The sequence below is a fragment of the Gemmatimonadaceae bacterium genome (assembly GCA_036003045.1).
Classification (GTDB): Bacteria; Gemmatimonadota; Gemmatimonadetes; order Gemmatimonadales; family Gemmatimonadaceae; genus JAQBQB01.
Window position 1 is genome coordinate 1 of sequence record DASYSS010000050.1, and the last position, 188,074, is coordinate 188,074.

At 66.7% G+C, this 188,074-nt stretch carries 164 protein-coding genes and 1 tRNA gene; 47 read left to right on the plus strand and 118 right to left on the minus strand.

The features are described 5' to 3' along the window. The 6 genes from VGQ44_12755 to alr form a co-directional block, all read right to left on the minus strand. Nucleotides 1-932: response regulator (locus tag VGQ44_12755; GenBank protein ID HEV8447691.1), on the minus strand; the 932-nt coding region annotated here is incomplete at its 3' end. Between the two features lie 7 nt (nt 933-939). After that, nucleotides 940-2,103 carry a hypothetical protein gene (locus VGQ44_12760; protein HEV8447692.1) on the minus strand — a complete coding sequence of 388 codons (1,164 nt, stop codon included), beginning with the start codon at nt 2,101-2,103 and terminating at the stop codon, nt 940-942. Continuing rightward, on the minus strand, nt 2,104-3,390 hold the full coding sequence (locus VGQ44_12765) for a hypothetical protein (GenBank protein HEV8447693.1): 1,287 nt from the start codon (nt 3,388-3,390) through the stop codon (nt 2,104-2,106). After that, a complete protein-coding gene (locus VGQ44_12770) occupies nt 3,387-3,830 on the minus strand; it encodes a cytidine deaminase (GenBank protein HEV8447694.1) in 444 nt (147 codons plus the stop codon). Before VGQ44_12770 ends, VGQ44_12765 begins: the two co-directional genes overlap by 4 nt. A gap of 1 nt (nt 3,831) precedes the next feature. After that, complete coding sequence (locus VGQ44_12775; GenBank protein HEV8447695.1) at nt 3,832-5,007, minus strand: phosphopentomutase; 1,176 nt, start codon at nt 5,005-5,007, stop codon at nt 3,832-3,834. Continuing rightward, complete coding sequence (gene alr, locus VGQ44_12780) at nt 5,004-6,092, minus strand: alanine racemase (GenBank protein ID HEV8447696.1); 1,089 nt, start codon at nt 6,090-6,092, stop codon at nt 5,004-5,006. The genes VGQ44_12775 and alr overlap by 4 nt, the downstream gene beginning before the upstream one ends. A gap of 47 nt (nt 6,093-6,139) precedes the next feature. On the opposite strand from alr, the gene mazG reads away from it, so the two are divergent. Together mazG and VGQ44_12790 are read left to right on the plus strand one after the other, a co-directional pair. Continuing rightward, nucleotides 6,140-6,895, plus strand: coding sequence for a nucleoside triphosphate pyrophosphohydrolase (gene mazG / locus VGQ44_12785; GenBank protein HEV8447697.1), 756 nt, complete (start codon nt 6,140-6,142; stop codon nt 6,893-6,895). A gap of 86 nt (nt 6,896-6,981) precedes the next feature. Then, entirely contained in the window at nt 6,982-8,658 is a 1,677-nt protein-coding gene (locus VGQ44_12790) for a carboxypeptidase-like regulatory domain-containing protein (GenBank protein ID HEV8447698.1), read from the plus strand. Nucleotides 8,659-8,671: 13 nt separating this feature from the next. Here the strand turns inward: VGQ44_12790 and asnS are convergent, their stop codons facing one another. Beyond that, nucleotides 8,672-9,997 (minus strand): asparagine--tRNA ligase, encoded by a 1,326-nt coding sequence (asnS, locus tag VGQ44_12795; protein ID HEV8447699.1) that lies wholly within the window; start codon nt 9,995-9,997, stop codon nt 8,672-8,674. Nucleotides 9,998-10,167: 170 nt separating this feature from the next. Here asnS and VGQ44_12800 point away from each other — a divergent pair, with 170 nt between their 5' ends. Next, nucleotides 10,168-11,667 (plus strand): HAMP domain-containing sensor histidine kinase, encoded by a 1,500-nt coding sequence (locus VGQ44_12800; GenBank protein HEV8447700.1) that lies wholly within the window; start codon nt 10,168-10,170, stop codon nt 11,665-11,667. Continuing rightward, complete coding sequence (locus tag VGQ44_12805) at nt 11,664-12,278, plus strand: hypothetical protein (protein HEV8447701.1); 615 nt, start codon at nt 11,664-11,666, stop codon at nt 12,276-12,278. Before VGQ44_12800 ends, VGQ44_12805 begins: the two co-directional genes overlap by 4 nt. Before the next feature lie 4 nt (nt 12,279-12,282). On the opposite strand, the gene recG is transcribed toward VGQ44_12805, so the two are convergent. The 53 genes from recG to tilS all read right to left on the minus strand — a co-directional run bounded on the left by recG (nt 12,283) and on the right by tilS (nt 70,663). Further along, nucleotides 12,283-14,397, minus strand: a complete 2,115-nt coding sequence (recG, locus tag VGQ44_12810; protein ID HEV8447702.1) for an ATP-dependent DNA helicase RecG — start codon at nt 14,395-14,397, stop codon at nt 12,283-12,285. After that, entirely contained in the window at nt 14,394-15,326 is a 933-nt protein-coding gene (gene ftsY, locus VGQ44_12815; protein ID HEV8447703.1) for a signal recognition particle-docking protein FtsY, read from the minus strand. Before ftsY ends, recG begins: the two co-directional genes overlap by 4 nt. A 13-nt stretch (nt 15,327-15,339) precedes the next feature. Beyond that, a complete protein-coding gene (locus tag VGQ44_12820; GenBank protein HEV8447704.1) occupies nt 15,340-17,160 on the minus strand; it encodes a hypothetical protein in 1,821 nt (606 codons plus the stop codon). A gap of 39 nt (nt 17,161-17,199) precedes the next feature. Beyond that, on the minus strand, nt 17,200-18,471 hold the full coding sequence (locus VGQ44_12825) for a M23 family metallopeptidase (GenBank protein HEV8447705.1): 1,272 nt from the start codon (nt 18,469-18,471) through the stop codon (nt 17,200-17,202). After that, nucleotides 18,468-19,673, minus strand: coding sequence for a cell division protein FtsZ (gene ftsZ / locus VGQ44_12830; protein ID HEV8447706.1), 1,206 nt, complete (start codon nt 19,671-19,673; stop codon nt 18,468-18,470). The genes VGQ44_12825 and ftsZ overlap by 4 nt, the downstream gene beginning before the upstream one ends. Nucleotides 19,674-19,953: 280 nt before the next feature. Continuing rightward, nucleotides 19,954-21,210, minus strand: coding sequence for a cell division protein FtsA (gene ftsA, locus VGQ44_12835; GenBank protein HEV8447707.1), 1,257 nt, complete (start codon nt 21,208-21,210; stop codon nt 19,954-19,956). Beyond that, nucleotides 21,207-21,908, minus strand: coding sequence for an FtsQ-type POTRA domain-containing protein (locus VGQ44_12840; protein HEV8447708.1), 702 nt, complete (start codon nt 21,906-21,908; stop codon nt 21,207-21,209). Before VGQ44_12840 ends, ftsA begins: the two co-directional genes overlap by 4 nt. Next, entirely contained in the window at nt 21,905-23,302 is a 1,398-nt protein-coding gene (gene murC, locus VGQ44_12845) for a UDP-N-acetylmuramate--L-alanine ligase (GenBank protein ID HEV8447709.1), read from the minus strand. Before murC ends, VGQ44_12840 begins: the two co-directional genes overlap by 4 nt. 37 nt (nt 23,303-23,339) lie before the next feature. Then, nucleotides 23,340-24,437 carry a UDP-N-acetylglucosamine--N-acetylmuramyl-(pentapeptide) pyrophosphoryl-undecaprenol N-acetylglucosamine transferase gene (locus VGQ44_12850; protein HEV8447710.1) on the minus strand — a complete coding sequence of 366 codons (1,098 nt, stop codon included), beginning with the start codon at nt 24,435-24,437 and terminating at the stop codon, nt 23,340-23,342. A gap of 31 nt (nt 24,438-24,468) precedes the next feature. Then, a complete protein-coding gene (locus VGQ44_12855) occupies nt 24,469-25,734 on the minus strand; it encodes a putative peptidoglycan glycosyltransferase FtsW (protein HEV8447711.1) in 1,266 nt (421 codons plus the stop codon). Between the two features lie 16 nt (nt 25,735-25,750). Beyond that, nucleotides 25,751-27,145 (minus strand): UDP-N-acetylmuramoyl-L-alanine--D-glutamate ligase, encoded by a 1,395-nt coding sequence (murD, locus tag VGQ44_12860; GenBank protein ID HEV8447712.1) that lies wholly within the window; start codon nt 27,143-27,145, stop codon nt 25,751-25,753. After that, complete coding sequence (gene mraY / locus VGQ44_12865) at nt 27,142-28,290, minus strand: phospho-N-acetylmuramoyl-pentapeptide-transferase (GenBank protein ID HEV8447713.1); 1,149 nt, start codon at nt 28,288-28,290, stop codon at nt 27,142-27,144. The genes murD and mraY overlap by 4 nt, the downstream gene beginning before the upstream one ends. Before the next feature lies 1 nt (nt 28,291). Next, on the minus strand, nt 28,292-29,713 hold the full coding sequence (gene murF, locus VGQ44_12870) for a UDP-N-acetylmuramoyl-tripeptide--D-alanyl-D-alanine ligase (GenBank protein HEV8447714.1): 1,422 nt from the start codon (nt 29,711-29,713) through the stop codon (nt 28,292-28,294). Beyond that, a complete protein-coding gene (locus VGQ44_12875) occupies nt 29,710-31,197 on the minus strand; it encodes a UDP-N-acetylmuramoyl-L-alanyl-D-glutamate--2,6-diaminopimelate ligase (protein HEV8447715.1) in 1,488 nt (495 codons plus the stop codon). Before VGQ44_12875 ends, murF begins: the two co-directional genes overlap by 4 nt. Further along, nucleotides 31,198-33,213, minus strand: coding sequence for a penicillin-binding transpeptidase domain-containing protein (locus VGQ44_12880; protein HEV8447716.1), 2,016 nt, complete (start codon nt 33,211-33,213; stop codon nt 31,198-31,200). Then, complete coding sequence (locus VGQ44_12885) at nt 33,210-33,560, minus strand: hypothetical protein (protein HEV8447717.1); 351 nt, start codon at nt 33,558-33,560, stop codon at nt 33,210-33,212. Before VGQ44_12885 ends, VGQ44_12880 begins: the two co-directional genes overlap by 4 nt. After that, nucleotides 33,545-34,495, minus strand: a complete 951-nt coding sequence (gene rsmH / locus VGQ44_12890) for a 16S rRNA (cytosine(1402)-N(4))-methyltransferase RsmH (GenBank protein ID HEV8447718.1) — start codon at nt 34,493-34,495, stop codon at nt 33,545-33,547. The genes VGQ44_12885 and rsmH overlap by 16 nt, the downstream gene beginning before the upstream one ends. Before the next feature lie 85 nt (nt 34,496-34,580). Continuing rightward, on the minus strand, nt 34,581-36,359 hold the full coding sequence (locus VGQ44_12895) for a hypothetical protein (GenBank protein ID HEV8447719.1): 1,779 nt from the start codon (nt 36,357-36,359) through the stop codon (nt 34,581-34,583). A gap of 84 nt (nt 36,360-36,443) precedes the next feature. Beyond that, a tRNA-Val gene (locus VGQ44_12900) sits at nt 36,444-36,517 on the minus strand. A 17-nt stretch (nt 36,518-36,534) separates the two neighbouring features. Further along, nucleotides 36,535-36,666, minus strand: a complete 132-nt coding sequence (locus VGQ44_12905) for a hypothetical protein (protein HEV8447720.1) — start codon at nt 36,664-36,666, stop codon at nt 36,535-36,537. A 129-nt stretch (nt 36,667-36,795) separates the two neighbouring features. Next, the gene (locus VGQ44_12910) at nt 36,796-37,842 is read right to left on the minus strand and encodes a hypothetical protein (GenBank protein ID HEV8447721.1); all 1,047 of its coding nucleotides are present in this window, start codon (nt 37,840-37,842) and stop codon (nt 36,796-36,798) included. After that, entirely contained in the window at nt 37,785-38,648 is an 864-nt protein-coding gene (locus VGQ44_12915; GenBank protein HEV8447722.1) for a tetratricopeptide repeat protein, read from the minus strand. The genes VGQ44_12910 and VGQ44_12915 overlap by 58 nt, the downstream gene beginning before the upstream one ends. Continuing rightward, a complete protein-coding gene (locus VGQ44_12920; protein ID HEV8447723.1) occupies nt 38,632-39,147 on the minus strand; it encodes a chemotaxis protein CheW in 516 nt (171 codons plus the stop codon). The genes VGQ44_12915 and VGQ44_12920 overlap by 17 nt, the downstream gene beginning before the upstream one ends. Then, the gene (locus VGQ44_12925; GenBank protein ID HEV8447724.1) at nt 39,144-39,644 is read right to left on the minus strand and encodes a chemotaxis protein CheW; all 501 of its coding nucleotides are present in this window, start codon (nt 39,642-39,644) and stop codon (nt 39,144-39,146) included. The genes VGQ44_12920 and VGQ44_12925 overlap by 4 nt, the downstream gene beginning before the upstream one ends. Continuing rightward, the gene (locus VGQ44_12930; protein ID HEV8447725.1) at nt 39,634-40,704 is read right to left on the minus strand and encodes a chemotaxis response regulator protein-glutamate methylesterase; all 1,071 of its coding nucleotides are present in this window, start codon (nt 40,702-40,704) and stop codon (nt 39,634-39,636) included. Before VGQ44_12930 ends, VGQ44_12925 begins: the two co-directional genes overlap by 11 nt. Beyond that, entirely contained in the window at nt 40,694-41,191 is a 498-nt protein-coding gene (locus VGQ44_12935) for a chemotaxis protein CheD (protein HEV8447726.1), read from the minus strand. The genes VGQ44_12930 and VGQ44_12935 overlap by 11 nt, the downstream gene beginning before the upstream one ends. Then, nucleotides 41,188-42,006 carry a protein-glutamate O-methyltransferase CheR gene (locus tag VGQ44_12940; protein HEV8447727.1) on the minus strand — a complete coding sequence of 273 codons (819 nt, stop codon included), beginning with the start codon at nt 42,004-42,006 and terminating at the stop codon, nt 41,188-41,190. The genes VGQ44_12935 and VGQ44_12940 overlap by 4 nt, the downstream gene beginning before the upstream one ends. Continuing rightward, nucleotides 42,006-43,625 carry a DUF4388 domain-containing protein gene (locus VGQ44_12945; protein HEV8447728.1) on the minus strand — a complete coding sequence of 540 codons (1,620 nt, stop codon included), beginning with the start codon at nt 43,623-43,625 and terminating at the stop codon, nt 42,006-42,008. Before VGQ44_12945 ends, VGQ44_12940 begins: the two co-directional genes overlap by 1 nt. 34 nt (nt 43,626-43,659) lie before the next feature. Continuing rightward, entirely contained in the window at nt 43,660-45,582 is a 1,923-nt protein-coding gene (locus VGQ44_12950) for a DnaA/Hda family protein (GenBank protein HEV8447729.1), read from the minus strand. A 9-nt stretch (nt 45,583-45,591) separates the two neighbouring features. Further along, nucleotides 45,592-46,221, minus strand: a complete 630-nt coding sequence (locus tag VGQ44_12955) for a GTPase domain-containing protein (protein ID HEV8447730.1) — start codon at nt 46,219-46,221, stop codon at nt 45,592-45,594. 83 nt (nt 46,222-46,304) lie between these two features. Continuing rightward, the gene (locus VGQ44_12960; protein HEV8447731.1) at nt 46,305-46,820 is read right to left on the minus strand and encodes a hypothetical protein; all 516 of its coding nucleotides are present in this window, start codon (nt 46,818-46,820) and stop codon (nt 46,305-46,307) included. After that, entirely contained in the window at nt 46,817-47,167 is a 351-nt protein-coding gene (locus VGQ44_12965; GenBank protein ID HEV8447732.1) for a roadblock/LC7 domain-containing protein, read from the minus strand. The genes VGQ44_12960 and VGQ44_12965 overlap by 4 nt, the downstream gene beginning before the upstream one ends. Continuing rightward, nucleotides 47,164-48,045: a tetratricopeptide repeat protein gene (locus VGQ44_12970; protein ID HEV8447733.1), complete on the minus strand. Its 882-nt coding sequence runs from the start codon at nt 48,043-48,045 to the stop codon at nt 47,164-47,166. The genes VGQ44_12965 and VGQ44_12970 overlap by 4 nt, the downstream gene beginning before the upstream one ends. Then, nucleotides 48,038-48,985 (minus strand): DUF4388 domain-containing protein, encoded by a 948-nt coding sequence (locus VGQ44_12975; GenBank protein HEV8447734.1) that lies wholly within the window; start codon nt 48,983-48,985, stop codon nt 48,038-48,040. The genes VGQ44_12970 and VGQ44_12975 overlap by 8 nt, the downstream gene beginning before the upstream one ends. A 2-nt stretch (nt 48,986-48,987) precedes the next feature. Continuing rightward, complete coding sequence (locus tag VGQ44_12980) at nt 48,988-51,687, minus strand: tetratricopeptide repeat protein (protein HEV8447735.1); 2,700 nt, start codon at nt 51,685-51,687, stop codon at nt 48,988-48,990. A 2-nt stretch (nt 51,688-51,689) separates the two neighbouring features. Next, entirely contained in the window at nt 51,690-52,295 is a 606-nt protein-coding gene (locus VGQ44_12985; protein HEV8447736.1) for a chemotaxis protein CheC, read from the minus strand. Nucleotides 52,296-52,316: 21 nt separating this feature from the next. Continuing rightward, nucleotides 52,317-54,323 (minus strand): chemotaxis protein CheA, encoded by a 2,007-nt coding sequence (locus VGQ44_12990; GenBank protein ID HEV8447737.1) that lies wholly within the window; start codon nt 54,321-54,323, stop codon nt 52,317-52,319. A gap of 30 nt (nt 54,324-54,353) precedes the next feature. Beyond that, nucleotides 54,354-54,716 (minus strand): response regulator, encoded by a 363-nt coding sequence (locus VGQ44_12995; GenBank protein ID HEV8447738.1) that lies wholly within the window; start codon nt 54,714-54,716, stop codon nt 54,354-54,356. 22 nt (nt 54,717-54,738) lie between these two features. Beyond that, complete coding sequence (locus tag VGQ44_13000) at nt 54,739-55,182, minus strand: chemotaxis protein CheW (GenBank protein ID HEV8447739.1); 444 nt, start codon at nt 55,180-55,182, stop codon at nt 54,739-54,741. Then, on the minus strand, nt 55,157-56,140 hold the full coding sequence (locus VGQ44_13005; protein HEV8447740.1) for an RluA family pseudouridine synthase: 984 nt from the start codon (nt 56,138-56,140) through the stop codon (nt 55,157-55,159). The genes VGQ44_13000 and VGQ44_13005 overlap by 26 nt, the downstream gene beginning before the upstream one ends. Next, nucleotides 56,137-56,697, minus strand: a complete 561-nt coding sequence (gene lspA, locus VGQ44_13010) for a signal peptidase II (protein ID HEV8447741.1) — start codon at nt 56,695-56,697, stop codon at nt 56,137-56,139. Before lspA (VGQ44_13010) ends, VGQ44_13005 begins: the two co-directional genes overlap by 4 nt. A 27-nt stretch (nt 56,698-56,724) precedes the next feature. Continuing rightward, nucleotides 56,725-57,231 (minus strand): signal peptidase II, encoded by a 507-nt coding sequence (lspA, locus tag VGQ44_13015; GenBank protein ID HEV8447742.1) that lies wholly within the window; start codon nt 57,229-57,231, stop codon nt 56,725-56,727. 40 nt (nt 57,232-57,271) lie between these two features. After that, nucleotides 57,272-57,688, minus strand: a complete 417-nt coding sequence (locus VGQ44_13020; protein ID HEV8447743.1) for a TraR/DksA C4-type zinc finger protein — start codon at nt 57,686-57,688, stop codon at nt 57,272-57,274. A gap of 2 nt (nt 57,689-57,690) precedes the next feature. Then, nucleotides 57,691-60,966, minus strand: a complete 3,276-nt coding sequence (gene ileS, locus VGQ44_13025; GenBank protein HEV8447744.1) for an isoleucine--tRNA ligase — start codon at nt 60,964-60,966, stop codon at nt 57,691-57,693. Next, nucleotides 60,963-61,832, minus strand: coding sequence for a purine-nucleoside phosphorylase (locus tag VGQ44_13030; protein ID HEV8447745.1), 870 nt, complete (start codon nt 61,830-61,832; stop codon nt 60,963-60,965). The genes ileS and VGQ44_13030 overlap by 4 nt, the downstream gene beginning before the upstream one ends. After that, nucleotides 61,829-62,362, minus strand: a complete 534-nt coding sequence (locus VGQ44_13035) for a DivIVA domain-containing protein (protein HEV8447746.1) — start codon at nt 62,360-62,362, stop codon at nt 61,829-61,831. The genes VGQ44_13030 and VGQ44_13035 overlap by 4 nt, the downstream gene beginning before the upstream one ends. Beyond that, nucleotides 62,359-63,042, minus strand: a complete 684-nt coding sequence (locus VGQ44_13040; GenBank protein ID HEV8447747.1) for a YggS family pyridoxal phosphate-dependent enzyme — start codon at nt 63,040-63,042, stop codon at nt 62,359-62,361. Before VGQ44_13040 ends, VGQ44_13035 begins: the two co-directional genes overlap by 4 nt. An 11-nt stretch (nt 63,043-63,053) precedes the next feature. Next, nucleotides 63,054-65,000 carry a DUF2723 domain-containing protein gene (locus VGQ44_13045; protein ID HEV8447748.1) on the minus strand — a complete coding sequence of 649 codons (1,947 nt, stop codon included), beginning with the start codon at nt 64,998-65,000 and terminating at the stop codon, nt 63,054-63,056. Continuing rightward, a complete protein-coding gene (cdaA, locus tag VGQ44_13050) occupies nt 64,997-65,800 on the minus strand; it encodes a diadenylate cyclase CdaA (GenBank protein ID HEV8447749.1) in 804 nt (267 codons plus the stop codon). Before cdaA ends, VGQ44_13045 begins: the two co-directional genes overlap by 4 nt. Beyond that, nucleotides 65,794-66,693, minus strand: a complete 900-nt coding sequence (gene folP, locus VGQ44_13055) for a dihydropteroate synthase (protein ID HEV8447750.1) — start codon at nt 66,691-66,693, stop codon at nt 65,794-65,796. Before folP ends, cdaA begins: the two co-directional genes overlap by 7 nt. Before the next feature lie 112 nt (nt 66,694-66,805). Further along, nucleotides 66,806-68,794: an ATP-dependent zinc metalloprotease FtsH gene (gene ftsH, locus VGQ44_13060; GenBank protein HEV8447751.1), complete on the minus strand. Its 1,989-nt coding sequence runs from the start codon at nt 68,792-68,794 to the stop codon at nt 66,806-66,808. Further along, the gene (gene hpt / locus VGQ44_13065; GenBank protein ID HEV8447752.1) at nt 68,794-69,345 is read right to left on the minus strand and encodes a hypoxanthine phosphoribosyltransferase; all 552 of its coding nucleotides are present in this window, start codon (nt 69,343-69,345) and stop codon (nt 68,794-68,796) included. The genes ftsH and hpt overlap by 1 nt, the downstream gene beginning before the upstream one ends. Then, complete coding sequence (gene tilS / locus VGQ44_13070; protein HEV8447753.1) at nt 69,326-70,663, minus strand: tRNA lysidine(34) synthetase TilS; 1,338 nt, start codon at nt 70,661-70,663, stop codon at nt 69,326-69,328. Before tilS ends, hpt begins: the two co-directional genes overlap by 20 nt. A 107-nt stretch (nt 70,664-70,770) precedes the next feature. Between tilS and VGQ44_13075 the strand changes: the two genes are divergently transcribed. The 10 genes from VGQ44_13075 to VGQ44_13120 all read left to right on the plus strand — a co-directional run bounded on the left by VGQ44_13075 (nt 70,771) and on the right by VGQ44_13120 (nt 83,793). Then, entirely contained in the window at nt 70,771-70,941 is a 171-nt protein-coding gene (locus tag VGQ44_13075) for a hypothetical protein (GenBank protein HEV8447754.1), read from the plus strand. Next, nucleotides 70,899-73,856, plus strand: a complete 2,958-nt coding sequence (locus VGQ44_13080) for a hypothetical protein (protein HEV8447755.1) — start codon at nt 70,899-70,901, stop codon at nt 73,854-73,856. The genes VGQ44_13075 and VGQ44_13080 overlap by 43 nt, the downstream gene beginning before the upstream one ends. 220 nt (nt 73,857-74,076) lie before the next feature. Continuing rightward, nucleotides 74,077-76,974, plus strand: a complete 2,898-nt coding sequence (locus VGQ44_13085; GenBank protein HEV8447756.1) for a TonB-dependent receptor — start codon at nt 74,077-74,079, stop codon at nt 76,972-76,974. Nucleotides 76,975-77,029: 55 nt separating this feature from the next. Next, entirely contained in the window at nt 77,030-77,824 is a 795-nt protein-coding gene (locus tag VGQ44_13090; protein ID HEV8447757.1) for a glycerophosphodiester phosphodiesterase family protein, read from the plus strand. A 407-nt stretch (nt 77,825-78,231) separates the two neighbouring features. After that, complete coding sequence (locus VGQ44_13095; GenBank protein ID HEV8447758.1) at nt 78,232-79,212, plus strand: nitronate monooxygenase; 981 nt, start codon at nt 78,232-78,234, stop codon at nt 79,210-79,212. 347 nt (nt 79,213-79,559) lie between these two features. Next, entirely contained in the window at nt 79,560-80,105 is a 546-nt protein-coding gene (locus VGQ44_13100; GenBank protein ID HEV8447759.1) for a sigma-70 family RNA polymerase sigma factor, read from the plus strand. Further along, nucleotides 80,102-80,890: a hypothetical protein gene (locus VGQ44_13105; GenBank protein HEV8447760.1), complete on the plus strand. Its 789-nt coding sequence runs from the start codon at nt 80,102-80,104 to the stop codon at nt 80,888-80,890. The genes VGQ44_13100 and VGQ44_13105 overlap by 4 nt, the downstream gene beginning before the upstream one ends. A 17-nt stretch (nt 80,891-80,907) precedes the next feature. After that, a complete protein-coding gene (locus VGQ44_13110) occupies nt 80,908-82,254 on the plus strand; it encodes a HEAT repeat domain-containing protein (GenBank protein HEV8447761.1) in 1,347 nt (448 codons plus the stop codon). Beyond that, nucleotides 82,251-83,009, plus strand: coding sequence for a HEAT repeat domain-containing protein (locus VGQ44_13115; protein ID HEV8447762.1), 759 nt, complete (start codon nt 82,251-82,253; stop codon nt 83,007-83,009). Before VGQ44_13110 ends, VGQ44_13115 begins: the two co-directional genes overlap by 4 nt. Then, nucleotides 82,990-83,793 (plus strand): HEAT repeat domain-containing protein, encoded by an 804-nt coding sequence (locus VGQ44_13120; protein HEV8447763.1) that lies wholly within the window; start codon nt 82,990-82,992, stop codon nt 83,791-83,793. The genes VGQ44_13115 and VGQ44_13120 overlap by 20 nt, the downstream gene beginning before the upstream one ends. Here VGQ44_13120 and VGQ44_13125 read toward each other — a convergent pair. The 4 genes from VGQ44_13125 to VGQ44_13140 form a co-directional block, all read right to left on the minus strand. Then, nucleotides 83,785-84,564: a CPBP family intramembrane glutamic endopeptidase gene (locus VGQ44_13125; protein HEV8447764.1), complete on the minus strand. Its 780-nt coding sequence runs from the start codon at nt 84,562-84,564 to the stop codon at nt 83,785-83,787. The genes VGQ44_13120 and VGQ44_13125 overlap by 9 nt on opposite strands. A 264-nt stretch (nt 84,565-84,828) precedes the next feature. Next, nucleotides 84,829-85,326, minus strand: a complete 498-nt coding sequence (locus VGQ44_13130) for a hypothetical protein (GenBank protein ID HEV8447765.1) — start codon at nt 85,324-85,326, stop codon at nt 84,829-84,831. Between the two features lie 49 nt (nt 85,327-85,375). After that, on the minus strand, nt 85,376-86,800 hold the full coding sequence (locus VGQ44_13135; protein HEV8447766.1) for a M56 family metallopeptidase: 1,425 nt from the start codon (nt 86,798-86,800) through the stop codon (nt 85,376-85,378). Next, a complete protein-coding gene (locus tag VGQ44_13140) occupies nt 86,800-87,183 on the minus strand; it encodes a BlaI/MecI/CopY family transcriptional regulator (protein HEV8447767.1) in 384 nt (127 codons plus the stop codon). The genes VGQ44_13135 and VGQ44_13140 overlap by 1 nt, the downstream gene beginning before the upstream one ends. Before the next feature lie 142 nt (nt 87,184-87,325). Here VGQ44_13140 and VGQ44_13145 point away from each other — a divergent pair, with 142 nt between their 5' ends. Further along, nucleotides 87,326-89,920, plus strand: coding sequence for a M1 family aminopeptidase (locus tag VGQ44_13145; GenBank protein ID HEV8447768.1), 2,595 nt, complete (start codon nt 87,326-87,328; stop codon nt 89,918-89,920). Between the two features lie 144 nt (nt 89,921-90,064). Here VGQ44_13145 and VGQ44_13150 read toward each other — a convergent pair whose 3' ends face one another. Genes VGQ44_13150 through VGQ44_13160 form a run of 3 tightly spaced genes read right to left on the minus strand, consistent with a single transcriptional unit; the run spans nt 90,065 to nt 93,206 of the window. Then, nucleotides 90,065-91,621 carry a glycine betaine ABC transporter substrate-binding protein gene (locus VGQ44_13150; GenBank protein ID HEV8447769.1) on the minus strand — a complete coding sequence of 519 codons (1,557 nt, stop codon included), beginning with the start codon at nt 91,619-91,621 and terminating at the stop codon, nt 90,065-90,067. Further along, nucleotides 91,618-92,373 (minus strand): ATP-binding cassette domain-containing protein, encoded by a 756-nt coding sequence (locus VGQ44_13155; GenBank protein ID HEV8447770.1) that lies wholly within the window; start codon nt 92,371-92,373, stop codon nt 91,618-91,620. The genes VGQ44_13150 and VGQ44_13155 overlap by 4 nt, the downstream gene beginning before the upstream one ends. Continuing rightward, nucleotides 92,370-93,206 (minus strand): lytic transglycosylase domain-containing protein, encoded by an 837-nt coding sequence (locus VGQ44_13160; GenBank protein ID HEV8447771.1) that lies wholly within the window; start codon nt 93,204-93,206, stop codon nt 92,370-92,372. Before VGQ44_13160 ends, VGQ44_13155 begins: the two co-directional genes overlap by 4 nt. A 343-nt stretch (nt 93,207-93,549) precedes the next feature. Here VGQ44_13160 and VGQ44_13165 point away from each other — a divergent pair, with 343 nt between their 5' ends. The 3 genes from VGQ44_13165 to VGQ44_13175 all read left to right on the plus strand — a co-directional run bounded on the left by VGQ44_13165 (nt 93,550) and on the right by VGQ44_13175 (nt 97,319). After that, a complete protein-coding gene (locus VGQ44_13165; GenBank protein ID HEV8447772.1) occupies nt 93,550-94,212 on the plus strand; it encodes a LysM peptidoglycan-binding domain-containing protein in 663 nt (220 codons plus the stop codon). Nucleotides 94,213-94,295: 83 nt separating this feature from the next. Then, the gene (locus VGQ44_13170) at nt 94,296-94,637 is read left to right on the plus strand and encodes a PadR family transcriptional regulator (GenBank protein HEV8447773.1); all 342 of its coding nucleotides are present in this window, start codon (nt 94,296-94,298) and stop codon (nt 94,635-94,637) included. 3 nt (nt 94,638-94,640) lie between these two features. Next, nucleotides 94,641-97,319 (plus strand): ABC transporter permease, encoded by a 2,679-nt coding sequence (locus VGQ44_13175; GenBank protein ID HEV8447774.1) that lies wholly within the window; start codon nt 94,641-94,643, stop codon nt 97,317-97,319. Here the strand turns inward: VGQ44_13175 and fahA are convergent. The 10 genes from fahA to VGQ44_13225 form a co-directional block, all read right to left on the minus strand. After that, nucleotides 97,308-98,654: a fumarylacetoacetase gene (fahA, locus tag VGQ44_13180; protein ID HEV8447775.1), complete on the minus strand. Its 1,347-nt coding sequence runs from the start codon at nt 98,652-98,654 to the stop codon at nt 97,308-97,310. The two genes, VGQ44_13175 and fahA, sit on opposite strands and share 12 nt — an antisense overlap. Next, on the minus strand, nt 98,651-99,556 hold the full coding sequence (locus VGQ44_13185) for a hypothetical protein (GenBank protein HEV8447776.1): 906 nt from the start codon (nt 99,554-99,556) through the stop codon (nt 98,651-98,653). The genes fahA and VGQ44_13185 overlap by 4 nt, the downstream gene beginning before the upstream one ends. Nucleotides 99,557-99,781: 225 nt before the next feature. Next, nucleotides 99,782-100,417 (minus strand): outer membrane beta-barrel protein, encoded by a 636-nt coding sequence (locus VGQ44_13190; protein HEV8447777.1) that lies wholly within the window; start codon nt 100,415-100,417, stop codon nt 99,782-99,784. A 209-nt stretch (nt 100,418-100,626) separates the two neighbouring features. Next, nucleotides 100,627-100,956 (minus strand): MGMT family protein, encoded by a 330-nt coding sequence (locus tag VGQ44_13195; protein HEV8447778.1) that lies wholly within the window; start codon nt 100,954-100,956, stop codon nt 100,627-100,629. Next, a complete protein-coding gene (locus VGQ44_13200) occupies nt 100,953-101,900 on the minus strand; it encodes a dihydrodipicolinate synthase family protein (GenBank protein ID HEV8447779.1) in 948 nt (315 codons plus the stop codon). The genes VGQ44_13195 and VGQ44_13200 overlap by 4 nt, the downstream gene beginning before the upstream one ends. 28 nt (nt 101,901-101,928) lie before the next feature. Then, nucleotides 101,929-103,203, minus strand: coding sequence for an FAD-dependent oxidoreductase (locus VGQ44_13205; protein ID HEV8447780.1), 1,275 nt, complete (start codon nt 103,201-103,203; stop codon nt 101,929-101,931). Nucleotides 103,204-103,456: 253 nt separating this feature from the next. Beyond that, entirely contained in the window at nt 103,457-104,584 is a 1,128-nt protein-coding gene (locus VGQ44_13210) for an FAD-dependent oxidoreductase (protein HEV8447781.1), read from the minus strand. A 20-nt stretch (nt 104,585-104,604) separates the two neighbouring features. Then, nucleotides 104,605-105,558, minus strand: a complete 954-nt coding sequence (locus tag VGQ44_13215; GenBank protein ID HEV8447782.1) for a proline racemase family protein — start codon at nt 105,556-105,558, stop codon at nt 104,605-104,607. Continuing rightward, on the minus strand, nt 105,551-106,999 hold the full coding sequence (locus VGQ44_13220) for an aldehyde dehydrogenase family protein (protein ID HEV8447783.1): 1,449 nt from the start codon (nt 106,997-106,999) through the stop codon (nt 105,551-105,553). The genes VGQ44_13215 and VGQ44_13220 overlap by 8 nt, the downstream gene beginning before the upstream one ends. After that, on the minus strand, nt 106,996-107,709 hold the full coding sequence (locus tag VGQ44_13225) for a GntR family transcriptional regulator (GenBank protein ID HEV8447784.1): 714 nt from the start codon (nt 107,707-107,709) through the stop codon (nt 106,996-106,998). Before VGQ44_13225 ends, VGQ44_13220 begins: the two co-directional genes overlap by 4 nt. 223 nt (nt 107,710-107,932) lie before the next feature. Between VGQ44_13225 and VGQ44_13230 the strand changes: the two genes are divergently transcribed. Beyond that, nucleotides 107,933-108,904, plus strand: coding sequence for a sulfite exporter TauE/SafE family protein (locus VGQ44_13230; GenBank protein ID HEV8447785.1), 972 nt, complete (start codon nt 107,933-107,935; stop codon nt 108,902-108,904). A 22-nt stretch (nt 108,905-108,926) separates the two neighbouring features. On the opposite strand, the gene VGQ44_13235 is transcribed toward VGQ44_13230, so the two are convergent. The 3 genes from VGQ44_13235 to VGQ44_13245 all read right to left on the minus strand — a co-directional run bounded on the left by VGQ44_13235 (nt 108,927) and on the right by VGQ44_13245 (nt 112,563). Further along, a complete protein-coding gene (locus VGQ44_13235; protein HEV8447786.1) occupies nt 108,927-110,723 on the minus strand; it encodes a hypothetical protein in 1,797 nt (598 codons plus the stop codon). A 267-nt stretch (nt 110,724-110,990) separates the two neighbouring features. Continuing rightward, nucleotides 110,991-111,413: a plastocyanin/azurin family copper-binding protein gene (locus VGQ44_13240; protein HEV8447787.1), complete on the minus strand. Its 423-nt coding sequence runs from the start codon at nt 111,411-111,413 to the stop codon at nt 110,991-110,993. 136 nt (nt 111,414-111,549) lie between these two features. After that, entirely contained in the window at nt 111,550-112,563 is a 1,014-nt protein-coding gene (locus VGQ44_13245; GenBank protein ID HEV8447788.1) for a hypothetical protein, read from the minus strand. 418 nt (nt 112,564-112,981) lie between these two features. Between VGQ44_13245 and VGQ44_13250 the strand changes: the two genes are divergently transcribed. Genes VGQ44_13250 through VGQ44_13260 form a run of 3 tightly spaced genes read left to right on the plus strand, consistent with a single transcriptional unit; the run spans nt 112,982 to nt 114,568 of the window. Further along, a complete protein-coding gene (locus tag VGQ44_13250) occupies nt 112,982-114,037 on the plus strand; it encodes a stomatin-like protein (GenBank protein HEV8447789.1) in 1,056 nt (351 codons plus the stop codon). Nucleotides 114,038-114,040: 3 nt separating this feature from the next. Further along, nucleotides 114,041-114,262: a hypothetical protein gene (locus VGQ44_13255; protein HEV8447790.1), complete on the plus strand. Its 222-nt coding sequence runs from the start codon at nt 114,041-114,043 to the stop codon at nt 114,260-114,262. Nucleotides 114,263-114,307: 45 nt separating this feature from the next. Next, nucleotides 114,308-114,568 carry a CPXCG motif-containing cysteine-rich protein gene (locus tag VGQ44_13260; GenBank protein ID HEV8447791.1) on the plus strand — a complete coding sequence of 87 codons (261 nt, stop codon included), beginning with the start codon at nt 114,308-114,310 and terminating at the stop codon, nt 114,566-114,568. Nucleotides 114,569-114,600: 32 nt separating this feature from the next. Here the strand turns inward: VGQ44_13260 and VGQ44_13265 are convergent, their stop codons facing one another. The 9 genes from VGQ44_13265 to VGQ44_13305 all read right to left on the minus strand — a co-directional run bounded on the left by VGQ44_13265 (nt 114,601) and on the right by VGQ44_13305 (nt 123,806). Next, on the minus strand, nt 114,601-114,780 hold the full coding sequence (locus tag VGQ44_13265) for a hypothetical protein (GenBank protein ID HEV8447792.1): 180 nt from the start codon (nt 114,778-114,780) through the stop codon (nt 114,601-114,603). A 119-nt stretch (nt 114,781-114,899) separates the two neighbouring features. Next, nucleotides 114,900-116,285 carry a hypothetical protein gene (locus tag VGQ44_13270; GenBank protein ID HEV8447793.1) on the minus strand — a complete coding sequence of 462 codons (1,386 nt, stop codon included), beginning with the start codon at nt 116,283-116,285 and terminating at the stop codon, nt 114,900-114,902. A gap of 301 nt (nt 116,286-116,586) precedes the next feature. Then, on the minus strand, nt 116,587-117,855 hold the full coding sequence (locus VGQ44_13275) for a universal stress protein (protein ID HEV8447794.1): 1,269 nt from the start codon (nt 117,853-117,855) through the stop codon (nt 116,587-116,589). A 134-nt stretch (nt 117,856-117,989) separates the two neighbouring features. Then, nucleotides 117,990-118,469, minus strand: coding sequence for a pyridoxamine 5'-phosphate oxidase family protein (locus tag VGQ44_13280; GenBank protein HEV8447795.1), 480 nt, complete (start codon nt 118,467-118,469; stop codon nt 117,990-117,992). Next, on the minus strand, nt 118,466-120,190 hold the full coding sequence (locus VGQ44_13285) for an ATP-binding protein (GenBank protein ID HEV8447796.1): 1,725 nt from the start codon (nt 120,188-120,190) through the stop codon (nt 118,466-118,468). The genes VGQ44_13280 and VGQ44_13285 overlap by 4 nt, the downstream gene beginning before the upstream one ends. A gap of 21 nt (nt 120,191-120,211) precedes the next feature. Beyond that, nucleotides 120,212-120,874 (minus strand): response regulator transcription factor, encoded by a 663-nt coding sequence (locus VGQ44_13290; protein HEV8447797.1) that lies wholly within the window; start codon nt 120,872-120,874, stop codon nt 120,212-120,214. 7 nt (nt 120,875-120,881) lie between these two features. Then, on the minus strand, nt 120,882-121,904 hold the full coding sequence (locus tag VGQ44_13295) for a sensor histidine kinase (GenBank protein ID HEV8447798.1): 1,023 nt from the start codon (nt 121,902-121,904) through the stop codon (nt 120,882-120,884). Beyond that, nucleotides 121,901-122,986 (minus strand): copper oxidase, encoded by a 1,086-nt coding sequence (locus VGQ44_13300; protein ID HEV8447799.1) that lies wholly within the window; start codon nt 122,984-122,986, stop codon nt 121,901-121,903. The genes VGQ44_13295 and VGQ44_13300 overlap by 4 nt, the downstream gene beginning before the upstream one ends. Before the next feature lie 178 nt (nt 122,987-123,164). Continuing rightward, the gene (locus VGQ44_13305; GenBank protein HEV8447800.1) at nt 123,165-123,806 is read right to left on the minus strand and encodes a YceI family protein; all 642 of its coding nucleotides are present in this window, start codon (nt 123,804-123,806) and stop codon (nt 123,165-123,167) included. 195 nt (nt 123,807-124,001) lie between these two features. Here VGQ44_13305 and VGQ44_13310 point away from each other — a divergent pair, with 195 nt between their 5' ends. After that, complete coding sequence (locus VGQ44_13310) at nt 124,002-124,820, plus strand: hypothetical protein (protein HEV8447801.1); 819 nt, start codon at nt 124,002-124,004, stop codon at nt 124,818-124,820. Nucleotides 124,821-124,853: 33 nt separating this feature from the next. Here the strand turns inward: VGQ44_13310 and VGQ44_13315 are convergent, their stop codons facing one another. Genes VGQ44_13315 through nosZ form a run of 7 tightly spaced genes read right to left on the minus strand, consistent with a single transcriptional unit; the run spans nt 124,854 to nt 131,178 of the window. Continuing rightward, nucleotides 124,854-125,336 (minus strand): plastocyanin/azurin family copper-binding protein, encoded by a 483-nt coding sequence (locus VGQ44_13315; GenBank protein HEV8447802.1) that lies wholly within the window; start codon nt 125,334-125,336, stop codon nt 124,854-124,856. A gap of 36 nt (nt 125,337-125,372) precedes the next feature. Then, nucleotides 125,373-126,167, minus strand: a complete 795-nt coding sequence (locus VGQ44_13320) for an ABC transporter permease subunit (GenBank protein HEV8447803.1) — start codon at nt 126,165-126,167, stop codon at nt 125,373-125,375. After that, nucleotides 126,164-126,871: an ABC transporter ATP-binding protein gene (locus VGQ44_13325; GenBank protein HEV8447804.1), complete on the minus strand. Its 708-nt coding sequence runs from the start codon at nt 126,869-126,871 to the stop codon at nt 126,164-126,166. Before VGQ44_13325 ends, VGQ44_13320 begins: the two co-directional genes overlap by 4 nt. Then, nucleotides 126,868-128,121: a nitrous oxide reductase family maturation protein NosD gene (locus VGQ44_13330; GenBank protein HEV8447805.1), complete on the minus strand. Its 1,254-nt coding sequence runs from the start codon at nt 128,119-128,121 to the stop codon at nt 126,868-126,870. Before VGQ44_13330 ends, VGQ44_13325 begins: the two co-directional genes overlap by 4 nt. Beyond that, entirely contained in the window at nt 128,118-128,576 is a 459-nt protein-coding gene (locus tag VGQ44_13335) for a nitrous oxide reductase accessory protein NosL (protein HEV8447806.1), read from the minus strand. The genes VGQ44_13330 and VGQ44_13335 overlap by 4 nt, the downstream gene beginning before the upstream one ends. Continuing rightward, the gene (locus VGQ44_13340; GenBank protein HEV8447807.1) at nt 128,576-129,169 is read right to left on the minus strand and encodes a hypothetical protein; all 594 of its coding nucleotides are present in this window, start codon (nt 129,167-129,169) and stop codon (nt 128,576-128,578) included. The genes VGQ44_13335 and VGQ44_13340 overlap by 1 nt, the downstream gene beginning before the upstream one ends. A gap of 8 nt (nt 129,170-129,177) precedes the next feature. Further along, entirely contained in the window at nt 129,178-131,178 is a 2,001-nt protein-coding gene (gene nosZ / locus VGQ44_13345; GenBank protein HEV8447808.1) for a Sec-dependent nitrous-oxide reductase, read from the minus strand. Nucleotides 131,179-131,398: 220 nt separating this feature from the next. On the opposite strand from nosZ, the gene VGQ44_13350 reads away from it, so the two are divergent. Next, on the plus strand, nt 131,399-131,809 hold the full coding sequence (locus VGQ44_13350; GenBank protein HEV8447809.1) for an Rrf2 family transcriptional regulator: 411 nt from the start codon (nt 131,399-131,401) through the stop codon (nt 131,807-131,809). On the opposite strand, the gene VGQ44_13355 is transcribed toward VGQ44_13350, so the two are convergent. The 11 genes from VGQ44_13355 to VGQ44_13405 all read right to left on the minus strand — a co-directional run bounded on the left by VGQ44_13355 (nt 131,806) and on the right by VGQ44_13405 (nt 144,424). Further along, entirely contained in the window at nt 131,806-133,710 is a 1,905-nt protein-coding gene (locus VGQ44_13355) for a heavy metal translocating P-type ATPase (GenBank protein ID HEV8447810.1), read from the minus strand. The genes VGQ44_13350 and VGQ44_13355 overlap by 4 nt on opposite strands. A gap of 17 nt (nt 133,711-133,727) precedes the next feature. Then, nucleotides 133,728-134,582: an RNA polymerase sigma factor RpoD/SigA gene (locus tag VGQ44_13360; protein HEV8447811.1), complete on the minus strand. Its 855-nt coding sequence runs from the start codon at nt 134,580-134,582 to the stop codon at nt 133,728-133,730. A gap of 383 nt (nt 134,583-134,965) precedes the next feature. Then, on the minus strand, nt 134,966-135,946 hold the full coding sequence (locus VGQ44_13365; GenBank protein ID HEV8447812.1) for a universal stress protein: 981 nt from the start codon (nt 135,944-135,946) through the stop codon (nt 134,966-134,968). Nucleotides 135,947-136,183: 237 nt separating this feature from the next. Continuing rightward, on the minus strand, nt 136,184-137,239 hold the full coding sequence (locus VGQ44_13370) for a hypothetical protein (protein ID HEV8447813.1): 1,056 nt from the start codon (nt 137,237-137,239) through the stop codon (nt 136,184-136,186). A gap of 254 nt (nt 137,240-137,493) precedes the next feature. After that, on the minus strand, nt 137,494-138,426 hold the full coding sequence (locus VGQ44_13375) for a universal stress protein (protein HEV8447814.1): 933 nt from the start codon (nt 138,424-138,426) through the stop codon (nt 137,494-137,496). Beyond that, nucleotides 138,423-138,929, minus strand: a complete 507-nt coding sequence (locus tag VGQ44_13380) for a hypothetical protein (protein ID HEV8447815.1) — start codon at nt 138,927-138,929, stop codon at nt 138,423-138,425. The genes VGQ44_13375 and VGQ44_13380 overlap by 4 nt, the downstream gene beginning before the upstream one ends. Nucleotides 138,930-139,099: 170 nt before the next feature. Continuing rightward, entirely contained in the window at nt 139,100-140,002 is a 903-nt protein-coding gene (locus tag VGQ44_13385; GenBank protein ID HEV8447816.1) for a universal stress protein, read from the minus strand. 12 nt (nt 140,003-140,014) lie between these two features. Continuing rightward, nucleotides 140,015-141,067, minus strand: coding sequence for an AI-2E family transporter (locus VGQ44_13390; protein ID HEV8447817.1), 1,053 nt, complete (start codon nt 141,065-141,067; stop codon nt 140,015-140,017). 51 nt (nt 141,068-141,118) lie between these two features. Next, entirely contained in the window at nt 141,119-142,378 is a 1,260-nt protein-coding gene (locus tag VGQ44_13395) for a DUF4010 domain-containing protein (protein ID HEV8447818.1), read from the minus strand. Between the two features lie 409 nt (nt 142,379-142,787). Continuing rightward, on the minus strand, nt 142,788-143,291 hold the full coding sequence (locus VGQ44_13400) for an Hsp20/alpha crystallin family protein (GenBank protein HEV8447819.1): 504 nt from the start codon (nt 143,289-143,291) through the stop codon (nt 142,788-142,790). A gap of 470 nt (nt 143,292-143,761) precedes the next feature. After that, the gene (locus tag VGQ44_13405; protein ID HEV8447820.1) at nt 143,762-144,424 is read right to left on the minus strand and encodes a response regulator transcription factor; all 663 of its coding nucleotides are present in this window, start codon (nt 144,422-144,424) and stop codon (nt 143,762-143,764) included. A 299-nt stretch (nt 144,425-144,723) separates the two neighbouring features. On the opposite strand from VGQ44_13405, the gene VGQ44_13410 reads away from it, so the two are divergent. The 13 genes from VGQ44_13410 to VGQ44_13470 all read left to right on the plus strand — a co-directional run bounded on the left by VGQ44_13410 (nt 144,724) and on the right by VGQ44_13470 (nt 160,093). Beyond that, entirely contained in the window at nt 144,724-145,422 is a 699-nt protein-coding gene (locus VGQ44_13410) for a VIT family protein (protein HEV8447821.1), read from the plus strand. Nucleotides 145,423-145,530: 108 nt separating this feature from the next. Further along, complete coding sequence (locus VGQ44_13415) at nt 145,531-146,604, plus strand: hypothetical protein (GenBank protein ID HEV8447822.1); 1,074 nt, start codon at nt 145,531-145,533, stop codon at nt 146,602-146,604. 3 nt (nt 146,605-146,607) lie between these two features. Next, nucleotides 146,608-147,240, plus strand: a complete 633-nt coding sequence (locus VGQ44_13420) for an Ig-like domain-containing protein (GenBank protein ID HEV8447823.1) — start codon at nt 146,608-146,610, stop codon at nt 147,238-147,240. A 297-nt stretch (nt 147,241-147,537) separates the two neighbouring features. Then, nucleotides 147,538-147,876 carry a PadR family transcriptional regulator gene (locus VGQ44_13425; GenBank protein HEV8447824.1) on the plus strand — a complete coding sequence of 113 codons (339 nt, stop codon included), beginning with the start codon at nt 147,538-147,540 and terminating at the stop codon, nt 147,874-147,876. Then, a complete protein-coding gene (locus VGQ44_13430; GenBank protein ID HEV8447825.1) occupies nt 147,873-150,686 on the plus strand; it encodes an ABC transporter permease in 2,814 nt (937 codons plus the stop codon). Before VGQ44_13425 ends, VGQ44_13430 begins: the two co-directional genes overlap by 4 nt. Before the next feature lie 116 nt (nt 150,687-150,802). Continuing rightward, nucleotides 150,803-153,268, plus strand: a complete 2,466-nt coding sequence (locus VGQ44_13435) for a TonB-dependent receptor (GenBank protein ID HEV8447826.1) — start codon at nt 150,803-150,805, stop codon at nt 153,266-153,268. A gap of 116 nt (nt 153,269-153,384) precedes the next feature. Beyond that, on the plus strand, nt 153,385-153,789 hold the full coding sequence (locus VGQ44_13440; GenBank protein HEV8447827.1) for a hypothetical protein: 405 nt from the start codon (nt 153,385-153,387) through the stop codon (nt 153,787-153,789). Nucleotides 153,790-153,975: 186 nt separating this feature from the next. Further along, nucleotides 153,976-154,416 (plus strand): hypothetical protein, encoded by a 441-nt coding sequence (locus VGQ44_13445; GenBank protein ID HEV8447828.1) that lies wholly within the window; start codon nt 153,976-153,978, stop codon nt 154,414-154,416. Between the two features lie 94 nt (nt 154,417-154,510). After that, nucleotides 154,511-155,203, plus strand: a complete 693-nt coding sequence (locus tag VGQ44_13450) for a hypothetical protein (GenBank protein ID HEV8447829.1) — start codon at nt 154,511-154,513, stop codon at nt 155,201-155,203. Nucleotides 155,204-155,219: 16 nt separating this feature from the next. Then, complete coding sequence (locus tag VGQ44_13455; protein ID HEV8447830.1) at nt 155,220-156,842, plus strand: HAMP domain-containing sensor histidine kinase; 1,623 nt, start codon at nt 155,220-155,222, stop codon at nt 156,840-156,842. A 10-nt stretch (nt 156,843-156,852) separates the two neighbouring features. Continuing rightward, nucleotides 156,853-157,668 carry a hypothetical protein gene (locus VGQ44_13460; protein HEV8447831.1) on the plus strand — a complete coding sequence of 272 codons (816 nt, stop codon included), beginning with the start codon at nt 156,853-156,855 and terminating at the stop codon, nt 157,666-157,668. A gap of 151 nt (nt 157,669-157,819) precedes the next feature. Further along, nucleotides 157,820-159,532: a hypothetical protein gene (locus VGQ44_13465; GenBank protein HEV8447832.1), complete on the plus strand. Its 1,713-nt coding sequence runs from the start codon at nt 157,820-157,822 to the stop codon at nt 159,530-159,532. Between the two features lie 141 nt (nt 159,533-159,673). Further along, nucleotides 159,674-160,093, plus strand: a complete 420-nt coding sequence (locus tag VGQ44_13470; protein HEV8447833.1) for a DoxX family protein — start codon at nt 159,674-159,676, stop codon at nt 160,091-160,093. Between the two features lie 42 nt (nt 160,094-160,135). On the opposite strand, the gene VGQ44_13475 is transcribed toward VGQ44_13470, so the two are convergent. The 3 genes from VGQ44_13475 to VGQ44_13485 all read right to left on the minus strand — a co-directional run bounded on the left by VGQ44_13475 (nt 160,136) and on the right by VGQ44_13485 (nt 163,949). Then, nucleotides 160,136-162,613 carry an ADOP family duplicated permease gene (locus tag VGQ44_13475; protein HEV8447834.1) on the minus strand — a complete coding sequence of 826 codons (2,478 nt, stop codon included), beginning with the start codon at nt 162,611-162,613 and terminating at the stop codon, nt 160,136-160,138. 234 nt (nt 162,614-162,847) lie between these two features. Further along, entirely contained in the window at nt 162,848-163,414 is a 567-nt protein-coding gene (locus VGQ44_13480) for a hypothetical protein (GenBank protein ID HEV8447835.1), read from the minus strand. A 91-nt stretch (nt 163,415-163,505) separates the two neighbouring features. Beyond that, nucleotides 163,506-163,949 (minus strand): DUF3761 domain-containing protein, encoded by a 444-nt coding sequence (locus VGQ44_13485; GenBank protein HEV8447836.1) that lies wholly within the window; start codon nt 163,947-163,949, stop codon nt 163,506-163,508. 35 nt (nt 163,950-163,984) lie between these two features. On the opposite strand from VGQ44_13485, the gene VGQ44_13490 reads away from it, so the two are divergent. Then, nucleotides 163,985-165,088 carry a hypothetical protein gene (locus VGQ44_13490; protein ID HEV8447837.1) on the plus strand — a complete coding sequence of 368 codons (1,104 nt, stop codon included), beginning with the start codon at nt 163,985-163,987 and terminating at the stop codon, nt 165,086-165,088. 51 nt (nt 165,089-165,139) lie between these two features. Here VGQ44_13490 and VGQ44_13495 read toward each other — a convergent pair whose 3' ends face one another. Next, complete coding sequence (locus VGQ44_13495) at nt 165,140-166,261, minus strand: hypothetical protein (GenBank protein ID HEV8447838.1); 1,122 nt, start codon at nt 166,259-166,261, stop codon at nt 165,140-165,142. Nucleotides 166,262-167,202: 941 nt separating this feature from the next. Between VGQ44_13495 and VGQ44_13500 the strand changes: the two genes are divergently transcribed. From VGQ44_13500 to VGQ44_13520, 5 genes are all read left to right on the plus strand, one after another. After that, nucleotides 167,203-168,831, plus strand: a complete 1,629-nt coding sequence (locus VGQ44_13500) for a hypothetical protein (protein ID HEV8447839.1) — start codon at nt 167,203-167,205, stop codon at nt 168,829-168,831. A gap of 15 nt (nt 168,832-168,846) precedes the next feature. Beyond that, nucleotides 168,847-170,313: an arylsulfotransferase family protein gene (locus tag VGQ44_13505; protein ID HEV8447840.1), complete on the plus strand. Its 1,467-nt coding sequence runs from the start codon at nt 168,847-168,849 to the stop codon at nt 170,311-170,313. A gap of 75 nt (nt 170,314-170,388) precedes the next feature. After that, nucleotides 170,389-170,607, plus strand: coding sequence for a hypothetical protein (locus VGQ44_13510; GenBank protein HEV8447841.1), 219 nt, complete (start codon nt 170,389-170,391; stop codon nt 170,605-170,607). A gap of 46 nt (nt 170,608-170,653) precedes the next feature. Continuing rightward, the gene (locus VGQ44_13515; protein ID HEV8447842.1) at nt 170,654-173,362 is read left to right on the plus strand and encodes a DEAD/DEAH box helicase; all 2,709 of its coding nucleotides are present in this window, start codon (nt 170,654-170,656) and stop codon (nt 173,360-173,362) included. 177 nt (nt 173,363-173,539) lie between these two features. Next, entirely contained in the window at nt 173,540-174,187 is a 648-nt protein-coding gene (locus tag VGQ44_13520) for a YceH family protein (protein ID HEV8447843.1), read from the plus strand. 9 nt (nt 174,188-174,196) lie between these two features. On the opposite strand, the gene VGQ44_13525 is transcribed toward VGQ44_13520, so the two are convergent. Together VGQ44_13525 and serA are read right to left on the minus strand one after the other, a co-directional pair. Then, nucleotides 174,197-174,859, minus strand: coding sequence for an HAD-IB family phosphatase (locus VGQ44_13525; protein HEV8447844.1), 663 nt, complete (start codon nt 174,857-174,859; stop codon nt 174,197-174,199). Then, complete coding sequence (gene serA, locus VGQ44_13530) at nt 174,856-176,499, minus strand: phosphoglycerate dehydrogenase (protein ID HEV8447845.1); 1,644 nt, start codon at nt 176,497-176,499, stop codon at nt 174,856-174,858. Before serA ends, VGQ44_13525 begins: the two co-directional genes overlap by 4 nt. 207 nt (nt 176,500-176,706) lie before the next feature. Here serA and VGQ44_13535 point away from each other — a divergent pair, with 207 nt between their 5' ends. Then, nucleotides 176,707-177,189: a DUF2127 domain-containing protein gene (locus VGQ44_13535; protein ID HEV8447846.1), complete on the plus strand. Its 483-nt coding sequence runs from the start codon at nt 176,707-176,709 to the stop codon at nt 177,187-177,189. Between the two features lie 58 nt (nt 177,190-177,247). Next, complete coding sequence (locus VGQ44_13540; protein ID HEV8447847.1) at nt 177,248-178,288, plus strand: DUF933 domain-containing protein; 1,041 nt, start codon at nt 177,248-177,250, stop codon at nt 178,286-178,288. Nucleotides 178,289-178,371: 83 nt separating this feature from the next. Here VGQ44_13540 and VGQ44_13545 read toward each other — a convergent pair whose 3' ends face one another. Continuing rightward, nucleotides 178,372-179,460, minus strand: coding sequence for a cysteine synthase family protein (locus VGQ44_13545; protein HEV8447848.1), 1,089 nt, complete (start codon nt 179,458-179,460; stop codon nt 178,372-178,374). Between the two features lie 292 nt (nt 179,461-179,752). Here VGQ44_13545 and VGQ44_13550 point away from each other — a divergent pair, with 292 nt between their 5' ends. Continuing rightward, nucleotides 179,753-180,418 (plus strand): hypothetical protein, encoded by a 666-nt coding sequence (locus VGQ44_13550; protein HEV8447849.1) that lies wholly within the window; start codon nt 179,753-179,755, stop codon nt 180,416-180,418. A gap of 53 nt (nt 180,419-180,471) precedes the next feature. Here VGQ44_13550 and VGQ44_13555 read toward each other — a convergent pair whose 3' ends face one another. From VGQ44_13555 to VGQ44_13565, 3 genes are all read right to left on the minus strand, one after another. Continuing rightward, nucleotides 180,472-182,250: an EAL domain-containing protein gene (locus VGQ44_13555; GenBank protein HEV8447850.1), complete on the minus strand. Its 1,779-nt coding sequence runs from the start codon at nt 182,248-182,250 to the stop codon at nt 180,472-180,474. After that, nucleotides 182,247-184,550: an MHYT domain-containing protein gene (locus VGQ44_13560; protein ID HEV8447851.1), complete on the minus strand. Its 2,304-nt coding sequence runs from the start codon at nt 184,548-184,550 to the stop codon at nt 182,247-182,249. The genes VGQ44_13555 and VGQ44_13560 overlap by 4 nt, the downstream gene beginning before the upstream one ends. 199 nt (nt 184,551-184,749) lie before the next feature. After that, nucleotides 184,750-185,823, minus strand: coding sequence for an Ig-like domain-containing protein (locus tag VGQ44_13565; protein HEV8447852.1), 1,074 nt, complete (start codon nt 185,821-185,823; stop codon nt 184,750-184,752). 476 nt (nt 185,824-186,299) lie between these two features. Here VGQ44_13565 and VGQ44_13570 point away from each other — a divergent pair, with 476 nt between their 5' ends. Continuing rightward, complete coding sequence (locus VGQ44_13570) at nt 186,300-187,643, plus strand: plastocyanin/azurin family copper-binding protein (protein ID HEV8447853.1); 1,344 nt, start codon at nt 186,300-186,302, stop codon at nt 187,641-187,643. 87 nt (nt 187,644-187,730) lie between these two features. Here VGQ44_13570 and VGQ44_13575 read toward each other — a convergent pair. Continuing rightward, the coding region (locus tag VGQ44_13575; protein HEV8447854.1) for a twin-arginine translocase subunit TatC at nt 187,731-188,074 on the minus strand (344 nt) is incomplete at its 5' end.

The window sequence follows — 188,074 nt, forward strand, 5'->3', positions numbered from 1 at the left end:
AACAGAATGCCGTCGTCGTTGCGCCGTGCGCAAAGTTGCAACGTGACGGCCGTCGCCGAGTGTGTGAGCGCATTTTGCACCAGATTGCCCAGCACGCGCTTGATGAGCGATCGATCGGCTTCGAAGACCGGCGCATCATCAGTAACGTCGACCACGGCCGTCGCACCTTCCTGCTGGAACCGAATCGACCACTCGTGCGCGACTTCGTTGAGCAGCGCCGCCGGCGCGATGGGCTGCAAGTCCAGCGTCATCGTGGCTTCTTCGATGCGCGAGACCTCGAGCAAGTCTCCGATTAGCGCGAGCAGATCGTCGGCCTTGCCTTCCGCGTCGGTCAGCATCTTTCGCTGCTCGGCGTTGAGGGGACCGAAGTCGCCGTCGATCAACATCTCTGTCGTGGCGAGAATCGACGTGAGCGGCGTTTTGAGATCGTGCACGATCATCTTCATCAGATCGTCGCGCATCTTCTCGACCTCGCGCAGCTTCCGCAGCGTATCCTCGAGCGAGTCCGTCGTCGCCTTGAGCTTGAGCAGGCTGCGGACGCGTGCGCCGAGCACGAGGCGATTGTGCGGCTTGGTGAGAAAATCGTCGCCGCCCGCCTCGATCGCCTTCACGCGATCGGTGGTGTCGTTGAGCGCGGTGACGAAGATGATCGGAATGCTCTTCGTGCGCGGGTCGCGCTTGATGCGGCGGCACACCTCGAACCCGGTGGAGCGGTCGTCCACCCCCAGATCACCGGCCGGCATCGACACGTCGAGAATGCACAGATCCGGACGCCGCTCGAAGCACATGGCCAGCGCCGACGGGCCGTCGGCCGCCGCGATCGCGCGAAATCCCAACACGTGGAGTTGGTCGAACAACAACTCCACGTTCGCCGACACGTCGTCGGCGACGAGAATCAGCGGGGCGTTCGCGGGCGGGCTGTTGTTCTCCACGTGCGGATCATGGACGAATGCTGAGACCGATGCTGAGGGTCCACGCGCTTTCCGTCGCGTTCAAGTCCGCGCTCCGGTTCGCATGGATCAACGCAAAATCGCTCAACACCCGACCGTTCGCGAACAACGTGCCGAGGCCGACACTCTCGCTCTTTTCCGTCACGGTGTTCGCGTTGGCCGTGAACGGAAGCGTGCGGTCGCGGAGCCCGACGCGCAAGAAGAGCGGCCGCGCGCCCAGCTTGGGCCCGGAAATGTCCGCCCCAACGCTCGTATCCCAGCCGTCGACGCCCTGAAGTCCGGGATTCCCGAGGCTGCCGAGCACCGACCAGTTGTCGTGCGCCGTGCGCACCGAGATGAACGAGTTCGCGACCCCGGTATACGTCAGGGACGCGCCGAAGCGATTCGGAACCCGGGCGCGCGAGAGGATGGTGTCGCCGGCCGACAACGACAGCGGGCCGCCCTGCCTCGCCGACGCGGCGAACGTCAGACCCTTGCCGACAACCTGGACGCCGGCCGACGCCGCCGACCCGCTGAAGCTGAGAATGCGCTGGTTCCGCGCGGTCGCAAAGGCCACCGTGTCGTCGAACGACTGTGTCAACGTCACGAGGTTGCGTCCGGTGATGGCGTGCGCGCCGAGTCCGAAACGGAACCATGTCGTCGGCGACCATCCCGCGGCCAGCTGCACGTCGTTCATGGCCCCCTGGATCTGGAGCTTGGTCGTCATGAGCACCGTGTCGGTGCCCGAGAGCACCTGGGGCGACGCGAAGGTCGTGGTACCAGTTCGATCGAGCAGGCTCGACGAACCGAGGCTCATCACCAACCCGCCTCCGATCGGAATCGCGCCGAAAAAGTTCGGATAGCGCGGCGTCGTGGTATGGTCGGTCCCGTTCTGTGAGTGAACCGTCCTGTATTCCGGTTCCGCCTGCACGTAGATCATTCGCGTCAACAGCAGCGCGACGCTCGCCGGGTTCACCGGCGTCAACGGATCGATCTCCGCCAACGATCCGCCCGCTCCGAGCGTGCGCGTGCTCATCTGGCCCGCCGGAAAGCCGAAACCTTGCAGGCTCAGGCTCGCCTGTGCCGACGCGCGCGACGCGAGACCGGTGGTCCCGATCAGCGCGCCGACCGCGACGAGCCAAAAACCATTCGAGCGAACGCGGAGTCGTATCATTTACGGCAGCCCGTAGTTGATCGCCGGTACGAAGGTGATGCGGAGCCGCGGCCGTAAGGCCGCCGGCGCGCGGGTCGAGAAGAAGTCGATCTGGGCAGGGCGCTGCCCCTCTGTGCCGCTCAGCAGCGCCAGCGCGCGCTGGGCTACTGTCGAGGATTGTCCCTTCCACAGACGCGTCAGTCCCACGACCTCGAACGACCTCACGCCGCTGTCGCTGGGGGCCATGGAGAGCGAATCCAGACCAAACTCGCCGGCGTTCCCCAGGAACTGAAGCATCGAACTGATGTCGGTGACCGTCGGCGCCGACAGCACCGCGACGGGGAAGACTTTGATCGAGTCCTTCGTGTCGACGAAGCGATTCGGCGATTGCGTGAGCAGCAGCGACGCGCGCACGATTGTCGTCGAGTCGATGATGTGCGACGGAATGTTGAAGCGAAGGAACGCGCGCCGCGGCGGCGGCCCGCCCACGCTCAACAGCATCGGGTTGATCGGCTGCGCGCCTTTGACGAGAATGCTGAAGTCCGACAGCGGTCCCGAGAGGAACAGCTGATTGGTCGGCGTGGTCGAGATTGGCGTCACCACAACGGGGGTGGCGGCCGTGTCCTTGGAGGCCTTGATCCGCAGCCCGACCGACTGCCCGCCGGCGGACGAACCGACGCGAATGTCGTAGCCGGGACGCGCAAGCAACCGAAGCCCGACGCGCAGCTTCGTCCCGCTCTTGATCCGGTTTAGAACCGTGTCAGTGGAGATCGGGACGCGAAGCGTGTCGGCGATCGATTCCGGCGCGAAGGTCTTGCTGCCGAGGAATCGGTCGGGACGGAACAGCGTGGCGAGGATCGACGAGACGGTGTCGGTCGCCGCGGTGTCCACGTCGTACGCTTCGATCGTCACCGGCGCCTTCGGGCGCCGCAACGTGTCCTCAGCCGCGATCGGGATCACCAGCTGCGCGCTGTCGACTTCGGTGATGATGCTGTCGGTCGAGCTGGCCCCGGTAAAATCCGTTGGAAGAGTGTCGTAGCGAATGATCGCTCGGCTGTCGAGCGTATCGCCGTGCGACGAGAGCATCAAAAAGACTTCGTTGCCGATCGACGGAATGCCGCCGACAGTCGTGTCGGCGATCACGGCGTCGATGATCGTGTCCTGCAGGGTGACCGCCTGCTCCGGGCAGAGCAGCGGGCATGACTTGCCGCCGTTGGTGTTGTCGCTGCAAGCGGCAATCGCCAACGCCGACGCGACCATGCCAAGGAGGACGGCGCGCTTCTGTTTAATAAGGAACTCTCCGGTCATCGCCGGTGCAGTGAATTCGTGGTGAACGCTCGAGGGAGAAGCTCGTCGAGTGTCCAGCGGGCCTCGCGACCCTCGCGGGTCGTGGACACGACGAGCAGGTGCGGAGAGAACTCCTCCAGCACTTGGCGGCACATGCCGCACGGTGGAGTCGGTTCTTCGGCTTCCGTCGCGATCACGACCGCCTCGAACCGTTGGTTGCCGCGGGCCACCGCTGCCGCGACCGCGCTACGCTCCGCGCAAATACCCGCCGGGTACGACGCGTTTTCGACGTTGCACCCTTCCGCGACGCTGCCGTCGGTGGACAGCAGCGCGACTCCGACCCGAAAGCCGGAATAGGGGGCGTACGCACGATCCATGGCGGCGAAGGCACGCTCGCGCAGCATGGTCATAGTACGTTCGTCGCCGGTCGGCTCCACGCCCGGCCGCTGCTCGACCGCCATGTCAGCGGACGATCGCCTGCGAGAGAAACGACGTCCCGCGGCCTCGGAACCCGATCCCGAACCACTCGGCAACCGACGCGCCCAGATCCGAGAACGTGGAGCGCGTGCCGACGCTGCCCGGCCGAACCCGAGGTCCGAGGACCAACAGCGGCACGCATTCGCGCGCGTGGTCGGTCGACGCGGTCGTCGGATCGTTTCCGTGGTCGGCAGTGATGAAGAGCAGATCGTCCCCTTGAAGCGAGGCCAGCATAGGTGGGAGCGCCGCGTCGAACTCGCGCAGCGCCCCATAAAACCCCGCAGCGTCGTTCCGGTGCCCAAAAGCTTGGTCGAAATCTACCAAGTTCGCTAAAAGTAACCCCTGATCACCGCCAGAAAGCCACTTCGAAATCGCCGTGATCCCATCGGCATTCGAGGCCGTGTGTTTGGACTCGATGCTCCGCCCCGCAAAAAGGTCGTCGACCTTGCCGACCCCGGCGCGCGGCACACCCGCGGCGGCCAGCGCGTCGAGCAGAGTCTCCGAAGGCGGAGCGATGGAGAAATCACGGCGGTTCTTCGTCCGTGTGTACGCGCCCGGCTCGCCGACGAATGGTCGGGCGATGACTCGCGACACGTCGTTCGGCGCCACGAGCATCTCTCGCGCCACCGCGCACACCCGGTACAGCTCGTCGAGCGGCACGACTTGCTCATGGGCGGCGATCTGAAAAACTGAATCAGCCGACGTATACAGTATCAGAGCGCCAGTCCGCTCATGCTCCGGCCCGAACCGATCGATGATCGTCGTTCCACTCGCCGCGACGTTCCCAATGGTCCTCTTCCCGGACTTCGCCTCGAACTCGGCGACGATTTCCTTCGGGAAGCCGTTCGGGTAGGTCGGAAACGCACTGTCGAGATGAACCCCGGCGATCTCCCAGTGACCCGTCGTGCTGTCTTTGCCCGCGGATCGCGGGACCATTTTTCCCCAGGCACCGCTCGACTCGTCCGCACCGCGGGCACGCATGCCGTCGAGTGTCGAGATGTTTCCCAACCCTGCTCTCTCGAGATTGGGCAATGAGAAGCCGCCGACTGCTCGCGACAGGTTGCCAAGCGTATCACTTCCCCGGTCGCCGTAGACGTCGGCGTCCGGCGCCTCGCCGATCCCGACTCCATCGAGAATGATGATCGCCGCTCGACGCGTCATTCCGCCCCTGCTCCGATGTAGCGGCGCGGCAAGCGCCCCCGAAGTCCGGTGAGCACCTCGTAGGGACTCAGCCCGCCGAAACGCGCGACATCCGAAATCGTGATCTCTTCGTCGCCGTCTCGCCCGATCAGCGTGGCGACGTCGCCGGTCTCGCATGGAACGTCCGTCACGTCGAGCATCGTCATGTCCATCGTCACGACCCCGATCACCGGCGCGCGCCGTCCTCCGACCAGCGCGACGGCACGATTTCCGAGGATTCGCCGATATCCATCCGCGTAGCCGATTCCGAGCGTCGCGATCCGACGGCGGCCCATCGCGCGATACGTGGCGCCATAGCTCACCGTCTCACCGTCCTCGATCACGCGAAGATCCACGACTCGCGCGCGAACCGTCGCCACATGACACGGCGTGAGACCACTCTCGACGCCGATGCCGACGCCATAGAGAAAGATTCCGGGCCGCGCCACGGTCCACGGCGATTTTCCTCTGCGTTCAACGGCGGCGCTGTTTTCGGCGTGCAGCATCGCTGGCCGCACTGGGGCGGGGAGCGTCGCGATGGCGCGAGTGAACCGCTCTTCTTGCGTCGCACGAGACTCGTCGGCGGCGTCCGCGGAGTGAAAGTGCGTAAACGCGCCTTCGGGCGGAAACGCCGCAACGAGGTCCGCGATCGAGCCGATGTCGTTCCATTGTATTCCGGCCCGGCTCATCCCCGTATCGATCGCCAACTGCCAGGGACGGCCGGTCTCGCGCCAACGGACGATCGTGTCGCGCGCCCCAAGCGTCGGCGTGAGCCCGGCCTTTGCCGCCGGACCGAGATCGTCGACGAGGAGTGGCGTAAAGACGACGATCGGCCGAGTCACGCCGGCTTGCCGCAACTCTTCGCCTTCGACGACGGTCGCGACGCCAAAACCCCACGGATCCAGCCGTTCCAACGCCCGCGCGACCGGAACCGCACCCAGGCCGTACGCATCCGCCTTGACCATGGGCAGAAGAGGCACGCCGGCTCGTGCCGCGTACGCGGTTCCATTTTGCAAGAGCGCGCCGAGGTCGACATCGACCCAGGCGCGCGCGTTCAAAGCGTGCATTGACCGGTCGTTCAGAGGGCGGGTAGTATACCGGACCCGTGGAGGCTATGCAAGTGAAACCGTCGCTTGAAGATACGTTGTCTCTGATGCGCGACCTTCGTGCCCGCTGCGACTGGGACGCCGCGCAGACGCACGAGTCGCTTCGGCCATACCTGATCGAGGAAGCCTACGAGGTCGACGACGCCATTCGCGGCGGAGACGACCCGAAGCTCCGCGAGGAACTCGGCGACCTCCTCCTGCAAGTCTTGTTTCATTCCGTTCTGGCTGAAGAACGCGGCGCGTTCGACATGCACGACGTCGCTGACACCTTCATCACGAAGATGAAGGCACGGCATCCTCACCTGTACGGCGACGGAGTAAAACAGCCGTGGGAGCGGATGAAGGCCTCTCGGCGGGCGAGCATCGTCGACGGACTACCGGCTGACCTTCCTGCCCTCCACCGCGCCTTTCGACTTCAAGATCGCGCCGCCGGCGTCGGCTTCGACTGGCCAAGTGTCGAAGGCCCGCTCGAGAAAGTCGACGAGGAGATCGCCGAGGTTCGCGCCGAGCTCGCGTCGCCGGCCGCCGACGCGCCGAGTCGCAAGCGCTTGGAGGCGGAGCTCGGCGACCTGCTGTTCGCCGTCGTCAACCTCTGCCGCAAGGCGGACGTCCATCCGGCTCTCGCGCTCGACTCCGCGAACGTGAAGTTCGCGCGCCGCTTCGAAGCCGTCGAACGCATCGCCGCCGAACGCGGTCTCGTCGTCGGTAAGGCCACGCTCCACGAGCTCGACTCGATTTGGGACGAGGTCAAGCGCGGCGAGTAGTCGCCTGGCGCTGCCGCCTGGCACAACAGCGCGCGCACCGCGTCGCGCTTGACCTTTCCCGCCTCCGAGCGGACTGTTCGAGCGAGATGCGCCTCTCACTCCCACCCACGTGGCGAGGCGTGGCCGTCGGCGCGGCGTTGTGGCTCGCGGCCGGCGTGTCTGCGCCGACAGCCAGCGCGCAGGAATTGCGCGGTACCGTCCGCGACAGCGCATCGCGCCAGCCGATTTCGACCGTCGTTTTGATCCTCGCCGACTCCGCCGGCAAGCCGATCGTTCGCAACCTCACCAACGAGCGCGGTGAATTCCGGGTGCAGCTGCCCGTTGGTGCTCGCCGCCTGCAACTCCTTCGCATCGGCTTTCGTCCGCGCGACGTCGCCCTGCCGGCGCCGATCGACGGCGTCGTGAATCTCGATCTCGCGATGCGCATGATCCCGACGCTTCTCGATCCGGTGCAGGTCACCGACTCGCCGAATTGTCCGCGGCGAGACGATCGAGCGGCGGCGCTCGCGCTGTGGGATCAGGCGCGGTCCGCGCTGCTCGCCGCGGTCGTGGCGCGCGAGACGGAGCATACGGTGATGAAGCGGTTGCACTTCGACCGGCAGATGGGACAAGACGGCTTCACGCCCGTGAGTCAGGCCGTGCACGTCGACTCGAGCTCCGGTGCGCGTCCGTTCGTCGCGACCCGCCCGGCGTCTGAGTTCATCGAGCGCGGATTCGTCGACGACAGCGCGAACGTGGCGATATTCAACGGGCCCGATGCGGACGTGATGCTCGACGACGCGTTCCCGCGCGGCTACTGCTTTCAGCTCGCGACGCCCGATCGCGATCGGCCGCATCAGGTCGGCCTCGCGTTCGAGGCGGCCGCGCACAAACGCGGGCGGGTCGACGTCGAGGGTGCCGTGTGGATCGATTCGACGACGCGGTCCCTCGTCGAAATCGTGTTTCGATACGTCGGCATCGACCGCCGCTTCGAGAAGTATGAACCCGGCGGCCGCGTGTCCTTCCACACCATGGCCGACGGAATTCCCATCATCGACCGGTGGTCCATTCGCCCGATCGGTGTGCCCGCGTCGTCGCGCCTCGGCATCGTCGCCGTATTGCCGAGCGACATGCACGAAAGCGGCGGCGAGGTTGCCGGTGTTCGATGGGAGGACGGCCGAACGTGGGCTGCGCCGCTCGGAACCCTGACGGGGATCGTCACCCACGGACACGTTCCCATCGGTGGTCAAATCATCACGCTCGCCGGAACGGACTACTTCGCGATCAGCGATTCGGCGGGCCGGTTCACCATCACCGATCTCGTCCCGGGGCCGTACGCGATAGCGGTCGCGGACACGGTTCTCACGCCGCTCGACATCGTTCTTCGAACTCGGTTGGCGGTCAACGCCGTTCGTGATTCCACCATCAGGGTAGGGTTCGAGGCGCCGACGGCCGACGATTTCGCGGCGCAGCTCTGCTCACAACGCGCGCTCGCGGCCGGACGAGTCATCATCCTTGGGCGCGCCCTGCTCCCCGACGGTTCGCCCGCGGTCGGCGCGGTCGTCGAGACGGCCGTCGTCAAGCTCACGGGCGTCGACGTCGTTTCGAAGGTGAAAGTCGACGGGCGGGGACTCTTCCACGTTTGCGACGTCCCGAAGGGCGCGCGCGTCGAGGTGCGCGCGGAGCGCGAGTCAAGAGCGCTGACGATGTCGGCCAGCAACGTTCACGACGCCGTTCGTCCGGTCGACGTGATGCGTCTTACCCTGCACGCCGACCCGCGGTAGCCGGAGTCCGCGTCTACGGCTTGAGCCGATGCATCATCCGCGGGAACGCGATCACCTCGCGGATGTGTTGCAGCCCACAAACCCACGCCACCGTGCGCTCGAGTCCGAGCCCGAACCCCGAGTGAACGAACGTGCCGTAGCGGCGCAGGTCGAGGTACCAGTCGTATGCATCGACCGGCAGCCCCTCTTCGTGAATGCGATGCAGCAGCTTTTCGAGATCGTCCTCGCGCTGCGAGCCGCCGATGATTTCGCCGTAGCCTTCCGGGGCGAGGCAGTCGTCGCATAACACCGTGCGCGGATCGGCGGGATTCTCTTTCATGTAGAACGCCTTCGCGCCCTTGGGGTAGTTCAACACGAACACGGGCCGGTCGTAGTCGGCCACGAGCAGTGCCTCGTCTTCGGCCCCGAGATCGTCGCCCCAGACGATCGAGCTTCCCTTCCCTTGCAGAATCGTCACGGCGTCGCCGTAGTCCACGCGATGAAACGGCGGCTTCACGCGCTCGAGCGGAGCGGTGTCCCGCTCCAATTCCTTCAGTTCCGCGGCGCGGCGCCCCAGACAACGCTGCACGATGAACGAGACGAAATCCTCTTGCAAACGCATGTTGTCCGCCGAGTCGTTCCACGCGACTTCCGGCTCGATCATCCAGAATTCGGTCAGGTGGCGTCGCGTTTTCGACTTTTCGGCCCTGAACGTCGGCCCGAACGTGTAGATCCGTCCAAACGCCGCGGCCGCGGCTTCGCCATAGAGCTGGCCGGTCTGCGCGAGGTAGGCCGTGCCCTCGTCGAAGTATTTGGTCTCGAACAACCCGCTCCGCTCGCCGATCGCCGCGGTGAGAATCGGCGTGTCGATCCGCAGAAATCCGCGCTCGTAGAAGAAGTCGTGGATCGCCTGCTCGATCTCGTTGCGGATCGAAAAGATCGCGCGTACACGATTGCTGCGCAGCCAAAAGTGCCGGTTGTCGAGCAGGAAATCGATTCCGTGCTCCTTCGGTTGCACGGGGTAGTCGATCGGGCTCGCGCCGAAAACTGTGAGACCCGTCACGCCCAGTTCGTACCCGCCCGGCGCGCGCGGCTCGGCGCGCACCTCGCCCGACACATGGACGGACGTTTCGAGTGTAAGTTCCTTGAAACGCTCCCAAACGTCCGGTGGCAATTGCGTCTTGACGAATACCGCTTGAACGATCCCGGTCCCGTCGCGCAGTACGGCGAACGCCACTTTCCCCGACGATCTGACGTGGGTGACCCAGCCACGAATCGTGACGAGTTGGCCAACGAACTGATTGAGCTCGCCGATTCGCGGAGTCGGGGTGTTCGGCTGGGTCGGCGCGGAATCGGCCATGGTCGTTCGAAGGACGGGCGAAGGAGACGCCTGGGAGGACGCGGACGGTCCCGAGCGAGAGGCTTAAGGCTATACGTGCCTTTCGCTCGTGGGTACCCCTGGCGCGTGAACTGCGGTAGACGCGTCGCTCTATCCGTGGGCGGGCCGATCACCACTGCTGCGTCGTGCGAATGACCCTCCGGTCGAGACTTGGGTTGGGCTTGGTCCTCATCGCGGTCATCCTGGTCGGTCCGCTCGTGTGGGCCATCTGGGGAATTTTCGCCCTGCGCGGCGACGCCAAGAACCTGCGCGAACGTGACTTCGCGGCGTCGCAACTCATCGGCCGGTTGAGCGATGGGTTGAACGATCTGCGACGTCAGGAATTGGCGCTGCTCTTCACACCGTCGGTCAGGAACAAGGAGTTGATGAACCAGGAGTTGCAGCGAGTCGGTGTGTTGACGGACTCGCTGGCCGCGCTCCAACTCCCCGACTATGCGCGCGGCATCGAGCCGTCGGTCGACAGCATGACGCGTGTGGCGCCGGCCGAGTTCGACGCCGCCATCCGGGGAGACACCGCCGCCGCGGACTCGCTGTCGTCCAAGGCATTCGTGCCGGCCCTCACCCGGGCCGATTCTCTCGTCAAACTGGCGGAACGGGCGCTTTTCACGCGCACTTCGGACGACGCCGACGCTGAGGGAGCGCGGATCACGCTCATCGCTTCCGGGTCCGTGCTCGCCCTCATACTGGCGATCGCCGTCGCCGCGGGGGTCGCGTTCTGGCTCACACGGTCGATCACGAGCCCGATACTCGATCTCCGGGCCGGCATGCGCGCGGTGGCCGACGGCGATCTCACGTATCGCCTCGGCACGGTGCCGAGCAAGTCCGACGAGTTCGGGCAGCTCGCCGCCAGCTTCACCGAGATGACGCGCCAGCTGTCGGAGCTCGATAAGCTCAAGGCGGAATTCGTGTCCGTCGCGTCGCACGAGCTCAAGACGCCGATCAACGTCATGATCGGCTATCTACAGCTGCTCGACGAAGGAGTGTACGGACCGGTGGACGTTCGGCACGCCGAGGTGCATCGCACGCTCGTCGTTCAAGCGAACACGCTGGCGCGTCTCGTGAAGCAGCTTCTCGACGTCAGTCGTTTCGAGGCCGGCGGCGGCCGCCTCGAGCTCCGCAGCGTGAATCTCGAAAGCATGCTCGCGGAGCTCGAGCGCTCGTTCCACGTGTTGGCGGTGCAGCGCGAAGTCGCGTTCCACGTCGAGAGCGAGGGCGGGCTCCCGCGCGAAGTGTACTGGGACGACGACCGCATCAACGAAGTCCTCGGCAATCTGTTGTCCAATGCGTTCAAGTTCACACCGCATGGCGGAACGGTGTCGCTCACGATCGAGCCGGACGACGGATCGGTAATCATGCGCGTCACGGACACGGGGGCGGGTATCCCCCCGGAACAGCTGCCGCGCATCTTCGAAAAGTTCTATCAGGCGGACAACCAGCGTGCCCGCGGGATCGGGACGGGCTTGGGACTTGCGATCGCCAAGGAGATTGTCGAAGCGCACGGAGGATGGATCTCGTGCGAAAGCACGCTTGGAGTCGGAACGACGTTCACGATCAGGCTGCCAGTGCGCGCCGTGCGGCGTTCAATCGCGCAGCGCGCCACGCCCGCCATCCCAAGCGCCGCGGCCCTGTGACGCAACGCACGTCGCGCTCGGCCATCCTGGCCGCGTCGGCTGGCCTCGCGCTCGCTTGCGCTCCGATGTCGAGAGTGGTCGGTCCGGCGCCGGTTCGCGCCTGGCCCGGCGCGCTCTCTCGAGCCCAGCACTCGGCCGCGCGCGGTGAATTCGATTTAGCCGACTCTGCGCTGGCGAACTTCGCGACACGCTTTCCCACGAGCGAAGAGGCTCTCGAAGCGTCGTATTGGCGCGCCCTCTTCGAGCTCGATCCGTCGAATCGCTCCGAATCGGTCCCCGGCGCCATCGCGTTGCTCGACACCTACCTCGCCGCCACACGGCCGCGAGAGCACGTGCTCGAGGCGACGACGTTGCGGCGCGTCGCGGGCCAGCTGGACGCGCTGAATCGGCTCGCCGCCGGCGCGATGGCGCAGGCCAAGGACGCGAACGCCGCCGCGGCGATCGCGCGAGCGTTGTCCGACGCGCGCATCGAGACTCCGCGCGCCGCGGCCGAGAGCACCGCCACGGCCGACGCCGAGATCAAGCGCCTGAAGGATGAGCTGGCGAAGGCAAACGCGGAGCTCGAGCGCATTCGCCGGCGGCTCGGACAGCCGCCGCCGTCACCGCGCTGACGCTCTAGCCGACTCGAAACAGTTCGAGCGACCGCGCGTACCGGTCGCCCAACACGCGTCGAAGCCCGGCGTGATCGGGACGCTCGAGCGCCGCGTCGCGCTCCAGGATCGCCGCGGCGGCCTCTCGAGCGCGCTCGCTGAGCGCCTCGTCGCGAAACGGATCGGCGATGCGGAACGTCGGCACGCCGCTCTGCCGCTCGCCGAACAGGTCGCCCATGCCGCGTAGCCGCAGGTCTTCGCGCGCGATCTCGAATCCATCTTCCGTCTGCACGAACACCTGCAGCCGGTCTGCCGCCTCCGGACTCACGTCGCCGAGCAGAATGCAGTAGGACTCTTCCGCCCCGCGGCCGACGCGCCCGCGCAGCTGGTGAAGCTGCGAGAGCCCGAAGCGCTCCGGGTGTTCGACGAGCATCACCGTGGCATTCGGCACGTCGATTCCCACCTCGATCACGGTCGTCGCCACCAGGAGATCGACCGTGCCATCTCGAAAGCGCCGCATGATGTCGTCGCGCTCTTCGCTCGGGATCCGGCCGTGCAGCAGCGCCACGCGTCGATTGGCGAATGGGCCGGCGGCGAGCGTCTCGAACATCGTCGTCGCGGCCTTGAGGTCCGTCTTCTCCGACTCTTCGATGACCGGGTACACGACGTACGCCTGGCGCCCCAGCTCGAGCTGCCGGTCCACGAATTGGAGCACGCGCCCGCGGGCCGACTCTTTCCGCAACGCGGTCGTGATTGGACGGCGGCCGGGAGGACGCTCGTCGAGCATGCTGAGATCGAGATCGCCGTACATCGTGAGCGCGAGCGAGCGCGGGATCGGAGTCGCCGACATGAGCAGGACGTCCGGCGCTTCGCCTTTCGCGGCGAGCGCTTTGCGCTGCTCGACGCCGAATCGGTGTTGCTCGTCGATCGCCGCGAATCCGAGCTTCGAGAACGCCGTTGCCTCTTGCACGAGGGCGTGCGTTCCCACGACCAGCAGCGACTCGTCGCTCGCCAGTCGCGCCGCGATCTCTTTACGCCGCTTCGCGGGCAAACTTCCCGTGAGCAACACGGGCTCGATGCCGAGCGGCGCGAGCAGGCGACTCATCGAGACGGCGTGCTGTTCGGCCAGCAGTTCGGTCGGCACCATGATCGCGGCTTGCCGTGAGTTCTCGATCGCGAGCAGTGCGGCGAACAGCGCGACGATCGTCTTGCCGCTGCCGACATCGCCTTGGAGCAGCCGCTGCATCCGGCGGTCGCTGCACATGTCGGCCACGATCTCGCGGACGGCGCGCACCTGCGCGCCGGTGAGCTGAAATGGGAGCGCTTCGCGCAACGCGGTGGTGAGCTTCCGTTTGTTCACGAAGCGAATTCCCGCCCGCGGTTCGCGGGCCAGCGCCTTCGCTCGCTGATGCAGCAGGTGCACGAAGAACAGCTCCTCGAACGCGAGCCGCGCACGTCCTTGCATCGCTTCGGCGAGCGACGCCGGCCGATGCATCATGCGCAACGCGTCGCCGATGGCCGGAACGCCGGCCGCTTTCACGACGCTCGGCGGCAGATACTCCGTGACCAGCGGCAGCAACGCACCGAGGTGCGCGTCGATGATCGACCGGATCACCTTGAACGACAGTCCTTCCGTGGCCGGATAGACCGACAGCACGCGTCCCGTCGCGGCGCCTTCGTCGTCCCCGAGGTTCACATACTCGCGCGGCTGGAGCTGCCGGCCGTGGAAGAAGCGCACGTTGCCGCTCACCAGCAGCACGTCCCCCTTGCCGATCGTGCGGTCGAGGAATGGCTGGCCGGGCCATGAGACTTCTATCATGCCCGTCTCGTCGCGCAAAACCGCTTGAAAGATTCGCAGCCCTTTCCGCGTCGGCAGAACGCCTTTGGAGATCACCGTGCCGACGACCGTGCCGTGCATGCCCGGCTCGAGACTCTTGATCGGCGTGATCGTGCTCGCGTCCTCGTACCGGTGCGGCACGTGGTACAGCAGATCGCCGGCCGTCGTGATGCCGAGCCGCCGCAGCGCCTCCGCGCGGGCCGGGCCCACGCCTTTGAGGTAAGTGACGGGCGTGTCGAGATACAGACGGCGTCCGCCGCCGGTGTCGGCCGAGCGCCGGTCGCTCTGCGCGGGCGCGCTCACGCTCCGCTCAGGAGCTCCCGTGAGAACGCGGCCGCGTCGAACGCCTCGAGGTCTTCCGCGCCCTCTCCGACGCCAAGAAACTTGACGGGCACGTCGATGGCCTCGTGCACCGCGATCACGACTCCGCCCCGCGCCGTGCCGTCGAGCTTCGTGACGACGAGCCCCGACACCGGCACCGCTTCGCTGAAGATCTTCGCTTGTTGCACGGCGTTCTGCCCGATCGTGCCGTCGAGCACGAGCAGCGTCTCGTGCGGCGCGCCGGGAAGCCGCTTGGCGACGACGCGCGCGACTTTGCGCAGCTCGTCCATGAGCCCTTCGCTCGTGTGCAATCGGCCGGCGGTATCGATGATGAGCACCCCCGCGCCGCGCGCCACCGCGGCGTCGATCGCGTCGAAGGCGACGGCGGCGGGATCGGCCCCCGCTTTCGCGCCGACGAACATCGAGCCGGTGCGATCCGCCCACACACGCAGCTGGTCGATGGCCCCCGCGCGAAACGTGTCCGCGGCGGCGACCATCACCTTGTTTCCGCCGCGGCGCAGGCGCTCGGCCAGCTTTCCGATGAACGTCGTCTTTCCCGCGCCGTTCACGCCCACGACGAGGATGACGGTCGGCGCGGCGAGGGCCAGCCGGAGCGATGGATCGCTGTTTCCGGCGCGCAGCGAAGTTTCGATGCCGCGCGCCAGCACGTCGAGGAACTGCTCCTGGCTCGTGACCCCGCCGCGCTTCGCGCGCTGCTCGACCTCGTCCACCAGCCGCAGCGTCACCGGGACGCCGAAATCCGACTCGAGCAGCAGCTGCTCCAGGCTCTCGAGCGAGGTCGTCGACACGCCGCCGCGGATGAACACGCCGGCATCCATCAACGCGACGTCCTTGATGCGCTGCCACAGCGAGCGCTTTGGTACGTCTCCGGACTTGCGTAAAAGTCTCATGATTCCAGTATGATCAACGCATGCCGCGCCGGCGGCGCAGAACCCACTCGACGCATACCAGCAATATCGCCAACGCGTACGCCCAGCCGGCACCGCGAATCCGCGGCGCCGCGTCGGCCGACAGCGTGCTGCGTGTCTGCTCGCCGGCCTTGACGGTCGGCGAGCGCGGCAGCCACTCGCGCGACGGGTTCACCGGCAAGAGCACCGATCCGCCGCGCGTCGTGACGTCGTAGACACCGGCCGCGAGCGGCGGCGTCTGTGTGACGCTGACACCGGGCGGGAAGCGGAGCGTCAGCGTATCGCCGCGTGGCGCACCATGCTGTTGCACGACCACCGTGACCAGCGAGTCCGCCGCCGAACCGCGTCGCCACCGCACCGGGTCTCCGGCGCGGACGACGCGCTCGTCGGGCACCGCGGCGCGGTGGTCGGCGCGCTCGGCCGCCAGCCAATCGAACACGCTTCCCCACACCGCGGTGAACGCGTCGCCCGAAACACCGCCGCGGAACTTCCAGCGCCAAAGGCCCGACGCCGCGATCACCGCGACCCGGCGCGGCTCCTCCATACCCACGACGACCGGCCTCCGCTCGTCGCCGCGGCCGCGACGCGCTTCGACGCCGACCCAACTTCCCTTGGGCACGTTCGGCGACAGACCCACGGGCGGCAGGCTATCCCACACAACGCCCGACAGGGACGGTGCCAGCGGCGACAGCGGCGCCGCCGACGGGTACCATTCCCCCTCCGTTCCGGTCGTGACGAGGAGCGCGAGAGGCCCGGCCGTCGCCGCCCGAGGCGGGCCGAAGATGGCCGTGTCGCCGTGAATGATGGCCACCGGAGCGTCGTGCAGCGCCTGGCGTACGTCCGCTTCGGACGCGGGCGCCAGCGAGCCGTCGGCGCGCCATTCGCCCGGCGCGACGCGGAAGAATCCGCGACTCGGAATGCCGAGCGACCCGCGCAGCACCGAGAGCGCGTAGCGTGCGTCGAAGTCGGGCGACGTCGACACGAACACCGCGCTGGCCGCCCGCGAGAGATCGACGGCCACGCTCAACGTGTCGTCGTGCGCGTTCGAGTCGCCGGGCGACGACACGGCCGCCTTCAACAGAGTCGAGCCGCTCGCGCCCTGCAGCCGCGCCTTCACGGAGACCGTGCGCTCAGCGAAGGGCGCCATCGAATCCACCGGCGCCGTCGCGATTGGACGGTCGTTCAGTGTCAGAGACAACGAACCCGGCGCCGCGCCGCCGCCGCCGGCCGCGAGCGTGACCCGCACCTCCACCGTATCGCCGCTGACGAGCGCGCGCGGGGCATCGATGGAGACGACGCCTAGATCGCGTCGCGGCGGATGCTTCAGGACGACGAGCCGCGAACCCGCGGGAAGCGACGCCGCCGCGTCCGGATCGTCGATCTCGCCGTCCGTGATGATGAGAAGCGGATGGCCCGCTCCAAGCGCGCGTTCGACGACGGGACGCAGGCGCGTCGTCGGATCCGACGGCGTGCCTGCATCGCTGCCTCGCCGAATCGAATCGCCGAATACGAAAACGCTCTCCGCCGCCCCGCCTCCCGCCCGCTGAGCGCGAGTCAGCGAATCGCGGGCGGCGCGCCACGTCGTCGAATCGTCGCGGACCATGCTCGACGACACGTCGAGCGCGACCCACGCCGAGGCCGGTGCCGCGAAGCCGAGCGGCGCGTCGAGCAGCAACGCGACGATGAGCGAGACCACAGCCGCCCGCAGCAACGCTGCGACGACTGTGAACGCGCCCCCCGTTCGAAGCTCGCGCAGGCCGTATTGAGTGAGCGCCACCACGACGCCGGCAACGACGGCGAGCAGCCAGGCTGACATTGGCCGAAACCTAACGTCGACCCGCGGCAGCCCCCGCGATCAGCGGAGCGCCAGCTTTGCCACGCCCGGGGCGGCGGAGTCGAGATACGAAAGGATGCGGTCGCGGGCCTGCTCGAACTCGTCGCGGTCCGCGGCCGGTACCGGCGCACCGCCGACCGACTTGAGCGCGACTCGCGGGTCGCGCTGTCTGCCCGCGACCAGCACCTCGAAATGCAAATGCGGCCCCGTCGCCAATCCCGTGCTGCCGACGAACGCCACGGTCTGGCCGATCGTGACGCGTGAGCCGGCTCGCACACCCGCCGCGAATCGGCTCAAGTGGCCATAGCGCGTGACGAAGCCGTTTGGATGGCGAATCTCGAGCACGTTGCCATAGCCGTTTCCCCAACCTTCGCGAATCACGACGCCGCTGCCGATGGCCCGCACCGGCGTTCCCGCGTTTGCCGCGTAGTCGGTTCCCTTGTGTTCGCGCCAACCGCCGAGAATCGGATGTTCGCGCCCGCCGAATACACTCGAGATGCGGCGGAATTCGAGCGGCGCGCGAAGGAAGGCGGCCCTCATCGACTTTCCGCTTTGGTCGAAGAATTCGCCGTTCGATGAGTCGTGCGCGAACCGCACTGCCTTGATGACCGACCCTGACAACGTGAATGTCGCCGCGATCAGCTGCCCGATTCGCACGGCGCCTGTCGGCGACACTTCCCGCTCCGCGACCACGCCGAAGTTGTCGCCTACCTGCAGGTCGCGGCTCATGTCCACGCGGTACTCGTAAACGTCGGCGAGCGACCACGCGAGTTGCTGCCGCGCGGCGGCGGGCAAATCACGCCTCGCGCTCTCGTCCATCGCGTCGTACAGATTCGACTCGATCCTCCCGGCGACGATGATCGTGTCCGTCGTCCACCGAACGCGTTCCTCGGCACCCGTCCACCCGTTCCCCGACCGACTCAGGTGCAGCACGCGATCGAGTGACAGTTGAAGCGAGATCTCTGATGGAATCGAGTCCGCGGCGCGGGTCCGCAGGGTGACGAGCATTCCCGCGGGGATGCGCCTCACGTTCAGCGAAGCCGAAGCCGCCGCCCGCATCGCGAGATCGGCGTCCGCGTCGCTCAGCCCACCCCGGTGGAAGAGCGACTGAAGCGACTCGCCGCGACCCAACGTGTCGAACCGGAGCCTCCACGACGGCATCGCCGCCTGCGTCGTGAAGACGTCAGCCGGCCGGTGGGCTTCTTCGGAAAGTCTGGGTGTGAAGCGAATCGCGCCGGCCAAGGCCAGCGCGATGAGGGAGTAGAGAGCGATTCGGAAGAGCGCCGGCTTCAATCCATCTGCCGACGGATGAACGTCGGGATCTCCATGTCGGTGACGTCTTGCGGCGCACGCTCACCGAGGGAAGGCCGGGAGGAGCGGGTGGGATCGGTTGAACGGTTGGCCGTGCCTGCCCCGCCGGTATTGGCCACACGGGTGGGCCGAGTCTGCGGGAACTGGATGACCGGCGACCCGGTGCTCTTGGTCACCGTCGGCGACGTGACGATGTCCGCGGGCCGCGTCGTTCCCATATTGAGGGCACGGTCGAAGCCGGTCGCGATGACCGTCACGCGGATCTCGCCCTGCATGGCCGGCTCGTGGACCGCTCCAAAGATGATCTCGGCGTCGTCACCGACGGCGTCGTGAATGATCTCGTTGATCTGGTGCACTTCGCCGAGCGTGAGGTCCGCGCCCCCGGTGATGTTCACGAGGACGCCGGTCGCGCCCGACACGCTCACGTTGTCGAGCAACGGCGAGCTGATCGCCTGCTGGGCGGCTTCCATCGCGCGATTTTCGCCGCGGCCGATGCCGGTGCCCATGAGCGCGGACCCGCCCGCCTGCATCACGGTTCGGACGTCGGCGAAGTCGACGTTCACGAGCCCCGTGACGCTGATCAGCGAGGAGATGCCCTGGGTCGCATGGAGCAGGACCTCGTCCGCTTTCTTGAGCGCGTCCTGGAACGGAATCCCTTTCCCGACCACCGCGAGTAACCGTTCATTCGGCACGACGATCATCGTGTCGACGTTCTTGCGCATGTCGTTGATACCCTGCTCCGCCTGGCGCATCCGCTTGCGCCCTTCGAACAGGAACGGTTTGGTCACGATGCCGACTGTCAGCGCGCCCGCCTCACGGGCCAGCTCGGCGATCACCGGGGCGGCTCCCGTACCGGTTCCGCCGCCCATTCCGCACGTGATGAACACCAGGTCGGCGCCGGTCAGCGACCGGCCGACTTCATCGCGGTTTTCCTCGATCGCCTGGCGGCCGATTTCGGGCCGCGCGCCGGCGCCGAGACCGCGCGTAAGTTTTTTGCCGATTTGGACTTTGACGTCGGACTTCGAGTTGAGCAGCGCCTGGGCGTCGGTGTTCACCGAGATGAACTCGACCCCCTCGAGGTGCTCGTCGATCATCCGGTTGACGGCGTTGCCGCCGCCCCCGCCGACGCCGACGACCTTCATGCGGGCGTTCTGTGTCGCGCTCTCTTCGAACTCGAAGATCATTGCGGACGGTCCGTACGTCGAATGTTGGCGAGTCGAATCAAGGAAGGAACGACTGGACGACACTACGTCGAGCCGCGGCTCATAGGGCTCGGAAGCGCTCGCGCAATATAATGCTTTCCGGCGTTCCGACTACCCCTTTTGACGACGCCCACGCGAATTCTTCACGAAGAATAGCCGTCCGACTTTTCCACAACCGTGACGTACGTGACACAAATTTGATGCGCCCCGTCTCGGTGCGACGGTCCACCCCGCCAGCATTCTCGAACTCTGATTCCAGTTCCTAGAAAAAGTCCTGGAGCCAGAATTTCAGCTTCGCGGTGATCCCTTCCATTCCCTTGCCGATCGGCGTTCGTCGTGCGCTGGTCGTCGCGGCGCCCAACGCCACCCGGTTGGCGCCGTACTGCGCGAGCCCGACGACCGTCGCGAACCGGGGCGCGTCCACCGTATCCACGAGTCCCCCGACGTTCTGCGTCGGAACCCCGACCCGGACGCCCGTCCCGAAGACTTCGTTCGCCAGCTCGGCCGTGCCGGGCATTGCCGCGGCCCCGCCCGTCAGGACAACGCCGGCGCTCAGCTTCCCCGCGAACCCCGCGGCTGTGATCTCGCGCTGAACGAGGTCGAAAACCTCGTCCATTCGCTGGTGGATGATGTGCGCCAGCAACTCGCGTGGAATGTGGCGCTCACCTTGGGCCGCCGTACTCGGCAGCTGAATCACCTCGCCCGGATCGACCAGTGGTTCGTACGCCGAGCCGAACCGTTCCTTGAGGCGCTCGGCGTCGGCCTGGGTCACGCCGAGTCCGTGGACGATGTCACGCGTCACGTTCTTGCCGCCGAACTTGATCGTCCCGAGGTGCCGGATCTTTCCCTCGTGGAAGATCGCCAAGTCCGTCGTGCTCGCGCCCATCTCCACGTGAGCGACGCCGAGCTCCTTCTCGTCTTCCGTGAGCACGGCGAGCGCCGCGGCCAGCGGCTCGAGCACCAGCTCGCGCAGCTTGTACCCGGCCCGCTCGATCGAGCGGCGCAGGTGGATCGGCGGCGAATTGCCGATCGTCACCAGGTACATCTCGGTCTCGAGCCGCGTGCCGGTCATGCCGATCGGGTCGCGAATCCCCGCGTTCCGGTCGACGGTGTACTCCTGTGGAATCGCGTGCAGGAGCTGACGGTCCGGCGGAATCGCCTGAGCTCGCGCCACCTCGTTCACACGCTCGACGTCAGACAGCGTGATCTCGTCATGGCTGATCGCCACGATTCCTTTGCTCGTCATCGCCTGCGCGTGCTCGCCGGCGATTCCGCAGAAGAGATCCTCGACGTCGGCGCCCGCCATCCGTTCCGCGTCCTCGACTGCTTTCTTGATCGAGTTCGTGGTCTCCTCGATGTCCGACACGACGCCTTGGTGTACGCCCGTCGTGCGCGACTGACCGACGCCCAGCACCTTGATCGTCGGGTGCTTCGGCAGATCGCCCTCCACCTCGGCGATGATGGCGGTGGTCTTGGCCGACCCGATGTCGAGTCCCGCGACGATGCGTTCGGAGTTCATGGAAGTCTGGCGATCACTTGGTCACGGAACCGCAGATCGATTTCCGTTGCCCGCAGTTGCTTCTTCGAGAGGTCCTGCTCCACCGGCTCCACGTCGGCCAGACGCTCCAACGTCAGGTCGTCGTTTGCGCGAACGGTTTCGGTTTGCGTCGCGCCGGTTCCCGCAGGTTTGAGGTCCAACGCGATCTCCCCGTGCCCGGGCCGGCGCGCGCCGCTCACCCGCGCGTACATCGCCGGCATGTTCGCGCGCATCGAGCCCAAGAGCTTGAGCAAGGGAACGTCGCGCTCCATCAGTACCGGTGCGTCCACGGCCACGCGCGTCGGATCGATCGGCAGCGCCGTGCCATGATCGTCATAGGCACGAAGTCCAGTCGGCGCCGACACGAGTGCCACGGGCACTCGTTCGACGATCTCGACGACCAGGGTTCCCGGCAACTTTCTGCGGACGTTCGCGTGCGCCACCCCCGGGTATTGCTCGACTCTCGCGGCCAACGGATGGGTCGGTTCCCAGACAGACGCCAGCGTATCGACGTTCAGCCGAGCGATTATGTCACTGGGGGCCAAATAGCGAGCGCCGATGATCTCCACCCGCCTCACGCGAAAGAATGACATTTCGCGCAGCGCGAGCGGTCCCCAAAACGGCGCCGACCCGAGCACGACGAGCACCGCTCCGCCGATGGCCAGCTTGGTGCGAGTCATCGTGGCGCCCCCCCAGCCGCGCGCGGGTGCCCGAGTTCCTCGAGGAGGGCCGGCCCGACTTTCGTCACGTCGCCGGCCCCCACCGTGAGCACCAGGTCTCCCGCCTGCACGCCTGCCGCGAGGGCGCCCGGCAAGTCCTCGCGCGCGCCGCGCCACGCCAATCGTCCGCCTGCCGCCGTGAGGGCGTCGGCCACGAGGCCCGACGTGACTCCTTCGATCGGACGCTCCCGCGCGGGATAGATCTCGGTCAGATAGACGGCGTCGGCGGCGGCGAGCGCGGATCCGAACTCGCGTGCGAAATCGCGCGTCCGCGTGAATAGGTGCGGCTGAAACGCGATCAGGATGCGTCGGTCGGGAAACGCGCCGCGCGCCGCGGCGAGGGTCGCGGCAATTTCGGTCGGATGATGGGCGTAGTCATCCACCACCAGGACGCCGCCCCGCTCTCCCAGCCGCTGAAACCGCCGCTCGGCGCCGGTGAACGAGGCCAGACCCTGCGCTAGCTCGGCGAACTCGGCGCCGAGCGCCAGACCCGTGCCCACGGCGGCGAGCGCGTTCAACACATTGTGCTGCCCGGGAACGCTCAGCTGCACGCGGCCCAACAGTTCGTCGTCGTACACGACGTCGAAGCTCGAGGTGCCGGCGTGAGATTCGATTCTGCGGGCGATGAGACGCGCGTCGCGCGACGTGATCCCGTAGCGGATTATTTCCGTGGTGCTTGGCGTCGCGAGCCGGTTCGCTCTCGCGTCTTCCGCGCAAAGCACGATCGATCGCGCACCGCGCACGAACTGGGCGAACGCTCGCTCGATGTCGGTGATGTCCGAATAGATGTCGAGGTGATCGGCCTCGATGTTCGTGACGACGGCCACGGTTGGCGACAGCGCGAGGAACGAGCGGTCGTATTCGTCGGCCTCGACGATGTAGAGCCGCTCGCCACCCGCCAGCAGATTCCCTCCCCACGCCGCGACGCGGCCGCCCACCAGCGCCGTTGGCTCACGCCCCGCCGCCGAAAGCGCCATCGCCGTCATCACGGTCGTCGTCGTCTTGCCGTGCGTCCCGGCGATTCCAACGAGCTCGCGGCCGACGGTGACTTCGCCGAGCGCCTCGGCACGGCGAATCACGGGAACCCCCACTTCGTGCGCGCGCATGAGCTCGGGGTGGTTCTTCGGCATCGCCGACGTCACGACGAGTGCGCGCGCGCCATCCACGTGCGACGGATCGTGCGGCACGACGTTCACGCCGAGACGAACCAGGTCGGTGGCCGCCTCCGGGTTCGCGTCGCACCCGGTGACCTTCACGCCGCGCCGAATGAACAGCTCGGCGAGCGCGCTCATACCGGCTCCGGCTATCCCGACAAAGTGAATCGGACGCGCGTCGTTGGGATCGAGGAGAGGCATGTCGTGGATGGGCAATATAGAAACCGGCTCAACCGGCTCAAAACGAGTCGAGGAGCGCCAGGATGCGGCGCGCGATTTCCTCGGCGGCGTCGGGGCGTGCTCGCCCACGAGCCCCCGCGGCGAGACGCTCCAGCTCCGCCGGCCGGTCGAGGATCGAGCGCACTGTGGCATCGAGACGTTCCGCGGTCAGTTGGGACTGCGGCAAATGAATCGCGGCACCCGCGCGCTCGAGCGTCACCGCGTTCACCGTCTGGTGGTCCGCGGCAGCTGTCGGCAGCGGAACGAGCACGGCGGGAATCCCCCACGCGAACAGCTCGGCTGTCGTCATCGCGCCGGCGCGGGCGATCGCCAGGTCGACCGCGGCGTACGAGTCCGAGATGGGCGCGAGATAGTCGCGCACGCGAACGCGCGGCGATTCCCGGTCCTTGAATTCGGCAAACGACCCGCGTCCGGTGCCCCAGATCAGCGACACTGAATCCGGAAGACCCCGATCGATCCATTGCGCGACGGCGCGGTTGATCGCGAGCGACCCCTGGCTGCCTCCGTAGACGAGAAGGACGCGACCCTCCGTGGGAAGCCCCCACGACTGGCGAGCCGCGCGCCGATCCGGTCGCGGCGACGGCGGCGGTTCGATCGGCGCGCCGGTGTCCACGAGTGAACCCGGATGGTGCGCGCGCAGCGCGCGCGACGCCTCGGGAAAGCTCAGATACATCTCGCGCGACCATCGGCTGAATGCGCGCGCGGTGAGTCCGGGATGACTGTCGCCCGCCTGCTGGACGATCGGAATGCGATGCACGACCGCGTAGGCCATCGCGAACGCGGCGGCGTAGCCACCCGTGCCGATCACGAGCTTGGGATTCTCAGCGCGTGCCAGCCGTCCCAGCTCCCGCCAGGTTCCAATTCCGCCAGTCACCGTCTTCGCGTTGTTCCACACGGCGCGGCGATACAGCGGATGCGCGTCGAGGAGAGCGTACGGGAACTCCAGCTTCGGGAGAACGTCGCGCTCGATGCCCCGCTTCGCGCCGATGAAAAACGGCTCGATCGCCGGACGCGCACGCACGAGCGCGCGGGCAATCGCGACGCCCGGGTAGAGGTGGCCGCCCGTTCCTCCGCCCGCGACGAAGATCCGCGCCATGGGGGTGGGGGTGGGGGGAGCCGAGGAGAGTCTAGGCAGCTACAGCCAGCGGGTCGGTCGCCGAGACGCCGACCACGCGCTCGCGCGTGCTGCCAATGTTCACGAGGATGCCGGTGAACAGGAGGGTCAGCACGAGATTCGAGCGGCCGTACGAAACGAAGGGAAGCGTCAGGCCGGTCGTCGGGAGGAGACCGATCACCACGCCGATGTGCAGGAAGGCCGTGAGCACGGTCGTGAACGTGAGGCCGACGGCGACGAGTTGGAGAAACGGCGTCCGCGCCTGCCGCGCGATGCGGAATCCAAGCAACGCGTACAACGCGAACGCGATCGTGATGCCGGCAAGACCGATGAACCCCCACTCTTCGCCCACGTTGCTCGCGACGAAGTCGCTGTAGGGGAACGGGACGAAGAATGCCTGCTGCATTCCCTCGCCGAAACCTCGCCCGAACCACCCTCCCGACCCCACCGCGATGAGCGACTGGTTGAGCTGAAAGCTCACCGCTGACGGCTCGTTTCCGGGATGCAGGAACGCCGTGACCCGCGACAGCGCGTACCGCCACTTCTCGACCTTGGCAATGAACACCGGCAGACACATCGCGCCGAGGGCGATGAAGTGCCCCATGCGTGCGCCACCGACGAACAGGAGGAGCGCCATGAGCAATGTGAGCAGCATCGCCACCGACAGATCCGGTTCCAGCGCGGCGAGCACGTCGAGCACGCCGATGACGGCGACGAACGGGATCAACCCTTTCGTGAGGCGGCGGAGCGCCTCGCCCTTCTTCACGATCAGCATCGAGACCCAGACGACCACGGCGAGCTTCGCGAACTCCGACGGCTGGAAGGACGCGCCGAAGAGAAATCGCTTGGAGCCGTGTATCGTCGGCGCGATGCGCCCGGGAAGGACGAGCACGGCGGCCATCGCGACGATCGTGAACCACATGATCGGCCACGCCCAGCGCCGCAGCTTCTCGGCGTCGAGCTTGGCCGTGATCAGGAACATCAGCGTTCCGGCCGCGAGCCCCTCGACCTGGCGAATGAAGAAGAACGTGCTCGAGCCGTGGTCCGCGACCGCGACGAAGGCGCTCGAACTGTAGAGGACAGCGAGGCCGAAGGCACACAGAATCGCGCTCACGAGCACGAGCATTCGCGCTTCGGCGCCCATGCGCCAGCGATAGCGAACGTCCGCGCGAGCGTCGATCGCCGCCGCGGCCCGAGCGTCGCGCTTGGGGGCGTCGGAGCGAGAATCCGGCTTCGCCGCGGCTGGCCGCGGCTGCGAGGGGAACAGCAACTCGGTCATCTGTTGTCGTTGAGATCTACGCCGCAGTCACGAGCTGTTTGAAGACAGCGCCGCGATGCTCGTAGTTGTCGAACATGTCGTAGCTCGAACAGGCGGGAGACAGCAGCACGGCGTCGCCGGGCTGCGCCACATGGCGCGCGGTGGCAACGACGTCCTCAAACGACGATCCGAGACGGGTCAACGGCACCACGTCCTTCAGATCGGCCTCGATGAGCGGCGCTGCCTCGCCGTACGCGATCACGGCGCGACCGATTCGCCGCAACTCAGGGGCCAGCGCCGTATAGGGCTCACCCTTGTGCTTGCCACCGAGCAACAAGACGGTCGGACGCGTCATTCCTCGAATGGCGACGAGCGTCGATGTCACATTTGTGGACTTGGAATCGTTAATCCACAAAACCCCATCTTGCTCCGCCACCGTCTCGATGCGGTGCTCGAGCGCGTGGAATCCGCGCATCCCGTCGCGGATCCGAGCCAACGCGTGCGGCGTGCGATGCTCACGGTCGGCGAGCATCACGGCGAGCGACGCGGCCAGCGCGTTCGCCACGTTGTGGTCGCCGAGGAGGGGAAGTTCGCTCCGCGCCATGAGCGGATGGCCGAGCACGACGAGCGTATCCGTCGCGCGGTCCAGATATGCCTCCGCGCTGCCATCCACGGAGAACCGGCAGCGGAGTCCGCCCAGTTGGGCGGTGAGCCGCTCTGAATCCGCGTCGTCGGCGTTGGTGACCCAGCTCGAGGTCGGTCTGGCGTTCCTGAACATCAGCATCTTGTCGCCGTAGTAGTCGTCGACGCTCGCGTACCGATCGAGATGGTTCGCCGAGAGGTTGGTCAGCACACCAACGGTCGGATCGATCGACGGCGTGTCGTGCAGCTGGAAGGATGAGATCTCGAGCGCGACCCAAGCGGGCGGCGTTCTCGACGCGGCGAGCTCACACAAGGGCGTGCCGATGTTCCCCGCCGTCGACGCGCGCCGGTCGAGCGCGGTGAGCAGCTGCCTCGTGAGCGCCGTCGTCGTGGTCTTGCCGTTGGAGCCCGTGATGGCGATGTACGACAGGCGCGGAAGGAACCGCAGCCCGATCTCCACCTCGCTCACGATGTCGACCCCGGCTCCGCGCGCCGCGACGAACGGCGGCGCGTCCGGCGGCACCCCCGGGCTCGCGACGATGAGCGACGCGCGGGCGATCCGTTCGAGATCGTGGTGGCCGACGTCCGTGCTGACGCCCTCGTCGCGAAGCGCGCTCGCCGCGGCGTCTACTGCCGCCGAGGAAGAAACATCCGACGCGTAGACGTCGGCGCCGGCGCGGGCGAGCAGTTGCGCGGCGCTGCGGCCGCTCCGCGCCAACCCGATGACCGCGATCTCACCGCGCAGCCATCGAGCCGGAAGCGCCGCGTCGAGGACGCGCTCCTTGATCACCGCAGCTTGAGGGTGCTCAGGGCGAAGAAAGCGCACAGGATCCCGATGATCCAAAAGCGGACGACCACCTGACTCTCTGACCAACCCAACTCCTCGAAATGGTGGTGCAGCGGCGCGCGGCGAAAGACGCGATGCGCCCTCGCGTACTCGACGCCGCGACGGCGCTTGTGCCACTTGAACGTGTAGCGCTGCACGATCACCGACATCATCTCGGCGACGAACACCGCGCCGACGAAGGCCAGCACGAACTCCGACTTCAGAAGAATCGCCACTGCGCCCAAGCCGCCGCCTAGCGCGAGCGAGCCTGTATCGCCCATGAAGATTTTCGCGGGATACGTGTTGTACCAGAGAAAGCCGATGAGCGCACCCACGATCGAGATGCAGAATACCGTCAGCTCACCGGAGTCCTGGAGGTACGGCATGAACAGGAAACGACTGTAGTCCACTCGGCCCATGATGTACGCGAAGATCGCGAACGTGCCGAACGCGATCGCCGAGAGGCCGGCCGCCAGTCCGTCGAGCCCGTCGGTGATGTTCACCGCGTTGCTCGTCCCCGTGAGGATGAACGTCGTGAACAGCACATATGCCCACGCGAATCCCGGCAGGAAGATGACGATGTAGTACTTGAAGAACGGCAGCGTGGTGGACGCGGGCGGAAGGTTCGGCTGCAGCGGGTAGTGCAGCAGATACCATCCGAGCGCGAGTCCCGCCGTCACCTGGCCGACGAGCTTGTACCCCTCGACGAGCCCGTCCTTTCGCTCGCCGCGGCGCTTCTGACGCAGCTTGAGCACGTCGTCGATGAACCCGATCACGCCCATCCAGAGAGTGATCGCGACGGCGACGTAGAGATATGGATGCTGGAGACTGAAGCGCCCCCACAAGGCGACGGAGATCAGCGCGCTGTTGAGGATGATGAGCCCGCCCATCGTCGGCGTCGCACCCTTCACCGCGTGCGAATCCGGAGTTCCGTCGCGCACCCCCTGGCTCACCGACTCGCGTTTCAGCGCTGCGAGAATGATCGGACCGACGACGAACGACAACAGCAAAGCCGTCACGGCCCCTCCCACCGCACGGAAGGAGATGTACGTGAGGACGTTCAGGACCTTCAGCTGTTTGGCGAACGGTAGGAGGAAAGCGTAGAGCAAGTCAGCAACCGGCTGAGGTTGGCGCCGTCGCGGATTGCCGCGCGGCCCAGTCGGCGATGGGTTTTAGAAGTCTCTCGAGACGCATTCCCCGAGAACCTTTCAGGAGGATAACGGCATCGGGTGTGACGCGCGACGATAATCCCGCCCACAAACCATCCGTATCACCGGCCGTGACGACGCGCGCCTCGCGCGGCGCGAGCCGCTCGAACGCCGCGCCGAACTCGCCCAGCGCGCCGATGAGCTCGATGCCCGAGTCGAGCACTTCGCGCGCGATCTCGTCGTGCAACCGCGGCGTGTGCGGACCGAGCTCGAGCATCGAGCCGAGAATGGCGACGCGCTGTTTGCCCCGCCCCGCATGGCTGAGCAGTTCGAGCGCGGCTCGCGTGGAGCCCGGATTCGCATTGTACGCATCGTTGATCAGCGTCAACGCGCCAAGCCGCTCGAGGTTCGACCGCATCGGCGGCGCGGGCATGGCGCCGATGCCTCGTGCGGCGTCGGCGACGGAGACCCCCGACGCGCCGGCCGCGGCGATCGCCAGCATCGCGTTCCGCAAGTTGTGAGTTCCGCGAAGCGGCACGACGACTTCCACGCCGTCCACCGTCGCGTGCCCTCGCCCCTCGGCGTCGACCGACGCATTTACGCCCGCCACGTCTCCCTGATCGATCCCCGCCGTCGTCACGTGGCGTGCCCGGCGGCGCGCGACTTCAGCGACGTTCTCTTGCGACGCGGGCACGATCGCCAGCGCCACGCCGTCGGTCGCCGCCATCTCTTCGCGCATCACGCCGTCGAGATCGCCCAACCCTTCGAGGTGTTCTTCGCCGATCGACGTGACCACCGTCACGTCCGGTTCGACGATCGCGCGGAGCCGTGGAACCTCGCCCGGTTGGTTGGTCCCCATCTCGATCACGGCGATGTCCGCCGCGTCGGGGATCGACAAGAGCGTGAGCGGCACGCCGACCAGATTGTTCAAGTTCGCGCTCGTCGCGTGCACCTCGAGCACGCTCCCCAACGCGGCGCGCAGCAGCTCCTTTGTGCTCGTCTTCCCGTTCGTGCCCACGACGCCGATCACCGGCTTGTTCCACGCGCGTCGCCGATAGGTGCCGAGTGCGCCCAGCGCGACCAGCGTATCCGCGACGAGGTAGACAGGAACGCCGAGTCCCTTCGCCGGCGTCGCGCTCGAGACGACGACGCCTGCCGCGCCCCCCCCCTTGCCCGTCGCCTCCTTCAAGAAATCGTGCGCGTCGAATTTCTCACCGACGAGCGCCACGAACAGGTCGCCCGGCTCGATCGTACGCGTGTCGGTCCAGACGCGCCGAAACCCAATCGTCGTGACCGGCGCGTTCGTGATCATCAGCGACGACAGCGCATCCGACACCCGGTCGGCGGTCCAGAACACCTGGCCCACTTTCACCGAAGTGCTCACGAGTGCGCTCCGCCGGATGCGACGCCGCGTTCCGAGAGCTCGGCGACGATCTCTTTCTCGTCAAAGTGCAGTTTCGTCGTGCCGCGGATCTGGTACGTCTCGTGACCTTTGCCGGCGAGAAGCACGACGTCGTTCGGCGCCGCGATCTCCAGCGCGCGCGCGATCGCCGCGCGACGGTCCTCGATCCGCTCGTGGTTCGTCTTGGTCATGCCGCGCTCGATGTCGTCGAGAATCGCTTCGGGATCCTCGCGCCGCGGATTGTCGCTCGTCAGAATCACCCAGTCGGCGTCGCGCTCGGCGATCGCGCCCATCTCGGGGCGCTTCCCCTTGTCGCGATCGCCGCCGCAGCCGAACACCACGATGAGGCGCCCCGCCGTGAACGGGCGTACCGCGGCGATCGCCCGCTCGAGTGCGTACGGCTTGTGCGAGTAGTCGCGCAGCACCGTCGGATGGTTGCGGAGAATCTCGAGACGCCCGGGCACCTGCGGCACCGTGTCGAGCCGCGACGCGATCCGCGGCACGGGCACCGACAACGCGTGCGCCGCCGCCGCCGCACCGAGCGCATTGATCACATTGAAATCGCCGATGAGCGGCAACCGCACGGGCGCGCGCTGGTCTCCGACGACGAGCGTCCAGTCGCTTCCCTTCCCCGAAAACCGCACGTCCGCGGCATGCACCTCGGCCGTGGGAATTCGTTCGCTGAACCCGACGGTCGAGCGGTCCGTAGGCAGCGCGCTCCACGAAGCGTCGTCGCGATTCACGATGACCGTCGACGTCGGCGTGAGATGATCGAGGAGCCGCGCCTTGGCGCGGAAGTAGGCTTCCATCGTGTGATGATAGTCGAGGTGCTCGCGCGTGAAGTTCGTGAACACCGCGACCGCGAACAGCAGCCCGTCGACTCGGTGCTGCTCGAGCGAGTGCGACGACACCTCCATCGCGATGCGGCGCACTCCGCGGTCGCGAAGCGCTCGCATCACACGCTGCAGATCTATGGGCCCGGGGGTTGTCAACCCGCCGTCGTGCGCGCCGAGCACTTCACCCGCCTGGCCGATCAGTACACCGAGCGTTCCGATCGACGCCGCCGTGTTCCCGTCGTCGAGGAGGTGCCGCAGCATGTTGACGGTCGTCGTCTTGCCGTTCGTGCCCGTGACGCCGACGAGTTGCATCTCGCGCGCCGGCCAGCCGAAGAACGCGGACGCGGCGACCGCCGCCGCCCTCCGGCCGTCGCTCACGACGAGCGCCGGAAGATCGGTGCGCGACGCGTCCTGCACGATCGCCATCGATGCGCCCGCGTTTGCCGCGTTGGGGAGATAGTCGTGGCCGTCTCGTTCCGTGCCGCGCACCGCGACGAACAGGGCTCGCGCGCCGACCGCGCGGCTGTCGTCGGTGATGTCGGCGATCGATTCCGGAAGCGCGCCGCGCCGCTCGACGAGAAGTCCGGCATCGTCGAGCGCGCGCGCGATCAATTCCGTTCGGACGTTCATCTAGTGTTCGATGAGCAGTCGGACCAGCGTTCCAGTCGGTGCGAGCTCGCCGGCCGCGGGCGACGTGCTCGTCGGCGAAGTTCCGCTGCCGGAACCGCGGGCGAGCCTCACGCGGAAGCCCGCGACGTGTAGCGATCGCACCGCGTCGCGCAGCGGCAGACCTCGCACGTCGGGAATCGGATGCGACACGCGCGGCGCCGGGCGCTGTGCCGCCATTGGCAGCGCGACGACGAACGTTTCTGTGCCCTGGTCGCGCAGCGAAGCCGCCGAGTCGGCGAGTGCGACTGTCCCCGCGGCGGTCGCGGGCGTCCCCGCCTGTTGCACGGGCTCGCGCGCCGAGTCGTGCTTCGTCGGAACGACGCTCGACGCGAGCTTGCCGCGATCGAGCGCCGCATCGCGCGCCGCGAGCGCCGCTTGGAGAATCGCCTTCGTGACCGGCGCCGCCGTCTCGGCGGCGAAGATGGAGCTCCGCGGTGCCGTGAGCTTCACCACGATGACGTACTGCGGATTGTCGCCCGGAAAGAGTCCCACGAAGTTCGGATTGTAACGGCCGTCGACGTAACGCCCCCGAAGCGTCGCGCGGGGCGTGCCCGTCTTGCCGGCAAGCATGTAGTTCTCGAGCGCCGCCTGCAGCGCGGTGCCTTCATCGACGACGTTGAGCAACAGATGGCGCACTTTCTCCGCCGTCGCCGGCGACACGACTTGTCTCACGACCTGCGGCGTGTGGCGGTATCGCACGCTGCCGTCCGGCCCGACGATCTCATCGACGAGGGCCGGCTCGACGAGTTTGCCGCCATTCGCGAAGACCGCGTAGGCCGCGGCCAGCTGCAACGGCGTAACCGCGACTTCGTAGCCCATCGCCATCTGCGCCGCCGACTGCGTCGACCACGATTTCGGCGCGTGCAGCGTGCCGCCGGATTCGGTGGGATACGGGACGCCGGTCGCCGTGCCAAATCCGAAATCGCGCAGCGTCTCGAACTCTTCGCGTGCGCTCAGTCGCTGCGCGAACTTGATGATGCCGATGTTGCTCGACCAGCGAATCACGTCGGCCAGCGGCGCTTTACCGATGCGGTGCTCGTCGCGGATGGGATTCTTGCGCCCCTTGATCTCGAGCACGCCGTCGCCCGTGTCGACCGAGTCGGCATCATTTACGCGGCCGCGATCGATCAGCCCGGCCGCAATGAACGGCTTGGCCGTGGACCCCGGTTCGAACGGCTCGGTGATCACCGTCGCCGACGTCTGCTTTGGATCGAGCCGCCGGCTCGCCATCGCGCGAATCGCCCCCGTGTGGGGATCGAGCACGACGATGTCACCGCCTTCGGCGCCCATCCGTGCGACCGCATCGGCGAGCGCGCGCTCGGCGATCTCCTGCAAGTCGGCGTTGATCGTGAGGACGACGCTGTTTCCCTTCACCGGCGCCGTTCCGGGTTCGATCGGCGACTCGCGACCTTGACCGCGCGGATCGCGCACCATGGTCGCCGTTCCGGGCTGGCCGCGCAGAATCGAATCGAGCGACATCTCGAGCCCGTCGACGGCCGTGTTGTCCGCGTCGACGTGACCGACCAGTCCTTCCGTTCCCGCCGACACTGCGTCCTCGCGGACCAGGGTGGCGAAGGAATGGACGCCGCGCAGCGCCATCGCCGGAGCCGCGTCGAGGGCGAGGAATTGCTTAGGCACGACCAAGTATTTCGATGACGTATCGACGGCGCGGGCGATCAGCGCCGGATCGACGCGCAGCTTGGACAGCGCCGCCTTGAGCTTGCGCGGCTCTCGCACCTCGCGCGGCGCGATCTCCAGCCGCACGGTCTCGCGGCTTTGCGCCAGAATGCGATGCGTCGCGTCCATGATGTCGCCGCGCGGCGCAGGGACGACCTTTTCCGCCGTTTGCTGTCGCGCGGCGCGGGCACGCCACCTCGTGCCCTGCACGAGTTGGACGTCGGCGGCCTTGACGAGGATCGCGAGCGCGAACACGGCCAACACCGCGTGCGCGAGCCCGATCCGCTTTGAGCGAATCACGGAATGCGTTGAGGCGAGGCTGGAGTCGTGGGGCGCGCCAGCAAGACCTGCTGGTCCGGGGAGGGGATGTGCATGTTCAGCCGCTGCTCGGCGATCGGCTGCAGGCGCGCCCGGCTCGACGCTTCACGGATCACGCCCTCGAGCCGGATCCGCTCCGCCTCGAGCCCGTCTCTCCGCTGGCGCAGGCGGCGAATGGAGGACTCCGCCGCCACACCGAGCACCCTGCGTGCTATGACGCCCGTGGCCATCAAGACGAAACCAACGAGGACCAGGGCGATGAACGACCTGGTTCCGGGACGAGGGCCTGCGCCCCGTTTCGAGCGCGACTTGGCTACGCCTTTCGCCATGCGCGAAGCCGCGCGCTGCGAGCGCGAGGGTTGGCCGTCGTTTCGGAGTCCGTCGGAAAGACCGGGCGCTTCGTGAGCGTCGAACCCAGCGGGTGGCCGCGGCACGTGCACACCGGCTGCCCCGGCGGGCAGACGCACGCTGCGCTCCATTCACGGAAGGCGTTCTTCACGATTCGGTCCTCGCCCGAGTGATACGCGATGACGACGAACGTCCCGCCGGGCAACAGCCGGTCTCGAAGCGCCGGAAGCGCGCGCTCGAGCGACGAGAGCTCGTCGTTCACGGCGATCCGTATCGCTTGAAAGAGCCGGGCGAAATCGGGCGCGCCGCTGCGAGGACCGAGCACCGCACGGATCGCGCCGACGAAGTCGTCGCTCGTCGTCATCGTGCGCGTCTGTCGGCGCCGAACCACTTCGGCCGCCAGCCGCCTCGCGTGTCGCTCGTCGCCATACGATCGAAACGCATCGACGAGCGTTTCGAGGTCGGACGTGTTGAGGTAGTCCGCGGCGGTCATGACCTCCATGCCGTCATCGCCGAGACCCATGCGCATGTCGAGCGGAGCGCCCGGGCGAAAGCTGAACCCTCGGGCTTCGTCGTCGACCTGATGCGACGAGATGCCGAGATCGAGGAGCACGCCGTCGATCGGCGTGCCGTCGAGGACATGGAGCCGCGGCGCATTCACGAAGTTCGTTCGGTACGCCGCGAATCGGCCCGCGGCCGCGAAATCCTGAAGGCGCATCGTCGCCGCATCGATCGCCTCGGGATCACGATCGAGGCCAATGACTTCCGGCACACCCGCCTCGAGGAGAGCAAGCGCGTGCCCTCCACCGCCTAGCGTTCCGTCGAGGACGCGCTTCGCGTCACGCAGATAGTCCATCACCTGCGCAACCAGAACGGGCGCGTGATACTCGCTGATCAATCGAATTTCCCGGTCCACCGGTCTACCTGTCCACCGGTCCACCCGAAGCGAAGAGCCCGCCCGCCGCGCGGTGCGCGGCGGGCGGGCTGTTTGCGTCGCTTGGCTACTTGCAGGCGAGCGCTTTCTTGAACTGCGGGACGTAGCCGCTGTAGGTCTGAATGCCCTGCATGATTTGTCCGGCAGCGCCCTTGTCGACCGAGGCGCCGGCGGGCATGGCGATCTGCGCGGTCGTGAAGTTGTCCTCCGCGACCTTCACCTCCTCGCAGGCCTGAGCCTTTTCTTCCTTGGTCGCCTTCGGCTTGCTCTGAATCTTCTGCGCGTTGGTGAGCGCGTCGGCCGCGATACTGAACGATGACACGGCGATGAAGAACTTGCTCTGCGGCGACGGCGCGACGCCGTCGACTGTCTGAGCCGCCTTCAACGAAGCTTCCCAGTCGACTCGCTCCTTCGAGGTCTGCGCCTTCTGGAACGCCGGGATGGCGTTGCTGAGCAGCATCTGACCGAGCGAGTCCTTGCTCGCCCCGCTCGCGATCGCTTTCTGGGCGATGGCCATCGCGGTATCGGGCTGGTTCATGTTGTTCGCGGCCGTCATCGCCAACAGCGCGGCGGTCGTGTTCTTCGGGTCGACGTCCATCGCGCGGCGCGACGCCGCCATCGCCTGTTGCGACTGTCCGGCTTTCAGGTACATCTGCGCGAGGAGCAGCTGGAAGCTGAGCTCCTTCGGGAATTTCTGTGCGGCCTTGGCGGCGATCTCCTGCGTCTTGGCCACGTCGTTGTCGCTCTGCGCGGCGCCGATCTGACGCTGGAAATAGTCGAGATTCGCCGCCATGGAGTCGGCCTTCACGAGCTCTTCGCCTGCCGTGATCGCCGGCTTCCACAGCTTCGGGTTGCCCGCGCGCGCGGCCTTGAGGAGAATCTTCCACTTCGTGGCGAGCATCTCCGGGTCGCCCGGCGTCTGGACCAACATCGTGTCGATGATCGGCACCGCGACCTCGGGCGAGCCCGACGTGGCGAGCACCTGGATGATCGATTTCGCGATCGTCTGGTTGGTCGGATCCGCCTTCCACATCTTCATCGTGTACTCGATGCCCTTCGTCGTGTCGCCCTTCGCCATGTACGCGTCCGCGGCGTTTCCGAGGGCGAGAAGGCTGCCCGGGTCGTTCTTCAGAATCGCTTCGGACACCGAGATGACTTCGTCGGGCGCCGGCTTTTGCTGGCTATACACCATCAGCAGGCACGTGCGAGCGAGCGTCGAATTCGGATACGCCGCGATCGACGCCTGTGCGTCCTTGATCGCGGCATCGTACTTCTGCGCCATATAGTCGTTTCGGCACAGCTTGTAGGCGGGAGCTCCCTTGAGAGCTTCGCTCACCACGTGCTCGACCTGCTTCGCCGCATCGCCGACGTCCTTGGCGTCGATCGCGGGAAGCGGCTGCGCCAGCGTCTGCTGGCCTGACTTGGTGAGAAGCCGCGTTTCGAGGTGGACGGCGTTGCCGGTGCCCGTTTTGTTGACCTTACCCTCGAGCACGTACTCGCCGCGAAGCTGCTTGGCCAGCTCCATCACGTCGGCGGAATTGAGCGCGGAGTCCGGCTTGTAGCCCGACGCCTCGAGCGTGTTGTTGATGTTGGTCTTCGTGATGACGAAGAGCTCTTGGGCGGAGTGCTCGCTTTGGAAGCGGGAGCGGATTTCATCCGCCGCCGTCACTCCGAGCACACGGTCGGTGCTTTGCAGGACCGGAATCAGAATGTACGGCGTGTCTTGTTTCGGGATGCCGCCCCGCTGCGCGGGCTGCGCCCCTGGGCGCGGTTGCGCCAGCACCGGCGCCGCAACGAGAATCGCCAACAGGCTCGCGGCCGATGCCGCATGGCGTCGCAATGACATCAGTCCCTTTCCTCCCAAACGTTGATCCAAGATACCCCGCGTCGCTCGTCCCGGTTCGTCATCGCAGGCGTCCCACTAGCAAAATGGGCGAAGAGGGACTCGAACCCCCGACCCCCTGCGTGTAAGGCAGGTGCTCTAACCAACTGAGCTATTCGCCCGCCCAATACGCCTTCAGTTACTTCAAGATGGCGATTGGAACGAGCACGCAGTACCCGACCGCCAGCAGGATCGGGGCGATGGTATCACCGCCGCGCGCCAGATCGGCAAAACCCGCGAGGATTACCAGCGCCGCGAGTCCCCACCACATCCAGCGTCGTGTACGTGTTTCCGTTCCGATCTCCACCATAGGGCGTGTAGTGTAGACCACCACGAGAGGGGTGTCAAGCAAAGTCCTGACGCGAAGTTACGCGATGATGACCACAACATTACGGACAGGTTAAGACGGCGTCGATTCCGTCCGATCGCTCCCAGATTCCGGCGGCTCGTCCCCGCGCAAGAGAGCCTCGATCGCGCTCTCGCGCGCCGCCACTTCCGCCACCCGGTCAGCCTCCACGAGAGCCGCCATGCGACGACGGTCGCGCTGCGCCCTCAACACGTAGAGCGGGACGATGATCACGAGCAACAACAGGCCCGCGAGCGTCACGTCGCCGACCAACGCGAGACCACCGTATCGGCGCCGCGTCTGTTGCTGCCAGCGCTGCTCGAACTCTGCCATTGTCATGCCGTACGTCAAACGGACCGCACGTTCCATCGACGCCTCTTGCTTCCACGTCGCGAAAAATCTCGAGAGGCCGTGCGCCGTGTCGAGCGACGCCAGTTGATCCACCGCGCCGTACGCCAGCGCGTACGCCGTCTGCGCCGTCGTCGCTCCCTCGAAGAACTCGCTGTCGAGCTCATCGAAGCTCGGCGTTCCCTTGATGACCAGCGCGAGGTTCGCCGCCAGCGCGTCGGCGCGGCCGGTCTCGCGCGCGGAATAGCTCGCGTACCCCTCGTCGAACCAGCGTGGCGAGAGGTCGCCCAGATACTCGTGGAGGGCCAGGTGTGCGAGCTCGTGGCGAAACACCTCTCGCGGATCGCCCGCGTCGGCGCCGGCCCCGCGTCCCTGCATCACGATGCGGCGCGAGTCGGGGAACGCGACCGCGGCTCCCCACTCCGGCGCGTGGGGCCCCACCCACTCGCGAAACCGGCGCCGGTCCGGCGCGATCGCCAGAAGCACATGTTGCGTCGGCCGCGGGAGACCGGGAAACGTGTCGTGCGCGATGGCGAGCGCGATCAGCGACTGCGCGAGCGTCTGCTCGCTCGGATAGAACAGCGCGGTGAATCGCGCTCGATCGAGGCGGAGCGGCGCGTCCTGCGCGCCGGCACTACGCGTCGGGAGAATCCCTGAAAGCGCGAACGCGGCGAGCGCGAGCGCGCGGCGAACAGTCAGGGCACGCCGCCGGCGGCCACCGTCTCGATGGCCTCGACGCAGCGCTTTCCCCATGGATTGAACTTGTTCGCCGCAAATCCGGCCTGCCACGTCGACGTCGCCTTGTCACGCTGCGAGTTGAACCAATACGCGCGCCCGAGCTCGAAGTACGCCTCGATGAGGTTCGGTCCCAGAATCAGCGTCTTCTGGAAGAACGTCTGCGCGTCCTCGAACATCTCCCGCTCGAGATAGACCAGGCCCAGATAGAAGTGCGCGTACAGCGTCGCCTTCTTGTCGTTGTCGAGCCGGATCGCCCTCGAGAGATGTTCGATCGCCTCTCCAAAGATACGCTTCTTGAGGCAGATGTAGCCGAGGTTCACCCGCGCCAACGCGTTAATCGGCTCCCGAACCAGAACGCGCTGGAAGCTGACGAGCGCGTCGTCGTACCGGTCCTGGAGCATCAGCGACCAGCCGAGGAGGGACTCGGCCTGGGGATCTCCCGGCGACAGCTCGAGCGCCTTCGTGAGCATCGTATCCGCCTCGGCGTACTCGCCGGCCGAGATCTTGTGCCATCCCTTCTCGATGAACGTCGACGCGCCGAGATGGTCGCTGTGCACGGCGGCCGGCTTGGCGCCGTCGAGATGCGGAGCCACGGCGGCGGTGTTCGCGCGCACGCCCTTCCATTTCTCGACCAGCGCCAGGACCTCGTCGCGGAGCGCGCCGAGCTCGCGGTACTCCTGGTCGATGGTCTTGAACAACGCGCCGATGTCCGCCTTGAGCGCATCGAGCTTCGCGCCGGCGTCCGGTTCCTCGAGTCGCGCGTCGAGCAGCGCGCGTCGCGCGCGCAGCCCATCCATCACCGCTTCAGTCAACCGCGGCATCCCCCACGCCCCAGTCCTGCGACGCGTGTTCGACAACGATGCGGTCGGCGTTCCACATCACGCGATCCACGTCGAGCACGACAACGAGTTGGTCGCGCACCTTCGTGACGGCGCGCACGACGTCGGTCGCCACTCCCTTGAGGAGCGCCGGCGGCGGCGACATCGACTCCGCCGGTACGACCGCCACCTCGAGCACGGCGTCCACGATCGCCCCGACGCGCCCGTTGCTCGTGTTCAGCACGAGCGTGCGCGTCTCCGGCGTGATCGTGGCTTCGGCCAGTTCGATGCGGCGGCGCAGGTCGATCACCGGGATCACTTCGCCGCGATGTTCGGTGACGCCCTCGACCCACTTCGGGACGTCAGGCACACTGTTCGGCGGCGAATAGCGCAGAACGCGATCCACCGCCAACACGTCGGCGGCGAAAAGGTCGACGCCGAGCTGGAAGATCACGAGCTTCACTCCGCCGGCCGCGCCAAATGCGGTTCCGCTGGTCTTCATGTGGTCTCTTCTCCTGGCGTCGTCGCCAGCACACCGTCGAGCAACGCGCGCACGTCCAGCACCCCGATCAACTCCGACCCGCGCAGCACCAGGCCCATGAGCGCGCCGTCGGAGCCGTCGCTCCCGGGCACGCCGCGCAGCTCGGACTCGCCGATCGTGATGGCGTCGTACACGTCGTCAACGGCCAGGCCGACGCAGTGGCCGCCGCCGGGATTGAAGACGAGCGTCGCACCCGCCGTCGACTCGGCGCTCGAATCCGGCGCGACATCGGAGGGCGCGCGATTCCCTGCCCCCGACACGCCCAAAAGTGCGAGCGGGTCGTAGACCGAGAGCAACTCTCCGCGCAGCGTCGCGACGCCGCGAACGTGTTCCGGCGCGTCGGGCATTCGTTGGAGCTCCGGGGACTCGATGACTTCGGCGACTGCCGGCAGCGAGACGGCGAAGCGTTCACTGCCAACCCGGAAGACGAGAACTCGCGCCACGCCGTCACGGAACATGGCCGACCTCCTCCATCACCATGCGGCCGATGACCCGCCCGATTTCCGGCAGCGGCGCGATGCAATCGGCCCCCGCGAGCTGCAGCGCGGCACCCGGCATCCCGAAGATCGTCGCGGTCTCGCGATCCTGAATCACGGCCCGGCCGCCCGCGGCGCGAATGGCGCGAGTTCCGTCGGCGGAGTCGCGCCCCATGCCGGTGAGCACCACGGCCAGCACCGAGGATCCGAACACTTGCACGGCCGAGTGAAAGAGCAGATCCGCCGCGGGGCGCACACCCCAGACGGCGGGCCTCTCGTCGAGGGCGATGATGGGACCCGCGCCGTCGTCGCGGACGGTCATGTGCTGTCCGCCCGGCGCGACGTACACACGCCCATGCACGACCGACTCCCCTTCCTCGGCCTCGGCGATACGGATCGGACACATCGAGTCGAGCCGCTGCGCGAAGCTCTTCGTGAATCCGCGCGGCATGTGCTGCACGATGAGCACCGCCGCCGGAATCGCCCGCGGCAGATGGGGCACGATGGCGGCGAGTGCGCGCGGTCCTCCCGTGGAGGCCGCGATCACCACCGCGCTCGACGCCGGCGGGCCGGCCGGCGCGACGCGCTCCACGAAGATCGGCGTGCGCCGCTGGAGCTGGCGCAATCCGACGGGGTTCGCGGCGGCGGCGGCGCGGAGCGCGTCGAGCAACCGGGGCGCGATCGTCGCGAGATCGAGGCTGATCGCGCCGGAGGGCTTGAGCACGAAATCCACCGCTCCGAGCTCGAGAGCGCGGAGCGTCGCGGCTTGCCCGCCCTTGGTCGTTCCGGCGCTCAGCATCACGACAGGACGCGGCGCTTCGCTCATGATGTAGCCGAGCGCGCCGAGCCCGTCGAGCTCCGGCATGTCCACGTCGAGCGTGATGATGTCCGGATTGAGCGCGTGCACGAGCGACAACGCTTCGTTGCCGTCGCGCGCGACGCCGGCGACCTCGAATTCCCCCGATTCCTCGAGGATCTGCGAGATCAGCCGCCGCATGAAGGCGCTGTCGTCGACGACGAGGACGCGGCGCTTAAAGGACACGCGACCCCTTTCGCACCGACCGCACCTCGAGTCGGCCGTCGGCGAGGTGGAAGTAGACGCTGCGACCGTGGTCGCTTCCCACGTCTTCGCCGACGATCTCGATGCGGCGCGACGCGAGCGCCTCGCGCACGGCGGCGACATTCCGCTCGCCGATGTTGATCCCCCCCCCGCCGGCCGATGAGAAATTGCTGAACATGCTGGCGCCGCCGGCGATCTTCGCGCGGATGCGAATCGGCATGGCGCCGAGCTTCTGCATGTGCTCGACCAGGAGCGGAACGGCCGTGGCCGGGAACTTCGCCGGGTTCGACCGGTCGCGGGACATGGCCTGGTCGGGCAGCAGGACGTGCGCGAGCCCGCCGACGCGCGCCACCGAGTCGTAGAGCGCGATGGCGACGCACGAGCCCAACCCGACGGTCGTGATCAGGCCGTCGGCGGCCACCGCGTAGTCGGCGACCTTCACCCGCAGCTCGTAGGAATCGGCGATCATTTGCGGCGGAAGATGCGTTCGCGCGCGTCGACGGCGACCAACCTGGCGCGCGCCGGCCCGAGCACGGTTTCGACTTTGCCGAGCAGCAGGAAGCCGCCCGGCGCGAGCGCGTCGTGGAACATTTCGAACAGCCGCGTTTGCGTGTCGCGGTCGAAGTAGATCAGCACGTTGCGGCAGGCGATCAGGTGAAAGGGGCCGCCCGCCGGCGGGCCGTCGGTGAGGAGGTCGCGTTTCTCGAACCGCACCATGCCGCGGACCGACGGCGAGAGAGTGAACGGCGCGCTCGACGAGAAATAGCGCGCTCGAAGATCGGCCGGCGTGTCGGCGAAGTCTGGTTCGGAGAACTGGCCGTGCCGCGCGGCCGTCAGCGAGCGACGGTCGATGTCGGTTCCCACCACGTCGACGCGTGACAGCCGCGAGAGCGCTTGTTGCTCGTCGGCATGCCGATGAAAGAGCACGGCGAGCGAATAGGGCTCGTGTCCTGAAGAGCAACCGGCGCTCCAAACGCGAATCGTCGACAGCGGCGCCGACCAGAGCGCGGGCACCACGTGCGTCGAGACCGCGCGATACGCATCCCAGTTTCGGAACAGCTTCGTGACGTTGATCGTGAGGGCGTCGAGCAGGCGGTCGTACTCCGACGCGTCGTCGTCCAGCACGCGCGAGTACTCGCTGTAGGTATGCACGCCGCGAGCGCGCATCCGCACCGCGATGCGCCGCTGCAGACACTTTTCCTTGTAGCTCGCGCAGCCGAATCCCCGTTCGTCGGAGATCTTGCGCGTCAGGGCGAGAAAGTCGCCGAGGGCCCGGTCGACCATCAGTACGCCTGCCGCACGGATTCGAGGTTCGATCGAACGATCGCGTTGTCCGGGTCGAGCTCGAGGGCTCGCTCCCAACAGCGCAACGCCTCCTCGCGCTCCATTCGCCGCAGGCGAATGTTCCCGAGCTTGAGGTAGGTGTCCGGCCCGATTTCCGGATTGGCGCGCGTCGCGCGCGAGTACGCCTCGAGCGCCTCGTCATAACGTCCGGCGCGATAGCGCAGGTCGCCGATGTTCTTGTGCACGTGCGCGACGCCGGCGTCCTCGTGCAGCCCGCGCTCGGCGGCGGCGTACGCCCCGTCGTAGTCGCCGAGCCGTTCCTTGACCGCCGCGAGGTTGTTGTGGAGTGTCGCGGCGTGCGGGTACGCCGACACGCCGTCGGCGAGGACCGACGCCGCGCGCTTGCTGTCGCCGACGAGCGCCGCGGCGAGCGCCGCGAAATGGAACCACGCCGGCGTCGGCGGCTTGGCGCCGAACAACGCTCGCGCGGCGGTCAGGACTTGGTCGGCCGTGCCGAGATCTCCCGTGAGAAGGCACACGACGCCAAGCGACGTCTGCACGCGCGGATCCTTGGCCGCGCCCCGTTCGATCGCCGTATTCAACGCGGTGCGCGCCTCGTCGTAGCGGTGCTGCTGCTCGAGCACGAACGCCAGGTTGTGGAACACGGCGGGCTTCGCGCCCGGCACCGTCGTGCACTCCCTCAGCGCCGCCGACGCCTCTTCCCATTTCGCTTGCCGCGCGAGCACGAGCCCGATGTAATAACGTGCCCCGCTATCTCCCGCGCGAAGCTCGACGACGCGGCGAAACTCGCGCAGCGACTCGTCGAACATTCCCGTCTTGAAGAACGCGACGCCGAGGTTGCGGTGCTCCTCCGCTCGGCCGTACGGGGCCGCGGCGGGAGCCGGCGCCGTCTTGCCGATGCGATGGATGAAGCCCGCGTTGAGCAGCCCGAGCAGCGCCTTGCCGACCTCGAATTCGACGAGCCCCGTCGCGTCGATGATTTGCTGCACGTCGCGCATGCCGTCGACCTGCTCGAGCACGCACGTCTGCTCGTCCGTGAGCTCGGCGTCGCTCTTCAGAATGCGGTTGCGATCCGCTTCGAAGATCAGGTCGAAGCTCGGAATCTTCTTTTCGACGAGGCTCCACTCGTCCACGCGGCGGGCGCCCTCGAGGAGCAGCGACTCGGGGTTGATCGACACGAGCTGGTCCTGACCCTCGGGCGCGACGTCGGCCTCGAAGTTGAACGTGCCGTGGTGCCACGTGAAAAGGAAATACACGGCCTCGCGAATCTGCACGTCCACCGCCTCGCGCAGCTGGTCGGCGCTCACGGCGCCCTGTTCCACGAGCAGGCGGCCGAGCGGCGTATCGGAGCGCTTCGCCTGCGCGTCGAGCGCGAAGTCGAGCTGCACCTGCGACACGACGCCGGTCTTGACGAGCATGTCGCCCAGACGGTCGCGCCGATTGACGACCGAGGCGTAGCAGATTCGCCCCTTGTCGAAGTAGATGTAGCCGAAGCTCGTGCGGTGCGTGATGCTGAGGCACCCGGTCTTCTTGCCCATCGCCAGGAGCTGCAGCACGTCCGGGAGGCTCGCCTCCTTGAGGTTTCCGCGGATCGCCATCAGCCGCCCCCGTGCCCCGTCGAGAGAGGTCGCGTCATGGCGCCTCCTCGATCAATCGGGCCGCGGGATCCGGCCACTGCCAGATCACCTTCTCGCGGTCGAGGAAGAACGGATCGCTCGCCGCCTTGAGCGCCGCGGCGCGCGCCGGCTCCGTCTCGTCGGGTTCGAGCGAGGCGCGGATGAAGCCGATCGTCACGGGCACCGCGGCGACTTCGGCCGACGCCACGATGCGATTGGCGATGCCGATGATCTCGCGTACGCTCGACACCGCGCGCTCGGCGAGATAGCCGATCATCTCCGCGTTCGGTTCGACGCCGAGATCGCGGAGGTAGCGGGCGTAGAGACGTTCCCGGAGTGAACGATCGGGCGCCTGCATCGGGACGACGAGCCCGCCCTCGAATCGCGAACGCAAGCGGTCCTCGAGCCCCGACAACTCGCGCGGCGGCCGGTCGCTCGCCAGCACGAGTTGCTTGCCCTCGGCGTACAGCGAATTGAAAACGTGGAAGAGCTCTTCCTGCGTGCGCTCTTTCCCGGCGACGAACTGCACGTCGTCCAACAGCAACGCCGACGCGGCGCTGTAGCGGGCGCGCCAGCGATCGACCGTCCCTTCCTGCAAGGCCGCGATCAACTCGTCGACGAAGAGTTGCGCCGGCACGCACGCGATCGATCCGCGACCCGCCGTCGTCGGGAGCAGCCCGTGACCGATCGCGTTCAGCAGATGCGTCTTCCCGACGCCGCTCGGACCGTGGACGAACAGCGGGTTGTAGCGCGCCCCCGGCGCGCCGACGACGGCGTCCGCGGCGCGCACCGCCATCTGGTTGCTCCCGCCGACCTCGAAGCCGGAACGCGTGAACGCGGACGACGGCCCCGGCGGCGGCGACGCCACGCGAAGCGCCCGCTCGAGCACCTGCTCCGCCTCGTCGAGACGGGCCGGGTCGCGGAACGCCGGATGGATCGCCATCGACGCGTCGGCGCGCGCGGTCAGTCGCTCCAGCTCGCGCAGCCGCGCGACGCGGCCCTCGAATTCGCGGAGAAAGGACTCGACGCCGTTCGCCGGCGCGCTTTCCTGGAGTGCGCGCTCGAGGCTCGCGGTGCGATAGCCCTCGCTCGACCAGTATCCGATCGCCTCGGAAACGCGCTGCCGCCATTGCTCGACGTGCTGCGCGACCGCCGACGCGATGTCCGTGAGAAAGCTGGCGAACTCGCCGCTCGGCCGCGGCGGCGTCGAGCGCCGTCGCCGTTCGGCGAGATCGCCCAGCACCGTCATCACGTTGTCGACGGACACCGGTTCGCCGCCGAGCGCCTGGAATGCGATCAGGCGGTTGAGCGCGCCTTGCAGCTCGCGGATGTTGTCGAATTCCAGGCGGCCGACTTCGTCGATCACACCGGCGCGGAAGCGCACGCCGCGCTCTTCGCACTTCGCTTTGAGAATCGCCATGCGCGTCTCGAAATCCGGCGCGCCGATGTCGACGATCAACCCGCCGGCGAGCCGCGTGATGAGACGCTCGTCCACGTCGGCGATCTCCGCCGGGGGCCGGTCGCTCGTCATGACGATTTGCCGGCCGTCGCCTTGCAGCGCGTTGAAGATTCGCAGCAGCTCGCTCTGCGTCTCTTTGCGCGACGTGAGGAACTGGATGTCGTCGATCAGCAGGACGCCGATGCCGAGGTAGCGCGACTTGAACGCGTCGACCGCGCCGTCGGCGATCGCCGCGTGCAGCTCACCGACGAACTCGTCGAGCGTCACGGCGGCAACGGTGAGCGACGGCCGCCGTTGCGCGACATGGTGGCCGATCGCGCTCATGAGATGCGTCTTGCCGAGTCCCGACCCGCTGTAGACGAAAAGCGGGTTGTACGCCGTACCGGGCGCCTCGGCCACCGCGTGCGCGGCCGCGACGGCCAGTCGATTCGACGAGCCGACGATGAAGTTGTCGAAGCGGAGCTTCGAGTCGAGCTGCATGGTCGCCCGTTACCCGGCGCGCGCCGTCACGCGCGCGGTGGCCGTCGGCGACCCGGCGCTGAGACGTTTGAGGACGAGCTCGGAGATGGAGCGCAGCGTCTCGAAGACGCCCGGGCCGTGGAGCGCGTCGGCGGAGAATTCGGGGACGCCGCGAAAATTGAGCGCGTCGGACAACGTGCCGGCCTCGAGGATCAACTCGCTCGGCAGGTCCTGCTTGTTGTACTGGATCACGAGCGGCACGGCGCGAGCGTCCACGCCCTGGTCGCCGAGGTTGGCGTGGAGGTCCTGAAAGCTCTCGATGTTCTCGTCGAGCTGGCGCGCCTGGCTGTCGGCGACGAAAACGACGCCGTCGGCGCCTTGGAGGACGAGCTTGCGCGTGGTCTGATAGTAGACCTGTCCGGGGACGGTGTAGAGCTGAAAGCGGGTGGTGAAGCCGGAGATGGTGCCGAGGTCGAGCGGGAGGAAATCGAAGAACAGCGTGCGGTCGGTTTGCGTCGCCAACGACACCATCTTCCCCCGCCGGTCCGCGGGGACCTGCTCATAGATGTAGTGCAGATTCGTCGTTTTTCCGGACCGCCCGGGTCCGTAATAGACGATCTTGCACGTAATCTCTCTGGTGGCGTAGTTGACGAGGGACATCAGTAAATATTAGTTGGTGTATTTATTGTCTCAACAATTCACGAAGTTTCTTTAGTTGGCGATTGAGCATTCTCATTTTCTGATCACCGGCCACCCGGCGGCTGGCCGCCTCGTCCCTCCCAGCGATCGCGCGGGCGGAACAGCGCGGCGAGATTGCGATTGAGCTCGGCCTCGAAGCCGCCGGCCAGGGCCGCCGTGGGCGCGGGCGGCGCCTCCAGCGACGCCGCCGCCAGCTCCCGGACGAGCTCCTCGAAGTAGATCCGGATCAGGCCAAGCGACGTGTCCTCGCCGAAGACCGTGAAGCAGATGTACGAACCGCGCGACGTCTCGAGCGGCGCCAGATACATCTGCTTCTCCTGGCCGCCGAAGTGCAGGCCGCCGAACGCGCGACCGTCGACCTGGCGCCCCAGCTCTCCCGCCGTCGCGTGGACCGCCGACGCCAGCGCGCACGCCGTCATCACGTCCACTTCGCGCGTGAAGCCGGCCTGCGCCAGCACCTGCCCCGTGGGATGGAGCAGCAGCGCGAGCCGCGCGCGCGCGTCGTCGACGAAGCGCCTGAGCGGCGCTTCGACCCACGGCTCGACGGCGGCGATTTTCATGCGATCAGCTCCAGGGCCTTGAACAGTTCCATCCGAATCAGCCCCACGTTCGCCGCGGGGTCGGCCACCGTCACGATCACGAGGTCGGTCCCCGCGCCGGCGACGCAAATGCGGCCCCGTTCCGCGTCGAGCTGCAAGAACGTCACCGCCCCCAGCTGGGCGGCTTTCGCCGACAAACGCGCCTTGCGATACACGGATGCGGCGAGCGCCGCTACGCGCTCGCCATCCTGGCCGAACCGGAGACTGGAATCGATCACGAGACCGTCTTTTTCCGAGACGATCAAGCTCGCCCGCACGCCACGCTGGCGTGTGAGGGTTTCGAGGACGGGGCGGAGCGACGCGCTCATTGGGTCACCTTCCCGTCCCCGTCCGCCGCACCCTTCCGCAACCACGCCGACGCGCGGACCGAACACCGATCCAGCAGGCGCCGGAGAAGGCCCAGCGGGGTGACCTTCGACGCCGCGACGACCAGCAGCCCGCCGTCCTCGCTCGGCGACATGGCGACGACCGTTCCGCGAGTCTCGAACGTGATCGAGCGCCACTCGCCGACGTCGAGGTATTTCGTCGATCGGCGCACCTCGTCCGAGATGCCGCTGAGCTGCGCCCCCACGTCCTGCGACACGTCGGCGCCCTGCGCGTCGATGTACACGCCGGCAAGCACCAGTCCATTCGCGTCGAGCAGAAGCGCAGTCTGTCCGTCGTCCACGAGCAGCGTCGCGAACAACCGGCGTGAATCGTTCGTGCGCTCCGGCGGCACGTACGCGGCCGGGTTCGCGGCCGGGTTCGCGGCCGGGTTCGCGGCCGCGTTGACGGCGATCGCCGCGTAGCTGCCCGAGGCATGGCGGACCGCGCGCAGCGCGCTCGCGACGGAGGTCCCGTCGGTCGCCGCCGCATCCGTGAGATAGCGCTCGGCGTCGTCCACGCGCCCCTGCTGGAAGCTCAGATAGCCGAGCCCTTTGAGCGCGCCGGGGTGGCCGGGCACGAGACGCAGAACCGCGTTCCATTCGTCCCGCGCGCGAGCGAAGTCGCGACGGTCCACGGCGATCCGCGCGAGAAGGTCGTGCGCGTCGGCATTGTGCGGATGCCGCTCGAGACCGCGGAGCGCCACCTTGTGCGCCAAATCGAGCTGCTGCTGCCGGCGCAGCGCGTCACCGAGTTGGAGGAACACGAGGCTCCCCGGCTCGCGCGCGAGCTCTTCGCTCCAACGGCGGACGTCGTCAGCCATTGACGTTCACCGCAAGCACACGTTCGAGCCGCGCGAGCGCCTCGACTGCGTCGCGAGCCTCGGGCGCAACCACGCCCGTCGGCGCGCGCCGCAGCAGTTGCTCGACCGCCGCGCGCGCCGCGCTCACCTGCGCGGCGACGCCGGTCGGCAAGAAGTCCAACGTATCGGGCGGCGCCGGCATGGGCGACGGCTCCGGTGCACGCCGGATCGCCACGACGCCGGTCGTCGCCAGTCCGTACGCGATCTTGGCAGTCTCGAATTCGTCGCGGCCGAGCAGCGCGGCGATCGCCCGCAGGTCGCGATCGCCGTCGATCATCGTGAGGACCTGCCACTCGTGTGGCAGCAGATCGAGCGTTGGTCCGCCCGCGCCGTCGCCCGCCCGGTCGTCGGCCACCGGCGCCAGCTCGGGGACGACGTCGACGCTCGGCACGACGTCGGCGATGCGCGACCACTCGTCGATGCGCCGCGCCCCTTCCATCAACAGCGATTCGGTCGACACGGCGATGCGCGTGTCGTGGGGCAACGCTTTCCGCGCCCGCTCCTCGAAGGAGAAGAAGCCTTCGCGCCACGACATGAGCTCGAACACCACGCTCTCGATCTGCAAGCGGAGTTGTCGCTCCAGCTCGCGCTGTGTGATCGCGCCGACGCGCACGAGTGAGTCGACGATGGTGAGGTCGCCGCCCCGCGCGTCGCCGCCGGCGCTGTGCGCGTGGTCGAGGTCGGCCTGCGTGATCCGTCCCGCTTCCAGGAGCACGAGCTCGATCGGCACGCTCTTGCTGCGGATCGACGCGTGCACGACGCGCCCGTCGTCGAAGTGCACGACGCCTTCGTCCTCGCGCAGCTTCGACGACACGCAGAGCATCCCCGTCTTCCGGCTCAAGTCGAGCAGCTGGAAGACGTCGTGGATGCCGAGCTCGCGAAGTGGGCCTTCGATCGCCATCGTCAGCTCGCCCGCAGAGTGAGGATGCGTTGCAGATCGGACGCGCTGCGCAGATCTCGCCGCGCGCGCCGGGCAAATGCCGACCCGGGATCGAGCGCGATCACCTTGCGCCAACGGTCGGACGCTTCGCGGAACCGGTGCTGCTCGGCGAGGAGCTTGCCGTCGAAGTACACCGCGCCCACGTTGTCCGGGTCGAAGCGCAGCACGCGTCCGAACGCCAGGCCGGCGTCGCGATGCCGCGACAGTTCCATGAGCACTTCGCCGAGCGCGATGAGCGCGTCGAAGTTGTACGGATCGCGGTGCAGCAGCTCGATGAGCAGCGGCATCGCGTCCCCCGGGCGGCCGAATCGGCGCCGCAGCTCGGCGAGCGCGAGGGTCGCTTCGGCGTACGTCGGCACGGCGTCGAGCGCCGCGACGAGCTCCCGCTCGGCTTCGCGATCGCGTCCCTGCGACTGGAGCAGCTCGGCCAGGCGGAAGCGCACGACGGCGAAATCCGCGTCGAGGTCGAGCGCCGCCCGGTACATGTCGATCGCGCCGTCGACGTCGCCGATCGACTTCGCGATGTCGCCGGTGCGGAGCAACACGTCGGCGCGGCGCGGCGCGACGCGTCGCGCGCGCGCCAGCAGCTCGATCGCCGACGCCGGATCTCCGGCGTCGGCGCAGGCGGCCGCCGCGAGCAGCAGCGCGTCGACGTCGGTGGGATCGCGGTCGACGAGCCGCTGCGCGATGGGGCGCGCCTCGCTGGCGCGGCCGAGCCGCAACAAAGCCAACGCTTCACCGGCGAGCGCCGACGAGCGCTCCTGGTCGAGCGAGAGCGCGGCGCGATAGCGCTCGAGCGCCTCGCCGAACAGTCCCTGCTTGGCGAAGACGTCGCCGAGGAGGGTCATCCCTTCGGCCCGGTCGTGGCCGCGCGACAGCGCGCGGTTGATCTCGACCGACGCGCGATCGTAGTAGCCTTTCGACAGATAGTCCGATGCCATCGAGAACGGCGACGTGTCGCTCGCGTGTCTGGCGACGGGCGCTTCCGTCTGAGCCGCGGTTCCGGGAACGAGCTCGGTGAACAGCGTGTCGAGCGACCCCGGATCGAAGTCGAAATCGGCGACGACCTCCTCGGTCTGATGCGCGCCACCCAGGTCCGGCGTGACGGTGAGGTCGGGATCCTCGTACTCCACGTCCATCGCCAGCTCGAACTTCTGGGGGACGTAGTACGGGTCCAGCTCGAGGGCGCGCTTGGTCTCGCGAAGCGCGCCCTCGAAGTCGCCGAGGTTCGACAAGGTGAAGCTCATGTTGTAGTGCGCCTCGGCGAAATCGGGGCGCGCCTGGATGGCCCGGGCGAACGCGTTGCGCGCTTCCTCGTACTTGTGCAGTTCGGCCAGCACCAAGCCGACGCCGTTCCACGCCACCGGATGTTCCGCCGCGGAGCGCAACACGGTGCGGTAGGCGTCGAGCGCCTGCTGGAATTTCTTCGCGCGGCTGGCGAGGAGCGCGAGGTTGAGTCGCGCTTTCACGAACTCCGGACGGTGCGCGAGCGCGGCGCCGAAGACGGCGAGCGACTCCTCGGCCGAGCCCCCGTGATAGAGCGCCACGCCGAGGTTGTTCTGCGCGATCGCGTACGACGGCTCTTCGTCGAGCGCGCGACGGTAGCTCGACTCGGCGTCGGCAAAGCGGCCCTCTTGATGCAGCGCGACGCCGCGCTCGTTCCACAGTTTCGGACTGTGGGGCTGTCGATGCAGCAGATCGTCGTACAGGGCGATCGCTTCGCCCGGCTGGCGCAGCAGAAGGTGGACCTCGGCCATCGCCTGCAGCACGAGGTCGCGGTCCTCGCCCCGGTCGAGCGCGACGCCGTACTCGCGCATCGCTTCCGCGTAGTATCCCTTGCTCCGGAATGCGAGGCCCAGGTTGTAGTGGGCCAGCTGCCCGTCGACCGACACCTGCAGCTCTCGCTTCGCCGGCGCCGCGTCGCGGCTGGCGCGCTGTTGCTCCAGCGAGAGATTGGCGTGCGCGCGCGACAGTGTCGGGTTCAGCTTGATCGCGCGGCGCGTCGCCGCCTGGGCATCCTCGTGCCGTCCGATGTCTCCGAGCACGAAGCCCATGAGGTACAGGGCGTCGTGATTCTCCGGGTTCAGCTCGATCGCGCGCTCGAGCGCGCGGAGGGCATCTTCATTCAGCCCCCTGTGATATAGAATCTCGCCGAGCGTGAACCGGAGCAGCGAGCTGTCCGGGTCGCGGACCAGCGCGCGCTCGATGCACTCCTGCGCGCGTTCCATGTCGCCCGCGTTCTTTTCGGCAAGCGCGAGCTGCAATAGCGCGGCGACGTCGTTGGGCGCGTACTTCAACAAAGCGCGAAACTCCTCGGCAGCTTCTTCCTGCTTGCCGAGGAGTGAGAACGTGCGCCCGAGCTCCCAGCGCGCGTCGCGGTCGTCGGGACATTGCCGCAGGCGCTCGCGCAATTCGGGGACGCGCGTGTCGTAGTAGCCGGTGTTGAAGTAGGCGATCTCGAGGTTCTTCTGCGCGACCTGCATCGTGTGGTCGAGCTCGAGCGCCTTCATGAACGCGGCGACGGCTTCCTGGTACAGCCCCTTGTTGTAGTACAGCACCCCGAGGTTGTTGTGCGCGCCGGCGTCCGACGGATTGATCCGCCGGGCGAAGGAGCGCAACACCTCGCGGTCGCGTTCCGACGTCAGGGGTGACCCCGGGAACATGATCACGCGACGCGGATCGCCTTGAGAATCGCGCTGAGCGACGCGGTGTCGGGCAGAAGGAGGAAGAAGCCGCGCAGCTTCTCCTCGGACTGGTTCAACACGAACTCGCTCTCGACGCAGAACACGAAGTCCTTGTCGCCGCCGAACTGGACGTAGGTCGTCGTGAGCACGGCATCGGACATGTCGATCGCCAGCGACGGCGGCGACGGGATCAACATCATCCCCATGAAATCGCTCAGCGCGTTCATGTACGCCGAGCTGAGGATGTTGCCCGCCTCCTTGATCGCCGACTGCTGCATGACCGAAAAGTCGTCGGTCGTCTCCCGGCGGCGGAGCAGCAGCTCGGCGAGACGCAGCGCCGTGCGCCGCGGGAACACGAGCAACGTGCGGCCGGTGAGGTCGCCGAGCATGTGCATCAACACGGCGGCGACCGGCTCGTCGGGCGTCGTGATGTGCGGCGGCACCTCTTCCAGCTTCGCGACGTTGATCGTCGGCACGCTGATCATGATCGTCTCGCCGATCATCTGCGACAGCGCGGTCGCCGCGTGTCCCGCGCCGATGTTCGCCACTTCGCGGAGCGCGTCGAGTTGCAGCTCCTTCAATGCCATGAGGTCTTCCATACGAGTCCTTTAAAGGAGGCTGCTGACGTCGACAATGAGGGACGGCCGGCCGTCGCCGAGAAGCGTCGCGCCCCCGAAGAACGGCGGACCGTCGCGGACCGCGTCATACTGTTTGACCACGATTTCTTCCTGCCCCGTGAGCTCGTCGATGACGAGACCGGCCCGGCGGTCGCCAAGGTCGATCACCACGACGTGCTCGAGATCGATCTCCGTCGCCGCCGTGTACGCCGGGAGACCGACCAACGACCGCAACCGAAGCAGCGGCAGCACTTCGTCCCGCGCGAGCAGGACTTCTTTTCCTTTGACCGTCCGCAAGACGTCGGGCACCAGCTCGACCGTCTCGCTCACGTGCGCGAGCGGGATCGCGTAGGTCTCGCCCCCGACGCGCGCCAGGAGCGCGCGCATGATGGCGAGCGTCAGCGGCAGCCGGATCAGCACCGTCGTTCCCTGCCCCGGCACCGACCGGATGTCCATCGCGCCGCCGAGCGCGCGCACTTTCGTGTAGACGGCGTCGACGCCCACGCCGCGGCCGGAAAGGCCCGTCACCTTTTCCGCCGTCGAAAAGCCGGGGCGCGCCAGGAGGCGAAGCAGCTCGTCCTCGGTGAGGTCGGTCTTCGCCGCATCGACGAGACCGTCGCGCTTCGCGCGCTCGAGGACGCGCTCGCGGTCGATGCCTTTTCCGTCGTCGCTGACTTTGATCACGACCGCCGACCGGTCGCGGACCGCGCTGAGCACGAGGCGTCCGACCGCCGGCTTTCCGGCGGCGGCGCGCGCGTCGGCCGGCTCGATGCCGTGGTCCACCGCGTTGCGCAGCAAGTGCACGAGCGAGTCGGCGATCTCGTCGAGCATCGACCGATCGAGCTCGATGTCCTTTCCCTCGATCACGAACTCGACCGGCTTGCCGACGGCGCGCGCCGCGTCGCGCACGACGCGCGGGAACCGGTCGAACACCTGCGACACGGGAACCATGCGGCTCGCCGTGATCTCGTCGCGCAACTCGGTGATCAGCCGCGACGACTGCATGACCGTTTCTTCCAGCGGCAGGTCGCCGAGCTCGGTCGCGAGCTGGGTGAGGCGCCCGCGGGCGATCACCAGCTCACCGATGAGGTTCATCAGCGCGTCGAGACGGCGCACGTCGATGCGCACCGAGCGCACGCGCCCCGTCTCCGATCTCGCGTCGCCGCTCGGGGCGGCGGGGATTCCCTGCGCGGGCGTGAGCGTCATCGCCGACAACGCCGCCATGTCGTGCGCCGGCGTCATCGTGAGTGCCGGCATTCCCCAAGCCGGCGTCGGCGCGGCCCACGCGCCCGACGCGCGCGGCTCGCCGATCTGAACGTCGAGGACGTCGCCGACGGCGCGGGCGACGCGTTCGATCTCCGCCGCCGGTTGCGACGTCACGAGCCGCACCGAAAACTCGTTGTCGAAGTCCTCGTTCTGCAGGGCGGCGATCGCCGGTGCCGTCGAAACGATCTCGCCGAGCGTCGCCAACGCTTGCACGATCAGGAACGCGCGCACGCCGCGAAGCGGTGTTTCCGGCTGCAACGAGATCCGCACCAACTCTCCGATTTTTCCGGACGTCTCGGACGGCGGCGGCGACGCGGATGGGGGCGCGACGGGCGCCGCGCCCGGAGCCGCGGTCAGCGCGCGGAGCGCGGCGATGAGATCCGGCGGAACGGTCTCGCCCTCGCGTCCCGCGACCGCCGCCTCGACGGCCTGCTCGAGCACGTCGGCGGAGCGGAACAGCGTGTCCATGATCGTCGTTTCGATCGACAACTCGCCGCGGCGCACGCAGTCGAGAACCGTCTCGAGCTCGTGCGCGAGATCGGCGACGGGCGAGTAGCCCATCGTCGCGGCCATTCCTTTGATCGTGTGGACGGCGCGAAAAATCTCACCGACCGCCGAGGCAGCGCCGGGACCGGTCGAATCGCGCTCGAGTTGCAGCAGCGATTGATTGACGGCGGCGACGTGCTCTCGGCTCTCGGTGAGAAAGAGCTGCGCGTATTCGCGGTTATCCACGGCGCTGGGGTCGCACGAGGACGTCCGTGCTTAGCCGAGGACGCGTTGAACCGCTTCGAGAACGCGACTGGGTTGGAACGGCTTGACGACGAAGTCCTTCGCGCCGGCTTGGATCGCTTCGACGACGAGCGCCTGCTGCCCCATGGCGCTGCACATGAGAATCTTCGCGCCGGGGTCGAACTTGCAGATCTCGCGCACGGCATCGATGCCGCCCATGTCCGGCATGACGATGTCCATCGTCACGAGGTCCGGACGGAGCTCGCGGTACTTCTCCACCGCCTGAAGTCCCGTCTCGGCTTCGCCGACGATCTCGAACCCGGCCTGGGTGAGAATGTCCCCGACCATGGTGCGCATGAAAATGGCGTCGTCGCAGACCAACACTCGTTGATTCAAGAAAGCCTCCCCTCCCGAAGACCTAGGACAGCAGCACTTGGCGAATGAGAGCGGCCAGATCGAGCACCACCAGCGGTGCGCCGTCGAGCGTTGCCACGCCACGCACGAGATCTCCCGCCGCCTTCGACGCGCCCGAGCAGTCGACCTCGAGCTGGCGAACGTCGGCGACCTCGTCCACCACTACCCCGACGAGGCGGTCTCGGTGACGGACGAGCAGAATGGATCCCTCGGTGGCGGGCTCGGCTGACGGGTCGAGCCGGACCCCCAGGTCTAGTATCGTCACGATGGTGCCGCGGACATTGATCAAGCCGCGCACGAACGCGGGTGCGCCCGGGAGACGGGTGATCTCGCCCATCGGGATCAGCTCTCTCACGTCCGCGCCATCGGCACCAAACACCGTCTTCCCCGCGCGGAATGTCAGCGCGGAGGTGAGCGTGGTGTCAGGGGTCGACGCGATAGAAGTCAAAGCGATCGAGTGGGTCTGAGTCTGCGGCGATTGGCTCGGAGCCGGCGGCGACTCCGAGAGCCCGGTGGAGCTCTTCCGGCAGCGGCGAGCGCAGATCCACCAGGTCCCCGGACACCGGGTGCCTGAAGATCAGCCAGGCCGCATGCAGGAAGTGACGTCGCGGCGGGAGGCCCACGAGCTTGCGACCACCGCCACCGCCATAAGTGTCGTCACCAACGACCGGATGGCCGATCGACGCGACGTGCACCCGGATCTGATGCGTGCGACCGGAGTGCAGGTGCGCCCGCAACAGGTCGGCGGAGTCGAAGCGCGCGAGCCGTGTGAGATCCGTCCTCGCCGGCCGTCCTGTAGAGACGACCGCCATGCGCTTTCGGTCTCGGGGATCCCGTGCAACAGGCCTGTCGATCGTGACCCGATCCTGGGCCAAATGGCCCCAGGTCAGGGCCGCGTATCGGCGGACGATTTGGCGGGCCTGGAGTGCGGCTCCGAGCACTTTGTGAGCGCGGTCACTTTTTGCCACGAGGAGGAGGCCGGAGGTCTCCTTGTCGAGGCGGTGGACGATGCCTTCGCGCCCACTGTCCGACCCGGCTGACAGGGACGTTCCTCGCCCCTTTAGCGCGTTCACGAGCGTGCCGGACCAGTTGCCCGGCGCCGGATGCACGACCATCCCCGCCGGCTTGTCGATGACGAGGACGTCGTCATCCTCGAACACCACCGCGAGCGGAATCGATTCGCCGAGCACGGGGCGGGTCGCCGGCGGCGGCACGTCGACGTCGATCCGCTCCCCGCTCGTCGCGCGGTAGCTCGCGCGTTCTCGCCGACCGCCGACGAGCACCTGCCCGTTGGCGATCAAGGTCGCGGCCTGATTTCTGGAGATCCCGAGGTGCTGCGCGACCAGGAGATCGAGGCGCGGCGCGTCGTCCGGCGAGTCGAAGCGCCGGCGCCCGCTTTCCGTCACTGCGCTCCGGGGGAGGATTGATCTCGCATGGGCTGATCGCGCATGGCCGCTTCGCCCGCGGCCAGCGCGAGTTTCTCGCGGTCCTCGCGCCAGAGGATGAACGCGAGCGTGATCGCGCCGATCGTCACCGCGGAGTCCGCGACGTTGAACGTCCAGAAGCGAACGTTGCCGACCCCGATATCGATGAAATCGACGACGCCTCGGCTGCCGCGAAGCCGGTCGACGAGATTGCCGGCGGCGCCGCCCCACGCCAGGCCCAGCGCGAGCACGCGAACCCAGTCGCCGCTCTTCGTCGATCGATAGAGCCACCAGAGCACGACGAGCGCGACGACGGCGAGTCCGCCGAAGAAGTAGCGCGACTTGTCGCCGACCGACATGCTGAAGGCGGCGCCGGGGTTGAACGCGAGCCTGAAGCGGACGACGTCGCCGATGATGCGACTCGGCACGCCTTCGAGCAGCTTGGCGACGACGAGCTTCTTGGTGATGAAGTCGAGCACGACGACCGAAACAGCCGCGGTCCAGAACACGAGGCTGTTTCTCGATCGCGAAGCGTTCATGTCGTACCGGATGTCGTGCGGGAAATGCTACGAGAGCTCGCGCGTGTCGGCTGAAACCGGAACGGGCGTCGGAGCGCCCGCGGCCTGCGTTTCGGCATCCTCACCCCACAGGACCCAGGCGAGCACAAAAGCGCCGATGCTCACCGCCATGTCGGCGACGTTGAACGTCGGCCATCGCGAATCGCCGAACCCGATGTCGATGAAATCCACCACGCCGACCCGCGACGTGATGCGGTCGATCAGGTTGCCGATGGCGCCGCCGCAGACCATCGCCAGCGCCATCGAGCGCATGGCGTCGCCGCGACGCGTCGACGTGTACAGAAACCCGAGGATCACCAACGCCACGATCGTCAGCGCCATGAAGATCCATCGCGACTGCGAGCCGAGGTGCAATCCGAACGCCGCGCCTGGATTGCGCACCAGCGTGAATCGAACCCAATCGCCGAACACTTCGTGAGGGAGTCCCTGCGGCAGGAGCCGCCGCGCGGCGAGGTACTTCGTGCCGAAGTCCACCGCTGCGATCGTGCACAGCACCGGCCAGAAGAGTCCCGCGTTCCCGTGTTCGGTACTTCCGTTACTTCTTTGCATCTTCCTCGCGCTGCTTGCAGTTGATGCAGTAGCGTGCGTGTGGTAGTGCGTCGAGTCGATCGTACGCAATCTCGTTGCCGCACTGGTGGCACTTGCCGAAGTTGTCCGGATCACGATAGAGGCGGCGAAGCGCCTCGTCGATATGCCACAGGAACCGGCCTTCTTGGCTCGCGAAAAGGAACGCCTTTTCGCGCTCCATCGCATCGGTACCTTGGTCCGCCATGTGGAACGAGTAGCTGCTCAGGTCGCCGTCCGCCGATTGCGGCGTGGCGCCGAACGCTTCGTCGGCGCGGCCCAATTCCTTGAGGACTCGCCTTCGCTCGTCGAGCAGACGCTTCTCGAAATGCTGAAGCATCTTCTTGCTCAGCCCCTTCACCTTCTTCGCGCTGTTCGCGGTTGCCATTGCTACGGTATCCTGGTAATGGCCACGAAGGCCGTCATTCCGTCGAGATCGACCGGCGTCATGCCCGCGTTGGCGTCGCCGGAGCTCGGCGAATCCACCAACACGATGTCGGTCGCCAGCGTTTCGTCCGCTATCCACGCGCGATGAGCGCGAACGACAGCGTGCACATCGCTTCCCCCACCAATGGCCAGCGTGATTCGGTCGCTGACCGCGAACGAAGCCTCCTTTCGCATGCGCTGTACCCGGCTAACCAGCTCGCGGGCGTATCCCTCGAGCTCCAGCTCCGGCGTCACCGCCGGATCGATCGCAGCGAAGAACCCGCCGTCCTCCTGAACCACGAGGTCGCCCGACGCCCGACGAATGATCGTCACATCGTCAAGCGTCAGGTTGTGCGACTGCCCCCCAACGCTAATGACCAACGGCTCTCCGTGCTCGAACGCACGGAGCCGGTCGCTTGTAAGCAGGTTGGTCGCTTCCGCGGCCAACGGCGTGCTCTTGCCGAACCTCTTACCCAGCGCCTTGAAATTCGGTTTCGGATGGAGCGTCACGAGCTCGTCCGCGGAGGTCGCGAAATCTACTCGTTTGACGTTGAGCTCCGACGCCAGCAGTGGGACGAGCGGGACGAGGGCCGATTCCGCGACGCCCGGCGCGACGCAGACCATCCGGGCTAGCGGGCGCCGGACCTTGATGCCGACCTCTTCCCTAGCCGCCCGCCCTAGGCGGGCGAGGTTCCGGACTGCTTCCATGGGCGCGTCCAGCTCAGTCGTCACCGCACCGCGCGGCGCAACGAACGGCGCCAGATGCACCGACTCGCCCGTCAGCTCACGATGGATCCAATCGCTCACGAACGGGGCGATGGGCGCCAACAGCCGGCATACCGAAACGAGGACCTCGTGCAGCGTGGCGAACGCGGCGCGATTCTCGTCGCCCTCGACGTCGTAGAATCGCGAGCGGCTCAGCCGTACATACCAGTTGGCGACGTCGTCGTCGACGAACTCGATGATCGCGCGCGACGCGGCGGTCGCGTCGTACGCGGCGAGCGCGTCGTCGACGGTCCGCTCCAGGCGCGCAAGGCGGCTGATCATCCAGCGGTCGAGCGCCGGCCGCGCTTCGACCGGCGGATCCGCGTCGGATGGATTCCAGCCGAAGTTCGCGTACTGCGCGAAGATCCCGCTGTACACGTTCTTCAGCGTGCGCAGGAAGCGACCCGCCTGCTCGGCGAGAATCTTCTCGTCGAACTTGCGCTCCACCCACACGGCGCTCGACGCGACGAAGAACAAGCGCGCCGCGTCCGCCCCGTGGCGTGACATCACGGCCATCGGGTCGACGACGTTGCCGACGCTCTTCGACATCTTCTTGCCTTCGGCGTCGAGCACCTGGTCGTTCACGACGACCGCGCGGTACGGCGAGGCGACGTTCGTGACCGCGTTGGCGCCGCCGGACGGGCCTGCGTTGTTCGGGAGCGCATCACCGAGGCCGGTTGCGACTGCGAGCAGCGAGTAGAACCAGCCGCGCGTTTGGTCGACGCCCTCGGCGATGAAGTCCGCGGGGAACTGGTCGGCGATCTTGTCGCGGTTCTCGAACGGATAGTGCCACTGGGCGAACGACATCGAGCCCGAGTCGAACCAGGTGTCGATGACCTCCGGCGCGCGGCGCATCGTGCCGCCGCATCCAGGTGACGCGCAGCACCATGTGTAGCGATCGACGTTCGGCTTGTGTGGGTCGAATTCGGCGGTGAGGTGCTCGCCGGATCGCGCGCTCAGATCGGCGAACGACCCGATGCACTCGACGTGCGACGGTTCACGCTCGCAGATCCACACAGGGAGCGGCGTGCCCCAATAGCGGTCGCGGGAGATGGTCCAGTCGATGTTGTTCGACAGCCATTCGCCGAAGCGCCCTTCGCCCACGGCCGGCGGATGCCAGTCGACGCGCGCGTTGCGCGCCATCATCGCGTCGCGATACGCCGTCGTGCGCACGAACCACGACGTGCGCGCGTAGTAGATGAGCGGCGTGCCGCAGCGCCAGCAATGCGGATACTGGTGCGAGATGCGCCCCGACCTGAACAACACGCCGCGACGCTTCAGCTCTTCGATGATCAGATCGTCCGCGTCCTTCACGAACAAGCCGCCGACGAGCGGCATCGACGACGGGAATTCACCGCGCAGTCCGACCGGCTGGATGAACGCCAGATTGTTTCGCTTGCCCGCCGCGTAGTCGTCCGCGCCGAATGCCGGCGACATGTGCACGACGCCGCTGCCATCGTCGGCGGAAACGAAGTGTTCGCCTACTATGATCTCGTGCTCGCCTTCGGGCGGAAACTCGACCCAGTCGAGCGGCCGCTTGTAGCGGCGGCCCACGAGGTCCGCGCCCTTGATGCGCCGCACCGACTCCCAGCGATTCTCGTAGTCCTCGCCCAGCGCCGCGCGCACGCGCGACTCGCCAAGGATGAGCGTTCTCTTATCCTTGCCTTCTTCGCGCCGCACCAGCTCCACGTACTCGAGATCCGGGTGAACGGCGAGCGCGGTATTCGAGACGAGCGTCCACGGCGTCGTCGTCCAGACGAGGATGCGACGGCCGACCGTTGGATGGAGCGTGGCGTCGCGCTCACTCGGTTCCTCGACGAGATCGAGCGCGACGTAGATGCTCGGGTCTTCGTCTTCGCGATAGCCGAGCGACAGCTCGTGGCTGGACAGCGCGGTGCCGCACCGCGAGCAGTACGGCAGAATCTTGTGCCCGCGATAGAGCAGATTCTTGTCAAACAGGGTCTTCAGAGCCCACCACACGCTCTCGACGTACTCGTTGTGATAGGTGACGTACGGATGCTCGTAGTCGAGCCAGTAGGCCATGCGGGCACTCAGCTTCTCCCAATCGGAGCGGTACTTGAACACGCTCTCCCGGCAGAGGCGGTTGAACTCGGCCACGCCGAGCGACTCGATCTGCTGCTTGCCGCTGATGCCGAGCTGCTTTTCGACCTCGATCTCGACCGGCAGTCCGTGCGTGTCCCACCCCGCCTTGCGCGCGACGCGATAGCCTTTCATCGCGCGATACCGGCAGAAGAGATCCTTGATCGTGCGCGAGAAAACGTGATGGATGCCCGGCCGGCCGTTGGCCGTCGGCGGCCCTTCGAAGAAGACGAAGTTCGGCGCGCCGTTGCGTGCCTCGAGCGCGCGCGTGAAAAGATCCTCGTCCTCCCAACGCGCGAGCAGCTCGCGCTCGACGTCGTCCGCCGGGCGGTCGGGTGGCAGTGGTTGGTATCGCGTCAGGCTCGGCGCGGTCACATGCGCTCCAGGACGCGACGCACGAGCGTCGTCAGCGCCGGCTCGGCGCCGTTGGCGACGGCGATGATCTTCTCCACCGTCGCCGGCTCGAGCGCGTCCGGATCGCACATGTCGGTGATGATCGAAAGCCCGAGCACGCGCATGCCCGAGTGCACCGCGACGATCGTTTCCGGTACGGTCGACATTCCGACGACGTCGGCGCCGATCGCGCGCAGGAAACGATACTCCGCCCGCGTCTCGAGATTCGGCCCCACGACCGCCACGTAGACGCCTTCGCGCAGCGCGATCCCTTCGTCCGCCGCGACGCGGCGGGCGAGCGCCGAAAGCGCCGGGTCATACGGCGCCGACATGTCCGGGAACCGCGGACCGAGACGGTCGTCGTTCGGACCGACGAGAGGACTGTCGCCGAGCAAGTTCACGTGGTCAGTGATGAGCATCAGGTCGCCGGCGCTCCAGAGCGGATTCAATCCGCCGCACGCGTTCGACACGAACAGCGTGTCCGCGCCGAGTGCATGCAGCACGCGAACTGGAAAAGCGACCTGCTGCGAGGAATACCCTTCATATCGATGAAAGCGCCCCTGCATCGCGACCACGGTCCTGGCACCTAGCGTGCCGCACAGCAGACGCCCCGCGTGCGACTCGACCGTGGAGGCGGGAAAGCCGGGAATGTCTTCGTAGGGAATGGCCACCGGGCTCTCGATCTCCATCGCGAGACGGCCGAGCCCAGTCCCGAGGATGATCGCCGCGTCCGGGCGTGCCGAGAACCGCGCGCGAATGACGCGAGCCGCGTCTTCGGCAGCCTCTAATAGTTGAGCGCCCGGCGCCGCATGCGGCGCCGTCGGTACAACCGGAGCCGCGAGCGTCATCCCTTGATCGGCGAAACGGCGCGAACCGGCGAAACGGGCATCCCGTCCCGGCGCAGGCCGTCGAGGTTCGTCTGCTCGGCGGCGGCGATCTCCGCGAGGTGGCGTTCGACCATCGAGCGCAGCTGCGCGAGATACGCGCGGCGCGAGTGCTCGAGGCCCGCGACGCCTTCCTGCATCCGGCGAATCTCGCCGCGCGCGTCCTCGATGATACGGTCCGCCTCGGCGCGGGCCTCTCGGATGATGAGCTGTCCCTCCTTGTCGGCCTGCTCGCGGATGTCGCCGCGGAGCTGCTGCGCCGAGACCAGTGCCTCGTTGATCGCTTTGTCGCGTTCGCGGAACGCGCGGAGCTGCTCGTGGAAGCCTTTTGCTTTGGCTTCGAGCTCCTGGTTGAGGCGCGACAAGCGTTCCAGCTCCTCGGCGACTTGGTCGCGGAACTGGTTGACTCGCTCGGGATCGTAGCCGCGGATCGCTTTGCCGAACTCGTAGCGGCGAACGTCGAGCGGTGTGAGGTGGAAGGTTTCGTCCATCATACAGGTCTGGCTCCGAAGAGAATCGTTCCCAATCGGACGTGCGTCGCGCCCTCTTCGATGGCTACTTCGAAATCGTTGGACATGCCCATCGATAGCGCCGTCGCGTCGTGACCGGCCGCACGAAGCTCATCCCGCGCCGCGCGTGCACCAGCAAAGACGCGCCTGAGGGTCGCCTCGTCAGCGTCCAGCGGGGCCATCGTCATGATGCCCCGTATGCGGATCCCTTCGAGTTTCGACAGATGCTCCCCCTCGGCCGCGACGTCCCCAGGTCCGAACCCGCCCTTGGACTCCTCGGCGACGACGTTCACCTGGACGAGGGCATCGACCGGGCGACCGGATTCCAGCCCCAGCGTGTTGACCGCATCGGCGAGGCGGGAACTATCGAGGGCGTGCAAGAGATCGAAGCGCGGCAGGTATTTCACCTTGTTGCGCTGAAGGTGTCCAATCAGATGCCAACGAACCGGCGCTGAAACGAGATCCATCTTCGGGAGGGCTTCCTGCACACGGTTCTCGCCCACGTCAGCGAGACCCGCTTCCCAAGCCGACTGAACGGCATCGGGGCCATGCGTCTTGGTTACTGCGACGATCGTAACCTGCTGACCGTGACCACCACGTCGCACTGCCGCTTCGATTCGGTCTCGGACTTCGCGAAGCCGGTCCGGGAGGTCAGGAAACGGCATAACGTAGCAAGCTACCGGAGGTTACAGAGCGAATCAAGAGAAGCACTCGGCGGCGCGGCCGCCCCTTCGAGCAACCGGGAGGGGCAAGAGAACAAACGCAGAAAGTACTCGTGTATCGAGTCCGGGCCGCCGCGTGCAGGGCGCCCGAGCCGCCACTCGCCGATCGATCGCGCCACGCGTCGGAGCGCAACCGTGTCGAACGAGATGTCGGACGGGGCGTCCGAGACCTCGGCCGACTCCGGTTCGGCCAGCGCAACGAGGCCCACGACGCGCCATCGCCGAGCGATTGCCAGCCGTTCGCTCGACGAGAGTGTGTTGGCGGCTGCGATCGGGCGATTCTGCGCGACGGCGTCGGCCGCCAGCCGCGTCGCCGCCGTCGGGTCCGCCGCGTTGGTGGCCACACCCAGTCCGTAGCGACGACGCAGCTCCTCCATGTACCACGGGGCATTGAGAAGAGGGAGCGTCACCACGGTGACGTCGCGACGTTCACCCTCGACTTGCTGGGCGTACCAAAGCGGGTAGGTGTCGTTGTCACCTTCGACGAAGAGCACCGCCCGACGAGGCAATGGCTCGAGTAATTGTCGCGCGGTTTCGCGCGGGAGGCTCGCCTCTGGCTCGACGCGGCGATTCACCACGCTCCAATTGAGAACGATGGGGAGCGCGCCGACCGCGACTCCGATCCACGGCCGCGATACGCGCTGCGCCAAAGCGACGGCGCCGACACCCGCCCAGATCCCCCACGCCCAGAATCCGAGCGTGAAGAAGTAGTCTCTGTCGCGCGCCTCGTGCGCGGCGTCGTCGGTGATGAAGGACCACGCGAACGTGCGCCCCGCGCGGAGATTCAAGTAGGCGATCACACCGAGTGAGCCGCACAGAAAGAGCAGCAGCACCGCCGTCCACGTGCGACGGTCGCGCCGGCGATGCCAAACCGCTCCGGCAAATCCGAGCCCGGCGAAAAGGCTCGTCGCCACCACGCGCCACACGTTCGGGATCACGCTTGGCGCGAGTCGAAGCGCCCACTGCCAGTCGGCGTACTCGAACCAGTTCGCCAGCTGCAGCCAAATCGGAGCTCGCCTCGGCCAAAGACCCGCGACGTCGTACTGTCGTCGCGCGACCGTGTACGCGAGTTGGCTCCACGTACGAGGATTCGCCTGGTTGATCGCGGGATCGAATCGCGATCGGACGATGAGGAACGCGAGGGCCGACATCGCGACGCCGACGATGAGGACCGCGGCGAATGGCCCGAGCGCGCGGCGTGAGTCTCCTCGGTCGAGCGTGGGCCGACGAAACGCGACGGCGAGAGCGATCATGGCCACGCCCGCCGCGACGACCCACGCCGACATTCGTCCCACGCCCGCCGTCGCCACGCTCACGCCGGAGAGAATGAGCGCCGTGCGCCGATCGAATCCGTCTGCTCGACTGGCCGCGAGCTGCACGGCAACCGGCGCCGCGACGAGCGCGCTCAGATGTACCGGCACGGCGAGCGCGAGGAAATACGCCGTCAGCAGCGCGAAGCGTGCATCGCCCGTTCGTCCCGCCCGGTCGGCGGCGACAATCGCGGCGACTGAAAGCAGGAGCGACGCCGCGTACACCTCTGTCTCGGTGGCGTTCTGCCAAACCGTGGACATCGCGCCGGCGGCTATGCCCGCGGCGAGTCCCGCGAGCGGCTCGCCCGTCACGCGCGCGATCCAAAAGGCTGTGAGCCCCACAGCGGCGGCGGTGCACGCGCTCGAGAAGAGGTTCGTCGCTGCGGCGAATGGCAGGAATCCAAACAGCTTCGCCCAGGCGCTCAAGAGTACGACGAAGAGCGGCGTGCCGGGGGGATGCGGGATGCCAAGGCTGTGGGCGGCGGCGATGAACTCGCCGGCATCCCAGAACGTGACCCCTGGCGCGAGGGTGGCGAGGTAGACGATCGCGAGCGAAGCAGCGGCGATGAGCGCCGCGCGAGTCGCCGTCACGACGGGACGGCGACTCCTGCCTCGACAGCGACCTCGCGCAGCGGACGGCCCGCCACGAGCTCGCGCACCTGCGACGGCGCGAATTCACGCCACAGACGTCCACCCGACGCGACGGCGATCGCCGCCGTTTGTTCCGACACGACGAACACGAGCGCATCGGTCTCTTCGGTGAGACCCAGCGCAGCTCGATGCCGCGTGCCGAGCGACCGGTCGATCATCGACGCCTGCGAGAGCGGCAGGATGCAGGCGGCACCGACGATCGTATCGCCACGAATGATGACCGCGCCGTCGTGCAGCGGCGAGTGGGGCGTGAAGATGGTCGTAAGCAAATCGGCCGACACCTTGGCCTGCATCTCCGAGCCGGAATGCACGTACTCATCGAGCGAAACCTCGCGCTCGATGGCGATGATCGCGCCGACGCCCTTTCGGCTGAGACGCTCGATCGCCTCTGAGACACGATCGCCGACCTCGGCCTCCTTCATGCGGCCGAAGACGCGTGAGAAACGCGAACGCCCGAGCTGCGCCAGCACGGCGCGGATCTCCGGCGCAAAGACGACGATGAGCGCGATGACGGCGTAGCTCGAGACGACGGTCAGCAGATAGAGGATTACGCCGAGCTGCAACATGAACGCGACGCCGTAGCTCACGACCAACAGCAGCAACCCCACGAGCACCTGCAGGGCGCGCGTGCGATGAATCAACAGCAGCACACGATAGATGACGAACGCGACGATCCCGATCTGGAACACGTCGCGCCAACCGGGATGCAAAAGGCGGAACTGCTCGAACAGGCTCACCATGCGACGCCTGCTGCGCCCCGCAGGTCCCCGCTTCGCAGAATCGCCCATGCGACGTCGAGCGCGTCGCGCGACGGCTTCACGTCGTGCACACGAAACACACGCGCGCCTCGCAACAGCGCCGCGACGTTCGCGCCGACCGTGCCGGCGACGCGCTCGCTCGGCTCGGCGACGCCGGTGATCTCGCCGATGAAACGTTTTCTCGACGCGCCGACGAGCACCGGATATCCCAGCGCGACGAGACGCGGAAGCTCGGACAACGCGGCGATGGAGGTTTCGCTTTTCTTGGAGAATCCAACGCCCGGATCCAACACAATGCGGTCCGCGGCCACACCGGCGTTCAACGCGACGTCGGCCGCCGCGCGCAATTCCGCGATGACTTCACCCACGGGATCGTCGCCGTACGTGGCGTGGGCGTAGGTCGCCATGGTGGCAACGTCGCCACGCGAGTGCATCAGGACAACCCCCGCCCCCGCGGCGGCGCAGACCCGGGCCATCGCGTCGTCGAGCCGAAGCGCCGAGACGTCGTTGACGACCGACGCGCCGGCCTCGAGCGAGGCGTACGCAACCGCGGCCTTCGTCGTATCGATCGAGATCGGCATCGACGGATGGTCGCGACGTACCGCCTCGATGACGGGCACGACCCGGCGCTGCTCCTCGTCGCCGTCCACGGTCTTCGCGCCCTGCGGCCGCGTGGACTCGCCGCCGACGTCGATCACATCGGCGCCCTCGGCGATCAATCGATCGGCGTGACGCCGTGCCTCGTCGAGCGTGACGAAACGGCCGCCGTCGCTGAAGCTGTCGGGCGTGACGTTGACGATCCCGAAGATCCGGGGCCGGTCGAGCGCCAGCACGCCCGTCGCGTGATGCCACGCGTTTCCCGGCGCGCCGGTCACTCCCGGGCCTGGACCTGTCGTTCGAGATTCCTCGATTCGGGTCATCTCGCCCCCAGAAGAAAACGGGAGCCTCTCGCGAGACTCCCGTCGATCGTTTCCGATCAGATCCTCGTTACGCCGGGCTCGGCTCCGGCCCGCCGAGGAGCGGCGGTGGTGTTCGCTTCGGCTCGAGCGATGGATGCGCCGGCTGCGCGGGCGGCATCGGCGGCGCGCCCGATGAGCGGGGCGGCAAGGTTTCGCCGCGCGCCAACATCTCGATGTCCTCGCGGGTCAGCGTCTCTCGCTCCAACAGCGCCGCCGCGACCTGGTGCAAGAGCCCCAGGTTCGCTTCGAGCGTCTGTTTTGCGCGGTCGTACGCCTGATCGATCACGCGCTTCACTTCCGCATCCACGAGCTGCGAGGTCTGCTCCGACACCTCGCGCCGATGCTGAATCTCGCGGCCGAGGAAAAGCTCCTGCTCGTTGTCGCCAACGAGGATCGGACCGATCGCGTCGGAGAGACCCCACTGCGTTACGTACCGGCGCGCGATGACCGTCGCCTTCTGGATGTCGCTCGCCGCGCCGGTCGTCACGCGGTCGTGTCCGAAGATCAACTCTTCGGCCACGCGACCGCCGTAGGCCATCACGAGGTTCGCCTCGAGTTGCTGACGGGTGATCGACACACGGTCGTCTTCCGGCAGCGTGAACGCGAGGCCGAGCGCGCGGCCGCGCGGAACGATCGTCACCTTGTGCAGCGGGTCGTTGCCCGCGACGCGCATCGCGCAGATGGCGTGGCCACCCTCGTGATACGCCGTGAGGCGACGCTCCTCGTCCTTCATGACCATCGACTTTCGCTCGGCGCCCAGCATGACTTTGTCCTTGGCGTCCTCGAGGTCGGGCATGAAGATCTTTTCGTGGCTCCGACGGACGGCCAACAGCGCGGCCTCGTTGACGAGGTTCGCGAGATCGGCGCCGGCCATACCCGGCGTGCCGCGCGCCAACGTCGTGATGTCCACGTCGTCGGCGATCGGCTTGTTGCGCAGGTGGACCTTGAGAATTCCCTCACGGCCCTTGAGATCCGGCGCGTCGACGACGATCTGACGGTCGAAGCGCCCCGGACGCAGGAGCGCCGGGTCGAGCACGTCGGGTCGGTTCGTGGCGGCGATCAGAATGACGCCGTCGTTGGATTCGAAGCCGTCCATCTCCACGAGCAGCTGGTTCAGCGTCTGCTCGCGCTCGTCGTGACCGCCGCCGAGGCCGGCGCCGCGATGACGGCCGACCGCGTCGATCTCGTCGATGAAGATGATGCACGGCGCGTGTGCCTTGCCCTGCTCGAACAGGTCGCGCACGCGGCTCGCGCCGACGCCGACGAACATTTCTACGAAGTCGGAGCCCGACATCGAGAAGAACGGACGCCCCGCTTCGCCGGCCACGGCCTTGGCGAGCAGCGTCTTGCCCGTGCCCGGCGGGCCGACGAGCAGCGCGCCCTTCGGCAGCCGCCCACCGAGCTTGGTGAACTTCTGCGGGTCGCGTAGGAACTCGATGATTTCCTGAAGCTCCTGCTTGGCTTCGTCGGCACCCGCCACGTCGGCGAACGTGACCTTCGGCGTGTCGCCCGTGAGCAGCTTCGCCTTCGACTTACCGAAGGAGAAGGCCTTGGCTCCGCCTGCCTGCATCTGCTTGAAGACGAACAGGTAGAAGCCGATGACGATCAGCCACGGCACGAAGTTCACGACCCACGCCGTGACGGAGACGCCGGCGTCCTTCGCGTCGATCGCGACGTTCTTGGCGTTCAGCGCGGCGACTTCGGCTTCCGAATTCTCGACCGGAAGACGGACGCTGAAGTTCTTGTACTGTTGGTCGCTGCCGGGGACGGTGATCCGCTGCTTGACGGTGCCGTTCACCATCTTGCCGGCGGTGATCGTCACCTTGGCGATGTTCCCGTGGTCCAGCTCGTCTCGATACTGCGTGTACGAGATCTGCTTCGACGCCTCGGATTTTGTGCCCGAGAGCTGGATGAGGACGACAGGAATGAGGATGAGGAGAATCCAGAAAGCGACGGTCTTCGAGAACCGTCCCCAACTGAACTCCTTCTTGTTTTTCGGCTGCATCGGAAGTGGCATTACCGCAAGCTCGCTATGTACGGAAGGTGCCTGAAGTTCTCTGCGTGATCCAAACCATACCCCACGAGGAACTCGTTGGGTGCATCAAAACCGATGAATCGCGTCGGATACCGAAGTTCCTTGGCGATGTGCTTATGAAGCAACGCGCATATCTCCAACGATCGCGGCTTCCGTGCCCACAATAAATCCATCAGGCGATTCAATGTACGACCGGTATCGACGATATCCTCGACGAGGAGAATGTGCTTACCCTCGAGCTCGGTCTCGGGGTCGTACACCAAACGCACGTTCCCGCTGGACACGGTCGAGTCGCCGTAGCTCGCAGCCACGAGAAAGTCGACCTGCAGGGGCCGCCGAATCTGGCGCACCAAGTCACTTAGAAATATAAAGCTGCCCTTCAAGAGACCCAGCACTAATAGTTCGCCGTCTGGATACGTCGCCGTGATCTCCGTCCCGATCGCCTGGACGCGAGCCGCGATCTCGGGCTCCGAGTAGACGATCCGTCGTACGTCGCGACCCAGGAGTCGCGGATCAGCCGCCGTTGCGTGCACAGGAAAAGGTTAGGATGGGTTGGCCCCGCGCGCCCGCGGACCGTGCGGTTGCCGCGTCGCTGCGGCGAACTCCAGGAATCCAGACGATTCGATCTCCTGACAGTACTACGGGCCAGCCCTGCCGTTCGTGACCGGTGACACCGGCGTCGTTCAACAGCCGCTTGACCTTCCGTCCCGTCCCTCCCGCGCCACCGATGAGCCGGTCGCCGGGACGCCATTCCCTCACCCGCAACGGCTGATCGATTGGCAGCCGAGCGTTCCATTCCAACTGGCCACTGGGGGTCGAGGAAGCCCGGCCCGACCCGCTTGCTGACCAGAACGTCCATCCGCCCCACCGCGTTTCGCTCGAGAGGTCCAACAGGGTCTCGTCGGTCTCCCGTCTCCCGGGCGTGGAACGGAGTCGAAGGGCGTGTCGTGACCGAACGATTTCCCAGCCGCCTGAAACCTGAATCCGCGCGCCGACGCGCGACCTGCTCGAAAACGAAGCCGCGCGACTGATGCCTCGACGATCGAGCGTGACGCCGATTCGCGCCGCGACAGCCGGCCAAAGTACGGCGACCTGGCCGGCGTCGAGACCCCGAATCGCGGCGAGTCGAACGTCGGCCGTACGCGCGACCGGATCCACTCTCGATATGACGTCGGCTGCGGAATCGGTTTCGAGCCGCCATTCCGCCGCGCGTCGCCCGAGGTCCAACAATTCGTCGTCGATGAGCGGGTTCACGCGGCGAAGCGCGGGGAGGAGGTCGTGTCGAATCCGATTTCGCAGGAATCGTCGCGACGCGTTCGTGGGATCTTCGACCCATTCGACACCGCGAGCGGCCGCGAAGTTGAGCAGCGTGGATCGACGTACGTCGAGCAACGGCCGCAACACCTCGCCGCGCGCCAGCAGCGCGGCCATGCCCCGCGGACCCGCGCCGCGCATGATGCGCATCAGCACGGTCTCGATCTGGTCATCCGCGGTGTGCGCCGTCGCGATGGTCGCGCGGCTCGCGCGGGCCACTTCGCGAAGGAAAGACCAGCGCGCGTCGCGCCACGCCGCCTCCGAGCCGGGAAGCGGCCCGCGCGCCCGACCCACGACGCACTCGGTTCCTCGAGCCGCGGCCTCGCGCTGAACCAGCGCGCATGCGTCTCTGGCCGCGGCGCCCGTCCCATGGTCATACGTCGCGATCAGGAGACGCTCGCGCTCCATCACCGCCGCGGCGGCGTCGAGCAGCGCCATTGAATCGAGCCCGCCCGAAACGGCGAGGACGATCCGGTCGTGAGGCGCCAACGAGGCGGCGACGCCGCCAAAAATGGAATCCGCGAGCGAGGGAGACACTCGGTCAAGATAGCCCGCGGCGTGCGGATGTCGCGCCTCGGCGCTGGAAGCGGTACCCCTCGATTGCTATACTTCTTGCCGCTTGCTCACGCGTCAGGAGCGCTCATTTGGAAACGCACGGTCCCTTCGGCACTCTCTGGGTGGGTCTCGGCCTCGGCTGCTTCTACATAGCGCTGATCTGGCTGAACACGCTGCTCGGCTTTTTCCTCACGCCGCTGTTCGTGATTCCGCTTACGTGGCTGCAAGACCGGCTCGCCCCGGCCAAAAGTCAGCAATAGGGATCGCGGCCACGGCGCGCGCCGCCGCGCTTTTCCTTTTCCTAGCGGCGATTCCGGTCGCAGCCTCCGCGCAGTTCGTCGTCCGCACCTGGCTGCCCTGGCGCACGATCGAAACGCGCCGGTTCGCGTTTCACTATCCGCTTCCGCTCGAGACCTGGACCCGGCATATCGCCGAGCGCGCCGACGCGATCGACTCGGCGGTCGCGCACGTCGTCGGCTACGCGCCGAGGCGGAAGACACAGGTCGTCGTCGACAATCCATATTCGACGGCCAATGGTTCGGCGTGGCCCTTTCTGAAAAGGCCGACGATCTATCTCTGGGCTTCCCCTCCCGACCCGCGCGACGACATCGGCGAATTTCGCGACTGGGGCGAGATGCTCGTCTCGCACGAGTTCGGCCACATCGCGCACCTCGCTCGTCCGTCGCGTAGCCACGGCATACTCGAGTCCCTCCAGCGCGCGCTTCCCATCGACGTCGGGCCGATCGCGGAGCGGGCCCCCCGCTGGGTGATCGAAGGCTATGCGACCTTCATCGAGGGACGCGTTACTGGCTCGGGTCGGCCCCACGGCGTGTGGCGGCCCGCGCTGCTGCGCGAGCTCGCGCTCGAGGGCCAGCTGCCGCGATATGAGAATTTGAATTCGTCGGGCGCGTTCGAGGGCGGCGCGTTTGCCTACCTCGCCGGGTCGGCGTTTCTGGAATGGCTCGCCGATCGCGGCGGCGATTCGAGTCTGGTATTCGTGTGGCGGCGCATGACGGCGCGGCAGGATCGTTCGTTCGACGAAGCGTTTCGCGGCGTGTTCGGTGAATCGGCTTCCGTGTTGTACGGCCGGTTCACCGCTGATCTCACGGGTAACGCGCTCGCCACTCGCCCGGCGATCGAAGTCGGCGCCGACACGGGAGACATCGTACAGCGTCTCTCGTGGTACACTGGCGATCCGGCCATCTCGCCGGATGGCCGGCGCGTCGCGATCCTACTGCGCTCTCCGATTGTGCCCTCACGACTCGTCATCTGGGGAACGGCAGCAGAGGCCGACACCGGCCGAGCGCGACGCGATTCGATGCTTCTGGCCCGCGACTCCGCCGACGTCCCCGCGCGGCCGATGTATCCGCAGCCGAAAAAAGTGCTCGCCAGCCTTCAGCCGCGCGCCGGGGCCCCGTACGAATCGCCTCGCTTCCTGCGCGGCGACCGCGTCCTCGTGTCGCGAAACACGCCACGCGGCGATGGCTCGAGCGCGCCCGATCTCTACATCTGGGACCCGCAGCGCTCATCCGTCCATCGCATCACTCGCGGCGCGAGCCTCACGAATGCCGATCCGCGTCCCGACGGGCGGAGCGCCATCGCCACCCGCTGCCGGAGCGGTTGGTGCGAGCTCGTCTCGGTGGATCTCGAAAGCGGCGCCGTTCGCGTCCTCGCCGAGGGTGGGACGGACGAGTCCTACTTCCGGCCGCGTGTTTCGCGCGACGGAAAGCGCGCCGTCGTGTCGGTGCACACGCGCGAAGGATGGCGACTTCGGGTGGTCGACCTCGCGACGGGCGCGGCCACGCCGGTGCTCGGCCTCGAGAACGTCGATGCGTACGACGCTGCCTGGCACGACTCGACGTCCATCGTCACGACGACCGACGCGACCGGCGTGCCGCAAATCGAACGCGTGAACCTCGCGACGCACGAGCGGCGGCAGCTCACCGACGTCACCGGCGCCGCGGTTGCGGCCGAGCCGAACCCGGCGGACGCCACCGTGTGGTTCCTCTCGCTGTACGCTCGCGGCTACGATTTGCGCCGACTGACGTGGAGCACGGCGGTTCCGATCGGCGCGCGGATCACGGCCAGCCTCACCCCCGCGGCGGCGGTCTCGCCGATGACATCGCGCGCGTTCTCGATGACGGTTCCGTCGTCGCCTCGTCCGTTTGGTCTCGCGCCGCGGATCTTTCTCTGGCTTCCCGTTCCGCGCACCGACGCGGATGGCACCGGGGGCGGCCTCGCGTTGACCACGCGCGACTTGATCGGTCGAAGTGCACTCATGCTGCAGGGCTTCGCCGGCGAGCCCGCCCAGTGGCGTGGGGCTTCGGCCACCGGCGAGTGGTTTGGGACCCGGCCGGGCATTCGGTTCGACGCGTTCGGCGTCACGCAGCGGACGTCGGCGCTTGCCAATGATCTGCATGGCATGTTCTCCGACAGCGTTCGCTTCGATTCGCGGCTGATCGGCGGCGACGCCATGCTCGACGGGAATCTTCTCTACGACTCCTGGGCGTTCCGCTATCGCCTTGGCGGCAGCGTCGCCGATCTCAGCCTCGCGAATCCCAACGCCCCGATCCTCCCTCGAGTGTCGACGACGCGGGGCATCGGCTTTGCCGATGCCAGTCTCGCGGCCCTACAGCGCAGCGACGCCGCGACGCTCACCGAATCGCTCGTCGCACGCGGCACGCTGGGCCAAACGTTCGACGCGCCCGTCAAGCGCATCGTCGCTACGGCGGGACTCGCGCTCTCCGGGCGCGGTACGTTCCCACTGGCGGCGACGGCCACGTACGCGCGCACGAACGCCGATGCGCCAGTGTTCGAGCAAATCGCCATCGGGGGCGGTCCGGTCGGGCTGCTGCCGAGCATCGTCGTGTCACAGCGATTGCCGATGCCTGTCCTGCCGTCGGCCATCATGGTTGGTTCATCAGCGTTTACTTACAGAGCCTCGCTCCAAACACAGCCTCTCGCGCTGTATTGGTGGGGGGGCAGTACGGCGCCGGCGGGCCGATCGTTCTCGCAATGGCAGCGCGTGGCCGGGATCGAGTGGACCCAATCGGTTTCGCCGATCGCGATGGTCGGGACGCCGTCCGCGCGAGCCCAGGTCGGCATCGGCGAGTCGATCGACGCGCCGCTTCGTCACCGAATTCGGGCGTACGCCGCCCTGGTTCTTGATCCATAAACCATTTCTCAGCGTTCAAACGACAGACAGGTGTCTTAGCACGCGCGTTGGCGGCGCACTGTCGGCGTTTCTACGACACATGACGTACTTGTAATTCCACGTCCGTTTCTTATGATCGAGAGCGCCCCTCGACGAACTCGATCTTTCGTCGGAGGCGTTGGTCGGTGCCCCACCCACCCGACCCGTTCCGGGTTCCCTACTCCCCCCTTCGGAGACCTGCATGTCTTTGCAGACCGTACGCTCCGTCGTGCGCCCGCGCGCCACCTATGGTTCGGGCAGCTCTCCCTGGCGACGTGCGTGGTTGGCGTTGCTTGCCGCTGCAGTCGCGGCGGCACCGGCGGCCGGCCAGACCGGCACCATCAGCGGTCGCGTGACGGAAGCCCTTTCGGGTCAGCCCGTCGGAAACGCGACGATCAACGCGCTTCGCGCGGGCGGCAATGGAAACGTCACCGTGCGATCGAGCGCGGACGGCAAGTATACCCTATCCAATCTGCCCGCCGGCGCGTACACGGTGACCGTCACCGCCCGCATTGGCCTCGCGAAAAAGAGCGTGGATGGATTCGCGGTCCGCGGCGGTCAGACCGCGACGCTCGACTTCTCGATGACGCCGATCGCCGCTCAGCTCGAGCAGGTCGTCACGACCGCCACCTCCGGCGCGGAGCCCGAGCGTATTCAGGATTCTCCAAACCCGATCTCCGTCGTCACGTCGGCGCAGATCGAAGAGCGGCCGTCGCTCACCGTCACCGACCATTTGAAGGCGGTGCCGGGACTGTCGATCTCAGCCGGCGGTTTGGCGCAGGCGAACATCGTGTCGCGCGGGTTCAACAACGCGTTCTCCACGCAGATGTTGATGCTGCAGGACTATCGGTATGCCGGCGTGCCGTCGCTGCGCGTCAACGTGCCGCTGCTTTTCACGGGCACGAACGAGGACATCGATCGAATCGAGGTTTTGCAGGGACCAGCGGCCGCGCTCTACGGCCCGAACTCCGGAAACGGCGTGCTGCACGTCATCACCAAGTCGCCGTTCCAGTCGGCCGGCACGTCGCTGACGCTCGACGGCGGCGAACGGTCGCTCGTCCGCGGCAGCTTCCGCCACGCCGGCATCATCGCCGAAGACAAACTGGCGTACAAGTTCTCGGCCGAGGCGTTCACCGCCAAGGATTTTGAGTACACCGATCCCAACCAACCGACGGTCTACTCGAGCACCGATCCGCGCATTCCGCCGTCACGCCGAGGTCAGGCCGTGATCAACGACAATGACCTCAAGCGCTACGCCGGCGAGGCGCGCCTCGACTACAAGCTCGACGAGAACACGACGCTCATCTCGAGCGCCGGCTACTCGATGATCGGCAGCGCCCGCGAGATCACGACGACGTTCGGCGCGGCGCAGGCGAAAGACTGGAGCTATCTGAATCTCCAGGAGCGCCTCCACCACAAAAATTTCTTCGCGCAGATCTTCTACGACAAGTCGAACTCCGGAAATTCCGACAGCCTCGACGCCAACGGCACGTATTACTTGCGCACCGGCATTCCCGTCGTCGACAAGTCGAGCATTCTCGCGACGCAGGTGCAGCAGGGACTTTCGTGGGGCCGCACCAAGTTCGTCGTCGGCGCCGAGTATCTCGCCACGCGTCCGCAGACCGAAGGCACGATCGACGGCCGCAACGAGAACGACGACAACATCAACGAGTACGGTGGCTACGTTCAAACGACGACGACGCTCTCGAGGATGTTCGACTTTCTCGCGGCCGCTCGCGTCGACGCGAACTCACGCATCGACGGCTATCAGTTCTCGCCGCGCGCCGCACTGATCTTCAAGCCGGATTCGAACAACAACTTCCGCGTCACGTTCAACCGCGCGTACGCGTCACCCACGTCGTTCTCGTTCTTCCTCGACCAGTATTCGGGTCAGACGCCGGCGCCGGGCATGCCGGTGCAGATCTTCGGCAACCCGCCCAAGACCGGATGGCAGTTCGCAAACAGCTGTACGGGCGCGCTTGGTTCCCTCTGCATGCGCTCGCCCTATGCTCCCGGCTTGATCGGCGCGTCGGCCGCATCGGCCTACGCTGGCTTCCTTACCCCTAACGCGGCCTTCGGCGGCGTCAGTCCGCTTCAGGCGATCATCGCGTCGCAGCCGTCGAGCAAGTTTGGAGGCGACGCGGCCAAGGCAGCATTGCTCGCCGCCGTGCCTCTGATTCAGGGCCTCCGGCCGACCGACGCGAACGTCGGGACTGTCCTGGTCGACCTGAACACGAGCAAGCCGCTCGGATCGGTGCCGGCCAACTACGCGCCGCTCGGCGCCAACTTCGCCAACACGTGGGAGGTCGGCTACAAAGGATCGTTCTCGCAGCGTGTGAGCCTCGAGGCCGACGCGTGGTTCCAGCGGCGCCCCTCGGATCCAACGACGCAGATTCTCAACCCGGGCATCCTCTTCAACGGAACGCAGCTGGGCCAATACCTCGGCGCGAACATCGCGGCGGCGCTGATCGCCCAGGGCGTACCGCCGGCCCAAGCCGCGGCACAGGCCCAAGCGCTGGCGACAGGGCTTGCGACGGTCATGGCGCAGGTGCCCGTCGGCGCAGCGGCGTTCAAGAGCCCGCTCTACACGCAGCCGTACCTTGTGTTCTCGTACCAGAACTCGCCCGGCTACATCAATGTGGCTGGCTTTGACGTCGCGGCTGACTTCCTCCTCCCGCAGGGGTGGTCCATCGCAACCACGTATTCGAACCTCAACAAGAACGTCTACTCCGATGCGCCCGGCGCGACAGCGGCGAACCCGCTCGCCGCCAACACGCCAAAGCACCGTGCTACAGCTACGTTGCGGTACGACAGCCAAGAGCACGGATATGGAATCGAGGTGCGCGGCCGCTACGCGGATGCATTCCCGGTCAACTCGGGAGTGTTCAACTCGTACGGATTGCCGGCGGGCTCCACGCCGTATCCGCCGGTGCCGGTCAACGCGTTCATCGACGCTGGATTCTCGTGGGTGCTTCCGGTCAACGGGTCCCCGCGATGGTCGTTGAACGCAACGAACCTGCTCGACAATCGCGTGGCCAGCTTCGTCGGTGTGCCGAAGATCGGCCGCATGATCATGACGCGGATCGCGTACACGTACTGACCCCGCCCCGTTCGTCGGGCGGTAGCGCGGGCGCTGGGATCGAAGGAGGCGAGTCTTGAACGTCCTCGCCGAATACGATCCCGGCGCCCGTCTCGTCGTCGGGCATCGCGGCGCCGCGGCCCGTTTCCCCGAGAACACCTTCGCCGCATTCGACTACGCCGTCGGCCTAGGCGTCGACGCGATCGAGTTCGACATCCGGATCACGGGCGATGGGGTCGTCGTCGTCATCCACGATCCGACTGTCGATCGAACCACAGGCGGATCGGGCCACGTGGCACGGCTCACCGCCGCGCAGCTATCCCAGGCGGACGCCGGAGCCCGATTCACCCCGGACGGAGGCCGGAGCTTCCCCTTCGCCGAAAAGGGCATCGGCGTGCCCACCCTGGAGGGCCTTCTGGAGCGGTACCCGGGGATTCCGCTCTTGATCGAGATCAAGGTCGCCGAGGCCGCGCCGGAGGCGCTGCGGCTCTTCCGCCGCCACGGGTGCGAGGATCGCGTGTTGATCGACTCGATGGACATCCGTGCCTTGACCCCTTTCCGGGGAACGAAGGTTTCCATCGGCGCCGCTCGGCGCGACGTCGTCTCGCTGTACTGGCGAAGCGCCGTGGGATTGGTCCCCCGCTCGCTGCCGTACCGGGCCCTTTGCATTCCGGAGCGGTACGGCATCAACGTCCCAGTCGGCCGGCTCACCCGGGCAGCGGCGTCCTGCCAGGTCCCCACGCACGTGTGGACGGTGAATGAGGTCGAGGACGCGCGGCGCCTCTGGGCGGGTGGCGTGATTGGGATCGTCAGCGATGATCCCGCGGCGATGATCGCCTTGCGAGCGCAAATTGGACAAACAGCCAAATAGGCAGCGCGGACTGTCTCTTCCTGAGTCGGCGCGCCAACATGGGAGGCGGTCCGTTCACGTGCGAGTCCGGCGCAGGAGAGCTCGCACGGACGTTGGTTGCGGCACCGAGGGCGACGCTCGCAGCGCGGCGACGCGTCATCGTAGAGAGCTCGGCGCTCGTAGCCGCCGAGCGCGCGCGGTCGTTTGTCGTGTGCTCGAGCTCGTAACGACGCGATCGGTCGTGCAGAACACGCGGATCGAGCGAGATGAGCGCGAAATCGGCGATGTACATGTCCGGATCAGATTTGTGATATCCGCGCAACAGATTAATTTCACAATTCACTCGCGCGTGAATGTGAAGTACTTCAGCACATTCTTTTCAACACGCCTCGATCGGCCCACAATCGGGCTCGCCGACCGCTGAGACGATGTCCGTCGCACACCGAACACGCCTCGCCCGCGACGCGGGGATCGATCTGCCGATCATCTGCGGGGCCATGTATCCCTGCACCAACCCCGAGCTCGTCGCCGCCGCCTCGGCCGCGGGCGCCATCGGGATCGTGCAGCCGGTGTCGATGACCTTCGTCTACGGCCACGATTTCAGAGAGGGGCTGAGGCTTATCCGACGAACGACAGACCGCCCTTTTGGCATGAACGCGCTGATCGAAAAATCGTCGCGATCATATCACGAACGGCTCGTCCGTTGGGTCGACATCGCGCTCGAGGAGGGCGTTCGGTTCTTCATTACGTCGCTCGGCAATCCGAGATGGGTGGTCGACCGGGCGGCTCAGGTCGGCGGTATCGTCTATCATGACGTCACCGACCGACGCTGGGCAGAAAAAGCCGCCCAGAATGGCGTACGCGGCCTGATCGCGGTCAACAGCGAGGCAGGAGGTCACCCCGGAAAGCTCGGGCCTCAGGCGCTGTTCGACGATGTCGCGCCGCTCGGGCTCCCGGTGATCTGCGCGGGCGGCGTGGGAGACGCGCGCGGTTTTCGGGCGATGATGGACCTGGGCTACGACGGGGTGCAGCTCGGGACGCGGTTCATCGCCTCCAACGAGTGCCGGGCGCACGAGGACTACAAGCGCGCGATCGTCGCGGCCGACCCGGCGGACATCGTCCTCACAGAGCGGCTGACAGGGCTTCCTGTCGCCGTGCTCAACAATGAATACATCCAGCGGCTGGGTCTGCGGGCCGGCCCGATCGCGCGATACATGCTACGCCACCGCAGGATGAAGTACTGGATGCGGTCGATCTACGCAGCTACGTCACATCGCCGGTTGAAGCAGTCGTCGCTGACGTCGGCGGGGGCACGTGAGTATTGGCAGGCGGGAAAGAGCGTGGGGGGAATCCAGGACGTACGGTCCGTCAAGGACATTGTTGAGGAGCTTGCGGCTGCGCTTGGGTAACGGCGCGCTCCCACTCGGGGACTCGCTGCGCCTGGGATAGTTCGGCTGTCCGCTTGAAATCGGACGTCCGATATCGGACCTCTGCCGTCAGACCCGGCGTTTTTGGGCGATGTCCCGCGTTGGACGGGTGGAATCGCGACCGTCACGCCTAATCTGATGTCTGACGTCAGATTTCAGACGTCCGATTTCTCGCAGCGCGCCGAACCCACCAGCCACGAGAAACTCGGAATGGGAGGGTTGCGCCTTTTCAAACCCAACCATCCCCTTCCGATTCGTGTCTATTGCCTGACTTTGGGACACACGTGAGCTCACCCCTGCCTCAAGTTTTCGCCTCTGATCCGCGGGCCGTGGATCGCCAGCTCGTCGCTCGGTGCATCGATGGTGATGGCACCGCTGAGCGGGCGCTGTACGACGCGCACGTCGATCGGATCTACCGGCTGATGCATCGGATGGCCGGCGACGGGGACCTGGCGGCTGACTTCACTCAGGAGGCCTTCATTCGCGCGTTCCAGCGGCTCGAGCAGTTTCGCGGCGACTCATCGCTCGCCACGTGGCTGCACACGATCGCCGTCTCGGTCGCGCTGAACGGGATGCGAAAGGTGAAACGATTGCGCGTGCGCAGTGACACCATGGACTCGATCGCGGAGCTTCCCGCCGCCGGCAATCCGGCGGGATTGACCTCGGATCTCCGCACGCGGCTCCACGCGGCGATCGACGCGCTCTCGGAAAAGCTCCGCCCAGTGTTCGTGATGCACGACGTCGAGGGATACACGCACGACGAGATCGCGGGCACGCTTGGCATTCCCGTGGGCACCTCGAAGGCACGGCTGTTCGACGCACGCGCGAAGCTGCGGTTGGCGCTCGCCGCGTTCGCAGGAGACCACATCGTATGACGCACAACACGCCCCCGACCGACGGTGCCGACGAGCTGATCGTCCGAGCGGCACGCGATTACAACGAACCCGGTCCCGTCCCGCGCGACGAGATCTGGAACCGCATCGCCGAGGCTCGACGGTCGCAAACCGATGCGCCGCCGACATCCCTCCCGGAGCGGCGGAGACGCTATTGGGTATGGCCCGGCGTCGGCGTCGCCGCCGCAGGCTTGGTCGCGGTCGGAATCGCCATCGGCCGTGGTGTCGAGCGAACGCCAGTCCACGACGACCAAGGCAAACAAGCTCCGTTGGCCACGGTGCCTCGGGACACCCTGCACGCCGGACCGGATCTCGTGACGACCGCTCCTGTTCAGGTCGCGGGCAAGTCCGATAGTGTGACGGACAATGCCCGAGGTGACGCACCGTCGTCGCTGGGCGATCAGCCCAACTCGATGAACGTCGCCTATCGGCTCGCCGTCGTGAACCACGTCGTCGGCAGCGAGGCGATGATCACCGCGTTCCGCGCCTCGGCGCGCCGCGGAGACGTGGACCCGCAGCTCGCGAAATGGTCGCGCGATTTGCTCGGTGAGACGCGTCTGCTGGAGAGCGCGGCGCCGGCAGACGACGCCACGATGAAGCGACTGCTCGAGGACCTCGAGCTCGTCCTCGCGCAAATCGTTCAGTACAGCAACCGCGGTATGCACTCGCCGGAGGATCTCGACCTGATCGAGCGGTCGATCCGTCGGCGGTCGGTGATTTCCAACATTCGCAACCTCTCCGCCGGCCGACTGCCGAGCGGAACCTGATTCGACGAGGAATCGATATGCGTAAGACTCTGATGGTGGTTCTTACTCTGGTCGCCGGTGCTGCCGTCGGCGGCGCGCAACCGCCGGCCAAGCCCACGGCGCGCGACAGCGCCGCCAGTGATTCACTCTTTCGCTCCGCACGCTCGCTGCTCGACGACCGACAGTATCGGCGTGCGGCGAATAGCTTCGCGTCGCTCGCCGAGCTCTATCCGTTGACGCAGCGAGCCGGCGACGCGCTCTACTGGCAGGCGTGGGGCCTTTATCAGCTCGGCAAGGACAACGGCAGTAAGACCGATCTCGGAAAAGCGCTGGACGTGTTGACTCAATACAACCTGAACTACGGCAAGAACACCCAGATGGCCAACGATGCGACGGATCTCTATTCGCAGATCCGCGCGTTGCAAGCCAGGCTCGGGGATGCGGACGCCGCGGTTGATGTCGCCTCCCAGGCTGGAAAGCTGCGGCAAGCCACCGGGTGCACCGGCTCTCGCGCCGACGACGAGATGCGGATGGCGGCGCTGGACGGACTGCTGAGCATGAACTCCGCCGACGCCATTCCGATTCTCGAAGCGGTGCTCAAGCAGAAGGATCCATGCAAGGTGGAAATGCGGAAAAAGGCGGTATTCCTGATCGCCCAGAAGCGCGGATCGTCCGTCGTGTCCACACTGCTCGACGTCGCGCGCTCCGACCCGAGCACCGACGTGCGCGAGCAGGCCATCTTCTGGCTGGGTTCGTCGCAAGCTGAAGCGGCGCTTCCCGCGCTCGATTCCATCATCTTCCAGTCGAAGGACGACGAAGTTCGCAAGAAGGCGATCTTCGCCGTGTCGCAGCAACGGCGCGACGCGGCGCGGCAGACGCTCCAGCGCGTCGCGCAGGATGAGAAAATTCCCGAGGAGGTGCGCGGCGACGCGATCTTCTGGCTCGGGCAGAACAACATCGCCGACCTCGAGTTCTTCAAGACGCTCTTCAAGACGACGAAGAGCACGGAGCTGCGGAGCAAGATCCTGAACGGCGTCGCCACCGGCCGGTCGCCCGGCGCATCCGCCTGGCTGCTCGACATCGCCCGCGACAAGACGTTCGATATCGAGACGCGCAAGAACGCGATCTTCTGGGCGTCGCAGCGCCGCGAGATGGATCTGAACGTGTTGAACACCTTGTACGATCAGTCCAAGGGCGAAGACGAGATGCAGGAGCACATCCTGTTCATCTACTCGCAACGGCGCGAACCCGCGGCGACGGACAAGCTGATGTCGATCGCGCGGACCGATCCAAACGTGGAAATGAAGAAGAAGGCCCTGTTTTGGCTGAGCCAGAAGAACGATCCGCGCGTGAAGGCGTTCATCCTGGAGCTCATCAACAAATGAGGTGGAGCGTCGCGGTACTCGCGTTGGTTGCCGCGGCGCCATTCTCATCGCTCGCCGCGCAGTCGGTCGCGCGGCGAGTCGACGCCGTACGAGAGGGCACGGTGCGCCTTTCGTACCCGGCCCGGCCGGGCGTGTGCGGCAACGGCGACGGCGGGGTCTCCATCAACAGCCGCCGCGGCGACGGCGTGCAGTACTGGGGCGGGCGCATTTGCGAGACCGGTCCGGTGCGCGTGTCGATCGGCCGCAGCGAGGGACGGACGATCAGCGTTCGCAAATGGGTCGGCGGCCGCTGGCCGTCGGCGTCGGACGCGACGGACCTCGGCAGCGTCGACCCGACCGAGGCCGCTCACTACCTCCTCTCGGTCGCGCCGACGATCGGCGGGCGCAACGCGAACGAGGCGATTTCCGCCGCCGCGATCGCCGACGCGACGACGATCGCGCCCGAGCTCACGCGCCTCGTGCAGAACGGCGACGCGCCGACTGACACTCGCAAGGACGCGCTCTTCTGGCTGGGCGAGAGCGACATCCTCGCGACGGAGTTCGCGCGGCTGTACGATCGCTCACAGCCGTTCGAGCTGCGCGAGCAGTGGACGTTCGTGCTCGCGCAGCGGCAGGAGGGTCCCACACTCGACAAGCTGATCGAGATCGCGCGGAACGATTCCGACGTCGAAATCCGCAAGCGCGCGATGTTCTGGCTCGGGCAGAGCCACGACCCCAAAGCGCTTCAGTTTCTCCATGACCTCATTCTTCGCTGACCCTCGCGCGCGCCTCGCGATCCTCATCGCGGCCGCGGCATCGACACCGGTCGCCGCGCAGACGATCGCGCAGCGGCTGTCCACTGCCGACCGGCCGGTCCAGGTGATCTATCCCAGCCGCCAAACGGCATGCGGCGACGGACGGAGCTACATCGGGCACGTGTTCGACGACAGCTATTACTTCGGCACCGATGACAACACGAGGTATCAGCGCGGCAACGACTGGTCGCGCGGCCCGTGTGTGCACGGGCCGACCCGCGTCGTGGCGACCGTGTTCGGAGGCGAAGTGACTCGCCTGCGCGTCTATGTCGGCCCGGTCCCGCCGGTGTCGTCCGACGTCGAGACGATCAACGCCAGCACCGCTGATGCGACGGCGTGGCTCACGTCGCTGGTCACGGGCGACAACGCGCGGCTGGCGGCGAGCGCGGTCCTACCGCTGGTGCTGGCAGACGCGCCGGATCCCTGGCCGCTCCTGCTGCGAGTGGCACGCGACAACACGCGGGGAATGAGCGTTCGCCGCGACGCGCTGATGTGGCTCGGCCAAGGCGCCGTCGCCCACCTCGGCATCGAGCAGAAGCGCGACGACACGCCGGACGACGAGCTGCGCTCGCAGGCGGTCTTCGCGCTCTCGCAGCGGCCCAAGGCGGAGAGCGTTCCCGCGTTGATGGACCTCGCCAAGACGGCGAAATATCCGTCGGCGAAACGCTCGGCGATTTTCTGGCTGAGCCAAACCGGCGACCCGCGCGCCGCCGACGTCTTCGCGGATCTACTCGGGCTACGCTAAGAGCAGGAACGCGTCGTAGAGCGCGTGCGTCCAGGCCGTGATGCCGAACCCGCGCAGCAGATAGAGACCGCTGAACGCCAACCCGCTCAACGCGCGGAAGACGAACGACTGCAGCTCGAGCTTGTCGCCGTACGGTCCGATGTAATGAAACGCCGAGAAGATCAGCGCGCCGGCGACGGCGGCGGTGACTCCGGACGCGCGTGGACCAAAGCCGAGCAACACGCGCGCGCCCGCGGCGATGCCCGTCACGAGGAGCACGCGGAAAAAGAGCTCCTCGTACAAACCGGCGCCCAGTGACAGCATGAGACGGGTGGCCCAGGTCGTTTGATCGATCGGGCCGAGGCTCAACGAGTGCAGCGATCCGAGCAACTTCGCCGTCGTCACGCCGACGACGATTCCGAACACGCTCGCGAGAAGAATCGACTCGCCGAGCATGCCGGCGAAAATTCCGGGACGCAGCCGGTCGCGACTCTGTCGAAGGTCGCGAATCACGAGCGCGAGTCCGATGAGAACGATGACGCCGATGAAGATCAGCGAGCCCCTCGGACCGGCGACCGCGGTGAACGCGCCGCGCAACATCGCGTCGGCGCCATTTCGCAGCTCCGCCTTGCCGGGTTGCGCCAGCGCGGCCGCGAGCGCCTCGTATCCGAGCAGCAGCGGGAGCGCGAACAGAATGCTGTACCGATGCGCCCGGCTGACTTTGAAGTACGTCCAGCGGCGCGTCGAAAGACGGCCTCCGGTCTTCGACCGCGCGAGTGTCGCCGTGTTCATGTGTTCAATACGCCGCGACAGGTCGTGAAGTTGCGGAACCGTGATCCGTTCACTAGGGTACGATAACCGTCGCGCCTCTGCGACGCACGCGACACGTCACCCGAAAACCGAGGAGGTGATCCATTGTCTAGCGGAACTCGTAACGGCAGGATCGCCGGAAATCGCTGAGCGGTTGATTACAGCTCGGCCGCCGGAAGCCTGCCAGTTCCGGTGAATTGAAAGATTAGCGCGGCCGCCGTGGGATCCACGGCGGCCGCGCGCTTTCTACGCGCCCGTACTTCCGAACCCTCCGACTCGGTCCGTCGTCGCGTCGACTCGCCCACTCTCGATCGGCAGGACTTCGAATTTGGCGAGGACCATCTGCGCGATCCGCTCTCCGTGATCGATTCGAATCGGCGCCGAGGTCGGATTCTTGACCAGCACCATCCACTCGTCGGGAAAATCCGAATCGATCGTCCCGGGTGCGTTAGGAATCGCGAGCCCTTTCTTGAACGTCGTCCCGCTGCGCGGGCGAATCTGGGCCTCGACGCCGAGCGGTAGCCGCGCCTTGAACCCGAGCGGGACGAGCGCCGTGACGCCTGGCGCGAGGTCGAAGACGTCGCCCAGGTCGGCGGCCGGCTCCTCCGTCCACGTGCGCTGTCCGTCGGAGCATTTGATCGAGCGCGAACGGACGTAGGCGCACAGATCGTAGCCGGCGGATCCCTCGGTGGCCCGCCGCGGCGCGCGCGCGTCGTCGTGCAGCAATTCCACGGTGATCGTCATGCGCGGAATGTAGCTCGCACGACGCGGCGGCGCGGTCTCGGCCGACGGCCTATTTCTTCGTCTTTATTGCGACGACTCCGTGCCCCCGCGGCACGTTGTATATCGCCTCGGCCGCGTCACCCTTGATGATCTCCACCGATTCGATGTCCGCACGGTTGAGCACCTTCACGCCCGCGTCGAACGTCGTTCGCACGCCGTTGACGAACCACACGATGGCGGTGTCCGGCTCCGAGAGGGCCTTGGGCGCCGGCCCAAGCTTCCGGGGCACGTCGGGCGCAGCGCGCAGCGCCGTGGCGGATGTCGTGATCCGGATCTCCGGCTCGCTCCCGGGAATCCGGCGGGTCTCGATCGCCGCGATTTTTTCGGCCTCGAGCGCTCGCACGGCCTGCGGCGAGACCACGGCGCCGTCAATGCGATAGACGACGTTGCTGTCCGGATCGGTCAAATACCCAAGCCGTCGTGCCGCCTGCGCCGCCGTTGCGCCGTCGAGCCGATCGAGCTCCGCGGCCGTCGGAGCCTTTGCTTCGCATGCGACCAACAAGGCCACTGCGCCCAGCATTCCCATCGCCGCGGCGCGAGCGCGCGCCGATCGTGAGACGTGATGATCCATTGCAACGATCCTCGAGCGAAGGTGTGACGCGTCGTCGGCCAGCGCGAGCGCGCTCGGACGGATCGGCGATGCGTGTTCGGCAACCATCAGAAGCAGCGACCCATACTCGGCGGCGCCGGCGCCGGAACGCAGCACTCGCGCGTCGCAATCGACTTCCATCGCGAGACGGAGGCGCGAGAGCATGAACCACACAGCCGGGTTCCAGGGGAGCGCGATGGCGGCGAGCCAGGCGATCGTCAGCAACTCAGGATCGTGCGCACAGATGTGCTGCGTCTCGTGCTCGATCGCCATCCGTTGCTCCCAACCGGATCGCATGGTCAGCCATTGCGGTATGATGATTTCCGGTCTCGCGAACCCCATCGCGGAGGGCCCGATATGCGGTGCCACACGCACCCGAACGCCCATCACTTCCGCGCGCGGCCACCGACGCCGTGCAGATCGGAGTCGAGCGTGGACCGCGACGAAGAGAATCCCGACGACGACGCTCGTCGCGCCCCAAGCGGCGAAGATCGCAGCGCTGGGGACGCGCGCGAGATCCGTTCGCTGGAGCCGTCGCGTGTAGGTGGAAGCGTCGAACCAGCGCGTCGCCGCCGTGGCTCCCGCGCGCATTCGCCCTAACCATCCCGCCGGCGATCGAGCACTTGCGGCTTCGATGCCGCCGATGAATACCGGTTCGGCCGGTGGTGATGCCGTTGGCCGCACCAAGACCGCCGCTACGGACAACCCAATCGACAGCGCGAGCCCCGCGACCCAAATCCACCGAGTCGAGAAGCGCAGAACTCGTGCGACGCTCTCGGCGCCGATCGCCGCCAACGCGGCCAGGATCGACACGAGGATGGCGAACGCCACAGACAAGAGAATCATCAGCGATCCTCCGCGTCGCGATTCAGCCGTTCGGCGAGCAGCTTCCGCATGCGCTGCAGCTCGGTCTTGCTCAAGCGTTTGTCCGCTACCATTTGGGCGAACATGCGCTCGGCGGAGCCTTGGAAAATCGCGTCACGAATACGGGCCAACGCGCTGCCTCCCGCGCGCTCAGCCTCCACCGTCGCGAAGTAGCGATACGCGCGGCCTTCGGCCTCGTGGCGCACATATCCCTTCTCTTCCAGCGTCTGGAGCGCGGAAAGCACCGACGTGTAGGCGAGCTCCTCCCCCAGCGCGTCCTTCACGTCGGTCACGGTGGCGGAGCCGAGGCGCCAGAGAACACTCATGACGGCGAGCTCACGCGGTGGGAAGTAGATGTCAGCCATCGAAACCCGTCCGGAGTCGTTTACGGAAGTTTCCGTAGTATGGAGCGTGGGTGGTCCGCCGTCAACTGGTTTTTCCGTAAAACGGAGTTATTCGTCGCGGAATCGTGGCGGCCTCGTACTTTCCAGCATCCTTCCTCGCGCCATGCTGACACACCGACACTCGCTCGCCTCGCTCATTGCGTTCACCGCGCTGACGTTTGCGCGAACGACTCCGCCGGACCCCATGGGTCCCGGCGTCTCACGCGAGTTGGCGAGCCAACGCGCCGCGAATATCTCGGGTGTGCGCTACCGGATGGATCTGTCGGTCGTGTCGCGCGATACCGCGCGCGGGACGATCACTGTCTCGTTCGCGGCGAACGCCTCGCGCGACGTCATTCTCGACTTCCGCGGCCCGCGCCTCGCCGACGTTCGGGTCAATGGCAAGGACGCCCCGACGTCGTTCAATGGCGCCCACCTGCGAATTCCCGCCGGCGAAATTCACCCCGGCCAGAACGCGGTGACGGCGTCGTTCTCGGCGCTCATCGCGCCCGCCGGCGCGAGCATCATCCGCTTTCACGACGACCGCGACAACGCCGACTACCTCTACACCCTGTTCGTGCCGTCCGACGCGAACGCGTTGTTCCCCTGCTTCGACCAGCCCGATCTCAAGGCACGACTCACGCTGTCGTTGACCGTGCCGGCGACATGGCACGCGCTGGCAAACGGGATCACACAGAAGGTCGACACGACGAGCGCCGCGATCACGTATCACTTCCGAGAAACCGATCCGCTGCCGACGTACTTGTTTGCGTTCGCCGCCGGCCGGTGGCACGAGTTCACCGGCGGCCCGCGCAACACGCACCTCTGGGTCCGCGCTTCGCGCGCGAAGGAGGTCGAGGTCGACTCGCTGCAAACTCAGGTCGCGTCGGCAATCGGATCGCTGCAGAAGTACTTCGGCGTCCCGTATCCGTTTCAGCAATTTCAGTACATGCTCTCGCCCGCATTTCCGTTCGGCGGTATGGAGCATCCCGGCGTCACGATGTTCAACGAGGAGTCGTTCATCTATCGCGAGCCGCCCACACTCAACCAGCGACTCGGCCGGCGCGCGACGATCTACCACGAGGTCGCGCACCACTGGTTCGGCGACGACGTGACGATGCGCTGGTTCGACGACCTCTGGCTCAAGGAAGGATTCGCGACCTACATGGCGGCGAAGATGCAGGACATCGAAGGACTCCCGAACCCTTGGATGTCTTTCTATCTCCGAAACAAGCCCGCCGCCTACGACGTCGATCAGACCGCCGGCACGACGCCGGTCTGGCAGCAACTCGCCAACCTCGACCAGGCCAAGAGCAACTACGGCGCGATCGTGTACAACAAGGCGCCCGGAATCCTGAAGCAGCTCAACTATCTCGTGGGCGATTCAGCCTTCCGGGCCGGGCTTCACGATTTCCTCATCACGCACGCCTACGCGAACGCGACGTGGCAGGATCTCCTCGCATCGATTGGCAAGGCGGCGCACCGTCCGCTCACCGAGTGGGGCCGCCAGTACATCCTGCGACCCGGACTGCCCGTAACCGAGCAAGTGCTCGAGACGGAGAACGGCACGGTCAGGCGTCTCGCGTTGATCCAGCATCCGGCGCAATCGCTCTCGGGGCGCGGTGTGTGGCCGATGCGAACGGAGGTCGTGCTCTGGTCCGCAGGCGCGCAGCCGACGTCGATCCCCGTTGAGGTCACGGCGGAAACGACGGTCGTCGCGGCGGCGAAGGGTCGCCGGGCTCCGGATTTCGTGTTCGCGAACGCGAACGATCAGGCTTACGGGCTCGTGATGCTGGACCCGCAGAGCTCTCGCTGGCTGTCGGCCCACATAGGCGAGGTGAGAGATCCGTTCCTCCGCGCGATGCTGTGGGGCGCACAGTGGGATCTCGTGCGCGACGCCCGCTTGGCCCCCGCCGAGTTCATCGCCTCCGCGACGCGGGAGCTTCCGAGTGAGGCAGACGAACAGATCGCGGCGGGCGTTCTCGGCCGGCTGAGCCGCGCGACGTCGGTGTATTTGTCCGACGCGCAACGCGGACGGATCGCACCGAGCGTCGAGGACATACTTCTCTCGGTCGCCTCGGACGCGAAGCGCACCTACGGCATTCGCAAGAACTTCCTCGACACGTACATCTCGGTCGCGACGTCAACGACCGCCCTCGCTCGACTCCGCTCCTGGTTGGACAGTACGGCGATCGCCGGGACGCCACTGCGTCAACCGACGCGATGGTCGATCGTGACTCATTTGGTGGAACGAGGAGCGATGGATGGAGACGCTCTGATCACCGCCGAGGCGCGGCGCGATACGACGGTCAACGGACAGCGCAGCGCCTTCGTCGCGGGGGCCGCGCGCCCGCAGGCTGCGGTGAAGACCGAATACTTCCGTCGCTTTTTCCACGACTCGACGCTCAACGAGGACTGGGTGACGGCGAGCCTTCGCGCGTTCAACGCGCCGGATCAATCGGTGACCACGCTCCCGTTCCTCGTCCCGGCGCTGGACTCCCTCGCGTGGATCCAGAAGAACCGCCGAATCTTCTTTCTTGGTTCGTGGCTCGGCGGATTCATCGGAGGGCAGCGGTCTCCGGAGGCGCTGAAGCGAATCGATGACTTCCTCGCGCAACACCGCGCACTGCCGACAGACCTGAGGCAGAAGATCCTGCAAACGAGGGACGACCTCGAGCGAACCGTGAAGATACGGACGAGATTCGCAGGCGCCGTTTAGAAAAGGCGCGGTGGATTAAAAGGGATCTCTGACAACTGAAGACTCCAGGCGTCAGCGCCAGCGCCAGCGCCAGGTAACTGCGCAGTTCCTGTCGCTGCCGGCCGTCGCTGACGCCGACAGAGGTCGAGGCCACGGCGGTCTCGTTTAAGCCAAGCCGCCAGGCTTGAGGAAACGCTCGAGCAGAGCGAGTAGCCCATCGACGGCCAGCGCGAGGAGCGCCGCGGGTATGGCTCCGGAGAGGATCATTCGCGTGTCGGACAGGGCGAGACCGGCGACGATGGGTTCGCCGAGGCCGCCGGCGCCGATGAAGGCGGCGAGTGTCGCGGTTCCGACATTGACGACGGCGGCTGTGCGGATGCCGGCCATGATGATCGGCGCGGCGAGTGGTAGGCGAACGTCGCGGAGAATTTGTGCGTCGGTCATGCCGAGCGCGCGGGCCGACGCGACGGCGGCGGGATCGGCGTCGCGCACGCCGGTGAACGTGTTCCGCATGATCGGGTAGAGCGAATAAAGCACGAGCGCGGCGAGCGCCGGCATGACACCGATGCCGAGGAGCGGAATCATGAAGGCGAGCAGCGCGATGCCGGGCAGCGTTTGCAGCACGCCGACGCCGCGAATGACCGCTTCGGCCTTGCCGGCCACGCGTTCCAGAGCGAGACCTAGCGGCAGCGCGACGAGCACCGCGACGAGCAACGACGCGGCGACGAGCTCGACGTGTCGCAGCGCGAGCCGCGCGATCGTCGCTCGTTGATCGACGAGATACGACATGAACGACCTTCGGCTCTCCGTCGCCGACGAGCTCGCCGAGTCGGCGACCGAGCCGACGAGTCCGAGCTGAGCGAGTGCATCGCGAGCGACGGTCGCCACGGGCTCGCCGGCGACTTCGACGCGCTGGTTCAGGGTGCGCATCCGCGCGACGTCGAGCTGGCCGCCGAGCTCCTCGAGAGCGGCAATGGCCCGCGGATCGGTGGTTGCGAGACGAGCCCCGACGAGCGGCGCGGCCTCGTACGGCGGAAAGAAATGACGGTCGTCGCGCAGCACGGTGAGGTCGTACCGCGCGATCAATCCGTCCGTCGAGTACCCGTCGATGACATCGACTTGTCCCGCGGCGAGCGCCTGGTACTTGATCGCCGGCCCGAGCGGACGAACATCGCGGAAGTGCAGATCGTACGCGCGCTGCAGCCCGACGAGTCCATCGGCGCGGCCGATGAAGTCGGCGGTGAGCCCGGCGCGCAGCTGACCCGCGTGTCGCGCGAGATCGCTGAGCGACTCGAGATGGAGCGAGTCGGCGGTCGCTCGTCGCACCGAGATCGCGTACCCGTTCTCGAACCCGAGCGGGGCGAGCCAGCGAATTCCCCACCGTCGGCGGAACTCGGTGGACACGCGGCGGTATGCGTCGCCGGTGCCGCCGCTCGGCGTCTCGTGCAGAATCGCGAGCAGGCCGGTGCCCGTGTACTCGGGATAGACGTCGATCGCGCCGGACTGGAGCGCGCTGAACGCGAGGTCGGTGGCACCCAAGCCCGGCCGACGATCGACGCGCAGTCCGCGCGACTCGAGCAGTTGGGCGAACATCTCGGCCAGCAAGTACGACTCACCGAACGGCTTCGACGCGACAATCACCGGTCGTGCGGAGGGAGAGGAGCCATTTTGCGCGCCGTGCGCAGCGAGAGCGATCGTCGCGGCGAGGAGGGACGCGATCATGCGCGTGCCGCGACCAGTTGCCCGTTCACGCGCGACCGCTGCAGCAAGAGGCGGACGTAGTCGCTCGCCGGTCGCGCGACGAGCTCCGACGGCGCGGCTACCTGCTCGATGCGCCCTCCGCGCACGACGACGACCGTCGTGCCGAGGAGAATCGCCTCGTGGAGGTCGTGCGTGACGAACACGGTGGTCACGCCGATGCGCTCCCGCAGCGCCGCGAATGCGTCCTGCAACTCGGTACGCGTGATCGCGTCCAGCGCGCCGAAGGGCTCGTCGAGGAGCAGCACCGTCGGCTCGGCGGCCAATGCCCGCGCGATCGCCACGCGCTGCCGTTGTCCGCCGGACAGCTCTCGAGGCCAGCGATCGGCGAAGCGCGCCGGATCGAGTCCGACGAGCGCGAGCGCGTCGCGGGCGCGGCTCGCGACGTTCGCTTCACCGCGAAGTCGCAGCACCAGCTCGACGTTCCGCTGGACGCGCCAATGGGGAAGCAGGCCGCCGTCCTGCGGCACGTAGCCGATGCGTCTCCGAAGCACGATGGGGTCGATGCTAGAAGCATCGACCCCGTCTATATAAACGAGCCCGGAATCGGGCTCGACTAAGCGATTGAAACAGCGCAGCAGCGTCGTCTTGCCCGAACCGCTCTCCCCGACCAGCGCGACGGCCGCGCGCGGCGGAACGTCGAGCGACACGTCGACGAGAGCCGCCACCCCACCGAACGATTTACTCAGGTGCTCCGCGACGAGCGCGGAGGTCACTTCGTCTTCGCCGCCTGCTCGTCGGCGTCAGTGCGCGACGCCCACATGGGCTCGGCGACGCATTCCTTGAACGTCTGGCCGCCGCAGATCGTCTTGGCCGACTGGACGACGTGCTTTCGAACGACGTCGGGATACCTGTGGCAGTTGGGCGTGTTGCTGCCCGAGACACAGCCGTTGTACCGCAACAGCGCGTGTCGCCAGGCATCGTCGGCGTCGACGACGATCTTGCTGGTTTGCTCGGCGAGCCAGCCGAGGATCCAGATGCCGTACTTCAGGTTCGTCGAGTCGGCTCGGAGGTTCGTGCCGAACTTCCGTCCGAGCGTGGACGTCCAGATCTTCGGCATGATCTGCATGAGGCCCACGGCGCCGACATTGGAGCGGGCGGTCGACTTGAACTCGTCGTTCTCGGTCATCATCACGCCGAGCACGAGGGCCGGTGGAATCTTTCTCGTGTAGGCCTCGCGCACCGCGACGTCGGCGAGTGAACGCGCCCGCTCGGGGCCGACGCGGCCCGTGCGGACGAGATCCATCGCGAACGAGTCGCGGTCGTGGAAGAATTGCGGCGAGTTCAGCGCGACGTCGGTCGGGGACGTCGCCCAGGGGGTTCGGCCGTCGGACGAGTCGTCGGCCGCCATCGTATCGGAGGCTTTCGCGTTCGCGAGCAGCGCGCGCGCGACCAGCGTCTCGGCGCTCGAATCGATGTATCGATGCGCCGTGATCTGCCTGGCCAACGGCGCCGCCGTGGCCCCCATCGGAGGACTGAGCTCAATGCCGAGCGCGATGGACGCGACCAGTCCGGCAGCAAGCGCAATCTGCAGCCATATCTTTTTCATCGGGCGGATACTTGGCCTCCGAAAGGAGAGGTCGAGGTGGGATACGCGCCGTGGGGGCGAATGCCCGCGCCACGCTACACGCACTTGGTAGTACACCCAGACCAGTCGAGGGTCCCGATTCGTACTACGGCCGCGACCGCTTTTCACAGCGTGTTCAGCACTGTCAGAATAGCGCGCGGAGCGGCCGAAGGCAACTAATTTGCCCACGAAATAGCTCGACTCTCGGATGCGACATACCCCCCACGTTCATCAGCGACCACGCGGATCGGGCGCGCACAGACGCCCTTCGCGCAGGGCGCGGTACACGACCCGGGCTCTGATTCTGCTCACGGCGATCGCCATCGTGGCGCTCGTCATCCGCGCCGATCGCACGAATCCGCGCGACGCGAACGCGATCGCCGAACGCGAGCTGCGCATCAACACGCTGCAGCCCGGCGAGGAGGTGCATCGCGTGGTGCCGGTCTTCAAGCGTCCCGCGATTTCGTACTTCCGCGCGACGCGCGGCCTGCTCGCCCTCACGGACCGCCGGCTCGTCTACCTCGGCGTCGAACCGCGCGACATTCTCGCCGCGCCGGACCTTCCGCCGACCTTCGAGCAACGGGAATTTGCGCTCGACACCAGCGTCCACGTGTCGTCGGGGCGAACGTTGCTGGGCCTCGCGAAGGCCGTCGTGATCACGACGCCGAAGGAACAGATCCGGCTCGGCGTGCCCTCCGCGTCGGCGGCGTCGGCGAACCTGCTCGTCGCCGCGATGGCGTCGAGACGCGACCGCGCGGTGGCGCTCGCCGCGCTGCGGGGCGGCGAGATGCGAGAGATCCAAAAGGCGCGTGAGGCGGCAGAGGCGAGGCGCCGCAAAGCGAAGTACTACACCGTTCGCCGCGGCGACGCGCTCGGCGGCATCGCCACGATGTGGAATACGACGACAAACCAGCTGCTCGCGTGGAATCATCTGACGGCGAGCCGAATCCGCGTCGGTCAGTCGCTGCTCGTCCGCCCCGCGTTTTGATCGCGGCCCCGGGGCGCCGGGCGATGCCTTGACAGTCTAAGTATCGAACCCTATCGATACTCAGACTGTCTAGGTAGAGGACGATGCCGCCGACCGAGACGAAAGACCGATTGCACGGGACGCTCGACGCGCTCGTGCTCAAGACGCTGAGCTGGGGACCTCGCCACGGCTACGCCATCGCGCGTTGGCTCGAAGAGACCAGCCAGAAGGCGCTTCAAATCGAGGAGGGCTCGCTCTACCCCGCGCTCTACCGCATGGAGCGAAAGGGATGGATCGAGGCCGAGTGGGGAACGTCGGAGCTCGGACGGAAGGCGCGGTTCTACAAGCTCACGGCGCGCGGGCGGCGGCAGCTGCGGACGGAGGCGAGCGAGTGGACGGAGTTCGCCCGCGTCGTGTCGTCGGTCTTGAGCTCGTCGCAGGGCTGATCGATGGCGCGCCTCGGCGGCAAACACGAGTTGGGCTCGCCTCTTTGGCGGGCGAACGTCGGCGACGAGGTCGACGCGGAGCTCGCGTTCCATGTCGAGATGCGCACGCGCGAGCTGATCGCGCGCGGAATGGATCCCCCCGCGGCGCGCGCGGCCGCCGTCGCGAGATTCGGCGATCTCGCCGCGGTCAACGCGGAATGCCGCGACATCGGAACCTCCACGGAGCGAGAGATGCGACGCACGGAATATTTCGCGGAGCTGGCGCACGACGCGCGCTTCGCCGTTCGACAGTTGGTGAAAACGCCGCTGTTCACGGCCGTCGCGGTCGCGACGCTCGCGCTGGGAGTCGGCGCGACGACGGCCATCTTCAGCGCGGTGAACGCCGTCGTGCTGCGTCCCTTCCCCTTCGCGCGGCCCGACGAATTGACCTTTCTCTTCAGCTCATGGCACGGAGCCGACGGCGGCGTGTCGGTCGGCGATTTCGCCGATTGGCGCAAGCGGTCGACGAGTTTTGCGAACATGGCGGCGATTCAATTCGTCGGCATGACTCTGTCCGCCGGCGATTCACCCGAACGAGTCAGCGGGGCCAAGGTCACCGCGAGCCTCTTCCCGACGTACGGCGTGGCGCCGGAACTCGGACGAGTTTTCACGGAGGCGGAAGACCAGCCGGGTCAAGCCGCGGTCGTCGTGCTCGGCGACGCGCTGTGGCGCCGCTCCTACGCCGCCGACAGCGGCGTCATTGGGCGCACGATCACGGTGAACGGCGGTCCGGCGACGGTCGTGGGCGTGATGCCGGCGACCTTCGACCCCACGGATTCACACGAAGCGCTCTGGATGCCCGCGGCGTACACGCCGGAGCGATTGGCGTTTCACGATGAGCATTATCTGACGGTCGTCGGCCGGCTCAAGCGGGGCATGACCGTGGCGGGCGCGCAAAACGAGATGACCGCCATCTCTCGCAGAATGTCGGACGAGTACCCGGCCACGAACTCCGCCAATTCCTCCCACGTCGTTCCGCTCGGCGGCGCGGTGATCGGAACGTATCGGGCGCGCCTGTTCGTTCTCCTCGGCGCGGTCGGCTGCGTGCTCCTGATCGCGTGCGTGAACGTCGCGAACTTGCTGTTGGCGCGCGGCGCGACGCGGTCGACGGAGCTCGCGATCCGGGCCGCGGTCGGCGCGGGGCGCTCGCGCATCGTGCGGCAGCTGCTCACCGAGGGCCTCGTGCTCGCGCTCGTGTCTTCGGTCGTCGGCGTGGCGCTCGCCTGGGTCGGCGTGCGCGTGCTGGTCGCCGCGGCGCCGGCCAACATCCCGCGCCTCGCCAGCACTCGCATCGACGCGTGGGTCCTCCTGTTCGCTCTGGGAATTTCAGTGCTGAGCAGTGTCCTGTTCGGACTGGTTCCGGCGTTCAAGACGGCGCGCTGGAATCTCGAGTCGACGCTGCGCGCGGGCGGACGCCAGTCGACGGCGACTCCGCGCGACCGAGTACGATCCGCGCTCGTCGCCGCCGAGGTGGCGATCGCGCTGACGCTTCTCGTGGCGGCCGGCCTGCTCATTCGCAGCGCAATCTACCTGAACCACCTCTCGCCGGGCTTCGACCCCGAGGGGCTCTTGTCGGCGCGCGTCGCGCTCCGGCCCGCGGAGTACAAGGCGCAGACCGAAGAAGCGGAGCAAACGTTCACGCGAATTCTGGAGGCCGTACGCGCGGCGCCCGGCGTTCAGACCGTGGCGCTGACGTCGCAGGCGCCGATGGGCCCCGGCGGTGGGTCGAACGGCATTGTCCCCGAGGGAAAAACGCCGGACATCAAGAACGCGGTCGACTCACGTTTGCGGGTGGTGACCCCCGGCTATCTGTCGATGATGCGAATCGCGATCGTGTCGGGGCGGGACATCGAGCCGAGCGACATTCGGGGCGGCCTCCGCGTCTCGGTCGTGAGCGCCGCGCTCGCGAAGGCGCTCTGGCCGGGACAAGATGCCATTGGCAAGCGATTCGCCTGCTGTGAGGGGAAGCCGGACGATCCGCGCTGGAAGACGGTCGTCGGCGTCGCGGCGGACGTTCGCTCGGGCGGGCCGACGCAAGAGGTTCGACCGGAATTCTATCTGCCGATGACTCAGATTCCGGCGGAAGCGTGGAGCTGGGTCGGCCGGACCATGACCGTCGTCGCGCGATCGGGGAACGGCAACGGCGCGTCGCTGACCCCGGGAATTCGCGCCGCGGTCAAGACGATCGACCCGTCGATTCCCGTGTACTCGGTGTTCACAATGGACCAGAGCATCGCCCGCTCGATGGCCGAACAGCGGTTTCACCTGATGCTGCTCGTCACGTTGAGCGCGGTCGCGCTGCTCCTCGCGGCGGCGGGCATCTACAGCGTGATCTCGTTCGTGGTGGCGCTTCGCACGCACGAGATCGGCGTACGCCTTGCGCTCGGCGCGTCGGGGCGAGACGTCGTCCGACTCCTCACGCGACAGGGAATGCGGCCGGTCATCCTGGGTGCGGCGGTCGGCGCCGTCCTGTCCGTCTGGGCAACGAGACTGCTCCGCGGATCCGTCTACGGCGTACAAACTTCCGATCCCGCGACGATCGGCGCGGTGATCGCCGTGCTGCTCGGGGTCGCGGCGCTGGCGATTCTGCTGCCGGCGCGGCGAGCCACGCGCGTCGATCCGACGACCGCCCTACACGGGTGACGCGAGAGGCAACGCCCGCAACACGCGCCCGCGGCACTCGCCGAACCCGATTCGGCGGGCGCCGCCGCCTTCGCAATAGCCGCGGAGGATGACGTCGTCGCCGTCTTGGAGGAACGACCGTATCTCGCCGGTCGGCAGCGCGACCGGCTCGGTGCCCCGCCACGCACGCTCGAGCAGGCAGCCCCGCGATTCCTTCGCTGCTCCCGAGACAGTGCCGCTACCGAGGAGATCGCCGGGGCGAAGGTTGCAGCCGTTGCTCGAGTGATGCGCCAAGAGCTGCGCGACGGTCCAGTACATCTCGGAAAACTTCCCGCGGCTCAGCATCACCGGCTCCACGTTCGCGTCGCGCATCGCGGACGTCGACATATAGACCTCGAGCGTGATGTCGAAGCCGCCGTTCTCGCTGTCCGCGCGATCGCTGAGATACGCGAGCGGCATCGGGTCCGTCGACGGCCGCGCGCGCGCAGGGACGCGGAACGGCGCGAGCGCGTCGAGCGTGACCAGCCAAGGCGAAATCGACGTCGCGAAGCTCTTCGCCAGGAACGGGCCGAGCGGCTGATATTCCCACGCCTGAACGTCGCGCGCCGACCAGTCGTTCAGCAGGCACAATCCGAAGACATGTTCACCGGCTTCGGCGATGGGAATCCGCGCGCCCAGCGTCGAACCGCGCCCGACGAACGCACCGATCTCCAGCTCGTAGTCGAGGCGCCGGCTCGGCTCTACGGTCGGCGCGGGCGCATCGCCGTCCCGCGTTTGTCCAAACGGGCGCACCACGTCCGTTCCGCTCACGACGATCGACGACGCGCGCCCGTGGTAGCCGATCGGCATCCACTTGTAGTTCGGCAACAACGGATTGTCCGGCCGGAACATCGACCCGACGTTGGTCGCGTGCTCGATCGAGGCGTAGAAGTCCGAGAAATCACCGATCGCCGCAGGCAGCGACATCTCGGCGTCGCGCGCGGGCAGGAGACAGCGCTCCACGCCCGCGCGCTGGTCGCCGGCGTTCACGTCGCTGCGCAGGAGGTCGCTGATGGCGAGTCTGAGCGTCCGGGCGGCGTCGCGCCCGCGTGCCATCACACGATTCAACGTGTCGTCGCCCAGACGCGCGACCAGATCGTCGTCGATCGACAGCAACACGCCGTCGCTCGCGCAAGCGGTGAGGTCGAGGATCTCTTCGCCGATCGCGACGCCGATGCGCGCGGTTTCCGATCTCATGCCCCGCCGGCGAAAAACGCCGAAGGGCAGATTCTGCAGTGGAAAGTCCGTCCGCGGATCGTTCGCGGACGCAACCCACGATCGAGCCGCGGGGTCGTGGCTTCGGTCGAGATCGTTCACGATAGCAGGGCGAGTCCGCGAAGCTCCCCGACCGGCTCGTTGAACGAGCAGGATCCGAACGATCCGAACGCGCGCGCGTGGGTCGATGCGAGTCGATCCGCGTCGATGTGCCGACCCCGCCATTCGGCCCCGTCGTCGCCAAACGAGAATGCCGATGCATCGCGGTCGTCGAGCAGCCGCGCGGCGTCCTCGTCGGACATTCCCTGGCCAAGGTACGCCGCGGCGAGAAACACGTTCAGAAATCCGAACATCACGCCGCGCGGCGCATCAGGTGCGTAGGTCAGGGCGTACGTCCCGGTGACCGGATGGTGCAGCCCCGCCGTGGCCTTGAAGGGAACGGCTGCGTCGAGACACGCGCGCATGAATCGCACGACGGATCGCGCGCTCGGGAACGCCCCGGTGGTGACGCCGCCCGTTCGAATCTTCGCGCGCGCCCCGACGGCCCGCACGGCGGCGACGAGCGATTCCAATTCTCCTTCAAGCGGAAGCTCGACGAACACGTCGAGATTTGGCGACGCCTTCGACACGAGCTCGTAGATCGCTCCAGGTCTCTCCGCTTTCGCTTCGATCGCGTCGACCCGTGCTCGCGCCGGCGGCATGTTGAAGGCGGCCACCGTTTCGCAGTCGGCGGACAGGTTCGGACCGAGCACCGCGCTCGCGCTAACGTTGCGCGCGTCGAGCGAATCGAGTTCACCCACGAGCTCGTTCAGACGCGCGACAGGAACGACGAAGCGGCCGAGCAGCGCCGCATCGTCACCGGCGCGGTACGACGCGTAGTTGCGAACCGCCGTTCGCATGTCGAGCGCCGCCGGTGGAAACAGTCCGGCGTAGTCGATCGCGCCCGCGAGACAATTGCGGACGACGCGCGATGCACCGGTCGCGTCGGGCGTTCCCCGATTCATGCGACCAAACTAGCGGGCACCGAGAATAGGGGGAAACATCGAGCGCTCGGTGAGCTGCGATCACAGGCCGAAAAATTCAGCCCGGATGCCGCAGATTGAAACGGCAATACCCGCAGATGAATGAAAGGGGTTTCATCTGCGGGCATTGTTGTTCGACCTGCGCCATCTGCGTTCAGATTTCTCGACAGCCGACAGTGGCTCACCGGGCGCGAGCGTGCCGCGCGGTCAGAAGTCGAACTTCAGCCCCGCCGTCAGCGCGAAGTTGTTGGCCGTCTGCCCGGTCAGTCCCAATCCCGTGGCATCTTGGAAGTTGAACTGTCCGATGTAGTCCTTCGCCATCAGTCGAAGCGCCACTCCGCGCCCGACGACAAAGTCAGCGCCGAGCCCGACGTTGCCGGCGAGGTTGGTCGCCTGCGTGGAGAGGAAGTCTCCCTCGATGTTGTAGCGCATCGCGCCGACGCCACCGGTAATGAAGGGCGTGAATGGAACAGAGCCGTTCTTCATCGCCCCGAAATCGTACTCGAGGCCGGCGTCGTACATGTACATCGTGCTGTGTAGTCCCGAACTGACGCCGCCGAAGAAGGGCACTCCGATCTGAATGTCTGACGACGTGTACCCGAGATTGCCGACGAGCGAGACATTCGGCGAGAGCGCCATGTTGATCTGCGTGCCGTACATCAGTCCAGGCGCGTTCGTGAGGCTCGTTCCGAGCGGGCCCTTCAGATAATCACCGAAGAACATATATCCGGCGTAGGGCGTGATGTGAAACGTGGTGCCCGTCCCCGCCTCCGGGGTCTGGGCGCCGAGCGATCCCGCGGCCACCACCGACGCCGCGACGACAAGGCTGCGAATGCTGCGCATAAGAGCTCGAGGTTGATGTTGAGACTTCGCTGCGCGCCCTTGGAAGGCATGGCGGAGACCAGCCAAGCCCGCGTCCGTCGCGTACATCGAACCTTTTTGCTGGCAACGGTTTAGCGAAATGCCTGTGATCCGGGTCGCAGGCTCGATCGTCCGCGAACGGGGACGAAAGGCCGTCCCCGTGATGCGTCGCTATGCGACGTTTCCGCGAGTCAGCGCGCTTTGGCGATGCGCCAGCCGAATTTCGTGAGCGACACGCGGCCGCTCGCGTCGACGACGACGCCTTCGCGCACGAGTCGAATGCGCTGCGTGGTGCCGGAGCTTCTGCCGTCGCGCTCGAGGCTGAGGCGCCCTTGAGCGTTGATCACGCGGTGCCAGGGCACCGTCGTGCCGTTCGGCAGAGCCGCGAGGGCGTAGCCTACCTGACGCGCATGGCCGGCGAGTCCGGCGATGCGGGCAACGCTACCGTATGTCGTGACACGTCCGGTCGGAACACGGCGGACGACCGCGTAGATCCGCGCGTAGTTCCCGCGACCACTCACGCGATGCTGGATGCGAGCGCGCCGCTCCGCGCCCGGCGTGGCTCGTCGAGCTTCGGACGGCACGCCAAACGTTCGCGAATGAGCGCGGTCACTTCGGCCAACTCCGCGCCGACCAGCTCGAGCCGCGGCGGACGAACGGCGGCATTCCCCTGCCCGACTTCCGTCTGTACGAGCTTGATGAGCTGAACGAACTTCGGAACGGTGTCGAGACGCAGCAGCGGGAGGAACCACTCGTACAACGCGCGAGCTTCGTCGAAACGGCCGTCGCGCGCGAGCTCGAAGACGCGCACCGATTCGACTGGCAACGCGTTCACGAGGCCGGCGACCCATCCGCTCGCGCCCATCGGAATCGACTCGAGAATGGCGTCGTCCATTCCGGCGAAGATCACGAGGCGGTCGCCGAGCGTTTCGTGGATCGCGGTGACGCGGCGAACGTCGCCGCTCGACTCCTTCACGGCGTGGAGATTCGCGTGCTCCGAGAGCTCGATCATCTGCGCTGGAGACACGTCGGTGCCGTACGCGATGGGGTTGTTGTACAGCATGCACGAAAGCGGCGTCGCGTCGATGATCGCGTCATAATGCGCCTTGGTCTCGCGCCAGTCGCCCTGGTACACATATGGAGGCAGCACCATCAGTCCGTCGCATCCGACGGCCGCCGCACGTTCGGCCAGCGCGACACACTCGGCGGTTGCGAGACCGGCGATTCCGCCGACGAGAGGCACGTCCGTGCCAAGCGCTTTTCTGCAGGTTTCGAGAATGCTGACCTTCTCCTCGAACCGAAGCGTCGCGGCTTCACCGAGCGATCCGAGCGCGACGATGCCCCGGCATCCCGAATCGATCAGCCAACGCACGTGTGTGGCGAGGCGGGAATGATCGACCGCCAATCCATCCCCGAACGGGGTCGTGATCGCGGGAAATACGCCCTGCCAGTCGCGCTGCTCCATTGTTGCCGGCTCCTTCAAAGTTCGATGGTCAAGTGAGACTCGCGTCGTGCGCGCCGAGGAGAGCCGCGACGCGAGTTGGCTGAATCGGCGGACGGGGAACTTCGCGCGGCCAGCCCCAGAGACATTCTACTGCCGCGGCGCAGACTCGGCCCTGGCACGGGCCCATGCCGATTCGAGTGTACAGCTTGGCCTGGCGGAAACTCCACGAGCGATCGAGGTCGCCGAAGCGTACGTCCTCGCAACGGCATACAATAGTGTCGTCGTTGGCTAGTGCGAATACGTCCGGCCGCAGGGCGAACGTTGACGCCAGTAAATCCGCCTCACGACGCAGGCGTTCGCGAGCCGCCGTAAGACGACGGCTCGGCGTCGCGCCGACGGCCGCACCGCCGGCGATTTCGCCCTCGACGAGCGACAGATCTACGCCACCGATTCCCGTAGGCTCCCCGGCGCAAAAGACCGAGTCGACGCTCGTCGCCTGGAGCGCGTCGGCCTGAACGCCGCTGGATCGGACCCTGCAACCGAGAAAGCGTGCGAGCTCGACGTTTGGAAGAAGCCCCAACGCGGTGCACAAAATGTCGCACTCGATCGCGCGCGTGTGGCGTCCGTCGGTGAGCGTCACCGATCGGACGCGCGAGTCTCCGTCGGCACGCGACACCCACGTTCCAGTGAAATAGCGCGTAGCGCCAAGGCTGGCTCTCAACGCCAGCGCCTGCCCTGCGCGGCTCGGTGCGCGCCAGAGCGCGGCGGCGAACTTCGCGACGCGTGCCAATGGGGCTTGTTCGGCGACGGCTCGCACACGCGCGCCGTGCGACGCGAACGAGGCGGCGACGGCGAGCACCAGCGGCCCCGTGCCGGCGACGACGACGCGTCGTCCGCGGACCGGCATGCCGGACTTCATGAGAGCCTGGCCGCCACCGACGCCGAATATGTTCGGCAGGGTCCAGCCGGGAAACGGGAGAAAAAGCTCGCGAGCGCCGGTCGCGAGAACGATCGCGCCGGCGTCGATCGAGACCAGCTCACCCTGTGAGTCCGCGACGACCAGAAAACGACCGCCGACCGAATCGACATCGACGACGCTCGTCGAGCTCCTGATTGCGGCGCCGCTCCTCGCGAGACGAGCGATCCATCGTCGTGCCGCGCCTCCGCGACGGCCGCCGCGGCTTTCGCGCCAAATCTGTCCGCCGGGTGCGAGCCCCTCGTCGACGAGCAGCGCGCGCGCGCCGAGCTCCGCGGCGCGGGACGCGGCCGCGATGCCCGCCGGTCCTCCGCCGATGACCAGCACGTCGCACTCCGCGCGGATCATCGGTCCGCTCCCTCGCCGACGAGCACACGCATTCCGGGACTCACTCTCACGAGGCACGCGCGCCGCTGCGCGACGTCGTCGATCGTGACGCGGCACTCGTAGCACGTACCCATTCCGCAGAGCGGTGCGCGGGGCTCGCCGCTTTTTGAAACTCGAAACGTCGATTCCCCGAGTGACAACAGCGCCGCCGCGACGGTCGATCCCGGTTCGACCCGGACGGCTCGTCCGTTGACGCTGATCTCGACCCCGCTGCTCACGCCGGCACCTGCGCTTCGTGCGGGTCGCTCGAGCGATTCGGCGAGAACGCATCCGCGGCGATCGCCGGCCGGCGGCCGGCGACGAGGTCCGCGAGAACGGCGGCCGTCGCCAGCGATGTGGTGATGCCGAGGCCCTCGTGTCCGGCGGCGACCCACACGCCGGGGATCGGGTCCCACGAACCGATCAATGGAAGCTTGTCCGGAGTCGCTGGACGAAAACCCGTCCAACAGCGGATGATCGATAGACTCGCGAGACTCGGAACGAAATCCACCGCGCGAGCCAGCATTCTTCGGAGCACGGCGCGGTTGATCGACGCGTCCCAGCCGACAAGCTCGCGCGAGGATCCGATCAACATTTGTCCTGTCTTGCGCGGCTGGAGATTGAAGGCGACCGATTCGGTCGTCATGGAGTGCGCGCTGGTGAGATAGCCAAGCTCGACGAGTTGATGCCGCGAGACCGACGACGTGCGGTCGGTGATGGCGAGGTGGCCTTTGCGCGGCACGATCGGCAGTCCCGGCGTGAGGTGCGCCGCGCGTGCGCCGGCCGCGTTGACGATCACGTCGGCGTTCAGCGTGTCGCCGTTCTCCGTTCGTACGAAGCCCGCGCCGAGCTCGGTCACCTGTACGCCTTCGCGAAGCACGGCGCCGAGTCCTTTCGCTCGACGAAGCAGCTCGAGCGCCGCGCCGGGCGGATAGACGACGGAATCCGCCGGAACGCGGAGCGCGCCCGCGAGTCCGCGCCGCAACGTCGGTTCGGCACGCGAGAGGTCGCGCGCGTCGAGAACTTCCGTGGCGATGCCCGCTCCAGCATACGCATCCCGCTTCGCGGCGAGCGCCGCGAGTTGCGTCTCGTCTTCGGCGACCCACAGCGTGCCGCACCGCTCGACTTCGGACCGGCGGTCCGAGTCGAGGCCGAGCTCGCGCCACAGCCGATCGGAGTAGGCGGTGAGCGCGAGTTGCTCGGGGGAGTCGTCCATCACGACGATGTGCCCCATGCCCGCGGCCGTCGTGCCGGATGCGGCGAACTCTTCCTCGAGCACGGTCACGCGCCATCCGTCGCGCGCGAGCGCGTCGGCGCACGCGGCACCGACGATTCCCGCGCCGACGACGATCGCGTCGGACAACCCCGCCCCGCCCCCCACGGTCAGCCGCCTATGCCGAATTGGAACGGATCGGCCGGGTCGAATCGAAGGGTCGAATCGCCGGTGATGAACGCGCGACCGCGAATGTGCGGAATCAGTTCGCCGTCTTTGCCCGGCGTGAGCCAACCGGTGAAGCGACCGCCCGTGATGCTCTCCTGCCGCCACTGTTGCTCGAAGGCGAGCGATCCGCGCTGGTGCCGCGCCGCCATCACGGCCGAGGTTCCGGTGCCGCAAGGCGAACGATCGTATTCGCCGCCGGAACAGAGCACGAAGTTGCGCGCATCGGACTCTGAATCGTGCGGGGGGCCGGACAGCTCGATGTGGTCGATGGGAACACCGCCGGCCGGCCGCTGCGCGTCGATCGCGCCCTGCATCGCGCGCGTCAGGCGCAGCAGCTCGTCTACGTTGGACGTGTCGAGCTTTGCGGGCACGTGCGTGATGAAGAACCAGTTTCCGCCATAGGCGACGTCGCCGACCACACGGCCGCATCCGGGAACGTCGATCGCGACGTCGAGGGCGTGGGCTTTCGAGGCCACGTTCTCGATCGTCACGGACCCGTCGTCGTTCAGGTCCGCGGACACCGCGCCCACGGGCGTGTCGAATCGCGCGACGCCCGGCGACAGCCGTCCGAGATGCTGAAGCGTGCGCACCACGCCGATCAGCCCGTGGCCGCACATACCGAGGTAGGTCTCGTTATTGAAGAAGACGATGCCGGCTTGTGCGCCCGGTGTGACCGGCGGTGTGAGCAACGCGCCGACGATCGCCGCGTGGCCGCGCGGCTCGCAGACGACGCCGCGCCGCAAGTGGTCGGCGTTGCGACGCAAATCGGCGCGTCGCTCGGCCATCGTCGCGCCGGTCGGCTGCGGCCACCCGTCGACGATCACACGCGTCGGCTCGCCTTCGGTGTGGGAGTCCACGACGCGCAGCACGAGGGCGTCGCCCGATCGATCAGGCATTGAGCTGAACAGTCTTGATCTCGGTGTAGAACTCGCGCGCGGCCGGACCTTGCTCGCGGCTTCCCGAACTGGATCCTTTCACGCCGCCGAACGGCGCGTGCGGATCGACGCCAGTCGTGTCCCCGTTCACGCGGACCATGCCGACCGCGATCTGGTCGACGTAGCGGAGCGCGCTGCGCAGGTCGCGCGTGAAGAGCGACGCGCTGAGTCCATAGACCGTGTCGTTGGCGAGCGCGATCGCGTGATCGAGGTCGTCGGCCGAAAAGCTCGCGAGAACGGGACCGAAGATCTCCCGCTTCGCGAGATCGGAGTCGGCCGGCGCGTTTCGGACTACGGTCGGCGCGACGAAATAGCCGCCGGCGAAGTCGCTGGTCGAGGGAACATCGCCGACGTATACGCGCTCGGCGTTCGTTCCATCGAGCACGCGGCGGATCGAGTCACGCGCCGCGGCGCTGATCACCGGGCCGATCGCCGACGCCGGGTCGGTGACCGGGCCAAGGGGGAGCGCGGCAATGCGGCTTCGCAACCGATCGAGGAAATCGCCTTCCACTTCGCGCGCGACGACGACGCGGCTCGTCGCCGTACATTTCTGCCCGGCGTAGCGCATCGCGCCGGCGGCGGTGAGCGACGCGGCGAGGTCGAGATCGGCGTCATGCATGACGATCGCGACGTTCTTCCCGCCCATCTCGGTCTGATAGCGAATGTTCCGACGGGCCGCGGCGACGGCGACCGTGGCGCCGATCTTTCCCGAGCCGGTGAAGCTCACCGCCTGCACGTCGTCCGCGTCGACGAGCCGAGAGCCGACGACGTCCCCCGCGCCGAGCAAGACGTTGAACACTCCCTTGGGAATGCCGGCGGCGGCGGCGCATTCGGCCAGGAACACGGCCGACTGCGACGACGATTCCGCCGGCTTGAGCACGACCGTGTTGCCGAAGGCGAGCGCCGGCGCCGCTTTCCAGAGCGGGATCGCCACCGGAAAATTCCACGGCGTGATGAGCGCGACGACACCCAGCGGACGTCGAAGCGTGAACTGCAGCGAGCCCGCGGTTTGCGCGGGGATCACGTCACCGATCGTGCGCACGGCTTCGCCCGCGTAATAGCGGAGAATCGTCACGCACCGCCCGACTTCACCGCGGGACTCGCCGATCGGCTTCCCTACCTCGCGCGTGACCAGCTGCGCGAGCGCGTCGGAGCGCGAGCCGATGGCGTCGGCCCATTTGTAGAGCAGCTCCGCGCGCGCGGGACCAGTGAGCCCGCGCCACGCGGCCAACGACGACGACGCCGATCGCACGGCAAGGTCGACGTCGTCGTTGGTGCCCGCGGGAACTTGCGCGACGACATCCTCGGCGTTCGAGGGATTGACGTCGGCGATCCAGCGGTCCGAGTCGCTCGCGCGCCACTCCCCGCCGATGAAGTGGCGGAGCCTGGCCGGCGCGGTCACCGGTCGGCGTTGGCGACGACGACCGGTACCGACGCGGGCGTAGCCGACCCGTTGCGCTGCGCATGGAGCAACTCGAGCAACGATTGGCCGGCGCCGAGGATGTGCGAGCGCATGAGCTGCGTCGCCACTTTCACGTCGCCTTTGCGCACCGCCGTCGCGATGGCGCGATGCTCCTGGCTCGCCGTCTGGCCGCCGCCCGCGAGCAGCACCTGCATACGGAAGTACCGGTCGCTGTGCTGATGCAGCTTCTGCAACACGTTCATTGTGAAGTTGCGCTTCGCCGGAGCGTAGAGCGCCGCGTGAAAGTGCCAGTTGAGCGGGCCCCAACGCGAGGCTTCACCGGCGGCCAGGGCATCCTCGAACGCGTCGAGAACCTCGACGGCGCGATCGAACTGCTCGTCGGTCATGAGTGGAATGGCTCGGCGAAGCAAATCGCCTTCGATATCGGCACGCAGCTCGAACAGTTCATCGATCTCGTCGAGCGAGAGCGTGGAGACGACTGCGCCGCGGTGGGGGCTGAAGCTGACCAGCCCTTCGGCCTCGAGCTGGCGCAGGGCTTCGCGCACGGGGATGCGGCTTACTCCGAGCTCGTCAGCGAGGGCATCCTGGCGAAGGGGCTCACCATCGGGGAAGTCGCCGCGGAGAATGCGCTCCCGGAGCGCCTCGACGGTCATGCTGGCGACCGTCTGCCGCCGAATGGGGGTTGTCACGCGCGCGGCAGATGGCGCATACCGGTGCGCGGGATTAACGTCAGGAACAGTCCGAAGGGTCATGCCAACTCCACAGCTAGGATGGTGGGGGAACGGATACAGTATCCCGGCGTACAGACCATCGCAAGCTATCAGTTCCGCAGCATCGTCTAGGCTGACCGTCTTGTCCCGCTCGATGCGCCCCATTAGCGCCGCGCAGCGCTCACTCTGATCCGGGCCGACCATGGACTTCGTCACACGTGTTCGTAACGCCGACCCGATCGCTCTGCTGATCGCCGTGATGGGCGTCTTCACGCTCGTGTATCTGGTGATGTTCATTCGCGCGATGGTGCGCGATGCGCGCAGCGGCGGGTCAGTCCGGTCGCCGCTCCTCGTGTGGCCGGTCAGCTTCGTGGCAAACTTCTTTGACACGCTCGGCGTCGGGTCGTATGCCACCACCACGGCGATGGTGCGCTTCTTCAAGTTGATTCCCGACGAGAAGATTCCGGGCTCGCTGAACGTCGGCTACGTGCTCCCGACCGTTACGGAAGCATTCCTCTTCATCTATGGATTCCGCGGCCTGATCACGGTCGAACCCGTGCAGGTCGATCCGCGAACGCTCATCTCGCTGATCGCAGCCGCAATTCTCGGCGCATGGCTCGGCGCGGGAGTCGTGTCCTCGTGGCCGCGGCGCAAGATCCAAGTCGGCATGGGCCTCTGCCTCCTCGCCGCGGCGATCATCATGGTCGTGCGGATGACGGTGTTTCATTCGCTGACGGTTGGCACGACGAGCCTCGAGGGTGCCCGGTGGATAATCGGCATGGGCGGCCTGTTCATTCTGGGCGCGCTGATGACCCTCGGCATCGGCCTCTACGCGCCGTGTTTGATTCTCATCTCCGCCCTCGGCATGACGGAGAAGTCGGCGTTTCCGATCATGATGGGCGCATGCGCGTTCCTGATGCCCGTCGCCGTAGTGCGATTCATTCGCGCGCGTGCCTACCATACGCCGGCGATGATCGGCATGGCGATCGCCGGTATTCCGGCGGTGGTGCTCGCCGTGAAAGGGGTCGGGAATCTTCCGATGAACTACGTCAAGGTGCTGGTCATCTGCGTCGTGACGTATACGGCGATCAGCATGCTGCGCGCGGCGCAACGCGAGCGCGATCTCGCAAGCGCGGCGACCGCGGCCGAGGCCGGAGCACAGCCGACAGCCTGAGGACAGCTCGCGCGGGTCGCGCTCAGCGCGCCCCGGGGGAGCAGAAATTCTTCAACTCTTCCGCGACGTACGGCCGTAGTTTCGCGACGTACTCGAGGTACTGCTTCGCGGCATCGGGCGCCGCGGAGCCGCCGCTCACGAGATTGATCTCGGCCTCCGTGAGCGACGAGTCGGCGAGCTTGGTCAGGTCGCAGCTCTTCGCCGGCGCGGCCTCGTTGGCCGCCGATTGGCTGATCTGCAGCGCAGAGGCGCCGAGGAGAAACTTGCCTTCCGGCGTCGGCCGAATGCGAACGGCGAACGTCAGGAATTTCATGGCGCGCTGAAAATCATCGCGCTTCTGCGTCGTGCCGGCAGCCTTGAAGAGCGCGTTGCCGCGCGCCAGCGCGAACTGCGCCACGGTCGTGGAGTCTTCACCGTACTTGAGCGCCTGGTCAGTCGCCGCGAAAGCGCTGTCGGTTTCGCCGGCGTCGACCTCGAGTTGCGCGAGCTGCAAGAAGCCGTGCGGAAGCTTGGGGTTCACGGCGAGCGCGCGTCTCGTCTCGGAGAGCGCGGCCGACGAGTTGCCCGACGTCTTGAACGTCTGCGCGGCGAAGACGTGCACTTCCGCGTTGTCGGGGAACGCCGCCAAGCCGCGCTGAAGAGCCGAGTCGGCCTCGGATTTCAAGAGTTGCAGGTACAGCACATATAGTGGCGCCGATTCGGGGAACTTGGCGACCGCGTTCGCCGCGACGCCGAGCGCACGCTCGGATTTCCCGTCGGCCCGCAACGCGGTGGCCAGGCGCATGTAGAAGTCGGGATCACTTTGCGCCGCCTGGTCTCGCGCCAGCATTCGTTCGCCGGCCACAATCGCGCCCTTCCAATCGTTCTCCGCGAGGTGCACCAGCCAGCGCACCTTGAGCAGCGGCAGGTTGTCCGGGTGGGCGTCGGTGCCGCGGTCGATGATCGGCGCCGCGAGATTGGGAAAGCCTTCGCGGGCCAGCGCGTTCACGACCTTCTCGATCATCGTGTCGTTGGTCGAGTCGGTCGCGAGCAGCTTCGTCCAAACGGGCGCGGCGTCCTTCGATTGCCCCTTCGAGTCGAGCGCCTGCGCGAGATCCTCGAGTGCCACCGCGTTGGCGGGCGCGACGGCGAGCGTCGCGCGCGACACGGTGATCACGCTGTCGGCGCTGACCTCGAGATGTGACAGCGCGTTGAGGAGACACACGCGCGCCGGAACGGCGCGCGAATAGGCGACGATCGCGGCGGTCGCGGCCGTTGCCGCATCGCGCGCGTTTCCCGCGCGATCGGCGTTCTCGCATTGGCGAAGCGGCGACAGTTGCCGTCGGGCGGCGATCGCCTCGGCGGCTACGGCCTCGGCCGCCTGCGGCACCGTGGTCGCGGTGGCGACAATGGGCTGCGAGAGGCGCAGGTCGCGAACGAGCGACAGCGCCGCGTCGATGCGAATGGATCCGTCGGCTTGATGCGTCAGCGTTCCGGTAATGCGCTCATCGGCGCGAAACTTTCGCGCCATTTCCTTGAGCTCTCCCTCGCTCAGCGCCGGATTCTCATCGAAGCCCGAGCGTCGGAACCAATCGTCCATGTCGCCGCCGGAGACGACGCGGAGCTCGTTTTTCGCGAACGCGCCGGCCACTCGGGACCGAACGATGTCCGCGCCGCGGCTAGCCCCCCCTCGGTCTGGACCGAGAAAGGCGGGAACGATCATCACCTGCGTCGTGAACCTGGGCTGGTCCGACGCGTCCTTGGGACCCTGCGCGAGACCCACGGCCGCGCGGGCAAACGACAGAACGAAAACGGCACCAAGCGCAACGCGACGGGGCATTCGGTGGGTGGCGTGAACCGAAGAGTCGTTTCGAGTCAGGTCGTGGCGGAACGCGGTGGCGAACCCGCGGCGTCGTCACAGTGACCACCCAGCGCCGGTCCGCAAAGCCTTCTTAACTAAGGTAAACGCAGGAAGCGCTTGGACGTTGACCCCCAGACGGGATTTCGAGTTGTCCGGCGAGCGCAAAAAACGAACGCCCGCCAGGATGGGCGGGCATTCGCAAAACCGCTTTGAGCGACGACCCGGCCGAACGCCGGGATGAAGCCGCTACTGGACCACGACCTGCCCGGACATGTAGCTGCCGTGAATGAGGCAGTGATACTTGAACGTGCCGGTCCCGCTGAACGTGCGATTGAAGGTGCCCTGGTCCTGCTTCGGCGAAACCACGCCGCTTCCGTCATCGAACTGGATCTGGTGCGTGACGCACGGATAGCCGCCGCCGTAGCCGCCAGTCGTGTCAGTGCACGATGACCACTGCCAGGTTACCGTCTGGCCGGCTTTGACCGTGATGTTCGCCGGGTTGAAGCTCGAGTCGACGAGCGTGACGGTGTTCGGATTGTTGTTGTTGTTGCCGCCGCCGGGCGGCGTATTGTTGCCCGGACCGGTCGTCGTGGTATCGCTGCTGCCGCCGCCGCACGCTGCCACGAGCACGATGCCGATGGCCGCGAGCGAGAGTCGCCACATTCGCATGCTGTTTCTCCTCCGATGGCTGGCCATCTCGCGGCCGGAGAGTCCTGGGCGCGAACGGCGGGCCGAAAAGTCGACGCGGCGCCTGGTCGTCAGGCGCCGCGCGAGGAATCCAGCGAGCCGAAAGAAGGTTCCCGGCCTAGGGCATCGGAATCGTCGGCTTGGGCACGCGCCTCGACCACGCCGCGACGGACTTTACGTCGCTGGCAGGTGCCTTGGCCATCAGATTCTTGATTTCGGCGAGACGAACCGACGTGTGGTAAATCGTCCACGACGTGCCGGCGAGCGCCGACGGCCAGATGTCGAGGAGGTCCGTCTCCGGATCGTAGCGCAACGTGCCACGGTACCACGTCGAGATCGCGCGCTTCTTCGCGAGACTCATCCCCCGCCAGAAGACTGGCAACGCGAGCGTGTGCCAGGAGATTCCGTCGTCGCTCGTCGCGAGCCAGAGATCGCTCTGCGCGCAGCCGCTGCCCCGCGGAAACGCGGCGATCAGCGCGACGTAGCCGCCAAAGGGAAGCTCGGCGACGTCGATGTGCCATGGGACGTAGCTTGGAATGTCGAGAGTGGTCGTGATCGGCGCGCTCCAGTGCACCGACTCGAAGTCTTCGTCCGGCGCCGGCTGGGCCGTGCGCAGCTCGAGCGTCGTCGAGAACGCGTTGCAGCCGGCGACACCGGACTTGATGTACCACACCTTCGCCGCGCGGTTCTGTTCGATGATGAGCGACGGCGAGACGGCGTCGTGGCTGTGGACCGAGAACGCGACCACCGGCGTCGTCCACTGACGCGCGTTGCCGGTCGACATCAGCATGATCTTGTTCGACGTGTCGACGACGACGCGGAACACCTGGATGAGGCGGCGGGTCGCCGGATCGAACGCGTGGTCGGGATCGGAGTTGTAGCTGCCGATACCGGGATAGCCGACGATGGGGTTCCGGATCGCGGACGGTGTGACCCACGTCGTATCGTCGGCGGCGAGCAGGAAGCCGGGGTTCTCCCACGACGGATCAGAGTTCTTGTACGGCGTGTACATCAGCCAGCATCCGCCGCCGTTCCATCCGCTGCCCGGGCAGGCGATGTCCGGATGCACCGCGTCGGCCGATTGCGAGAACGCATCCGGCGGCAACGTGACCCGGCCGAATCGCTGACTCACCAGCTCTTCGACGAGGTCTTTTACGGTACGTGGATCTAACTTCTCTGGTGTCGCGCCTGGTTCGGAGATTCCAACGTTCGGCGCGAGACGCGAGTGATTAGGAACTGTCGGACCGGAGTCCGAGCAGGCGACGAGTGCGGCGGCGCACGTCGTCAGGTACTTCAGTCGCATGGACTCTGTTTGCCGGTGAGGTCAGGTGCGTGAGCAGGGTGCACGACCGCATGAATCGGTCCGACCGAAAACACGGACCTCGTCGCGTGTCCGATCAGGCGGCGCGAATGTACCGCGCGCGCGCGCACTCGGCATGTTTTGTATACTTGATCGGTGGGACTCCATCGGCGTCGGCGCCTGATCGAGGCGCCACGTGCCGAATCCCACCGCCGCAGGTACTATCCGTCCACCACGATACGGAGCAACGATGGTCGGTTTGATAGCCACAGGAATCGTCGTCGTTTTCGTCGGCTCGATAATCGCGCGATGCGTGAAAGTGATCGGGCAAGCCGAGGTGATAGTGATCGAGCGTTGGGGTCGTTTCGACCGAGTGGGTCGTTCGGGGCTCAACATCTTGATTCCGGGAATGGAGCGGCCGCGCACGATCGACGTGCGCTTCGTCGAGACGGACCCGAGTGGAACGAAACGCATCACGTCGGGGTCGACCGCGCGCATCGATCTGAGGGAACAAGTCCTCAGTTTTCCGAGCCAGCCCGTCATCACGAAGGACAACGTCACGATCGACATCGACGCCGTCCTCTACTATCGGATCGCCGATCCGCAGAAAGCGGCGTACGCGATTCAGAACCTCCCCTTCGCGCTCGAGACGCTCACTCGCACGACGCTGCGCAACATCGTCGGCGACATCGAACTCGACCAGACGCTCGCGAGCCGCGACATGATCAACAAAAGGATGCGCGAGGTGATCGAGGAAGCGTCGATCGGGTGGGGCGTCGACGTCACCCGCGTCGAGCTGCAAGCGATCGAGCCGCCGCGCGACATCCAGCAATCGATGGAGCTCCAGATGCGCGCCGAGCGCGAGCGTCGCGCGGCCGTCACGAACGCCGAAGCGTCGAAGCGCGCCGCGATCCTCGAGGCCGAAGGCGTGCAGCAGGCTCAGGTCAGCCGAGCGCAAGGTGAAATGGAGGCCGCCGTGCTCCGCGCGAAGGGACTCGCCGAAGCGCGGCTCGCGATGGCCGAAGCCGAGGCGCAGGCGATCCAGAAGATCACGCAGTCGCTGCCGCCCGGCGAAGCCGCGATGTACATGCTCGGGATGAAGTATTTGGAAGCACTCCCGCAGGTCACCGCGGGCAAAGGCTCGACGATCTTTCTGCCGGCGGAAGCGGCCGGCGTCATGGGTGCGCTCGGGGGCATGCGCGAGCTGCTCGCGCGTCAGGGCGCCAACAGGGACGAGCCGCCGTCGCCGCGCGCACCGGGCGCCCTCGGAAGTCCGCCCGCGATTCCGCCCAAGACGGGACGGTGATCGTTGCCCCGGATCACGCAAGAACGCGCCGAGCGCATCGCGAAGGCCCACGCGTGTGAAAATTGTGGCGAGTACAGTTATAAGAAGCTCAAGGTCAAGCCCGCTCCGCCGCAGACGGGCGAGCTTGCCTCCGTACGTTGGATCGCCAACAAGGTGTGCGGCGTCTGCGGGATGGAGATCGAGATGGGGATCGATGCGGAGGGGGAAGTCGTGTACGTCTCGTAGGACCGGTGGACCCGTCAGGCCTACGACGCGCGGCTACGTTTCGATATGCGGTTTGCTTTTGATCCGGAACCCGGCGACTTCGATCTCGAGCGTGACTTTCCGCTCGGCGATGGCACCGCCGACACCGAAGGCGAGGTGTCGTGCCCGTACTGCGGCGAGTCCATCGCCGTGAGCATCGATCCCGGCGGCGGGCAACACCAGGACTACGTCGAGGATTGTCAGGTCTGCTGCCAACCGTGGCGCGTGAGCGTCGACTACGACTCCGAGGGCCACGCCACGATAACGGCGACGCCGACGGACGACTGATCGGCGCAAGCGGTCGACGACCCCCTGGCCCGCTATCTGTGGCTCTCGCGAGGGTGCCGCGTGCGCCGCCGATCGGCCGCGAAGAACACAGCTCCGACTGCCAACCAGAACAGGGTCGCGTAGACGCTGCCGCCGACGAGCGCGTCGATTAGCGCCACGCCGAAGAAAAGCAGGAAGATCGTGGTCGCTGAACCCGGGACACTCGCTCTCATACGCCACCTCCGAATCCGGATCGTGTCTGGTGCGGTGAACGCCCCGCTCGATCCGAACGGGGCGTCTTCGCGCGAAATCGGCCGGCGCTCGGGTCGAGCGCCGGCCGTTGCTGCGTTCCTTAGAAGCCGATCGTGCCGGTGACCATGAAGCCCTTGAACTGTCCGCCATATCGGATGTCGTTCACCGGGAAGTCGATGTACTTCTGATTCACCCACTCGAGCTTCGCCAGCAGGTTCGGCGTCACGAACCAGCCACCGCCGAGTTGCGTCCGGTTCACCGTCTGATCGGTGTAGGTCTTCGAGATCAGTTCCCCGTTGACGTGGATGTAGCGGCCGCCGAGGTACAGGCGGTCATCGGCGAGGCGATAGAGCGCCTCGTAGACGTCTTGGTGCAGCGTGCGCAGCCTCGGTTCGGTGAATGCACCGCCGGTTGCCGTCTCGAAGTGGCCGAAGAACTCGGCGCCGCCGACCTTGATGAACGGATTCACGACTTCGGCGTTCACTTTGTTCGAGAAGCCCGGGCGAACCTGACCCGACCACGCGTTGGCGGTTTCCGTCGACGCGGTGTTCTCGAGCACGTCGTAGTAGGGCGATCCGCCGCGGTCGCCGCTGTAGAGCGTGTTGCTCGCCGCCTTGTTGTTCGCGTAGAACGAGCCGGTGAGGCGGACGCGAACGTTCTCGCTCAGATTCTGGTCGAAACCGAGCTTGCCGATCGTACTGAGAGAGCGAGCCGCCGGAGCGGTCACCTGGCCGTGGATCTCGCCGCCCGTCGCCGCGAGCATGGCGAGCAGACCGTTCGAGCGCGCGTAGACTTCGGCGCCGATCTCGGTCGTGAATCCGTCGAGAACGTAGTTGCCGACGAATGGATTGAACATCGCGTTGCCGTTGTCGCTGCGGCGGAAGTGCGAGTCGCCGTAGTTGATCTCGAAGTGACCGACCTTGACCGTCGCGTACTTCATGATGCTCTTGAGCAGCGCGTTGTCGATCGGCGACTCGTCCATCAGGATGTAGCCGTCCTTGACCCACGACTCCTGGTGGTGCCGCGCCGACAAATACGACGTCATCGCGACGCGGATTCCCGGGGCGATCTGCACATTCACGTTCAGGTTGGCAACGGCGTTGTTGAACCCGTGGCCGATGGTCATCAGCTGATTGCTGTTGACGCCGCTGACCACGACCGCGGTCGCGCTGTTGCTGTGGTCGAGCCCCTGGAACTCCTGGGTGAACGCGCCGCCGAAGGAAAGAACGAAGCCCGTGAACGGCACTTCGTCGGTCTTCGGCGATTCGAACACGTTCACGCCGCGCATGTCGGCGGGACGGATGTGATTGATTTCTTTCGGCCGCAAAAGGTTGACCGACTGCGGGGTCGTTTTCTTGGCCGAGTCGGACGCCGTCTTGGTCGCGGGCACCGAGTCGCCCGCATTGGCCGGCTGCTGCGCGGAGCTGCTCGCTGCGAGTGCCGCGAGGAGCAGGGCCGCGAGACCGAGCGTTGTGTTGGTTTTCATATGATCCTCTGGTCGGGTAGGCTTCGTGCGGTCGAGTGCAGAACGTCTTGGTCTGCTGGAGCACGGGCCGAAGCTACCGTTCGGCGGAGTCGCCATCCGTCCGGGAACAAGGCGACTCGCGTAGTGAGTTGCTTGTTTTTTTGTGGGGGATTCCCCGACGAAGCCGAGGAGGGGGCGGGCCAAGCTTCGTTCCAGGGACAACGCGGCGAAGCCAGCCTCGCCGCGTCGCGAAAAACGGGAGCATGCGACGGCCGCGCCGACCGTCGCGAACCGCCGCATGTCCCGCCCTGCAAGCGCTCGTTTACGACGAAAAAGTCAACAACGTCTGGCCGGCACCGTGCGCGACGCGAAGGGCGAGGTCGCGTCCGCGGTCGTCCTGCAGAATGTCCACCGCCGACGCGCCGGCGATCCCGCGCGTCAGGTGGGGAGCACCCCACCCCAACTCGCCGAACATCAGCGTGATTCGCTGATCGTGCGAGTCGTACGTCGTCCCGCGGAGCGGATAGTCGAGCTCCTGCGCCTGCGCGCCGATCTCCGGATCGTCGACTTCGAGCGTCCCGCGGCGGCCGACGTTGCGGCGGGAGAAGGCATCGAGTTGCCTACCCCACTCGCCGTGCGGCAGGGGGAGAACGACCGGTGGCTCGACGTGAATTCCGACCTGGGTCATCACGGCCGTGTGGGGAATCGCCAGCACGCTGCACGTGGAACAGCGGACCAGCCGCGTCGTCACACTGCCAAGAAACATGCGCGCGACGAATCCGTGCCCGTGACTCCCCGTGGCGATCAGATCGGCGTTGACGCTCGCCGCGAAGGCCAACAGCTCGGTGGCCGGGTCGCCCTGAAGCAGGACGTTCTGAATCGTCATCCCCTCGGGAATCCGCAACTGCTCACGCGTCCGCTGCAGCGCGTCGCCGACACTCACCTTGTATGTGGTGCCCCAGCCCTTCCAGTCGTAGAACGAGTTGTCGCGAGGCGCGACGTGCGCGAGATAGACGGTGGCCCCGGTCGCCGCCACGGAGAGTGAAAGCCGAGCGGCGCGAAGACTGGTTTCACTGAAATCCATCGCCACCACGATGCGCCGCGGCGCACGCGTCGTACCGATCGCGACGGCGTACACTGGAACGTCCGCCGCGCGAATCAACCGCAGCGCGGTCTCGTCGCCGAAGACGCGGTCGGTCACGCGATGTCGGCCGAGCCCGGATACGATCATCGACGCCCCGGCCTTGTGGGCCAGCCGCGCGATCGCCGTCGCGGGGTCTCCATCGTGCAACTCGACATCGACCGCCTCTTCCCAAACGCGCGCCGCCTGCGCCGCGACGTCCCGCCGTGCGTCGGCACGGCGCGCGTTTTCCATGTCGATCGGAATTTGAATCGGGACGTCGGGGACGATCGGCAGCGTCTTCAACACTGTCACCAGGCGAACCGCGTCGGAGGACCCGGCGAGCAGTCGCCCCATCGCGAGGGCCCCGTCCGACTGCTCTTGTCCATCCGTCGCGACGACGATCGGCGCGGCGACGCTGGCGCGCACTCCGAGCTCCGGCACGGCCGACGGGATCTTCAGCGAATCCATGGGTTCCTCCTCGGGTTCACGCCGCGCGACGTCGATTCGTCGTCGGTCTGGGAGGAATGGTGTGCCGGGCGGCAGCCCCGGGGCGTCGGCGCTTCTACCGAAGCTTGTCGGGGATTCGGGGGAAGTGCTCGCGCCTAGCGGCCCGATTTCGGGGTCGGGGTCGGGGTCGGGGTCGCCCCTTTTCCCACGAGGTCGTCCACGTGGATTCGAAACAGAACCTGGCGCTGCGGAGTCGCGTCGGCGGACGTCAACGCGTCGGCGTCGGCCGAGCGGAGAATGTGAACGGCGGCGTCGTAAGCCGCGCGGTCCGCCTCGCGCTTCGGATCGAGAAAATAGATCGTGCCGTGCACGACGACGCTCCGCCACTCCGTGCGGCTGCGAACCTCGTCGACCTCGAACGCAACCCACGGATGATGCTGCACCACGGTCAGCTTCGTTCCGGGCGACGTGCGCGCGTACAGCCAGTCGTCGGACAACACGTACGAGATCGGCTCGATGTCCACGCGATCGTGGAAGCTGAACGCGAGACGGCCGACGCGATTCCGCGCCAGCAGGGCCAGGGCGTCGTCGCGGCTCAGCTCGTAGAAGCTCGGCGCCTTGCGTGCGGTAGTCATGCTTCCTCCCGCCGGACGCCCCGCGCCTCGGCTTGCGGAATGGTGAACGCGAACTCGCTTCCCTCCCCGACCGTGCTGCGCACCCAGATTCGTCCGCCGTGCGCCTCCACGATGCCCTTCGCAATCGAGAGTCCGAGTCCGGCGCCGCGCTGCCGCGCCCCTTGCGACGACTGCCAGTACCGGTCGAAAACGCGGGCCTGTTTTTCTTGAGCAATGCCGGGGCCGGTGTCCTTGACAGAGAACACGACGGCCCGGTCGCGCGTCCCGACGCCGACTTCGATGCGGCCGTCGTGCGGCGTGAACTTGATCGCGTTGCGCAACAAGTTGCTCAGCACTTGCACGACGCGCGTCCGGTCGGCGACGACGAGCGGCATGTTGGTGGGAAGCCGCGCCTCGAGCGTCACATGGTTGGCCTTGGCCTCGACCTCGAACATGTGCAGCGCCTGTAGGGCGATCTGCGACGGCTCCTCGGCCCGCGCCTCGAGCGACAATTTTCCGCGCTCGATGTTGGACACGTCGAGCAGGTCTTCGATGAGGCGATTCATCCACTCGGTCGACTCCCGAATGGTCGCGAGGAGCTCGCGGCGCTCGCCCTCGTTCGCCGGCGGGCTCTCCTGCATCACTCTCGCGCACATCGAGATGGCGCTCAGCGGGTTCCGGAGGTCGTGCGACACGACCCCCAGCACTTCGTCGCGCGCCATGTTGGCGTCCCTGGCCGCGTCGTAGAGCTGGGCGTTCTGTAGCGCGGTCGCCGCGGCGCGCGCGAACTTTTCACCGAGTGCGCGTTGCTGCTGATCGAATGGACGAGCGGTGCCTGCTCGAATCAGCGTGAGCGCCCCGCGCGTTTCGCCGGCGACCAGCGGAAGCACGAGGATCGAGGTCGCACCGATCGCCCGCCAATGCGGTGCCGCCTCCGGATCCGCGCTGCTCTCGAGCCACTCGTCGTCGATCGTCTCGACGACTTCCGTTCGTCCGCGCCGTATGACGTCGACGATCGGCGAGGGAGAGTCGGGCGTCAGGCGGTGCGCCGCCAGCGCTTCGATCCCCGCGGTCAACTCGGCCTTCTGGCGCGTACTCGCGACCCGCCTGAAGGCACCTCCGCCGCCGCCCGCCGCCCGTGGTTGCACGAGATCGAGCAACGCCGCCTCGGCGAGCCGTGGAATGGGCAGATCGACGACGGCGCGCTCGGTAGCGTCGACGGCAAGGGTATTCGACAATTCCCCCGACGCACCGCTGAGAAAGCGCTCGTCCTCTTCGGCGCGCTTCTGCTCGGTGGTGTCGCGCAACACGACGGTGAACAAGAGTCCGTCCGGGGTGACGAGCTTCGAGATCGACGCTTCGGCGGGAAACTCCGTGCCGTCCGAGCGCAGGCCGAAGATCTCACGGCGCTCGCCCATTCGCCGCGCCGTCACCGACGAGCGCGCGAACGATTCGATGTGCCCGTCGTGAGCGGCGCGAAACCGCGGCGGAATGAGGATGGCGAGGTGCCGCCCGATGGCGTCGGCCGCCTTGTAGCCGAACATTCCTTCCGCGCCGTTGTTGAAGTGCACGATCCGCTGGCTCTGGTCGATCGTGATGATGGCGTCGGCGGCAATCTCGAGAATGCCGGAGAACTTCGCCTCCGACGCGCGAAGCTCCGCCTCGATCCTTCCTTGGCTTCGAAGCCGCGAGCGGACGAAGACTTGTTGTACGACGAGAAGTGCCGCGACGAGGCCGGCCACCAGCCATGGAGTGAGCAGACGCTAGCTCTCCGAAAGAATCCCTAGCCGCAGCGCCAACTGCACGTAGTCCGACCGGTGAGCGAGCCCGAGCTTTTCCTGGATCCGTTGCTTGTAGGTGTCCACGGTCTTCGGGCTGATGAACAGTCGCTCGCCGATCTCCGGTGCCGAATAGCCTTGAGCGACGTACTTCAACACATCCTGCTCCCGTTGAGTGAGCTTTTCGAAACGCGCCCGCTCCTCGGCGGCCGGATCCTTTTTCGTGAGGTTTCTCGCGAGGACGCGAGCTGCCGCGGGCCGCACGTAGACGTCGCCGTGCGCCACGGCGCGCACGGCGTCGACCAGATCACGATCGGCCGCGCTCTTCACCAGATAGCCCGCCGCGCCCGCCTCCATCAGCGGCACGAGATAGTCTTCCTCGGCGTGCATGGTCAGCACGAGCACGCGCGACGCGAGGCCCTTCGTCACGATCTCTTTGGTCGCGGTGATGCCATCCGTGTCGGGCATATCGAGATCCATCACGACGACGTCGGGCTGAAAGCGCTCCACCATCGTGATCGCCTCGCGGCCGTTGCGGGCTTCGCCGATGATCTCGATGTCCTTGGCCGCGCCCAAGACCGCGCGCAAGCCGGCGCGCACGACCACGTGGTCGTCGGCGAGCACCACTCGTATAATGTCGTTCGTCATCGTGCCCTTAGAATGAAATGGGCCGGGATGCGGCGTCCAGTGGGACGGTCGCTGAAATTGTCGTACCGCTCCCCTTCGCGGTGTGGATGTCGAGATGGCCGTCCAGCAGGTCGACGCGTTCGCGCATCGACGTGAGGCCCATTCCCGCGCGCCGCGCGTCCGCGTCGGCGAGATCGAATCCGACGCCGTCGTCATGGACGCTCAGCGTCGCCTCCTCGCTCGCCTGTTGGACGGACATGCGGATTCTTCGCGGCGACGCGTGGGTGGTGGCATTGCGCACGGCCTCCTGGGCGACTCGATACAGCACGCCTTCCACGTCGCGTGGGAGACGCTCCGGACGCGCCGCGTAGTCGACGTCGATGTCCACGCCGTTCCCATACGATGAATCGCGCGCCAGCTTGCGAAGCGCCGCCTCGAGTCCCAGGTCGTCGAGCACCCCGGGGTGAAGCGCGTGAGAGAGCGCGCGGGCTTCGTGGAGCGCATACTCGGCCGAGTCGCGCGCCTCATGCAAGCGCTCGGCAACGAGCGGATCCGTCGAGTCGCGCGCCGCGGCCGAGAGTTGAAGAAGGACGGCGGCAAGATGTTGGGCCACGGAATCGTGGAGCTCGCGCGCCAGCGCGGAACGCTCGCGATCCTCCGCGGCGATCACCTCCGCGGCGAGGACCCGCATCTTGGCGCGATCGGCCGCCAGGCCGTCGAGCAAGATGTTGAACATCGAGCCCACGCGCAGCACCTCGCGGTCGGCCACGGCCGACCGTTCGACGCGCACGCCGTAGTCACCGTCCCACACACGCGTGGCGACGGCTTCCAGATCGCGAATGGGACGCAGCGCGACGAGCGTGAGCGCCAAATGCATACTGACGACGGCGGTGATCGCGACGATCACGAACGCGTTGATCGGTCCGCCGACGACGAGCCAGATGCCCGTGAACAGGCCGACGACGAGGAGATTCGCCCCGACGAGCTTGGCGACCAGCGGCACGCGAAGCGCGGCGAGCCGAATGCCTCGCCGCGCCCCGCGTGACGTCACGCCTGCACGACCAACGCGGTCACCATGCCGAACATCCCGTGGTCGGACTCGGCGTGGGGCAGAATGTGGCAATGAAAGGCCCATGTTCCCGGATTGTTGCAGTGGACGATCACGTCCCATCGCTCGCCCGGCGCGACGTTCAGCGTGTCGCATTTCCAGGGCGCTGGGACGGGCCAGCCGTCCTTGGCGATGACGGTCATGTGCATCCCGTGCAGATGCATGGGATGGATCATCATCCCCTCGTTCATGAAGCGGATGCGAACTCTTTGCCCGAGCTTCGCCACGATGGGCTGCGTCGCCGGGAAGCTCTTGCCGTTGAACGTGTATCCGTGTGCGCCGTCGTTGAGGATGAACACTTGATCGACCTCGGGCGTGTCGTCTTTCGTCTTCTCCTTCGGTTCAACGATGAACGCGCCGAGGAGACCGAGACCGACCTGCTTCGCCGAGTTGTGGTGCGAGTGGTACATGTGCGAGCCGTGATTCGGCACCACAAACTCGTAGGTGAACGACTCGCCGGGCTTCACCGGCGGCTGCGTGATGAACGGAACACCGTCCATCGCGTTGGGCAGCTCGAGGCCGTGGAAATGAATCGCGGTCGACTCGGGCAGCTGGTTATGCAGGATGACTTTCACCCGATCGCCCGACGTAACGCGTATCTGCGGTCCGGGCACCTGATCGTTGTACGCCCAGGCCTCGACCATGTGACCGGGCTCGGTCTCCCACTGGATTTTTTTGGCGGTGATGTCGTAGACCTTCACGCCATTCTCGATGCGCGGCACCAGCAGTTGGTTGCCGAGACCGGCCGTCTTCGCGGGAAACGCCTTGATGCCTTTCTCGTGCATCGCGTCCATCGCCTGCGCGGCGGCGAGCTCCGAGGCGCCCTTCGACGTGTCGTTGGCACCCATCGTCCCGCCGGTTTGACCCGATGCCGCGGGAGCGGCCTGTGACGACGCGGCCTTCGCGGGTTCCTGCTTGCACGCCGTGGCGACACCGGCGACGACCGCCGCGAGGCCGCCCTCCCGAAGGAATCGACGGCGGGACGTGCTGCGGTCGAACAGATCGACAAAGGGTCTATTGGGCATTGGTCGGTTCAGGTCAGCTGTGTGTCGTACGCGAATCTCGTACAGCGAGCGCCGGCACTCTGTCGGGCAAGAAGTGAACTTTTGAAGGGGATTCCCCTACACGCGCGGAGAGGGACACACCTGTCCGGGCTGTGTCCCTCTCTTACCGAGCGATGCCGCTGAACGACTGCCAGTGCGGCTATTTGTCGTTCACGACTTTGTCGTTGATCGCGGCCGCGATCGCCCGGGCACCCACAGTCAGCTCGAAGTTGACCTTGACCTCGTCTCCCGTCCGCAGCGTGCCGAACATCGCGGTCGGCGGCTTGATGCCGTAGTCCGTCATCTTGATCGGCACCATGCCGGTCGCTTTCACCGTGCCATCCGGCAGGCGTGTCGCGACGACGTCCATCGTCAGCTTGTTCTCCTTCCCCGCGATGGCGAGCGTGCCGTTGGTCTTCAGCGTGAACTCGCCGGCCTCGCCGGGAGCGGCGTCGAACGTCGCGAGGATGTAGGTGATATCAGGTGTCTCGTTCGCCTTGAGCGCCTTGTACAGGTTGTCATCCATCCCGCCGTGCCCGCACTTGAGCGCCTTCACCGGGACCTTCACCTCGACCCGCTTGAGCGCCTTGGGCGTCGCGGTCGCCAGCTCGGCCACCGCGGCCGCGTCGAGCTCCAGAGCGGCGTCGAACTTGTCGGCCTTGCAGCTCCAGCCATGCAGGTTGGAGGTACCTTCGATCCACAGCTTGCTGTCCGCGCCAACGGGCACGCGAGTCGTTTGAGCAACGCCGGTCGCGGCGAGAGCACCCAGGAGGGCGGCGGCGGCGATGTAGGATCTGGTCATGGTTCTCTCCGTATCAGCGGCGGCGGGGCGCTGCGTCGGTCGGCGTAAGTCCCGTCGTCGATCTGGACATGAAGATCGGGTCCCGGAGCCGGGCCATCCGTCGGGCGAAAGTGGAACCTGGGTGCGGAAACGTGGACTGGCCGTGTGGTGGAAACCCCGATGGTTCGACCGCTTCGTTGAGACGACGATGGAGCCATGCGCAACCGGCGGATCGTGGGGGCGACGCTGATCGCCCTCGGTGCCGCGATCGCGAGCAACGCGGTGCTCGGCCCATTGGTGCTCGGCGTCATTCGCATTCACGAATCGCCGGCAATGGAGACGCAACTGCTCGGCGGCGAACTGACGTCGTTGTTCATCGCGGCTCCGCTCGCGATCGCGGCCGGTATCGCCTGGTGGCGGGGCGATCGGCTCGCGCCGTTTCTCGCCGCCGGCCCCTCGGCCTATGCCCTCTACACGTACGTCCAATTCGTGCTCGTTCCGGACTACTCGCGATACCCCGGCAACAACGAGAACTACTTCTTTCTGTATTTGAGTCTCGTGATCGCCGGCTGGACGATGTTGCTCGCCGCCTGCCGTGCCATCGCGGCGGGCGCGCCGCGCATCGACACGCGTCTCGCTCGGACGACGGGTGCCGCCATGCTCGCGGTCGGAAGCTCGTTCGCGCTCGCGTGGGTCGGTTCGATCGTTCGATTGTCGAATCCGCCGCTCCCGACGGAATATCTCGAGCATCCCACCGCGTTTTGGCTGATCCGGCTGATGGACCTCGGCTTCGTGATTCCGGCAAGCCTCACCACCGGTTGGTTGCTCGTGCGCGGTGCGGAATCGGCCGGTCGCTGGGCCTACGGCTTCATCGGCATGCAGACGCTGCTCACCTGTGCGGTCGCGGGGATGGCGATACGGATGGCGCTGCGCGACGATCCGGCGGTGACGACGCCACTCCTCGTCGTCTCGACGACGGGCGCCGGCGTGTTTCTCGTGCTGTACGTGCTCGCGCTTCGCAACGCAGCCGCCTGAGAAACAAACCGACGCGCGCCCGGGGCCCAACAATCACTCGACGACGAGATGCCCCTTCATGCCGAGCATCGCGTGCGGGTCGCATTGGAAGTAGTAGCTGCCGGCGGGCATTTTGACGGCGAGGTCGAGCGTCTGCCCGGGGAGCTGGAGCAAGTCGCTGGCCGACTGCGGATAGCTCGAGCGGCCGGCGTTGGAATCGGGAAGGAAGTGCACGTTGTGCACGCCCACCTTGAGCGTGTAGCGAATCACGTCGCCGGGTTTCGCGTGGACCTCAGCCGGCTTGAAGTAGTTGCCCACGGCGTCGGAATAGAGCTCCACGGTGACGACCTTTCCTCCCGGATCGGGCGTCAACGGCGACGTGCTGAATGCGACGGCCGACGGCGCGGCCTCCGCGGCGGTGGGAGCCTTCTCGGCGGCGGGCTTCTGCTCGCCGCCGCACGCGAGCGCGATCAGCGCGGTGGCGCATGCGAGCGCGTGTAGTCCGCGAGCGATTTGCGACGTGTGAACGGTTCTCATGGTCGGTTGGTCGGTTGATTGAGATGATTGTTTGATTTAGAAGTCCTTTCGCCTGAACCAGCGCCAGCCCAGAGCGACGGGTGCCGCGATCCAGACGAACAGCATGCCTGCGGCGAGGCATGCCCCGGTGTTGCCGGCGAAAACCCGCTCGAACACCGCCCCCGTGTAACCGAGCAGGGCGGACGCGTCGAGACGCATGAGCAGCAGCACGCGGCCGAGGTCCACCGGGTTCGCGAACATGAGCACGAGCAGCGGACGTTCGATCGGATAGTCACCGAGGAGTGCGACGCCCGTGAGCACAATCCCGTCGTACGCGACCGCGACGAGCAACCACACGCCGAGCGCGACGCCGACGCCTCGCAGCCGGTCTTCGGTACGCAACGCGACGCAGAAGGCGATCGCCGTGAAGGCGCACGTCAATGCCGAGCCGACGACCAGCAACACGGCGAGCGCTGCGCGAACGGCGGGATCTCCTCCCCCGCGGAGGACGAACGGCATCGCGACGCCGATGACGAACCCCGCCGTCGCGGGAAGCGACAGCCCCGAATAGAGCCCCGCGTACAGGGACGAGCGGCGAATCGGCTGCGCCAGCAGCAGCTCGGTGAACTCGCGCGTCGTGTACACGTAGATCGTGGCGAGAACCAGCGTCGCGAGCGGGATGATCATCAGGCTCGCCGTGGCGAGGCTCAACACGGCCTTTGCCTGGTCGCCGGAAAAGCGAAGGAGGCCCTCGCTCAGCAGCAAGAAGAAGCCCGAGTACACGAGAATCCATCGACTGCGCATCACGTCGCGCGCCTGGATCGCGGCGATCGTGCGAGCGACGCTCTTCATGCGACCTCCCTGATCATCAGCGACGCGATCGCGCGCTCGAGGTTGTGCTGCCGCGTTTGTTCGGTGAGCGCCTCGATCGGACCGGCGTAGCGCACGGTCCCATCGAGGAGGAACGCGACTTCGTCGCATAGATCCTCCAGCTCACCCATGATGTGCGACGTCACGAGCACCGTCGCGCCGGCCTCGTTGCGCGCGAGGATTTCGTCCTTGAGCGTCGCACTCGACAACGGATCGAGACCGGCCGTCGGCTCGTCGAGCACGAGCACGTCGGGACGAAACAGGAGTGCGAGTGCCGCATTGACCTTCTGCCGTGTGCCGCCAGACAGAACACGGAGCGGCTTGTCGAGATGATCGCCCAGTCCGAGGTGTTCCATGAGCTCGTCGTCGGTCACGTCTTTGCCGCGCAGAGCGCGCATCATTCGAAGGAGCTCGGCTGCAGTCAGGTTGTCGGGAAACCGCGCGATCTGCGGCATGTATCCGATGCGATCGCGATAGGAGTCGCCGCGGCGAATCGACACACCGTCGACGAGGATGTCGCCGCCGGTCGGATGGGCGAGGCCGAGCAGCATCTTGATGAGCGTCGTCTTCCCGGCACCGTTCGGGCCGACGAGTCCGACAACCCGTCCGCGGCCGATCGTGAGGTCGACGCCTCGCAGCACGGCGGTCTGGGCGAACCTCTTCGCCACTCCGCGGAATTCGATCATCGCACGGACACCGTCGTTGGGAAGGAGATGGGCTTCATCGCCGGAGCGCTGTCGACCAACGCTTCCGGCGTGAGCGACGGCAACACCCGCTCGGCGGCGTCCAGGAGCGACGCGAACGTGCTTCGCAGCAGGATGAGCGACGCCGGCTGGTGTGCGACGATCACGGAGAAGAGCCGGACGGGACGATGCGGCACGTCACCGGTCCCGTCGCGGTTCACGTCGTAGCCGCGGTAGTCGTCCCAGTAGTTACCGGAAAAAACGGTGGACAGCGACCGGCTGTTCGTCGCGAGCTCGAAGGTGTTGGCGACGAAGTTGTTTCGCTCGAAGCGGCCATCGACGGTGCTGGCCTCGAGGCGCACGGCCCAACCGTTGTTCGTGAACTGGTTGCCGACGGCGACGATTCGGTTCGCGCCGTCGGCGACGAGCGCCGTCGTGTTGTGGTCGAAGACGTTGCGCTCGAGCCGTGCATCGCTGATCTCCTTGAGCAGGAGGCCGTACGCGGCGGGCCCCCAGTTGTCCTCGAACCGGTTGCCCGTCATCGCCACGGTCTTCGTGTACATCACGGCCACACCCGATCCGTTTCGGCGGAACGTGTTGCCGGAGTACCGGCAGCCGTCGGAGTACATGAAGTGAAGGCCGTAGCGCAGATTGCGCGCGCTCGTGTTGCCGCGGACGTCGGTGTCGTGGACGAACTCGAAGTAGATGCCGTCGCGCTGACCCGAGACGTCGTTGTTCTCGATCGTGATCCGGCGAGCGCGCCAGAGATGGATCCCGTTGCCGGCCTCGGTCTCGCGCAGGCCCTGCCCGCGGATGACGTTGTCCGCCACGCGACAGTCGGTCACGTCGGCGAGGTAGATGCCGAAGAATCCGTTCTCGACGCGGTCGTGATCCAACGAGCAGCCGCGCACGTGGCTCGCTTTGATCGCGGCCCGGTCCTCGACGAAGCTCGTCCCTACGTTGCGCAGGACGAGTCCGCGTACCGTGACGTCGTCGGCGGTGACGAGTATGAGGCCGTGATTCCCTTCCCCATCGAGGATCGGCGTGCCTTCACCGACGAGTGCGATGCGCTTGTCGATCGTCACAAGCGGTTCGCGGTACCGACCCGCGTGAACGACGACCGTATCGCCATTCTGCGCCGCGGCGACGCCGGCTCCGACGGTTTGATACGCTCCCCCCGGAGTGACGTCGAACCGCCGTTGCGCGGCGAGCGCCGCGGGCACGAACAACCAGATCAGCGCGAGCGTTCTCACTGCAGGTCGCTCCATCGCTTGATCGTCGCCGCGTCGATGAATCCGAGCGCGGCGGCATCGCGTGCCGAGGCGACCGCCGCCCACCCGTGACTCGATCCCATCGGAGCCCGCCCTTCACCGACGTCGACGAACCGAGCCGTGCTCGCGTCGATGAGCGTGCCCGGATGGCGAAGGTCGGAGACCCACACGGAGGCGACGTCGTGCGCGGCCGCCGCCTGACGATAGTAGGCGACGAGGCATTCGATCGAGTCGAACTTGAGCGTTCGTCCATGCGCGGTGACGATCGCCGCGGCGAATCGGCCGTCGCCGATCAGCATTCGGCAGTACGTGCACGCGTCGGCATTGACCGCGATCGGCTCGGGCTTCCCCGGTGCGCAGGCGACGACGAGCGACAGGATCGCGACGCGCATCGCGCCCTTGCGCCGGTTGCGCAGAGTCAGCCGGGCGGCGCGCATCACGCGGCCGCCTCCACCGTCGCGTGCGGACGCGCGAGGTAGACGGAGAGACAGCCCACGACGAACGCGACGCCAATGAGGATGGCGCCGGTCGTCGGCCACGAGATCGCGGTGAAGTTCAGCAACTGCTTCGACCCGATGAGCGGCGGCTGATAGCTCATCCCCGGCACCTTGATGATGGCGTGCGCGGTGTCGAGCTCGTGGCCGTACTCGTACTCCCAGTGGTAAAAGTCGCTCAGCGCGACGACGCCGAAGACGGCGAACGACGCGAGCCACCCGATCGCCATCCAGCGGCGTCCCGCCGCGGCGACGACGAACCCCAACACCGCGAGTCCGCCGATGCACCACGGGATCACGCGAAGCTCCGCGATCTCCTCGGGCTCGATGGCCTTCATCCCGATGTAGTGATTGAGCGAGTTGATGCTCTGGAGGTCGTGCTCCCTCGCGCCCACCACCGTGCCGGCGTGGATGTCCATCCCGAGTCCTTCGGGGTACTGCGGCGCCAGCAACCGGATCCGCCAGAGCGGCGTCGCCAGCGACACGAGCACGAGCGCGGATGCGAGCAAAATGAGGAGTCGCGAAAGCTTCGACATGTTCGGCTCTACTTGGCGTTGTGGTCCATTTGGGCTTGCGCCTTCTTACTCACGTTCGCCATGAGTTTCACGTTCGATCCGGCCGGGGAGACGCGGATGTAGCCTTGCATCTCCTGGTGCAACGCCGAGCAGAAGTCGGTGCAGTAGAACGGGTAGACGCCCGGCGTCTTTGGGATCCACGTCAACGAGCGCGTCTCACCCGGCTGCAGGATCAGCTCGGAGTTATTGTTGCCCAGCACGGCGAATCCGTGCAGGATGTCCCAGTCCTGCTCGATGTTGGTCACGTGGAACACCACGGTGTCGCCGACCTGCACGCCCTCGATGTTGTCCGGCGCGAAGTGGCTGCGAATGGCGATCATCTTGATGTCGACGCGCTTGCCGGCGCGCGCGATGCCGCCGTCCGACTCGCTGCGCGTGACCCACGGGCTCGTGTTCTTCGCCAGCTGGTAGAACTTGACCTGCTTCTCCTTGATCATGCTCGCCGGCAGTGCCTGCGCGTAGTGCGGCTCGCCGATCGTCGGGAAATCGAGCAGCAGTTTCATCTTGTCGCCGCTGATGTCGATCAGCTGCGCCGACTGCGCCATCTCGGGCCCCGTCGGCAGATAGCGATCCTTCGTGATCTTGTTCATGGCGACGAGGTACTTCCCCCACGGCTGTTTGCTGTCGCCGCCCGGAATCATGAGGTGGCCGATGCTGTAGTACGTCGGGATTCGGTCGACGACCTCCCACGTGCCGAGCTTCCACTTCACGACTTCCGACGAGATGAACATCGACGTGTACGCGTAGCCCTTGCCGTCGAATTCGGTGTGCAGCGGACCCAGGCCGGGCTTCTGAACCTCGCCGGCCATCACGGCGTCGTATTTGAGCACCGGAATCCCGTCGACGGTCTTCTCGAACGCCTTGTCGGCGATCGCCTTCTGCAGCTTGGTGAACGAGTGGACCGGAATGACCGTGGCGAGCTTGCCGCCGGCGACGATGTATTCGCCCGTCGGATCCACATCGACACCGTGCGGCGACTTGGGCGTCGGCAGATAGTAGACGACGCCTTCGCAATCGCCCGGGTTGATCATCTTGACGCCCGACTTCTTCTCCGACTTCGCGATGCGCGACGACTCGTCGACCCAGTTGTGGTAGTACTCGGCCGGCGCCGCCTTCGCCTTCCCCTGTGCCACGCACTCCTCGGCGCGCTTGTAGTTCACCGCGGCGATGAAGTCCTTGTCGTTCTGCGACGCGTTTTCTTCGAGCTTGGTGTTCGCCTGCTCGCTGTTGTACGAGGTGAAAAAGAACCAACCATTGGAGGGCCCTTTGCCGGCATGGCCGAGGTCGTAGTCGAAGCCGGGCATGAGGATCTGGAACGCGATGTCCATTTTTCCCGGTTGGTCAGCCGTCGCGAACGTCAACGTGCCGCGGAAGTTCTGCTTGTAGCTCTCGATGGGGACGTCGGTATTGGGCACCGGAACGCTGAAGCGCGTCGCCGAGACGACGTACTTCGAGTCCGGCGTCGTGAAGGGCGACGCGTGGCCGCCCGCGGCGTTCGGGATCTGGAGAATCTCGTCCGTCTCGAACCGCGTGAGGTCGATGCGGGCGATGCGCGGCGTGTTGTTCGCGTTGATGAACAGCCAGCGTCCGTCGGGAACGCCGTTCGTCATCGACAGCTCGGGGTGATGTGAGTCGTCCCACGGCACGAAGCCGTAGGTCGTCTGGAAGAGCGGCTTCGTCTCCTCGTTGTAGCCGTAGCCGTCTTCGGCGAACTGTGAAAAAACCGGTATGACTTTGAGGAGCCGGCCGGACGGCAGCCCGTAGACGGCGATCTGCCCGCTGTACCCGCCGGACATGAACGCGTAATACTCGTCGTAGCTGCCCGGGGCCACGTACACCTTCGACGCGGCGTCGCCGCTGACGAGCGACTGGGATGGCGCACGGTTCGCCGTGCACGCGTAAATGAGAACGATGGCGACGGCGACGGCCGCGCCCGCCAGTCTCGTGGACCATTGGCGCAAAGGCGACATAGGAGAACCCCGCGAGGAGAGAGAAAGCGCAACGCTCACATCGAGGTGCGAGTTGCATTGAAGATCGGGTATCGCGGAGCCGCGGTCCGTCCGATTTCCAATGGATTCGACGTCGGGATTTTCCCGACGCAAAGTGCGGCGAGTCGAGGACAGCGATCGACAGCGAGCGCCCACAGCTTCCACGAAATGCCGATGCATTCCGTGCGGCCGGGAGCGACCGATGCTTTCGACGACCGCTGACCACGCGCTTCGCGCGGTTCTCTACCTCGGCCAGCGACCGAAGGGACAGGTCGCGTCCGCCGGCGAGATCGCCGACGCGATCGGCGCGCCGCGCAATTACCTGTCGAAGACGCTCCATGCGCTGACGAGAGCCGGCGTGACGACGAGCGTTCCCGGGAGGGGCGGCGGATTCGCGCTGGCCGTGGCACCCCATCGGCTGACGCTGGCGCGGCTCATCAACGTATTCGACGGGGCGGATGCGCCGAGGCGATGTCTGCTCGGCGATCGTCTTTGCACAGCGGAGCAGCCGTGCGCGGCGCACCTGCAATGGACGCAGATTCACCGGATGCACGATCAGGCCCTCAGCTCGACGACGATCTCCGACCTTCTTGGAGTGGGCGACGCGCGTTAGGCGGCGCGTCGAGGCGCGACAGGGTGGGGCTCGGTCGCCACCGGCTTCTCGTCGGTGTCAGCGCGCCGGCGTTCCGACCGTGGCGGGACCGACGTCCGCAGCGCATTGAGGATCACGGCGACGTCGATCACCTCCTGCAGCGCGGCTCCGACGATCGGCGCCAAACCGCCGAACGCGGCGACGAGCATGGCGACGCCGCTCAGTCCGAGTCCTACGCGGATGCTCTGTCGCGCAATCCGCATGGTGCGATCGGCGATCACCTTCGTCTCGCTGACGCGTGAGAGCGAATCGACCAGGATGATGACGTCGGCTGCCTCGGCGGCAATGCCGCCGCCGTGCGAAGCGAGCGCCACGCCGACATCCGCCGTGGACAGCGCCGGCGCATCGTTGATGCCGTCGCCGATCATCATCACGACGCCGCCTTCGGCCCGCATGCGCTCGATGAACTGCGCTTTGTCACCCGGCATGAGATCGCCGTAGGTCTCTTCGATTCCGACTCGCGCGGCGATGTCGCGGGCGATCGGCGCGTGATCGCCCGAAAGAAGCGCCATGCGGCGGATCCCGGACGATTCGAGAGCGCCGAGCAGGCCGGCGAGGTCGGGGCGAAGCTGGTCCGCGTACTCGAACACCGCGGCGAGCCGCTGGTCGATCGAGACGTAAGCCCGCAACGTCGCGCCGGGCCGCTCGAGTCGCGCCGCGGCGAGGACACCTCCGACGCAGTCGGGGACGATGAATGAGCGGGCGCCGACCCGCACGTAGTGGCCGTCGACGACCCCCGCAACACCCTGGCCCGGCGTCTCCAACGCTCCAGTGCTTTCGGGGACCCGTATGCGTTCGCTCTGCACCGCATCGACGAGCACGCGGGCGAGCAGATGACTCGACCGCCGCTCGACGGCCGCCGCGTAGCCGAGCACCGTCGCCCGATCGAATCCCGTGTCGACGGCGACACGCTCCAGCATGGGCGTGCCGACGGTGAGTGTGCCGGTCTTGTCGAACACGGCCGTGTTCACTTCGCTCAACGCCTCGAGCGCCCCACCGTGTCGAATGATCACGAACCGATGGGCGGCGCGATTGATCCCGCCGATGATCGCGACCGGAGTCGCGAGAATCAACGGACAGGGTGTGGCGACGACGAGGATGGACAGCGCGCGCATCCAATCGTGCGTGAGACCCACCGCGATCCCGCAGACCGCCACGGTGATCGGCGTGAACCAGACGGCGTACCGATCCGCGAGCCGTTGCAGCGGCGCTTTGCTCGTCTGCGCGCTGCGTACCAGCTCCACGATTCGCGCGTATTGACTGCGCTCGGCCGGCGCCATCGCGATCATTCGAAACGAACCGAATCCATTGGCCATGCCGCTCATCACGCGCGTCGTGCGCGTCGCCCGCAGCGGCGCAGATTCGCCCGTGAGCGACGAGGTGTCGAGCTCGGATTCGCCATCCACGACGACGCCATCGCAGGGAACGAGATCGCCGGGCAGGATCAGAAGCGTGTCGCCGATCCGAACGTCGGCCGCGGGCACCTCGTCCACGGCTCCCTCACGGACCCGGCGCGCCTTTCGCGGAGCGGCGGCTTCGAGCGCGCGAACCGCCGCCGACGCGCGCCCCTCGGCATACCGCTCCAGCGCCTCTCCGCCCGCCTGCATGAGTACGATGACGAGTCCGGCCAACGGCTGGTCGAGCGCGGTGGCCCCGATGATCGACAAGGACGCGACGATGTCCGTCGCGAGGCGCCCGTGCGCGACCGCGCGCAGCGTACGAAAGACGATCGGCGCTCCCGTCGCGACGACGCCGAGCATCCACACGTCCCGCGCCAGATTGGGCCGGCCGAGGATGGCGCACACGCCGCCCGCCGCGAGGAAGAGCAGCGTCGACCCGAGCGAGAGGAGGCGAACGCGCATCGATTCGGTCTCTGTGCTCACGCGCCGCGAAGCGTCGCCAAGGCGGGAGCGACGTCCGACTTGCGCAAACGACAAAGCGCCCGATCCTTGATCTGCCGGACTCGTTCACGCGTCACGCCGAGTCGTTGCCCGATGCTCTCGAGGGTCATCGGGTCTCCTCCATCGAACCCGAAGTAGAGTCGCACCACCGTGGCTTCGCGGTCTCGAAGCGCGGCCAGTGCGGTCTCGATGGACTCGGCGAGATCGGCATTCACGGCTTCGTGGTCGGGCGGTTCCGACGAATCGTCGGGCATGAACTCCAGGAGGCGTGCGTCGTCGCCGACGGCCGCATCCAGCGAAACCGGCGCTCTGGCGATGTGCAACGTGACCGCCGCATCGGCCGCGTTGATGCCGGCCTCCTCGATGAGCTCGAGCTGCGTCGGCTCGCGGCCGAGCTCTTTTCGCAACACGTCGGCGTGGCGGCTGACGCGCCGCATGGCCGTGAACCTCGTCAGCGGGACCCGAACGGCGTGACCCGACTCGGCGATCGCCTGAACGATCGCTTGGCGAACCCACCAGATCGCATATGAAATAAATCTCACGCCGCGTGTCTCGTCGAATCGGTGCGCGGCGCGGATGAGACCGAGGTTTCCCTCGTCGATCAGGTCGGCGAGTGGAATGCCGTGATGCTGATACTTCTTCGCCACGGAGACGACGAACCGAAGATTCGAGCAAATCAAACGGTCGGCGGCAGGCGCGTCTCCGCTCCGTGCCCGGCGCGCGAGATTGGCCTCGTCGGCCGGTGTGAGGAGGGGGTACGACCCGATCTCGCGCAGATAAGCGCTGAGTGAGTCGCCGGCCGATTCTCGATGACGCCGAGTGGATGCGGACATGCGGATGCCTTGGAGGTTTGATGCGGATGAAGCCTACCCATGCGTCGCGGCGGGTTTAGTCGGCGGCCGCCCGAAAAATCGTCGGGGAAACCCGCACCGTCGCGACGCGTCGGGCGTTTCCGGCGTCTCGCGCTTCGTTTGGCCGGGGAATCCGAGCCATCGCCGAAGAATTGAAGGTCGTGTTGCCGAACTCACACCTGCGAACGGACACCGACCTCGCGCCTGGCGTGGCGACGACGCTGAAATGGGACGTGTAGGTGCACGTCTGAGTCGCGCAGCGGCGCGGCGCGTTGGAGGCTGCCGGCCAAGCGGCCGGCAGCCGCAGGAAGCGAGCGTCGTATGGCGTTATCGCTCCAAGAGGGCGCGACCAAGCGTGTGCCCTCTCACTCGCCGACCAGCGATGGGAGCTGTTTCGCTACCTCGGCTTCGTCGAGCGTCAGAGCCGTCGTCGCGCGCTCCGCAGGCCGGTAGAGCAGAACGGGAACCCGGCTGGCGCGAAGGACTTTGTCGGCGACGCTCCCCAGCAACAGGCGTGAAGCTCCGCGGCCGTGCGTCGACATCGCGATGACGTCGATGCTCCGCGTCTCGGCTTCGTCGACGATCGCGCGCGCTGCATGCTCCGCGACGACCGCACGCGCCTCGATCGCAATGCCGGTTTCCTCGTGGATGCGCTTTGCCACCAACTCGATCTCGGTGGTCGCGTCGTCGACGAGCTGCTGAGTCGCCGCCTCGTCGGGAATCACCGGGAGGGTCGTCACCGGCATCGTCGGCTCGTACGCCACCATGATCGGAATGATCGGCACGATGCGAAGCAGCGTGATCGCTGCATGCGACGCGCGCGCCAAATCCGCGGCTGCCGGTACGATGCTCTTTGCCAGGCCCGATCCGTCCAACGGAACGAGAAGCCGCTGGATCCCGCTCCGCGTCGCGCGGCGGTTCGGCGTCTCGTGCTCGGGGCGCAGCATGAGAACCGGAATCGCGGATTTCCGCATGACCGCATCGGCGACGCTCCCGAGCCATGTGCGGCTAAAGCCCGTTCGTCCATGAGACGTCATGACGATGAGATCGGCGCCGATTTCGCGTGCTCGGCGGACGATCGTTTCCGCCGGCGCCCCGCGAAGCACCGTACGCGTCGTGGAGACGTGTGTCCCCGACTCGACGTCGGTCGCAACCGCGTCGAGATACTTCTGTTCGGCCGCCATGTCGTCCCAGGGGAGATCGGCGTAGCCGGCGAACGGGAATGGTTCGTGAACCAGGACGAGTTCGATCGAAGCCCCGGACTCACGAGCGATGGACGCGGCGTGACCGATCGCTTGTTCAGCCAGCGATGATCGATCGAGTGGAACCAGCAGTGTGTGGAACATGGATGCCTCGGCGAGAGCGACTGACCTGGGGTCAATCTTGGGCTGGTGAGCTCCGTTCAGAATCGGCGAATAACCGGGTCGGAGTCGGCGTTTCGCCGACGACCACCTGCGGCGCCGGTATCGCGCTCCGCCGTGGTCGCTCGGCGACCGCCTCGAGGAACGCGTTGCCGAGGCGAACCGGACACATGTCGCCGGTCCGCCTCGGCAGTCCCCCGCGCCGTCGTCGTCGAATGCCGATCAGAAGAACTGGAGGCCAACCACGATCGGGGTGAAGCTCGTGTATGTGCCGACGCCGCCGCTCACACGGTAGGCGAGGTCGGACTTCACCTGGAAGAACCGCGTCTCGACGAACAACTCGGTGGATCCCCACTCGAGCGATGCGCCTGCTCCGACGTTCCACCCGAAGGAAGTGTTCGCATCGCTGAAGGTGAGCTTCTGCCCAGCCAACGGACCCGTCGACCCGTAGACGCCTTCGGCGACACGGTGCGCGCCGACTCCGGCGAGCGCGTACACGTGCGACCGCGTGGGTCCGCCGGGAGCGTGAGCTCTGAGCTTCACGTCGGCGTTCAGCGACCAGACCGTGATGTCGCCGCTCGTACTCGTCGTGACACCGGCCACATCGTGGATCCGAGTACCGTTCATGTGATCGACCGAAAAATCGGTGCGGAAGCCGAACGGCTGATCGGTGGCGTCCCAGCCGAATGGAATCGTCGCGTTCCAACCGCCGGTGTAGCCGTCGCGTGTATCGCGCTGCGGCGAGCTGGCGCCGCCCGCCAGGCCGAGGTAGAAGCCGCGCGCGAGGTGGCGCTGGCGCGCGAGCGACGCCTCCTCCGCCGTCTTTTTCGCGAAGGCCACCGAGTCGAGGAAGTACTTCTGACGTTGCGCGGCCGCGATGACGCGCTCACGATCGACGGCGTCGCGCACTCGCGCCGCCGATTGTGCCGAGTCCAGGCGACGCTGAGCCTCGCGGGCCAGTTGCTCGCGATCGTACTGCTCCCGTCGCACGGCGGCGACGGCTCGAGTGACCGAGTCTTGATCCACCGCGCACGGCGGCAGCTTCACTTCGCCGGCCGCTCCCTGCACCTTCACCGTCGGCTTCGTCTCCTTGACGATCTTCATGCGTTGGTCGGACATGACGGGCTTCTTCGCCGCGTCCTTCGCGATCTTCGCCGTGTCCTTCACGATCTTCGGCCGTGGTACTTGCGCCGCCGCACCGCGGGGAGCGCCGCCCGCGCACAGCAGCAGGCCGAACATCGCCGCGAGCCCGCTGTTGAGTAATCTCTGACTGGACATGCTCGCCTCCTGTTGGCTTGCCAAATGCCGGAAAGGACGGCGCCGATGCGCCAAGCATCCTTTCGACACCGTCAGGCTAGCGATCGGGCACGTCGCGGTCTGTCGGCGCGGTGGCCCACGATTGTGCGGCGACCCCTGTCGTCCGGAATCCGGCGGCCGTGCGCGGAAACTCGGAAATCTGTCGGCCGGCCTCCTGACAGGCGGAAGATGTCAGTGGTCCCCGCGCCATCCGCGCGGCCTCTTTTCGCGACGAACTACTTCGTCGCGGCGCCGACGTCGGGCGGCGCAATCAGGACCGAACTTGGCGCGTCGCGAACGATTCGTGTACGAACGCTGCCGATGAGAATTCGATCGATGAGCGCCAGCGGGTGACCGCCGAGCGCGATCAGATCGCAGCGTTCGCGGCGCGCGAAGCTGACGATCGCGCTACCCGCCTCCCCGGTGAGCATCGCGGCGGTCACGCGCCGCTTGGTCCGCGTCCGTACCAGCGAAGCCACCTCGCCCAACTTCGCCCGCGCGCCCGCCCGATACAGGTCGATCAAGTCCCCGGGTTTTGCCTTGGCTTCGCCGAACGCGCACACGTGTGCGACGAACAGCGTGCCGCCCGGGCCAAGCAGCTGCGCGGCGAGTGTGGCGGCGGCCAGGCTCGCGTCCGTGAAATCAACGGCTGCCACCGCGCGCTCGGGAAGGCCGGTCGCGCGCTTGTGAACGGCGAGGACGGGAACGCGAGCGCTGCGCATGACCGCAATGGCCGTCTCGCTCCCGAAGATCCTGTCCAGTCGGGAGTGACGCCCGGTTCCGACCACGATCATGCGTGCCTTCCACTCGTCGGCCGCGGCAGCTACCAGATCGGCGGGCGTCCCGGTGAAGGCGCGCACGATCCACGAATCTGATTGCGGAATTTCGCGCAACGATTCGCGAATTCGGTCGTGCACGTCACGCCGCGTTTTTTCGTCGATGGACGTCGGCGGCCGCAACGTGATGCGTGCCGAGAAGTTGTGCGGGAACGGCGCGGCGACGCCCAACGCGACAACGGGAGCGTGAATCGAGGCCGAAAGCGCCGCCGCCACCCGCAGTGCGCCACGTGATTCGTCCTCGCCCGCCGTCGCGACAAGGATCGGGCGCTCGGACGACGAAGCCTTCGGCTTCGAGGCCGCGCGGCGCGAACGCGTGGCGATGGCGGTCACCGATGCCCCCCTCGTTCCAGCGTTCCAGTGGTCTCCGCGATGGCCGCGGACGGCGCCGCGGTCGCGCCAGCGCGAATTTCGGTGTGGCGAATTTGTCCGCCGAGGTTGGCGACGTACCCGACGACTCCGACACTCGCGACCATGGCGGCGATCGCCGTGACGGTCACCCCGCGAGGAATCGGCCGGCGGCGGTACACGACGAGCGCAATCGCGGCGAGGACGCCAATCGCCACCATCATCGCGGTCGCTACGACGGCCGCGTCCTCGTGACGCTCCATGATTTCGCGGGAAAACGCCGGAAGCTTCTCGACAGCCCCCTCAGCCGCACCGCCGGTCGCGAACACCATGAGCGTGGCGATGCCCAGCAGCGCGAGAAATCCCAACGCTACCCGCGTCAATTCGTCGCTTCTTCTCCACACGGCGACGGCGAGCAGCAGCGCGGCGAAGACGGTTCCAATGACGGGGGCGTGGTTGAGCATGAGATGAAGGTGAACGAGACTCATGAGCTCTCCTTGTCGGCGCGGCGCGATATTCGCGCCACCGTGGGCGGCGGCCGAACGCGCGCTTCAATGTGCGCCCGTTCCGACGGCACCGGAGTCGGGGAACGACCGTCGGCGGCTCGGCGGTCCGCCTGACGACTCCGTCGCGTTTCGAAACGCCGGCCTCGGGCGAGCTATCGTCCCGGGAGGGGCTCCGACACGACGAACACCGAGCACGGCGCTCGATGTAACACCGTACGCAGCGTGCTGCCGAAGGGTGACGGCGCGATTACGAGCCCGCCGCTGCGCCCCATCACGATGAGATCGGCGTGCGTTGCCGCAGCGATGTCGAGGGTGACGTCCGCGACCTCCCCGTGTCTCACGATCGCCGACGCGCGCCGCCCCTGGAACCCGGCCGCCGTCAAGTCGGAAAGCCAATGCGTCGTCGCGTCGCGAATCTCTTGCTCGACCACGCGCTGCGCGGCCAGATCGTCGGAACTGCCCGCGTATGCCATCGATCCAACGTACGCGTAAAGCGACTCGCTCCACACGTGGAGCAGCTTGACCTCGGCATCGAACGTCACGGCGAACCGGCTCGCCCACGCGAGGATGGATTCCGTCAGGCGGCTTTCGTTCACGGGAACGAGCACCGTTCGCGGCGCCCGTGCCGGCGGATCGATGGCGACAAGCACCGGCATCGGTGACGTGCGGACGATTCGCTCGGCCGTCGAACCGAGCCAGCGCGACCGCGCATGGCGATCGTCATGAGGACCGACGACGATCACGTCGGCCCGCCGCTCTCGCGCCGCCGAGACGATCTCTTCGTGCGGCTTGCCGACGCGGACCTCGAATTTCGCGCGTGTCGAGATCGACCGGATCGCGTCGCTCATGCGCCGTTCGGCGCTGCGGCATGCCACCGATTCGATCGTATCGGTCGCTGGCAACAGTTGTTCGGCGAACGCCGGCCGATCGGGCAGCGAGACCGCGTGCACCAGCGTGATCTCCGCATTCGGCGCGAAATGTTCCGCGGCCCAGCGGGCGGTGACGATCGACGTCTCGCTGAAATCCATCCCGACGACGAGGGATCTGATGTGCATGCGCGACTCCCGTCAAACAACCTGCGGTGCAAGCGCGACCGGCGGATCATGTTCACGCTTCGCCTCGTCGTAGATCGAGAGCAATTCGACGAAGCAGGAAACGATCAGCGGTCCCATGAACGCGCCGACGAAGCCGAGCACGTGGACACCCGCAATCGCGCCAATCAACGTGAGCATTGGATGAATTCCGGAAACGCGGCGGTAGACGACCAGGCGCACGACGTTGTCGATGTTCGAGGCGAGCCCGCCGCCGATCAGCGCCAGCAGCGCCGCCGCGCCGAACTCGTGTTTGGCGAGCAGGACGACGATACCCGGCAACCAGACGAAGGCGCTGCCGAGAATCGGCAGCACCGCCGCACAAGCGGTGACGAACCCCCAGAGCACGGCGGGGCGAAGTCCGACGAGGGCAAACCCGATGCCGACGATCGTTCCTTGGAGCGCGCACGTCAGCATCGTGCCAAGAAGCAGCGCGTCGGTGACCGCCGCGAAGCGCGCGACGAGAAGGTCCGCGATCTCTTCCGGAAGGGAGAGCACTCGCTTTACACGCGCCCACAAACCGGGCGCGTCGAGCAGCAGGTAGTATGCGCCGACCAGCGCCAGCAGCGCGTTGAGGACGGCGGTCGAAAGGCCGCCGAAGAACTGGACGGCGCGAGCGGAAAGCCACCCGACGACGGAGGTCACGGCCGCCGCGATTTCCTGGGACATGTCGGAGGCGACCAGGGGCATCGACGCCAACCATCGCGTGAGATCGTCGGCACTGAGGCGGTGAAGCGCGACGCGCGCTTCGGAGACGACGGTCGACGCCAGCCACACACCCGGAACGAGCAACGCGGCCGCCGCGCCGATCGAGACGATGGCCGCCGACGCGCGGGGCGAGAGATGCGACGCGAGCCGAATGTGAAGCCGGCGCGTGATCGCGAATAGAACGAGCGCCCCGACAAGCCCTGACGCGAACGGTAGAATCGCGATCAGCAGACTCACCGCGATGACGAGGAGAGGAACACGCAGTCCTCTTGTCCGCGAATCGACAATCACCGCGTCGACAACTCGATCGCCGTATCTCATCGGTCCACTCGACGCGACTGAAGTCCCGTTGCTGGCGAACGCACGACTGTCTCAGGCGAAGAGTAGGCCGACCGCGGTGCTCGCGGCGAGCGCGCCGAGGCCGGCGGCGGTCCGACGACGGTATGCCGAGCGGCCGACGATCGCCGCGACGGCCAGCTTCAGGATCGTGTTCGCCAGAATGCCGATCGCGATCGCGTGCGCCGCGACCGCCGTGGTCAGACTCGCCCCCTGCCGACTCATCGAGACGGTCAGCGCGTCGACGTCGGTCAATCCGAGAACCGTGGCGCCGCCGTACACCCCTGTGCTTCCCCACAGACGCTGCGCGAACATCACGCCGAGCATCGCCGCCTGGAACACGACAGCCATCGGGATCGCCGTCATGAGGCGCAGCGGGTTCTCTGCCCGGTCGGCGGCGCCGCGGGGCGCGCCGCTCGAGCGAATTCCGAGAAATGTGAAGGCGATCCCGACGGCGAGCGGCAATGCCAGCATCGGCAGCAACGCGAGCGACACCGAGGGATTCAAGAACGCGCTCACGATCAGCACCCGTGGAATCAACACCGTGCACGCGGCCAGCACTCCGCTCGCCAGCGACGCCCCGAGGTCGTCGTCGGCTCTGCTCATCCGCGAGAACGTGAGCGTCACGGCCGTGGACGACACCAGCCCGCCGAGCGCGCCGGTGACGCTCAGCCCACGGTTCGGACCCAGCCGTCGCCGAGCGATGAACCCGCCGAAGTTGAGTGCGGAAAAGAGCAGCACGATCGACCACAGCGCGCGGGGCTTGATCGCCAGATCGCCGAAGTACGGGCCCGGCGGCAAGAGAGGGAGCACGACCACGGCGAGCACCGCGAACTGAACCCCGGCTCGAAACTCGGGCTCGCCGAGTTGCCGCACGAGCCAGTGGAGACGCGTCTTTTCGCTCAGCAGCAGAACGACGATCGCACCGGCCCCCGACGCGATTCCGATCCAACCAAATCCGGCGAGCGCGCCAAGCGCGAGAATCGCGAGTGCCGCGGCTTCCGTGGTTCCATCGGGCGATGCGCCGGGCTTCCGGGCAACGACGATGTACGCCGCGACGCACAGCGCCGCGCCGCCCCCGGCCATCGCGGCGGCCAGCTCGAGTTCCGAAGACGCCGCCAGAACGCCGGCGATCCCGCCAAGCAGCCCGAGCAGGCAGAAAGTGCGGAGTCCGGCGAATCTCGCATCGGGGCCGGACGCGTGACCGGACCACTCGCGCTCGAGACCGGCCGCGAGGCCCACCAATGCTGCGATGGTCAATCTGGTCGCGATGTCTCGCTGTCCGTCCAATGGCATGACGGGCTCCTCGCCTCGCCGACACGTCTATGCCAGAAGACTGGCTCTCTCCGGGACGGGGGTCTGTCAGGCGAAGGATGTAGGACGTGAGGCGTTTCCGGACTGCGCTTGCGTGCGCGGAGAGAGAAGCTGTGAACGCTGAGCCTATGCGATCGAATTCATGTGTTGTTCGACGGGCGCGTTCTCGCCGACGGATCGGCGTCCGCGCTCGTCGCTAACGAAGACGTTCGGCGGCATCTTCTCGGCGAGTCGTTCGAATTCGACGTCGCGCGGCGCCCCCCCCCGGAGCGCCGCTCATCCACGCGCTCCCGCTGCGGTCGTCGGCTAACCACAAGAGTCGGCCGCCCGGATGAATTCCGGGCGGCCGTCGAAGCCGAACGAGCCGCGCGAAGCTGGAACCAGGAGCCTTTTAGGCCGACGTGATCTCCACCTTGCGACCCGCCGGCTTCACGTCGCCGTTCTTCGGGATGTGCACTTTCAGCACACCCTTGCTGAAGTCGGCGTTGACCTTGGAGGCGTCGACGCCGGTCGGCAGCGAGAACGACCGCTGGAACGACCCGTAGCTGCGCTCGTAGAGGTAGACCTTCTTGTCCGCCTCTTCCTTCCTCTCCTCGGTCTTTTCGCCGCTGATCGACAACACGCCGTCCTCGACGTTGACCGTGATGTCCTTGAGCTCCATGCCCGGCAGCTCCGCGGTCAGGGCGAACTCTTTGGGTGTCTCGACGATGTCCATTGCCGGAACCCACCCGATGGTCTCCGGGAATGTCGCGGCGGCGAAAGGCTCGTTCAGCGCGCGTTCTATGAAACGGTTCATTCGATTTTCCACGTCGTCGAATGTCGGGAACGCCGTCGATGGAAAGAACCCCGGGAACGCGAGGCGGGGTTGACGACGGGTGAGTCTCATGAGTGCCATAATCGGCTCCTGGTTGGTGATCCTCGGCCGCCGATGGCGCAGCCGAACGCCGTCACAATGCATGGCTCGTCCTCGTGAGTCAGTCGGTGATCGCAGAAGAGGACGTGCTGGGGTTCCCGTCGGTCGATTGCCTGGCCAGCACCCGAACTTCCCCGATCACGCGGGGCCGGCTCGCTCCGCACTTTTTCACTGAAGCTGAGCGGATGGGACAATGAGCCGACGTTCCCGAACTGCCGCGCGCACCGTGGTTGCGCTCACCACGGCGATCAGCGTTTGGCTGGTATCGAGCGAATCGCGTGCTCCCGCCGATTCTCGCGTTCGTCGTCGCTTGGGATGGTAACGCAAGGCCGCAGGCGCCGGTGCGTCGCGCGCAACGCTTCGAGAAGGATGATACCGAGCCAGCGCCGCGACGTGGCGCCGGCTGATCGGCCGTGACAACGGCCGGCGGCGGCGCAGCGGACTCTCGTCGGCTACTCGACGGTGAGCAGCCCGAGCCGCAGCGCAAACTGTACGTATTGCGATCGATGCCCCAAGTCGACCTTTTCCTGAATCCGCTGCTTGTACGTGTCGACCGTCTTCGGGCTGATTTGGAGCTGCACGCCGATCTCGGGGGCCGAGTAGCCCAGCGCAACGCGGCGCAGCACATCCCGCTCGCGGCCGGTCAGCTTTTCGTATCGCTCGCGTTCGCTCGCGGCTGGGCTTTTCGCGGCAAGCTTCTTCGCGAGTACTCGAGCGGCGGACGATTGCACGTAGACCTCGCCGTGCGCAACACCGCGAATGGCGTTCGCCAACTCTCGGTCGGCGTTCGTCTTCACCAAATATCCTGACGCGCCCGCCTCCATCGCGGGAACGAGATAGTCCTCCTCGGCATGCATGCTGAGAATGATGACGCGCGTCCCCACCCCGCTCGCGACGATTTCTTTCGTCGCGGCGACGCCGTCGAGAACGGGCATCGACAGATCCATCACGACGACGTCGGGTTTGAGACGCGCGACCGCGTCCACTGCGTCACGTCCGTTGCTCGCCTCGCCGACGACGACGACGTCCGGCGTCGCACCGAGGACCGCTTTGAGTCCTGCGCGCACGACGCTGTGATCGTCGGCGAGTAAGACACGGATTGACTCGCTTATCATGGTTGCCCCTCTCGGCTTCGATTTCGTTGGTCGGCCGCCGACCGGCGCCGTCAGTGATAGTCTGTAATCGTCAGGAGATCCCCGGCGTCGGCAAACCCCGGGTTTTGTGTCCGGATACTCCTGACGGCGCGCAACTCCGCGCACAATTCCGGCGTTCTCCTGACGGTGTCCGTGCCGCGATCTCGGCATGATCGAGGTGCAGCCCGCGACGGGAGAGCTCGGCAAATTCCGGCTGATGTTCGGCGATTTGCCTCGGCATCCATGGCACCCGTCGGCACGCCCATCTACATCTTCTAACCATGCGTCGGACACGTCACATTGAGCAGCACTTCACTCACCGCATCGGTTGGCTTCGCGCGGCGGTCCTGGGCGCCAATGACGGGATCGTCTCAACCGCGTCGCTCGTCGTCGGCGTCGCGGCCGCGGAGAGCGGACGAAGCGCCATCGTACTCGCCGGACTCGCCGGCTTGGTCGCCGGAGCGATGTCCATGGCCGCCGGTGAATACGTCTCGGTCAGCTCTCAGGCCGACACCGAAAAGGCCGATCTCGCGCGCGAACGAAAAGAGCTCGCCGAGTCGCCCGAGGCGGAGCTTCGCGAGCTTCAGCAGATTTACGTCGATCGTGGGCTCGATCCCGAACTCGCGCTTCGCGTCGCGCGGCAACTCAGCGCGCGGGACACGCTGGCCGCGCACGCCCGCGAGGAGCTGGGAATCACCGAAACGCAGGCCGCGAATCCGATTCAAGCCGCCGTCACGTCCGCCGCGACGTTTTCCGTCGGCGCGGCGCTGCCGTTGATCGTCACGGTGTTTGCACCGGCGTCGGCCGTCATCGCGCTCGTTGCCGCCGCGTCGCTGATCTGTCTGGCGGTCCTCGGAGCGCTCGCCGCCGGCGCGGGCGGCGCGAGCCGAACTCGCGGCGCGCTTCGCGTCACCTTTTGGAGCGCTCTCGCGCTCGCCGTCACGGCGTTGGTCGGACATTTCTTCGGCACCGCGATGTAGCCACCACCTACCTTTCCGGTCCCGGTGGAAGTACCGCGGTCGTCGGTCCAGCCCTTTCCCCCTGCCACGTCAATCGATGGAATGCGGAGCATAATTCATGGCTGGTCAGTGACGTGTCATCCACTCGCGGCGCGATCGTTCGCGATCGTCGTGCTCGCGAGCGGACGCGCGCTCGCGCAACATCCCGAGCCGGCGATCGAGCAATACCTCCGCGACTCGATCGGTGTCACCGCGAACGAGTTCGCCGATGTGCACCGCGGTAAGGTCGTCACCAAGCTGCTGCCGACGCTGAATCCGCGCGACGTCACGGTGTTCGGCATGGCGGAGATCGCGACAACGCGCGACGCGATCGCCGCGCGGCTCGCCGACCCGCGGCGCATCATCGCACTGCGGTCGCCGACGTACGAGATCTTCGACGATCCCCCGTCAGCGGCGAACGTCGCGCGCGTCGCCGTCGATCCGTCGGAGTACCGTGGACTGAAAGGGTGCCGCGTCGAGCACTGCGACTTCAAGCTTCCTGCCGCGACGATGCGCGACTTCTCGACGCACGTGGATTGGACGAGCGACGCCGCCAACCTCCAGGTCGATTCGATCGCGCGCGCGAGCCTTCTTCACTTTGTCGAGGATTATCGATCCGCCGGCAGCGCGGCGATGGTCCAGTACGACGATAACCACGCCGTGAAATCGTATGAAGCGTTCGTCGCGCTGCTCGCGCAGTCCGGATACCTGCGCGACTTCGTCCCCGGGCTTCGCGACTACCTCGAGTTCTACCCGACCCACCGCCCTGCCTCCCCGCCCGAGGGCACGCGGTGGTCCGAGGTTCTGTTTTGGGAGGAGGACCGACTGCCGCATTTGCGCCCAACGCTCACGATTTCACAGATGGTGATGTACACCACACCGTCGGGCACACCGCTCGTCGCGGTCAAGCAGATCTACGCCGACCATTACTACGAGGGCGCTCTCGAGCTGACGGCGGCGTTCGACGCGCCGCCGACCTCGAAGGGCCCGGCGACGTACCTGATCACGGTGCGACGCTATCGCTTCGACGCATTGCCAAGCGGCGGTTTTCTCAACTTGCGAGGACGCGTCCGCGGACGTCTCGCCGACGCGGTTCGCGAGAGCCTCGAGCGGGAACGCCATGCGGCCGAGGACGCTAACGCCACCGGGACGTATTACAATTGAACGATGCTTTCTCCACGACGCCTCCTCATCGGCCTGGCGCTGCCCCTCGCGGCAGCGCTTCTCGGCTGTCCGAACGACAATGACCTGACGGATCCGTTCGCGCCGATGGATCTCGCCATTCAGGTCTCGCCGAGTCAGGTGACCATCACCATCTCCGACACGGTGACGGCGAGTGCCAACACGCAACTCGTGCTCAGCGCGACGTCGCTCGGCTTCCCGGTCGTGACGCCGCACGCTCGCTGGACGACCTCCAACCCGAACGTTGCGCTCGTCGACTCGAGCGGCCGAGTGCAGGCGCTGACTCCCGGCGTCGCGACGATCACCGCGCGCGTGAATGGCGAGACCTCGAACTCCGTGGTGACCGTCAGCAACCAAGTCACCGGTCTCACGCTTCTTCCAACGACGGCTGCGGGCGCGGTCGGCGACAGCATCGTGCTCACGGCGACCGCCGTCGGCTCGAATGGCGTGATCGTCGGTGGAACGGTCTACACGTTCACGGTCGCCGATCCCTCGGTCGCCAGCCTGACGCGCACGGGGAATCAGACCGTGCAGCTCCGACTCCTGAAGGTCGGGTCGACGCAAGCCATCGTGAGCGCCGGCGGCCGAGTCGCCTCCAGCTCGATCACCGTTCACTAGTCATCGCGTAAGCCGACGATCGCCACGACGGCCTCCGATTTTCGGAGGCCGTCTCGTCGTTCCGTTGGCGATCCAGGCGGCCAATACGGCGATGTGCGCTGAGCCCGACCACGTCCCCGTGGCGCGCTCTGTGACCGCGCGGTTGACGACCCAGTTTGCGATGTTGATGGACACGCTGTTGTCGTTCGGGGTCGACGCTTTCCCTGCTCATCAACTCTTAATCTCCTGGGCGTCAATCACGCTTGACGGACGCGAACGGTCGAGCGATTCTTCTCCCTCCACCTGGTAGAGGGACAAGTGCCCCGCGACGCCAAGGACCTTCTGCACGGCACGCTCGACTTGCTGGTCCTCCACGCGCTTTCCGGCGAGCCGATGCACGGCTTCAGCCTCAGCAAGTGGATCGACGAGCGCACGAACGGTGAGCTCGGGATCGTCGACTCGGCGCTCTACAAGGCCCTCCACCGGCTCGAAGACTCCGGCGCCGTTCGCGCCGAATGGGGCGCGTCGGAGAACAACCGCCGGGCGCGCTATTACTCGCTGACTCCCAAGGGACGGCAAGCGCTCCGCGCCGAGATCGCGAGCTGGAAGCACTACGTCGCCACCGTCACCGTCGTGCTGGAGGGAGCGGGTCGATGACGCCCAGATGGAACCGATTCCCAACCCTGCCGGCGGGAGTGCGTCGTCTGTTCCGACTGCCGCTCAGCAGATCTCGCTTGATGCGCGACGCCGACGAGGAGATGCAGTTCCATCTCGACATGTGGATGGCCGAATTCCGCGCGGCAGGGTTGTCGGACGTCGACGCACTGGCGGCGGCGCGCCGGCGCTTCGGCGACGCCGACGAGTATCGCGAGTACTTCGCTCGACGGGCGTCGCGCAACGCGCGATGGCAGCGAATGGCGGACTGGCTCGCCGAGTGGAGGCAAGACGCGCGATTCGCGCGGCGCCATTTTCACAACGCACCGGCGTTCACGGCGATCGCGGTCGTCACGCTCGCTTTGGGCATCGGCGCGAATACGGCGATCTTCAGCGTCGTTCACCGTTTGCTCATCGCGCCTCTGCCCTACCCCAACGGCGACCGCGTCGTCGCGCTCAAGACGCTCGGCGCTTCGCGCTTCACGGCCGGGCTGGTGACGATGAGCGCGAATGCGCCCGGCGATCCGCCGCGCCCGTTGATGCACGCCTGGGCCGACCGCGCAACACACGCGTTCGACGCCATGGCGGGCGTCGAACAGATCTACCTCTCGATACTCCCGAACGACCAGCAAGACACGGTCAGCCACGCGCTCATCACGGCGAATTTTCTGTCGATGCTCGGTGTTCAGCCGGCATTCGGCCGAGCTTTCCGCGCCGACGAGGAGGCGCGCGGCAACGACCACGTCGCGATGATCAGTTACGACTGGTGGCAGGCGGCATACGACGGACGGCCGGACGTACTCGGAAAGAGCGCCGAGTTCGAGGGCAACCCATATACGGTCGTTGGCGTGATGCCGAGAGGATTCACGGTTCCCATGTCGCCGCGGTTGCTCGACGGACTGTGGGTTCCCTCACCCGACGTCTGGATGCCCGGGCGTCTTCGCGACATGGAGATGGCATTCGGCCTGTTGCGCCCGGGCGTTTCCATCCAGGACGCGACCCGCGAGCTGCAATCGATCGCCAACACGCCGGAAGCGCGAGGCGTCGGCGGACCGTCCGGACTGATGCCGCCGCTCGACAGCGTGCGAGCGCGCGCGATGCGGGCGCAAGATTTCCTCGCGGTGCGCGAGGTGCGCACTATAGAAGTGCTCTTCGTCGCGGTCGGCGCGCTGCTGCTCATCGCATGCGCGAACGTCGCCAATCTGCTGCTCGTGCGCGCCTGGGCCCGTCGCCGCGAGTTCGCCGTACGCATGGGGCTCGGCGCCGGCCGCGCCCGACTCGTTCGGCTCGCGCTCACCGAGAGCCTGCTCCTGGCGATCGCGGCGGGCGTCGTCGGGGTGGCGATCGCATGGGAAGCGCTGCGCGCTATCGTCGCGCTTCGACCGATCACCCTCGACCAGCTCGGCGGCGTGAGCGTGGAGACGCCGATCCTGCTCTGGACGGGGGGGATCTCCATTCTCACGGGAATTCTTTTTGGTGGAGCGGCCGCGGCATTCGTCGGCTCTCAGAACGTCGCCGACCTGCTGCGCAATGAAACGCGATCGACGTCGGGCGGCGAAACGTCGCGTCGAGTGAGGTCGTCGCTCATCGTCGCCGAGATCGCGTTGTCGGTGGCGCTGCTCGTGGGAACCGGACTGCTCGTACGGTCGTTCGCCGCGCTCCAGGAAACGCCGATTGGTTTCGACCCGCACAATCTCGTCTCCGTAGACGTGCTCGTCGGACCGAACATCAGACACGCCGGTCAAGACGTTCAAACGCGCGACGCGATCATCCGGCGCCTTCACGAGATTCCGGGCGTCGTCGACGCCGCGATCGGCTCCCTGCCGACAGCGGGCTTTCGCGACCGGTCCGCGCTCGAGGTCCAGACCGACGCGGGCGCGCGGCGCGTCGACATCGGTCAATATCAAAGAGCATGGGTCAATGGCGACTATTTTCGCACCGCCAACATTCCATTGATCGGTGGCCGCCCGCCGCGGGTTGCACCCACGGACGACGCGCCGGCGCAGACGTTCGGCCTCTCGGAGGAGATCGTCGTCAGCAGAAGTCTTGCGCGACGCATCTCGCACGACGGCAATGTCGTCGGAATGCGCATGCGGGCGATCAACAACGCGCTCACGCGGGGTCCACCGCCGCCTGTGGGCGGGACGACGCCGTCGGCAGCGCCGGTGGACGCATGGTCGACGATCGTCGGTGTGGCCGAAGACGTCCATCTACCGGGGCCGCGCGGCGACCTCGAGACGTATCAGGTCTACCAGATGCCGGTACGTCGGATGCCTGAGCCGATCTACGTGCTGCGTTTCGCGTCCGTTCCGCCCAACGTCGAATCGTTTCTCCGCAAAACGATCCAGACTGTGAATCCGACGATCGTCACGCGCCGGGCCCGTCTCGCCGACGACTATCTCCGCGAGGCCCTCGCGCCGACGCGATTCTCCCTCGCGCTGCTCGGCGCCTTTGCGTTCGTCGCGCTCGTGTTGTCGGTCGTCGGACTCTACGGATCGATCGCCTATGGCGTGACGCAGCGAACGCGCGAGATCGGCATTCGCATCGCGCTGGGCGCGACGCCCCGCGTCGTCACCGCGTCGGTCGTGGGTGAGGGAGTCCGGCTCGTGGTCATCGGGCTCGCCGCGGGTGTGGCGCTCGCCTTCGCGGTGACGAGAACGCTCACGAGTCTCTTGTACTCCGTGACGTCGAGCGATCCGGCGACGTACGTAGTGATCGCGCGCGCCGTCGGCGTGATCGCTCTCGTGGCGTCGTACGTGCCGGCTCGTCGCGCGGCTCGCATCGATCCGGTGGATGCCCTGCGCGCCGACTGAAAACAACTGTCCGGTCGTGGGAAACCGTGCCACGCTTCGTTCCGTATTGTGGCGACCGCGAAGCGCCTGGAGATGCTAGTCGTCCTCTGGGTGGCCCTAATCACCCAGACGAAGTCGTGAATACTCGATCGCTACTACTGATCTCCTTCGCCGCGCTGTTTGCCGTTCACTCTGCCGCGGCACAAAACGGCCCGCAGACCCCTCCGCGAGCCCCGCTCGGAGAGATTCGCGGCCGTCTCGCGGATTCCGTCGCCGGGCAGGCCATCGCGTCCGGCTCGGTCGCGGTCCGCCGGGTCGGCGATTCCGTCTTCGCGGGGGGGGCGCTTCCTAAGGAAGACGGCTCGTTCCGCGTGGACGGTCTGCGTCCAGGCCGCTACACGCTTCGCATCCGCGCGATCGGGTTCGCGCCGGTCGTGCGAAACGACATCGCCATCACGGCCGACCATCCGGTCGTGGATCTCGGCACGATCGGGCTCAAGGCGGTCGCGGCCAAGCTCGACGCGACGCAGACGGTCGCCGAGCGGGAGGACGTCGTGCTGGCGCCGGACCGCACCAGTTACAGCGTCAAGAATCTCCCCGCGGCGAGCGGCGGCACGGCAATCGACGTGCTGCGCAACATCCCGCTCGTCGAAGTCGACGGCTCGAACAACGTGAGCCTGCGCGGCAACTCGAACGTCGTCGTGCAGATCAACGGCCGGTCCACGCCGCTCAAGGGCGATCAGCTCGGCGCGTTCCTCGCGCAGCTTCCCGCCGGCACGGTGAAGAACGTCGAAGTCGCGACGAATCCGTCGGCGAAGGACGACCCCGAAGGCACCGCCGGCATCATCAACATCGTTCTCAATCAAGAGGCGCAGCTCGGGCTCAGCGGCGGCGTCAACGCCGGCACGGCGTCGACCGGCATGGTCAACGGCGGCGGCAACATCGGTAAGCAGCAGGGCAAGCTTACGATCTTCGCGTCCGGCAACATCTATAAGGACCAGCGCTCGACGTCGGGCACCATTTCGCGGACGAATCTCGTCATCCCCGTGCCTGCGTACACCACGACGCGTTTGGTAGGAAGTCAGTCGCCGATCTCCGGCGGCGGCACCCTTCGGACCGAATACCGGTTCAGCGAGCGCACGACGCTCTCGTTCGACGGCTTCTTGTTCGGCGGCCACTTCGGCGGCGATCAATCGTCGGACTACACCGATCTCGATACGACGCACGCGATCATCGGCCTCTTCAACCAGGCGACGTCGCAGATCTCGCGCAACGTCTCGCAGGACTACGACATGACGTTCCGCCATCTGAATAGCAAGAAGCAACCGCTGTTCTCGACGGAGCTCGAGTACTCGACCACGAACGCAAACAACGACATCGACCTGTCAGGCACGGTGCTTCGCCCCGACGCGTCGACGCCGCTGGGCATTCCCACGGAGCACGACCGGACCGTCGGTCGCTATCCGTACGTCAACTGGAAGGCCGACTACACCGCGCAGTTCGGCGCGACGACGAAGCTCGAAACGGGAGTCAAGGCGACTCGTCGCACCACGACGAACGACTTCGAGGCGTCCTATCGCGACTCGACCGGCGCGTTCGTGTCGGATCCCGCGCGGCGCACGGCGTTCGACTATCAAGAAGACATCGCCGCGGGTTACGCGTTGCTCTCGAACAAGCTCGGCAACTTCCAGACGCAGAGCGGCATTCGTCTCGAGGACGCCGCCACCTACTTCGACTTGACGACGATCGGCCAGCAATACGATCGCCGCTACGCGAGCGCCTATCCGAGCGCGATCGTCTCGTACAACTTCACGCCGACGCGTTCGGCGCGGATCAGCTATTCCCGCCGCGTGAGCCGCCCGAATCCGTATCAGCTCAGCCCCATCGAGTTCCATCAGGACACGCGCAACGTGTTCCGTGGAAACCCCGAGCTTCGCGCCGAGTACACGAACGCGATCGAGGGTGCGTATCAGGAATCGCGCGGCTGGGGAACAATCTCACTGAGCCCCTACATTCGGAGCACCGACCACGCGGTGAGAAACATCCAGTTCGTGGACTCGACCGGCGTGTCGGTGAGCACGTTCGACAACGTGGCCAGTACGTTCACGGTCGGTTCCGATCTCAATCTGAATGCGCACGCCGGCCCGCTGCAATTGGGCGGCGGCGGAAGCCTCTATCATTACTCGAGCGACGCGTCGAACCTCGGCGGCAATCTCTCGGCCCACGCCATGGTGTGGTCGGCGCGCACGAACGCGACCTGGAAGTTCTCGCCGAGGTTGGACGCGCAGTTGATGACGATGTATCGCGCGCCCTTCGCGACCGAGGGCGGCTCCCAACTCGCGTCGGTCGTGATGATGACCGCGGCGCGCTACAAGGTGTGGGGCGAGCAAGGAAACATCTCGCTCCGCGTCTCCGATCCGTTCAAGCTGCAGAAGTACGGCTACAAGACGGCGAACGGAACGGTCGTCGAGTACAGCGAGCGGTTCTTCGGCTCCCGCGCGATCTTCCTCACGGTCACACGAAATTTCGGGCAAGCGCTCAAGCTGCAGCCGAAGCAGCAGGATCCGGACGCACAGGCGCAGACCGGACCGCCTGGTCATTGAGCCAGGGCTCGCCCCGCGGGTCAGGCCGGCGACCCCCACATCGGGGGTCGCCGAGCGCGTGAACCAGTTTGGTCACGCGCTTGATTGCGAACTAGGACGCCGATAACATAGGCGTCGTGCGCGCGCTCGGGGCCGGGCTCACACCACGACGCGGCCGGCGGACAACGTTCCGGCGGCTGCGCGCACTCGCGTCGTTTCTCGCGACCCTCGGCGCCAGCGTCGGTGTGGCACGCACGGCCCTCCCGCCTCACGGGCATTTCTCGCGGGCGCGCGTCGCGATCGGCGCGACGGTCGATGCCGGATCCGCGACCGCCGACGACTCCGCGCCGAGGGTGAACGAGGCCCGCGTCCCGCGCGGCGGGATGCGCCGTGTCGCTCCGACGACCGGTCCGAGCTTTCGCGACGATCAGCGCGCGTTCGAATCGCGCGACGCGAACCGTGCGTCGAGTTGGGACCGCGACGTGCTGGTGCCGCCGAGCTTCGTTCCGCCGCCACCCTTTCATCCGCCGCGCTCACGCTGACTCGGCGCGTTGACGCGTTTCATCGCGCAACGCCCCGAGCCTCGACGCTTCGTCGCCTGAGCGCTGAGAGTCGCGATGAGTCGTGCTACACCCGCTTTTGTGCGGGCGGGCCCGGCGCCGAGAGTGGCGCCGCCGCGGCTGGCCAACGTCCTCAGGCTCCACAGTCAACGACTCGGAGCCGCTCACGTGAGCAAACACTCTTACCAGGACTCGCTCGACAGCTGGGATTGGGAAAGAATCCCCGCCGACGTGGATCAGGTGGCAATCAGATGGTGGAAAATGGTGTGTGATCGAGCCCCGTGGCAGTCGATGCCGCCCGACGACGGCTATGGCTACATGCGCGCCGTGGTCAGTGAGCTGCTGAACGAAGCGCGGCACCCCGGCGACGGGATGCGAGAGCTGCGGCTTCGTGCCGCGGCGCGAGCGCACGGCGAGTTTCGCCGGCGCCAGCGCTGCGACTGCGCCGCGCTGGCGGACGAGCTGGCTGCCGTGAGCGGCGCGATCGAGGCGACCATGACGTACGGCGGGCAACCGCCCAGCCTCGTTCGGGACTACCTCGTGTTGCTGGGCGCCGACATGGAAGTCGCCCGCGAACACGCTCTCCGGGGGTGGAGTTTCGTCGACTAAGCCCCAGCCGTTTCCCTAGTCGCCGACGCGAGCCCATCGGCCGCGCTGCGCCCCGAGTTGCGCCGGCAACTCGGGGCGCGCCATTCTGGTGACCATGACACCACCGGATGATGGATCGCTCGGGCGCACTGCTCGACGCAACTTTCTCGGGCGGCTGCTCGGCGGCGCGACCGCGTTGACACTGTTCGGCGCGCCGCATCGCGGCGCGGCCGAGGAAGTCGCCGTTGGTCAGCCGCAACCGGGCGACGACTGGATGCGTGAGCTCACCGCTCCGCATCGCGTCGCCTTCGACTGGTCGGCGCACAAGAACGGCAAGCCGCTCTCGCAAGGAAAGAACTATCTCGACGCCTGGCGCGATGCGTTCAAGACGACGGAGCACGAGGTCGATCTCGTCTTCGGCATCCACGGCGACGCGATTCCCGTCGTGCTCGCCGACGCGCTCTGGTCGCGTTACAGGATCGGCGAGCAGTACGAGGTCACCGACGGCGGCACGAAGCTTCCCGCGATTCGCAACGTGTTCACCGCCGCCCACGCCGCGGCCGGCGGACTCGTGGCACCGGAAGAATCGGTGGAAGCGCTGCAGAAGCGTGGAGCGAAGTTCGCGGTGTGCAGGAATACCGTTGCAGGCGCGACCAAGAAGTTGGCCGCCGCCGGGTTCGGCGCGCCGGACGAAGTCCGTGCGGCAATCGTGAGCGGATTGCTGCCAGGCGTGATTCTGGTGCCGGCGATGCTCGTCACGCTGACGCAGCTGCAGGAGCGCGGAGTCAGATATTTGAAGGTCGCATAGACTCGGATTGTCGTGATTGACCACGGCTAACGCGCCCCTCACGTCGGACTCGACCGGCCCACGATGGCCGGTTCGGGTCGATCGGCTGCTGCGCCAGCTCCCGTGGATCTGCGGCGCGCTGTCGGTCGCGATCGGCGCGCTCACGCTGTTCGGCTGGTTCCTCGGCCGCCCGGAATGGACCAGCGTTCTGCCCGGACTTCCACCGATGGAGTCCAACAGCGCCCTCATGGCGGTCGCGGCGGGCGTCTCGCTGGTGCTGCTCGCGCCGATGGACGCATCGAGGGCGCGGACCGTGAGCGGACGGATCCTCGCCGGCGCCACGCTCCTGTTCGCGATCTTGCCGCTGGTCGAGCACGCGCTGCGAGTCGACATGTCGATCGACCGGTTGCTGAGTCACGGCGAAACCCCGTTCCATAGCCCACCAGGACGTCCGTCGCCGCAAACCGCGGCGGCGTTCGGCCTCATCGGCGCGACGCTGCTGACGTTGAACGTCACGATGCGACGCGAGTTTCGGCCCGCCCAGCTGCTCGCGGTCCTCGCCGCCCTCGTGCCGCTCATTTCAGTTTTGGCATATCTCTTCGGCACGGCGGAGCTCTACGGCCCGCAAGCCGTGTATCCATTCATCGGCATGGGCATTCCCACGGCGGGGGCGCTCCTCGCGCTGAGCGCGGGCGCCCTCGCCGCGCGCGCCGGAGAGGGGCCGCTCTCCGTGCTCATCCGGCCCGACAGCGGCGGGCTTGCCTCGCGCCAACTCTTCGCGTGGCTGCTCTTCCTCGCCGCGGCGACGGGCGGCATCGAAGCGGGCGCGCGGTTCGGATTCTACGCGGCGCCGATCGGGTCGGCCGGCGTCGTTCTCTTGGGAGTCGTCGGCGGAACGGTGTTCGTGCTGCGCGTCGCGCACACTCTGAGCCGGATGGACCGAGCGGCGCAATCAGCCCTTCAGGCGCGCGACGATTTAATGGGTGTCGTCGCCCACGACCTTCGCAATCCACTGAGCGTGATCGTCATGCAGGCGGAGTATCTCCGGATGCTGCCGGCGCCGAAGGACACCGAAGCCGACGAATCCGCCGACGCGATCTCACGCTCGGCGATGCGGATGAACCGGTTGATTCAGGATCTGCTCGACGTCAGCCGCATCGAGGCCGGGAGTCTGTCGTTGCGCTGCACCGAGTCGGACACCGCCCAGCTCCTCGCTACCGCCGTAGACAGCCAACAGCCATTGGCGTCGGCCGGCCAGATCGACCTCGTTACCGACATCGCCGCTCCGCTTCCCAAGATCCTGGCCGATCAGGATCGTCTCATGCAGGTCTTTGAAAACCTGATCGGCAACGCGATCAAGTTCACCGACCCTGGGGGGCGGATCACCGTGGGGGCGCGCCCGCAAGCCGGCGACGTATTGTTCTGGGTGTCCGATACCGGCGCGGGGATGCGGCAAGAGGATCTGCCGCGAGTGTTCGATCGATTCTGGCGGGCGCAGGAGGGCGCCAAGCACGGCGCCGGTCTCGGGTTGCCGATCGCCAAGGGTGTCGTCGAGGCGCACGGCGGGCGAATCTGGGTCGAGAGCGCCCTGAGCAGCGGGACCACGTTCTCCTTTACGATTCCCGCGGTGGGCAGCCCACCGCCAGCCACCCGATCCTGATCGAGGCGGCATGCATCGGGCGATGCCCGCGAGCATGCCGCTTCAAGCGTTGTTCGACGAACTTCCGTTGTGGCTGCTCTTCCTTCTGACGCTCGCTCTCGTCGCGTTCTCCATCGAAGTCGGCGTCCACGTGGGCCGACGCGAGCGGAGGCACGCGGCGCACGAAGGTCCGTCGCAGGTCGGGTTGGCGACCACGTCGGTCCTCGGCCTGGTCGCATTCATCGTCGGCTTCGTGCTCGGGCTCGCCGAGGCGCGCTACGAATCGCGCCGCGAGGCCAAGTTTTCGGAAGCGGACGCAATCGCCAGGGCGTTCGCTCGTGCGTCGTTTCTTCCCGACTCGTCGCGGACGGCGGCGCGTCGCCTACTGCAGCGAGCGGCGACTGCCGGTCTGGACCTGGAGGTTCCGCGCACCATGGACAGCGCGATGGTCGTGCTCGGAGCCGCCCGAGACTCGCTTTGGACGGTGGCAAGCGCCGAGGCGAACGCGCAACCCGAATCCGACACGAGGGCGATGTTCGTCGAATCGGTCAGTGACGTGTTCGATGCGTTCCGGCGCGAGATATTCATCGCGCGCTACGGGCGCATTCCGCCGACGATCTGGTTCGTGTTCCTCGCCCTGACCGCCCTTGGCGCCGGCATCGTCGGCTACCAGAGTGGTCTCGGCTCGGCGCGGCGACCGATGTCGGCGATGGCGGTCCTCGCCGTTTCCCTCGCGACGGTGGTTTACGTGATCACCGACCTCGATCGGCCGAATCGAGGAACGCTTCACATGAGCCGCGAGGCCATGGTCGCGCTGCACGAGACGTTCACGCCGAGAGAGCGCTGACCGCCTCGGCAGGCGGGCGGCGACGCGACCGTCTCGTTGGTCGATGGTGCCACACGCCACTTCACATCCGCCGACGAGCGGCGCGAGGCATGTCGCCTGCCCCCCACGCCTCAGTTCAGGGACGCATTCCCGCTGAGCTGGTGGCACACAGATGCTGGTCACGTTGTCGGCGCTCATCGCTGCGGCCGCGATGCCGCTTGGCCCCATCACGAGTCGCGATTCCACGCGCGCACTCCGCGTCGCCCATCGGGCGCAGGGCGATTTCGAGGCGCTGCGGCGGCAGCTCCTGCCGCACGGGACGTTGATCGCCGCTCCCGGCTGCGACGCCGTCGTCGGCCGCTACTGTTTTCTGCAACAAGTCGCGTCCGCCGCGCCGCAGGAAGCGCCCGAGGTCGTCGCGGGGCGGCTTCGATTGCTGGCCACTCTCGACAGCGTCAGCGCGCTCATACCAGGCGATCGCTGGATCCTTGGCCAACGCGTCCGCTATCTCGTCGAGGCCGGGCACGCGCAATCGGCGGACAGCCTCGGCGTCGCGTGCGCCGCATCGGCGACGGACGCCGCAACGAAGAGCTGGTGTTTCGCGCTGGTCGGTTACACGGCGCAGCAGTACGGAAAGTTCGCGCGCGCCGACGGGGCGTTCTCTCTGGCGCTCGACGAGTTGCGCGAAGCAGAGCGCCGAAAGTTCGAAGATCTCGCGCTGTTCATCGGAGGGCGCGCCGCTCGGCCGTACCGCAACGCCGATCGTAGCTCGAGCGATTCGGCGGCGGCCGCGTTCTGGCGGCTCGTTCAACCGTTGTATCTGACCGGTGAGAACGATCTGCGCACCGAGCTTCTCGCCCGCATCACACGGATGCACATCGAGCAAGACAGCCGGACGGTGATGGGTGATTGGTTCCGCGGCGACGACCGCGAGACACTCCTTCGTTACGGCATCGCTCTCTGGTACACGCAGGGAGACCCGCGTCCGGGTGCCCTCGGCCCGCCGCCGATCGCCGGCATCCGGCGCCAACCGTCGTTCAACTTCTTCCCCGACGCGCACGCGTTTTCGTCCCCGGACCAACTGACGCCCGACGACTGGGCATATCAGAACGTCGACAATGGGCCGACCTACGCGCCCACGTGGGCGTGGAGTTTTCTCCCGCTCATCAATCATCAAGTCGCGCTCTTTCGCCGCGGCGACTCGGCATTCGTCGTCGCGTCGTTCGCCGTGAACGACGCGTCGCACAACACTCCGCGGGAGGCCGGCATCTTTGCCGCCACGATCGATCACGGCGGTGTGCTTCAGCCGTTCGGCACGACGATCCAGAACGCCTCGTCGAAGATCGTGTCGACGCTCATGGCGCCCTGGCGCCCCTTGATCGTGAGCCTCGAGGTGCTGGATTCGGCGAACCACGCGGCGGAGCGCGCCCGCTTCGCGCCCAGGTTGCCGGTGCCCGGCACGCGATTGAGTCTCTCGGATCTCTTGCTGTACGCGCCGAGCGACTCCGTTCCGCTGACCTCACTCAAAGACGCCGTGCCGCTCGCGCTGCATGCCATGGAGGCGCCGAGCAACAGGCAGATCGGCGTGTTCTGGGAAACCTACGGCGTGCGGCCCGAGGGAGAGGCGTTCGATTACTCGCTCATCGTGGAGCCGGTGGACAAGGGGTTGATCCACCGCGCACTCGTCGCGGTTCACGTGGTGGACCCCGACCGCGGCCTCAGTCTTCAGTGGCGTGAGACGCCGTCGATCTCGGCCGGCATCGCGTCGCGGAGCGTGGTGGTGGATCTCTCACGCCTTCAGCCTGGACAGTACCTCGTGAGGTTGATGTTGACGTCGGGGACGGAGCTTCCGGTCGTCGCCGAGCGGAGTATCCAGGTGTTTTGATGGGGCTGCCCGGGGCCGCGACAAAACAACGAGCGGCGTGTCGAATTCGACGCGAGTCGTTCGACGTGGTAGTGAGAGGCGGATGGAGGCTCGAACGAGTCGGGCTCCAGAAGCCGCTGAAACCGCCAGGGAGAACCGATCATGTCGACCTCGAGCGCCAAGACCGTCAATCGCCTGCTCTGGACCGCTCAGAGCCTCGCCGCCGCTCTCTTCCTGTTCGCCGGTTCGGTGAAATTCATCATCCCCGCCGACAAGATGCAGTCGGGCCCGATCGTTTTCCCGATCGCCTTCATCTATTTCATCGGCATCTGCGAGTGCCTCGGCGCCCTCGGGCTGCTGCTGCCGGGCCTGCTGAGAATCCGCACGTCGCTTACACCACTCGCGGCAGCGGGACTGACGATCATCATGGTCGGGGCAACGACCGTCAGCGTATTGGCAATGGGCGTCGCCGCGGGAGTGTTCCCGGCCGTCGTCGGAATCATCACCGCGTGGATCGCGTACAGCCGGGGCCGAGTCATGCCCCTCGTCGAAACACCGCGGCGCCTACTGCGCGTCGCGTAGAACAAGCTCGCGGCGTGTCCCCGTCCCCCTGTCCAGCTCCGCCTACTCCGCCCTCATCGCCCTGACTGGATCGATGCGCGTCGCGCGCCGCGCAGGAAAGTAGGCGGCGCCGGCGGCCGTGATCAGCAAGAGTACCGACACAACGGCGAGTGTCGCAGGATCGGACGGACGAGTGTCGAACAGCATCGCTGTCAGCAACCGTGAACCACCGAGCGCGCCGGCCAAACCGACGACGGTTCCCACCCCCGCGACGATCAGCGCCTGCTTCAGCACCATGTTTCGCACGGCACTCGGTGTCGCGCCCAGCGCGATCCGGATTCCGAACTCTCGCGTCTGTTGACTGACGGCCGAGGCGATGATGCCGTACAGTCCGACCGCGGCAAGGACGAGCGCGACGAGGGCGAACGTGGACAACAGCAGTGCGTCGAAGCGGGGGACGACGAGTTGCGGTGCGATCAAGTCGTCCATCGACTGGACGCGGACGAATGTCGCGCCGGCTCCCGCACCCTCGACGGCGCGACGCCACGCGTCCTCCGGCAGCCGGACGCCGCGAGTACGCATGACGAAGTAACCTTGGGCCAGCACTTGCCGGTACGGCCTGAAGATCGTCGGCGTGCTCTCGCGATGCAGCCGATAGTGAAAGTCGCGCACGACACCGACGACCGTGACCAACGAGTCCGGCGAGCGTTGGCCCGCCTCGTGAAAACGTTTGCCGATCGCGCTCTCGTGCGGCCAGAGACGCCGCGCAACGCCTTCGGTGATGATGCCGACTCGCGGAGCGTCTTCCCGATCCGCGTCGGTGAACAAACGCCCGCTCACGAGCGGCACGCCGAGGGCCCGAAAGAAATCAGGGCCCACGGCGTCGAATCCAAACCATGGATTCGCTTTCGCCTCGTCGTCCGACTGTCCCTCGGCGGCGAACGATCCCATCCACACGTTCGAGCCGAGAAACGGCGGGGCGCCCGCGGGTGACAGCGCGACGACGTGCTGTGTCTCCCGAAGCGTTTCCATCAAACGCTCGTGCGCGGCGAAGTTTCTATCACCGACGCATCTCGACCAGATCGCCGAATCGGATGCATTGAGCCGAGGCGATGCCGGCCGACATTCGGAGACATACGTCCGCCACGGCAGTGCGATCGACAGCATCGTGACGTGCTCGGTCTCGTAACCGAGATCGAGCGACGCCAGCCGCTCGAGACTACGCACGAGCAGGCCGGCTCCCGCCAGCACGATCACCGCGAGCGCGATCTGAGAGCCGACGAGCGCATGACGAACCTTGCGCATGCGCCGTCCCTCGGTTCCGCCACGAGTATCGGATCGCAGCGGCGACGCGAGGTCGAATCGGAGTGCCACGAGCGACGGCGCGACGCCGAAGAGGAGAACCGCAGCCGCGGTCACGAGCGCGCCGATGGCGAGGGGTGTGCCCGCAAGGGCAATCACGTCAGTGCGCGGCAGGCCGTTCGGTGCCAAACGCAGGAGCGCATCGAGAATCACGCGCGCAAGCCACACGCCCAATCCGCCGCCGACCACGGCGAGCAGCACGCTCTCCGCCAGCAAGAGGCGCAAGAGATCGGTCGACGAGGCCCCAATCGCGCGGCGAATGGACAGCTCGCGAGCGCGTCCGGTCGCGCGCAGCAGAAGCAGGTTGCCCACGTTCACGCACGCGAGAATCAGCAGCAGAGCGACCGCTGCCGAGAGCGCGAGCAGCGCCGGACGCGCGTCACCACTCACCATCGCGTCGATCGTGTGAACCTGCGCCCCGACGGCGTTCGTGCCGAAGTCGCGCAGCTGATCGGGATCGTGCTGAAGAAAGGCCAGGAAGTCCTGGCGAGCGGCTTCGGGCGTGGCTCCGGAGTTCAGACGCCCCACGACGTCGAGGCTTCCATATTCCGACGCGATCCAGAATTCGGCGCCGCGAGGATAGTCGAGGCCGGGCGGAGCGACGCCGACGACGGTGAGTATCCAATTCAGCTTCGGCAGGGCCAAGTGCCGGCCGATGACCGACGAGTCGCCACCGAACGCGCGTTGCCATGCCGAGTAGGCGAGAACGATCGGCGCTCCGGCCGCTGAGCCGCTGCCCCAAGGCACGTTGTCGCCCGCGTGAAACAGGCGACCCAAGGCGGGCGCTGCTCCGAGGACGCCGAAGAAGTCGTCGGTGACGACTGATTCTCGCAAAACGAGACGGCGGTCGCCGTCGGTGAGCGCATCCGCGAGTACACGCCAATGCGCCAGCCCCGCGGCCGCGCGGAGGGAGTGCGTCCCGACGCGGAGCCGATGAAGCTGCGTCGGAGTGATCGGCACCTCCGTGGCGGCTCCGCTCGCCGTGCCCGAGAGCTCGACGACCTGGTCCGGCCCCTCGATCGGGAGGCGGCGCAGGAGCACGGACTCGAAGACACTGAACATCGCGCTCGACAGGCCGATCGCGAGACCGAGGATGAGTACGACGGTGACGCTGAGCGCCGGCGCGCGCCGCAAGGAGCGCGCGGCGAGCGACAGATCGCGACGAGTGCGGTCGAGCACCTCCATCCTCAGCGCCGGCCAGTTCTGTTCATGTTAGTCCTATGACACGCTGATAGTCGTCGACCCGGCCTTAGAGGCGAAGGAGGTCGAGTCGCTCCCACACGCGATGAGCAGACACGTCACGACACCCAATGGCACGGGGCGACTCATCGACCCTCGAAGCGTTGGAGGCGATGAGCGTTCTCCCAAATCACCGCGATGGCAAGGGCCCCTCGCCGCCGGCGAGGACGCCGACTAGTGGCGGCGGTGGCGTTTCGACGGCGCAAAGCGCCGATCCCGCCAGCTGAGTATCGTGCGCCAGGAAACAGTCAGAGACCCTCCGATTCCGACCTCTGACCACCGTCGTCCCGCCTCGCGGAAGGCGGCGCACATCTCCTGAACTTCCTGGAGGTTCCGCGGACGCGACTTCGCTCGATAGTCGACGCAGACGTCGAGGATCTGTCTCGATGCGCGCCAATCATGATCGAGATCGCCGTCGGTGATTTTCTGAAACGCGCTGACGAGCCCCTCGCTGCTGGAGTGGGCTTCCTCCGCCACATCGAGAATCGCTTTCGTCCGTTCGGCGCTGTGCGGCGGTCGCCGGCCCGAAAGGACTCGCATGCTGCCCCACACGGCGCCGGCGGCGATCATTCCCCACAAACCGTAGTCCGGGGCGTAGACGCGATCGACGAGGTAATGCCCGTAGTCGTGCGGCGGACTGGATCGGCCGCCATAACCGGGGACATGCACCACGCAGCCGTCGTCGCGATACGCGCGACAGACGTAGTCGCGGTAGCCGGTTCGGATGAACTGAATTTCCATGGCCGAGCCCAAACCAAGTTGCGCGGACCTGGGTCCGCGCAACTGAGCATAGCAGCCGCCGCCCGAAAGCGGCGGGGTTTCCGGCCGATGGTCAGGCCTTCAGCGCTCGCTGCACACCGCCGTGCCGAGCACAGGCGCCTTGCATCGATTTCGCGTGCGAGAACGTTCCGTCCTTGCACAACGCGGTCGCACCCGTCGAGTCGTGCTCCGCCTTGTTCTCCGCCTTGACCGCCTTCGACTCGGCGCGCTTTGCCTTCGAGTCGGCGGCGGCCGCCTTCGTCGAATCTCCGTGCGTCTTCGCGGCGGCGGCGCGCGCCTTGTCGGCTTTGGCCGACTTTTGTGCCGCCGCCGTGGCCAGCGTGTCCACGCCGCCGTGACTGGAGCACGTGCCGCGGCCCGTCGCGGTGGACGTCGTGCCGTCCTTGCAGATACTCTGCGTGGTGGCCTTGGCCTTTGCCTGAGCGAGAGCCGGCGAGGACGCGAGAGCGATTCCGAATGCGATGACGACGGCGTTTGCCAGCGGTGAAGCACGCATAGGTTCTCCGCGAGTTTTGTGGACTTGGCCGTTGCATGAACCACGCCTCTGGCACACTAAAATTCGCCGGCAGCACGCTTGTTGCTCTGACCGAGACGCTGTGGATTAAACGATTCGGATCGAAGCGCTCGGGCTTCCGCTACGTCGATGGAAAGGGCCGGCCGATTCGCGATCGCCGGACGCTCGCGCGCATCGAGGCCCTCCGGGTGCCGCCGGCGTGGCGCGGCGTACACATCGCCGCCAGCCCGCGGTCGGCGATTCAGGCGTGGGGGTTCGACGCGCGCGGCCGCCGGCAGTATCGCTATCACGAGCGGGCCGTCGAGCGGCGCGAGCTCCGGAAGTACCATCGCGTGCGCCGGCTCGCCAAGGAGCTGCCGCGCATTCGCCGCACGCTTCGTTTGGACGCGCGGCTCGACGCGCCGGCCCGCGCGGTCGACGCCGACACCGCCGCCGCCACGGTGCTGCGTCTCATCAGCGAGACGTTCTGTCGTGTCGGCGGCGAGCGTTACACGCGCGAGAACGGAACGTTCGGCATCACGACTCTGCGAAAATCACATGTCGAGCTGTCGGGCAAGACCGCACGATTCGCGTACCGGGGCAAGGGGAAGATCCGGCAGCGACAAGTCGTGCATGATCGCGAACTGGTGCGGCTGGTCGCGCGGCAACTCCGAACCCCGGGCACGCGGCTCTTTCGCTACGCCGACGACGGAAGTTGGCGCCTGCTCACCGCGCGAGACGTCAACGAGTATTTACGCAGGCGCGTCGGTCACTACAGCGCGAAGGATCTCCGCACCTGGGGCGGCACGCTCCGCGCGGCGACCGTCCTCGCCGAGCTCGGACCCGCGAAGACGCCGAGCGAGGCGAAGCGAAACGTGGCGCTCGCGATGCGTCTCGTGTCGTCGGAGCTGGGCAACACGGCCACGATTTGCCGGAAGTCGTACGTCCATCCGATCGTGATCGCGCGATACCTCGACGAGGGAGAGACGATTCCGCTGCCGCGCGCGCGGCGGCGGGCATCGAACCGAGGGCAAGCGCACTCACCGGAGGAACGCGCGCTGATCGCGTTTCTCGACCGCCATTTTCCCGAGCGTCGCCGGCGGCCGCGCCAAGACGACTCGAGCCAACCACCGGGTGAGTGATTGGCTCGTCGATAGCAGTCAAGGCGGAACTCGAAACCCGCGCCCCCCCGTTTAGCTGCGCCCCACGCGCGCGCCTCCGATCGGAGCAGGTCGGAAGCGAAGACCCGCGGCGATGCCGCCCTCTCCGTCCAACAGCTGCGCGGCCTTGCCCGAAACCTCCTCGACCAGCGCGTCCTGATCGAGCGCTGCACGAACCGCGTCCTCCGCGTCGCGCTCGTAGCGGTCGAGGTATCGATCGGTGACATAGAGGTCGCGGACACACGCCTGTTCGAGCGCGTATTTCGTCGCGGGGGCGCCCACTGCTCCGAGTCCGTGCGCGGCCGCGGCACCGACGATCTCGCCGACGCGCTTGGCGTCCGCCGCATCTCGCAGTTCAGCCGCTCCGGCGCGGGCGGCAGCGGCGATCTCCGCGTCCGAGGCGTGCACGTCGAGCGACGCGAGGGTGATCACGCGATGCGGCGCGATGGAAGCGAGCTCTCCCTCCAACTGAGAAGTCTCTCTCTTGATTCCACCGAGGACGACCCATGCGTCGCCGTCGGCGAGCTCGGCGACGCGCGCGGCCGCATCGGCGAGCATCCGGTCGCGGCCCTTGAGCAACGCTCGTTGAGCCATGTCGTGGCCCGTCGTGCCCCGCGTTCCGGTGTGGAATCCCGGGCGCGGCGGCGTTCCCATGTGCTGCGGGGCATCCACCGGGTGATGCGCGTGGATTTTGTCTTTGCGTGTCAGCGTGCCCGCGCGATGGACGTAGATCGTCGCTTCCGTCGCATCCACGACGATCACGACCGTCGGCCGACTCTCTTTCAGCGCGCGAAAGTAGGGTGCGAGGTACGCACCGGTTCGCCACTTGGCCAGCGTCGGGGTTCCCGACGACAGCGGCGCCGACTCATGCACGCGGTCGGACGTGATGAAGGACGCCCAGCCCGGCGCGCCGATCGACGGGTCCAGTCCGGCGAGGGACGAGGCGAGCAGGCCCAGGCATCGTTCGAGTCGCTCTTCCTCACCGGGCAACGTCTTGTCCAACGCGTGGCGGATCTTGTCGAGATGATGGTCGAGCTGGGTGCGCCACGATCGCTGCTCCGCCGGGTCGGCGGCTGAACCGTCGATGTAGACGCTCAGGACGCGCTCGCTACTCAGCGAGCGATGAAGGGTGAGGACTTCGGCTTGGGTAAGCATGTGCCCTGCCCTCGGGGAGTGGGGTTTTCTCGGATGAACGCGCGGCTCTCCGGCCGCCCCTCCGCGGCGTGCACGATCCGTTCTCACGCGGGTCCGGAAAAGCAATCCGCATCGCGTTCCGGCCCACGCAAAATCACCGCCCGGTCTGCTGCACCGGCGCCATGCCTGGTGCAATGTCGGTGCGTCACGATAACTGGCATTAAAGAAGTCTGTCTGATGGGACTGTCGCGCCCGCTCATACGCGCAAGTCGTCATGTGAGAGCGCGTTGACCGGCGCGCGCAGCTCAGCGCCGACGCCGCGTTGCGCCGCCGATCGGCCCGTCTAAAAGTCGATCACGTTTCTTGCCGCCGCGGATCTTTCCGGCGGGTGCTCAGTTCGCCGTCGTCGAGGGCGACCCGAGCAAGGCTCGAGAAATGTTCACCATCCGGTTGCGATTTCCGAACGGCTACGTTCTTCCGCCTCATTTCCACCCGGCGGACGAATATGTGACGGTGCTCCAGGGAACCTTCCTCGCCGGTATGGGGCAGGATTCACGACGGACTCCCTCGTTTCGTACAGAGTCGACGACTTCGTCACGATGCCGGCGAACATGGCGCACTTCGCGAGCGCGCGTGCGCGGTGGGGATCCATTTTCGTCGCGCGTTGCGGCGAGGCCTCCTGCACGATGTCGCTTTTCGAATTCGACATTCGTGCTAGCGAGTAGAGACCGGCGGCGAGAGCGCAAAGCCGCGACGCCCGTCGATCCCGTTTCAGAGAGGCGCTTGTGACTTGGCGAATAGCCCGATTCTCTTCCGTGGCGGCGGCCCTGCTGGCCGTCGGGGCCTGTAGCGACGCGACGAGGTCGACGGAGGCTGCAAAGCCCCCTACACCGTTCATTGCCGCGGTCTCCGACCTGTCGCAACAGGCGATCGTGGACCATGTCGTCCCATCGAGTCCCGTTGTGCGCGTCACCGACAAGAACGGTCACCCACTGAGCGGAATCAACGTGGTGTTCAGCGACGGCGGGCCACAGAGACCCACGGTCGTCACGGGGGCCGACGGCCTGGCCTCGATGACCTGGAAGTTGGCTCGATTCGCAGGCACGCAGACGATGACGGCCATGCTCTATTCCGCGTCGATGACGCCGCTCGCGGCCGAAGTCACGTTCGTCGCGACCGCGCTGCCGGATACGCTGGCCGCTCTCAACCCCGCGACAATCAAGAATCAGGCGGGCCTGCCGCTCCAGACGGCGGGGGTGGCCCCAGTCGTCGTCACCATAGACGAGTTCTCGAATGCCAAACCTGGCATCGAGGTGACGTTTGAGGTGACGGGCGGAGGATCCGTCACTCCGGCGCGGGTGGTCACCGACGCCGGCGGGCGCGCGACCGCGAACCTGTGGACGCTCGGCCCCGACGTCGGCGTCGACACGCTGATCGCTCGTGTCGCGAATGTTCCTCCGGTGTATTTCACGGTTCACGTGGGGCTCCCCTTCGCGGCGAAGGCGATCGTCTCGGGCGACGGGAATACCTGCGCGGTCTCGCTGGACGGCGACGTGTATTGCTGGGGTCTCAACACCCAGGGGCAGGTGAATCCGGGTGACCTGACGGGGGTGTTCACGGCTCCGCAGCGCGTTCCGCTGCCGGCCAAGGCCGTGAGCATCGCCGGTGGTTATTCGCACACCTGCGCCATCTCGAACGAGTCGCCGCCGCAAGCGTACTGCTGGGGCTTGAATTCGACCGGGCAGGTCGGCGGCTCGGTCGCCAGGGCGTCCGAACCCTTCAGGGTCCCCGTGCCCGACGGCTTGGCTGCCGTGACGACCGGCTTGGCGCACAGCTGCGGCCTGACTCCTGGGGGCGTCGCGTATTGCTGGGGGCTCGGTACGTATGGCCAGCTCGGCACCGGCGTACTTACATCGTGCGCGGTCTCCGACCGCGGAGTGGGGAGCGCCGACTGCCTCGGTCCCCGGCCCGTGGCCGGCAATCTCCGGTTCGTTGCCATCGCCGCCGGCGTTTCGCACACCTGCGGTCTCCTCGCCACGGGACAGCTGTATTGCTGGGGACTGAACACGAACGGCCAACTCGGGGCGTCGTCGGGCAGTCCGTGCTACGACTACAGCAACGACTATTACTACTACTACTATTACGGGCCCCAGCCCGTCGCCTGCGCGCCGTCGCCCCAGCTCGTTCCGGGAGCGCCGGCATACTGGTCGGTGGCCGCCGGGTCGGACACGTGTGCGCTCACCCAGTCGGGAGCGGTCGCGTGCTACGGAGCGCCACAAGGGTCAGTCTCGAGCGCGACGGCGTTCACGAGCCTCACGTCGGACGCCAACTGCGGTATCCGCGTCGACGGCAGCGCCTACTGCTGGAGCCAGGCCTTCGACGCGCCATCGGCCAGCTTCGCTCAGCCGGCGCCGATTGCCAGCGGGTTCGCATTCTCGGCCATCACGGCGACACAGAGCCACCGGTGCGGTATTCGGCAAGGCAGCGGCACCGTGCTCTGCTGGGGAGCGAATGACGTGGGGCAGCTGGGCAACGGCACCCAGTCTCGCGGCATCGCCCCCTCGCTCGTTCTCGGTCCCCCGAACCCCTAACGGCGGTTGCCCACCGTGTCCCTCCGTCCAGCCCTGCTCTGCCTCGCGACGGCCATCGCGGCCTGCGGCGACGACACAACGCAGGCGACCGCACCTGCCGCTCCCACTCCGCAGCCGCCCAGCATTTCCGCTGTCGTCGTCTCCGCGAACCCGAACAGCGCCATTTCGTTCACCGTCGCCGTCACCACGGACCGCGCGGACTCGATTCGCATCCGCTATGAGTCGGCCGACGACACGAGCCAGGCGACGCCGTTCTATCGCGTCGCCTCGCATGCGGCGACGGCGGTCGTCGTCGTCGGTCTTCGGGCGTCGACCACGTACACACTCGTCGCCGAGGCGATCGGGCAAGGCGGGCGCGTCGTTTCGACGTCGCAGTCGGCCGCCACGGGCGAGCTTCCGCCTGCGCTTCAGACGCTTCATCTCACCGGCAGCGGCAGCCCGTCAGCGGGATACACGCTCGTCGCGCCGCTCTTCGCCGACACCTCGATGACCGCGGACGGGTTCCTCGTCGCGTTCGACCAACTCGGCGTCATCCGCTGGTACCATCGCTTCCCCGGCGCCTGGCCGGTCGAAGCCAAACAGCAACCCAACGGCCACATCACGGTGTACGTCGGACGCTCGTACGGCTGGCAACCGACCACCGGCGCCTACGTCGAGCTGACCGCCGGGGGCGAGGTCGCGCGCAGCTTCGCCGTCGCGAACGGGTATTTCACGGATCCTCATGAGCTACTTCTGAGCTTCCGCGACACCGTGGTGACGGCGGCCCATTTGATCGGCTACGACGTGCAGACGTTCGACCTCACCAGCGTCGGCGGGCCACCCCACGCGCGCCTCGCGGTGCACACCATCGAGCGGCACGACGCGGCCGGCGCCTTGACGTTCCGGTGGAGCGCGGGCTCCCTGTTCTCGATCGGCGACTGGCCGCTGCCGAATCCGAACGCCGCGGACCTCGAGCATCCCAGCTCGCTGGCGGTCGATTCGGACGGCGGATACGTCGTGTCGTTCCAGGGCATGGACGAGGTCACGAAGATCGATTCGACGACCGGCGCGCTCGTGTGGCGCCTCGGCGGGCGCCACAACCAGTTCGCGATCCGCGACGATCCCCTGAACGGGTTTCGGGGTCAGCACGACGTGCAGGTATTGGCGAACGGCGACCTGCTCATGCTCGACGACCACTTCCGCGGCGTCCCCGCGCCGGCGCGCGCGGTCGAGTATGCGCTCGACACACGCAACATGGTGGCGCGGATGGTGTGGCAATACCAGCCGTCTCCCCCAGTCATCAGTCCGATCATGGGGTCCGCACAGCGTCTAGCGGACGGATCGACGCTCGTGGGCTTCGGCGCGGCCGGCCAAGTGGACGAGGTGGGCAGCGACGGTACGGTCCGTTGGAGCGCGAGCCTGAGGTTCGACGCGGCTGCCTCAGCCGTTCCGTTTTATCGAGCGATTCGACTGCGGTCGCTCTACGAGGCGAAATCTCCCTAACCAGTGTCGGAGTCGTCGCCACGCGAAAGGGCCGTCCCCCTTTCCGCGGCGAGACCGGTCTCATATTCTGAACGAATGCGCCCGTTCGAATTGTTGCCGGACCCGCAAGTAAGTCGCGAGCGGGCTTACGTCGTCGACCTCGACTCGATCGTCTTGATGAGCGAAGTCCCCGGCGCCAGGGAGTGGCACGTCGAGTTTTCGTCGGGGAGCTACCTGAATCTGACCGAGGACGAATACGACCAGATGCTTGCCGCGTGGACGCAAGGTGAGCGCGTCGACGGCTCTTTCGCCTAGACGAGGCATGGCAGGCAGACTCGTCACCGCCGTCTAAAGAACATCCTTGCCCTCGACCGAGCGGCGGCTCGTCTACATCATCGACGCGCCAGCGACGTGGCAAAGCGTGGGCATCGTCGCGGAGATTGCCACCGAGCACCGAAGGCTCGACGGGTCGTGGGAGCTACCGACGTCGCTGCCGGCGTCGGCGTTCGAGCTTCGCGGCTCCGCGATCGAAGCGACGCTCCGGCACGCGTGCGAGGCCGGGCGCTGCCGGATTCGGACCGCGGCCGACGAACGGCCGACGCAGTCCCTACGCTGGGATGACGAGCCGCCGTGGCAGCTCCGGGTCCACGTGGCACGCGAAGAGCCTGAACGCTACGTCATCACCGGCGGACTCCATCGCGGCGCTGTCGAGATGCCGATCGCCGAATCGGCGCTCGTGCACTGGGAAGGATGGGTGATCGCGCGGGGCACCATCGCGCGCCTCGATTTCAACGGTGCGTTCGCGATCGCGGCACTTTTTCGCAACACGGGGCACATCGCCGTAAGCCGCGAGGAGCTTTCGGAGTTTCTCGCCGCGTTCAACACGCTGCCGCGTGTCCCGCCCATCGACCTTCCCCATGGCGTTCCGGTCACGGAGGTCTACGCTGCTCCGATACCGGCCCTGAAAGTCCTGCCGCCCCCGCTCTCGCTCCGAAAAGTTCGTCGCCTGGCCACGGGCTTTCGCTACGGTCCGTTGGAAATCACGGGGGCCGAGCGAACGCCAACGGTGTTCGACGCCGACACACGCACCGTGCACTATCGGGACTTCGCCGCCGAAGCCGCCGCGCGCGCGCGACTCGCGTCGCACGGCGTGAAGCAGGAATCGGGGGGGGACGTCGAGCTGGGCGAACCCACCCTGGTGATCCCCGCCCGCAAGCTCGGCGCGCTCGTCGCCGATGTCGTGCGTGCCGGCTGGCAGGTCGACGCCGGCGGCGCGGAGTATCGCAGTCCCGGACCGACACGAGCAATCGTACGGTCGGGCATCGACTGGTTCGAGCTCGACGCCGGCGTGAAGTTCGGGGAGGTCGAGGTCTCGCTCTCCGAGCTGCTCGAGGCGCGGCGAGCGGGTGCGACGAGCATCCTCCTCCCCGACGGCGCGTTTGGCCTTCTCCCATTGGAGTGGCTGGCCCGATTGGGGCCGCTCACCGCCGGCGGGAAGTCGGTCGGTGGAGTCATCCGCTATCGACCGTCGCAAATCGCGTTGCTCGACGCGCTGTTGGACGCTGTGCCCGAGGCGAACGTCGACGCGACGTTCGAGAAGGCGCGCGCCGAGCTGCGCACGTTCGAACAGGTGCGCGCCGTGGACGCCGGGCCGGACTTCAGCGGCACGCTGCGCGCCTATCAGCGTGAAGGCCTCGGCTGGTTGGACTTTCTCCGCCGATTCGGCCTCGGGGGATGTCTCGCCGACGACATGGGCCTCGGCAAAACGGTGCAGGTGCTCGCGCTGCTCGACGTGGTGCGCGAATCGCCCGACGCGCGGCGGCGTCCCTCGATCGTCGTCGTGCCGCGATCGCTCGTCTTCAACTGGATGCGCGAGGCGGAGCGTTTTGCGCCACGACTCCGAGTGCTCGACTTCACGGGCAGCACGCGCCGTCTGAGCTCGATCAATTCCGAGACGGTCGACGTCGTCATCACGACGTACGGCACGCTGCGTCGCGATGCCGCCGCACTCGCGGCCATTCGGTTCGACTACGCGATCCTCGACGAGGCCCAGGCGATCAAGAATCCCGACTCCGGCGCGGCCAAGGCGGCGCGGCTGCTCACCGCGAGCCACCGACTGGCGATGACCGGAACGCCGATCGAGAACCGCGTCGAGGAGCTGTGGAGCCTATTCGAGTTCTTGAATCCCGGAATGCTCGGATCGGCATCGGGGTTTTCCGAGCTCGTCCGCCTGACCGAGATGGACGGGGCACCTTCGCCGGCTCCCTCGGCACCGCGCGATCTTCTCGCGCGGGCGCTGCGACCCGTCATTCTGCGACGCACGAAGGAACAGGTCGCGCAGGACCTTCCGCCGCGCACCGAACAGACGTTGAAAGTCGTGCTCCAAGGTGAACAGCGCGCCTTCTATGACGGGCTGCTCGCGTCATACCGTCACAGCATTCTCGAGCAGGTCGACCGCATGGGGATCGGAAGGGTCCGGATGCACGTGCTCGAGGCGTTGTTGCGGCTGCGCCAGGCCGCTTGCCACGCGGGGCTCGTCGACCCGCGCATGATCGACGCGCCGAGTGCGAAGCTCGATGCTCTGCTCCCGCGGCTGGAGGAGATCACGGAGCAAGGACACAAGGCGCTCGTGTTCTCACAATTCACGTCCTTTCTCGCGCTCGCCCGCGACCGTTTGGATGCCGCCGGCATTCCATATGAGTACCTCGACGGGCAGGTGCGCGACCGGCAGGTGCGCGTCGATCGGTTCCAGTCGGACCCGGCGTGTCCACTCTTTCTCATCAGCCTCAAGGCCGGCGGCCACGGCCTCAATCTCACGGCGGCGGACTACGTGTTTCTCCTCGATCCCTGGTGGAATCCGGCCGTCGAGGCACAGGCAATCGATCGCGCGCACCGGATCGGTCAGACGCGGAGCGTGCTCGCGACGCGGCTGGTGGCGCGCGACACCGTCGAGGAGAAGATCCTCGATCTCCAGGCGACGAAGCGCGCACTCGCCGACGCGATTCTGGGGCAGGATCAGGGCGTGCTGGCGGGCATTGGCCGGGAGGAATTGGAAGCGCTCCTCTCGTAGGGAGATTCATCGCTCGTCTTCGGTCTCCGCACGCCGCCACCGTACTCGTTCCAGATCTCCGCACGTCGACGAGGCCGACAAACAATGCGCTTTTCGGCGATCGGCGTCTATTTATGTGACGGAGAATCAAAACAGCCCTCGTCCAGCCGCCCCCACGACCTCCACACCAAATCGACAATGCTCTTGTCCCCGGTCGAAGTCCGAATCCTCGGCGCGCTCGTCGAGAAGGAAGCGACCACACCGGACAACTACCCGCTCTCGCTGAACGCGCTGACCAGCGCGTGCAATCAGACGTCGAACCGTGAACCGGTCATGGACCTCGACGAAACCGCGGTGCGTAACGCGGTCAACTCCTTGCGCCAACAGTCGCTCGTTCGCGCCGTGCAGCACAGCGGCTCCCGCGTCATGAAGTTCCAGCACCTCATCAACGAGCGTTTGGACCTCGACGCCCCGGCGCTGGGCGTGATGTGCGTGTTGATGCTCCGCGGTCCGCAGACGAGTGGAGAGATTCGCGGACGCACGAATCGCCTGGCCGAGTTCGCGAGTGTGGGTGACGTCGAGACGGTGCTTGAGTCGCTGAGCGGCCAAGGACTCGTCGTCCAACTCGCTCGGCGGCCGGGGCAGAAGGAAACTCGATATGCGCATCTGCTCTCGGGAGCACCGGCGGCCGACGCCGCTGACGACGCCGAGTCTCCAACTGAGCCCGCGCCCGCGGCACGCGACGTGGACCGCATCGCGTCGCTCGAGACTGCCGTCGTTGATCTGCGCGCTGAGTTGGCGGACCTGCGCGCCAAGCTCGAGGGTCTCCTGCGGCAGTTCGAGTAGGCGGGCGACCTATTCGACGACCAGTAGCCGCTCGAGCTCCGCAAACGACGCCACGCTCGCGTCGGCACCAGCGACGACGTTCGATCGGCTCGCGAACCCCGTGAATGCGACGAACCGATCGGCGGCGGCGCGCATCGCGAGGTCGGTGGCGCCGTCGCCCACGGCGACGATCGGACGTTCCAGGCGCAGCGACGCGACGACGTCTCGCTTGCCGTCTCCTCGCGTGAGCGGAGCCTCGGCGTCATGTCGCAGATACGTGCCCGTGGAGTCGGGCTCGATCGCCACGGCGTGAAGATCCTCCGGAATCACACCGACGTGCCGCGCGAGGGGCAACAAGGCTTGTCGCAGTCCGCCGCTCACGAGTACGACGTGCACCCCGGCGTCGCGCACTCGGGCAATCGTCACGACCGCGCCCGGAGCGACCGCGTCGATGTACGCCCGCGCAAGCGCGTCGAGGTCGTCGCGGGTGGGCCTGATACGCTCGAGCCGCAACGCGTACACATCTTCCAGCCGCACCCGGCCCTCCATGGCTTCCCGCGTCAGCGCCGAGACTTGCTGCGCGACCTCGGGCCCGCGGCGGGCGGCGAGCCAATCGATTCCTTCGATCCCGACCACCGTCGAGTCGACGTCCAGCACGAGCGAGCGGCAGCGCGCATGCGGCGGCTCGCTCATGCGTCGTTCGCCGAAGCGGCCGGCGGTTCGTCGTCGAAGTTCACGACCGTCACCGACCGCACGTCGGGCGTCGCCAACAGCCTTGTCCGCAGATCGCGATCGATCGAGGCGTCGACGGTGATTGCCGCCAGCGCGCTCCCGCCTTGCGATGTACGCGACTGGTGATACTCCGCGATGTTCACGCCGGCGTCGCCGAGAACCGTGCCGACTCGGCCGATCACGCCGGGCACGTCCGCGTTGGTGAGCACGATCATCGTGCGGCGCGGCATGACGTCGACGGTGAAGCGATCGATCCGTGTGATTCGCGGGTGGGCGCCCGGCGCGGCGACGCCGGCGATCGTGAGTTCGTTCCCTTCCCCGCGGACCGTCAGCCGCACAAGGTAGAGTTGCTCACCGGGGAGCGGCGCGACGGCGAGCGCGATGCCGCGCGCCTCCGCTTGGGAGCGTGCGTTCACGAGATTCAACCGCGCTCCCTCGATCACTGCTTCGACGATTCCGATCGCCGCCGACGAGAGGAGCACGTCGTCGCCGTGGATAAGGCCGCGCCCGATGCGGAGCGTGAGATGCTCGACCGCGCGTGCGCCGCGATCGGCAAGCAGTGCTCTCGCCATCGCCGCGGCCCGCCGCACGAGCACGATCCCTTCGCGGAGATCCTCCCAGCCGGCGCGCTCGCCGCCGGCGACGTTGATGGCGCTCGACAAGACGCCGCTGAGTAGCGCGTCGCGTACGTGCGCGCAGACATCGACGGCGACGTTTCGCTGTCCCTCGGCGGTCGACGCCCCGAGGTGCGGCGTCAGCACCACGTTGGGCATCGCGCGCAAGGGGTGGTCGGCCGCAAGCGGCTCACGCTCGAACACGTCGAGCATGGCGCCGCGAAGGCGATCTCGCCGCAGCTCGGCGACCAGATCTTCCTCGACGATGATGCCGCCGCGGGCGAGGTTCGCCACAATGCCGCCGTCGCGTACGAGACCCAGCTCGCGTACGCGGATCATACCCCGCGTCTCGGGATTGAGCGGCGTGTGAATCGTCACGATGTCGGCCCCGGCCAAGAGCTCGTCGAGCGACTCGGCGCGTGCTGCGTGCATCCGCTCGAACCGTTCGGGCGCGACGTACGGATCGTACGCGAGCACCGTCATGTCGAACGCGCGCGCCCGCGTGGCGACTTCCCCGCCGATTCGACCGAGACCGATGATGCCGAGTGTGCGTCCCCGCAGCTCCGTGCCGAGCAAATCGCTCCGGTCCCAGCGACCGGCGCGCATCGAGTGGAACGCGTCCGGGAGCCTTCGAACGAGAGCAATCAACGATCCGAAGAACAGCTCGGCCACTGAAACGGTGTTTCCCGCCGGGGCGTTGATGACGGCGATTCCGAGCGACGTCGCTTCGGCGACGTCGATGTTGTCGGTCCCAACGCCGGCGCGTCCCACGACCTGCAGTTTGCGCGCACGGCGCAGCAGCTCGGCTGGCAGTTGCGTCGCGCTGCGTCCGACGATCGCGTCATACTCACCGATGACGTCGAGGAGCTCGCGCCACGGCCTCGTCGGCCGCTCGTCGACCACGAATTCCGGCGTGGCACGCAGCAGCGCGACGCCCTCTGCCTCGACTTCGTCGGTCACGAGAATGGTGAGGCTGCGCGCCGCCACGATTCGATGGCCCCGCTAGGGACGGGTCGTGTTACTCGCTTAGGCCGATCTGCTCGGGTCTGTCCCGCCGTGCTCCGTTCGCATGCTGGCCTCTTTGTCGCGCATCATTGATCCCTCCCATGCCCTCGGCATCGGAGGTGTCGCGCCGGTAAACCGTGCGGCGCCGCAAGATGCACGCCTTGAATGAGGTCGCTGAGAAAGGCCCCCATGGATCAAGCAGACCGAAGCGGACATCGCGATTCCGTCATCACGCTCATCGCGGTGTTCAAGTTCGTGAAGGCCTTGCTGCTTTTCGCCATCGCGCTCGGCGCAGTCGGGCTGGTCCGCGGCGGAATGCCGCGCGCGTCGGAGCGGCTGCTGTCGGTGCTGTCCTCGGGCACCGAGCGGCGAGTGACGGAGGCGGCCCTCTCGCGCATCACGAGCATGGGGCCGACTCGCATCGCCGCGCTGGGCGTCGGTGCTTTTCTGTACGCGGCGCTCTTCCTCGTCGAGGGGACCGGGTTGTGGCTTCAACGCCGATGGGCCGAGTATCTCACCGTTGTCGCAACGGCGTCGTTCATTCCGTTCGAGGTCTACGAGGTCGTGCGCCGCGTCACGGCTACGCGCATCGTCGCGTTGGCCGTGAACATGGCCATCCTCGTCTATCTGATCCTGCGGTTGCGCCGACGGCGCAGCGGTAGGTGCGTTTGACATCGCCCCATGATGCATCGATACTCGTTCCCGATCGGTCAAACGCTCGAGGTCCTCAATCAAAGTCGGCCTTGTTGGTTTTGCGGGCTCGGGAAAGACGACGGTCTTCAACACGCTGACCGGCCTCGGCGTCGCCACCGGGTTCGGCGGCGAGGTGCACTTGGGCGCGGTCAAGGTGCCCGACGAGCGCATTGACCGGCTCAGTCACATCTTCAAGCCGAAAAAGACCACCTACGCCGAGATTGTTTTCAGCGACATCCCCGGTGAGCACAGCGCCGAGAGCAAGGGCCTGTCGCGGAAAGCGCTCGATCGGATTCGCGAGCAGGACGTGCTGTGCCTCGTGCTGCGCGACTTTGACAATCCCGCGCTCGAGCGCACCCCGGATCCCGCTGGCGATCTCGACGCGTTTCTCACCGAATGCATCCTCGCCGATCTGAGCATCGTCGAGCGTCGGATCGATCGAGCGCGTAAGGAGAAGGCCGATCCGCTGGAGGTCGCCATGTTCGAGCAGATGCGGGCAACGCTCGAGCAGGAGCTGCCGATCCGCTCGCTCTCGCCCCAGCTGCTCAACCGCGAGCCGCTGCGCGGCTACGCGCTGTTGACGGACCGGCCGTTGCTCGTCGTGCTCAATCGCGGCGAACAGGAAGCGGCGAGCCCGATGCCGACCTCGATCGCGCGAACGCTGGCGCGGCACCACTCGGCGGGGATCGTCCTGTCGGCGAGCATCGAAGCCGAGATCGCGACGATGGCAAAGGACGATCAAGCGGCGTTTCTCGCCGACTACGGTCTGGCCGAATCGGCGGTCACGCGCTTCATTCGCGCGGCGTATGAGCTCCTCGATCTGATTTCGTTCTTCACGGTTGGACAAGATGAGGTGCGCGCCTGGCCCATTCGGCGCGGTACACACGCCAAGCAAGCTGCCGGCCGGATACACTCCGATCTCGAGCGCGGCTTCATACGCGCCGAGGTCATGCCGTATGAGCGGTTCATCACGTACGGGTCGGAGCACGCGCTGCGCGATGCGGGCGCGCTCAAGCTCGAGGGAAAGGACTACGCGGTCGCCGATGGCGACATTCTGAGCATCCGGTTCAACGTTTGAGTGTCGGCTCGGCCACTATCGTCACCGCGCCAACCAGTGAACGCCACGCTGAACCCCGTCATCGTCAGCGCGTCAGCTAGCGTTTACGCGCTACCCACTGTGTCGTCCCGGAGAGCACGCGGCCGTTGGACTGCCGGCGGGCAGAACTCGCACCGCCTCGGCAGGATCCGGTAGCGATGCAGCCTCACCTCCGGCGAGAGGAATCCGGGTTTCTCCGGCTCGTCCCGCATCAGATCGGTACTTAGATACTTTTTGTTCGAATCCGAAAACACCGTCGCAACGACAGCGTCTGGACTCAGGCCTTCCTGCGCCATCAAGGCGCCGAGGAAATTCGCACCGGACGAGATTCCGACGGCCAGCCCGAGTGAGGCCGCGAGCGACTGCGCCATGCGAATCGCATCCCCGTCGTCGACGGCGATCACGCGATCCAGAAATTCGAGATCGACGATCGCCGGGACGAATTCATCAGAGATTCCTTGGATCCGGTGCCGTCCGACCTTTCGGCCCGCGCTCAGCGTCGGCGAGTTGGACGGCTCGAGAGGATGGACGCGAACGTCGGCCCGGCGCGCGCGGAGGAAACGACCGACGCCCATCACGGTGCCACCCGTTCCAACCCCGGCGACGAAGGCATCAGGACCTTGGATCGTGATTGATCGGAGTTGAGCCGCGATCTCGGGACCCGTCGTTCGTTCGTGGGCTTCGGCGTTGAACACGTTGCTGAATTGGCGAGGCAAAAAGGCACCGGAAGTCGCTCGCCCGAGTGACTCAGCGCGCGCGATCGAGCTGAGGAATCCGCCCTCGTCGCGAGAGACGAGCTCGATGTCGGCGCCGAGCGACCGAATGAGGTTGATGCGCTCGCTCGACATCCAATCCGGCATGAAGATCGTGACGGGATGTCCGAGAGCGCGGCCGAGCGCGGCAAATGAGATCCCCGTGTTGCCGCTCGTCGCCTCGATGATGCGCCCACCGGACTGGAGCTGGCCGCATTCATACGCGCGCCGCAACACGTGAAGTGCCATCCGATCTTTGACGCTGCCCGTGAGATTCATCGACTCGAGCTTGGCGTATATCGTGCGCTCGGTTCCGCGAAAGCTGAAATCGATCGCCGCGAGCGGCGTGTTACCGACGAGCGGAGCCAGCGCTTCGATCTGCGCGAGTGCGTTGGTGTCCATGCCCTCTGAATTTCAATCGAGATGGGGCGTTTGCCTGTCAGGGACATCCCAGGGGTTTGTCGGCGCTTCCCCCGCGCCCAACGCGGATCACCCCCCGCCGGCAAGGCTCTGTTATCGTCGGTATCTCGTCGCCGACCATGTTCCGCGCGCCGCGCCGCCAGTCTCGCGCCACGTCGCTGAATCCGCCGTACTCGGACCGGGAATTGCCCTCGCTACAGCTTTGGTAGCGAATTGCCACCCCGCAACGCCCGACACGTCGCGGTGAGCGACGTCGGCATTCGGCAGGGAGCTCATGATGGTCCGCCCGTTTCATATCGTCGTCGGTGCGCTATCGCTGATGGCCGCCGCCTGCAGTGACCACGACAACGTCGTACAGGTCGCCAACACAGCCACCGTCGTCCTCGTCAACGACACGGACACGCCCATTGCGCTCACCGCCGACGTGAGCGCCCTCGACTCGGCGAGCGCGACGCTCAATTTCGGTCAGGCCAGCGCCTGTGCATCCGTCGATCTGTCCAACGCGGTGCCGCGACTCGCCGTCAGAAACGTGCTGACCGGTGCGTCGCTCACCGTCGAACCACCCCTGTCTGCCGGCAGCAACCTGACCATCATTGCTTTCGACGATCGGACGGGCACCCTGCGGCTGGCGACGTTGGACAATCACTTCACGCCGCTGGAGACCGACGCGGGATTCCGCTTCTTCAACGGCGTCCCGAGCATCGGCGCGATCTTCGCGGAGCGACGGGGCACTCTCACGAGTTTTGTCGGCCTCGGCGAGGCGAGCCCGTTCGTCAGCGTATCGACCGACTCGGCCTCGATTCTCTTCTCAAATCGAAGCGCCATCGTTCTCGACGCCAGCGTGGTTGCGTTCCCCCACGGCCGGAACTCGACCCTCGTGGTTGGCCCGCCTGCTGTGGGGATCACTCCCCTTCGCTTCTTCATCGTGCAGGCCTGTTGAGCTCAAACCGGGAAGGGAGACGAAACCCCGCTAGTATCTCACAAGTCGAGCGTTCAGCGCGGTTGCTCCACTGGCGACGCCGTCATGTTCGCCCCTGACCGGAGCAGCTCGGTGATCGTGTCCGCGCTCACCGGCTCCGCGAACAGGTACCCTTGTCCGAGCGCGCAGCCGAGCGCGACGAGTCGCGCACGCTGATCGGCGCGTTCGATCCCCTCGGCGACGGTGTGGAGCCGCAGATTGGTCGCGAGCCCCAGGATCGAGCTCGCCAACGCCGCGTCGCCGCCGTTGTGTGCCACGTTGGTGATGAACGACCGGTCGATCTTGAGCATGTCCACGGGAAACCGCTGGAGATAGCTCAGGTTGCAGTACCCCGTACCGAAATCGTCGATCGCGAGTTGCACGCCGAGTGTCTTGAGCTCACGAAGGCGCTCCACCGACGACACCACGTTCGACATCAGCACGCTCTCGGTGATCTCGAGAATGAGGCGCTCCGCCGGGAAGCGCGTGTCCGCGAGCGCCGACGCCACGTCGCCGACGAAGTTTGGATCCTGGAGTTGCCGTGCGGACACGTTCACGCTCATGGTCGGCGCCGCACGGTCGGACGATGCGAGTTGCCATTCGCGGCCCTGCCGGCACGCCTCTCGGAGAACCCAGCGCCCGATCGGCACGATGAGTCCCGTCTGCTCCGCGACGCCGATGAACGACGCAGGCACCCGGTCGCCCGGGACTCGGTCCGGGTGTTCCCAGCGCACCAGCGCCTCGAGTCCACTGATCGACCCCGAGTCCAGCTCGACGATCGGCTGGTAGACGACGCGGAACTCTCGCCGCTCGACGGCCTGACGGAGGTCCGCCTCGAGCCCCAATCGCTCGAGCAACGCCGCATACATACTCGGCTCGAACACGGCCCAGCGGCCCTTCCCTTCATCCTTCGCGCGGTACATCGCGACGTCGGCATTGCGGAGGAGCTCATCCATGCGATCTTCCGGCCGGGCATGTGCGATGCCGATGCTCGCCGAGATGACCACCTCACGGTCGCGCAATCGGATGGGCGTCCGGAGCGAATCCGTGATGCGGCCCACGACCGTCAACGCGTCCTCGTCGTGCTGCAGGCCCTCGAGGAGGACCGCAAATTCGTCCCCGCCGATGCGCGCCACGCTGTCGCACCCGCGCGTCGCCTTGAGGAGGCGCTCGGCGACGACCCCGAGAAGTCGGTCGCCTTCGCCATGTCCAAGCGAATCGTTGACCGACTTGAAGTTGTCGAGGTCGAGAAGCAACATCGACACGCATTCGCCGCGGCAAACGCCCGCCAGCGCGTGCGCCGCACGGTCTCGAAAGAGCGCGCGATTGGCGAGTCCGGTGAGCGGATCGTGAAACGCTTGATGAACGAGCTTCGCCTCGAGCGACCGATTCTCGTCCTGCAGCGCCAGATGTAAGAAGCGAGTCTCCAGCAGATTCCGCGTGCGCAACAACACTTCCATGCGATCCAGCGGCTTCGTCAAGAAGTCCTTGGCGCCCCCCGACAGGGCGCGCTCTTTGGCGTCGCGCGTGCTGTCCGCGGTGAGAACGAGGATCGGCAAATACTCGCCCGGTCCGCACTTTTCCTTGACCAGGCGGAGCATCGCGTGGCCGTCGAGGTGCGGCATGTGCAAATCCAGTATGACGAGATCGGGTCGAAGCTCGTCGAAACGCGCGAGCGCTTCACGCGGGTCCGTGATGCCGCACACCTCGCCGTACCCGCCGCTCAGCAACACGCGCTCGAGGAGGCGAACGTTCGCCGGCTCGTCGTCAACGACGAGAATCTTCGCGCGACAAAGCAGTTCCTCCTCGATCATGCGGCGCGCTCCCGGCTCATGACCTCAGTGATGATTTCAATGAACGGTTGGACCGCGAGGGGCTTGGTCACGTACGCGTGCGCGCCGGCGGCACGCAGCCGCTCCACCTGGCCCGGCGTGGCATCCGCGCTGAGGATCACGACCGGAATGTTCCGGCAATCGGCGGCGTCGCGCAGTTGCTTGAGCACCTGTTCGCCGGGGATGTCGGGCAAGTGCAGATCGAGCAGAATCAGATCGGGGCGATGCAGCCGCGCCAGCTCGAGCGCCAGCCCGCCCTGCATCGCCGGGATCAGATCGAGATCGTGGTCGCGGTCGAGTATCCGCTGCACCAGCGTCAGATTCGAGAGATTGTCTTCGACGTAGAGAATCCGGCGCCGCCCGAAGTGAAGGTCGGTCGGGCGCTTCCGGAGTCCCGCGGCCGACGCGTCTTCGAGACGCGCCAACGGACTCTCGGCCTCGGCCAGTTCCACCCAGAACGTCGTGCCGACATCGATCGCGCTCTCAACGCCGATCTCGCCGCCCATGGCCTCGGCAAGGCGACGCGACAACGCGAGGCCCAGTCCTGTTCCCTCGATGCCGCGATGCTCCGCGCCGAGCCGCTCGAACGGTGTAAACAACCGGTGGAGTTTCTCGGGGACGATTCCGGCGCCCGTGTCGCGGACGAAGATCCTCAGCCGCCCGCTCGCGACGGGTTCACTGCTCACCCGTACTTCGCCCTCGGGCCGATTGTACTTGACCGCATTGGCGACCAGGTTCAGGAGAACCTGCTTGAGGCGCTGTCGATCGGCATGCACGTAGCACTCCGCCATCGCCGACGGTTCGATCGCGAGCGTCACGTGGCCGGGCGTTGCCAGCGGCGCCACCAAGTCGATGATCTCTCGCACGACTTCGTTGACGGCGACTGGTTCGGTCGACACGTGCAGGCGGCCCGATTCGATCCGCGTGATGTCCAGGACTTCGTCGATCAGCGCCAGGAGGTGTCGGCCTGCCTTGAGAATCTGATCGCCGCTCTCGCGAAGCCCTGGCGTCGTCGCGTCGAGCTCGATGAGCTGACCGAAGCCGAGAATCGCGTTCAACGGTGTGCGCAGCTCGTGGCTCATGCGCGAGAGGAATTCGCTCTTGGCGCGGCTTGCCGCCTCGGCGACCTCCCGAGCGTGACGGAGCGCTTCTTCGGCGCGCCGGCGATCGGTTACGTCGCGAATCACGCCCGCGGCGCCCGCGAAATCTCCCTCGGCGCCGCGCGACGCTCGTGCGCGGACCTCGAGCCATCGTGTCTCGTTGCCCTTGGTCGAACACCGAATCTCGAACTGGGCGTAGTCGGTGCGTCCGGCGCGGAGGGCCGCATACTGTTCGACGACCGCGGCTCGATCCTCCCCGTGCGCGCATTCGTGGATCTCGATGCCGAGCGTCTCGGCGACCGTGTAGCCCGTGATGCCGGTCCATGCGGGATTCAAGAACGTCCATCGTCCGGAGGCATCGGTCCGAAAGATCACCTCGTCGACCTCACTGACGACGGAACGATAGCGCTCTTCGCTCTCGCGCAGCGCCTCCGCCGCGGTGAGTTGTGCGCGGACCCAGCGATCCGTCGTCGAGCCGACCATCGTCAGCGCGAGGATCACGAAAGCGCCAAGGACTACCGGCAGCGCCAGCCCCGTCGTACCGATGAGAAACTGATCGTCCATCGGTGGCATCGCGCCAGCCGATGAGAAGTGCGCGGCCGCCATCGCGGTGTAGTGCATGCCGGCGATGGCGAGGCCCATGACCACCGCGGCAATCGGGCGGAGCACCCGCCCACGTCGCGTCTCATCGTTGCGCAACCAGAGAAAGAGCCAGAGCGCTACGGTCGACGCGGCGATCGCGACGGCGACTGATGCGGCCACGAGCACGGGATCGTAGGTCAATCGCGCATCCACGCGCACCGCCGCCATGCCGGTATAGTGCATGACGACGACGGCCACGCCGAGGCAGACACCGGCGGCGAGCCGACCCGCAATGCCCACCCGCGGTCGCCCCGCGACAAACAGCGCGAACGCGGACGCGACGACGGCCGCGAGATACGACAACGCCATGAACCACGCGTCGTACGCGATTTCGACCGGAAGATGAAACGCGAGCATGGCAACGAAGTGCATGCTCCAAATGCCGCTCCCCATCGCGACGCTTCCGCCAAGGAGCCACGCGGTGCGCGCGCGTCCGCGAGCGACCGTGACCCTGCCCGCCAGCGTGAGCGCGGTGTAGGACGCGCAGATCGCGATCAGAACGGAGAGCGCGACGAGCGGGAACTCATGAGTGCTGTGCATCGATGGCGGCAGCGTGGGGGGTCGCGGGGCGGCGGCCAGGGGGGGGCTCTCTCTGATTCAGTATTAGTATCGGCCGCGCGACTGCCGTTCTGGAGGTCGCCACCCCCATAGATGACACAGCGGCATCCACTTAGTGGATGCCGCTGGACGATGGAGGACGGGCTTGGACGTCGATGCTAATAGCAGGGATGGGATTCGGTCATCTGGCGGCGTGCGGCTCGCCGTAGATGAAGTCGTCCATCACGACGATATCTCGGTTCCCTTCAGCACTCGCGTTGTCGTCCACGGCAGCGTCAACCGGGGTTTTGCCCGAGGTGATCCGCACTCGTGCGACAATCGCTGCTTCGAACACGGCGCCGACAAATGAGAGGCCCGCTGCATCGCTCCGTCGAGGCGCCTTTACGGTCGCCAGCAGGTTTCCGGCGGCATCGAAGTACTCGATGGTGGTCGAATTCTCGAGCCCGACGTCGGCGAACACTGAACCGAATCCGGTCACCAACGCCTGCGTATTCGATCCGGCGACGACGAACTGAACATCGGTGACCGTGCTGCCCCTCGCCGTGAAGAGCTTCGGTCGGCTGAAGACGTTGAACTCGCCGGCGTAGTTCGCGTTCACGTCGACGTATCCATTGTCGCTGATCCGGAACGCTGACCCGGGCGTCGTGAATAGCACCCCGCGCGGCGAATTCACGTTGAAGAAGTTGCCGGGGAACAGGTCGTTGTTCGTGAATGCCGCGGGGACGCCGTCCCAGTTTATCTCGCGTCGCCCGTCTGCCTTCTCTCCCGCGACGTTCGGGTTGAGCGTACCAAGTAGAGCTCGATAGTCGTTGACGGAAGCGGTGATGTCGCCCGTTGCGCTCGTGATCTGCACGTTGTGCGCTGTCGCCGAAATCGTGACGGAGGTACCGTTCGCGATCGCCGCCCGCAGGGAATCAACGCCCGCCGCCGGTCCCATCGTCCACGCGATCGACGTGTTTCCGTTTGCATCCGTCTGGCTGGTCGGCGTGTTGACCGATCCGCCACCGAACGTGACCGTCCAAGTGACCACGGCGTTCGCGAGCGAGGCACCATTCTGATCCAAGACGTGCACGACAATCGGCTGAGCGAGCGGCTGGCCGACCAGGCCGACCTGTCCGTTGCCCGTGTTCAGCGTAATGCTCGTCGCGGCGAGCACCACCGCGTTGATGCCGTTGTCGTTGCAGGCCGCGCTACTCAGCAGGAGCACGCCGCCCACGGCCGGTACAAGCCACCGCGCATAACTACGTTGTTGCATGTTCACTACCCCTCCCTACTAGCAATGAGTCAGTTGTTGGCTTCTGCACTTGAAGACGCGCGCATCGGCGTGATCCGGACAGAGGCGCGATGTCGGTCGAGGGCATTGGACATACCGCACGCGCCGCGCTGAGGGCTGAAGCCGGAAACTCCTGTTGACGTCGATCTCACGGGAATAACGCATCAGGTTGGGCGATCTCCTTTACGACTCTTGAGCCGTGAAGGGAGGTCGTCGATGTCCCGCGAAATCGGATTGACGCAGGTGTTCATCTTCGTTGCGCTGCTCTTCACCCTCTACCGGGTTCGCAGAGGGCTGCCGCGGGGCGCACTCCGCGCCTGGCGCCAAGCGCGACGGTCGCGCGACTGGAAGGCCGCGTATCACTTTGCGCACGGTCACCGGGAATATCGTGACCGGCGCGTCGGTCTTGGGTGGAGAGCCCCAGCGCTCACGCCACCACCACACGAGAATCGACCGCGATGAGCAACCACAACGACCGCGACAGCGACCGGTTCGACGCGCAGGGCAACACGCGTCCTACCGGATCCAACTACATCACCACCGACCAGAGCGACGACGGCATCGACCGGCGCGGCTTTCTGCGCTGTATGGCATGGGCTGGGACGGCGACGGTCTGGGGAATGGTGGGTGGAATTCCCACCTCCTTCCCCGTCAGCCGCCTGCCCTATCTCACGGACGTCCAGCGCAAGAGCATCTTCTTCGTCCAGATCAGCGACAGTCACATCGGCTTCAACAAGGAAGCGAACAAGGACGTGACCGCGACGCTGCAGGAGGCGGTGGCGAAGGTGAACGCGCTGCCGCAGCGGCCCGCGCTCGTCTTGCACACCGGTGACATCACCCAACTCGCCAAGGCGGAGGAATTCGACACGGCGAACGAGGTATTGAAGGGACTCAAGACCAGCCGCGTCTTTTACGTCCCCGGCGAGCACGACGTCGCGACGGACAACGGCGTCACGTATCTCAAGCGATACGGCAAGGGCACGAAGGGCGGTGGCTGGTACAGCTTCGACCACTCAGGCGTCCATTTCATCGGCCTTGTCAACGTCCTCAATCTCAAGGCGGGCGGACTCGGCTCACTCGGTGCCGAGCAGATCGCGTGGCTCAAAAAGGACGTCGCGGCGTTGCCATCGAGCGCGCCGCTCGTGCTGTTCGCGCACGTGCCGCTGTGGACGGTGTATCCGGAGTGGGGTTGGGGGACCGATGATTCGCAGCAGGCGTTGGATCTTCTCAAGCGCTTCGGATCGGTCACGGTGCTGAACGGCCACATTCACCAGATCATGCAGAAGGTCGAAGGCAACGTGTCGTTCCACACCGCCATGTCGACCGCGTTTCCGCAGCCGACGCCCGGCACGGCGCCGGCACCGGGCCCGATGAAGGTCGAGCCGGAGCGGCTCAAGAGTGTCCTCGGCATCACCAACGTCACGTTCATTCCGGGGCGCGGCGCGCTCGCCGTCGTCGACGCGACGCTATCCGGTGAACCGCCGGCGTTCGAGGCGGCGTCGCACGACGCGATGATGCAGCGGAAGGCGAGCCGGAAGAACTTCACGCTCGCGGCGAACGAGATCGGGATCGACAACTTTGCGTTCGCGCCCTCACCGTTGACCGTGAAGGCCGGCACGACCGTGACGTGGATCAACAAGGACGACGTGCCCCATCTCATCGTGAGCACGCAGGCCAAGTTCAAGCCGTCGACCGTTCTGGACACGGACCAGCGTTTCAGCGTGACGCTCGCCAAGCCGGGCACCTACGCGTACTACTGCTCGTTGCATCCGATGATGCAGGGGAAGATCGTCGTGGAGTAGCGTCGAGCGCGGAGCCGCAACACGAGAGAGGGGACTCGCGATTGGCGAGTCCCCTCTCTCGTTTGCCCGGACCTTCGCGATCTACGATCAGTAGCGGCGGCGGCTCGCGACGCGCCGACCGGCGACAATGCTCAACTCGTAGAGCGCGTACAGCGGCGCGGCCATGGCGATCGTCGTCCACACCAGATCGCCCGGCGTGAGCAGCGCGCCAACCAGCACGCTGCCGAACAGCGCGACGCGACGGAGCTCGACCAAGCGTTGCGGCGTCACGATGTCCAGCCACACGAGGCCGACGACGACGATCGGGAGCTGGAAGCCAAGCCCGAACGCGAGCGCCATGTCGACGGCGAAGGAGAAATACTCCCGAGCCGTGATGATGGGCGTGAGCGCATCCGTCTGCAAACCCATGAGCCACTGCACCGCGAGCGGCA

What these genes read in the sequence shown, in the direction of transcription:
- VGQ44_12760 (HEV8447692.1), bottom strand. Translation starts at nt 2,103, where the DNA reads ATGATACGACTCCGCGTTCGCTCGAATGGTTTTTGGCTCGTCGCGGTC.
- VGQ44_12765 (HEV8447693.1), bottom strand. Translation starts at nt 3,390, where the DNA reads ATGACCGGAGAGTTCCTTATTAAACAGAAGCGCGCCGTCCTCCTTGGC.
- VGQ44_12770 (HEV8447694.1), bottom strand. Translation starts at nt 3,830, where the DNA reads ATGGCGGTCGAGCAGCGGCCGGGCGTGGAGCCGACCGGCGACGAACGT.
- VGQ44_12775 (HEV8447695.1), bottom strand. Translation starts at nt 5,007, where the DNA reads ATGACGCGTCGAGCGGCGATCATCATTCTCGATGGAGTCGGGATCGGC.
- alr (HEV8447696.1), bottom strand. Translation starts at nt 6,092, where the DNA reads ATGCACGCTTTGAACGCGCGCGCCTGGGTCGATGTCGACCTCGGCGCG.
- mazG (HEV8447697.1), top strand. Translation starts at nt 6,140, where the DNA reads ATGCAAGTGAAACCGTCGCTTGAAGATACGTTGTCTCTGATGCGCGAC.
- VGQ44_12790 (HEV8447698.1), top strand. Translation starts at nt 6,982, where the DNA reads ATGCGCCTCTCACTCCCACCCACGTGGCGAGGCGTGGCCGTCGGCGCG.
- asnS (HEV8447699.1), bottom strand. Translation starts at nt 9,997, where the DNA reads ATGGCCGATTCCGCGCCGACCCAGCCGAACACCCCGACTCCGCGAATC.
- VGQ44_12800 (HEV8447700.1), top strand. Translation starts at nt 10,168, where the DNA reads ATGACCCTCCGGTCGAGACTTGGGTTGGGCTTGGTCCTCATCGCGGTC.
- ftsY (HEV8447703.1), bottom strand. Translation starts at nt 15,326, where the DNA reads ATGAGACTTTTACGCAAGTCCGGAGACGTACCAAAGCGCTCGCTGTGG.
- VGQ44_12820 (HEV8447704.1), bottom strand. Translation starts at nt 17,160, where the DNA reads ATGTCAGCCTGGCTGCTCGCCGTCGTTGCCGGCGTCGTGGTGGCGCTC.
- ftsZ (HEV8447706.1), bottom strand. Translation starts at nt 19,673, where the DNA reads ATGATCTTCGAGTTCGAAGAGAGCGCGACACAGAACGCCCGCATGAAG.
- ftsA (HEV8447707.1), bottom strand. Translation starts at nt 21,210, where the DNA reads ATGAACTCCGAACGCATCGTCGCGGGACTCGACATCGGGTCGGCCAAG.
- VGQ44_12840 (HEV8447708.1), bottom strand. Translation starts at nt 21,908, where the DNA reads ATGACTCGCACCAAGCTGGCCATCGGCGGAGCGGTGCTCGTCGTGCTC.
- murC (HEV8447709.1), bottom strand. Translation starts at nt 23,302, where the DNA reads ATGCCTCTCCTCGATCCCAACGACGCGCGTCCGATTCACTTTGTCGGG.
- VGQ44_12850 (HEV8447710.1), bottom strand. Translation starts at nt 24,437, where the DNA reads ATGGCGCGGATCTTCGTCGCGGGCGGAGGAACGGGCGGCCACCTCTAC.
- VGQ44_12855 (HEV8447711.1), bottom strand. Translation starts at nt 25,734, where the DNA reads ATGACCGAGTTGCTGTTCCCCTCGCAGCCGCGGCCAGCCGCGGCGAAG.
- VGQ44_12875 (HEV8447715.1), bottom strand. Translation starts at nt 31,197, where the DNA reads ATGAACGTCCGAACGGAATTGATCGCGCGCGCGCTCGACGATGCCGGA.
- VGQ44_12885 (HEV8447717.1), bottom strand. Translation starts at nt 33,560, where the DNA reads ATGGCGAAAGGCGTAGCCAAGTCGCGCTCGAAACGGGGCGCAGGCCCT.
- VGQ44_12895 (HEV8447719.1), bottom strand. Translation starts at nt 36,359, where the DNA reads ATGTCATTGCGACGCCATGCGGCATCGGCCGCGAGCCTGTTGGCGATT.
- VGQ44_12905 (HEV8447720.1), bottom strand. Translation starts at nt 36,666, where the DNA reads ATGTGGTGGGGACTCGCGGCGCTGGTAATCCTCGCGGGTTTTGCCGAT.
- VGQ44_12910 (HEV8447721.1), bottom strand. Translation starts at nt 37,842, where the DNA reads ATGGGGAAAGCGCTGCGTCGAGGCCATCGAGACGGTGGCCGCCGGCGG.
- VGQ44_12915 (HEV8447722.1), bottom strand. Translation starts at nt 38,648, where the DNA reads ATGCCGCGGTTGACTGAAGCGGTGATGGATGGGCTGCGCGCGCGACGC.
- VGQ44_12920 (HEV8447723.1), bottom strand. Translation starts at nt 39,147, where the DNA reads ATGAAGACCAGCGGAACCGCATTTGGCGCGGCCGGCGGAGTGAAGCTC.
- VGQ44_12925 (HEV8447724.1), bottom strand. Translation starts at nt 39,644, where the DNA reads ATGTTCCGTGACGGCGTGGCGCGAGTTCTCGTCTTCCGGGTTGGCAGT.
- VGQ44_12935 (HEV8447726.1), bottom strand. Translation starts at nt 41,191, where the DNA reads ATGATCGCCGATTCCTACGAGCTGCGGGTGAAGGTCGCCGACTACGCG.
- VGQ44_12940 (HEV8447727.1), bottom strand. Translation starts at nt 42,006, where the DNA reads ATGGTCGACCGGGCCCTCGGCGACTTTCTCGCCCTGACGCGCAAGATC.
- VGQ44_12945 (HEV8447728.1), bottom strand. Translation starts at nt 43,625, where the DNA reads ATGGCGATCCGCGGAAACCTCAAGGAGGCGAGCCTCCCGGACGTGCTG.
- VGQ44_12950 (HEV8447729.1), bottom strand. Translation starts at nt 45,582, where the DNA reads ATGCAGCTCGACTCGAAGCTCCGCTTCGACAACTTCATCGTCGGCTCG.
- VGQ44_12955 (HEV8447730.1), bottom strand. Translation starts at nt 46,221, where the DNA reads ATGTCCCTCGTCAACTACGCCACCAGAGAGATTACGTGCAAGATCGTC.
- VGQ44_12960 (HEV8447731.1), bottom strand. Translation starts at nt 46,820, where the DNA reads ATGAAAATCGCCGCCGTCGAGCCGTGGGTCGAAGCGCCGCTCAGGCGC.
- VGQ44_12965 (HEV8447732.1), bottom strand. Translation starts at nt 47,167, where the DNA reads ATGAGCGCGTCGCTCCGCCCCGTCCTCGAAACCCTCACACGCCAGCGT.
- VGQ44_12970 (HEV8447733.1), bottom strand. Translation starts at nt 48,045, where the DNA reads ATGGCTGACGACGTCCGCCGTTGGAGCGAAGAGCTCGCGCGCGAGCCG.
- VGQ44_12975 (HEV8447734.1), bottom strand. Translation starts at nt 48,985, where the DNA reads ATGGCGATCGAAGGCCCACTTCGCGAGCTCGGCATCCACGACGTCTTC.
- VGQ44_12980 (HEV8447735.1), bottom strand. Translation starts at nt 51,687, where the DNA reads ATGTTCCCGGGGTCACCCCTGACGTCGGAACGCGACCGCGAGGTGTTG.
- VGQ44_12985 (HEV8447736.1), bottom strand. Translation starts at nt 52,295, where the DNA reads ATGGCATTGAAGGAGCTGCAACTCGACGCGCTCCGCGAAGTGGCGAAC.
- lspA (HEV8447741.1), bottom strand. Translation starts at nt 56,697, where the DNA reads ATGAACGCTTCGCGATCGAGAAACAGCCTCGTGTTCTGGACCGCGGCT.
- VGQ44_13020 (HEV8447743.1), bottom strand. Translation starts at nt 57,688, where the DNA reads ATGGCAACCGCGAACAGCGCGAAGAAGGTGAAGGGGCTGAGCAAGAAG.
- VGQ44_13030 (HEV8447745.1), bottom strand. Translation starts at nt 61,832, where the DNA reads ATGACGCTCGCGGCTCCGGTTGTACCGACGGCGCCGCATGCGGCGCCG.
- VGQ44_13035 (HEV8447746.1), bottom strand. Translation starts at nt 62,362, where the DNA reads ATGATGGACGAAACCTTCCACCTCACACCGCTCGACGTTCGCCGCTAC.
- VGQ44_13040 (HEV8447747.1), bottom strand. Translation starts at nt 63,042, where the DNA reads ATGCCGTTTCCTGACCTCCCGGACCGGCTTCGCGAAGTCCGAGACCGA.
- cdaA (HEV8447749.1), bottom strand. Translation starts at nt 65,800, where the DNA reads ATGGTGAGCCTGTTCGAGCAGTTCCGCCTTTTGCATCCCGGTTGGCGC.
- ftsH (HEV8447751.1), bottom strand. Translation starts at nt 68,794, where the DNA reads ATGCCACTTCCGATGCAGCCGAAAAACAAGAAGGAGTTCAGTTGGGGA.
- VGQ44_13085 (HEV8447756.1), top strand. Translation starts at nt 74,077, where the DNA reads ATGTCTTTGCAGACCGTACGCTCCGTCGTGCGCCCGCGCGCCACCTAT.
- VGQ44_13095 (HEV8447758.1), top strand. Translation starts at nt 78,232, where the DNA reads ATGTCCGTCGCACACCGAACACGCCTCGCCCGCGACGCGGGGATCGAT.
- VGQ44_13105 (HEV8447760.1), top strand. Translation starts at nt 80,102, where the DNA reads ATGACGCACAACACGCCCCCGACCGACGGTGCCGACGAGCTGATCGTC.
- VGQ44_13110 (HEV8447761.1), top strand. Translation starts at nt 80,908, where the DNA reads ATGCGTAAGACTCTGATGGTGGTTCTTACTCTGGTCGCCGGTGCTGCC.
- VGQ44_13115 (HEV8447762.1), top strand. Translation starts at nt 82,251, where the DNA reads ATGAGGTGGAGCGTCGCGGTACTCGCGTTGGTTGCCGCGGCGCCATTC.
- VGQ44_13120 (HEV8447763.1), top strand. Translation starts at nt 82,990, where the DNA reads ATGACCTCATTCTTCGCTGACCCTCGCGCGCGCCTCGCGATCCTCATC.
- VGQ44_13125 (HEV8447764.1), bottom strand. Translation starts at nt 84,564, where the DNA reads ATGAACACGGCGACACTCGCGCGGTCGAAGACCGGAGGCCGTCTTTCG.
- VGQ44_13130 (HEV8447765.1), bottom strand. Translation starts at nt 85,326, where the DNA reads ATGACGATCACCGTGGAATTGCTGCACGACGACGCGCGCGCGCCGCGG.
- VGQ44_13135 (HEV8447766.1), bottom strand. Translation starts at nt 86,800, where the DNA reads ATGATTCTCTTGTCTGTGGCGTTCGCCATCCTCGTGTCGATCCTGGCC.
- VGQ44_13140 (HEV8447767.1), bottom strand. Translation starts at nt 87,183, where the DNA reads ATGGCTGACATCTACTTCCCACCGCGTGAGCTCGCCGTCATGAGTGTT.
- VGQ44_13145 (HEV8447768.1), top strand. Translation starts at nt 87,326, where the DNA reads ATGCTGACACACCGACACTCGCTCGCCTCGCTCATTGCGTTCACCGCG.
- VGQ44_13150 (HEV8447769.1), bottom strand. Translation starts at nt 91,621, where the DNA reads ATGATCGCGTCCCTCCTCGCCGCGACGATCGCTCTCGCTGCGCACGGC.
- VGQ44_13160 (HEV8447771.1), bottom strand. Translation starts at nt 93,206, where the DNA reads ATGAAAAAGATATGGCTGCAGATTGCGCTTGCTGCCGGACTGGTCGCG.
- VGQ44_13170 (HEV8447773.1), top strand. Translation starts at nt 94,296, where the DNA reads ATGCCGCCGACCGAGACGAAAGACCGATTGCACGGGACGCTCGACGCG.
- VGQ44_13175 (HEV8447774.1), top strand. Translation starts at nt 94,641, where the DNA reads ATGGCGCGCCTCGGCGGCAAACACGAGTTGGGCTCGCCTCTTTGGCGG.
- VGQ44_13185 (HEV8447776.1), bottom strand. Translation starts at nt 99,556, where the DNA reads ATGAATCGGGGAACGCCCGACGCGACCGGTGCATCGCGCGTCGTCCGC.
- VGQ44_13190 (HEV8447777.1), bottom strand. Translation starts at nt 100,417, where the DNA reads ATGCGCAGCATTCGCAGCCTTGTCGTCGCGGCGTCGGTGGTGGCCGCG.
- VGQ44_13200 (HEV8447779.1), bottom strand. Translation starts at nt 101,900, where the DNA reads ATGGAGCAGCGCGACTGGCAGGGCGTATTTCCCGCGATCACGACCCCG.
- VGQ44_13205 (HEV8447780.1), bottom strand. Translation starts at nt 103,203, where the DNA reads ATGATCCGCGCGGAGTGCGACGTGCTGGTCATCGGCGGAGGACCGGCG.
- VGQ44_13215 (HEV8447782.1), bottom strand. Translation starts at nt 105,558, where the DNA reads ATGCCTGATCGATCGGGCGACGCCCTCGTGCTGCGCGTCGTGGACTCC.
- VGQ44_13230 (HEV8447785.1), top strand. Translation starts at nt 107,933, where the DNA reads ATGGACTTCGTCACACGTGTTCGTAACGCCGACCCGATCGCTCTGCTG.
- VGQ44_13235 (HEV8447786.1), bottom strand. Translation starts at nt 110,723, where the DNA reads ATGCCCCGTCGCGTTGCGCTTGGTGCCGTTTTCGTTCTGTCGTTTGCC.
- VGQ44_13240 (HEV8447787.1), bottom strand. Translation starts at nt 111,413, where the DNA reads ATGCGAATGTGGCGACTCTCGCTCGCGGCCATCGGCATCGTGCTCGTG.
- VGQ44_13250 (HEV8447789.1), top strand. Translation starts at nt 112,982, where the DNA reads ATGGTCGGTTTGATAGCCACAGGAATCGTCGTCGTTTTCGTCGGCTCG.
- VGQ44_13260 (HEV8447791.1), top strand. Translation starts at nt 114,308, where the DNA reads ATGCGGTTTGCTTTTGATCCGGAACCCGGCGACTTCGATCTCGAGCGT.
- VGQ44_13265 (HEV8447792.1), bottom strand. Translation starts at nt 114,780, where the DNA reads ATGAGAGCGAGTGTCCCGGGTTCAGCGACCACGATCTTCCTGCTTTTC.
- VGQ44_13270 (HEV8447793.1), bottom strand. Translation starts at nt 116,285, where the DNA reads ATGAAAACCAACACAACGCTCGGTCTCGCGGCCCTGCTCCTCGCGGCA.
- VGQ44_13275 (HEV8447794.1), bottom strand. Translation starts at nt 117,855, where the DNA reads ATGGATTCGCTGAAGATCCCGTCGGCCGTGCCGGAGCTCGGAGTGCGC.
- VGQ44_13280 (HEV8447795.1), bottom strand. Translation starts at nt 118,469, where the DNA reads ATGACTACCGCACGCAAGGCGCCGAGCTTCTACGAGCTGAGCCGCGAC.
- VGQ44_13290 (HEV8447797.1), bottom strand. Translation starts at nt 120,874, where the DNA reads ATGACGAACGACATTATACGAGTGGTGCTCGCCGACGACCACGTGGTC.
- VGQ44_13300 (HEV8447799.1), bottom strand. Translation starts at nt 122,986, where the DNA reads ATGCCCAATAGACCCTTTGTCGATCTGTTCGACCGCAGCACGTCCCGC.
- VGQ44_13305 (HEV8447800.1), bottom strand. Translation starts at nt 123,806, where the DNA reads ATGACCAGATCCTACATCGCCGCCGCCGCCCTCCTGGGTGCTCTCGCC.
- VGQ44_13310 (HEV8447801.1), top strand. Translation starts at nt 124,002, where the DNA reads ATGCGCAACCGGCGGATCGTGGGGGCGACGCTGATCGCCCTCGGTGCC.
- VGQ44_13315 (HEV8447802.1), bottom strand. Translation starts at nt 125,336, where the DNA reads ATGAGAACCGTTCACACGTCGCAAATCGCTCGCGGACTACACGCGCTC.
- VGQ44_13320 (HEV8447803.1), bottom strand. Translation starts at nt 126,167, where the DNA reads ATGAAGAGCGTCGCTCGCACGATCGCCGCGATCCAGGCGCGCGACGTG.
- VGQ44_13325 (HEV8447804.1), bottom strand. Translation starts at nt 126,871, where the DNA reads ATGATCGAATTCCGCGGAGTGGCGAAGAGGTTCGCCCAGACCGCCGTG.
- VGQ44_13335 (HEV8447806.1), bottom strand. Translation starts at nt 128,576, where the DNA reads ATGCGCGCCGCCCGGCTGACTCTGCGCAACCGGCGCAAGGGCGCGATG.
- VGQ44_13340 (HEV8447807.1), bottom strand. Translation starts at nt 129,169, where the DNA reads ATGTCGAAGCTTTCGCGACTCCTCATTTTGCTCGCATCCGCGCTCGTG.
- nosZ (HEV8447808.1), bottom strand. Translation starts at nt 131,178, where the DNA reads ATGTCGCCTTTGCGCCAATGGTCCACGAGACTGGCGGGCGCGGCCGTC.
- VGQ44_13350 (HEV8447809.1), top strand. Translation starts at nt 131,399, where the DNA reads ATGCTTTCGACGACCGCTGACCACGCGCTTCGCGCGGTTCTCTACCTC.
- VGQ44_13355 (HEV8447810.1), bottom strand. Translation starts at nt 133,710, where the DNA reads ATGCGCGTTCGCCTCCTCTCGCTCGGGTCGACGCTGCTCTTCCTCGCG.
- VGQ44_13360 (HEV8447811.1), bottom strand. Translation starts at nt 134,582, where the DNA reads ATGTCCGCATCCACTCGGCGTCATCGAGAATCGGCCGGCGACTCACTC.
- VGQ44_13365 (HEV8447812.1), bottom strand. Translation starts at nt 135,946, where the DNA reads ATGTTCCACACACTGCTGGTTCCACTCGATCGATCATCGCTGGCTGAA.
- VGQ44_13370 (HEV8447813.1), bottom strand. Translation starts at nt 137,239, where the DNA reads ATGTCCAGTCAGAGATTACTCAACAGCGGGCTCGCGGCGATGTTCGGC.
- VGQ44_13380 (HEV8447815.1), bottom strand. Translation starts at nt 138,929, where the DNA reads ATGAGTCTCGTTCACCTTCATCTCATGCTCAACCACGCCCCCGTCATT.
- VGQ44_13385 (HEV8447816.1), bottom strand. Translation starts at nt 140,002, where the DNA reads ATGCACATCAGATCCCTCGTCGTCGGGATGGATTTCAGCGAGACGTCG.
- VGQ44_13390 (HEV8447817.1), bottom strand. Translation starts at nt 141,067, where the DNA reads ATGAGATACGGCGATCGAGTTGTCGACGCGGTGATTGTCGATTCGCGG.
- VGQ44_13395 (HEV8447818.1), bottom strand. Translation starts at nt 142,378, where the DNA reads ATGCCATTGGACGGACAGCGAGACATCGCGACCAGATTGACCATCGCA.
- VGQ44_13400 (HEV8447819.1), bottom strand. Translation starts at nt 143,291, where the DNA reads ATGGCACTCATGAGACTCACCCGTCGTCAACCCCGCCTCGCGTTCCCG.
- VGQ44_13405 (HEV8447820.1), bottom strand. Translation starts at nt 144,424, where the DNA reads ATGATAAGCGAGTCAATCCGTGTCTTACTCGCCGACGATCACAGCGTC.
- VGQ44_13410 (HEV8447821.1), top strand. Translation starts at nt 144,724, where the DNA reads ATGCGTCGGACACGTCACATTGAGCAGCACTTCACTCACCGCATCGGT.
- VGQ44_13420 (HEV8447823.1), top strand. Translation starts at nt 146,608, where the DNA reads ATGCTTTCTCCACGACGCCTCCTCATCGGCCTGGCGCTGCCCCTCGCG.
- VGQ44_13430 (HEV8447825.1), top strand. Translation starts at nt 147,873, where the DNA reads ATGACGCCCAGATGGAACCGATTCCCAACCCTGCCGGCGGGAGTGCGT.
- VGQ44_13450 (HEV8447829.1), top strand. Translation starts at nt 154,511, where the DNA reads ATGACACCACCGGATGATGGATCGCTCGGGCGCACTGCTCGACGCAAC.
- VGQ44_13460 (HEV8447831.1), top strand. Translation starts at nt 156,853, where the DNA reads ATGCATCGGGCGATGCCCGCGAGCATGCCGCTTCAAGCGTTGTTCGAC.
- VGQ44_13465 (HEV8447832.1), top strand. Translation starts at nt 157,820, where the DNA reads ATGCTGGTCACGTTGTCGGCGCTCATCGCTGCGGCCGCGATGCCGCTT.
- VGQ44_13470 (HEV8447833.1), top strand. Translation starts at nt 159,674, where the DNA reads ATGTCGACCTCGAGCGCCAAGACCGTCAATCGCCTGCTCTGGACCGCT.
- VGQ44_13480 (HEV8447835.1), bottom strand. Translation starts at nt 163,414, where the DNA reads ATGGAAATTCAGTTCATCCGAACCGGCTACCGCGACTACGTCTGTCGC.
- VGQ44_13485 (HEV8447836.1), bottom strand. Translation starts at nt 163,949, where the DNA reads ATGCGTGCTTCACCGCTGGCAAACGCCGTCGTCATCGCATTCGGAATC.
- VGQ44_13490 (HEV8447837.1), top strand. Translation starts at nt 163,985, where the DNA reads ATGAACCACGCCTCTGGCACACTAAAATTCGCCGGCAGCACGCTTGTT.
- VGQ44_13495 (HEV8447838.1), bottom strand. Translation starts at nt 166,261, where the DNA reads ATGCTTACCCAAGCCGAAGTCCTCACCCTTCATCGCTCGCTGAGTAGC.
- VGQ44_13510 (HEV8447841.1), top strand. Translation starts at nt 170,389, where the DNA reads ATGCGCCCGTTCGAATTGTTGCCGGACCCGCAAGTAAGTCGCGAGCGG.
- VGQ44_13520 (HEV8447843.1), top strand. Translation starts at nt 173,540, where the DNA reads ATGCTCTTGTCCCCGGTCGAAGTCCGAATCCTCGGCGCGCTCGTCGAG.
- VGQ44_13525 (HEV8447844.1), bottom strand. Translation starts at nt 174,859, where the DNA reads ATGAGCGAGCCGCCGCATGCGCGCTGCCGCTCGCTCGTGCTGGACGTC.
- VGQ44_13535 (HEV8447846.1), top strand. Translation starts at nt 176,707, where the DNA reads ATGGATCAAGCAGACCGAAGCGGACATCGCGATTCCGTCATCACGCTC.
- VGQ44_13545 (HEV8447848.1), bottom strand. Translation starts at nt 179,460, where the DNA reads ATGGACACCAACGCACTCGCGCAGATCGAAGCGCTGGCTCCGCTCGTC.
- VGQ44_13550 (HEV8447849.1), top strand. Translation starts at nt 179,753, where the DNA reads ATGATGGTCCGCCCGTTTCATATCGTCGTCGGTGCGCTATCGCTGATG.
- VGQ44_13555 (HEV8447850.1), bottom strand. Translation starts at nt 182,250, where the DNA reads ATGATCGAGGAGGAACTGCTTTGTCGCGCGAAGATTCTCGTCGTTGAC.
- VGQ44_13560 (HEV8447851.1), bottom strand. Translation starts at nt 184,550, where the DNA reads ATGCACAGCACTCATGAGTTCCCGCTCGTCGCGCTCTCCGTTCTGATC.
- VGQ44_13565 (HEV8447852.1), bottom strand. Translation starts at nt 185,823, where the DNA reads ATGCAACAACGTAGTTATGCGCGGTGGCTTGTACCGGCCGTGGGCGGC.
- VGQ44_13570 (HEV8447853.1), top strand. Translation starts at nt 186,300, where the DNA reads ATGAGCAACCACAACGACCGCGACAGCGACCGGTTCGACGCGCAGGGC.